General features: G+C 46.3%; 148 protein-coding genes, 2 tRNA genes and 1 pseudogene. 85 read left to right on the top strand and 66 right to left on the bottom strand.

The window, feature by feature from the left end:
• Positions 1–54: 54 nt before the first annotated feature.
• Positions 55–159, top strand: a pseudogene (locus AAC052_RS17740) (phosphoribosyltransferase); the annotation flags it as partial.
• 45 nt (positions 160–204) lie between these two features.
• Here the strand turns inward: AAC052_RS17740 and AAC052_RS17735 are convergent.
• The 5 genes from AAC052_RS17735 to AAC052_RS17715 all read right to left on the bottom strand — a co-directional run bounded on the left by AAC052_RS17735 (position 205) and on the right by AAC052_RS17715 (position 5,285).
• Positions 205–1,296, bottom strand: coding sequence for a glycosyltransferase family protein (locus tag AAC052_RS17735; protein ID WP_339814848.1), 1,092 nt, complete (start codon positions 1,294–1,296; stop codon positions 205–207).
• Between the two features lie 18 nt (positions 1,297–1,314).
• Positions 1,315–2,145 carry a UDP-2,3-diacylglucosamine diphosphatase gene (locus tag AAC052_RS17730; RefSeq protein ID WP_339814847.1) on the bottom strand — a complete coding sequence of 277 codons (831 nt, stop codon included), beginning with the start codon at positions 2,143–2,145 and terminating at the stop codon, positions 1,315–1,317.
• A gap of 64 nt (positions 2,146–2,209) precedes the next feature.
• Positions 2,210–2,470: an acyl carrier protein gene (gene acpP / locus AAC052_RS17725; protein WP_152001041.1), complete on the bottom strand. Its 261-nt coding sequence runs from the start codon at positions 2,468–2,470 to the stop codon at positions 2,210–2,212.
• Between the two features lie 69 nt (positions 2,471–2,539).
• Positions 2,540–3,910, bottom strand: a complete 1,371-nt coding sequence (locus AAC052_RS17720) for an ATP-binding protein (protein WP_317488319.1) — start codon at positions 3,908–3,910, stop codon at positions 2,540–2,542.
• Positions 3,900–5,285, bottom strand: a complete 1,386-nt coding sequence (locus AAC052_RS17715; protein WP_317488318.1) for a sigma-54 dependent transcriptional regulator — start codon at positions 5,283–5,285, stop codon at positions 3,900–3,902. Before AAC052_RS17715 ends, AAC052_RS17720 begins: the two co-directional genes overlap by 11 nt.
• A 223-nt stretch (positions 5,286–5,508) precedes the next feature.
• Here AAC052_RS17715 and AAC052_RS17710 point away from each other — a divergent pair, with 223 nt between their 5' ends.
• Positions 5,509–5,934 (top strand): peptidylprolyl isomerase, encoded by a 426-nt coding sequence (locus AAC052_RS17710; protein ID WP_317488317.1) that lies wholly within the window; start codon positions 5,509–5,511, stop codon positions 5,932–5,934.
• A 64-nt stretch (positions 5,935–5,998) separates the two neighbouring features.
• On the opposite strand, the gene AAC052_RS17705 is transcribed toward AAC052_RS17710, so the two are convergent.
• Positions 5,999–6,451: a hypothetical protein gene (locus AAC052_RS17705; RefSeq protein ID WP_317488316.1), complete on the bottom strand. Its 453-nt coding sequence runs from the start codon at positions 6,449–6,451 to the stop codon at positions 5,999–6,001.
• A gap of 554 nt (positions 6,452–7,005) precedes the next feature.
• Between AAC052_RS17705 and AAC052_RS17700 the strand changes: the two genes are divergently transcribed.
• The 3 genes from AAC052_RS17700 (at position 7,006) to AAC052_RS17690 (ending at position 9,541) form a co-directional block, all read left to right on the top strand.
• Positions 7,006–8,256: an efflux RND transporter periplasmic adaptor subunit gene (locus tag AAC052_RS17700; RefSeq protein ID WP_317488315.1), complete on the top strand. Its 1,251-nt coding sequence runs from the start codon at positions 7,006–7,008 to the stop codon at positions 8,254–8,256.
• 28 nt (positions 8,257–8,284) lie between these two features.
• Entirely contained in the window at positions 8,285–8,998 is a 714-nt protein-coding gene (locus AAC052_RS17695) for an ABC transporter ATP-binding protein (protein WP_152001035.1), read from the top strand.
• Positions 8,999–9,121: 123 nt separating this feature from the next.
• Entirely contained in the window at positions 9,122–9,541 is a 420-nt protein-coding gene (locus AAC052_RS17690) for a hypothetical protein (protein WP_339814845.1), read from the top strand.
• A gap of 79 nt (positions 9,542–9,620) precedes the next feature.
• Here the strand turns inward: AAC052_RS17690 and AAC052_RS17685 are convergent, their stop codons facing one another.
• Entirely contained in the window at positions 9,621–10,100 is a 480-nt protein-coding gene (locus tag AAC052_RS17685; RefSeq protein WP_317488313.1) for a hypothetical protein, read from the bottom strand.
• 712 nt (positions 10,101–10,812) lie between these two features.
• On the opposite strand from AAC052_RS17685, the gene AAC052_RS17680 reads away from it, so the two are divergent.
• Positions 10,813–13,935 (top strand): hypothetical protein, encoded by a 3,123-nt coding sequence (locus AAC052_RS17680; protein WP_339814844.1) that lies wholly within the window; start codon positions 10,813–10,815, stop codon positions 13,933–13,935.
• Between the two features lie 200 nt (positions 13,936–14,135).
• Here the strand turns inward: AAC052_RS17680 and AAC052_RS17675 are convergent, their stop codons facing one another.
• The 6 genes from AAC052_RS17675 to AAC052_RS17650 all read right to left on the bottom strand — a co-directional run bounded on the left by AAC052_RS17675 (position 14,136) and on the right by AAC052_RS17650 (position 18,049).
• Positions 14,136–14,699 carry a TIGR00645 family protein gene (locus AAC052_RS17675; RefSeq protein WP_317488311.1) on the bottom strand — a complete coding sequence of 188 codons (564 nt, stop codon included), beginning with the start codon at positions 14,697–14,699 and terminating at the stop codon, positions 14,136–14,138.
• 115 nt (positions 14,700–14,814) lie between these two features.
• On the bottom strand, positions 14,815–15,207 hold the full coding sequence (locus tag AAC052_RS17670) for an RDD family protein (RefSeq protein ID WP_339814843.1): 393 nt from the start codon (positions 15,205–15,207) through the stop codon (positions 14,815–14,817).
• Between the two features lie 11 nt (positions 15,208–15,218).
• Complete coding sequence (locus AAC052_RS17665; protein WP_339814842.1) at positions 15,219–15,998, bottom strand: TMEM175 family protein; 780 nt, start codon at positions 15,996–15,998, stop codon at positions 15,219–15,221.
• An 86-nt stretch (positions 15,999–16,084) separates the two neighbouring features.
• The gene (locus tag AAC052_RS17660; RefSeq protein ID WP_317488308.1) at positions 16,085–16,381 is read right to left on the bottom strand and encodes an SCP2 sterol-binding domain-containing protein; all 297 of its coding nucleotides are present in this window, start codon (positions 16,379–16,381) and stop codon (positions 16,085–16,087) included.
• A gap of 12 nt (positions 16,382–16,393) precedes the next feature.
• Positions 16,394–17,485, bottom strand: a complete 1,092-nt coding sequence (locus AAC052_RS17655) for a glutaminyl-peptide cyclotransferase (protein WP_339814841.1) — start codon at positions 17,483–17,485, stop codon at positions 16,394–16,396.
• A 3-nt stretch (positions 17,486–17,488) separates the two neighbouring features.
• Positions 17,489–18,049, bottom strand: a complete 561-nt coding sequence (locus tag AAC052_RS17650; protein WP_317488306.1) for a DsrE family protein — start codon at positions 18,047–18,049, stop codon at positions 17,489–17,491.
• A 134-nt stretch (positions 18,050–18,183) separates the two neighbouring features.
• On the opposite strand from AAC052_RS17650, the gene AAC052_RS17645 reads away from it, so the two are divergent.
• Positions 18,184–19,029, top strand: coding sequence for a universal stress protein (locus AAC052_RS17645; RefSeq protein ID WP_317488305.1), 846 nt, complete (start codon positions 18,184–18,186; stop codon positions 19,027–19,029).
• 79 nt (positions 19,030–19,108) lie between these two features.
• Here AAC052_RS17645 and kbl read toward each other — a convergent pair whose 3' ends face one another.
• Both kbl and AAC052_RS17635 read right to left on the bottom strand, forming a co-directional pair.
• Complete coding sequence (gene kbl, locus AAC052_RS17640) at positions 19,109–20,299, bottom strand: glycine C-acetyltransferase (RefSeq protein WP_317488304.1); 1,191 nt, start codon at positions 20,297–20,299, stop codon at positions 19,109–19,111.
• A gap of 6 nt (positions 20,300–20,305) precedes the next feature.
• On the bottom strand, positions 20,306–20,566 hold the full coding sequence (locus AAC052_RS17635) for a hypothetical protein (RefSeq protein ID WP_339814840.1): 261 nt from the start codon (positions 20,564–20,566) through the stop codon (positions 20,306–20,308).
• A gap of 165 nt (positions 20,567–20,731) precedes the next feature.
• Between AAC052_RS17635 and AAC052_RS17630 the strand changes: the two genes are divergently transcribed.
• Positions 20,732–21,670, top strand: coding sequence for an NAD-dependent epimerase/dehydratase family protein (locus AAC052_RS17630; protein WP_317488302.1), 939 nt, complete (start codon positions 20,732–20,734; stop codon positions 21,668–21,670).
• Here AAC052_RS17630 and AAC052_RS17625 read toward each other — a convergent pair.
• A complete protein-coding gene (locus AAC052_RS17625; RefSeq protein WP_339814839.1) occupies positions 21,657–22,832 on the bottom strand; it encodes a T9SS type A sorting domain-containing protein in 1,176 nt (391 codons plus the stop codon). The two genes, AAC052_RS17630 and AAC052_RS17625, sit on opposite strands and share 14 nt — an antisense overlap.
• 396 nt (positions 22,833–23,228) lie before the next feature.
• Between AAC052_RS17625 and AAC052_RS17620 the strand changes: the two genes are divergently transcribed.
• The 17 genes from AAC052_RS17620 to AAC052_RS17540 all read left to right on the top strand — a co-directional run bounded on the left by AAC052_RS17620 (position 23,229) and on the right by AAC052_RS17540 (position 46,861).
• The gene (locus AAC052_RS17620) at positions 23,229–24,011 is read left to right on the top strand and encodes an enoyl-CoA hydratase-related protein (protein ID WP_317488300.1); all 783 of its coding nucleotides are present in this window, start codon (positions 23,229–23,231) and stop codon (positions 24,009–24,011) included.
• Positions 24,012–24,029: 18 nt separating this feature from the next.
• A complete protein-coding gene (locus AAC052_RS17615) occupies positions 24,030–25,538 on the top strand; it encodes a polysaccharide biosynthesis C-terminal domain-containing protein (protein WP_339814838.1) in 1,509 nt (502 codons plus the stop codon).
• Between the two features lie 21 nt (positions 25,539–25,559).
• Positions 25,560–25,994, top strand: coding sequence for a dUTP diphosphatase (gene dut, locus AAC052_RS17610; RefSeq protein ID WP_339814837.1), 435 nt, complete (start codon positions 25,560–25,562; stop codon positions 25,992–25,994).
• A gap of 92 nt (positions 25,995–26,086) precedes the next feature.
• The gene (locus AAC052_RS17605; RefSeq protein WP_339814836.1) at positions 26,087–27,850 is read left to right on the top strand and encodes a tetratricopeptide repeat protein; all 1,764 of its coding nucleotides are present in this window, start codon (positions 26,087–26,089) and stop codon (positions 27,848–27,850) included.
• On the top strand, positions 27,840–28,607 hold the full coding sequence (locus tag AAC052_RS17600) for a DUF4292 domain-containing protein (RefSeq protein ID WP_317488296.1): 768 nt from the start codon (positions 27,840–27,842) through the stop codon (positions 28,605–28,607). Before AAC052_RS17605 ends, AAC052_RS17600 begins: the two co-directional genes overlap by 11 nt.
• On the top strand, positions 28,594–29,787 hold the full coding sequence (locus AAC052_RS17595; RefSeq protein WP_339790271.1) for a peptidoglycan DD-metalloendopeptidase family protein: 1,194 nt from the start codon (positions 28,594–28,596) through the stop codon (positions 29,785–29,787). The genes AAC052_RS17600 and AAC052_RS17595 overlap by 14 nt, the downstream gene beginning before the upstream one ends.
• Before the next feature lie 95 nt (positions 29,788–29,882).
• Positions 29,883–30,095: a twin-arginine translocase TatA/TatE family subunit gene (locus AAC052_RS17590; protein ID WP_152001014.1), complete on the top strand. Its 213-nt coding sequence runs from the start codon at positions 29,883–29,885 to the stop codon at positions 30,093–30,095.
• Complete coding sequence (gatA, locus tag AAC052_RS17585; protein ID WP_339814835.1) at positions 30,092–31,525, top strand: Asp-tRNA(Asn)/Glu-tRNA(Gln) amidotransferase subunit GatA; 1,434 nt, start codon at positions 30,092–30,094, stop codon at positions 31,523–31,525. Before AAC052_RS17590 ends, gatA begins: the two co-directional genes overlap by 4 nt.
• Before the next feature lie 10 nt (positions 31,526–31,535).
• Entirely contained in the window at positions 31,536–32,972 is a 1,437-nt protein-coding gene (locus tag AAC052_RS17580) for a LysM peptidoglycan-binding domain-containing protein (protein WP_339814834.1), read from the top strand.
• Between the two features lie 78 nt (positions 32,973–33,050).
• A complete protein-coding gene (locus tag AAC052_RS17575) occupies positions 33,051–34,148 on the top strand; it encodes a DUF4837 family protein (protein WP_339814833.1) in 1,098 nt (365 codons plus the stop codon).
• A 63-nt stretch (positions 34,149–34,211) separates the two neighbouring features.
• A complete protein-coding gene (locus AAC052_RS17570) occupies positions 34,212–36,491 on the top strand; it encodes an NADP-dependent malic enzyme (RefSeq protein ID WP_317488291.1) in 2,280 nt (759 codons plus the stop codon).
• 1 nt (position 36,492) lies between these two features.
• Complete coding sequence (gene ruvA / locus AAC052_RS17565; protein ID WP_339814832.1) at positions 36,493–37,089, top strand: Holliday junction branch migration protein RuvA; 597 nt, start codon at positions 36,493–36,495, stop codon at positions 37,087–37,089.
• A 54-nt stretch (positions 37,090–37,143) separates the two neighbouring features.
• On the top strand, positions 37,144–44,292 hold the full coding sequence (sprA, locus tag AAC052_RS17560; protein ID WP_339814831.1) for a cell surface protein SprA: 7,149 nt from the start codon (positions 37,144–37,146) through the stop codon (positions 44,290–44,292).
• Between the two features lie 58 nt (positions 44,293–44,350).
• Positions 44,351–44,731 (top strand): glycine cleavage system protein GcvH, encoded by a 381-nt coding sequence (gene gcvH / locus AAC052_RS17555; protein ID WP_339814829.1) that lies wholly within the window; start codon positions 44,351–44,353, stop codon positions 44,729–44,731.
• Positions 44,732–44,768: 37 nt separating this feature from the next.
• The gene (locus tag AAC052_RS17550; RefSeq protein WP_339814828.1) at positions 44,769–45,122 is read left to right on the top strand and encodes a VanZ family protein; all 354 of its coding nucleotides are present in this window, start codon (positions 44,769–44,771) and stop codon (positions 45,120–45,122) included.
• Between the two features lie 64 nt (positions 45,123–45,186).
• Positions 45,187–45,861, top strand: a complete 675-nt coding sequence (locus tag AAC052_RS17545; RefSeq protein WP_317488287.1) for an energy transducer TonB — start codon at positions 45,187–45,189, stop codon at positions 45,859–45,861.
• A 160-nt stretch (positions 45,862–46,021) separates the two neighbouring features.
• A complete protein-coding gene (locus tag AAC052_RS17540) occupies positions 46,022–46,861 on the top strand; it encodes an energy transducer TonB (protein ID WP_339814827.1) in 840 nt (279 codons plus the stop codon).
• A gap of 14 nt (positions 46,862–46,875) precedes the next feature.
• Here the strand turns inward: AAC052_RS17540 and AAC052_RS17535 are convergent, their stop codons facing one another.
• The 3 genes from AAC052_RS17535 to AAC052_RS17525 are packed head-to-tail and all read right to left on the bottom strand — an operon-like array spanning position 46,876 to position 52,121.
• Positions 46,876–47,754 carry a YicC/YloC family endoribonuclease gene (locus AAC052_RS17535; RefSeq protein WP_317488285.1) on the bottom strand — a complete coding sequence of 293 codons (879 nt, stop codon included), beginning with the start codon at positions 47,752–47,754 and terminating at the stop codon, positions 46,876–46,878.
• Positions 47,755–47,799: 45 nt separating this feature from the next.
• Entirely contained in the window at positions 47,800–51,054 is a 3,255-nt protein-coding gene (locus tag AAC052_RS17530; protein WP_339814825.1) for a translocation protein TolB, read from the bottom strand.
• Positions 51,051–52,121: an FAD-dependent oxidoreductase gene (locus AAC052_RS17525; protein ID WP_339814824.1), complete on the bottom strand. Its 1,071-nt coding sequence runs from the start codon at positions 52,119–52,121 to the stop codon at positions 51,051–51,053. The genes AAC052_RS17530 and AAC052_RS17525 overlap by 4 nt, the downstream gene beginning before the upstream one ends.
• Positions 52,122–52,177: 56 nt before the next feature.
• On the opposite strand from AAC052_RS17525, the gene AAC052_RS17520 reads away from it, so the two are divergent.
• The 8 genes from AAC052_RS17520 to AAC052_RS17485 all read left to right on the top strand — a co-directional run bounded on the left by AAC052_RS17520 (position 52,178) and on the right by AAC052_RS17485 (position 61,627).
• Positions 52,178–52,825, top strand: a complete 648-nt coding sequence (locus tag AAC052_RS17520; protein ID WP_339814823.1) for an MBL fold metallo-hydrolase — start codon at positions 52,178–52,180, stop codon at positions 52,823–52,825.
• On the top strand, positions 52,822–53,514 hold the full coding sequence (gene pssA / locus AAC052_RS17515; RefSeq protein ID WP_339814822.1) for a CDP-diacylglycerol--serine O-phosphatidyltransferase: 693 nt from the start codon (positions 52,822–52,824) through the stop codon (positions 53,512–53,514). Before AAC052_RS17520 ends, pssA begins: the two co-directional genes overlap by 4 nt.
• 74 nt (positions 53,515–53,588) lie before the next feature.
• Positions 53,589–56,978, top strand: coding sequence for a type IX secretion system sortase PorU (gene porU / locus AAC052_RS17510; RefSeq protein ID WP_339814821.1), 3,390 nt, complete (start codon positions 53,589–53,591; stop codon positions 56,976–56,978).
• Between the two features lie 10 nt (positions 56,979–56,988).
• The gene (porV, locus tag AAC052_RS17505; protein WP_339814820.1) at positions 56,989–58,260 is read left to right on the top strand and encodes a type IX secretion system outer membrane channel protein PorV; all 1,272 of its coding nucleotides are present in this window, start codon (positions 56,989–56,991) and stop codon (positions 58,258–58,260) included.
• A 15-nt stretch (positions 58,261–58,275) separates the two neighbouring features.
• A complete protein-coding gene (locus tag AAC052_RS17500) occupies positions 58,276–59,544 on the top strand; it encodes a pitrilysin family protein (RefSeq protein WP_339814818.1) in 1,269 nt (422 codons plus the stop codon).
• Positions 59,545–59,645: 101 nt separating this feature from the next.
• Positions 59,646–60,347, top strand: a complete 702-nt coding sequence (locus AAC052_RS17495; RefSeq protein ID WP_339814817.1) for an HAD hydrolase-like protein — start codon at positions 59,646–59,648, stop codon at positions 60,345–60,347.
• Complete coding sequence (locus tag AAC052_RS17490; protein WP_339814816.1) at positions 60,344–60,907, top strand: phosphonate degradation HD-domain oxygenase; 564 nt, start codon at positions 60,344–60,346, stop codon at positions 60,905–60,907. The genes AAC052_RS17495 and AAC052_RS17490 overlap by 4 nt, the downstream gene beginning before the upstream one ends.
• Before the next feature lie 63 nt (positions 60,908–60,970).
• Positions 60,971–61,627, top strand: a complete 657-nt coding sequence (locus tag AAC052_RS17485; RefSeq protein WP_317488275.1) for a hypothetical protein — start codon at positions 60,971–60,973, stop codon at positions 61,625–61,627.
• Here the strand turns inward: AAC052_RS17485 and AAC052_RS17480 are convergent.
• The 3 genes from AAC052_RS17480 to AAC052_RS17470 all read right to left on the bottom strand — a co-directional run bounded on the left by AAC052_RS17480 (position 61,616) and on the right by AAC052_RS17470 (position 64,742).
• Positions 61,616–62,938: a DUF5690 family protein gene (locus tag AAC052_RS17480; RefSeq protein ID WP_339814815.1), complete on the bottom strand. Its 1,323-nt coding sequence runs from the start codon at positions 62,936–62,938 to the stop codon at positions 61,616–61,618. The two genes, AAC052_RS17485 and AAC052_RS17480, sit on opposite strands and share 12 nt — an antisense overlap.
• A gap of 3 nt (positions 62,939–62,941) precedes the next feature.
• Entirely contained in the window at positions 62,942–64,072 is a 1,131-nt protein-coding gene (locus AAC052_RS17475; RefSeq protein ID WP_339814814.1) for a TIGR03364 family FAD-dependent oxidoreductase, read from the bottom strand.
• A gap of 85 nt (positions 64,073–64,157) precedes the next feature.
• The gene (locus AAC052_RS17470; RefSeq protein WP_339814813.1) at positions 64,158–64,742 is read right to left on the bottom strand and encodes an XRE family transcriptional regulator; all 585 of its coding nucleotides are present in this window, start codon (positions 64,740–64,742) and stop codon (positions 64,158–64,160) included.
• 454 nt (positions 64,743–65,196) lie between these two features.
• Between AAC052_RS17470 and AAC052_RS17465 the strand changes: the two genes are divergently transcribed.
• The 5 genes from AAC052_RS17465 to AAC052_RS17445 all read left to right on the top strand — a co-directional run bounded on the left by AAC052_RS17465 (position 65,197) and on the right by AAC052_RS17445 (position 74,831).
• Positions 65,197–68,442: a SusC/RagA family TonB-linked outer membrane protein gene (locus AAC052_RS17465; protein WP_339814812.1), complete on the top strand. Its 3,246-nt coding sequence runs from the start codon at positions 65,197–65,199 to the stop codon at positions 68,440–68,442.
• A 37-nt stretch (positions 68,443–68,479) separates the two neighbouring features.
• A complete protein-coding gene (locus tag AAC052_RS17460) occupies positions 68,480–70,036 on the top strand; it encodes a SusD/RagB family nutrient-binding outer membrane lipoprotein (RefSeq protein ID WP_339814811.1) in 1,557 nt (518 codons plus the stop codon).
• Between the two features lie 84 nt (positions 70,037–70,120).
• On the top strand, positions 70,121–71,218 hold the full coding sequence (locus tag AAC052_RS17455) for an alkaline phosphatase family protein (protein WP_339814810.1): 1,098 nt from the start codon (positions 70,121–70,123) through the stop codon (positions 71,216–71,218).
• Positions 71,218–72,963 (top strand): metallophosphoesterase, encoded by a 1,746-nt coding sequence (locus AAC052_RS17450; RefSeq protein ID WP_339814809.1) that lies wholly within the window; start codon positions 71,218–71,220, stop codon positions 72,961–72,963. The genes AAC052_RS17455 and AAC052_RS17450 overlap by 1 nt, the downstream gene beginning before the upstream one ends.
• Positions 72,960–74,831: a metallophosphoesterase gene (locus tag AAC052_RS17445; protein ID WP_339814808.1), complete on the top strand. Its 1,872-nt coding sequence runs from the start codon at positions 72,960–72,962 to the stop codon at positions 74,829–74,831. The genes AAC052_RS17450 and AAC052_RS17445 overlap by 4 nt, the downstream gene beginning before the upstream one ends.
• 410 nt (positions 74,832–75,241) lie before the next feature.
• Here the strand turns inward: AAC052_RS17445 and AAC052_RS17440 are convergent, their stop codons facing one another.
• From AAC052_RS17440 to AAC052_RS17430, 3 genes are all read right to left on the bottom strand, one after another.
• Positions 75,242–75,472, bottom strand: a complete 231-nt coding sequence (locus AAC052_RS17440; RefSeq protein ID WP_339814807.1) for a hypothetical protein — start codon at positions 75,470–75,472, stop codon at positions 75,242–75,244.
• 52 nt (positions 75,473–75,524) lie between these two features.
• Positions 75,525–78,239, bottom strand: coding sequence for an SUMF1/EgtB/PvdO family nonheme iron enzyme (locus AAC052_RS17435; protein ID WP_339814806.1), 2,715 nt, complete (start codon positions 78,237–78,239; stop codon positions 75,525–75,527).
• A 139-nt stretch (positions 78,240–78,378) separates the two neighbouring features.
• A complete protein-coding gene (locus tag AAC052_RS17430) occupies positions 78,379–78,963 on the bottom strand; it encodes a hypothetical protein (protein ID WP_339814805.1) in 585 nt (194 codons plus the stop codon).
• A gap of 222 nt (positions 78,964–79,185) precedes the next feature.
• Here AAC052_RS17430 and AAC052_RS17425 point away from each other — a divergent pair, with 222 nt between their 5' ends.
• On the top strand, positions 79,186–79,743 hold the full coding sequence (locus AAC052_RS17425) for a transposase (protein ID WP_339814804.1): 558 nt from the start codon (positions 79,186–79,188) through the stop codon (positions 79,741–79,743).
• 213 nt (positions 79,744–79,956) lie between these two features.
• Here the strand turns inward: AAC052_RS17425 and AAC052_RS17420 are convergent, their stop codons facing one another.
• The 4 genes from AAC052_RS17420 to AAC052_RS17405 all read right to left on the bottom strand — a co-directional run bounded on the left by AAC052_RS17420 (position 79,957) and on the right by AAC052_RS17405 (position 81,951).
• On the bottom strand, positions 79,957–80,412 hold the full coding sequence (locus AAC052_RS17420; protein WP_339814803.1) for an RES family NAD+ phosphorylase: 456 nt from the start codon (positions 80,410–80,412) through the stop codon (positions 79,957–79,959).
• On the bottom strand, positions 80,412–80,906 hold the full coding sequence (locus AAC052_RS17415; RefSeq protein ID WP_317488259.1) for an antitoxin Xre/MbcA/ParS toxin-binding domain-containing protein: 495 nt from the start codon (positions 80,904–80,906) through the stop codon (positions 80,412–80,414). Before AAC052_RS17415 ends, AAC052_RS17420 begins: the two co-directional genes overlap by 1 nt.
• Before the next feature lie 106 nt (positions 80,907–81,012).
• Complete coding sequence (locus AAC052_RS17410) at positions 81,013–81,483, bottom strand: DUF1456 family protein (RefSeq protein WP_317488258.1); 471 nt, start codon at positions 81,481–81,483, stop codon at positions 81,013–81,015.
• A 54-nt stretch (positions 81,484–81,537) separates the two neighbouring features.
• Positions 81,538–81,951: a DUF6157 family protein gene (locus AAC052_RS17405; protein ID WP_339814801.1), complete on the bottom strand. Its 414-nt coding sequence runs from the start codon at positions 81,949–81,951 to the stop codon at positions 81,538–81,540.
• A gap of 210 nt (positions 81,952–82,161) precedes the next feature.
• On the opposite strand from AAC052_RS17405, the gene tnpA reads away from it, so the two are divergent.
• The 3 genes from tnpA (at position 82,162) to AAC052_RS17390 (ending at position 85,493) form a co-directional block, all read left to right on the top strand.
• Positions 82,162–82,605, top strand: coding sequence for an IS200/IS605 family transposase (gene tnpA, locus AAC052_RS17400; protein ID WP_339814799.1), 444 nt, complete (start codon positions 82,162–82,164; stop codon positions 82,603–82,605).
• Between the two features lie 96 nt (positions 82,606–82,701).
• Positions 82,702–84,087, top strand: a complete 1,386-nt coding sequence (locus AAC052_RS17395) for a sulfatase (RefSeq protein ID WP_339814798.1) — start codon at positions 82,702–82,704, stop codon at positions 84,085–84,087.
• Positions 84,088–84,209: 122 nt separating this feature from the next.
• Positions 84,210–85,493 (top strand): hypothetical protein, encoded by a 1,284-nt coding sequence (locus tag AAC052_RS17390; protein ID WP_339814797.1) that lies wholly within the window; start codon positions 84,210–84,212, stop codon positions 85,491–85,493.
• 82 nt (positions 85,494–85,575) lie between these two features.
• Here AAC052_RS17390 and AAC052_RS17385 read toward each other — a convergent pair whose 3' ends face one another.
• The 5 genes from AAC052_RS17385 to AAC052_RS17365 all read right to left on the bottom strand — a co-directional run bounded on the left by AAC052_RS17385 (position 85,576) and on the right by AAC052_RS17365 (position 93,674).
• Positions 85,576–86,853, bottom strand: coding sequence for a Xaa-Pro peptidase family protein (locus tag AAC052_RS17385; protein ID WP_339814796.1), 1,278 nt, complete (start codon positions 86,851–86,853; stop codon positions 85,576–85,578).
• Between the two features lie 164 nt (positions 86,854–87,017).
• Positions 87,018–87,758, bottom strand: coding sequence for a DUF1080 domain-containing protein (locus AAC052_RS17380; RefSeq protein WP_317488252.1), 741 nt, complete (start codon positions 87,756–87,758; stop codon positions 87,018–87,020).
• Between the two features lie 123 nt (positions 87,759–87,881).
• Positions 87,882–88,649 carry a DUF1080 domain-containing protein gene (locus tag AAC052_RS17375; protein ID WP_317488251.1) on the bottom strand — a complete coding sequence of 256 codons (768 nt, stop codon included), beginning with the start codon at positions 88,647–88,649 and terminating at the stop codon, positions 87,882–87,884.
• A gap of 162 nt (positions 88,650–88,811) precedes the next feature.
• Entirely contained in the window at positions 88,812–90,812 is a 2,001-nt protein-coding gene (locus tag AAC052_RS17370; RefSeq protein ID WP_339814795.1) for a cation:proton antiporter, read from the bottom strand.
• A gap of 147 nt (positions 90,813–90,959) precedes the next feature.
• On the bottom strand, positions 90,960–93,674 hold the full coding sequence (locus tag AAC052_RS17365; RefSeq protein ID WP_339814794.1) for a trehalase family glycosidase: 2,715 nt from the start codon (positions 93,672–93,674) through the stop codon (positions 90,960–90,962).
• 57 nt (positions 93,675–93,731) lie between these two features.
• Here AAC052_RS17365 and AAC052_RS17360 point away from each other — a divergent pair, with 57 nt between their 5' ends.
• Together AAC052_RS17360 and AAC052_RS17355 are read left to right on the top strand one after the other, a co-directional pair.
• Complete coding sequence (locus AAC052_RS17360; protein WP_339814793.1) at positions 93,732–95,162, top strand: ATP-binding protein; 1,431 nt, start codon at positions 93,732–93,734, stop codon at positions 95,160–95,162.
• 3 nt (positions 95,163–95,165) lie between these two features.
• On the top strand, positions 95,166–96,830 hold the full coding sequence (locus tag AAC052_RS17355) for an FAD-dependent oxidoreductase (RefSeq protein WP_317488247.1): 1,665 nt from the start codon (positions 95,166–95,168) through the stop codon (positions 96,828–96,830).
• A gap of 16 nt (positions 96,831–96,846) precedes the next feature.
• Here AAC052_RS17355 and AAC052_RS17350 read toward each other — a convergent pair whose 3' ends face one another.
• The 9 genes from AAC052_RS17350 to egtB form a co-directional block, all read right to left on the bottom strand.
• Positions 96,847–97,455, bottom strand: coding sequence for a hypothetical protein (locus AAC052_RS17350; RefSeq protein WP_317488246.1), 609 nt, complete (start codon positions 97,453–97,455; stop codon positions 96,847–96,849).
• Between the two features lie 4 nt (positions 97,456–97,459).
• The gene (locus tag AAC052_RS17345; protein WP_339814791.1) at positions 97,460–97,948 is read right to left on the bottom strand and encodes a sigma-70 family RNA polymerase sigma factor; all 489 of its coding nucleotides are present in this window, start codon (positions 97,946–97,948) and stop codon (positions 97,460–97,462) included.
• Positions 97,949–98,094: 146 nt separating this feature from the next.
• Entirely contained in the window at positions 98,095–98,973 is an 879-nt protein-coding gene (locus AAC052_RS17340) for a kelch repeat-containing protein (RefSeq protein WP_339814790.1), read from the bottom strand.
• 191 nt (positions 98,974–99,164) lie between these two features.
• On the bottom strand, positions 99,165–99,617 hold the full coding sequence (gene arsN2 / locus AAC052_RS17335) for an arsenic resistance N-acetyltransferase ArsN2 (RefSeq protein WP_339814788.1): 453 nt from the start codon (positions 99,615–99,617) through the stop codon (positions 99,165–99,167).
• Between the two features lie 84 nt (positions 99,618–99,701).
• Positions 99,702–100,307 (bottom strand): carboxypeptidase-like regulatory domain-containing protein, encoded by a 606-nt coding sequence (locus tag AAC052_RS17330; RefSeq protein ID WP_317488243.1) that lies wholly within the window; start codon positions 100,305–100,307, stop codon positions 99,702–99,704.
• 1 nt (position 100,308) lies between these two features.
• On the bottom strand, positions 100,309–101,361 hold the full coding sequence (locus tag AAC052_RS17325) for a M42 family metallopeptidase (protein WP_317488242.1): 1,053 nt from the start codon (positions 101,359–101,361) through the stop codon (positions 100,309–100,311).
• 86 nt (positions 101,362–101,447) lie between these two features.
• Positions 101,448–101,531, bottom strand: a tRNA-Leu gene (locus AAC052_RS17320).
• A gap of 73 nt (positions 101,532–101,604) precedes the next feature.
• A complete protein-coding gene (locus tag AAC052_RS17315) occupies positions 101,605–102,585 on the bottom strand; it encodes an L-histidine N(alpha)-methyltransferase (protein ID WP_339814787.1) in 981 nt (326 codons plus the stop codon).
• 7 nt (positions 102,586–102,592) lie between these two features.
• Positions 102,593–103,858, bottom strand: a complete 1,266-nt coding sequence (gene egtB / locus AAC052_RS17310; protein ID WP_339814786.1) for an ergothioneine biosynthesis protein EgtB — start codon at positions 103,856–103,858, stop codon at positions 102,593–102,595.
• A 180-nt stretch (positions 103,859–104,038) separates the two neighbouring features.
• Between egtB and AAC052_RS17305 the strand changes: the two genes are divergently transcribed.
• Genes AAC052_RS17305 through AAC052_RS17290 form a run of 4 tightly spaced genes read left to right on the top strand, consistent with a single transcriptional unit; the run spans position 104,039 to position 109,237 of the window.
• Positions 104,039–104,722, top strand: coding sequence for a TetR/AcrR family transcriptional regulator (locus AAC052_RS17305; protein ID WP_317488239.1), 684 nt, complete (start codon positions 104,039–104,041; stop codon positions 104,720–104,722).
• Positions 104,723–104,734: 12 nt separating this feature from the next.
• Entirely contained in the window at positions 104,735–106,480 is a 1,746-nt protein-coding gene (locus tag AAC052_RS17300) for an ATP-binding cassette domain-containing protein (RefSeq protein WP_317488238.1), read from the top strand.
• 4 nt (positions 106,481–106,484) lie between these two features.
• Complete coding sequence (locus tag AAC052_RS17295; RefSeq protein ID WP_317488237.1) at positions 106,485–107,840, top strand: HlyD family efflux transporter periplasmic adaptor subunit; 1,356 nt, start codon at positions 106,485–106,487, stop codon at positions 107,838–107,840.
• Entirely contained in the window at positions 107,837–109,237 is a 1,401-nt protein-coding gene (locus AAC052_RS17290; RefSeq protein WP_339814785.1) for a TolC family protein, read from the top strand. Before AAC052_RS17295 ends, AAC052_RS17290 begins: the two co-directional genes overlap by 4 nt.
• Positions 109,238–109,337: 100 nt before the next feature.
• On the opposite strand, the gene AAC052_RS17285 is transcribed toward AAC052_RS17290, so the two are convergent.
• Positions 109,338–109,877 (bottom strand): dihydrofolate reductase family protein, encoded by a 540-nt coding sequence (locus AAC052_RS17285; RefSeq protein ID WP_339814784.1) that lies wholly within the window; start codon positions 109,875–109,877, stop codon positions 109,338–109,340.
• Positions 109,878–110,583: 706 nt separating this feature from the next.
• On the opposite strand from AAC052_RS17285, the gene AAC052_RS17280 reads away from it, so the two are divergent.
• The 3 genes from AAC052_RS17280 (at position 110,584) to AAC052_RS17270 (ending at position 113,370) form a co-directional block, all read left to right on the top strand.
• Positions 110,584–111,210, top strand: coding sequence for a hypothetical protein (locus tag AAC052_RS17280; RefSeq protein WP_317488234.1), 627 nt, complete (start codon positions 110,584–110,586; stop codon positions 111,208–111,210).
• A 414-nt stretch (positions 111,211–111,624) separates the two neighbouring features.
• Positions 111,625–112,731, top strand: a complete 1,107-nt coding sequence (locus AAC052_RS17275) for a DUF2855 family protein (RefSeq protein WP_339814783.1) — start codon at positions 111,625–111,627, stop codon at positions 112,729–112,731.
• Positions 112,732–113,058: 327 nt separating this feature from the next.
• On the top strand, positions 113,059–113,370 hold the full coding sequence (locus AAC052_RS17270) for a helix-turn-helix transcriptional regulator (RefSeq protein WP_339814782.1): 312 nt from the start codon (positions 113,059–113,061) through the stop codon (positions 113,368–113,370).
• Positions 113,371–113,466: 96 nt separating this feature from the next.
• Here AAC052_RS17270 and rapA read toward each other — a convergent pair whose 3' ends face one another.
• Entirely contained in the window at positions 113,467–116,298 is a 2,832-nt protein-coding gene (gene rapA / locus AAC052_RS17265) for an RNA polymerase-associated protein RapA (protein ID WP_339814781.1), read from the bottom strand.
• Between the two features lie 502 nt (positions 116,299–116,800).
• On the opposite strand from rapA, the gene AAC052_RS17260 reads away from it, so the two are divergent.
• The 5 genes from AAC052_RS17260 (at position 116,801) to AAC052_RS17240 (ending at position 121,710) form a co-directional block, all read left to right on the top strand.
• Entirely contained in the window at positions 116,801–117,694 is an 894-nt protein-coding gene (locus tag AAC052_RS17260; RefSeq protein WP_339814780.1) for a hypothetical protein, read from the top strand.
• 484 nt (positions 117,695–118,178) lie between these two features.
• A complete protein-coding gene (locus AAC052_RS17255; protein WP_339814779.1) occupies positions 118,179–118,640 on the top strand; it encodes a hypothetical protein in 462 nt (153 codons plus the stop codon).
• Between the two features lie 255 nt (positions 118,641–118,895).
• Positions 118,896–119,345 (top strand): helix-turn-helix domain-containing protein, encoded by a 450-nt coding sequence (locus AAC052_RS17250; protein ID WP_339814778.1) that lies wholly within the window; start codon positions 118,896–118,898, stop codon positions 119,343–119,345.
• Between the two features lie 353 nt (positions 119,346–119,698).
• Positions 119,699–120,268, top strand: a complete 570-nt coding sequence (locus tag AAC052_RS17245; RefSeq protein WP_339814777.1) for a methyltransferase domain-containing protein — start codon at positions 119,699–119,701, stop codon at positions 120,266–120,268.
• A gap of 323 nt (positions 120,269–120,591) precedes the next feature.
• Positions 120,592–121,710, top strand: coding sequence for an acyl-CoA desaturase (locus tag AAC052_RS17240; protein WP_339814776.1), 1,119 nt, complete (start codon positions 120,592–120,594; stop codon positions 121,708–121,710).
• A gap of 62 nt (positions 121,711–121,772) precedes the next feature.
• On the opposite strand, the gene glgP is transcribed toward AAC052_RS17240, so the two are convergent.
• Together glgP and AAC052_RS17230 are read right to left on the bottom strand one after the other, a co-directional pair.
• Entirely contained in the window at positions 121,773–123,425 is a 1,653-nt protein-coding gene (gene glgP, locus AAC052_RS17235; RefSeq protein WP_339814775.1) for an alpha-glucan family phosphorylase, read from the bottom strand.
• 132 nt (positions 123,426–123,557) lie between these two features.
• Positions 123,558–124,184, bottom strand: a complete 627-nt coding sequence (locus AAC052_RS17230; protein ID WP_339814774.1) for a redoxin domain-containing protein — start codon at positions 124,182–124,184, stop codon at positions 123,558–123,560.
• A gap of 309 nt (positions 124,185–124,493) precedes the next feature.
• Between AAC052_RS17230 and AAC052_RS17225 the strand changes: the two genes are divergently transcribed.
• The 6 genes from AAC052_RS17225 to AAC052_RS17200 are packed head-to-tail and all read left to right on the top strand — an operon-like array spanning position 124,494 to position 130,771.
• A complete protein-coding gene (locus tag AAC052_RS17225) occupies positions 124,494–126,479 on the top strand; it encodes a VWA domain-containing protein (protein WP_339814773.1) in 1,986 nt (661 codons plus the stop codon).
• Positions 126,476–127,750, top strand: coding sequence for a dihydroorotase (locus AAC052_RS17220; RefSeq protein ID WP_339814772.1), 1,275 nt, complete (start codon positions 126,476–126,478; stop codon positions 127,748–127,750). The genes AAC052_RS17225 and AAC052_RS17220 overlap by 4 nt, the downstream gene beginning before the upstream one ends.
• A gap of 6 nt (positions 127,751–127,756) precedes the next feature.
• Positions 127,757–128,278, top strand: a complete 522-nt coding sequence (locus AAC052_RS17215) for a DUF4199 domain-containing protein (protein ID WP_317488225.1) — start codon at positions 127,757–127,759, stop codon at positions 128,276–128,278.
• 4 nt (positions 128,279–128,282) lie between these two features.
• Positions 128,283–128,801 (top strand): DUF4199 domain-containing protein, encoded by a 519-nt coding sequence (locus tag AAC052_RS17210; RefSeq protein WP_317488223.1) that lies wholly within the window; start codon positions 128,283–128,285, stop codon positions 128,799–128,801.
• On the top strand, positions 128,801–129,769 hold the full coding sequence (locus AAC052_RS17205; protein ID WP_317488222.1) for a glycosyltransferase family 2 protein: 969 nt from the start codon (positions 128,801–128,803) through the stop codon (positions 129,767–129,769). Before AAC052_RS17210 ends, AAC052_RS17205 begins: the two co-directional genes overlap by 1 nt.
• Before the next feature lie 9 nt (positions 129,770–129,778).
• Complete coding sequence (locus AAC052_RS17200; protein WP_339814771.1) at positions 129,779–130,771, top strand: glycosyltransferase; 993 nt, start codon at positions 129,779–129,781, stop codon at positions 130,769–130,771.
• Between the two features lies 1 nt (position 130,772).
• On the opposite strand, the gene AAC052_RS17195 is transcribed toward AAC052_RS17200, so the two are convergent.
• A complete protein-coding gene (locus tag AAC052_RS17195) occupies positions 130,773–131,540 on the bottom strand; it encodes a methyltransferase domain-containing protein (protein WP_339814770.1) in 768 nt (255 codons plus the stop codon).
• A 147-nt stretch (positions 131,541–131,687) separates the two neighbouring features.
• On the opposite strand from AAC052_RS17195, the gene AAC052_RS17190 reads away from it, so the two are divergent.
• Both AAC052_RS17190 and AAC052_RS17185 read left to right on the top strand, forming a co-directional pair.
• Positions 131,688–132,137, top strand: a complete 450-nt coding sequence (locus tag AAC052_RS17190) for a hypothetical protein (RefSeq protein ID WP_339814769.1) — start codon at positions 131,688–131,690, stop codon at positions 132,135–132,137.
• A 153-nt stretch (positions 132,138–132,290) separates the two neighbouring features.
• On the top strand, positions 132,291–132,971 hold the full coding sequence (locus AAC052_RS17185; protein ID WP_317492373.1) for a DUF1080 domain-containing protein: 681 nt from the start codon (positions 132,291–132,293) through the stop codon (positions 132,969–132,971).
• 43 nt (positions 132,972–133,014) lie between these two features.
• Here the strand turns inward: AAC052_RS17185 and purB are convergent, their stop codons facing one another.
• The 3 genes from purB to AAC052_RS17170 form a co-directional block, all read right to left on the bottom strand.
• A complete protein-coding gene (purB, locus tag AAC052_RS17180; RefSeq protein ID WP_339814768.1) occupies positions 133,015–134,358 on the bottom strand; it encodes an adenylosuccinate lyase in 1,344 nt (447 codons plus the stop codon).
• Positions 134,359–134,465: 107 nt separating this feature from the next.
• Positions 134,466–134,864, bottom strand: a complete 399-nt coding sequence (locus AAC052_RS17175) for an SRPBCC domain-containing protein (RefSeq protein ID WP_152000667.1) — start codon at positions 134,862–134,864, stop codon at positions 134,466–134,468.
• A 225-nt stretch (positions 134,865–135,089) separates the two neighbouring features.
• Complete coding sequence (locus tag AAC052_RS17170) at positions 135,090–135,401, bottom strand: hypothetical protein (protein WP_339814767.1); 312 nt, start codon at positions 135,399–135,401, stop codon at positions 135,090–135,092.
• 157 nt (positions 135,402–135,558) lie between these two features.
• Between AAC052_RS17170 and AAC052_RS17165 the strand changes: the two genes are divergently transcribed.
• From AAC052_RS17165 to AAC052_RS17135, 7 genes are read left to right on the top strand one after another with little or no spacing between them, the layout of a single operon-like run.
• On the top strand, positions 135,559–136,179 hold the full coding sequence (locus AAC052_RS17165) for a TetR/AcrR family transcriptional regulator (RefSeq protein WP_317488215.1): 621 nt from the start codon (positions 135,559–135,561) through the stop codon (positions 136,177–136,179).
• Between the two features lies 1 nt (position 136,180).
• The gene (locus AAC052_RS17160) at positions 136,181–137,452 is read left to right on the top strand and encodes a TolC family protein (RefSeq protein ID WP_339814766.1); all 1,272 of its coding nucleotides are present in this window, start codon (positions 136,181–136,183) and stop codon (positions 137,450–137,452) included.
• 12 nt (positions 137,453–137,464) lie between these two features.
• A complete protein-coding gene (locus tag AAC052_RS17155; RefSeq protein WP_339814765.1) occupies positions 137,465–138,361 on the top strand; it encodes an HlyD family efflux transporter periplasmic adaptor subunit in 897 nt (298 codons plus the stop codon).
• Positions 138,362–138,365: 4 nt separating this feature from the next.
• A complete protein-coding gene (locus AAC052_RS17150; RefSeq protein WP_339814764.1) occupies positions 138,366–139,295 on the top strand; it encodes an ABC transporter ATP-binding protein in 930 nt (309 codons plus the stop codon).
• Positions 139,292–140,017, top strand: a complete 726-nt coding sequence (locus AAC052_RS17145; protein WP_317488211.1) for an ABC transporter ATP-binding protein — start codon at positions 139,292–139,294, stop codon at positions 140,015–140,017. The genes AAC052_RS17150 and AAC052_RS17145 overlap by 4 nt, the downstream gene beginning before the upstream one ends.
• 28 nt (positions 140,018–140,045) lie before the next feature.
• The gene (locus AAC052_RS17140) at positions 140,046–141,152 is read left to right on the top strand and encodes an ABC transporter permease (protein ID WP_339814763.1); all 1,107 of its coding nucleotides are present in this window, start codon (positions 140,046–140,048) and stop codon (positions 141,150–141,152) included.
• 12 nt (positions 141,153–141,164) lie between these two features.
• On the top strand, positions 141,165–142,295 hold the full coding sequence (locus tag AAC052_RS17135; protein WP_339814761.1) for an ABC transporter permease: 1,131 nt from the start codon (positions 141,165–141,167) through the stop codon (positions 142,293–142,295).
• 29 nt (positions 142,296–142,324) lie between these two features.
• Here the strand turns inward: AAC052_RS17135 and AAC052_RS17130 are convergent, their stop codons facing one another.
• The 7 genes from AAC052_RS17130 to AAC052_RS17100 form a co-directional block, all read right to left on the bottom strand.
• The gene (locus AAC052_RS17130; protein WP_339814760.1) at positions 142,325–142,942 is read right to left on the bottom strand and encodes a nucleotidyltransferase family protein; all 618 of its coding nucleotides are present in this window, start codon (positions 142,940–142,942) and stop codon (positions 142,325–142,327) included.
• Positions 142,899–144,101 (bottom strand): XdhC/CoxI family protein, encoded by a 1,203-nt coding sequence (locus AAC052_RS17125; protein WP_339814759.1) that lies wholly within the window; start codon positions 144,099–144,101, stop codon positions 142,899–142,901. The genes AAC052_RS17130 and AAC052_RS17125 overlap by 44 nt, the downstream gene beginning before the upstream one ends.
• A 103-nt stretch (positions 144,102–144,204) precedes the next feature.
• Complete coding sequence (locus tag AAC052_RS17120) at positions 144,205–144,669, bottom strand: CBS domain-containing protein (RefSeq protein ID WP_317488206.1); 465 nt, start codon at positions 144,667–144,669, stop codon at positions 144,205–144,207.
• A gap of 159 nt (positions 144,670–144,828) precedes the next feature.
• Positions 144,829–145,221: a (deoxy)nucleoside triphosphate pyrophosphohydrolase gene (locus AAC052_RS17115; protein WP_339814758.1), complete on the bottom strand. Its 393-nt coding sequence runs from the start codon at positions 145,219–145,221 to the stop codon at positions 144,829–144,831.
• A 3-nt stretch (positions 145,222–145,224) separates the two neighbouring features.
• Complete coding sequence (locus AAC052_RS17110) at positions 145,225–145,662, bottom strand: hypothetical protein (RefSeq protein ID WP_317488204.1); 438 nt, start codon at positions 145,660–145,662, stop codon at positions 145,225–145,227.
• Positions 145,663–145,815: 153 nt separating this feature from the next.
• Positions 145,816–146,340 (bottom strand): DUF2911 domain-containing protein, encoded by a 525-nt coding sequence (locus AAC052_RS17105; protein WP_317488203.1) that lies wholly within the window; start codon positions 146,338–146,340, stop codon positions 145,816–145,818.
• A gap of 74 nt (positions 146,341–146,414) precedes the next feature.
• Entirely contained in the window at positions 146,415–147,209 is a 795-nt protein-coding gene (locus AAC052_RS17100) for a hypothetical protein (protein WP_339792453.1), read from the bottom strand.
• A 220-nt stretch (positions 147,210–147,429) separates the two neighbouring features.
• Here AAC052_RS17100 and lepA point away from each other — a divergent pair, with 220 nt between their 5' ends.
• Genes lepA through AAC052_RS17085 form a run of 3 tightly spaced genes read left to right on the top strand, consistent with a single transcriptional unit; the run spans position 147,430 to position 150,725 of the window.
• Entirely contained in the window at positions 147,430–149,217 is a 1,788-nt protein-coding gene (gene lepA, locus AAC052_RS17095; protein ID WP_317488201.1) for a translation elongation factor 4, read from the top strand.
• 10 nt (positions 149,218–149,227) lie between these two features.
• Positions 149,228–150,106, top strand: a complete 879-nt coding sequence (locus tag AAC052_RS17090; protein ID WP_317488200.1) for a bifunctional 5,10-methylenetetrahydrofolate dehydrogenase/5,10-methenyltetrahydrofolate cyclohydrolase — start codon at positions 149,228–149,230, stop codon at positions 150,104–150,106.
• Positions 150,107–150,143: 37 nt separating this feature from the next.
• Positions 150,144–150,725, top strand: a complete 582-nt coding sequence (locus AAC052_RS17085; RefSeq protein ID WP_339814757.1) for a 7-carboxy-7-deazaguanine synthase QueE — start codon at positions 150,144–150,146, stop codon at positions 150,723–150,725.
• A gap of 12 nt (positions 150,726–150,737) precedes the next feature.
• Here AAC052_RS17085 and AAC052_RS17080 read toward each other — a convergent pair whose 3' ends face one another.
• Complete coding sequence (locus AAC052_RS17080) at positions 150,738–151,424, bottom strand: hypothetical protein (RefSeq protein WP_339814756.1); 687 nt, start codon at positions 151,422–151,424, stop codon at positions 150,738–150,740.
• A 175-nt stretch (positions 151,425–151,599) separates the two neighbouring features.
• Positions 151,600–152,283: a hypothetical protein gene (locus AAC052_RS17075; RefSeq protein ID WP_317488197.1), complete on the bottom strand. Its 684-nt coding sequence runs from the start codon at positions 152,281–152,283 to the stop codon at positions 151,600–151,602.
• A gap of 90 nt (positions 152,284–152,373) precedes the next feature.
• Here AAC052_RS17075 and AAC052_RS17070 point away from each other — a divergent pair, with 90 nt between their 5' ends.
• The 5 genes from AAC052_RS17070 (at position 152,374) to AAC052_RS17050 (ending at position 164,698) form a co-directional block, all read left to right on the top strand.
• Positions 152,374–154,299: an OmpA family protein gene (locus AAC052_RS17070; RefSeq protein ID WP_339814755.1), complete on the top strand. Its 1,926-nt coding sequence runs from the start codon at positions 152,374–152,376 to the stop codon at positions 154,297–154,299.
• Positions 154,300–154,326: 27 nt separating this feature from the next.
• Positions 154,327–158,391, top strand: coding sequence for a T9SS type A sorting domain-containing protein (locus tag AAC052_RS17065; RefSeq protein WP_339814754.1), 4,065 nt, complete (start codon positions 154,327–154,329; stop codon positions 158,389–158,391).
• Positions 158,392–158,653: 262 nt separating this feature from the next.
• Complete coding sequence (locus AAC052_RS17060) at positions 158,654–161,959, top strand: SusC/RagA family TonB-linked outer membrane protein (RefSeq protein WP_317488194.1); 3,306 nt, start codon at positions 158,654–158,656, stop codon at positions 161,957–161,959.
• A gap of 27 nt (positions 161,960–161,986) precedes the next feature.
• A complete protein-coding gene (locus AAC052_RS17055) occupies positions 161,987–163,720 on the top strand; it encodes a SusD/RagB family nutrient-binding outer membrane lipoprotein (RefSeq protein WP_317488193.1) in 1,734 nt (577 codons plus the stop codon).
• A gap of 18 nt (positions 163,721–163,738) precedes the next feature.
• The gene (locus AAC052_RS17050) at positions 163,739–164,698 is read left to right on the top strand and encodes a hypothetical protein (RefSeq protein WP_317488192.1); all 960 of its coding nucleotides are present in this window, start codon (positions 163,739–163,741) and stop codon (positions 164,696–164,698) included.
• Positions 164,699–164,900: 202 nt separating this feature from the next.
• Here AAC052_RS17050 and AAC052_RS17045 read toward each other — a convergent pair whose 3' ends face one another.
• Positions 164,901–166,163 carry a hypothetical protein gene (locus tag AAC052_RS17045; RefSeq protein ID WP_339814753.1) on the bottom strand — a complete coding sequence of 421 codons (1,263 nt, stop codon included), beginning with the start codon at positions 166,161–166,163 and terminating at the stop codon, positions 164,901–164,903.
• Between the two features lie 80 nt (positions 166,164–166,243).
• Entirely contained in the window at positions 166,244–167,209 is a 966-nt protein-coding gene (gene rfaD / locus AAC052_RS17040) for an ADP-glyceromanno-heptose 6-epimerase (protein WP_339814752.1), read from the bottom strand.
• 114 nt (positions 167,210–167,323) lie between these two features.
• Here rfaD and AAC052_RS17035 point away from each other — a divergent pair, with 114 nt between their 5' ends.
• The gene (locus AAC052_RS17035; RefSeq protein ID WP_339814750.1) at positions 167,324–167,743 is read left to right on the top strand and encodes a 6-carboxytetrahydropterin synthase; all 420 of its coding nucleotides are present in this window, start codon (positions 167,324–167,326) and stop codon (positions 167,741–167,743) included.
• Positions 167,744–167,790: 47 nt separating this feature from the next.
• Entirely contained in the window at positions 167,791–168,909 is a 1,119-nt protein-coding gene (gene lpxB / locus AAC052_RS17030) for a lipid-A-disaccharide synthase (RefSeq protein ID WP_339814749.1), read from the top strand.
• On the opposite strand, the gene clpX is transcribed toward lpxB, so the two are convergent.
• The 4 genes from clpX to AAC052_RS17010 form a co-directional block, all read right to left on the bottom strand.
• A complete protein-coding gene (gene clpX, locus AAC052_RS17025; protein WP_317492372.1) occupies positions 168,906–170,138 on the bottom strand; it encodes an ATP-dependent Clp protease ATP-binding subunit ClpX in 1,233 nt (410 codons plus the stop codon). The two genes, lpxB and clpX, sit on opposite strands and share 4 nt — an antisense overlap.
• A gap of 19 nt (positions 170,139–170,157) precedes the next feature.
• Positions 170,158–170,844, bottom strand: a complete 687-nt coding sequence (locus AAC052_RS17020) for an ATP-dependent Clp protease proteolytic subunit (RefSeq protein ID WP_317488187.1) — start codon at positions 170,842–170,844, stop codon at positions 170,158–170,160.
• 85 nt (positions 170,845–170,929) lie between these two features.
• Positions 170,930–172,264, bottom strand: a complete 1,335-nt coding sequence (gene tig / locus AAC052_RS17015) for a trigger factor (RefSeq protein ID WP_317488186.1) — start codon at positions 172,262–172,264, stop codon at positions 170,930–170,932.
• Between the two features lie 76 nt (positions 172,265–172,340).
• Positions 172,341–172,422, bottom strand: a tRNA-Leu gene (locus AAC052_RS17010).
• Positions 172,423–172,517: 95 nt separating this feature from the next.
• Between AAC052_RS17010 and AAC052_RS17005 the strand changes: the two genes are divergently transcribed.
• The 4 genes from AAC052_RS17005 to AAC052_RS16990 all read left to right on the top strand — a co-directional run bounded on the left by AAC052_RS17005 (position 172,518) and on the right by AAC052_RS16990 (position 176,939).
• A complete protein-coding gene (locus AAC052_RS17005; RefSeq protein ID WP_339814748.1) occupies positions 172,518–174,743 on the top strand; it encodes a bifunctional (p)ppGpp synthetase/guanosine-3',5'-bis(diphosphate) 3'-pyrophosphohydrolase in 2,226 nt (741 codons plus the stop codon).
• A 33-nt stretch (positions 174,744–174,776) separates the two neighbouring features.
• The gene (locus AAC052_RS17000; protein WP_317488184.1) at positions 174,777–175,253 is read left to right on the top strand and encodes a transcriptional repressor; all 477 of its coding nucleotides are present in this window, start codon (positions 174,777–174,779) and stop codon (positions 175,251–175,253) included.
• A 62-nt stretch (positions 175,254–175,315) separates the two neighbouring features.
• Positions 175,316–175,660: an STAS domain-containing protein gene (locus AAC052_RS16995; protein WP_317488183.1), complete on the top strand. Its 345-nt coding sequence runs from the start codon at positions 175,316–175,318 to the stop codon at positions 175,658–175,660.
• 4 nt (positions 175,661–175,664) lie between these two features.
• A complete protein-coding gene (locus tag AAC052_RS16990) occupies positions 175,665–176,939 on the top strand; it encodes an adenylosuccinate synthase (protein ID WP_339814747.1) in 1,275 nt (424 codons plus the stop codon).
• Positions 176,940–177,115 lie beyond the last annotated feature (176 nt).

The following is a 177,115-nucleotide window of genomic DNA, read 5'->3' as shown; positions in this document are numbered from 1 at the left end:
TTAAAATAACAAACCTTTTGACTTTTTTGAGAGCAAAATGATGAAGTCAGGAAAAGATTTCCTATTAGTGCCAACTACAAAGGCTTCGAGCTGTCCACCACAATAGACGAACATGTAGAGGTGGTGCTGGGCAAAGGGATGGGTGTTTATCTTTACTAAAGTTTTGTCCAGCGGTTACCAAAGACAGTGTAATTCAAAAAAAATCTAGCCCAGCAGCTCCTGTAAAATAAGCTCTTCACAACGATCCGTCCACTCTCTGAACTTGCCCACTATCGGTTGATGATTAGGTAGATAGTCGATGACCTTCGTGAGGTTAAACGACTCCGAACTGACGCCAGCCCCCGCCTGAACAGCATCCAGTGCATTGCAGGCCTGCTCATAATGGCCCTGCACAGGCACCATCATCACGGGCTTTCCAAGGTACATGGCCTCGCAAATAGACTCGAAACCTGCCGTGCTCACATATGCTTTGCACTGGCTCATAAGCTGGAGAAACATGGTGTCGCTCAACTGATGGAAAGTGAGCGTGTCGTCTACACGATGAGGATTTGGCATTCCTTTTTTGTCCCAAAACGATTGAACCTTTACCGACGGGTTGCCGGCATGCCATGACTCTATTTCTTTGCTGTATCCATCATTTACCATATAGGTGAGAATGAAGTCGCCTTCCGTCGGTTCAAGCTTCATCACTTCTTTCCTGAGCAACGGCGGAACTACCACCACACCACTTTTTTTGTCTTCAGGGTAGGCAGCAAATGACAAAGCTAGGAGCTTTTTAGCCCCCCAGGCGGTCAGCTTGTTGTTGTTAAGCAACAAGTTCTTGTTAAAGCCTTGTTTATTTGGGAACGGAAAGTAATTGTGATAAGCCAGATATTGATGGCCAATGCATATGTATTCGGCCTTTGGCTTGTAAAGTCCATTATATAGGCCACCAAGGAAATCGTAGAAGTTAATAATTACGTCCGGCTTTGTCTCTTTAACTATGTTGTTAAGCATTTTTAGGCTCTGCACATAGTTCGAAAAATGGACCAGGTTATGAGTGATTGTAGGTCCTATTTTTACCGATTTGTTGTTTTTGTCTGCTACAAAATTTGGACTGGAGATACCGGTGAGTGGGCAGGTAATTCTGTTTTGAAAAAAAGAAGGCATTTCTCGCCGGGAGCTTCTCCCAACTACTACATGCACAACTTCTTGGCCGGCAGCCGTTAGCATTTCAAACAATGAAATGGCCTGCGTCATATGACCACGCCCTTCACCCTGGACAATAAAAAGAAACCTTTTTGGACTGGTTGGCATTCAGGAAGTGACCTAAAATTACAGATTTAGAAATCCACCCCTCAAAGAAGGATAAATGTTTAAGTAATTCAAGCCTTTTTCTTCATTTTCCAGTTCTTCATACAAAGCTCTTTGAGATTCGGTGTAGAACACATGTTTCCATTCGCCGTTGGGATATTCAACCAGGGCAGATCCGGATGAAAGCCAGTCGCCTGAATTCATATATACCATCCCATTGATGGTCTTAATAGCTGGAATATGCAAATGCCCACAGATAATACCATCGTAGCCTCCATTTTTAGCGAACTGACAAAGCGATTGCTCGTAAATTTCGATAAACCGACTCGCTATTGGCAATCTGCTATTCACCTTTTCAGAGAAGGGCATATTCCTTACACCAACCGCAGCTCTTAGCTTGTGCACCTGATGGTGAAACCAAAAGAGCAGGCCATGGGTTTTTTTGCCAAGGCTGGCAAGCCACCTGAATTGCCCCTTATAGGTGTCGAAAATGTCGCCGTGAACGACAAGAAATTTCTTGCCATTTGACTCGTACTCCACTCTATCCACCAGTTTCAATGCTCCTATTTCGAGTGGAAGCAGGTCGTTCGGCAGCTCGTCGCTATTGCCTTTAATAAATGCGATGGTGGTGTTATGCTCGGCTACCTTTTGAGAAAGTGCTTTTATAAACCTCCAGTGTCTTTTTTTCCAAAGCTCTGGTTTATTGTAACTAAACCGGTCAACAATGTCGCCGTTTAAAATCAGGTTCTCACAAATGCTCTGTTTTAAAAAACTGATCACATCTTTGTGTCTGGAGCCTCTGCGGCCCAGGTGAATATCAGACAGAACAATGGTTTTATAATAATCCTTCACACTCCCACCTTTCCTCAAAGGTAGGGTTGAGCAATTACTGCACTTTTATGTGCACTTTATCAAATCAATAATTTGAGAGCCCTTTGCAGGCCTTGATCCGGCGGTTGATATAGTCAATTACCTGGCTAACTGTGGTAATTCTTGAGGCTTCTGAACTGGGAATGGTAATATCAAACTCTCTTTCCAGTTCCATTACCAACTCCGCATAGTCCAGTGAGTCTATCCCGAGGTCTTTGTAGAAAGACGCATCAGGCGTTACTTTCGACAATGGGCAGGCCAGCTTGTCAGCTAAAATAGAACGTACGGTCTCCAGTGTGCTTCCCATTTCAGTTAGGGTGAATAGTAAATCTATCCATTATGGAGCAAAAACGAAACTGAAAATGAGATTTTTGGATTAGCTAAACCTCAGCACAAACTCAGTGCCCTGGTTGATGACAGACTTCACTGAGATCGACCCCTTGTGCTGCCTCATGATCTGTTTCGACAAACTTAAACCAATGCCCGAGCCACTTTTTTTGGTAGTAAAGAAGGGGATAAATATCTTTTTGAGCGCATCTTCTTCAATGCCAGGACCATTGTCGGTAATGGAAATTGACACGCTGTTATTTTCAAGTCCGTTGGCCGAAATGATCAAAAGTTTTTCCTTGTCCATTTCATCGTTTTCCTCCAGCGCTTGAATAGCATTTTTCACCAGGTTGATCAATACCTGCTCAATTTGTTCTTTGTCCACCAGTACTTCAAGATTCTTGGGCTCTACCTTGTAAGTGAGTTTTATTTCTCCCCGCTCTATTTCATATTTTAAAAGCATGAGCACATGGTCGAGTAGGTCACGCACCTTGGTTTGGGCCAGCTTGGGCATGGTGAGCCTCGTCAGGTTTCTGAAATCAGAAACGAACTTAATCAAGCTGTCACTTCTGCGGTGAATAGTTTGCACAGCCAGGTATAAGTCCTGAATTTCTTCATTGGTGATCCTGTTCACGTCATCACCATTTTTCAGCTGGTGGCCAAGCTCCGACTCTACCGTGCCCGCAAGCGAGGAAATGGGTGTTACGCTGTTCATAATCTCGTGCGTCAGTACCCTGATCAGGTTCTGCCAGGCCTCCATTTCCTTTTCTTCCAACTCACTTTTGATGTTCTGAAGCGAAATAAGCTTGAACTCCTCGCCCCGCATGGTCAGCTCTATGGCATAAATGGCCAACTGCACTTCCTCCCCATTGCGCTCGATTTTTATCAGGTCTCTGCCACCTGTTTTTAGCATAAAAAACCCATCAACAAGTACCTGGCTAATGCTTTTCAGGTTCGAAATATTTTTTATTTGCCCAATCTGGAGCAGGTTTTTGGCGGCGGTATTGAGCATCTGAATTTCGCCATGCTTATCAAACGTGATGATGCCAATGCCCACGTGCTGAACGATGGTTTTGTAATAAGTGTACTGCGCTTCCTTTTCGGCTCTGATGTCCCTGAATTTTTTCATTACATTATTGAATTGCTCATAAAGCAAGTCAATGGACCCACCGGTGTTTCTGTATGTATAGGTGTTGGAGAAGTCGTCGTATTGAATGGAGCTGAGAAAGTTGGCAATCTCCCTGTTTGACTTGTCCAGGTAGTGGAAAAGGGCATATACCTGATAGCCAATCATTCCGATAACCAACGCTTTGGTCAGGTCATAGGAATCGTTGTAATACAAGTGTGTAAGCAGGAAGATTGAGCCAATCAGCAGCACAACCCTAATAATCAAAGCAGCTTTGAAGCTCTTAAAGGCCATGCTTCTCCATTCTTCTGTAAAGGGAAGCCCTTGTTAATCCAAGTTCCTTGGCTGCCTTTGAAATATTCCCTCCGTGCCGGTTAATGGCCTTTTGAATCACCGACTTTTCTACATCGTCCAAATTGAACGTTTCGGGCTCACTTTCTGCTTTGCTCTCGGCCTTCTGATTCAAAAAGAAAAAATCGTCAGGCGACAGCATATTGGAGTCGCTCATGATAATGGCTCTTTCCAGGGCATGTTGCAGCTCCCTGATATTACCAGGCCACTGGTATTTCTGCAGCTTCTTGAGTGCGATCGGCGACATTTTTTTGATTGGCTTTCGGTACTTGCCGCAATACATCTTGATAAAGTGGTCGCAAAGCAGCGGAATATCGTCCATTCTTTCTCTTAGCGACGGGAGGTGTATTTCAACAGTATTGATCCGATAAAGCAGATCTTGACGAAACGTGCTCTCTTCCACCATTTCGTAAATAGGCATATTTGTGGCACTGATCAGGCGGATGTCCACAGGAATGGACTTGTTGGTACCAAGCCGAACTACCTCTCTTTTTTGCAGCACAGTCAGCAGCTTGCTCTGAAGCTGCATGCTCAGGTTTCCAATTTCATCCAGAAATAACGAGCCTCCGTTCGCAGCCTCAAACCTCCCAGCCCTGTCGTCTTTGGCATCGGTGAAAGCACCTTTTTTATGGCCAAAAAGCTCGCTTTCAAACAGTGTTTCCGTAATGGCGCCCATGTCAACCCCGATAAACACCTTGTCTTTTCTCAGCGACTTTTGGTGGAGTGCCCGGGCTATAAGCTCTTTCCCGGTTCCGTTCTCGCCGAGGATAAGGACATTGGCATCCGTTTGGGCCACTTTGTCAATGATGTTAAATACCTGCTTGATCGCATCGCTTTCCCCGATAATGTCCTTAAAAGGCTGATTGATTCCTTCTTCGAGCGCCTGCTTTGCCTGTTTTAGCTGCGTAACCTCATTTCTTGATTTTTTCAGCTTTGCTGCCGAAGAAAGCGTAGCAATCAGCTTCTCATTTTGCCATGGCTTCAACACAAAATCAGTAGCCCCTTCCTTAAGTGCCTTCACAGCCATTTCTACGTCGCCAAAAGCAGTGATAAGAATGACCACGGCCGTTGGCTCCCGTTCAAGTATTTGCTCCAGCCAATAAAAGCCTTCTTTTCCACTGGTTATGTCCTTGCTGAAATTCATATCCAGAAGGATAACATCGTAGGTGTCGTTGTTGAGCAGAAACGGTATTTTCTTTGGGTTTTTTTCTATGATCACGTTTTCCGCATGCTTCCTGAGCAGCATTTTGGCTGCAAGCAGCACATCTTCGTCGTCATCAATGATTAATATCTTTCCAAGTTCTTTATCTGATTCCATAAGTTGTAGTTATCCGCTCTGTTAAATACATAACCAGTACTGTGCCAAAGGTAAAAGTGCTGATTATTAAAATGTTAGGAAGTTTTAAAGGGGTTTTTATGTACGAATATGAACATTTTCTGTCCATAATCATAACATTACCCGGCATAGATTTTCATCAAAACCATATTTCCATACCTTTGAATTAAATCATAAAGAATTAGCAAACAGAAAAAAGGAAGACATGTCAGTAGCAAAAAATGGACATCCGGTAAAAGTACATTATACAGGAAAGTTGGAAGACGGGTCGGTATTCGACTCTTCGGAAGGTCGTGATCCTCTTGCCTTCACTTTAGGACAGGGCCAAATGATCCCAGGTTTTGAACAAGCCGTGCTCGGAATGGCTCTTGGTGAAGTAAGGGAAGCAAACATCCCCAGCAAAGAAGCATATGGTGAAAGGAGCGACGAGCTTTTGGTGGAAGTTCCAATAGCCCAGGTGCCTGCTGACATAAAGCCGGAAATTGGAATGCAGCTCGCTATCAACGATGGAGATAAATCACGGCCCGTGGTTGTTACCGCCGTTGAGCCAGACAAAATTGTGTTGGATGCAAACCACCCTCTGGCTGGCAAAGACCTTACTTTTCAAATAGAGTTGGTCGAGATAGGCTGAGTGGCCCGTTTAACTTGAACCATTAATACGACTAAAAGCCCTGTAGAAATACGGGGCTTACTTTTTATATGGTGGTCACCTTCTTGGTAAGGTTGTGCTTCTGGTTGCCCACCTCAACAACAAACAGCCTCATTTTCTCGTCAGAAAAATTATACTTTTTGGTAAAAGAAGCCCCTGGTTTTGCTTCCTCTTCGGCTATCAGATTACCTATAATATTGTAAATCTTGATCTTCACCGGGTATTTGTAGGGGTTTTCGAATGCCAGTTCGAATTCACTTCTGCCTGTAGGGGTAAGCGAAAAGTCAAGCCTTGAATCGGTAATCAGCCCCTTATGGCTGACCGCCTGCTCCACAATTTGCGAACGAACTTTGTTAGAAACCCGACCGGAATCTAAACTGGCTGCACCATTTTGATCCTGCATTGGTTGTGCCGTCACCAGGCCGCCTGAATAAATGGCCAGTAGTGCCAGGACAAATCCCAGCAGTAAAATGAATCGTTTTGATATCCGTAGTTTCATAAAAGTAGTGTGCTTTCACAGTACAGATACAAAAATACTGCCAGTATCATCAACAACCTTTAGTTTCTGTACCTTTTTTAACATCAAAGCCTCAGAGAGCCGAAAGGAGGCTTTTTTTAGAAAATGTCTGGAGAGGTACATCTCAGCAGTACGCCACTTTTCAATGCTGAGCCAGACTTTAAGCGTATTTGTGCCACAAAGGCGGTTTGGCAAATGACTAAAGCCACATGACTAAAAATTCAAAATTTAGGGAGAAGGAATTTTATTTTAGAGCCGATTGTTTTATATTCGTGTGTTGTTGTGGATTAAGATTTGATTAGTCCTTTTTATTTTGAGTTTTTGACCTTGAGATTCAGGCGAATGCCTGAATCTTTTTTTTTGCCCGTTCTTTAAGCCTCTCGTTTTGCTCAATAGCGAACACCCACTGCCCCTAAGTGTACATAATCGAACTATTTCGCAAAACCAATCAAACCGTAATTCATTAATAATCAGCATTTTATAATTTGTGGCATTTTTGTTGGAGATACTGGCACGGACTTGAAATATCTTAGCAAATGGATCGTGTAATTAAAAAGAAAACGTTTACTCTCAAGAAAGTCGCCATTTATGGGCTTAGTGGCGCATTTGTACTTTTCGTTATTTACAGTTTTGTTTTTGCAGACCGAAGCTCCAAGCTCAATGTGTCTGTTGATAAAATAAACGTAGCTGAAGTACAGAACGGAGAATTCAGGGAGTTTATCCCTGTCGATGGGCAGGTCATGCCTATCAAGACTATCCGATTGGATGCGATAGAGGGTGGTATTATTGAGAAGAAATATTACGAAGGTGGTATTCAGGTAGAAAAGGGTGATACTATTTTAAAGCTGACCAACAATAATTTGTTGCAAAGCTTCATAAGGGAGGAAACTCAGGCGTTCATCTTGATGAACCAGCTACAAAACACGAGGTTGCAGATGCAGCAGAGTCTGTTTCAGCTGCAGCGCACGCTGATTACGCTCGACTACCAGATTGCTCAGGCAAAGGATCTTTATGAGAGAAGCGAGCAGCTTTTCAAGGAGAAAGTAATCTCTGAACAAGAGTTTTTGAGAGCTAAGCTTGACTATGAAAGGCTGATTAAAACAAGGGTTGTTGAAGTTAAGTCTCAGAAGGTAGACTCTTTGAACGCTGAAAACACTATCAACAACTCCCAGGCATTGCTGCAGAGAACAAACAACAACCTTAACATGATTCGCCAGAACCTGGAGAATTTGTACATAAGGGCCCCAATTTCGGGCCGTTTGTCAACTGTGAATGGTGAAGTGGGTGAGTCAATTTCTCCAGGTCAAAACATCGGCCAGATTGATGACACGAATGGGTTTAAGGTAAGGGCGCAAATTGATGAGCACTACCTGGCCAGAATATACGAAGGGCTGAAAGGCACATTCGACTTTGCAGGAGGGACATATGAGCTCACAATCATGAAGAACTACGGCGAAGTAAGAAATGGTCTGTTTGAGGTGGATATGTATTTTGAAGGAGACGTGCCGGACGGCATAAGAAGAGGACAAACCCTTCAGATTCGCTTGCAGTTGAGCGAGAATATTCAGGCAATACAGATTCCAAGAGGAAGTTTTTATCAAACCACAGGTGGCAATTGGATATTTGTAGTGGATGCGAGCGGCGATTTTGCTACACGCAGAAACATTAGATTGGGACGTCAGAACCCACGGTTCTACGAGGTGTTAGAAGGGTTGCAACCAGGAGAGAAAGTTGTTGTCTCTTCCTACGAGGGTTATCAGGATAAGGATCGATTAGTTTTTAAATAAAATAAACCAATATTCTAACCATATACATATGGAAAATGCTAAAACTGTCATTAAAACAGTAGGACTGAAAAAGTTCTACTACACAGATGAGATTGAAACAACTGCCTTAGCTGGAGTTAATCTTGAAGTACGTGAGAGCGAATTTGTAGCTATCATGGGCCCGTCTGGTTGCGGTAAGTCAACTTTGCTTAACATCATTGGCCTGCTTGACAACCCGTCTGAAGGCGATTTCCACTTCATGGGTCAGGAGATTTCGAAGCACTCGGAACGCCAAAGAGCGGATTTGAGAAAAGCTAATATTGGATTTGTGTTCCAAAGCTTCAACCTGATCGACGAACTCACAGTGTATGAAAACATTGAACTTCCGCTTATTTACCTAAAATATTCTGCAGCTGAGCGCAAGAAGAGGGTAGAAGAAGTAATGGAGTCGATGAAGATCATGCACAGAAAGAACCACTTCCCTCAGCAGCTTTCAGGTGGTCAGCAGCAGCGTGTGGCGATTTCGAGAGCAGTGGTAGCAAAACCTAAGCTGATTCTTGCGGATGAGCCTACTGGAAACCTTGACTCTGCCAATGGCCAGGAAGTTATGAACTTGCTGAGCGATTTGAACGAGGGAGGAACTACAGTAATTATGGTGACTCACTCTCCTATAGACGCAGAATATGCTCACAGAATCATTCACTTGTTCGATGGTCAGATCGTTTCTGAAAACATCAATGCCAAGGACAAAGCAATGGTATAAATCAAAGTTAAAGGACTAATACGAACTAGGCAGGATGGTTTTTACCTTCCTGCCTTTTTATTTTAGTGGGGCTAGCGCCACGAAGTTGATGCCTATCTTTGCCGGAGTAACCACATTACCCTTATGTTGCAGCTATTTTTGGGCGTCATCCTTTTGGTATCGCCGCTTCAGAGTCCAAACCTCTGGAAAGTCTTTGAAGGAGTGAGATTTGAAAGTAAGTATATCGATGAAGAGAAAGCGTCGTTCTATGTTCCTCAATTTGGCGATGAGCTACTTAGAATGGAGGGGAAGAAGTATATCGTCAAAGGCTATTACCTTCCCATTGACCTCTCGTCCAGCGGAATAGTGCTGTCAAGATATCCAATGGCAACCTGCTTTTTCTGTGGTGAAGCAGGGCCTGAGTCGGTGATGATGGTATTTCCATCGAACAAGTTGGAAGGGCTGAAAATGGATGATGAGCTAACTTTTGAAGGAACGCTTGAGCTCGATGCTGATGATGTTTACCAGCTCAGTTTCATACTAAAAGATGCCAGGCGGCTGTAAATGAACAAAGGGGCATTCACCCCTTTGTCTACGATTGATCGATAGTAGTAAAACCCTCTTACAGGTTATCTTAAATGTTTTAGAACTCCAATTTAACCTTCTTGGTGTAAAGTAGAGCAATGTCTGATTCTTCTTTTAGCTCTCTAAGCTTGTCTTCGAAAGCGGCAGTTTCCTGGTATCTGATGAACAAAGCGATGTCAAGAGCTTTAACAAATTCGTCTCTTGCAGCTTCTTCAGTCACATCACCCTTCTTTATAGCTTTCTTGTAGTACTTATCAAGTTTCTTAAGAGAGTAGTAAATCGCTGGCTTTTCAACAACAGTTTTGGTAGTCGGGCTATTTGGAGTGCCTTCTTCTTTCCAAGTGTAAGAGTCTTTAAGAAGCTCCAGCTTCACTGCGATGTCTGACCCAAGATAGTGCCCGCCAACAGCGGCCATATTTACATTGCTGTCATCCAGCTTGTCTTCCACAAAGTTAAAAGAGAATACATCCGACTCCTGCGAGTATCCCGCAAAAGACAGTCCAACGAACATGGCGGCAAGAAGTAATCCTTTTTTCATAAAGCTTATAGTTTACAGTTTAACATCAAAGACTAGTAGGCAAAATCGAATTTTGTCCTTAAGTCAGCTACAAATATCGTTAACCAAATCTTAAATAAAAAATATTGAGACTAAATTGAATATAAGAAAAGTATTATTTCTTAATTTTTTGAATACTTCAAAACGAAAACGTTTGCTAGCCGACTTTTTTTGCGTATTATCTAACAATTGAAACATTTTATTGATTTTATGATACATATTGCGACACTTGATTGATCGTAAAGTAAGGTATTTTACGGACTATCGATGGGTAAAACCACTGAGTACCCCCATCTTATTGCATGAATATATTTTAAAAGTACAATTTTTTACACCAACGAATGCCGCTGTTTCTCATACTAGTTTCCTCCTTTAGAAGGACTTGATTCAGAATATGATTCTGTTTTTTGTCAGAATTACTTTACCTGAATGCCAGAATGCGAACATTCTTAATAGTGAGCCAAAATTATTTTCTCCGACAGGGTGCAAATTTCAAGCGCTGTCCTCACTCTGACCTGAAGGACTATTCTTCGAATGTTTAAACTTCCAGTAGGTAGGCCACTCTGTAAGTGGCTGACGAACAGAAAAATACATTTACCAACGGTGGGCTGCCTGGATCACCACTCATATAATTAGCTTTTTTATGGACAGCCGATTGGTGTTTACTTGGTCGCATATCAACTAACTCAATATTATGCGGGATAGAATTTTCTTGAAGTTAAGCCTGATTCTACTTTTTTTGCCGGGGCTAATTAGTGCTCAGGCTATCAATAGTGAGTTGTTCCAGGGTTTGTCGGCACGAAGCATCGGCCCTTCTGGAATGAGTGGGAGGGTAACTTCTTTCGATGTCGACTTATCCAACCCAGACATTATATATGTTGGGTCGGCCTCCGGCGGTCTGTGGAAATCAGAGAATGGAGGCTATAAGTGGACACCAATCTTCGATGATCAGCCAGTAACCAGCATCGGTGCAATTAGTATCTACCAGCAAAATCCAAATATTGTTTGGGTTGGCACGGGGGAGGGGAATCCCAGAAACAGCCACAACTCAGGAAATGGGGTATACATGTCGAATGACGGTGGCACCACCTGGAAGCACATGGGGTTGGAAAACACCCGCAATATTCACCGGATTTTTGTTGATCCTTTCAACCCCGAGGTAGTGATCGTCGGTGTGCAGGGGTCTGCCTGGCAAGACACTCCCGACAGAGGTGTGTATAAGACGACGGATGGGGGCAAGACTTGGAGTAAAATTTTGTACATAAATGAAAGAGTGGGAATAGGTGAGATGGTGCGTGATCCAACCAATCCCAATAAATTCATTGCCAATATGTGGGAGTTTCGCAGGTGGCCCTGGTTCTTTAAGTCTGGTGGTGCGGGCTCAGGAATGTATGTAACGATGGATGCAGGAACAACCTGGAAAAAGATTACCAGTGAGGATGGACTGCCTGAAGGTGAGCTGGGTAAAATGGGACTGGCAATAGCGCCGGGAAAGCCACAAGTTGTCTACGCTATTGTTGAGGCAAAAAAGAACGGGTTCTACAAGTCGGAAGATGGTGGGTTTACATGGAAGTTGGTGACCACCAAAAATATTGGAGACAGGCCGTTTTATTATGCGGAGATTTATGTAGACCCATCGAATGAGAACAGAATCTACAATATTTTTAGTGGCACCACAGTAAGCGAGGATGGTGGAAAGACTTTCAAAACCTTCACAAATGTGGGTCGGCTTCATGGCGATAACCACGCCTTTTGGATTCACCCCGATGATCCAAGCTTCATGCTCATCGGAAATGACGGTGGAATGGGTGTAACCAGAGACAAAGGTGTAACCTGGTATTTTCCCGAGAATCTGCCTTTAGGGCAGTTTTATCACGTCAGTGTAGATAACGATATTCCGTTCAATATATATGGTGGTTTGCAGGACAATGGATCGTGGACGGGGCCGAGCAGTGTGTATGTCAGAGGGAGGGGCGATAATAATAACCTCATATATAACTCTGAGTGGACCCGCATAGGTGGAGGCGACGGTTTTGATGTGATTCCGGACCTGGAAAACTCACGGTACGGATTTGCTCAATCACAAAAAGGAAATATTCAGCTATATGATAAGGTAACAGGCGACTCCGAGTTCAGGCAGCCTGTGCACCCTGATGGCACCTTTCTCAGATTTAACTGGAATGCCGGCGTAGCAAGGGATCCACACAACGCCAACGGCGTTTATATGGGAAGTCAGTTTCTGCATTATTCGGCAGATAAGGGGAAGACCTGGGAGATTATCTCGCCCGACCTCACCACCAATGATCCTGCAAAGCAAAAGCAACTCGAAAGTGGGGGCATTACCTATGACGTGACAGGCGCAGAAAACCACACAACGATTTTGGCGGTGTCGCCAAGTAGCCTCAGCAAGGACATAATATGGGTGGGAACCGACGACGGCAATGTTCAGCTAACGAGAGACAATGGAAAAACCTGGATCAACGTTGCGGTGAACATTAAAGGAGTTCCTGAGGGTTCCTGGGTCAATCAGGTGCACGCATCCACCTACAGTGAAGGGGAAGCTTTCGTGGTGATTAACAACTACCGGAGAAACGATTGGACGCCATGGGTGTTTCAAACGAAAGACTATGGGAAGACCTGGAAGCGTCTGGTGAATGAAAACTCCGTAAGAGGGTTTGTTCATTCCTTTGTACAGGATCCGATCGAGCCCAGGCTTATGTTCGTCGGAACTGAATTTGGGCTGTATATGACGGTTGATGGCGCTTCCAACTGGGTGAAGTGGGAAAATGGCTACCCAACGGCATCGACAATGGATTTGGTCATTCATCCAAGAGATCATGACCTGGTAATTGGCACGTACGGGCGTTCGGTATATGTGCTCGACGATATTCGCCCGATGAGAGCACTGGCTACCCAGGGAAAGCAATTGCTCGACAAGCCATTAGCGTTATTTGATGTGCCTGATGCTTATGCAGCAAGCACCACAAGAGGGGCTAAGGGATACAGTGCCACTGGTGACGGACTTTTTGCTGGTGAGAACAGACCTTACGGAGCCCTGATTTCCTTTTACGTGAAAGAGACGGCCGGAAAAAAAGATAGTGTTAAGATAGAAATACTCCAGGAGGGGCAGGTTGTTCGTACGCTGTATGCGGATGCCAAAAAAGGATTCAACCGAGCCTCGTGGGACCTCCGGTACAAAGAGGTAAGAGAACCGGACACATCAAAGCCAAAGCCGGGAGCTACTGATGGTGGTGGCTTTACCGCCGTGCCCGGCACTTATACTGTGAAAGTGGTTCATGGTGAAGAAATAGCGACAACGGAGGTGAAAGTTCTTAGCGACCCAAGGGTAACACCAATAACCCCTCAGGAACGAGAGAGAAAGCTGGCTATGATCAAGCGGTGGGAGGCTTCCGTGACCCAGCTAACTATTGCCGTGGATAACCTTAGGGAAGCGTTAGCTGCTGTTGAGAGGGTTGATAAGCTACTGGCCGATAGAGAAGATGATGCTTCTAAAGAGCTTAAAAGGGCCGGAAGAGACATCAAAGCAAAGGTGAAAGCATTAAGGGAGCCTATTTTTGGTAAAGAGGACATGCAGGGAATATATAGAGATCCCACAACTGTGGAGGCAATCATCAACCTGGCAGCCAATCACCTTGGAGATACCTATATGATGGCCACCCCGACGCAGGAGACGATTTTGAAGCAGGCTGAAGAGGCCGTGAAAGCGCCGATAGCCGACATTGGTAAGTTTGTGCAGACTGATTGGAGCACCTATAAAGAAAAAGTAAAAGAGGCACAGATTCAGCTGATCGAGTGAGGATATAGCCTCCTGGTTGAGTAATAACCCGAGAGGAAAACGAGTTAGGTTGTTTCGGATATTCAATAATTTACCTAAATTGAATAGGTATTTAACCAACCTAATCTAAATGAGAGCCACCGAAAGGTGGCTTTTTTTGTGAAAAAGAAAGGGCGCTGAAGAATTCAGCGCCCTGACAAATATTTTACAATGGGTTTTTATTAGTGGCTATCACCACCCTCAGCAGCGCCATGACCATGGTATGAGTGCTGGATTTTCTCAGTGTAGGCTAAAAGCAAAGCAGAAACGATGAAAGTTAGGTGGATAGCGATTTCGACTACGATACCTTCATTGCCTTCCATGTCTCTCGCACCCCTAACATCAATAAAAGTTTTGAGCAGGTGAACACCTGAAATGGATGCCAGCGAAGAAGCCAGCTTAATTTTCAACTTGCCAGCATCAAGGTCTTCAAGCCATTGCGGCTTGTCTTCGTGGTGATCAACGTCAATCTTACTGGTAAAAATGGAGTAGCCACCGACAATGACCATCACAATTAGGTTCATTACCATACTGATGTCTACCAAACCCAAGATGCCAAGCATCACCTGAGCCTCTGTGTAGCTAACCACCCCATCGTAAAGGTGATAGAGTTCTTCGAAAAACTTATACAGATACATAAAAGAACCGAAGAGAAGCCCCAGATACATAGGAGCTTGCACCCAGCGCCCCCAGAAAATGATCTTTTCAAAAAACTCTTCAAATTGCTTAACGCCTGATCTCGCCATGGTGAATAGATTTATTCCTTATATAGGTGGGTCGTTTAAACCACACCGAAACTACGTTGTTTTATTAAATTTATCCAACTAATTATTTTACTTTTTGATTTGGCTGTTTGGGTGGTTAATTGGAACTCGACACCACTTTACTTTTGGAGATGATGTCGTGAAATGATCTGGCATCACGCCGTAGGTAGATCATAAAAAAGCCAGCTGAAATGGGCAACAGCGAAACCCATTTGCACAAATTTCTCACAACTGCATTTTTAAGATCAACAGGTCTTTCGTCCTCCATTCGTACGCTCAATCCCGCCATTTTTTTGCCTACCGTGGCCTTGAGTGCCGATGCCTCCATTCCCACAGCATAGCCGTGGTACAATAAAATGCAAACTGCCCAAAACCAGTTAGAGTCTGTTTCCCAAAGTCCGTCGAGTATGAATAGAAAAGGGAGCAGGAAGGTGATATCGATGGACTGAGCAAGCAGCCTTTGATCAAATGTGGCGGGGACTATGGACATATGATAGGCAACTATGCATGGTCACTCTTGGAGTTGAGGGGTGGCTTATCATATTTGCGTCCTATGAAATAGGAGACAGGCCCAATCAAAGCGTAGATAACCCCGGCAAAGAGCCCGGAGAACTCCCAGTCGATCAGGAAGCCGAGTAGGGCAATGAACAATGAAATGAGACCGATAGCAACTATGCCGGTGTAATGAGCGATAATGGATTTAGTAGCGTGGATCTCCGCTTCACTTAAGTTTAGAGGATCGCTATTTTTGATTGCGTGCCGATACATTAGAACGAGGGTTATGTATATCGACAGAAAGCCGCAATCGTAGATAATCATCAGCTCGGGCATATCGTTCCAGGGGATCATCTGCGTGCCCATTTGATTCAGCTCTCTGAAGTATTCATTACTGATCAGCAATGCTTTGGCGAGAAGGGTGAAATAGGACACCAGCCAGGTGCTGAGGAATTTGAGCGGGTATATAAAGAATAGTACAATGAGCATCATAAAGGTGTTCAGCACGATGATTCTCATGTCCCTTAGCCCATAACGCATAAAGAACTGGTAGTGACCATGCCAAATCCACATGACCGCTACCATACTCAATGTAAACGGAACTACGTCTGAAATAAAAAGTGTCAACTCGTCGAAGTTTCGGGGCGCCTGGGTAGACAAAAGAGACATAGTAATAGCCAGGGCAAACACACAGTCGCTTAGCTGCTCCAGCCGGGAGGCATCACGACCCCTTGCCGTGAAAATACCGTACATCGGTTCTCCTTTTTTCTTGACTAATTGTCTCATTTAACTATTGGGTTGGTTATTCTTCAAAACACAACGCCCCGCCTACTTTGTGCCGAAAGCTTTCAAGCAAACTTTTCGGTCAATTCTTAAAAAAGTGAGGTCAATTTCATGGCAATGGTCATATCGCCCTCAATTTTCATCATACCTCCCATAAATGCACTCATCGGGTCCAGGTCTCCGTCAAGTAGCTTCACAAAGTCTTTAAGTTCCATTTTAATGGTGCACTGGGCATCAGTGTCGTCATTAGAAACTTTCGTTGGGCTCACAGTATCGTCCAAAAGAATAACTCCTTCCTGAAAAGCAAATTTCACTGAGTTGCCAATGGCGCCCCCGTTTTCTTTTGCCATTTCCACTACCCTGGCAGTTGCTGTGTCTAGACTCATAATTTAGTTGATTTATGATTGAATTTTGAACAGTTCGATTTGATACAATTTGGGCCACCATTTGCCGGTAACAAAGAGTCTCTTCCCTTTCTCATCCCAGGCAATTCCGTTCAGCACGTCGAGCCTTCTGCTATACCCTTGTTTGTTGAAGATGCCTTCGAGGGAAACGTCGCCTACCACCGCACCGCTGGCCGGGTCAATCATCACAATCACATCTGTCTGGTACACATTGGCGTAAATCAAGCCTCCCACTACTTCAAGCTCATTCAGGTACAATATCTTTTCCTGGTGATTGTACACCTGAATTCTCCTTGTTTCTGCCAGTGTTACCGGATCAAGGAAATAGAGGTACTCCGTGCCATCGCTCATCACGAGTTCAGTGTCGGTCGATGCGAGCCCCCAGCCTTCAGTAGGGTAGTTGAAGGTTCTCTTTTGTTCGAAGGTTTCTATGTCGTACACAAAACCGATGTTTGACGTCCAGGTAAGCTGGATCAGGCTGTTGTCCCAAAAAGCAAGCCCTTCGCCAAAGTACCTGCTATCCAGCGGTGTTTGCTGCAGCACTTTCCCTGTTAAAATGTCGACTTTTCGAAGCGTGCTCTCACCCCTTGTCCCTGTGCTTTCATAAAGGAAGCCATCATGATAAAGGAGACCTTGCGTGTAGGCATCGGGGTCGTGAGTGTAAGTTTCGAGCTTTCTGAAATCAAATTTTTGCGGTGGCGTTTGTGCAAGCAAGGTCAGGGGAAGGGCGTGCTGCTCTGTTACGCCATTGTTCAGAAACAGCTTTGCCGTTAGTGTTTGTTTACCCAAAGGAAGCGGTGCCAACGACGCAGACAGGCTCGTAGCTTGCGAAGAGGCAAGACGGACGGCTTCAAAAAAAATGACGACGGAATCAAGTTGTACGGAGTCACCCTTGATTGACACGGAGATGTCAAGAGTGCTTTGGGGTGTTAATGGCCCCTGCGAAGTAGAGATAGACGTGAGTGAGGTTGGCTTAGAGGCGGCTGGTTTACTAGCTGGTTCCTTGCTGGAATTATTAGGGCCACATGAGCCCAGCATTGTTATCAGTGCTGGAATGAGCGTAGTGGTTAAAAAAAACTTTCGCATAGGCTAATAACTAAGCACAGCATAGCCTTTCAGCTGATAAGTTGTCACCAAAGTAACGGCCGAAAGGCTGATGGCAATGCCAGGAGTTAGCTCTCTGGCATCAATTTTCCTTGCTCTCAGCGATTGCCCGCACACAAATAGCTTAATTCCTCCTTCTAAGAGAGCACGAATAAGGTCGGTGTTTGGATTGGGCGTTCCGTATCTGTTTTCGTGAGAGATGTCAGACAGAATAGATATGGTCGCCTCTCCGTGTATAACTGCCACAATATCAATGTTCTCTTTCGGCACTCCCCCCATCCCGTGCAGGTTGGCAATTCTGGCCAGGTTGTTTAGTGATGCGTTGATCGATTTGTGGCCACCCGCTCCCTCTTTGATATCCACAACAATTTTGTACTGTAGAGTAGGGTCGGGGAACGCTGTTGCTTCCTGAATGTCAAAGATTCCGCCATGACCTTTCACAATGGGATAGTGCGCTTCTTGAGCAAAGGCAGCAATAGACAGTAGATTGGCAATTAAAAAGCAAACAAAAGATTCCAGGTAATAGCTTTTTACAAAATTCTTCATTTGCCAAAAATAACTATCTTAAGATATTTTCAACCCCGATTAAATGATAAAGTTCAGCAGGTCAGCCGGGTGAATGTCATAAATGCAAAATATTACGTTATTTAGCTTTATTCTTCGTAATAATTGGCACTATCATGAAAAAGATACTCATCCCAACTGATTTTTCTAAAGAAGCAACCTTTGCCCTAGAGTCGGCCTATCCATTGGCACAAAAAAAAGGTGCTGAGATAGTCCTTGTCAATGTGATTGAAGATCCGCATGATTACAGTTTTAATACGATGGGTATAGTCGGCTACTCCCCTGAGGAGAACATCTATATTGTACAACTGATAAGGAAAACCGAAGAACGCTTGAAAGCATTGGTGGCCGACCCTGCCTATGCCGGGGTTTCCATGAGCTTCGATGTCAAAATTGGGAAGACTTTTGACAAGATATTTGAGGTGATTGAGCATCAAAAGCCAGACCTGGTAGTGATGGGCTCCTCTGGTTCCTCCGGTCTCGACGAGGTTTTTGTGGGCTCTAATGCGGAGAAACTAAGCCGGTTTTCGAGCGTGCCAGTGATAACCGTGAAGGCCAGGCGGGATTTGGTAAATATCAAGAATATTGTGTATGCGTCAGATTTGCGGGAAGAGCAGGGTGTTATCATGAATGACCTGAAAGCACTTCAGAAGTTGTACGGAGCAAAACTTCATATATTAAAGGTGTTTGAGCCTGTTTGGGTCAACGACCAAGAAGTGAAGGAGCGAATTCAGAAGTTTGCGGATTATTTTAAGCTTGAAAATTACACAGTGAACACGTTTCATGATCCCGACGAAGCGGAAGGCATTCTGCTATTTGCCGGTCAAAACAATGCTGATTTAATAGCCATGGCTACCCACCCCCGAAAAGGACTTGGGGTACTACTTGGAGGAATGATCTCTAAAAATGTAATCAACCATACGCAGATTCCTGTATGGACAAAGGCTATAAAGAAAAAATAACCAAGGCCAGTGTATAACTAAGAAAGCCGGTCGTTCCAACGATCGGCTTTCTTAGTTATGAGGTTTACGAAAAAAGGCTCTACTTCAAAACGCCCAATTCTTTTCCCACTTCGGTGAAAGCGGCAATGGCTTTGTCGAGGTGATGTTTTTCGTGGACGGCAGAAATTTGCACCCGAATTCTCGCCTTTCCTTTGGGTACCACGGGAAAATAGAACCCAATAACATAGATACCTTTTTCGAGCAGCTTTTGAGCAAATTGTTGTGAAAGCACAGCATCATAAAGCATGATGGGCACAATAGGGTGCTCGCCAGGCTTGATGTCAAAACCGACGGCGGTCATTTTCTCACGGAAATATTTGGTGTTGGCCTCCAGCTTGTCTCTCAACTGAGTGGTTTCAGAAAGCAAGTCGATAACGGCGATGGAGGCACCGGTGATGCTTGGCGCCAGCGTGTTAGAGAAAAGGTAGGGCCTGGAGCGTTGTCTGAGTAGCTCAATAATCTCTTTTTTTCCGCTGGTGAAGCCGCCTGATGCTCCCCCAAGAGCTTTGCCTAAAGTGCCGGTAATAATTTCGATGCGGCCCATCACTCCTCTGAATTCGTGTGTGCCACGACCTGTTTTTCCCATAAAGCCGGTTGAGTGGCATTCGTCGATCATGGTGGTTGCCCCGTACTTATCGGCCAGGTCGCAAATTTCAGCCAATTTGGCAATGGTACCATCCATTGAGAAAACACCATCGGTAACAATAATTTTGTTTTTGCATCCCGCTGCTGCTTTCAGTTGCTCCTCAAGGTCGGCCATGTCGTTGTTCTTGTAGCGAAACCTTTGTGCTTTGCAAAGCCTTACACCGTCAATAATAGAGGCGTGGTTCAACTCGTCAGATATAATAGCATCTTCAGGCCCAAACAAGGGCTCAAAAACTCCACCGTTGGCATCGAAAGCTGCCGCATAAAGAATGGTGTCTTCAGTGCCCAGGAATTCCGATATCTTTTTCTCCAGCGTTTTGTGGATGTCTTGTGTGCCGCAGATAAATCTGACTGAAGACATGCCAAAGCCATGCGAGTCGATACTTTTTTTAGCCGCTTCCAGCACTTTTGGGTGTGCCGACAGCCCAAGGTAGTTGTTGGCGCAAAAGTTGATCACCTCCCGGCCGTCTTGTGTTTTGATATCAGCTCCCTGAGGAGTGGTGATGATTCTTTCTGTTTTGTAAAGACCAGCCTTTTTAATCTCTTCAAGTTCGGCGGTCAGTTTTTCCTTTAATGAATCGTACATAGTTTCTTATTCCTTATTTTTTGGGGTAATGCTAAGTTTGGGCTTCATCAATTTCGCTTTGGACACTTCTTTCTTTGCTTCCTCAGCCGTTTCCACAAAGGGGTATTTCCTTCTTATTCCATTGATCAGAAAGATTTTTTGAGCAGTAAAGCTATCCGGGTGAACCTGATCAAAGATATTTTTGAGTTCCATGAAACGCTCCGATTCGCTCAGAGCGAATCCTTTGGCATCTATTTTTTTTGAAGTCAGGTACTCTTTGAAAGTCATGGTTTTTCCTTTCGGCAAATATAAGTGCTTTCGGTGGCTACAGGAAACTTTTCAGTAAGGCAGCAGTTAATTGACAGCGGTAAAATGTGTTTGTCGAAAGCACTTTTGCTTGTACTCAATATTACTAATTTTGCCGACAGAACATTAACCCTTCAAAATTTACGAATGAGTACGATCCTTATTATAGGTGCCTGCGGCCAGCTTGGCACGGAGCTGACGGAATCGCTGAGAGCCAGGCATGGAAACGACAAGGTTATCGCAACCGATGTTTCGGCACCCAAGGAAAGCCTGCTATCTGGGCCTTTTGAACACCTGGATGCAATGGACGGCAAAAGGCTTGCGGAATTGATAGTGAAATACAGGGTCGGCCAGATTTATCACCTGGCGGCGGTGTTGTCGGCAAAAGGTGAAGCCGATCCCATGTTTGCCTGGAACCTTAATATGACCAGCCTGCTAACAGTGTTAGAAATAGCGAAAGAACGAAGGCTGGAGCGGGTTTATTGGCCAAGTTCGATTGCCGTTTTTGGTCCCAATTCTCCCATTAATCATACACCCCAGAACACCATCATGAATCCGAATACGGTTTATGGGATTAGTAAGCTGGCGGGCGAAAGGTGGTGCGAGTACTACTTTTTAAAATACGGGGTCGACGTTAGAAGTATCCGTTATCCGGGTCTTATTGGCTACAAGGCCAAGCCAGGCGGTGGCACCACCGACTATGCAGTTGACATTTACTATAAGGCGAAAGAGGGAAAAGACTTTAACTGCTTTTTAAGAGAGGATACCCTCTTGCCGATGATGTACATGACAGATGCTGTGGATGGCACCATTCAGCTAATGGAGGAGCAGTCTTCAAAGATTAAAATCAGATCCAGCTACAACCTGCACGCCATGAGCTTCGCTCCAAAAGACATCTACGAAGCTATAAAATCGGAAGTGCCTGGATTCAGCATTTCGTACGAACCAGATTTCAGACAGAAAATTGCCGACTCCTGGCCCAACAGCATTGATGATAGTCATGCGAGGGCCGACTGGGGCTGGGAGCCGAAATATGATTTGAAAAGAATGACAACTGAAATTCTTGCCAACCTTATCCTTGATTAACCATTAGCCTGTAGGTAGAAGAATACTTTCCGGCTTGGATGGTTACCAAATAAATCCCCGTGGGCAAGGTTTGGTCGAAGGTAGTAGAAACATGAGACGAAGTGACTTCGCTTGCTGTTACTACTCTGCCCTGAAGATCTGATACAGTCATAGTCACGCTATAGGCGGTGTAAAGAAGCTCCTCAGGGATGTTGAGCTGCAATTCGGTTCCGTTGTTAGGGTTAGGGTACATAGCGACTGAGCTAAAGTCAGGGGCAACCTCTACAGCGATCGTTTCAAATATTTCTGAAGAACCATCAAAGTCAATGGCATTCAAACGATAATAGTTGATGCCCATCTCAGGGTCATTGTCGGTAAATGAATATTGGTGTTTCTCTGACGTAAAGCCATTTCCTTTTTCGGTAGCGATCACTTCAAAGTCTTTTCCGTCGAATGATCTTTGTATTTCGAAGTGGTCAAAGTTTTCTTCTGAGGCTGTTTCCCACGAAAGCTTAACGGCATTTTTCAAGTTTACTCCTTTGAAATAGCTAAGTACGATGGGAAGTGGAGTAACTCCGGCGCCGTTCACAAAATCTTGGATGCCAGTTGACTGTGTGGACAATGTGGTATTATCGGCTGAAGCCGCTGCAGTATCTCCATTTCCGCTGATTGTACCGGTTACTACCAGATTGCCGACTCCACCGTTGTTGTCCGTATATTCTTGATTTCCGCCAGTCAGCGTCATGTTACCATCGATGATCAAAAGCCCTCCGTTGTCCAGCGTAACTTTGTTGGCTGCCGAAAAATCTCCAAAAACGATCAGCACTGCGCCTGATAGAAGTTTTAGGCTATAGCTGTTTGCGTCAAAAGTCATATTGCCATATACCACCAGCGTATCCTTGACAACTATTTCCTTGCTGTTATTTCCGATGTTGCGGAAAGACAGGGATCCATTTCTCGTGACATATTTTTCAATTCTGATTTGCTCGTTGCCCCCTGAGTTGTAGGTATCTCCAATGTTGGAAACTGGCACAGCTGTATTGTCTGTCCAGTTGGCATTGGTTGTCCAAAGGTAGAAGCCATTAGTTTTAGTTTGTGCCCTTGTCACTTTCTGACCTACAGCAAACTGGTTGCTCAAGGCGGCAATTACTAATGTGAAAATGATTTTTGAAGTGTTTTTCATAGCTGTTAATTCTTCTCCCTTTCGGACAATACAAAGGTCAATCATTGCTTTCAGACCACAAAATTTCTTGTGTGAGGTATAAAGGCGTTTATCGACTTTTTAGGAGCATTCATAGAAAGCCCTATTTTCTGAACCTCATTTTAACATACGCAGAAAGGTGTTTGGCCGGATTTAGTTGTCCTTTGCCGGATGTAAGATTTATGTAGAAATTGAAAAAAAACTAACTTTTTGTTTGAGTGGTGCAAGCGTTTGGTACACGGCGTGTTCGCAGTACCCAATGAGCCTGTGTGAGTGTAGCTTAGCAGTGCAGATTTTGAACTTTGGCAAAAAAGTAAATTATTTGATGTCCGATACAGCCGGAAATGCTTCGGTATTTGAAGCCTAAAATGGAAACCTATGAGTAGCTATAAAAATATACTAGTTGAGCAGAACGGATCAGTAAAGACGATCACTATTAACAGACCCGACAAACTGAATGCGCTTAATCAGCAAACCATGGAGGAGCTGAAACAAGCTTTTCAGGAGATTAATGATGCCAAAGATTTGAGAGGTGTCATTGTCACAGGTGCGGGAGAGAAGGCATTTGTGGCGGGTGCCGACATCAAAGAGTTTTCAGAGATAAACGAACTTAATGCTCGTAAATTTGCCGAAAATGGGCAGGAAACCTTCGACCTCATTCAGAATTGCCATATTCCGGTCATTGCAGCAGTTAATGGTTTTGCCCTTGGAGGCGGCTGTGAACTGGCCATGGCATGTCATATGCGAGTGGCTTCAGAAAACGCCAGGTTTGGACAGCCGGAGATCAACCTTGGCATCATACCGGGCTACGGCGGCACCCAACGGCTGACCCAACTCATTGGCAAAGCAAAAGCAGTCGAACTCATGCTAACCGGCGATATGATCTCTGCGGCTGAGGCGCTCACTTTGGGTCTTGTAAATTATGTGGTTCCTGCCGATAAGGTGATGGAAAAGACCAACAGCCTGATGGCAAAAATCCTTGAAAAGGCGCCTTTGGCAGTCGGAATGGTTATAGACTGCGTTAATGCCGTTTACAATGCTGATGAGGATGGCTATCAGACAGAGGCCAATTCTTTTGCCAGGTGCTGCGGCACTGAGGACTTCGTTGAAGGGACAACTGCCTTTCTTGAAAAGCGCAAGCCTGTTTTTAAAGGCGAATAAGGTAACTTCGGGCTTTATATGGGCCAATTGAAAAAACTTGCAGGCCAAACTGCGATATACGGAGTCAGTAGTATTGTAGGCCGCCTGCTTAACTGGCTGCTGACGCCATTTTACACAGGTATTTTTGAGCCGGGCGAGTATGGGCAAATGACCATACTCTACGGATACTCTGCATTCCTGCTTGTTATTTATACTTATGGTCTGGAAACAACCTTCTTTAGGTTTTCCACGAGAGACATTACTAAAGGGCAGAACACATATGGTCAGGTAATGACCATGATAGTGCTTACTACCTTGATTTTCACAATTGCGCTTTGGGCCTTTGCTCAGCCAATAGCTTCATTTATTGAATACCCGGATCATTCGTCGTGGATAAGGTGGTTTGCTGCGATACTGGCAGTAGAAGCTGTTATGTCCATTCCCTTTGCCAAGCTTCGGCTGGAGAACCGGCCAATCAAGTTTGCCAGTATTAAGATTCTCGTCATCCTGGTCACTATCCTGCTCAATATCTTTTTGCTAGTGGTCGCTCCGGCAGTCATTTCGGGTGAGTCTTTCGTTTTCCTGAAACCCCTAATAACGCCATGGTACGACTCCTCTCTTGGTATCGAATACATTTTTATTGCCAACTTCCTGGGTACGTTCTTACTGGTTCCGTTGCTGGCAAAGGAGCTTATGGTTGCCAGGTTCAACTGGAACCGTAAATTGATCAGACAAATATTGGCGTACAGCCTGCCAGTGGGAGTAATGGGCTTGGCGGGCACGGTCAACGAGACATTTGGTCGATTGATGATTAAATACCTGTTACCAGATGGTTTCTACGGTAGCGGCGGCGCTGATTATGCCACAGGGGTTTATGGCGCCTGTTTTAAGCTGAGTGTGTTTATGAACCTGGGTATCCAGGCCTTTCGGTACGCCGCCGAACCCTTCTTCTTTTCAAGTGCCGCTGATAAAAACTCCCCAGCGCTGTTCAGCAAAGTGATGAAGTGGTTTGTCATTTTCGGGGCGTTGGTGTTTTTGGGCATTTCCGTCAATTTAAATTGGCTGGGACTTCTTCTTCGTCAGTCGGAGTATCGTGAAGCACTATTTATTGTGCCCTTTTTGCTTATGGGTTACCTGTTTCTGGGCATTTATTATAATCTTTCTGTGTGGTATAAACTCACCGATCAGACATACTACGGTGCCTATATTGCCTTGCTTGGCGCATTAATTACTGTCGTCGGAAATGTATTATTGATCCCTGTTATCGGGTATTTGGGCAGTGCAGTCGTCACGACCCTGACCTTTCTGGTAATGGCGGTAGTTAGTTTCTACTTGGGGGAAAAATACTACCCGGTTCCTTATAAAGTATCCAACGGACTTTTCTACTTGATTCTTTCTTCCACCCTGGCTTTGGGGTCAAGCCAATTGCACTTCAGCTCATTTTTGCTGGAACTGGTTGTAAACAATCTGGCAGTTGCGTGCTTTATTGTTATTGTACTAGTCAAGGAAAGAGCGGATTTGCCTCGACCTAAGCGTTTTATTTCTTAATTTTGCAGCCTTGTTTTACTTATGAAGGTAAAAATAGTTAACAAATCGCCATTTTCACTTCCTGAATATCAGACTGAGTTATCGGCAGGGCTCGACTTGAGAGCTGTTTTAGAAGACGGTGTCAGGCTTGCTCCTTTGGAACGAAAATTGGTGGCTACCGGTCTTTATATAGAGTTGCCTGCTGGGTTTGAGGCGCAGATTCGCCCCCGAAGCGGCATGGCATTTAAGCAGGGAATTACCGTTCTCAACTCGCCTGGCACCATCGATGCAGATTACAGGGGGGAGTTAAAGGTGCTTTTGGTAAATTTGTCGAATCAGGAGGTTGTCATTGAGCATGGAGACCGTGTGGCTCAAATGGTTATAGCAAAGCACGAAAAAATAGAGTGGGTTGAAAGCGAGGCCTTAACTGATACAAAAAGGGGCGAGGGCGGATACGGAAGTACAGGTAAAAAGTAACGGACGCCTGCGAAAAATATAAGGATCAAGATACCCAAAGATCAAATTTAGACGTATTACAGATTCCCGGCGTCCGTTTTGAAGCAAAGAATATGGTAAATGCAGATCACATAGTTAAAAGAGTTATCGCCACAGGAGCCATTGCGCTTCTTTTGGTAGTGCTTTCATTTGATTTGCAAGCCCAGGGAAAAAAGAAAAAGTCCAGAGAGGGTGTGCCCAACGAGATATCTGAAAACGATAGGTTTCAGGCAGAGTATTATTTCGTAGAAGGGGAGAAGTTTTTTATGCTGGAGGACTACGCCAAAGCCTATGAGCTGTTCAGTCTCTCCAACGACATTGACCCGAAAAGCTCGGGTGTTCACTACAAGATGGCACAAATTCTGGCCGAGTCCGGCGACTTTGAAAAAGCGCTTACCCATGCCAATGAAGCCATCAAGCTCGACAGTGACAACAAATACTACTTCCTTTTAACAGCCGAGATTTACACCAACATGTCTAACTTTCAGGAGGCAGCCAGCCTTTATGAAAGAATGATAAGCACGCTGCCTAACAACGAGTCGTATCTTTTCGATTTGGCGGCATTGTATATCTATCAGGATAAACTTGATAAGGCCCTCGATGTATACAACAGGGCCGAAGATTTCTTTGGCGTATTGGAAGAGATCACCTATCAAAAGCAGCAGATTTTTATTCAGCAGGGAAAGATAGATTTGGCCATCGCAGAAGGTCAAAAGCTGATTGAAACCTACCCCGACGAGTCGGACTATAAGCTTACGCTCGCCGAAGTGCTTATTTCAAACCAAAAAGAAAAGGAGGCAATCCCCTATCTGGAAGCAGTGCTGAGAGACAACCCGTCCAATGCGCAGGCCAGTGTCCGGTTATCTGAAATTTATAGAAAAAGCGGGCAGACGGAGAAGGCCATGGAGTCGCTGCACAATGCGTTTTCTAATCCTTCGCTCAATGTAAATGCCAAGGTGCAGCTGTTGGCTGGTTACATCGCTCAGCTTCCCAATCCCGAACTTGAAACCGCTGCCAAGGAGCTGGCTGTAGATTTAATTGAGGCCCATCCCGACAATGTAGATGCGCAGGCCATTTCCGGTGACCTGGAGTTTAGGCTGGGGAATAAGGAGAAAGCCAGAGGTTTTTACCTGAGGGCCCTCGAGCTCGACAACACCAACTATAACCTTTGGCAAAATGTAATTTCCATTGAAATGGAGCTGGAGGACTATCAGGGGGCTGCCCAGCATGCTGAGCAGGCTATCGAAATTTTCCCCAATCAGGCGCTGCTTTATTATTTTGGGGGCACAGCCTACCTTGTGAAAAAGGATTATAGAAAGGCTGTTAATAACCTTGAAGCAGGAAAAAAGTTGGCAATGTCCGACCCCGACCTTTCAGGCTTCATTATAGGCCAGCTTGGCGATGCTTACAATGGCTTGGAGGATTATCCTAAGTCTGACGCCGCCTATGAAGAAGCGTTGAAAATCAATTCTGACAACGACTATGTTCTCAATAACTACAGCTACTATCTCTCTTTGAGAAAGGAAAAACTGGACAGGGCTCTTGAGCTGTCGAAGCGTTTGGTAGAGAAAAATCCTGATAATGGGACTTATCTTGACACTCATGCCTGGGTACTCTACGTGAGAGGTGATTACAAGGAATCGAAATTTTACCTTGAAAAGGCCTTGGCTGACGCAGAAAATGTTAGTGGCACAATCGTTGAACACTATGGTGATGTACTTTTTCGATTGGGTAAGATTGATGATGCAGTGGAGCAATGGAAAAAAGCAAAATCAATGAAGGACACCACGAAACTAATTGATAAGAAAATTGCCGACCGGAAACTATATGAAGAATAGACTGCTGCCCCAAGCAGGTTTAATTGCCCTGATCCTTTTCGTTTCCTGCAATAGAAAGCTGGCCTACTTCGACTTTTTGGAGAGGAACAAGCTGGACGTCCAGGAAATAAACTTTGACTACTTCTCCACAAAGACTAAGATCAACTACACAGAGGGCGACAATAAAATTAACGCCAGCGCTAATATCAGGATAAGAAAAGACAGCATTATTTGGTTTTCCCTTACTCCTGCGTTGGGCATAGAAGCTGCCCGGGGCATTATCACCAAAGATTCACTTGTGGTGGTGGACAGGCTCAACAAAGTGTATTTTGTGTACACCTATGCTGCACTCAGTGAGAAATATAATTTTAATATTGACTACGAGTTGCTTGAGTCGATTTTTTTAGGAAACCCACCCAGAAATATCCAGGAAAATGAAAGGGTGGTGAGAGAGACCGATTATGCCATGGTGGAGCAAAAGGAGGGAGAGGTTACGTTTAATAACTACATTTCTACCAAAACCTCCAAGTTGGAGAAGCTGTCGATTGTTGACCTGCCTACCACCAATACGTTGAATATTACTTACTCTGATTTTCAAGTAGTTGATGAATTTCATATTTTTCCGTTCCAATCGTTGATTTCATTAGTGTACAATAAGCCAGGCACATCGGAGGCTTTCAATACACAAATAGAAATTGAGCACAATAAAGCGGACGTTGAAGACGGTAAAAAAATGAAGTTCCCGTTTAATATTCCTCAAAAGTATGAGCGGAAGTAGTCGCTTGTCGATCCTGTTGCTCCTGGCGCTGATTTTCTCAGTGCAGGTCTCATTTTCTCAAAAATCGAAGAGCCAGTTAGAAAAAGAGAAGCAGGAAAACCTCAAGCGAATCGAAGAAGCTCACTCCATTCTGCAAGAAACAGAAACGCAGAAAAAGAGCACATTAGGCCAGTTGAGCGCTATTTCAAGGCAAATAGAAGCCAGGGAAATGCTGATCGGCTCGATATCAGAGGAGGTTAATCTGTTGGGCTCTGACATTGATGAATTGAATCAGGTAGTCAAATCACTGGACGCTGACCTCAAAGCGCTGAAGCAAGAGTATGCTTCCATGATCTATGCCGCCTCCAAGTCACGGCATGGGTTCGATCGGATCACTTTCCTGTTTTCCGCCCAAACCTTTAGTCAGTTTTTACGTCGGCTTAGCTACCTTTCTCAGTATGCTGAGGCACGAAAAACACAGGCGGTTCAGATTAAAAGGGTGACCGAGGCGCTAAATGGCCAGAAAAGAGAGTTTGAAGCCAAGCGAACCGAACAACAGAAATTGTTGGCCAGTCAGGTGGCAGAAAACAAGAGCTTACTTGCTTTGAAAGACAAGCAGAGCTCAGTAATAAAGGACTTGAGCAGCCGGGAAAAGCAGCTAAAAAACGAGCTGGCGCAGAGGAAGCAGGCCATCGACAAACTGGATAACCTTATTGCGGAGCTGATCAAAGCAGAGCTGGAAAAGGAGAGGGCAGCCAAAAGCCCGGTTACTTCCCCGCTGATTTCCTCAAATTTTGAAGGCAGCAAAACCAAATTGCCATGGCCTGTCTCGTCGGGGTTCGTTTCCTCACGGTTTGGCAGGCACCCACATCCGGTGCTGAAAGGCGTGGAGGTTGACAATCAGGGCATTGACATCCAAACCGGCCAAAACGAAATCGTAAAATCGGTTTTTGATGGAACTGTAGCCACCGTGGCTTTTGTTCCAGGAATGAACAGTGTGGTGATCATTAAGCATGGAGATTACTATACCTTATATGCCCGGCTGAAAAAAGTAAATGTCAAAAAGGGACAAGAAGTCAAAATTGGTGACATAGTCGGGGAGGTGTTCACCGATACCGATGGGATCTCCGAGATACAATTTCAGGTTTGGAAGAACAACCAGAAGCTAGACCCTGAGAAATGGCTCATGACCAAAAAGTGAGGGATGCCTTTCTTTAAATATTTCTAGTATGAACCCTTGATCCCAAATTATTCTCTTTAACTTTACGTTATTACAATACACTAAAAAATAATATTATGAACACAATTTTTGCCTTTGGGATGCCTGGTGGCTGGGAGTTGATAGTTATAGTGTTCATCGTCCTGATTTTCTTCGGAGCTAAGAAGATTCCTGAACTTGCGAGAGGCCTTGGAAAGGGAATTCGTGAATTTAAAGATGCGACAAAGGAGATCAAAGATGAGATTCAAGAGGGAGTAAAAGAAGTAAAGGAAGATAAGCCTAAGTCTTGAAAACATATAGATCGCTAGCCGAGATTCAGAAGGCGATAGCATCTGGAAACATCACCTGCAAGCAGCTGGTAGAGCAGTACTTGCAGGTAATCAACGAAAAAAGTCACCTCAACGTCTTTCTTGAAGTTTTTGCTGAAGAAGCACTAGCCAAAGCAGATGTCGTCGATGAAAAAATCCGTGCCGGAAGGCAGGGTCGCCTGGCAGGTATGGTTATCAGCCTCAAGGACGTGCTGTGCTACAAGGGGCATAAGCTCCAGGCAGGTAGCCGTATCCTTGAAGGGTTTGTTTCGCAGTTTACCGGTACTGCTGTGCAGAGGTTGCTCGATGAAGACGCAATCATCATTGGCAGAACCAACTGCGACGAGTTTGCCATGGGCTCGTCCTCGGAGAACTCCGCATATGGTCCGGTTGTGAATGCTGCCGGTGAAAAGCGGGTGCCAGGAGGTTCCTCTGGAGGTTCGGCCGTTTCTGTGCAGTCCGACATGTGCCTGTTGTCACTTGGTACTGATACTGGGGGCTCGGTGAGGCAGCCTGCGTCTTTTTGCGGCATTGTAGGTTATAAGCCCACCTATTCCAGAATTTCCAGGTATGGACTTTTGGCATATGCCAGTTCCTTTGATACCATAGGTACCTTCGCCCACACCATTCAAGATACGGCTCTTGTGTTGGAAATAATGGCCGGCCACGATGACTATGACAGCACAGTGTCGCATGAACCGGTGCTGCCCTATTCAACGCTTCTTTCCAATAATAAAAAATACAAAATAGCCTATTTAAAGGAGCCGTTGGCTTCGCCGGAAATAAGCGCACCGGTAAAAGGTGCTGTTGAGGATGCCATCACCTGGCTGAAGAAGGATGGCCACACAGTGGAGCCTGTCGAGTTCAATTACCTCGACTATGTGTTGCCCACGTATTACATTCTAACCACGGCCGAAGCAAGCTCTAACCTGTCCAGGTACGACGGTGTAAAATACGGCTATCGGAGCAAATCGCATGTGAATCTCGAGACGATGTATAAGAAATCGAGGTCAGAGGCTTTTGGCAAAGAAGTGCAGCGAAGAATTTTATTAGGTACATTTGTGCTAAGTGCCAGTTACTACGATGCCTTTTATACCAAAGCATTGAAGGCACGAAAATTGATTCAACAAGCAACTAGAGATATACTTAAGGAGTACGATTTTATTATTTTACCTACATCCCCGACCGTTGCATTCAAATTGGGTGAGCATACAAAAAATCCATTGGAAATGTACCTCGCCGACCTCTTCACCGTGCAGGCATCGGTAGCTGGAGTGCCAGCTATTTCGATTCCGTATGGCGACGACGATGAGGGAATGCCCATAGGCTTGCAACTAATCGCTGACGCTTTTCAAGAAGAAAAGCTTTTGGCGTTTTCCAGGCACATTCTTGATGCCAGGAACAAGGGATAAAAGAATTTGTATGAAAAAGCTATTGACCATTGTTTGTGGACTTTCTGTCAGTCTGTTGGGCTACGCCCGACAGGGTGATGTCGAATTTGGAGTAGTTGAGGCAGATACCCTGTCTTTGGATGTGGTCGACACAAGAACTATTCTCCCCTACGATTACTCTCCTGATTTCACCTACGAAATGGTGGAAGAAAGACTTGCCGGTCTGAATTCAGGAGTTCCAATTCAGTTGAATGAAAGGGTCTTTTCCTTCATCGATTATTTTACTGTTCGCAACCGTGACTACATCAGATCGGTACAGCAAAGAGCAGAGGTTTATTTCCCAATTTTTGAAAAATACCTCAAAGAATACGACCTCCCTGAAGAGCTTAAATACCTCTCCATTGTAGAATCGGGATTGAGATCCAACGCCATCTCAAGAGTTGGTGCAGGCGGTTTGTGGCAGTTTATGCCAGCCACAGGTCGTTTTTACAAGCTGCATCAAGACTGGTACATTGACGAGAGAATGGATCCCGAGAAGGCCACAGAGGCGGCTTGTAAGTATTTGAAGCAGCTGTATGGGATGTTTGGGGATTGGGATTTGGCACTTGCTGCCTACAATTCGGGCCCCGGAAACGTAAGAAAGGCCATTAGAAGATCGGGTTACAAGAAGACGTTTTGGGAGGTGTACCGCTACCTGCCAAGAGAAACACGTTCGTATGTGCCTCAGTTCGTCGCTATTCTCTACACAATGAATTTCAATGAGTTTCATAACCTGTATCCCGATGAAAAGGAATATATGATGGCCTATGACACTGTCATGATCGATCAGTATTTGCACATTGAAACTTTTGCCAACCTCACAGGTTTGTGCGCCGACGATATTCTTAAGCTGAACCCACATTTGATCAGGGGTGTTATTCCTGAGACAGTCAGTAACTATCCGTTGAGAATCCCATCCGATAAAATGGAATTTGTCTATGAAAACATGGACTTCCTGCTTGACTCGGCCGGTAAGGTTGGAAAAGAACACTTAGAGAAATTGGCGCAGAATATGCCTGGCAGTACTTATGGAAGAGAAAATGTCCGGTACCGGGTGCAATCTGGTGACGTATTGGGCACTATTGCACAGCGTTATCACGTTAGAGTTTCTGACTTGAGGGAGTGGAACAGGATTTCAGGAAATATGATCAGGGTGGGACAAACGCTCAACATTTGGGTGCTGCCCAATTATCAATCGAAGCCCAACCTTTATACGCCATCTTCCACAATCGCCAAAGTACCTACACAGTCCACAGTTATATCGGCATCGGTGGGTGCCGATGGGTCAAAGTATCATATGGTGCAATCAGGTGATACCTTGTGGGACATCTCAAAGAAGTATGGGAATGTGTCAATTGAAAAAATTAAGCAACTCAACAATTTGAGTTCAAGTAAGATACATGTTGGACAAAAACTACTGATTGAGTAGTCCAGGGTAGCGACGAAAAGTTTATAATTGTTAATTTAGAGGGCCGTAAGGCCCTTACGAATTTTAATAGAATATCTCATGACTCGTACAGTTCAATTTATATTCGCTTGTTTCCTGTTTTCAGCGCTGCTGTCTTCCTGTGGTTCAAAAGACAAGTCGGACAACGGTAACTCTCTTCTACAGGTAGCTCGTGGCGATGCAGCAGAAATCATTCTCGTGATGGATAGCGCTCAGTGGAACGGGCCTTTGGGAACGGAGATGAGGCGAACCTTCGAATTAGTTATTCCTGGGTTGAATAGAGAGGAACCACTTTTTGATTTAAAGCAGGTAGCACCAAAATCGCTAAATGGGGTGCTAAAGAGTGCTAAGAACATGATTTTTGTCACCACGCTCAATAATAATACGAGGGCAGGAAAGATCATGAAAGGTTATTACACCGCAGAGTCGCTGTCGAAAATAAACGAGGACCCAAACCTGTTCTATTTTACGAGGAAAGACAATTACGCCCGGGGTCAGGAAATACTCTACTTGTTCGGAAAAGATGATGAATCACTGATCCGTAAGCTTAGGGAAAATGGCGACATTTTGCGGCAGTACTTTGAGGACGTGGAGAACAAAAGGCTGCAAGCCGACCTCTTCAAGATTCAGGAGAAGGACCTGGCGGATGTGCTTTATGATCGCCATAATTTTAAACTCAAAATACCTTATGGTTACGAGCTAGCACAAGATAAGGGAAACTTTGTTTGGCTGAGGGCGCTGGATTTAGAAGTGGACAAGACGATCTTCGTTTACTATGAGCCTTACACTAATCAGGAAGTGTTTAAAGATATCACTGCTTTAAGATCGAGAATTACTGAGAAGTATTTGCGTGACATTGAGAAAGACAATATCTACATTACCTACCAGGATGTACTCCCATTTATAACGAAAAACATCAATTTTAAAGGGAGCTACGCTGTGGAAACCAGGGGCCTCTGGAAGACAAGCGATTCGACCAATGGGGGGCCTTTTATCAGCTATACGTTCGTGGACGAGGTACTGAATAGGCTCTATTACATCGAAGGGTATGTGTATGCACCTTCCAAGGATAGAAAAAGGGACTATATCAATGAATTTCAAGCGATATTGCAGTCTTTTCAACCCGCCCAATCGGCGGCACCTGCTGCTGGTCGTTAATTGTTTATGTAGATAGCCCCTATTAGTTTTGCTTTTTACCCATTAACCTGACACCTAACTTTTATGGCCATTAAAATTCGCAAGGAAGACGCCCTTGAATACCATTCTTCCAGCCCCGCCGGAAAAATTGAAATACGTCCAACAAAGATGATGAGCAGCCAGGTTGACCTGGCTTTGGCTTATTCGCCCGGCGTGGCAGAGCCGTGCAAAGAAATAGCAAAAAATAAAGAGGATGTTTATAAGTACACCGCCAAAGGCAACCTTGTAGGGGTTATTTCCAACGGGACGGCTGTGCTTGGACTCGGCAATATTGGCCCGGAGGCTTCAAAGCCCGTGATGGAGGGCAAGGGGGTTCTGTTCAAGAAATTTGCTGGCATTGATGTCTTTGATATTGAAGTGGACGAAGAAGACCCTGATAAGTTTATTCAAATTGTGAAGGCACTGGAGCCGACCTTTGGTGGCATCAACCTGGAAGACATTAAGGCTCCTGAAAGCTTCAAAATAGAAAGAGTGCTGAGGGAACAAATGAAGATTCCTGTCATGCACGACGATCAGCATGGCACAGCCATTATCTCAAGTGCAGCCTTGCTCAATGCGCTGATTGTTGTAGGAAAAAAGATTGAAGAGCTAAAAATAGTAGTCAACGGAGCAGGTGGCGCTGCAATGGCATGTACCGATTTGTACGTGGGGCTAGGTGCTCGCAAGGAAAACATCGTGATGCTCGACAGCAAAGGTGTGCTCAGGAAGGACAAAATCGACCCTGAGTCAATGAAAGCACGGTACGCTACTGACAAGAAAATTGACACCTTGGATGAGGCGATTGTTGGGGCTGACATGTTTTTGGGTCTTTCTACCGCCGACGTGTTCACACCAGACATGCTGAAGAAAATGGCTGACAAGCCTATTGTTTTCGCTTTGGCTAATCCCGATCCGGAGATTCCCTACCAACTGGCCATGGACACCAGAGATGATGTTGTGATGGCCACAGGTCGTTCCGACCATCCAAACCAGGTAAACAATGTGTTGGGCTTCCCCTATATTTTTAGAGGAGCACTTGATGTAAGGGCCACGGCCATTAATGAGGAAATGAAGCTGGCAGCCGTGAAGGCGCTGGCGGAGCTGACCAAAGAAGCCGTGCCTGAAATGGTTATCAAAGCTTATGGCAACAAGCCAATCACCTTTGGCAGTGACTACCTGATTCCGAAACCGTTAGACCCAAGGCTAATTACTACGATTTCTCCGGCTGTGGCAAAGGCCGCCATGGACTCAGGCGTAGCGAGAGTGAAGATTGACGACTGGGAAGCTTATAAGGTGGAGCTGCAGAGTCGCATAGGTATTGACAATCGTTTGATGGCGAGAGTGATCGCCAGGGCGAGGAGGGCTCCTAAGCGGGTCGTGTTTGCAGAGGCCGATCATCCCAAGATATTGAAAGCCGCTCAAATGGTGATTGATGAGGGAATAGGCTACCCAATTTTGCTGGGTAACAAAGCCAGAATAGAAGCTTTGGTGGTCGAGAACAAGCTTGATCTTCGTGACACGCCAATCATTGATCCTTATCATGAAGCCGATACAAGGCACGAATATGCGGCCATGCTTTTTGAGAAAAGAAAGCGAAAAGGCATCACCATGGTCAATGCCAGGCAGCTGATGTACGACCGGAATTACTACGGCGCTATGATGGTTGAAACCGGGGCTGCGGATGCACTCATCTCTGGCCTTACGAACGATTACCCGAAGACCATTCTTCCGGCGCTTCACATCCTTGGCGTTGAGGAGGGTATTAACCGGGTGGCGGGCATGTACATTATCAGCAATGCCAAAGGCACGTATTTCTTTGCTGACACCACAGTGAATCTTAATCCTACGGCTGAGGAACTTGTTGAAATCGTTGGTCTGGCAGCGAGGGCTGTGAAGTATTTTGACTACGAGCCCAAAGTGGCCGTTCTTTCATATTCTAATTTCGGATCTTCAAGAGGTGGTGTGCCTGAAAAAACCAGGAAGGCAGTTGAGTTGGCGAAGAAAAAATACCCGGACCTTATCATCGATGGGGAGCTTCAGGCCAATGTGGCATTGAATGCAGAGCTGCTCAGCGAGGTGTATCCATTCTCTTCTCTGAATGGGCACTCGGCAAACACACTTATTTTCCCCGACCTGGCATCAGGTAATATTGCCTATAAACTGTTGATGGAGTTGGGTGGAGCAGAGGCAATAGGGCCGATTCTGGTAGGAATGAACAAAGCCGTCCATGTATTGCAGGTCGGTAGCTCTATCAGAGAGATATTTAATATGGTGGCTATTGCCGTTATAGATGCCCAGTCGCAAAGCGCAAAAGCCCAACAATAGGATGATCACATACCTTAAAGGCAAGTACATCGAAAAGGAGCCGAATCACACTGTGATGGAGGTGAACGGCATTGGTTATGAAGTAAGAATCTCATTGAACACCTTCAGCCAGATCAAGAACCTGGACAGCGGCATCTTACAAACCCATCTCCAGGTGAAGGAAGACGCCCACATTCTATTTGGATTCGCCGAAATGCAGGAAAAGCAACGGTTTCTGGATTTGATCTCTATCAACGGCGTGGGACCAGGCACGGCTTTAATGATTCTGTCCTCTCTTACGCCGTCCGAAATTCACGAGGCGATTGTGAGTGAGGACGTGAATTTGATCCAGAGAGTGAAGGGTGTTGGGGCCAAAACTGCGCAACGTATCATCCTGGAACTCAAAGATAAACTCAAGAAGGAGGACGTCTTTGAAAAATCTCCTTCCGGCACGGGTGTGCGAAGCAATAGTTTGCGAAATGAAGCGTTATCAGCTTTGCTGGTTTTAGGTTTTCCTAAAGCACAGGCAGAGAAAAATATCGATCTGATCATCAAAGAAAAGGGTGGAGGAGTTACTTTAGAGGAGTTGATCAGATTGGCCTTAAAAAATTCCAGATAGGTTTTACCATTTTACCGTTTGAGGAGGAGATTTTTAAATACTACTCTAGTACTCTTGTGTATTTCGCTTGTGCTCAGCGCTTTACTTGCTAATGCTGAGCGCTCTTTTTTTTTATTGGAGGACGCCGATAAGTATTTTCTCTTTAAGCAAGACACCATACCAGACTCACTCAAAGGGCCCTACCAACCCTCAAAGACGCCTACATTCGAACCTATTGATCGATTTGGAGACCCCTTTTCTAACAAAATAAGCCCTTCCCCCCTTCAGTTAAAAAACCCCGCAAGCCTCACACTCGATGCAGAAATTGACACGTCGATGAATTACACCATCTATGAAAGGATAGGGGACGTGAATTATCGGCCAACCACCACCATGACGTTCGAGGAATTCAGCAAGTGGAAGGAAGAAGAAATGCTGCGGGAGTATTGGAGAAGCCGGTCAAGGGGCCTCGATGGAGAAAGTGCGGTGAGTGGTAGGAGGCTTATACCTAAGCTGTATACCAGTCCTCTTATTGACCGGATTTTTGGTGGGAGCTACGTCGATATTCAGCCCAATGGGTTTGTAACGCTGGATTTTGGAGGCAGGTGGCAGAGGATAGACAATCCGCAAATACCAATCAGGCAGCAAAGAAACGGCGGATTTGAATTTAATCAGCAGATAAGCCTTAACCTGGTCGGCAAGGTTGGCGACAAGCTCGCTATCACAGCCAACTTCGACAATAACAACTCTTTTGATTTCCAGAATAACCTAAAGATGGAGTACACTGGTTATGAGGAGGATATCATCAAAAAGATTGAGGTGGGTAACGTGAGCATGCCCATCAGCAACAGCCTTATTTCCGGCGGGCAAAGCTTGTTCGGGGTGAAGACCCAGTTGCAGTTTGGGAAGCTGTTTGTGACAAGTGTTGTCTCCCGCCAGCAGGGCCGAAATGATGTCATTACCCTGGAAAGCGGGTTTCAGGGACGGGAATTTGAAGTACGTGGCTCAGACTATGACGATAACAGGCACTTTTTTCTAGGGCATTTTTTTAGAGACAATTATGAAAAGTGGCTGGGCAGCTTGCCTCAGGTAATATCGGGCGTGAATGTAACCAGGGTAGAGATTTATGTGCTGAAAAGAAACGGAGATACCCAAACGTTGAGGAGTTTGCTAGCCTTTCAGGATCTTGGAGAAAGCGATAAAGCTTACCGCAAAGACAACCCTAATTTGAGTCCCGTTCAAACCAGTTATCCGGCGAGCAACGATGCCAACGGCTTATTCAAGTCCCTGAAGGCGAACAGTGCAATAAGGGACGCCAACCAGGTCGATGGCATTCTGGAGTCGAGTTACAACTTTATGAACTCCGTCGACTATGTAAAAATCACCTCCGCCAGAAGACTTGATGAAAAGGAATTTGTGCTGAACAAACAGCTTGGTTACATCTCCCTTCTTAGAAAACTGACAAATGACGAAGTGCTGGCAGTAGCCTACGAATATACCTACAACGGCCGAACCTTTAAAGTAGGTGAATTGATGGAGGACTATCAGAACTTGTCGGAAAATGAGCTGCTGCTATTGAAAATGCTCCGCCCTAATAAGATCAACACATCGACTCCGACCTGGGACTTGATGATGAAAAACATCTATAACCTGAACGCCAGCCAGGTGGATAGGGAGGGGTTTACGCTGAGAATCCATTATCGGGATGACTTGACGGGTATCGACAATCCAAGTTTGCATGAGGGGGCTCTTACGAAAGACCAGCCGCTTATCCACCTTCTCAAGCTTGACCAGCTCAACCCCAACAACGACCCGCAACGGGACGGCAACTTCGACTATATCGAAGGAGTTACCATCGACTCGAGGAACGGAACCATTATCTTTCCTGTGCTTGAGCCATTTGGAAAAACCCTAAAAACATACTTCGATAAGGACAATGAGCAAAACCTCATCCAGAAGTATGCTTACGACACCCTTTACCGAACAACAAAAGCTGATGCTGAGCAGGTGTCGTCCAAAAACAAATTTTTCATTTTGGGTAAGTTTCAGGCGGGAGCATCCAACGAAATCGTGTTGCCGGGCATTAGCATTTCACCCAATTCTGTCGTAGTCACTGCTGGCAACACACTGCTGACCGAAGGTTTGGACTATACGGTAGACTATAACCTTGGAAGGGTAAGGATCATTAACGAAGGCATACTTAACTCCGGGAAGCAGATCAATATTTCATACGAAAAAGCCGATGTTTTCAACTTTCAAACCAGGTGGCTTACCGGAACACGATTTGACTATAAGCTCACTGAAAACTTGAACCTTGGTGCTACATGGCTCCACCTCAATGAACGCCCTGGCGGCATTACAAGATATAGTGTTGGCAACGAGCCGACAAAAAACTCGCTGTACGGCTTCGATTTAAACTGGAGCAAGGAGTCGAGGTTCCTGACCAAAATGGTCGACGCACTCCCGTTCGTAGACACTAAGGAGCCTTCCCGAATTACCTTCACTGGTGAAGTGGCCCAAATCAACCCAGGTACTTCCAATGAGGTAGGTGGCGAAGGTACATCCTACATCGACGACTTTGAGTCGGCGGTAACACCCTACAACATGGGCAATTTCCAGGCCTGGAAGCTTGGGGCCACTCCACAGACACCCGGGAACCGGTTTGACTTAAGCAACCAAACGGGTGACAAGCTTGGCTCCGCTTTCAAAAGAGCAAAAATTGCCTGGTATATTATCGATAACGTTTTTTATCGAAACGGAGGGCCGAACTCTCCCCCTAACATTACGGAGAAGGACAAGGACAACCACTACGTCGCTGGCATTATCCCTCAGGAAATCTACTCTCAGAGAAGCCGGAATATAGTTAACACCAACGAACCGATATTTGACATCGCCTATTTCCCCTCAGAAAGAGGACAATACAATTACAACCCCGACCTGGACACCGATGGCTTACTTAAAAATCCCGAATCAAACTGGGGAGGTATTACCAGGGCAATTACCTCTGACGTAGACTTTGACAAGACAAACGTCGAATACATCGAATTCTGGATGCTGGATCCATTTATCGACGACAATGACGGACGTGGCAGGGTACTCGACGGGTTGTTTAACCAGCCTAATACTACCGGTGGCGAACTGATCTTCAACCTGGGTAGCATCTCGGAAGATATAATCAAAGATGGACTCCATGGGTTTGAAAATGGAATGCCTGCCGATGGCGGGACGGAAAAATTGACAACAACTGAGTGGGGAAGAGTAACGCAGCAGCAGTACCTCACCGACTATTTTGACAATCGTGCTTCTGCAAGACCTAATCAGGATGTTGGTCTCGATGGTCTTAAAAATAGTGAAGAAGCCAGTTTTTTTAACGACCGCTTCGTGAGCAAACTACAAGTTTCAGGTACCGCAAGAAACAAGATCCTTGAAGACCCCTCTGGTGATAATTTTGAGTACTACTTAGGAGCCGAGCAGGATGCCCGGGACGCAAAGATCCTGGAACGCTACAAAAACTACAATGGCATGGATGGCAACACCCCCGTCCAAACTGCCAGCGGAGAGAACTTCACACCATTGGGCAGCGCCCTGCCTGAGAACGAGGACTTGAACAAAGACAACACTATCAACGAGTTGGAGGAGTATTACGAATACAAAATCCCACTAAAAAAAGGACAGCTTGAAGTAGGTAAAGGATATATAGTTGACCGGGTAGTGGGTGGTGAAGGCGGCGAACGTACCTGGTATCTTTTCAGAATCCCTGTTCGAAACCCCAGTAGAATTCAGGGCGATATCTCGGGGTTTAAAAGTATTAAATACATGAGGATGTATTTGACGGGCTGGAGGCAACCCGTCGTATTGAGAATGTCCAAATTTCAACTGGTGGGAAGCCAGTGGCGGAAGTTCACTGAGAGCCTGTATGACAGAAGCTACAACGAAGTTCCCGAGCAGTACACTTCGGATTTTACCATTTCGGTGGTAAGCATCGAGGAAAATAGCAAAGCCAGCGAGGGAAAGTCGCCTTACACTTTACCTCCGGGAATCAATCGTGACCGAGACAACACCACCGTTATACAGCGCCAAAATAATGAGCAATCAATTCAAGTTTGCGTTGATAACCTTGAGGACAGGGACGCCAGGGCTATATTCAAGAACGTCAATTTTGACCTGATCAACTACGGTAAAATCAAAATGTTCCTGCACGCCGAAGGAGATGGGCTGAACGATGATGATGTTTCAGGCTTCATTAGGTTCGGAACGGATTTTGACCAGAATTACTATGAGATTGAGGTGCCCTTGAAGGTAACTCCTTCTAATGTAGAAGGCTCTTCGGGTGAAGCACTACAACGACTTGTTTGGCCAGCCGAAAATGAAATAGATATTGAATTTAACCAGCTTTATGCTGTTAAATCGGCCCGAAACCGTTCGAAATTCAACGTGGAACTGCCCTATACCGAGCAGGTTGGGAACTACAAAGTGACCATTGTAGGAAGACCAGATATGAGTTCTGTGCTTACCATGATGATTGGTGTGAAAAACCCGGAGTCGCCCGACCAGCAGCCTAAATCTGTCTGTATTTGGGCCAACGAGTTGCGGGTAACCGATTTTGATAATACCAAAGGCTGGGCAGCCAATACCAGGCTAAATGCGCAGCTAGCTGATTTTGCCACCGTCTCAGGTTCAGCCAGAATCACGACCGTAGGCTTTGGAGGCATCCAGCAGCGGATTTCGGAAAGAACAAGGGAAGAAACCATCAGCTACGATGTTTCAGCCAATGTGAACGTGGATAAGTTGCTGCCGGGCAACACAGGCATCAAAATCCCTATGTTTGCCAGTTACGAAAACACCGTGGCCACACCCAAATGGGATCCGCTCGATCCGGACATTCCTCTGGAAGCCTCACTTCTTAGCATTGACACCCAGGAAGGGCAGGACAATTACAGGCAAATAGTGGTGGAGCAAGCTACACGACGAAGCTTGAATTTTACAAATGTGAGAAAGGAGAGGGTAAACCCCGACGCCAGGCAGGACTTTTACGACATAGAAAATTTCTCTGTCAATTACTCCTATAGCGACGTGACGAGCAGTAATGTGAATACGGAGAGTTATTTATTGAAGAACTATAGGGGAGGCGTTGGCTACAACTACTCGACTCAGGGGCTGGTGCTGGAGCCGTTCAAGGACTCGGAGGGCTTGAAAAGCCCCTACCTAAAATTCATAAAAGACATTAACGTATCACCGCTGCCTAACAATATTTCCATCAGGGGTGATTTAGACAGACGGTTTGCCAGAACGCAGCTAAGAAATGCCAACCTAACCACGGTAGGCCTCGATCCATTTTATGAAAAATACTTCACCTTCAACAGATCATATAGTGTTCGATGGAGTGTTTTCAAAAGTCTTACGCTCGACTATAATGCCAGAGCAAGGGCCATTATTGATGAGCCCGAGGGTGATATAAGCACACAGGCTGCGAAGGATTCCATTTGGACCAATTTGAAGAACCTTGGCCGGATGAAGAATTTTGACCAGAATGCCAGTGCCAACTACAGGCTGCCCTTCGACAAGTTTCCCGTCACCGACTGGGTAAGCGCCGATTTGCGTTATGCTGTTGGCTACACATGGACGGCCGGTTCTGTCACTCAAGCCGATACGCTGGGTAACCTCATCCAAAATACAAGGGAAAGGGCTCTGAATGGAAAGGTTGACCTGGTAGGCTTATATAATAAAGTCCCGTATTTCAAGACGATAAATGCTCCACCAAGACGACGACCGACAGGCCCTGCTCCCAAAGGTCCAAGGACAAAAGTTGACACTACTGAGGCAAAGAAATCTGAAAATAAAGCCTTTAAAGGGCTGTTGAGGCTCTTGATGTCGGTCAGGTCAATCAACGGTACGTACAGCATAAGGGAAGGCACCATGCTGCCAGGCTTCAGGCCAAGGGCTTACTTATTTGGCCTGGACAGTGGCTTTAATGCGCCTGGCACTGACTTCATTTTCGGTAGCCAGGATCCCACCATCAGGTACAGGGCCGCAGAAAACGGCTGGATTGCCAAAAGCACGTCTCTTTCGGCACCTTTTACTCAGAACAACACCACAGATTTGCAGCTAAGAGCTAATATTGAGCCATTCACGGACCTAAAAATTCAGCTTGACGCAAAGAAGACTGTGACGGGTAATTTTCAGGAAATATACCGATACGACGATGAATTGGAGAGCTTCCGTTCGCTGACACCATCCCGATCGGGTAGCTACAATATTTCTATTTTAACGATCAACACAGCTTTTATTAAAGATGACACCGCCAATATCTCGTCTGTTTTCAAGCAGTTCGAAAACAATAGGAGCATTATAAAAAGCAGACTCGACGCTTCAAACAGTGCCGGAGAGTATGCCCTCAATTCCCAGGATGTATTGATTCCTGCGTTTTTAGCTGCCTATACCGGTCATTCTGCCAACGATGCCTCATTGTCGCCCTTCCCGAGGATTCCGATACCTAACTGGCGGGTGGACTACGCCGGGCTGTCACGGATACCGAAGCTTGCACAGGTGTTTTCATCCATTAACCTTACCCATGCCTACACCTCAAGTTTGAGTATCAACAACTTCAGCAACACACTGGCTTACACTGATTCGCTATCACCACTTAATGCCGATAATTTTGACCTTACTAATCAGATAGAGAATTATCCGATGGCCTCTCTGAACGGGGAGAATGGGCTGATTCCTATATATGTGCTGGGCCAGGTGTTGGTGTCCGAGCGGTTTGCCCCCTTTTTGGGGATTAACTTAAGAACTAAATCGAGGGTAACGGCCAGGATAGAGTACAAGAAAGAGCGGAACCTAGCACTCAACCTCTCCAACAGCCAGGTGACGGAGCTCAAAAGCAACGATGTGACACTGGATTATGGAGTCACGAAGTCGGACTACGAATTGCCGTTTAAGGTACAGGGAAGGACAGTGACCCTTAAAAACGATATTACTTTCAGGGTGGCAGTGACCGTCAGAGATACAAAGACATTACAAAGAAAAATTGACGATGAGCCGACCATAACGGCGGGAAATATCAACTATCAGGTACGGCCAACCGTGAGCTATATGCTCAATGACCAACTCAATCTTCAGTTCTATTTTGAACGAAACCTTAACCAGCCGAGGATTTCGAGCTCCTTTAAGAGAGTGACAACTGCTTTCGGCGTGCAGCTCAGATTTAGTTTGGCGCAATAATTTTTCACTTAAAACAGAAGAGTGTACTTTTGCTCACTTTAAAATAAAAGAGATATCCATGAACATTCCCGAGAATTTACTTTATACCAAAGACCACGAGTGGGTTAAAGTTGACGGAGATATAGCCACTGTTGGCGTGACTGATTTTGCTCAAAGCGAACTTGGTGATATCGTGTACGTCGAAATAGAGAAAGAAGGAGAAGAGGTTGCCATTGCTGAAGTATTTGGCACCGTTGAGGCTGTAAAAACTGTTTCTGACCTGTTTATGCCATTGAGTGGAGAAGTGACCGAAGTAAATGCGGCACTGGAAGCGCAGCCAGAGCTTGTAAACAGCGATCCGTATGGCGAGGGCTGGATGATCAAAGTAAAAGTGTCGAATATTTCGGAGAAAAAAGAGCTTTTGTCAGCGGCTGCTTATAAAGAGCTTATCGGGCAGTAAGGTGTTAAAAATTTTTCAAAGCCTTAAGTATATATGGGTGGCTTTGATCCTCTACCTGACCTTAAGCCAGGGCGGCGGCAGTGGGTGGTTTGAGTTTCTTAAATACCCAGGGGTTGATAAGGTTGGCCATTTTGGTCTGTTCTTTGTTTGGTCCCTGTTTTATTTTCCGGAACTTGTTGTGCCGGAGATATTGTTGATAAATGAAAAGCCAGTAAGATTTTGGATTGTTGCAACTAATTCCTTAGTTTTAGGAATACTGATTGAGGTTGCTCAAAGCTTCATGCCATACAGGAGTTCAGAATGGCTTGACTTGCTTGCGGATGTTTTGGGCTCGGTGACTGCTTTGCTGGCAGTAAATTTTGTGCGGCGAAAGAAATCTAATTTGAATTAAATTTCTTAATCGTTACATTTGAAATTACTACGAAAAGATTAACTAACTACTAAATTGATTTTCAATGGAGGCCAAAAAGAGCGAGAAAGCAGATCTTGAGAGAAAGACCGGACTGTTTTTCAACATAGGCCTGGCTGTGAGTTTACTTCTTGTCATTACCGCTTTCGAGTGGAAGTTTTATGACGATGGTAACTTGGTTGACCTTGGTCAGGTGGATGATAACTTTGAAGACTTAATGGAGATACCTCCAACCGAGCAGCCACCACCACCACCACCGGTGATTCAGCAGCCTGAGATTATCGAGGTGCCTGATGAGGAGGAAATCGAAGAGGAAATTGAGGTAAACCTTGACGTTGAAATCACTGAAAACACAGTGATAGAAGACGTGGTGTTCGAAGAGGCACCTGAAGAAGAGGTTGCTGACGAAATATTCACGATTGTGGAAGACCAGCCAGAGCCTAACGGTGGTATGGCAGCATTCTACGCCTACGTTGGAAAGAACATGAAATACCCCAACCAGGCAAGAAGAATGGGTGTTGAGGGTAAAGTGTTTGTTCAGTTTGTTGTTGACAAAGATGGATCTATCACTGAAGTTCAGGCAATAAAAGGTATTGGAGCTGGTTGCGATGAAGAAGCCGTAAGGGTGATTCAGGAAGCGGCTAAGTGGAAACCTGGTAAGCAGCGTGGACGCCCCGTGAAAGTAAGAATGATTCTTCCTATTACCTTCAAGCTTGGATAATTGAGGACATAAGTTATAGAAGGAAAGCCCCAATATTGGGGCTTTTTTTATGACTAAAATCAGAGGACAGGGCTCTTGTAGATCATATCTATTTAGCTGAAAATGGAGGACTTTGGTATTGAAGTTTGGCGGATGGCCAATCAATTTAATACCCAAAGCCATGAAAATTTCACAACCCATACCCGCAGAAAGCCGTGATTCAAGCAGCAACATTCGAGGCACGGTAGATACCCCCGAAAACTATTTTCTCAGATCGCCCAAGGCAGATGCCCTTATCAGGAAGCAGAAGCAGGCAAACCTGATTGGTGAGCTACTGGACCACAAAAGGAGTAAGGCATTAAGAGACCACGATTTGAGCAATCTTTTCTTTGTGCTGGGGCTCGCTATTTCGCTATTGCTTGTTATAGTAGCATTTGAATGGAAATTCTATGACTCAGGCGACCAAATTGAGTTGTCCGGTCTTACGGGAGATGAATTTGAGGATTTGATAGAAATTCCACCAACTGACCAACCTCCCCCACCTCCTCCGCTACAAAACCAGCCGGTAGTTATCACTGAGATCAGCGATGAAATTGAGCTTGAGGATATTGATCTCGACCTTGATGTGGAGATCACCCAGGACATGCGGATCACTGATCCTCTGCCAGCGGTGATGGATGAGCTGCCCGAAGAGGAGGCCGAGGAAATATTTGTCATTGTGGAAAACAAGCCCGAGCCAAAAGGTGGCATGCAGGCGTTTTACAAGTATTTGGGAGAAAACCTGGTTTATCCCCAGAATGCCAGAAAAATGAACATTTCAGGTCGGGTTTACCTCCAATTTGTTGTGGAGAAAGACGGGTCGATCAGCAATATTGAGGTGGCTAAAGGTATTGGCGGTGGCTGCGATGAAGAGGCAGTTCGGGTGCTTTCCGGGGCGCCACCCTGGAACCCTGGAAAGCAGCGTGGCTTGCCCGTGAAGGTTCGGATGACTATACCCATCTTTTTTAGTCTCGGGCAGTAAAACCCGAAAGAGAGCTAGAGAATATTAAGAAGCTGTTCTTTGATTTTCTCCAGCTCTTCTTTCATTTCTATTACAAGCCGTTGCACGATGGCATCGTTGGCTTTGGAACCGATAGTATTTATCTCTCTGCCGATCTCCTGTGAAATGAAGGCCAGCTTTTTACCGTTCGAATCTGGGCTGCCAAGTGCTTCAATAAAAAAGTTGAGGTGACTCTCCAGCCTGACTTTTTCCTCGGCTATATCGAGCTTTTCTATGTAGTAGATCAATTCCTGCTCGAAGCGATTTTGGTCCACCTTTTCCTTGCCTACCACGTCAATGAGGTTCTTTTCAATTCTTTCCTTGATCCCCTTGATTCGTTCAGGGTCTCTTTTAGCTACTTCGGCAAGGTTGTGACGGATGACGCCGATGTACGATACGAAGTTGCCATAGAGCACTTCACCCTCTCTGTCCCTGAATTTATCGCAGGCCTCAAGGGCCTTTCTCATTGTTTGAAGAACTTCTTCCAATGAAATCCTTGCATCTTCTGTATCTTCCTTTTGCTGCAATACCTCAGGCATCTGCATAGTTTGCCTGAAAAGTGACTCATCAGAAACAACCAGATTTGCTGAAATGCTCTTTAACTGCTGGAAGTATTGTTCGAAGAAAACACTGTTTACAGAGTAACGAACCTCTTCCTTTTTGTTCTCTTCGTAATCAAAGTTGATGTTGACTTTCCCTCTGATGAGGATTTCTGAAATTAAAGTCTTCACCTCCATTTCGTACTCCTGAATAGCCTTTGGAAGCTTTAGCGATAAATCCAGAAATTTAGAATTAAGTGTTTTTACTTCGATGGATAGCTTACACTCGCTGTTTTCAAAGGAGGCACTTCCGTACCCGGTCATGGATTTTATCATCCCGAAATTTATGACAATTATCTAAAATGGTAAGCTTTTAGCTTTTTAAAAGTCGAATCCGAGTGTAAGGTAAAATCTCTTCCTCTGAACTTCGTAGTCTTCAATAGGGTAAGCCATATCAAGCTTAATGTAGTACCCCAGCAGGTAGGTTCTCACACCAAATCCGTAGCTGGCCAGCCATGCTGATTTCGAATTACGGATGACTGCCTGGAATGGAGATCCGGGAACCTTGTACGTAATAGTGTTTACGTTATTGTCTTCGTTAAAGGGAGAGGCACCGGTCCAGGCTGAGCCAAGGTCGTAGAAAGAAGTAAATTGAAGGTTTCTGAGAAAGTTAGATGAAATAGGACCTCGGTGGAAAAACCGTACGACGGGGAATCTAAGCTCTGCGTTGAACAGCAATACATTGTTCCCATTTAGTTTGTTATAATTAAAACCTCTCAAGTTAGTGACGTAGCGTAAAAAGAGAATGTCGCTATTGTCTACTCCATACATGGGTAGTATAGGGTCACGCTGACCGGTGGTGTCGGTCCTGTTGAAAAGCCAGTTGTCCATACCGCCCAAAACGTATGTTTTGGCATCGTTGCCAAAAAATCTTCCATACATGAAGCGGGTAGCAAAGATCAGCTCCCGGTAAATCTTCTGGTAGTGCCTTACATCTACCTCAATGTTGTTGAAACTTTGCGCCGTAGAGCCCAGGTTTTGCGAGAGGTTAAATGCAACTTTTGCTCTTGTCCCCTCAATGATATTTGTGCCATGCGAAATCGTGTTATCAAACACTATTTCCGACTTGAAGCCGGCATAAGATGTACTTATGTCGGTGGGGAAGCTCGGTGGAGAGGTGCTCAGCGTCCGGTAGTCCAGCTCCAGAAATCTTGTGGTAGAAAAGAAGGGTTGAAACGCTATCCGTGTATATACGCTCAGTGGCAGACTTGCACCAACCGTGTATGTGTTAAGTACATATTTTTGGTTGGCGGCTTCCAGTTGATTATTTCCATTGGATTCTCTGCGAATAACTTTTCTGTCATAGCGCATCTTAAAATCGACTCTGTATTTCAGGAACTGGTACTCGCCAAAAATATCGCCTTGCCTCAGGTTGGCAATGGCCAGTGCTCCGCCATAGAAATGATGATCCTCGGTCATGTCATTCATGCGGGTTTCGAGTAGCATGCCAAACTTTCGCAATGGATCAATGACAAATGAGGTTGTTACGTTGTTGGCGCTAAATCGTGGCTCGTAAGGAATCGGGCCCAATATTTTGCTTTTTCTCTCCACGCCCCTGAAGTTGGAAAGGAAGGAGCTCGACTCACTCCTTTGCTTAATCACATCATTGTCGAATTGGTAATTTTCAGTATCAATGAGGTCTGACCTTCCGGCCAGAGCTGGGTCATTCAAAACGCTTTTTTTCTCAGCCTCTTTTTGGATTTGTTCCGCTTTTTCAGTCTTTACGCTATCCACTATTTGTTGCTGAGCTGCCTTCCGTTCTCCTAGCCGCTGCGTTAAAAAGCGAGCCTGTTGAACGTCTTGCCGTAATGTTTGTCGGGTAAAGGTCGGGGTTCGGTAGTCGAAGCCCTCAGTCTTGTAAATTTTGTCTACGCCATCGTTCAGCATAATGGCCGTCAAAGTCTTGCTCGCCGGATCAACATCGTACGACTTGATGCTTGTATTGAAGTTTGATACCTGGCTGTAAATGCTGTCTTCCCTGTTGTATCTGTAAAGGTTAATAATTCCCTTTTGGTCGCTTAGGTACAGGATGTTGTAAGTATCAAGCGGCTTGGGAAGGTAGTTGCTGCTAATGTTGTTCGTTAGCCTCACCACCACATTTTTGGTAGTGTCAAGGTCGTACAGGAACAGGTTGTAGTGGCTTGGAAGGTCTTTTAAAGTTTTAGATGCCGACTTCAGAGAATCTGTTGGTCGGTTGCTGCTGAACACAATGGCATCGGTACCAGGCAGAAAGCTCGGCGTAATGTCGTCCCACACGTCGTTGGTAAGGCGCCTTAGGGCGTTTCTGGTTAGCGACACCAGGTAGAGATCGTTTTGGCCGTTGATGTCGCCACTGATGACAGCCAGCTTGCCGTTGCTATTGAAGGCAATATTGTGCACCTGCGAAAACCTCTCCAGCGGCCTTCTGATCAATGATTTGCCTAGAATATCGTACTGCACGTACTCATAAAGGCCGTACTTGACATCCACAATTCCCAGGGTCACATTGTCCACCCAGTTGAGCATTGGCACTTTCAAATCTACATCCTGATTAATCATTCGGTAGCCACCGGTCATTACTCTTGTGGATTTTCCGGTTTCCAAATTCTTCACAAAAACCCGGTATTTACCGTTGTCGTTGATTACATAGGACAGGTGCTTGCCGTCGGGGCTGATTGAAACGGTGGTAAAGTCTTTGTCTTTTTTGCGGTGAGTGATAAAACTGTCTTCTTCAGGTGACCGGTACTCACCTTCAATGGTTGTGTTAGCATTCAGGTAATAATTCTGCCAGTCGGAGAGAAAGGTTTTGAAGGGCACGCCCAACGTGCTGGCGATACTGTTTTCCTCGTTCCGAATGATTCTGGTGAGGTTCAGGATGTTGGAGATATTGCTTCGGCCGTATTTTACTACTATGTAGTTCCAAATCGACTGCCCAATGAGGCCTGCCTGGTCGTAAGAGTACTTGTTCAGCTTCTTGAATCGCCCGTTTTTCTGTTGGAAGTCACGCATGAAGTCATCCATTTCGATGGACCAGCCATTGGTCACATACATGGCGGCACCTTCGATAAACCACTCGGGTAAGCTAAGCAGATAGGTGTTTTGGAACATGTCCGTGAGGCTTCCGCCAAACATCATGTCTTTGATGAGCATGCGGGAAATCTGATGCAGCAGTTCTTCTTTAAAGCCCAGCATGGTGCCAGGGTAAGCAACTTCTACTTGTAGTTTTATGAAATTGGTTTTTCCGCCTACGGCAAACGTCTCATCGTTGACGCCAATATTGCTTTGCTGAAGGTCGGCTACTGAATTGTAGAGGAAAATTTTTGTTTTAGCATACGGGGCATAGCCAAGAATGTCGGTAAGCTTGTCGAACTCAACTTCGAGAAACTCCGCAGCCGCTTTGGCGTAGTCTTCACCACCCTGGTAGAAATAAATATCAAAATTTTCGGCGCTGTAAAAAAACCACTCAAAGTTTTTGTACTGAACCCTGTTTTTCCCGAATCCACCCGAAATATTCTGGGCTGAGAGATCAGAACAAAAAAGAATAAAGCCAATTAATAAGCCAATTTTCCAATAGCGCTCCAGTTGCCTGTTCATCATCCTACATTTCTCTCAAAATATAAAGAAAAATATCTTTCAATACTGACTTCCTTGCACAATGGTTTTTGACCGACAAGATAGTCTGCCATTTCCCTGGCAAAAAAGGGACTTAAAGATACGCCTTTTGTTCCTAACCCATTGAAAATATGAATGTTTTCATAAGCAGGATGTTTTCCTAAAAAAGGACGCCTGTCTTTGGTAGAGGGTCTTATCCCCACCATGTGATTGGTTATTTCAACGCTCCCTTTGTATAAGTGGTTCAACTTTTCCAATATCTCCTTTTTTCCTTGTTCAGTCGGCAAATAATCCGGTTGCCGCCAATTGTAAGTCGACCCCACTCTCCAACGTTTATTACCTGCCGGTAGCATGAAACAACCCCGGTTAAAAATGGTGTTGCCCTCAAAGGAGGTGCTTACCTCGAGAATTTCCCCCTTTAGCTCATGTAGTGGCAGCCATGAGAACAAATTTCTACGTTGCGCCCCAATTCCCTGCGCCAAAACCAAATTGTTTGCCTTCAGGCCTTTATAACTTATACTAGTGTTTGCAATAGAAAGGTTGTCTTCATGAAACATTTCTTCGGTAAAACACCCTTTAGCTTCCAGGTATTTTTTTGAAGCCTCCAAAAATATTGTGGTATCGATGAATCCAGCCTTCCTGAGATGAACCCCGCCGTATGGATCGTGAAACAAATGAGAGTCGTGAGGATGGCTGGTCACTTTGGCAACGTAGGCTGAGAACTGTGGATCGGCTGACTTGGCCATCCAGTCATTTTGCTCATCGATGGAGGTAAAAGGCCTGTAGATACCGATTGGGTGAACAAACTTTGCGTCGAGCATCGACTCCAGGCTTTGATAATAGGGCTCGACGATTTCAAAAAGTGAATCTGCTTTCCATGTTTTTACCAGCCTGTTGCCTGTTATGGGATTGTAAAGTCCCGCTGCCACTTTGGAAGCACATGGCTGCTTTGAGTCTGCCATCACCATTACTTTCTTACCCTTGTCCAGCAGTTCAAATGCCAGCGTGGTGCCGGCCAGTCCCTGGCCAATAATAAGAAAATCAACTTCCATCAATTTTGTATTTTGAGCCTCAAACCTACAAATTTGCCTCCTAAAGCAAACCTCGCATGCTCAAAATAAAAGCCTTTGCCTTCAACCCGTTTCAGGAAAACACTTATGTGTTACACGACGAGACAAAGGAATGTGTAATCATCGATCCGGGTTGCTTCGACACATCTGAAAAACTCGAGCTGACCGATTTTATTGCTTCTAATGGACTAAGACCAGTTAAGCTACTCAACACCCATTGCCATATTGACCACGTGTTGGGCAATGCTTATTGTAAAAGGAATTTTGGCATTGAGCTGTATGCCCACAAAAATGACGAGCCTGTGCTCAGGGCCGTAAAGGCGTATGCTTCCAATTATGGGTTTGCTGGCTACGAGGAAAGTGAAATCGACCACTATATTGATGAAGGCGATGTTGTGGAATTTGGTTCGACTAGCCTGGATGTTCTTTTTGTGCCTGGCCATGCCCCTGGTCATGTGGCATTTTACCACGCCAATACCAAGCAGCTCATGGGAGGGGACGTACTTTTTCGTCAGAGCATAGGAAGAACCGATCTTCCCGGAGGCGACCATAATACGCTCATCAAAAGCATTCATGAAAAGTTATTTACCTTGAGTGACGATGTGGAGGTTTTTCCCGGCCACGGTGAAACGACCACTATCGGATATGAGAAAGTTTATAACCCTTTTTGTGGCTTGAAAAGATGAAGATAAAAGCCCAGGTACCTAATATTCTCACTGCCGGCAACCTGGTTTGCGGCTGTATAGGCATTGTGATCGTGCTGTCAGGTAAAGTGGAAATGGCACCTGTTGCCGTGGTAATGGCGGCGGTGTTTGATTTTTTCGACGGTTTTGCCGCAAGAGCACTAAAAGTGTCGAGTGCTATTGGCAAGGAGCTGGATTCACTGGCTGATATGGTAAGTTTTGGTGTGTTGCCCGCCGTCACTGTTTACCAACTGCTTGAAACAAGTCAGACCAACGAGTTTCTCCCCTACATCGCATTCTTAATTGCCGTTTTTTCGGCCTTTAGGCTGGCTCAATTCAATATAGATACTAGGCAGTCGGACAAGTTCATAGGAGTGCCCACGCCGGCAAATGCGCTTTTTTTCACTTGCCTGGTTTGGACGGCTGGCGCTTTCCCAATCGTTGTTAATACATATGTGCTCGTTGGCTTGACCCTGCTTTTTTCCTGGTTGCTGGTATCACCTTTTGAGATGATAGCGCTCAAGTTCAAAAGTTTTGGCTGGGCAGGGAATCAACCGAAATACCTTGTCATTCTAATGGCCATGCTGGTGATTGTTATTGGTGGCTATACGCTACTTCCGCTGGCCATTTTGCTGTATGTTCTAACATCCATCCTGAGTCATTTATTTCAAACTAAGTCGTCTGCAAGCTAATTTCTTAGCTGAATGCTTTTATTTTTGAAGAATAATTTTGCTAAGCCAGCGTTTCTCCATGGCCTAAACGCTCAATGAAAAAACCGATCATCCTTATTGCCTCACTGATTACTTTCCTTGCCTGCCGTGCAGGCTTTGGGCAAAGTGTGCTAAGCGAGGGGCAGTGGCTTAAGATTGGTGTGACGGAGAAAGGAGTCTATAAAATCGACCGTGACTTCCTTCAAAAGGCAGGTGTTGATGTGTTGGCGATTGACCCGGGGAAACTGGCGATGTACGGCAACGGCGGCGGCGGTATGCTCCCCCAAAAGAATGCTACTCTCAGGCCGTTTGACTTGATTGAAAACAGCGTTCAGATCATAGGGGAGGAGGACGGGCGTTTCGATGCCTCTGACTACCTGCTGTTTTATGGCAACTCTCCCCATGAATACTCTTTTGAAACTGGATGTAGCTGTTTTCGATACGAAAGAAATCTATATTCGGACACCACCTACTACTTTCTCAGGATTGATGGTGCGGAAGGAAAGAGAATGCTCACCCGGGAGTCGCTTGGGTCCCCGGGAGTGAAAATCGAAGCCTACGACGACCTGTTTGCTCATGAGGTTGACATCAATAAACTTGGGAAGTCGGGCAGGCATTGGCAGGGTGAGATTTTTAGTTCATCGGGCAACGCCACCTTAACCTTTGAGGGAGGAAAAGGCGCTTACCTGGCAGGCACTGAGGTAACGATGATCTCCTCAGTTGTCACGCAAAGTTTTGGAGCCAGCTCTTTCGATATCAGGGTAAACGGAAATGCCATTTTCAATCAGGCTGTTGGCGCCAGGGGCGAAGGCGACTATGACCCATTGGGGGTTCAGAGGGTTGATACAATCCGGCTATCTGCTTCTGCTATTGGTTCGGCGGAGAACACCTCAGTTGAATATACTTACAATCGTTTTTTTGGGAAGACGTCGCTGGGCTACCTCGACTACTTCTTTTTGCAGGGGAAAAAGAAGCTCAATTACCGCCAGGGTGGGCTGATATTCAGAAATAAAGACGCTCAGGGCACTGCTTCTTATAGCCTTGGCAATGCTGCGGCGGTGGACAGAATTTGGGATGTGACCGAGCCTACCCAGCCAATCAATCAGCAGTTCAGCAAGGAGAATGGTGTGGCCAGCTTTACGGTTGATCAAACTAACCAGCTTGAGTTCATAGCAGTTGATCCGGCCTCGTTGAAATCACCGGCTTCTGCCAAAAAGCTATTGAACCAGGAGTTGAAAAACGGGCAGGTTCCGGATCTGGTAATTGTCGCACACAAGAACTTTTTGTCGGAGGCGAATCGGCTGGCCAACTTCCGGCGGTCGAATGGTGGGTTGGATGTGAGGGTTGTTACTGTCCAGCAAGTGTACAATGAGTTTTCATCGGGCATGCAGGATATTTCAGCCATCAGGGACTATATGAAGTACTTGTATGATGCGGTGCCGGGAAAGCTGAAGTACCTATTGCTTTTTGGAGACGCTTCTTTTGACTACAAAGCAAGAACTGAAAATCACAACTTTGTGCCTGTGTACGAATCCAGGGAATCGCTGGATCAGATTCTGAGCTTTTCTTCTGACGACTACTTTGCATTTCTGGACGACCATGAGGGTGAATGGGTTGAGCAAACCAGCGGAGACCATATAGCCGATATAGGAGTGGGGAGGCTGCCAGTGTGGACGGCGAAGCAGGCTGCGGAGGTGGTTGATAAAATTATTGGCTATAGTACCGATCCCGCCGGGGTAGGCAGCTGGCGGAATGACCTCTACTTTGTGGCAGACGATGGCGACTTCAATATCCATCTTCGGGATGCCGACCGGCTGGCGGACTATGTGGACACTGCCTATGTTCAGTTCAACATAAAAAAGATTTACCTCGATGCCTTTAAGCAGGTATTGATAGAAAGCAAACCCCGCTCCCCGGAGACTTACGAAGCTATCAGACAGGCCGTGGACAACGGGGCCTTTATCATCAACTACAGTGGCCATGGCAATGCAACGGTGCTGACAGATGAGAGAATAGTTGTCTACGATTCGCTGGTCAAATGGAAGAACGGCTCAAGATTAGCTTTGTTCGTGACCGCCACCTGTGAGTTTGGTAGGTACGACGACCCAACAGTTGCCAGCGGGGCTGAGGAGTTGCTACTCAATCCGCAGGGAGGAGCGATTGCTTTGCTTACTACCACCCGGCCAGTGTACGCTCACACCAACTATGTGCTGAACCAGGCTTTTTATCTTTCCATATTCTCAAAAATAAATGGAGAGTATCCACGCCTGGGCGACGTTATCAGGGAGACTAAGAATAACAGTCTCCGGGGGCCGGTTAATCGCAACTTTGCGCTCTTAGGCGACCCATCTATGAGACTCAACTATCCAGCCTACAACCTAAAAATAACCGAACTGAACGGCGTGCCAATAGATGGCGTGCCCGATACCGTGTCGGCAATGAACAAGGTAGTGGTGAAAGGAATTGTGGAGGATGGATTTGATCAGAAGGTAACCGATTATAATGGGAAGCTGACGGTCAACATGTACGACAAGCCGACCACGTTTGCCACCCTGGGCGACGAAAGCCAGCCGACGAATTATGAGCTATGGAACAATGTAGTGTACAGAGGAAAGGTGTCAATCACGCAAGGGGAGTTTTCATACGAATTTGTTGTGCCAAAAAATATTTCATACCAGCAGACAAGGGGAAAAATTACTATGTATGCCCAGCCCGAAAGCGGCCTTTTGGATGGGAACGGTGCTACAATTGACTTTTACCTTGGCGGGTCGAAGCCCCCAGCTTTCGCCGACACTAAAAGTCCGGCCATACAGGCTTTTATCAATGACGACTCATTTCGATCCGGCGACAGGGTAAATGCCAATCCATTGCTGATGGTAAAATTGGCAGATGAGAGCGGAATTAATATTTCAGGGAAGGCTATAGGGCAGAACATCACTTATCAAATAGACGAACAGGAGCCAGTTATCCTGAACGACTATTATGTTTCAAATCTGGACGATTTCACCAGTGGAACAGTCCTCTATCCTCTTGGAACACTAACCAAAGGAAAGCATTGCCTCAAGGTGAGAGCTTTTGATACTTTTTCCAATGTTGCTGAAAATATCATAGATTTTGTAGTTTCGGAAGACACTAAAGTGAGGATAAAGAACGTTCTCAGTTTTCCTAACCCGGCCACAGAATCCATTACCTTTAGGCTGGAACACGACAGGGGCGATCATTTGCTGAGCATAAGCATGGAGTTGGTGGATCAACGTGGAGCGGTAGTCGACAAAATGGAGTGGCAAGCCAACAATTCAGGGGGTTTTGTCGAAAGCCCGGAGTGGAACAGGAACTATAATGGCCGAAGAATCGAAAATGGTATTTATATTTACCGACTGATTGTAGTTGACGAAGAAGATTTAAATCAAAATATTGCTTTTGGCAAACTAATACTCACCAATTGATTTTTATACATTGAAGATACATACAATAGAAAAGCCTTCCCTGAATTCTTCAAGGCACGTGAATGCAGGTGTATTTGTTGCTTTTGGCTTAATTTTTTTAAGCTTTTGTAGCTATGCACAGCCTGGTGCAGTTATTTCTGGTCAGGACACAAGTCGGCGGGTTATTTCCACAGCAGTGCCTTTTCTCGGGTTTGCGCCTGATGCGAGAGGGGCTGCCATGGGTGATGTTGGGGTAGCCACTTCCACCGACGCCAACTCAGTACACTGGAACAACGGTAAGCTTGCCTTCATTGAACAGGACATGGGGTTTGCCATTTCTTACACTCCCTGGTTGGCCAAAATTGTGAATGACATGTCGTTGTCGTACCTGTCGGGTTATAAAAAAATAGACCGGGTGCAGGCAGTGGCGTTAAGCATGCGGTATTTTGATCTTGGCGAGATACAGTTGACTGACAATACAGGTGCACCTCTTAATACCTTCAATCCAAGAGAATTTGCTGTAGATGCCACCTATTCAAGGAAGCTGAGCGAAGAGTTGGGGCTGGGTGTCACAGGCCGTTTTATTCATTCTAATCTCTCAGGAAGCTTTTCCTCATCGCCGGATGCCAAAGCAGGCACGAGTGTGGCTGTGGATGTAGGCTCCTATTACACAAAGGACCTGGTGCTTAGCGGGCGCAACTCCAACATATCGGCAGGTGCTCACATTTCAAATATCGGACAGAAGCTTACATATAGCAGTGTCGACAACGAAGATTTCATTCCAATCAATTTGCGGTTGGGAGCGGCTTTTAAGACCGATTTGGATGCCTTTAACACCATCACTGTCGCTTTGGATTTCAATAAGCTGATGGTTCCTTCTCCGCCGATTTATGAAACTGATGGTGATGGCAACTTCATTGCCGATCCTAATGACCCTAGTAAGTACAAGATCAAAAGTGGTAAAGACCCCTATCGCCCGCTGTTGAGCGGCATGTTTGGGTCGTTTGGTGATGCACCCGACGGCTTTCCGGAGGAACTAAATGAGATCATCTCTTCCATAGGAGTGGAATACTGGTACAAGGATGTGTTTGCTGCCCGGGCTGGCTACCACTACGAAACCCCACAAAAGGGCGACAGGAAGTATTTCACCATGGGTATTGGCTTCCGTTATCAGGTATTCGGAATCGACTTTGCCTATCTGGTGCCTCAGGTGCAAAATCATCCGCTGGCTGAAACTCTTAGGTTTAGCTTGCTGTTTAATTTCGACAAAGCAACGCCCACTTCCACCACTCCTGACTCCTGATCCTCCAAGTTTTTGATGTTAGACAGAACCGCAGCGCCCGAATTTCATATTCCTACCCGCACCGATTTAAAGCATGTTACAAGCAGTACGCTTCGTAACGGTATTCAATTTCATGAGTTGGTTCTGGGAGACCAGGAAGTTTGCAGAATAGAGATAGTCCTCCAGTCAGGCAGTTGGTTGGAGGAAAAGGAGGGTGTCTCCTATTTCACAACCAAAATGCTGCTTGAGGGAACAGAGAAGCTCTCAGGTCGGCAAATTGCGGATAGGCTTGACTACTACGGAGCGTATTGGGAAGTAACCTCGGGAATGGACTTTGTGACCCTTACAGTTTATTCCCTGACCAAGTACCTCCAGGAGGTGGTTCCCTTCTTTTTGAGCGTCGTTGCTGATGCCTCGTTTCCGGAAAAGGAACTTGACACCCTTAAAAAGGTGCGGATACAACAGATAAGGGTAAACAAGCAAAAGACTTCTGCGCTGGCATCGTCGGGGTTAAGACACCTTCTTTTCGGACAGAACCACCCTTACGGTAAGGAGCTTTCGGAGGAAGAGGTTGGAAAAGTGACCTCCGCTGATTTGAAGGAATACCACAAGAACAGGTTGTTGAGCCGGGCAGAAGTGTTTGTGTCTGGCAAGCTTTCCGGCGAAGAGCTTTCGAAGCTAAAGGGCTTTTTTGGTGACTTCCCTTCAAGAGCTGTTTCGTTGCCAAACTATCCGGTAGTTACCGCCCCTGCAGTGAGGGAAATACTGCCAGTGGATGAGTCGGTGCAGGCTTCGCTTCGGCTGGGGAAAATGGCTCATGACAAACATCATCCTGACCACTACCATCTCATGCTTCTCAACGAGGTTTTTGGCGGGTACTTTGGCTCTAGGTTGATGAAAAACATCAGAGAGGACAAAGGATATACCTACGGTATTTATTCTTCGCTCTCTTATCTCCAACATGCTGCTTTTTGGGTGGTTGGAACCGACGTGAAGCGAGAAGTGGCCATTGCTTCCATCGACGAAATTCTGAAGGAGATGAAGCTGCTCAAGACGGAGCCCATACCCTTTGAAGAACTTGAAACAGTGAAGAACTACATGATAGGCACTTTTCTGTCAAGTATTAGCACCTCCTTCAGTCTGATGGACAAATTCAGATCCATTCACTTCGCTGGATTAGATTATGAGTATTACAACAGGCTGCTGACCTCAATTCGAAGTGCCACTTCGGAAGACCTGCTGAGAGTAGCCAATGATTCTTTTAAGGAAGAAGATTGGCTTCAGGTGATTGCTGGAGGTATATAGCCTTCAGGTGCCATACCGCCTTCATTGAAAAACTTAACCATATCTTAATCCCCAGCTTACTTTGAAATGGGTGTTCAGTTGTAAAATTGACGCTTGAATCAATGCAAAAGATGGGATCAATTCAGCTAGTAGTTTTTGACCTGGCGGGCACCACTGTTCAGGACAATCAGGATGTACAAAAGGTGCTAAGAAAAACGTTGCAGCGCCAGGGTGTTTCAATTACCATGGTGGAGGCCGCAAGGGTGATGGGCATTCCAAAGCCGGTAGCATTGCGACAACTTCTTGAGTACCACTTGCCTGAAAGCATCAAAGTAACTGATGATATGATTGACGAGCTCCACGAAGCATTCGTCTCGGATATGGTTAGCTTTTATGAAGAAGATCCGTCGGTGCGGGAGATGGCCGGAGCCTCTGATGTATTCAAAGCGCTGAAGGAATCAGGCATCAGTGTGTACGTTGACACGGGGTTTGACCGGAAAACGACCGATGCGTTGATCGAACGACTTGGTTGGTTGAAACAGGAGCTGTTGGATGGCAGCGTGACCAGCGATGAGGTGGAGAGCGGCCGACCCCACCCTGATATGATTTTCAAAGCCATGAAGCTAAGCAAGGTGACAGAAGCTTCTTTCGTTGCAAAAGTAGGTGATACCGCATCCGACCTGGGAGAGGGAACAGCCGCAGGCTGCGGTTTGGTGATTGGAGTAACGACCGGAGCCTATAGCAGAGAGGATTTGGAGAAGGAGCCACACACGCATATCGCTGACAGTCTACCTGAAGTTTTACAAATAATTCTTGAAAAATGAGTGCCCAACAAATAGCGAAAGAGATTTTTGATCTGTATCGGACTTACGGCGACGAAGACTATATAGGCGAGCCGGTTTCCCAGGTTGAGCACATGGTGCAGGCTGCTTTGCTTGCAGAAAGGGCTGGTTACGATGAGGAGGTCATTCTTGCCGCATTTTTTCACGACATCGGACATATATGCGAAATGGATGGCCAGGTTGAAAAAATGGGGCTTTACGGTGTCAAAAGCCACGAAGAGATTGGGTCGAAGTTCCTCAGAGAAAAGGGCTTTTCCCGAAAAATCTGCCAGCTGGTAGAAAACCACGTGGCGGCCAAGCGGTACCTCACTTTCGCTGATGAGTTTTATTACAACAAACTTTCTGAGGCCAGCAAAAAAACACTTGAGTATCAGGGCGGTCGAATGACCGCCGATGAGGCTGCTGCCTTTAAGAGTGATCCACTATTCGAGCCAAGCATTGCACTCCGCCACTGGGACGAAGAAGCAAAACTCGAAAACAAGCCCATGCCTCCGTTAAGCCATTTCGAGCAAATGGCAGTCCGGCATCTCCTGAAAACTTAACATTGGAAATGACAATGGTGTGTTAAATTAATGTTAACTTAGTTAACGCTTATTTAACACCCAATGAAAATACTGGCAACAGTATTTATTGTAGTATTTTCCTGTTTACACTCTTTTGCAGACCAGAAATGGTCTCAGGGGGTTGTTGTATTAACGTCAGGAGAAGTGAAGGTGGGACTGCTCCAGTACCACCCGAGGTGGGATGCTGTGTCATTCAAGGGAGAAGAGAAAGAAGGTGCAGTTGAGACTTTCCCCGCTAACAAACTATCTCAGTTCAGTTTTTTTGATGACCATATTGAGGTATGGAGAAAGTTCTACACTTATATCGCCAATAAAAGGGGATTTAATCAGCCGGTTTTCTACGAAGTTGTCATCAAGGGCGACTATGGCTTACTGAGGAAAGAAAAATCCATTGAGCCTGTGTACGATGATATAGCATCATCCGCCAGTTCAATCAAGGATCAAATGCTAAGGGAACAGGTAGCTGGTTTTGACTTCTTTTTCTGTCACAACAATAACATAGTGCCTCTTAGTAGTTTCAAAAAGTACATGAAAGAGCAAGGCCTGTTTGAAGATTTGAACAATTTTGCAGACACACACCGACTAAGCTGGAGGGACAGCTACGACATAGTAATGATGATTAACTACCTAAATTGCTCTTCGGGCAACACCGGATGTAAGGAAAGCCTTGAACTGACCCGTTTGGCCTCATCTAACTGAAAGAACGGCAACACCATCCCTGCTCTCATATTTCCTTCTGAAATAGACCATACAAATTCCCATCAGTACGGTTCCCGAAATGGAGACTACATAAATCGACTGTGTGAAAAACTCAAGCCAGCTCAAATTGGCGAAGCCGAAGTTCTTGTAGAACAGAATAACCACGCTGCCCAGGTAACCGAACGAATCGGCCAGGTAAATAAGAAACCCGACATTTCCAGTTACCTTAAAAGCTGCGATGAGCCTGTCAAAAAGGATGCTGTTAAAAGGGACATAGCCAAGGTAGAGACCGAACCCCACCAAAATCATCCAAAGAGGCGGTGAAATCAGATGGTTTTGGAAAAGCAGTGTGCTGATGCCGCTGACCGCAAAACCACCTATAATGATCAGGTAGTTCGCATTTAACGCCTTATAGTTTTGTTTGATCCCCATCATAAGACCGAGTAGCACAAGCACTGCTATGGAGACTGGAATTTCTGTTAGTGTAAAAATTTCGGCATTGTCGCCGTAGCCCAGCACCTGCCATATTTCTGCGGAGAAGTTGTCACGAAAATCACGGAAGGCAGTGAGCAGTATGTAAACCAGCGTGAGTAGAAACATACCGCCACCAAAGTCCACCAAAAACTGGCGCCGCTGATTCTTACTCATGGGCTCACGTTTGGTTCTCATCGCCACATCCTCGGGGCTTGGCTCTGGAATACGATCAAGCAACCAAACAAAACCGAGCAGCGGAAGCAAAAAGAGGCTGCCTGTAACAAAAGGCATCCAGTCTTCACTTACGCCCCAGCTAAGCATTACCACCTTGCCGACAGTTTTTACAAAACCGGAAGAGAAGATAAAGCTTACCGAAAGGCCCGCACCGAGCACCTCAGTAGTTTGCCTGCCTTCGAGGAAACTGAAAACCAAGCCCCACACCATGCCGAGTGGAAGGCCGTTAAGAAAGAGGAAGAGGATGCCCCAGGGAGCTGGAGCCAGGGCAAAGCCAAGGAGAGCCAGTGCAGCGGAAACAATCAAAAGAAGAATGAAAATGGATCTTCGGTTGTTTTTCATCTCCGAGATTACCCGTATGCCTATGAACTTCGATAGTGTATATCCAAGCACTTGTGCCGTAATCAACAGTATTTTATAGTCAATTCCCCAGAAGGCTTCACCTTCGAAGGTGGCAACCGCAAACGGCTTTCGGAAGGCGTACATACAGGAGTAGGTGCAGAATGCTGCCAGTATACAGAAAATGGAAAATGCTGCCTTATTGGTCGACTGTAACCAGGTTGTCACTTTCGATTCCAAATGGTCGTTGGTAGAGGGTCTCATTGGCTACAGGGCGTTTGCAAGCTCCTCTGCTAACCCAAACGACAATGTCATGCCTGCTCCACTCAGCCCATTAACAATGGTAGTATGGTCGCTCACCCGGGCAACGAATTCAGTTTTGCCCTGCAGCTTAGGGTAAATCCCATGCCATCTCTCATTGATGGCCATGTCGGGCGCCTCGAAGAAGGTGCCCAGATAAGACATGATAAGCTCGTTGATTTCTTCTCGGTCGAAGGGCGAAAGGGACAAGCCGTATTCATGTGAATCGCCCAGCACCAGCTCCCCGTTTCCGTTTTGTGACACCAACACATGGATGCCCCACTTGATCAGGTCGGGCATGTCCGTTTGAGCTCTGGACTGTAATGCAGGCAGGCCTTTACAATCCTTGAAAGCGCTATAATGCAACAGGGTAAGCCCGGCGCACAGCGAAGGCCCCACTTTCCAGGCATGAGGTTGAGCACCTGTGCGCATCATTTGCAGTTTGCATTTGATAATGCCGCTTTGCTGGAAGGTTTCCGGAAAGAGCGTTTCAAAGTCGGCGCCGCTACAAACGAATATTTTCTCCGCCCGCCAGGTGATATCAGCCGCAATGACCTGATCTTTTTCTATAGAGGTAACGGCAGTTCCAAACAGCACTTTGACCCCGTATTTCTTTTCAAGGTAGCCGGGCAATTTGCTAATGGCTTCTCTAGGATCGACTGTACATTCTGTTGAGCTGAGCAACCCACCCTTAAGCCCATTACTTTTAATCCCCGGGCTTAGCTGCTTTGCTTTGTCAGCGGCAACTATCTCTATCTGGAAGCCTTCGTTGGAGTTCGTATCGTAAAACTCATTGATGATATCCCATTCGTCCTGATGATGGGCTAGCTGTAGGGAACCATTTTGATTGAGCCATATCCCTGCTTCCCCGGCTACTTCCAGCCAGGTGCTTCGGCTTCGCAAAGCCCTGTCGAGGAGGGGCCCTTTTGGTTGACCAATAGGCCAGATCAGACCGAAGTTTCTGATACTGGCTCCCTGGGCCTGTTGCGACCGTTCAATAACAACAACTTTCTTCCCTTTTTTGGCTGAGTGATAAGCCATCGCCAGGCCTACAATGCCAGCGCCCACCACAATTACGTCCGCACTTTTCTCCTTCATTCTCTGAGTTCGTTACAACTTCTAAAATGAAAGTCAGCAGTGAAGACATGATGAAGCTGCCTTTATCTGTTTATTACGAAGTGCCCTATGATGTTAGCTCATCATTAAAGAAGAAGTAGACCACCAGCATTGTGCATGGCATGGCTGAGGGATTGGATGGAGCGTGTGGAGTCTTCCCGTTGAAGTAAAGGCTATTGCCCTCTTCCAGCAGCACAGCCTCGTTCCCAATATGATAAAGAGCAGACCCACTGATCATGTATTTGAATTCAAAAGCATCTGTAGTGATCATTTCTCTTTCGGCCCCAGGCTCCAGGATGAGTAGGACGGTCTCGACCGTGATAGTGGAGATGGTGCGTGTTAGAATATGGTGGTACTTGAAGCCCTTGGTGCCTTCTTTTTCAAATTCATTGTACTCATCTTTTTTCAGCAGTAGATAAGGCTTTTCCTGCATTCTGTAGATGTCGTGAAAGAATGTCCCCACTTCTTCCTTAAGGGCATGAACTATTGAGATGAGGACAGGTAGCGATGGGATGGTGCGGCCGTTTTCAATCCTCGATAGCAAACCCTTGCTCACATGGGCTTCGGCGGCCACTTCGTAAAGCTTCAGTGCTTTTGATAGGCGGGTCTGCTTCAGCTTGCGTCCGAGCTGCCCAATGATGTTATCTGTCATGATTCAGGCGGTTGAAGGGTCAAAAAAACACCCACCATTTTTAAAAGCAATAAATCGGTGGGGGATGAAGGAAAGATAACGATGAGGTCAACATTTGATAACCAGCGAGAATTGCACTTTGTGCTGCATTTCTGAAATTTGGTCCAACGATTCCACTCCCCGTTCTATTCAGCCATCAATTTCGCCATTTGTTTACTATTTGTAAATATTATGACAACGGAAGCTAATATTTAACAATGAATTAAATATTAGTTTAATATAGGTAAATATCACCCTGCTACCTTTGATGTATCGACGAAGGCAATTCGATTGCCAGATCCCGATAAAAAAATAAGCCGGAAATGCGCTAACATTCCCGGCTAGTACCTCTTCCTACGTCCGCAAAGACTTTCCCGAAAGGGAAGGGAGTGGAGGCTTTGTGCTAAAACGAAAATCGTCTTAACCATTTAAAACTATGAAAAAACCATTACCAGAAAAAAGACCTTATCAAAAAGCTTTTGGGAGCGCTTTTCTTTCCCTGCTTTTGTTGATGGCTTTTTCTTTCAACGCACTGGCACAGTCACGTACTGTAAGTGGTGTTGTGAAAGATGAAGCCGGGGAGCCGCTCATTGGGCTTACCGTATTAGAAAAGGGTACCTCCAACGGAACCATTACAGGGGTGAACGGCGACTATCGCCTCGACCTGATTACTCAGGAGCCAACCTTAGTTTTTTCATTTGTAGGTTACACCTCACAAGAGGTTGCCATTGGCAGTCGGTCGGTGATCGACGTAGCCATGCAACTCGACGTAAAAAGTTTGTCAGAGGTGGTTGTAACCGCACTTGGCGTTGAAAGAGAAACGAAGGCGCTTGGCTACTCGGTGCAGCAGGTAAACGGCGAGGACATTACCGAAGCTCGTGAGACTAACGTGGTTAATTCTCTCTCCGGCAAAGTAGCAGGCGTGCAGGTTTCCAATGCGGCTGCTGGAGTAGGTGGTTCTGCCAGGATCACTATCCGTGGCGAGTCGTCTTTGAATATCAATGCCAACCAGCCGCTGTTTGTAGTGGATGGAATTCCAATAAGCAATAATGTAAATGGTGCGTCAGGGTCAGGTAACCTCGAAGTTGACTATGGCAACGCAGCCGGCGAAATCAATCCTGATGACATTGCTTCAATGACTGTGTTGAAAGGACCGGCAGCGGCGGCGCTTTATGGTTCAAGAGCTGCGAACGGCGCTATCCTGATCACTACTAAATCAGGTAAAAGTCAAAAGGGTATCGGTATAGCGGTGAACAGCAACCTAACTTTCGAAAATCCTCTGGTATTGCCCGACTGGCAAAACAAGTACGGGCAGGGTAACAATGGCCAGTTTTCGTTTGTAGACGGAGCCGGAGCCGGCATTGCCGATGGCGTGGACGAAAGCTGGGGCCCAGAATTGAACGGACAACTCATTCCACAATTCTCTTCTCCCAGAAACGTTCCTGGCTTTCGTGGAGGTGATCTTAACGCCCCTGCGGGTAGCACCATTACCCCTACTGCGTGGTCGCCACACCCTGATAACATCAATGATTTCTTTGAAACAGGTGTAACCCGTACAAACAATATTGAATTCAGCACATCAAATGACTGGGGCAATGTCCGTTTGTCTTACACCAATTTGGATCAGAAAGGCATGGTGCCTAATACCGACCTGACAAGAAACTCTGTATCCCTCAAAGGCGGGCTTAACCTGACAGACAAACTTTCCATCAATTCCACGATTAACTATATCAAAAGCCAAAGCGACAACAGACCGGCTATTAGCTACGGAACTGAAAGCTTGATGTACCTGTGGATTTGGTACGGTCGTGGAATTGATACCAAACAACTGGCCAACTACTGGATGCCAGGCCTTGAAGGAATCCAGCAGTTCAATTACAATTACAACTACCACGATAACCCTTACTTCACGACTTACGAGAACACCAACGGACAGGACAAGGACAGAATCTTTGGCAACCTTTCTGCTACCTACAAATTCACCAAAGAGCTAAGCCTGATGGTGCGTACCGGTAACGACTTGTATAATGACTTGAGAGACCGCCGCCGGGCATTTTCTACGCAGCGTTTCCCGTTGGGTATGTACAGGGAAGATGCTGTGTACTTTCAGGAAAGGAACACTGATTTCCTTTTGACATATAACAAAAACGTGAATGACGACTGGGCGTTCACCGTGTCAGTTGGTGGTAACCAAATGCGTCAGAACAACAGGTTTCAGTCAACTGTGGCTCCACAATTGCTGATCCCTGGCATCTACAACTTCTCTAACTCTGCTGTTAACCTTCAGGTTAGCCAAAGCAGGTCAGAGAAGAGAATCAACAGCTTGTACGGGTACGGTCAGGTGGCCTTCAAAAACATGATCTTCCTGGATGTGACTGGCCGTAACGACTGGTCTAGTACTTTGCCCGTTGACAACAATAGCTACTTCTACCCATCAGTAACATTGAGCGGAGTAGTAAGTGATATGTTCACTATGCCTAATTTCCTATCATTTGCAAAGGTAAGAGCGGCATACGCTGAGGTGGGTAACGATACCGATCCATATAGCCTTTCTAATGTATATGGCTCCGGAACTGCATGGGGTTCGGTGCAAACCAAATCAGAATCTTCTGTGCTGAGAAATGCTGAGCTGAAGCCTGAAAGGACATCGTCTTACGAACTGGGTGTTGACTTACGATTCTTCGAAGGACGCCTGGGAGTGGACTTCACTCATTACGACAACAAAACGAGAGACCAGATCATCCCGATTACGCTGGACATTGCGACAGGCTATTCCAGCCGCATAATCAACGCTGGTGAAATCCAAAATTACGGACAGGAATTGATGTTGATGGGAACGCCTATTAAGAAAGACAATGGCTTCAAATGGGATGTTAGCGTCAACTTTACCAGCAATCGCAGCAAAGTGATAAAGCTGGCCGAAGGTATCGAGGCTTATACTTTAACTGAGAGAAATGGTGCTTATATCCAGGCTCGTGAAGGAGAAAGAATGGGCAACATTTACGGTGTTGGCTTTGCCAGGGTAGAAGACAAAAACAGCCCATATTTTGGTCAGATCATCCACTCGGCTGAAGGTACTCCTTTGAGAGATCCGGAATTGAAACTACAAGGCAATTACAACCCAGACTTTATGGTGGGTATCAACAACAACTTCTCGTACAAAGGCATTTACGCTGGCTTCTTATTCGATATCCGTCAGGGCGGTATTGTGGTGTCAAGAACCAAGACTATCGGTAGCACCTCCGGTCAGCTGGCAGAAACACTTTATGGAAGAGCCAATGGATACGACCTTTCACTGGAAGGCAATGGCATTGTTAGCCCAGGTGTGATTGATACTGGAGATGGAAACTATATCCCTAACGAGATCAAAATAGCTAGCCGTGACTGGCATAACCGTTACTACGAGCGCAACAACGTAGAGGCTGCCAAGTACGATGCGTCTTTTGTGAAGCTTCGTGAAGTAAGAGTGGGATATAGCTTCCCTAACACTATGATGGGTCGCCTTCCTTTCAGAGATGTTCGCTTCTCTGTAGTGGGTAGAAACCTGATGCTTTGGACTGAAAACCCTCACTTCGACCCGGAAACACTTTCCATGTCAGGTGGTACACTTCAGCCAGGTGTTGAAAACATGGCTTATCCTTCAGCCAGAAGCTTTGGCTTTAACCTGAGCTTCAAACTTTAAGATGGTTCATCTTTTAAAAATTAAAAGGAAAACAGAAATGAAAATCAAAAGCAATTCTATAAAATCAATAGCGCTGCTGACAGGTCTTTTTGTGGCTACATCATGCGACAAGGACTTCCAGGAGGTGAATACCAACCCGAATGACCCTGAGTCTGTCCCAACAGCACTCCTTCTGCCTACCATCATTAGAAACCCGGTGAACGAAGTAGCCGGACTGGCGTGGGGGTATGGTAACGTGGTGATGCAGTATTCAGCAAAAATTCAGTTCACCAGCGAGGACAGATACCTTTGGGGCCCCGAAGGTGACCCTTACAACAGCTTCTATAATGCCATGCGTGATGTGAATAACATCATCATTTTGTCAGAAGAAGCCGGGCAGCCGCAATACATTGGTATCGCCAAAATCATGAGATCATGGATGTATTCTTTCATGACAGACGCTTACGGCGATATTCCTTATTCGGAAGCAACAAGTGCAAAAGAAGGCACCAATCTTCCTGCGTTTGATACACAGGAGTCTGTTTATCAGGGAGTGTTGGCTGAGCTGGCGGAAGCCAATACCATTCTGGCCAGTGCTACTGGTTCGGTAAGTGGCGACATCCTTTTTGGTGGTGACCTGATGAAGTGGAGAAAATTTGCCAATTCACTACGCCTGAGAATTTACATGCGTTTGTCGGATAGAAATGATCCCTCGTCGGGTATGCAGGCGATTCTTAGCAACCCTGATGCCAACCCGATTCTTGAAAGCAACGACGATAATGTAGCGTTGGAGTACCTGTCAGATGCGCCTAATCAGCAGCCGCAGTATACCAATCGTTCAGGCTCTTTTGATGAGTACAGACTGAGTGTCAACATGGAGACCATTCTGAAAGACCTGAACGACCCAAGGCTGTTTGTGTATGCGCAGCCAACCAATGACTCAGGTGCTGGGGTGGTAGGTAGTCATGCCGACTATGCAGGCGTGCCTAACGGCCTGGCTGATGCACAGGCTTTGGCTTATTCGCCAAGCGGTGACCCTGAAAAAGTTGGTTCCAATTTCATTTCAAGAATTGGCTTAATGTTCGCATGCCGTGCTTGTAACCCTGAGAGAGCCTCTCCAACTGCCGCAGAGGCCATGCTGATGAGCTATGCTGAACTTCAGTTTATTCTTGCTGAGGCCAGGGAACGGGGCTTTATTTCAACAGGTACTGCAGAAACCTACTACCTCAACGGCATCAACTCATCTTTTGACTACTATCTGGAAAGACTTGCAGTTGGTAGCTACCCTGAGATTATCGAAGTGGCCACGCCTGATGCTTCTTATTTCGCTCAGGAAGATGTAGCCTACACAGGAACTACTGATGAGAAGCTACGCAAAATAGGCACGCAAAAATGGGTCGCTCTTTTCTTCAATGGCATGGAGGCCTGGTTCGATTGGAGAAGAACCGGCATACCAGCAATTACACCTGGCCCTGGTGCGGTGATTCCTACCGTACCGGTTCGCTTTATGTATCCAGGCGACGCCCAGGCACTAAATGCTGACAATTATAAGGCGGCTGTTGCCCGCCAGGGTGTCGATGCAATTACCACCCGAGTTTGGTGGGATGTAAACTAAATAAGAAGTAATTTTTGCCTCAAACCTATCTGGAAGTAAGGGGGACTTTTGTCCCCCTCAACTTTTGGAGCAACCCAATTGACAATGAAAAACACCTTACTTCTTATTGCAGGTTTAGCGTTTTCGCTGGGCACTTTTGCTCAGAAGAAAGACCTGAAAACAGAGAATGTCTTCATTATTACCTTTGATGGACTTCGCTGGCAGGAACTCTATGGAGGAGCCGACGCAGAGCTGATCGGCGACAAAGATTATGTGGAGAATGTAGAAAGTCTGAAGAAAGAATTTTGGGCAGAAGATGCGAAGATACGAAGAGAAAAGTTATTCCCTTTTTTCTGGTCTGAGATTGCCGCAAAGGGGCAGATGTATGGCAACCGCAACGAGGGAAACAAAGTAAACTGCGCTAATGGCATGTGGTTCTCTTATCCCGGCTACAACGAAATTTTATCCGGATTTGCTGATGACAATAGGATTACCAGCAACGACAAGATTCCCAACCCCAATAAAACTGTGCTTGAGTTCGTCAACAACCAGCCTCAATACAAAGGCAAAGTTGCTGGCTTCGGATCATGGGATGTTTTTCCCTACATCATCAATGCTGAACGAAGCGGTATTCCTGTAAATGCAGGATTTATGAAAGCGACCGGAAGCAGCCTGACGGATAGAGAAAAGTTTTTGAACCAGCTACAGGACGAAATCCCCGGCCCCTGGGGAGGAGTGAGGCTTGACGCCTTCACTCATCATTTTATGATGGAATATGTAAAAAAGAACAACCCAAGACTTGTATACATTAGCTATGGAGAAACAGACGACTGGGCGCACGATGGCGAGTATGATGAATATTTACATTCAGCCCGCCGCACCGACCAGTTTATAAAAGAGCTTTGGCTGTACATCCAATCCAGCCCAAAATACAAAGACAAAACCACCCTGCTGATCACCACCGATCACGGAAGAGGCACCGTGCCGAAAGACACATGGAGAAGTCATGGTAGCCAGGTCGAAGGTGGGGGAGAGATTTGGATGATGGCGATTGGCCCGGATACCCCAGCGTTGGGCGAGGTGAAGCAGGATGGGCAGCTCTACCAGAATCAGGTAGCAGCCACTGCAGCTACCTTACTGGGGCTTAAATATGTTAATACTCCTGAGCCAGGAGCAGTTGTTGGCTCAATGATCACTAAGTGATGGATTTCAAAAGGGTAATTGTGCTCCTGTTGCTGGCGGCCTTTGGTTGTCGGCAGCAGGACTCAATTATTTCTCCTAACTATACGATGTTACCGCCGCAGGACTCCGCCAGACTTGCGCTGGCCGAAAAGTGGAAAGCGGTCAAGACGCCAGCTCCTGCTATTACTCAGTCCATCGATCAAGGTTGGCGATATGTAGCCGGAATAAATGAAAGTCTGACAGACTTTGAATTCCCTGAATGGGAACAGACCGAAGTGCTCGACTTACCTCACCGTGTTACTCTTCCAAACACCGCCATGTGGTACCAACGGCTGGTGGTTGACCCCATCGACTCTTCAGTTTTGGAGGTCAATGCGGACGATGGCGCCCAGGTATTCCTCAATAGTAAAAAGCTGGAAAGGCTAATTGACGACAGGTTTTATCTCACGGCTACGGCTGGAGACACGCTGACGATTAGGGTACTTAACAACGCCATGGCTGGTGGCCTGCGCACAGTGAAACTGATTTCCCTCGCCAACTATCGGGACTACAAGAGCCAGCTAGCACTCTATCGAAAAGCAGGTGCCGCCGTCGATCAGGTGTTGCGGTTGAGTGAACCGCCGGCAGACGCCATGGAAGCTGCAGGCCTTCTTGTGGAGCACCCGACCATAGAGAATATTACGAAGGTTGAAGCACTTTTTAGTGCATATCCCATGCTCAGTGCCCCTGTTTTGCTGAATAACAAAGGCCGCTTCGAGCTCAATTGGTTGAGTACGGGCAGTGGCCAGGCAGTAATTTTTGCAGGCAACGACCCGACTCACCTTACCACTGAGTTTATAGTGACAGCTAAGCAGCAGCCATTCAGATTTCCGCTGGAGCAGCTAAGCAAGGCCAGCTTTTACAGGATTCGTCAGCTCGATACCTGGACAGAAGTATATGAAGTGCCAAAAATGGAGCTAAACGCCGACTCTTTTTCATTTACACTCTGGGCCGACAGCCAGGGCGGTTGGAACACGTTCAGTAAACTCATGTCTAACACCAATGAATATGACGACAAGTTTAGCCTTGGGGTAGGTGATTTGGTGGCCAATGGTTCCGATTCTCTGCAATGGAAAAGCCTGCTGACCAGTCTGGGGCAGGCCAAAGGCCGCTTCCCTTTTTACCTCGTGCCAGGCAACCATGACTACGATGGGTATTACGACGACCTCCGCCCGAAGAATTTCAACCAATACATAACGACTGCATCCGGCAAAAACTACTTTTCGTGGCAGTATGGCAATTGTGCTTTTGTTGCTATTGATCCCAATGAAGCCTTCCCTATTGGTTTTGGTACCAGCGACCAAAAGCAATGGTTTTTAAGAGAGATTGAATCTCCGGAATGGAAGGCTGCCACCTGGCATTTTGTGGTACTGCATCAGCCGCCACTTTCGCAGGGCTGGCCCGGTTACCATGGCGACGAAGTGGTTCGGCAGCTGCTAGACACTGTGTACGAGTCGGCGGGCATCGATTTTGTTGTCGCCGGGCACACCCATGATTATGAAAGGTTAACGAGGAATTACGGCGACCAGAAGGTCAACTTTCTGATTGTTGGAGGAGCTGGAGGAGGCCTGGAGCCTGAAGGTGAGATGTCGGAGGAACCAGTAATGGATGTTGTCGTCAAACGGCATCACCTGGCTAGAATGTTTGTGCAGGGCGACTCCATCCATTTAGAAGTGAAAGACCTCAATCAAAATATCATCGATCAATTTGATTTTAAGAAGCAATGAAATACTGTCTACTTCTTCTTTTTGCGTTGCAAATCTCAGTTGGCTTTGCCCAAGACATCAAAACCGGCCTGTTGGGCGACTGGTGGCTTTGGCCTGAGTACACATTGCCTGCCCGGGCTAATAATACTCCCGGCAATCAACCCAAAGCACCGGCGTCCGTTTTTACTGACGTCGATAGCCGTAGTATTCCCCTGGTGCTGAAAGGAGAAGAGCCTACTCAGAGGCTTACGGGTATTTTACCGCAAAACCAGCTTCCGGCCTCCAGCTTTACTGTGGAGTGCTGGTTGGTGAACCATGTGAACCAACCAGTAGGGATGCTCGCAGCTGTGAAGCCCAAATACACCGGGGGCGAGCCACAATGGTTGTTGGGTGTCTACGAAAGGGAGATCATTTTCTCGCTGAAACCCGAAAAAGAGCCTTTTGCGGCGGTCATCAGCCATGAGATCAAAGCCAGGGGCTGGAAAAACTACTGGGGCCACCTGGTGGGGGTGTACGATGGCAATTCCATGATGCTGTATTTGAATGGGGCGCTTTTAGGCGAACAGAAAGTGGGAACGATGGCCGCAGTGACGCAGAACAAAGAGCTGGAAGTGGCTTCCTACATGCACAACGAGCCCTACATGCAGCTGGGCAATATGCTGAAAAACTTCAGGCTCTATGACCGCCCACTCAACGTCTCCGAAATCAAGCAACGTTATGCTTACCTTCAAAAGCATGTGGAAGAAGGGAAGCTTTGGCCCGACACCTTTCATTTTAATGCAGGGCCTTATCTCAACTATGCCACCGCCTCCAGCATCAACGTGCTGTGGGAAACCGATAGACCCACCATGGCCGTTGTGGAATATGGTGAGTCGCTGCCATTGAAAATGAAAAAGGAATTGCCTGTGGCCAGCCTGAAAAAAGAGGGCCCACGTGCTGAAGGTAAATATATCCAGGAGCTGACACTCGACAATTTGAAGCCGGGCACCACCTACTTTTACGATGTGAAAGTGGTAGCAGAAGATGGCCAGGAAATGGAGTCAGGAGTGCTGACTTTTGCTACAGCCGTCGAACCGAATGCTCCATTTGCGTTCGGCATCATTGGTGACACCGAAGCTCGCCCTCACGTGAACGACCGGGTGGCCAAAATGCTGTGGGACGAGCGCCCCAACTTCCTCATGATTGTGGGCGACCTCACCGACGGTGGCCAGGAGCATCATAAGTTTGAATGGAACTACGAGTACTTCGCAGCCATGACCCAGCTCACCAGCCGGGTGCCGGTATTTCCGGTAGCTGGTAATGGCGAGTCGGATTTGTTTTGGTACAACCAATACCATGTGCTGCCTGAGCCTGAAGGGTTCTACTCTTTCACTTACGGCAACGCAGAATTTTTCATGCTCAACAGTAACAAGCGGGATGAGTTTGCTCCTGGTAAAAAGCAGTATGCGTGGCTGGAGGAAAAACTAAAGGCTTCCACTGCCAAATGGAAGTTTGTCGCACATCACCATGCTCCTTATTCCGCTGACGAAGACGACTACGGCAATAGCTGGGAAGGCCCTACCGACCTGGGCGACAAAAAAGTAAGGGAGATCGTGCCGCTCTACGAGAAATATGGTGTGGACATGGTCTTCTTTGGTCACCTGCATACTTACCAGCGTACCATGCCTATCGAAGCCAATAAGGTAAGCGAGCAAAACGGTGTGGTATACATTCAGGCGGGTGGTGCGGGTGGCAATCTGGAGGACTTTGCGCCTACCCGGGCGTGGTTCAGTGCAAAGACCTACCGGGGACACCACTACTGCATCGTGGGCGTGAATGACGGAAGCCTTTCGTTCAAGATGTATGACACGGAAGGGAGGCTGAAGGACTTTTTGGAGTTGAGGAAGTAGAGGGCTTCGGATTACTGGTCGATGCGTTAAAAACGCACGTCTCACACACCGTCGTTGCAAACGACGGCGATGGGGGGTAGTGAGACTCGGCTTACCGAATTTCAGTCATTTTTTCTGGATTCTGCCTACAGTCAAATACGTCAGCCACTCTTATCTCGCCAAGCTCTGGAAAGGGGCAGTAAATTATCTTATAGCTTTTCACTACCAGATACCGATATTCGCTGGAGCGATGCGTAAGCAAAGGCTCAATCTGTCCGATAAAAGGAGTGTGTTTAAGTTTTACGGAAGCTTGAATCAGCTCTCTCACCAATTTTTTTGGCAATTGTAGTGCTTGCCTTCAGTGAGTAATAATTGTAAATATCAATTAGCCGGTTTTCAGCAGAATGCGACCAAATTACTTTCAAGGCCACTTAGAATTTTTTTAGAAGTGTTTCTGCTGATGTAAACCTACCATTGGCAAAGTCGGCCTCGGAAGCATCAATTCGTGCGTTGAGCTGCTTTTGCGTTAGCGGCGTAAAGTCATTTTCTAATGACTTTAACTGAAGATCTTTGATTAGTTTTTCCACGCTATCGATGATCTGCTCGTCTTCAAGGCGAAGCATGGTTTGAACCAGTTGAATTTTTCTTTGTTCGATACTCATGTTTCAAAAATAAACGATAACAGATTTGAAAACAATACGATGCTATTATCAACTACTCACCCCTCTCCTCCACCACACACCGAAACCCAACCGTAGCGCTCCGTTCAAACCCCGGTGACACCCGCAGTAGCATTTGCCGCCAGGGCAGGGGCTGAGGGCCTCCTTTCACATACCACCAGCTGGAGGTCGGGTTGAAGTAGCTGCCGCCTTTGAGTATCACAAATTCGCTGGTGCCATTGAAGTAGACGTCGTTGGTCAGTTGCCACACATTGCCCACCAGGTCTTCAATACCCAGCGGGTTTTTTCCTTCGGGGAATTGCCCAACAGCATAAGGTTTTCCATCACCACGATTGGTCTTGGTGCTGTCCATCTCAGCGCCCCAGGGCCAGGTATTGATAGTATCTCCGGCTTGTGCGGCATACTGCCATTCCAGCTCCGTAGGCAGCCGGTACCCCTTCCACTCCGCATAGGCCCGGGCATCTTCAATGTCGACGTAGACTACCGGAAAGTCTTCCTCTCCCTTTTTTGGCTTGCCCCCAGGCCAGTGTTTGAGAAAATTTGTGTCGTCGTTGGGTCGGTAGCAGGTGGCAGCCAGGAAGTCGTAGTACTGCGCATTCGTCACCGGGTAGCGATCCATCCAGAAACCGGGCATCAGCGTGTCCTTCTCGACTTGTTTGGGATAGGGGATAAATTCTCCCTCTCTGGCGTCCACTCTGTAGTGATAGTTGCCGCCGGGCACCCGCACCGAGGTAGGGTCGATGTTGTTGCCCGCTGTGCTGGTGATACTGGAAATCAGCCAGGGATCCGAAGCTTTTAGTTTGAACGTTACCTCATCCTTTAACTCACCCTCTGTGAGGTACTGGATGACCACGCTGCCTTCCTGCCAGCCAAACGTCTTTCTAAGGGACAAACTATGCTTTCCGCCTTCCAACTCATAGGGCTTTTTGTCGTAGCTGGGGCCATTGATCGACAAGGTGATCTTTCCCGGCGGACTTTCTATTATCACTTCATCACCCCGGCGGCTGACCTGCAATACATTGGGAAATACCGCCACTACGCTTACGGTTCCTTCGTTGTTGGTGTCCAAATCTCCCGGAGCAAAACCATCGATGGAAACAAGCGCTTTTCCACTGTCCACGCTCACCGGTTGGTGCGTCCACAAATTGACGGCGTGATGGGTGTCGGGAAGTTTCAGGTCAAACAGAGGCCCCGTGTAGCCTTCAGGGTTGGCGTTGTAAATGGTGTAAATGGTTTTGGTGTCGCTCTTCCACTCGTTCACATATACGCTGTCCCGGAGTGTCGGTATAAGTGGTGTGTAGGCGCTGTAATTGAAAGCATCGCTGTTGCTGCGCAGTACCATCAGTATCCTGCCCAGGTGTTTGTACTGCTCGTCTACCCATTCTGGACGGCCGGGTTGGAACTGGTTGATTTCTACGCCGTGGCCATTAAACAGGCTTAGGTTGTATTCCCGCAAAATGGGCTCATAGGCCAGCTCTGCCACCCGGAAAATGGCGAAGTCGGGCTTGATGAATTTGTTGAGGTTGAGCAGGGGTGGGTACTCCAGCGCATTGTGCACCCTGCCGGAAATAATGCCAGGCATGTCTTTGGGAATGGCCATGCCTTCGCTGTACATGATCACTCCTTCTTTCGCTGCATCTCCTGCTCCCTGTATCTCGGCACTGCTACTGCCCCGGGTGTCGAGCACCACGCCGTCGGTGTCGGTGGCTTTGAGCATGTCGGTCATGCCGACCATTTGCTCTGCGAAGGTAGTGGCTGTAGTGCTTTCATCCCAGGGGTTGTAACACAGAAAGATTTTCGTCCCGGCTTTGTGCGCATCAGTGGTGATGCGTTTCAACTCTTTCAAGCCTCCCGGAAGGTTGCGAAACATGTCCCATTGGTTGCGTTGGTCAAGCCCCAGAGCTGGCCAGGTAGGCCAGAAGCCGATGACATCCCAGCCGCCGAGCAGAGGCTTTGCCTTTTCGATGGTTTTGGGCAGGTAGTAAATGCCATATCGTGGGTTGTAAAAGTCCTTGTCCCAGGCCATCATCAGGTTGATGGCATAGGCCTTTCTGATCCAGGCCAGATCCGGGCGGTCGAAGAGGCTGTTGTCGAATTGCTCCAGGTCAAACAGGAAATGCTTTTGGAACATTAGCCTGAGTCCTTCCTGCCAGTCACCGGCAAAGGGCTCATACCAAAGCTCGTAGGTGACCTCTCCGCCTGGATACAGAATAGTTTCGAAGCGTTTGCGCTGTGCCTTCTCCCAGCTTTTGCGGCGGGCTAAACCAGCTACGGCATTTCCATCTGGCAGCGGCAAAATACCAAACCCCAATTCCCAGGCATTGTCGGGCAGGATGACGCCGATGGGGCCAAAGCCAGGCCGGTAAATCACACTGCGTGACAGCCGGTGTTCGCCCAGACCGGTGATGTAGACATGGTCGGGATTTTCACCAAAAGGCACCACATTTTCGATGGTGAGGGTATCTGTAGTCGAGGTGTTTTTGAGGGTGAAAGTAATTTTGTATGGCAGAGCGCTTTTGGCTGCCGGATGGGTGTAAACAGTTTCAAATCTTTTGTCGGCGCCTTCTTGCGCAGGGCTGCCGATTACCTCACCATTGACCCGGAAGGAGATGAAGGGAACTTGATCCACCTTGTGTTTGACTCCAGAAGCCAAATACACTCGCTGAACGCCGGCTGTACTGTAGTCAAAAAGTTGGGCTCTAACCGAAAGGGTAGCCAGCAACAAAAAAAGAATGAGCAGTTTTCGCATGCACTAATATCGTGAAGATTTGGGAAAATTGAGAAGCTGTTTACCGATGTGGATTTCGAAACAAACATTGAGGCTTATTTCAATCGTGGATCAAAGTATTCGTCTGTATCCTTGGTTCGTGTTTCACAAACTAGGCACCTTATTTGCAATCGTATTTTTCCTTTTCTCCCAATACTATTACGCCATTTTTTTGAATGTAACCGTTGGTTTCGAAGTGGGTGCAAACCGTGTCAAATTCATCAATCGCACCTTTTTCATATACCACTCTCGACTTGAAGAAAGAATGGATTTTTAAATTTGCATCGATGACTGCATATTCTTCGCACTCCAAGATCTCTCCGGCATATATTACACTGTTCTCTTCAGTAAGTGGCTCACAGGAAATACGTTTGCCCTGTTTATCAAAGGTCACCAAATTGGGTTTGCTTATTGCTGAAATGGTAATGAAGATAAATGAGTAGAAGCTCGAAGTGTCGGGAAGTGCTCCAATGACAAAGCTAGCAGTTCCTCTGAAATCCGCACATAGAGTTGAGTCTTTGCCCCAACATTGAATTCTGTAAGTGCCGTTTGTTGAGGCATTAAAAAGTGCCTTATACGGGAGTGACACAAAACCAACTTCGTTGATCAAATCATGGAGTAGATTTTTTTTTGAGTCGTCTTGTCTGCTCGCTCTTGTAATTTCCTCGGTGTCTTTTATCGAGCTGCTGCTTGCTAGGAGTACCATTACAGAAAACAAGGTGAGGAATCTTGGCAGTCTATTTAATTGTAGCATATCCCGAGTGTTCAGTCTAGGTTTAGCGATATAGTTAATCTGGCCGGTCAAATTGTTATTTTGCTTCGGCCTTGGTTCGTGTCTCACGAACCAACCGACAGCGCAACATAAAAATATCTATTTCGCATGTAAATTGAATGGGCTTTCGTAGTTTATTGTTAGCAATGAATCACTATGAATGACCTTTTTAAAGACAAGCGTAAATCATACATGGATATCGGTGAAATATTCTTTTTCACTGCGACTATCAACAGTTGGATGTACCTTTTGGCCGCCGACAATTACAAGCAAGTGGTGGTCGATAGTTTAGAAAATCTCAAAAGCCGTAGCCTGGCTGATATATTTGCGTTTGTGATTATGCCTAATCACATCCACGTGATTTGGAGAACTTTGTCGTTAAATGGGAAGGAAACAGTACAGGGCTCATTTTTGAAATATATGGCCCATTGTTTTAGAAGAATGCTGATGAACGACGACCCGGCGGAGCTTAGAAAGTACTCGGTGGTTGCCAAAAACAAACAATTCGAATTTTGGCAAAGAGATTCCCTCGCTATTCATCTATACTCAAAAGAAGTGGCGTTACAAAAGCTCGACTACCTTCATCGCAATCCGCTTGCAGAACATTGGCAGCTAGCTAAAGAGCCAAGTAATTACTATTGGTCCTCTGCTTCGTTTTATGATCAGGGTGTCAACCCATTTGGTTTTTTAAGTGATTTGAGAAATGAGTTTTAGTGGCAATGAATTGGTTCGTGGGACACGAACCAAGGAGATGGAGTTTTGAATGGCTATGGCCTATTATCGTGAAGATTTGGGAAAATTGAGAAGCTGTTTACCGATGTGGATTTCGAAACAAACATTGAGGCTTACTTCTACGGCTATGGTGGGACACGAACCAAGGAAATTAGGCTGTTATCCAATGCGGTTTTCAAAACAAATGGTGAAATTCTATTTCAATCGTGGATCAAAGTATTCGTCTGTTTCATCCAATTTGGACACATACCTCCCGAACTCCGGATGTTCGGGAAATAATAGGATATTTTTCTCCCTGGGTGATTGGATCGATGGAACAACCACCCCAACATACAGTCGGCTATCCATTATATCTTTCACTATCTCCGCTAGTTGTTTTGGGTAGGGGTAATCGTGCCAGTTTTGAGGCAGGTCGTTAATGGCTATTTCTGCCAGTGGAGTGTCATCGTCTATTTCAAGCGTCAGTACGTACCTGTTCTGAGGTATTCTCGACCCGCTGTTAGCCAGTGTCTCCAATTTAGCAAGGGCGATGTTTTCTGAGGTATACACCACCCACATATCTTTAGTGCTCCAGCGTCCGTTTGCAAAACGAGAACCAAGAGGAGGGTAAGTAGACTGGTATTTCTTCTTTTCTATTCTAAAAACCAGCATTAGCCATACACTCCATACTCTACCCGGTCAATAGCTTCCAAAACAGCTGTTCTACCACTCTCGGTCATCAAAAGGTCAATCGGACGCTGGTCCCCCAGGTTGACAATCTTTGATTGAAGCCACTCTTCAAACGGCTCCAGCCCTTCAAAGGCTTCCATTCCTCTCTGGTAAATCTTGAACAAGCTTGAAAGTCGATCCACCGTGCCCATGTCAAGTTCCGGCTCATCTTTGGCCCTGTAGAAAGTAGTTTTGCTCATGTCAAGCAGCTCTGCCACTCTGGCCACGGGCAGGTTTGTTAAACCGGGAACCTCGCCAAGAAATGAGCCTTGCAACTGCAACCTTCCTATACCTCCATAGCTCAGAAGTTGCTCAATTCCGACTTTTACATCGTTGCGGCTGGCTCGCCATTTGTTCAGCTGAACATGCTGATATTTTCGCTGAACGGCACCATACCGGGTGACGTTTTTTAAATCCGACCGCTCTTTTTGTTTCATTTGGTACTTTCAACTTCCTATTTGAAACTCAATTTAAGAACAATCATTCATTATCAAAGGTTCGGGTGTACAATTTTGTGGTTAGATAGCTGCTTATTCAGCCCTCTCACTCCTCTTCCTTCGACCTATACTTAATCTGCATACCACTCAAAAAATACCGCAGGTATTGGTCATTACAAGGCCGGTATTGGCTCTGCTTGGGGTTGCGGAAGAAGGCGCTCAGCTCGTGGGGGCCGATGCTTTTGCCCTTCAGTTTAAAAATAGCCTGGATATCTTCTGAGCTTAGGTTGAAGGCTATCTTGAGCTTTCTGAGGATGATATTGTTATTGAGTTGCTGCTCTGGCGCCGGTTGTTCACCCTCTCTTGTGCCTCGTTTTTCGTTGATGAGCCCGTTGAGGAAGATGGCCAGTTTTATGTCCGGCATTTCCTGATAAGTTTCCTCATCTTCTCTTTTCATGTAGTCGCTCACTTCAGCCCGTGTTACATGATGACCAGCCTGTGCGAATAGATTGATCATTTGCGAGTCGTCGGCATCAAGGAGGTAGCGCAATCGGCGTAGGATGTCGTTGTTGGTCATATCGAGTACAAATCTAAAAGAAAACCATTGTCAATAGGATCGTCGCTGGAAAACTCAGCTCCTCTTTGACCGCATAGCCTTCACTTTTTTGACAGAGTCGTCAGCCATAAACTTTTTGTATTCCTCCGTTTCGGCACCATAGATGGCAATTTTCCCTTCAGCATTGGCGTGAACGCCCCAACCGTACTGTTTGGTAAGCGGCGAGGCCCGAAAGCATGCCTGCCCTTTGGAGAAGTAGTGCTCACGCTGCTCTTCGATTTCATTCTTTTCAAACTCCTTTCTGAGCGCAAAAACACCAAATATGACGTCGTCAGAAGTGTATTTGTAGGGATTGCCATACACCATATCGAAGTGCAGACTGGCCACTGTTTTTTTGTCGGGTTTTACTGGGGGCATTTCACCCCGCTCATTCGGGCTGTCATCAGCGATTTCTACGAATGTATTGACATAATTCGTAGTGTGCTTCATTATTCCCTCCGGTGATTTGATCTTTTGAATTTAAATGTAGGGAGCGGGAGTGTCAACCCTATGTCATCGGGTTTAAAAAAAATTGACATGGCTCGATCTGATTGGGCACGTTTTGCATTCGTTCTTGAGGATTTTTATATTGAAAATGTAGGGGCCCTGCCATAGCCCCGGGTTTAAACCCGGGGCTATGGCAGGGCCAACGAATCAGCCATGCCTCATTCATATCATCGTATTTGGATTCACGCTATTTGGGCTACCAAAGAACGGCAGCCATTGATTCATCAGTCGGTTGAACGGAAGATATATGATTTTATGACGGGCCAATTTACAGAAATGGGTTGCGCTGTGAGAATCATCAACGGAATGGAGGATCATGTTCATTGTTTGTTTTTGTTAAATGCTCAGACCAGTATTGCAGAGGTCATAAAGCAAGTGAAGGGGAGTTCCTCCCATTGGATCAATGAACAACAATTAATTAAGGACAGATTTTCGTGGCAAACTGGTTATGCGGTGTATTCAGCGAGTGAATCCGTTATGGAAACAGTTTTTCAATATATAAAGAATCAAAAGAGACATCATAAGACGAGATCATTTCAAGTGGAACTTGACGGCCTGAACCAATTACATAAGTTAGGTGGAGTGCCCCTATCATAGCCCATGGTTTAAACCATGGGCTATGATAGGGGCTCGAGCTGTCGAAGATGTCGAGCCAGTATTCCTGAAAATGGAATAAGATCGATATATTTAGACATGACCTACAGACTCAAACTTTTTGGCGTTTTATGCTTGGGTGTTTCTTTCATCTTCTCTTGCACTCCGAAAGAGAAGGTGCACAAACCCACCAACGTTCTCTTCATCATTGTCGACGACCTGCGCCCTGAGCTTGGCTGCTACGGCCACCCCGTTGTTCAGTCGCCCAATATAGACCGGATAGCAGGAGAGGGCGTTTTGTTCAAAAATGCCTTTTGCAATATTCCGGTTTGCGGAGCGTCGAGGGCCAGTTTTCTTACCGGGCTGAGGCCGATGCAAAACCGCTTTCTCACCTACATGACCTACGCTCAGCACGATGCGCCCGGAGCGATCTCGTTGCCTCAATATTTCAAGGACAATGGCTACACTACCGTGTCCAACGGCAAGGTCTTTCACAATGAAGACGACCACGCCGCCGCCTGGGACATCAACTGGAGGCCTTCCGACTTGCTGGATTACCACACAGCCGAAAACAGCGGCACCGATATGGCCAACAGAGGAAGGCCTTACGAACGGGGCAATGTGCCTGATAGCGTTTATAATGATGCTAAGATTGCGGCTAAGAGCATTATCGATCTAAAGGCACTGGCGGCGGCCGATAATCCGTTCTTCATGGCGGTTGGTTTCCTTAAGCCACACCTGCCGTTCAATGCTCCCGAGAAGTATTGGCAGCTATATGACGGCAGAGTAACCCTGCCAGATAATAATTATGTGCCGGCGGGTGCCCCAGCACGCTCCGTTCACAACTCAGGTGAATTGAGAAACTATGCTGACGTGCCCAAAGAGGTCCCGGTAAGCGACTCGCTGGCTGTAACGCTGATACAGGGGTATTATGCCAGTGTGAGCTATGTCGACGCCCAGATAGGAAAGGTGCTCGATGAATTAAAGGAGTTAGGTCTCGATAAAGACACGCATATCGTGCTCATTGGCGACCATGGCTACAACCTGCTGGAGCATACCATGTGGTGCAAGCATTGTAATTACCGCAACTCGCTCCGTTCTACCATGATATGGAAATCGCCAAAGGCAAAGGCTGGAAGCATCTCCAATGCCATCGTTGAATACGTCGACATTTTCCCCACCCTGGCTGACCTCGCAGGGCTGCCAAAACCAGCACAGTTACAAGGTGAGAGCCTGATGGTCGAGTTGGTGTCTCCATCAACGGCGCCCGCTGGCTTTGCCATTTCCCGATGGACGAACGGCTACACCATCACCACGCCGGACTATGCTTACACCGAGTGGGTGAACGACAGCCTGCAATGGCAGGACGAAATGCTATATGATCACCGAAGCGATCTGGAGGAAAATGAAAACATTGCCGCTGGGAACCAAACGGTGGTGGACAGCCTGAGTAAACTATTAAGAAAGAATTGGAGATTGGAGTAAGCGAGGTTGACTGAGCAGGGTGGTGAGCTTCTTTTGAAGATGTGATCTTACCGCTCCTAAAGTATTCAAAACATCGGTGTGGCTATAGGCGTTGTGTTATTAAATAACCCTAAACATTATTAATGTATTTTAAGACAGTATTACTGATTGCCTCGATTTGCCTTACCAATTACCTGCCATCAATTTCTCAAACTCCAAAAACAGAAAAAATTAAGTTGTTTTTGGATTGTAGCTCCACCAGATGTGATCGTACCTACATCCGAACGGAAATCAACCTGGTCGACTTTGTGAATAACAGAACCCAGGCGGACGTCCATCTGCTGTTAACAGACCAGCGTGCCGGAAACGGTGGCAGAACCTACCAACTCATTTTCTTTGGACAGAATGATTTTTCCGGTAAAAGGGATACGCTTTCTTTTTCAATGCCACCGTCGGCTACTGACGTAGAATATCGGGAAAAGCTATTGAACTTGATCAAGATAGGGCTGGTGCCCTACGTTGCACAAACGTCCTGGATCAATGAAATGATGGTGGCTATGAAAGCTGATGGGATGGATGCTGACGAATACGAGGCATCCAGAGCTGAAGATAAATGGGACTATTGGGTTTTTCGTGTGGGAGGAAGAGGTAACCTTAGTGAGGATCAAAACTACAAGGACACTGAATTGAATAGTTATATTTCGGTCAATCGGACGGTGCCGGAAAATCGAACCGAGCTGAGAGTAGGATATGGCAGGGAACGATCAGATTTTGAATATGTGAATGATGATGGGACGTTAGAATCCTATTCTGTGAGAAACTCCAACTGGTACCTCAATCACCTGTTTGTCAATAGCTTTGATGATCATTGGTCCTATGGCTACTATGTGTTTATTAGAAACAGTACATTTTCTAATTACCAGCATAGCATAAGAGCAAGGCCAGCTATTGAGTATAATTTTTTCCCTTATTCTGAGGTAAATACGAAGTATTTTGCTCTTTCCTACATGGCTGACATTAGAAACAACAGCTATTATGAGGAAACCATCTATGACAAAAATAACGAATGGCTTTACGGCCACAGAGCGCAGGCGGTCGTCAGCTTTAAGCAAAGATGGGGTAACCTGAGTTCAACAGCCTCCTATTTCAATTACTTCCACGATTGGAGTCAAAATAGTATTCAAATTGATTTAAACGCCGATGTGAGAGTAAAAGGCAACTTGAGTTTTTTTGTCAACTTCTATGGAAGTTTATCAAGGAACCAGGTGTTCATTGCCAAAGGAGAATCTAGCGTTGAAGACGTGCTCGCCCGCCGTAAACAACTGGCGTCAGGATATGAGTACGGCACATGGTTTGGCATTAACTACCGTTTTGGATCTATCAACAATAGCTTCATCAACCCCCGGTTTTCAGACGAAGTAGATTAATTGACTAGACCAGCAGGTCTGGGTACAAATATTTCAGGGTGCCCTGGCAAATTATCGGCAGTTAAAAGTCCTTATCTTGAGACTAAACCCCAAACGGCTCCTCAATACTAATACTTTGCGGCGTGAACAACTGGCCTCCGTCTTCGGTCACATAAAAGCAGTCTTCGAGACGCACGCCTATTTCTCCATAAATGTAAATACCAGGCTCGTCGCTAAAGCACATGCCGGGTTGTAGTTTCAATTCGTTGCCTTTCACCAAATAAGGCCATTCGTGTCCATCCATGCCAATGCCATGGCCCAGTCGGTGGAAGAAGTTTTTGTAGCCTGGCCCGAAGCCGGCATCCTCAATTACTTTGCGGCCTACATCGTCAATGGAACCACAAGTAGCGCCAGGCTTCACAGCTGCCATAGCGGCTGTTTGTGATTCTTTTACTTTGTTCCAGATGTCAGTTTGACGTTGTTTGGGCTTGCCGAAGATCGTGGTTCTGGTAATGTCCGACGAGTAGTCGTGCAGGTTGCAGCCCCCGTCCATTAATACGATGTCGCCTTCTTTCATGCTTTGAGCCGTTTGGCTGCCATGCGGGTAGGCCGCCCACTCCCCAAACATCACGCTGGCGCCACCGGTCACTCCCAGCTTTTTGAATGCCGCAGAGATGTTTCCGCTGAACTCGTATTGCGACATGCCATCTTTCATGACAGCAATCGCAGCTCTGTAAGCTTCAATGGTGATTTCATTGGCTCTTTTCATCAACGCCAACTCAGTCGGAGATTTAATCATGCGGCAGCCAGCTGCTACCGGGAAGGCGTCTACAAACTGAATCTGCGGCAGCTCTTTTCTTAATCCGTCGAAAAGGAAAAACCGCACAGATTCTTCAACACCAATTTTGCCGGTACTAATGCCATTGTCTTTGAGAATGCTGCCTACAAGTTTGTAAGGGCTTTCGTGCTCCTGCCATACCCTCAGGTCGTTGCCAAACAGAATTCTTTCTTTCAGTCTCTCCTCTTCAAACGCCGGACACACATAGGCCAGCTCTCCCTTGGCAGGGATAATGGCTGCCATCATCCGTTCGCTACGTCCCCACTTAATGCCCGTGAAGTACACCATCGTAGAGCCTGACTCCAGGTATAGAGCGTCGATTTTATTCTCCACCATCAGCCGCTGCGCTTTTTCTATGCGCTGCTTCCTTTCCTCATTGCTGATCGGCTTCATGTCGTCCACCATCGACTTCAGGTGGTCGAATGGGCCTGCTTCTGCTACTGTTTCTTTGGGTTTGTCTTCAGTTGCGCAGGCAGTGAGGCCAACGGCAGCTACGGCACCAGTTGCTTTAATCGATTGGTCGAAGAATTTCCTTCTGTTCATGGTTGGGTAGGTTTATGAAGGCTTAAGATACTCCGAAAAGAGATTCGATTTGGGAAAATTTATACAAGGGGCTCAGCAAAGGTTTGCGATCCAATAGAAAGGGCCGACATTTCAGAGAAAGCCAGCCCTTTCGTACTCATAACTCATTACTTTCACACTGCCGACTACATCTCCCTGATCCAAATATTCCTGAAGCTCACAGGGTTGCCATGATCCTGCAGCATGATCGGGCCTTTGCCATGGGCTTTGTAGGTTGGCGACCCGATATAGGCCGTGTTTCCCCAGATGCGGGTATGGTTTTGAGTGACCACGCCGTTGTGCAGCACCGTTACAGTTGCTTCGTGCACTACTTCCCCTTTGTCGTTGAAAACAGGAGCAGTGTAGATGATGTCATATGTCTGCCACTCGCCTGGTGCCCTTGTGGCGTTTACGAGCGGAGGCGATTGCTTGTAAATACTGCTTGCCTGACCATTTGAATAGGTGCGGCTTTCGTAGCTATCGAGCACCTGCACTTCGTAAATGCCCTGCATAAACACACCACTGTTGCCCCGGCCCTGTCCTTCGCCTTTTATTTCGGAGGGAGCACGCCACTCAATGTGAAGCTGATAGTTGTCAAATTTCTGTTTAGTTTGGATTACTCCTTTGCCGGCCGCTACGGTCACAGCACCGTCGGCTACCGTCCACTCTGCCGGGCCGCCTTTTCCAGATTCCCATTTGTCGAGGTTTTTCCCATCAAAAAGCACGATGGCATCTGACGGCGGAGCACCGTACTGTTTGCCGGGAGTTATTTTCTTCACGGCGGGCTCCCAAACTTCTGTTGTTTTTGGGTCTTCACCCTCTTTCACCTGTGCGCAAGCCCCAAAGGCTACCAGAAAGGCTAAAGCGCTGAATAATATGTTTTTCATAGTTAAAATATTTTTTGTGTTGATCAAAAATTGCGCTGTGTGGCGTCTTTCAAAATTCAGTGGTGCCGCCAACTAGTGCTGTGGGCACCACTTCAACCTTCCGCCTCCGGTCTTCTGTGCTTTTTACAACTCTCTTATCCAAATGTTTCTGAAACTGATCGGCTTGCTTGGGTCGCCATGGGCCTGAAGTTTGATAGGCGAAGCACCATGCTTTTTGTAAGAAGGCTGTCCGATGTAAACAGTACCACCTTTTAGCTCAAAATTATTTTGCACTAACACGCCGTTATGAAAAGCAGTCACTCTTGCAGGGCTTTTCAAAGAACCATCACTATTAAAGCGGGGAGCCGTCCATACAATGTCATAAATCTGCCACTCTCCAGGCTTCTTACACGCATTGGCAAGCGGCACGCCTTGTTTGTAAATGCTTCCTGTTTGGCCGTTTACGTAAGTAGCATTATTGTAGCAGTCAAGAATTTGGATTTCGTAGCCATCGTCGCCAGGGCCGGTGCTGGCCAGGAAAAGACCACTATTGCCTCTGGCTTGTCCGGTTTCGGTGATGCCCACCGGCTCGTACCACTCAAGGTGCAGTTGGTAGTCAGTGAAGGTTCTTTTCGTCTGAATATTGCCCTGGCTTTTGTCTACGGTAATTACGCCGCCCAGGCTTGTCCAGCCTGCAGGCTTTGAAGGATCATTGGTGCTTACCCATTCGCTCAGGTCACTGCCATTGTAAAGTACAATAGCGTCCGACGGCGCATCGGATGGAGTATCACCAGGAGTGACCACCGGTGGCACTGGCTCATAAAATTCTGTGAGCTTTGGATCACCTTTTTGTTGGGCGTAAGCCGACATGGCAACAAAGGCAGCAAGGGCGCTGAAAAGTATCTTTTTCATGTGTCTATCTTTTAAAATCGATGTTTAAGTAGTTTTTTGGGAATATAAGGAATTCTGAAATAAACCGTTAGCTGAAAGTGATGAAGGTGGGCATCAAATACCTTGCTAAACAGGTTTTCAAAGGTTTAGCCAGAGTCGATTTTAGCAATAACTTTTTTGGAATTACTGTGCCGGATAAACGATAATAATATTGGTTAATGAAAACTGCGTGGTGATCATCTCCGGCAGTGAATCAAATTCTTTCTCGTAAGAGATTGAGCCTTCTCTGGCACCTATCAAAACGACCATGTCTTGTGGAGTAATTAGCTGAAAAAAAGACTGCGTATCGAGGCGACCTTCGGGGACATTCCAGTGCATCAAAACCTTCATTTTATTTTTTTGGAGCAGTGATTCAATGGAGGCTTTGCAGGCATGGCTGCCTGAGATAAGCAAACTCGCTTCGGTATGCTTCGTCATACGAATGATCTTTAGCATGATGTCCTCAAACCCTTTTTCAAGCTCAGCATTTTCCGGTATAAAAAGCTTTAGCCGCTTATAAGCATTGAGCGGTGTTACAAGTCGGCACACAAAGAGCGTCTGACCGGTTTGTTTCAGCAGGCGGTCAAGCGTGGTTCCAAATATTTTGTCCGCTGTTTTTTGCTTCGAATGCCAGCCAATTACAATGTCGGTTATGCCGAGTTCCCTGGAGGCCCTGCTGATGGCACTTGATGCGTTGACGTCGATTCTGGTGACCAAATTCACCAGGCTGTTGCTGGCCGATGCATGTTTCGCTGCCCTGTCAAGTATTTTTCGGCTGTTTTCCAGGTTGGTGTGGGCCTCCTCATTATCACGCACAACTGCAAAGGGCACTACCGGCTCTATCGAAGTCGGAGTTTTGATCATCATGGCGAAATCTATCAGGTATTCAATGGTAGCGGGATTGGAAATTGGCACTAGTATTCGCTCCGTCAATGGCGCTGCGGATGTAGCACCAGGCAAATTTTTGATGGCAATTTTTTTTCCTGCTCTGGCGGTAACCAATGATGCCAAAAGGCAGGTGATAAAAATGAGGAGTATGGTTGCGTCCAATACATTTTCGCCAACGATACCAAGGCGGAACCCAACTAAAATCACAGCAATAGTGGCTGCGGCGTGGGAGCTGCTTAGCCCAAAAACCAGGTTTCGTTGGTCTTTTTGCAGGCCGAGTATTTTTTGTGTAAACAAAGAGGCTATCCACTTGCCGAGTAGTGCCACCAATGTCAGCGTGACAGCGAGGGTAACAGTCTCCATGCTCGAGGTAATGGCGGGTATATTGATCAGCAGGCCTACGCTGATCAGGAAAAAGGGAATAAAGAGTGCATTTCCCATAAAATCAATCCGGCTCATTAAAGGTGAGGCTTTGGGAATCAGCCGATTGAGGGAAAGGCCAGCCAGAAAGGCACCTATGATGGGCTCTACGCCAGACAACTCAAAGAGCAAAGCGGCGATAAAAACGAGAGTCAGTACAAAAATATAGTGTGAGACTTTCTCTCCTTCTATTCGATGGAAAAACCACCTGGCCAATGCAGGAAAACCTACCAAAACAACAAGGGATGACGCACCAAAGGATCCCACGAACTTTACCCAGGTAATGAGGTCTGATTCACCATTGGAAGTGGCTGAGATCACGGCCAGCAAAACAAGCACCATAACGTCGGTAATGATGGTGCCTCCGATGGCAATGATCACCGCTTCATTTTTAGTGATGCCCAATTTCTGCACGATCGGGTAGGAGATCAGCGTATGAGTGGAGAACATACTAGCGATGAGCAAAGAGCCAAGAAAATTGTATTCCAGGAGGTAGTAGCAAACCGGGAAACCAATGGCCAACGGAATGGTGAACGTGAGAAGGCCAAATGTGAGGCTCTTCATCCTGCTTTGTCTGAATTGGTTCATGTCCATCTCCAGCCCGGCCACGAACATTAAATAGAGAAGGCCGACTGTGCCAAAAAGCCGAAAGGCCGCATTGTTCTCAAGCACATTGAGCCCATAAGGTCCAAATATCACTCCGGCAAGTATCATCCCGATGATTCCGGGCATGCGGAGCTTTTCCATGACCATCGGTGCAAGGAGAATAATCAGCAGCACAATGGTAAAGACCAGCACTGGATTGTAGCCTGAGGGCAATAACTCCGCTATGATCATGGGATCGTGTAAATTACTACTAGTTAGAAGTAATTAACGAGACTTAGAATAGCACGGCACCGATTTAATGGCTTTTTAATATGGAGTGCTCTTCACTAATAGTTCCTATCAAGCTTGGATCGAGATGTTCGAGGCTGGGCTTACTCTTCATTTGTGCACATCCCACATCATCCTATTCACAATACCCGCCCAAATATAGGTGCGATGATAGCCGGCCCAGGGCTCATCGGGGCTATAAAATTCCCAAAGATTGTGATTCTCTTTCAACTGGTAAATCATACTGGTTGAAACCCGATTCACCAGTTCTTTTGCTTCAGCATCGTATCCATAGTTTTGCAATCCCCGCTGAATCAGATAGTCCCATTCTACCCACACTGGGCCATTCCAATAGCCTTTGTCATTGTAAAAAGGGTCATCTGCCGCAAGGCTGGGCACGCCATATGGACGCCAGAATTTATCGGGATTGGTTAGGTGGTCCAGCAGCTTGTCGGCTTGTTCTTTTGAGGCTATACCGGCCCACATTGGCAAAAAGCCGATAATTTCCATGCGCTTCAGGTCGTCTGTTTTCTCAAAAGTAAAGTCGTTGTCTGCTTTGTCGGCATTATAGTAAAAGCCAGTCGTTTCATCCCAGAAAGTAGCATTGATGAGTACAGTTCTTTGCTCGTGGTCAGCTTTCCATCGGGCAGCCTCGTCCGTTTTTCCCAAAGCAGCTGCCATTTGCTCCAGCGACTTCGCTTCCATCACTAGCATGGAGTTGAGATCCACTGCCTCAAAGTTCGCCGGCCAGCCCACTTCGTCCCATACGGCCACATCGGCATCCCTCACCGATTCCAATATGGCATGCCCGCCCCATTCGCAAAGCCCGTCGCCGTCTTTGTCCCGGTTGGAAACATAGAACTCGTAAAACCTTTTGCTCGATTCATACATTTCAGCCAAAAAATCTTTGTCTTGCGTGACTTTATATACTTCCCAGTTGATCCAGGCATACCAGGGGGCCGATGAGGTGAGTTCACCCTCGTGCTCAATGATTTCATCCAGATAGCCACCCGTCCGGTAGTTGATATAACCGTTCTCATACTGCCTCTCTTTAAACACCCTTTGAGAGTTCATAGCCAGCTCCGGATCCTGTAGTGCCAGCGCCAGCATCGTCAGGCTTTCGTGAAACACCTGCCCGCCATGGCCCCAGCCCCACACGGGCTCCCGGCTGAAGACGTAGTACGGGTAGCTGCTCTTGCCTTCTGCGGGGTAAAACACCTGTTGCATCATGTTCCAGCCCGACAGGTATAGCAACTGTTGGTCGGCTGAAAGGCTGGACAACTCCGGCATACTTTCCAGGTAGGCCAGCCTGCCTCCCATGTCCAGGGTGAAGTCTTTATCCAGAAGCTTTTCCGCCTCTTTCCAGTCCGTTTTTTTCTTCAAAGGAGCCACCGACCTTGCTACCCGAATGCTGGTCGATTCGCCGGGAGCTAGTGTGATACTTTTGCTGTACGCCGCTATTTTGAAGTATTTCAGGCTGTCATCTTTCCAGTCATTGGCCACAACTGCCTGTTTGAGCGAATGGCCAGACAGGGTATTCCGTTCCCGGGTGTGCATCCCAATTTCCCCACCTGTGCCAGCGCCCACCGCCACGAAGCAATAGATATCATCGGTAGGCAGTTGCACCATCAGGTTGGTGGTGGATAGCGGCCTGGTAAATTGCGTGTAGTAGCTATCGTTTTCTTTTTTCCTGTAAATGATAACCTGATTGCCATCCGATGGTTTGCTCCAGCTAAGGGCCGCTCTGTTTTTTTCCTGCATGATCACTTCAAATCTTTGTGGAGCAGCTGGTAATTTGATGTCAGAAGGTCGCAGGCTACCTGAAAACTGGGTGCGTGCCGGCGGGATGGAGTCGGTTCGCTGCGCAACGATGCCCAATGTTTCATCGACAGCGGTAAGTGTGTATTGCGCAGCCCTGCCAGCGCCCGGTAGTTGACTTAGCTCCATGCGGAAATAGCCGTCTGAATTCAATGCGCCCTGCAGGCTCTCAAAGACAGGGCTGCTTTCCGTCAAAAGATGTTTTGTGTCGTTGTCTACATAGGCCTGGAGCCTCACTTCAGGAAGTTGCGTCAATACCCGTTGGCCACCCTCGTTGTAAAGTCTGCCGTTTACTTCTGTCACCGGCATTTTCCCCGGTAATACTTTCCAGGGTAAATAGCTGGCTTCCTCTGAAAAGGAGCTGAAAGCACCAGCCTGATCTGGCTCAACCGACATTTTGAAAAAGTTTTGCAGCGAATCTGTGAATGGTACTTTATGTCCAACTGTCCAGGTGTCTGGGAATTCCTCGTGGTTAAAGCGTAGTACTCCGTCCCCGAGCCAATAGCCGTTGAAAAGCCTGCTATTTCCCTGAATAAAAGGGATGTAGTCAAAGGAAACGGTAGAATCGGTATTGTTGATAAATGTGCTTTCCAGTACTGCAGACACAGAGCTGTACACTAAAAACTTACTCTTTACTTCAATGCCACCAATAGGCGAAAATGAAAAGTTCACTTCATCAGGAAACGACGAATGGATGACTGGTTTTTGTACGTAGTCGCCCGTTTTATAAATCCAACTGTCCTTTGTTGCAAAAGAAAACCCAATTTCTCCACCTGTGTCTGAAGTAAAAACAGGGAATGTTTCGTCATCATTAAAAACGAACTCATAGCCCTCATCGAGGATAAAGGCGGAGCGCTCTCTGGCGGCAGCGTAGGTGGTATAGATTGGTGAGGAGGCATCTGCATTAATTCCGGGTATGTTTTCGCTGACAGGCTTTGGGGTTTCGCAGCTATGGAGGAAACAGACAGAAAATATAAGAAATGGAACTAATGAATCTCTTTTTAGCATTTTGGTGATATCTTTTGTGAAAGATACCAAATTGGAGGAAGCCTCAAACCTTCTTCAATGCCAAAGGTGTCTTTCGAACCATCATTTATCAATATGGATTTATTAAAAGCACTACAGGAGAACCCTAGCCTCCAGGGGGTTTCGGATAATCAGTTGCAGTGGCTGATCGACAATTCTGAATGCCGTGACTTCCAGGAAGGAGAGTTCTTATTTAAAAAGGGCGATGCTGCCGATCATATGATGATTCTCCTTTCGGGAAAGGCAAGGGCCTACGCTATACAAAACAACCAAAAGAGGGAGCTTTTTGAGCTTGAGCCGCCAGATATAAGCGGGCTGCTGCCTTTTTCCAGGTTAAAAACGGCGGTTGGTTATGCAGAAGTGGTTCAACCAACCACTGTGCTCCTTACTTCCCGAGAAAAGTTAAAAGAGCTTGTGTGCACACACTATGATTTGACTGAGAAGCTTGTGCACGAAATGACCTCCAGGGTGAGGGAGTTTACTTCTATGCAGCGGCAAAATGAAAAGATGATGGCCCTTGGTAAGCTCTCTGCAGGCCTCGCTCATGAGCTTAACAACCCTGCCGCAGCTATAGTCAGAAGTTCCGATGAACTCAAAAAGCACCTGGCCTACACCCCTGAAAGGTTCAAGCAGGTGATATCGATGAAGCTTGAAGAGGAGCAAGTAGATGCTGTGAATGCAATTCTTTATGAAAAAGCCAAAGCGGGGCGTCAAAACCTGGGATTGAGAGAGAGAAATAAACAAGAAGAAGAAATTCTGGACTGGTTCGACGACAATGACCTGGAAGGGGGAGACGACCTTGCAGAAAACTTTATCGAATATGGAATAGGGCCCAAGGAACTGGATATGGTTAGGGAGTATATTCCAGAAAAAGAGCTTCTGCCTGTGCTGTTCTGGCTCGACAATGTATTGACTACCGAACGCATGGTTGGCGATATCAACGAGGCCTCCACTCGCATTTCCAAGCTGGTACAGTCGGTGAAATCGTATTCCCACATGGACAGGGGGCACGACAAAGCCCCGACCAATATCCACATTGGCATCAAGGATACGCTGACGATGCTTGACCACAAAATCAGGAAAGCCAATATTTCGTTGGCCATCGACGTGGCTTCGGGTATTCCTCCAATTAATCTGCTGGCTGGAGAAATGAATCAGGTGTGGACAAATATTATCGACAACGCCATTGATGCGCTGGAAGGAGTGCCTTCGCCGATGCTAACAGTGAAGTCGGTAAAGGATGGAGAGTTTGTGAAAGTGCATATCATCGATAACGGCCCTGGTATTCCTCCAGACCTTTTAGGCAAGATTTTCGACCCATTTTTCACTACCAAAGAGGTGGGAAAGGGCTCGGGGCTGGGGCTTGAAATAGCCAAAAATATTGTTGAACAACACAATGGTACACTAAAGGCCGCCTCCCGTCCGGGTGAAACTATTTTTACCGTATGTATCCCATTGAAAGACAAGTAACCAATGAAGAAGCCAGTTATTTTTTCGGTTGATGACGACCCGCAAGTGCTAAAAGCGATACGCAGAGATTTGCGCAACGAGTTTCGTGACGACTACAGGATTATGAATACCGAGTCGGCAAATGAAGGGCTGGAGGTACTGCTGGATATCAAAAAGGCAGGGGAGGAAGTGGCCTTGTTTATCTCCGACCAGCGCATGCCCGAAATGGAGGGCGTAGCTTTTCTTGAAAAGGCCAGGGTAATTTTTCCTGAAGCAAAGCGGGTGTTGTTAACTGCCTATTCCGACACCGACGCAGCCATCAAGGCCATCAATGATGTGCAGCTCGACTACTACCTGATGAAGCCGTGGGATCCACCTGAAGAAAAGCTCTTTCCGATCCTCAACGACCTTCTGGACGAGTGGCAAGCGGGCTATATCCCGGATTTTGACGGATTGAGGATTCTTGGGTACCAATTCAGCCCTAAAACCCACTCTCTGAAGGATTTTCTTTCGGGCAACCTGTTTCCCTTCCAATGGCTGGATGTGGAAACCAATGAGAAAGCCAAAGAGCTTATTGCGCTGCATGCTTTGGTGGCAAAGGATTTCCCCGCCGTGGTTTTGGATAATGGCGCTGTGCTGAAGGGAGTAACAGCCGAAACTTTGGCTGAAAGCATCGGCCTGAATCCCCGGGCTAAGGAAGAGCTGTACGATGTGGTGATCATAGGCGCCGGGCCGGCCGGTCTCGCAGCCGGGGTTTACGGCGGCTCCGAGGGCTTGAAAACCCTGCTGGTAGAGCGACGTGCCCCTGGCGGACAGGCGGGTACCAGCTCGAGAATCGAGAACTACCTCGGCTTCCCAAGCGGGCTTAGCGGAGCTGACCTGTCAAGGAGAGCAATAACACAAGCCACCCGGTTTGGGGTTGAGTTTTTATCTCCACAAGCAGTGAATAAGGTGGAGGTGAAAGATCCCTACAAAATTATCACACTGACCAATGGAAGCGTCATACATGCGAAGAGTGTGGTGATTACTACCGGTGTGGACTATCGCAAGCTGGACACCAAAGGGCTGGAGCAATTCACCGGAGCGGGGGTTTATTACGGAGCTGCCACCACCGAAGCTGCGGCATGCAAAGACGGCGATGTGTTTGTGGTAGGCGGAGGCAACTCTGCCGGGCAGGGCGCCATGTATCTTTCAAGATTTGCCAGAAAAGTATTCATTGTTGTTCGCAAGGAAGACCTTACTTCCACCATGTCATCTTACCTCATCGATCAGATCAACGCAACACCAAACATTGAACTGGTGCCATGCACTGAGGTCACAGAAGCTTTTGGTGAGAATGAGCGGCTTACCCATCTTGAGCTATCCAATATTTCGAACGGCCAGAAAAACAAAGTCGAAGCAAGGGCGATCTTTATTTTCATTGGTGCCAAGCCTTACACAGAATGGTTGGGTGATCTTATCATCAAAAACGACAAGGGGTTTATTGCCACAGGTCGTGATTTGGTGCAGTTTCCTGATTTTAAAAAGAAGTGGAAACAAGCAAGAGAGCCCTTTGCGCTGGAGACTTGCCAACCGGGCATTTTTGCTGCCGGCGACGTGCGCATGAATGCGATGAACAGGGTGGCGTCAGCCGTAGGAGAGGGGGCCATGGCCATCAGCTTTGTGCACAGGTACCTGGAGGAGATTTAGTGTGCGATGAAGAGTGCTACTCTTTTTCGAGCTCGGCAATATGTGACTCCAACTCATTCAGGTATTTGCCGAATGACACCTTGTTCATCCATCGGGCAAGCAGGTGGCTGAGTGGGGTCAGCACTATCCAGCAAGCGATAAGCAAAATAATGGCCGTGCGACTTTCGAAGAATTCATCGAGAGTCGCTTGAGTCGTGAAGCCCAGAAGAAAGCCTGCCGTAAGAGCGACAGGATAGATAAAGAGTGCGATCCTTTCTTCCTGTCGCAGCACTTTACTCACAAATGCATGATAGTTTTTTAGGTTGGTTAGCAAGCCTTCGTCCATGGGAATGCCCGCCTTAATTCGTTTGTTCTGGCTTAAGAATAGGAAGAAAGCAGTGAAATAAACGCCTGCCATAAAAAACTGCAGGCCGCTCACCAGAGGCTCTTTTATTTTGATGCCGATATAAAGGAAAATAAATGTAAATGCGACAATGAAAGCCAGCTTGACGGTAAATCCTGTTTGAATTTTCTGAACCGGGCCGTGCGATTTTTTGTGCATGGCTTCCAGAATATCCTTGTCGTTCAGTATCCCCATGGAGAACTGGTCCATTTGCATTTTATCCCATGTTTTTTTCAAGTCCATACCCTTAGCCGTTTAATTTTTTGGTCAATTGCTGCTTGATCCTGTGGAGTTTGACGGCCACATGATTCTTAGTCAAACCGGTGATCTCGGCTATTTCCTCATTTTCGTAGCCATCCAGATGGAGAGAAACGATTGCCCGATCCGTTTCTCCAAGCGATTTGATGGCCATCATGAGCATTTCTGTATCATCATTTTTGTCACCAGGCAATGCGTAGCCTGATGCCTTCTCTAAATCATCAGTAGGTATTCTGCTGTTTTTTCTCCTGAATGTGAGCACTGTATTGAGGCTCACCTTGTATAGCCAGGTAGAAAATTTTGAACGCCCGTCGAACCTCGTAAAGGAATGCCAAGCCTGGAGAACAATCTCCTGGTACAGGTCCTTTTGGTCTTCAATATTATCAATATAGAGTCGTATGACCTTATAGATAATGCCGGCATTCTCTTTTACCAGCGACATATATTGCGCCTGAAGATCCGACTGAAGGTGGGGCATTAGGTTGATTTGGTTTGGGTAATAGGTATTGGCTCTTGAGCTATAATTACAGGGTTCCTTAATTTTTACGCAGAAGGTAAGCTTATTTGCGCTGAGAGATAATAAAGGGTGGAATTGTTTTCATTGGCCACGATATATGCAGGCTATTACTCCGGCACCATCAACTCGGTCAATGATATTTTGAAGGTTTTGTTACTGGCTGTTCGCCCATCGTCCCACGTACCTCCGAAAATGTACAAATAATCGCCTATGATAGCGGAGCCAGGCGACACGATGGTCATCCAGGTTTCAAACTCTTTGAACGAGCCATCTCTGATGTCCACCCGGCCGATAATGTTGTTTTCTTGCCCCACATTAGAGAGGAATATGTAGGGATATTTTGCTGCAACGGAGAAATGGCTGGCAGCATAGGGCAAGTATCCCACGGTTTCCCAAAAGTCTCCTTCAAAATCGTAGCGCCATATGTCTGCGTATGTGTGTTCGTTATCAAAACCACCGAAAGTATACAGGCTATTGCCAACGACGGCTCCGTAGGTGACTCGTGTGGAAGGCATCGGCGCCAGGTCTTCCCATTCACCGGAGGCAGGATTGTAGCTAAGCATCCGATTTGAGAAATGGGTGGATCCGTCTTCCTCGAAGGCTATCCCCCCAAAAACATAGGCTTTACTATTCCAGTGAACTATCTGGCTTCCCTGAGCCCAGTGGGGATTGCTTCGCAGGTAGTCGACATGATAGTCTCTAAGGTCAAGAATTTCCAGGGGGAAAGTGTAAAAGTCACCTTTCTGGATGTCAGTGAAGCCGGTAGAAACTATAATATTGAAATCTGGCAGGTACACGCTGTTGGTGTGCCCTTTTACAAGTGGTTTGTCGTTGAAATGAGCCTTTTCCCACCCTCCGGCAAATGGCGAAAACAAATAGACTTCACCGACAGATTGCCTTCCTCTGCCTAAAAAAGTGGTTCCCCCAATAGAAAAGATAATTTTTCCATCGGTTGCATAGCCCATCTCAAATATGCCGGTTGGCATGCTCGGGCCTCTCAGAATTTTAACGGAAGATGGCAAGCGAAGGCTTTTGCAACCGCAAGCAAATATGAGAAGAAAGATGAGTAGGCTTTTGGGCAATTGGCTCAACATAGAAAGAATGAGAAATCAATATGCTTATTTAGCTAATTTCGGCGGATTCCCCATGAGAAATACGATTAGTTATCGTCTTCGGACTAGAAACGCAATGTTTTATGCATAAAAACAGCTGTGGAGGGGCATAAATCTGAAAATTCGGAAGTATTTTTTATCGCATCGGACGCAGTATTCCGGTCGGCCACTTTATATCCTATTCTCTCAAAAAATTTGCTGGCTGTAGTGGTAAGCAAATACAGATCAGTGATTCCGTTCCTCGCTGCATCATTTTCGAGGGTCCTTATTATCTGCTGTCCATACCCTTTTCCTTTTTCCTGTGCAGGCACACAAACTGAGCGCAGCAGTGCCTCATTCTCAAATACCTCAAGACCTGCCAGTGCCAGTAGGCTATTGTCGCTAAAAAGGCCAAATAACTTCACTTTTTCCGAAATGTCCGAAACAACAAGTGAGGCCTGTTCCAGCAGCGCTGTGGCTACTGCCAGCTCACTTGGTTTAATTAGACGAAACTGAATGGAGGATTGGGTAGTATTCACAGCAAAGCCATTTAGTACCAATGTACCAGCATTTGACGAATGAATCCAGACTTGGCGTCGGTGTTTCGCCGATCTGCACTTCAATTATTTTTTATTTTTCGCTCGCAACTCTTCTATAAAGTCCAGCCACCTTACCGGGTCAAGAAAATGATTTGGGGGGATTTGACCTGTCAGCTGATAGATTTGCCGGTTCCTCAGCTGCTCGTCGTAGTATTTTTCCGACTCATAGGAGTTTCTCATCGTGGCCTCGAGCTCTTTCTGCATCATATCGGTTTTGTCCTGCTCGGTTGGTGGGAGGGTAACGCCAAGGAAGGCAGAATGGAATTGTGAGGCACTTGGCCACGGATACACTTTAAGCTCTTTGAGCACTACAGTCGACTTTTCCATCAGCTCCAGCAGCGCATAGCGATTTTCTTTCATGCCTGCAGGAATGATGAGCTCGGAGGTTTTGTAACCCACCATTGAAAACTGCACGGTGTCGGTGGGGTGGACGAGCAAGGTAAAAAGCCCTTGAGAGCTGGTGATAGTGCCGTGGAAAGAGCCTTTCACAAGCACGGTGGCAAACGGTAGCGGATCCAGGCTTTCTTTGTCGAGTAGACTCCCGGTAATTTGAAGAGTGGCAGGTTGCTGAGCAAAGCTGCCAAGTACAATACCAATTGTCAAAAGCAGCAGAACAAGCAGTTTTTTCATGTTAGTGGCTCCAGTTGTACTGGTCTAACTCTGATAACGCAGAAGAGAGCAAATTAATGCACGATTGTACGTCTTCTTTGTGGGCCATTTCAATTACCTGATGCAAATGGCGGGTAGGGATGGAAATAGCGCCTGAAATAGCGCCGTTTTTACCCATTCTCTGCACATAGGCCGTGTCGGTGCCGCCCGCAGTAAGAATTTCAGGTTGCCATTTTATTTTATTTTTATCAGCTGTCTTTTTCAGGTAGTCCACCATTCGGTAGTCGCAGATAGCAGAAGAATCCATGATTTTGATGGCTGCCCCTTTCGAAAGTTCCGTCACTTTTTCATGCGCTTGCGCTCCTGGCACGTCGAAGGCAATGGTGGTGTCGAGAGCCAGACCAAAATCAGGGTTAATGGTGTGCGCAGCCACCTGTGCACCCCGAAGGCCAACTTCCTCCTGCACAGTGAACACTCCATAGATGTCGTGAGGAAAATCCTTGATGTTTCTGAGAGTTTCAATCAAAATGAAGACCGAAATTCGGTTGTCAATAGACTTGCAGTTGACGCAGTTTCCCATTTCTATCAGTTCTCTCTCTCTGGTAACCGTATCTCCAATGCTGATATATTTGACCACTTCGTCTTTGGTCATTCCCATGTCGATGAAGAAATCGGTGGTCTCCGGGAGCTTCTTTTTTTCTTCAGCGCTCATTACGTGCACGGGCTTGGTGCCCATCACGCCTACAAGGTCTTTCCTGCCGTGAACGATAACTCTTTGGGCAGTCAGTGTCTTTGGATCGAAGCCGCCGAGCGTGTGAAAGCGAAGGAAGCCTGCATCGTCAATATGCTTCACAATAAAGCCTATTTCGTCCATGTGTGCGGCAACCATTACCTTTTTATTGTCCTTGTTATTTCTAGCCTTTTTTATGCAAATAATATTCCCAAGGTTATCTACCTCCAAAGTATCGACTAAAGGCGCAACTTCTTTAATTACCAGGTCTCTGACCTTTTTTTCGTATCCTGGGGCACCTGGTGTCTCGCAGATTTTTTTTAGGAGGGCTATGTTTAGGCTCATTTCACTAATAATCAGTGTGTTATTTGTTACACAAATATGAGTGATTTTGGTGGAAATAAAAAAGTTTTGGGAAGATAGAAAAGAAGTGCGCAAAGGGGGATTCGAACCCCCACGGGCTAACGCCCACTACCCCCTCAAAGTAGCGTGTATACCAATTTCACCACTTGCGCATTAAAACCTTTATTGGGAGTGCAAAGATAGACCAGTGTTAATTAAACGCAAAGGATTTTCTCCGGTAAACTATCAGGTAGCCACCCACAGGGAATCAGTGAAATATTCATCCGTGTCCTGGAGGTTTTTTACGACACCAAACCCACTGCTGGCAGCCAATTCGTTAATTGTTTCGAAATCAAACTTCCTGGAAATCTCCACATGAATGGGCTCCCATTTTTTGAAATAGTAGCTGACCCCTATCGCCTGCATGGTCACTTCTTGTTCGGCAAGGCTGATTAAATAGCTCCTGCATTCACCAGACTGGGGATCGTACGACTGATAGTGTTTGAATTTTGTCAAATCAAAATTAGCACCGAGCTCTATGTTGAGCCTTTTGAGCAGATTCATATTGAAATCTCTCGTAACTCCGCTGGCATCGTCGTAAGCGTTTCGGATCACGTGCGGATCCTTCTTCATATCAAAGCCTATAAGTACCATGTCGCCTTGGTTCAGACTTGCTCTGAGCGAAGAAAGGAAACTGATGGCTTGGTGCTGCCTGAAGTTGCCAATATTCGACCCCAGAAATAGCACTACCTTTCTTTGCCCGTCGGTCTTTTGCATTTGGTTCAGCACTTCGAAATATTCGCCTTCCATGCCTTGTACCTGCAAAGAAGGGAGCTCCGTTTTGAGAGAGCTTTCCAATTCCTGAAGTACATTGCCTGATATGTCGATGGGCCGGTAGTCGAATTTTGCGTGTTGCTCTATGAAGTGACGCAGCAGCACCTTGGTCTTCCACCCGTCCCCAGCACCAAATTCCATTAAATGAAAGGCAGTTCTCTGGTCGGCAAAATATTGAAGAAGCAGCTCTTTGTGTTCTTTAAATATGGCATACTCAGCCCTGGAGAGATAGTACTCATCCAGTTGCATAATTTTTTGAAACAGCCTGTCTCCTTCTGCATCGTAGAAATACCTGGAGGAAATGGCCTTCGGGCTTGCCGAGAGACCCGCATCTATTTCGGACGCAAAGGTGTCGGTTGGAAGCAATACTTCCTCATTAAGTTCTTTTTCCATAGATGGTTTAGATGTGTTTGGCGAGCCTGATGCCTGTAAACTGCCAGCGTAAATTTGCCTGAAAGAAATTACGATAAGTGGCCCTGATGTGGTTGGCAGGTGTAGCACAGGATCCACCTCGCAGCACCATTTGGTTGACCATAAATTTCCCGTTGTATTCTCCCACAGCGCCTTCTTCAGTTTTAAAATACGGGTAGGGCAGGTAGGCACTTTGAGTCCACTCCCAGGCATCCCCAAATAGCTGTAAGTTGCCCGGCTTTTGTGCTACCGGGTGATAGCGCTCGCTTTCAACAAAATTGGAGGTGGAGGGAGCCGAAGGACTTAGCTGACGAGATGCGGCCTCCCACTCAAACTCAGTAGGCAGCCTTAGTCCAGCCCAGCGGGCAAAAGCTTCTGCCTCATAATAATTAATGTGTGTGACAGGAACTGAGGGGTCGATTGGCTGAAGGCCGCCGAGTGTGTATTGGTGCCAAACGCCATCCATTTTGTGCCAGTACATAGGCGCCTCTGCCTTTTCAGTATTTACCCAGGCCCATCCGTCCGACAGCCAGAACCGGAAGTCCTGATAGCCGCCTGCTCTGATGAACTCCAGGTATTCGCCGCAGGTAACAAGGCTGTTGCGAATGGCAAAGGGGTGAAGAAAAACCTTGTGCACGCCTTTTTCATTGTCGAAGTGGAAGCCCTCTTCCTGGTAGCCAATGGTGTGCATGCCCTCCTGTACCTCAGAAAAAGACACGTCATTACCAGTAGTCGATTTTTCAGCCGCCGATGGCCTGTACAGTGGTTGCAGCGGATTGTTACCCAGAATGTACTTAATGTCCGTTAGGAGCAACTCCTGATGCTGCTGTTCATGATTGAGGCCAAGCGCCAGAAGGGTGGCAGCCCGCTCCGGTATGCTTTCGCTGTTTTCCAGCCAGGCCAGCATGTGCGCATCCACATGTTTTCTGTAGGCGAATACGTCGGCTACCGTTGGCCTTGAGAGATTACCTCTGTCGGTTCGCACCACCCGCTTCCCCACGGACTCATAGTAGCTATTGAAAACAAAATTATAGCTGTCATTAAAGAGCTGGTAGCCTTTTACATAGGGTTGCAGGATGAAGGTTTCGAAAAACCAGGTGGTGTGACCCAGGTGCCATTTGGGTGGGCTCACGTCCGCAACCGGCTGAACGACAAAGTCTTCCGTTTGGAGTGGCTCGCAAAGTTTTTCCGACTGTGTTCTTACCTGCTGAAATGAATCTACCAGTTGAATAGATGGCCTTTCTATCAGTTCCATAGATGAATTTAGGTATTGCTTTAAAGTAAAACCATTTTAATCAGCTATGGTTCCTGCGAAATAGAAGCGTCACGACATTTTACGAAAAAGTGCCAAAGATTTTTTTCGCAAATAATTAAACAATTCGGAGTTTTATTCGTAATAGTAATACTATCGATACGGATAATCTTACTTTTGTACATGTCAGTGATTACTATCCAAATTGGAGAGAGGTATTATAGTAAAGATCCCCAGTCTACTGAGCTAGGGAGAAAAATCATTTCAGCGAGCATCGAATTGCTTGACCAGCTGGGATTTGAAGAGTTTACCTTCAAAAAGCTGGCAGAAAGCATTGGGTCGACTGAAGCTTCCATTTACCGGTATTTTGAAAACAAATTGAAACTGTTGGTATACCTCACGTCCTGGTATTGGGCCTGGCTGGAATATATGATCGACTACCAAACGCACCATATCCAGGATAAAGCACTCAAGCTGAAGGAAATCATCAAAATTCTTTGTCATGCGGACCAGGGTAACCTGAGCATGGATTTGCCAGGCGTAAACACAGTTTGTCTGCGGCACGTGGTGGTCAGCGAGTCAGACAAAACATACCTTACCAAAAAAGTAGACGAGATCAATAATCAGGGTCTCTTCATGGGGTTCAAATCGCTTTGTCACAAAATCGCTGTGACCATTTCGGCGATTAGCCCTTCCTTTGAGTATCCCCATGCCGTGGCCAGCACAATTCTGGAGGCATCGCATCAGCAAGCCTTTTTTGCCTTGCATTTACCTTCCCTCACAGAAATTAGGAGGGACAGTCAAGAAAGTGTTGAGATTCAGGTTTACCATTTTATTGACTCATTGATTTCTAAACTGTTGAAGTAAAAAATACAAAAAATGAATAGCGACGGTCTCAATATAGAAAATAAGCATGCGGGTGATGAACCAAAATTATCGCCAGTCAAGCGTTTGTTCAGGATGCTGTCGTTGGACAAAAGAGAAATTTTCGTCATTTACGCCTATGCGATTTTCTATGGCCTGATCAACCTTTCTCTGCCACTTGGTGTTCAGGCGATCATCGGTTTTGTCACCAGTGCTGAATTCTCCTCTTCCTGGGGGCTGCTGATATTTATCGTTGTGCTGGGTGTGGCCACCGCCGGTATCATTCAGATTCTCCAATTGTCGCTAACTGAATTGCTACAGCGGCGCATTTTCACACGGGCGTCTTTCGAGTTTGCCTACCGGATTCCCAGGTTCAAAATGGAAGCCATCTCCGGTTTTTACCCACCGGAACTGATGAACCGTTTTTTTGATACACTGAACGTTCAAAAGGGACTTCCCAAGATCCTGATAGACGCCTCCACGTCGGTACTACAGATTTTCTTTGGGTTGATTCTATTGTCTTTTTACCACCCTTTCTTCGTTTTCTTTGGCATTGTACTCATTGGGCTGATGTCCCTCATTTTTCTTGTTACAGGGTCCAGAGGGCTAAAGACCAGTATAATGGAATCGAAGTACAAGTACCAGGTAGCCCATTGGCTTGAAGAGTTGGCCAGGGTGATGGGCACTTTCAAGCTGGCCGGAAAGACCAGCCTGCCCATCGATAAAATGAACTACTATGTAAGCAACTATCTCAAGTTCAGAAAGCAGCATTTTAATATCCTCATTCTGCAGTTTTCAAATATTGTGGCCTTCAAAACAATTGTTACATGCGGCATTCTAATTCTGGGCAGTATTCTGGTTATCAATCAGGAGATCAACCTCGGGCAATTTGTTGCTTCTGAAATCATCATTCTTTTGGTACTTAACTCATCTGAGAAACTGATTCTCAGCATGGAAACGGTGTATGATGTACTTACAGGGCTGGAAAAGCTAGGGCAGGTAACAGACATAGAGTTGGAGAGCAACGAAGGAATTGACCTGAATGAAATAGCAAAAGGAAAGGGAATTTCTCTGGAAGTAACAGGGCTTACTTACCAGTTTCCGGGTACTGACAGACCTGCCGTGGAGGGAGTAGACCTAAAAGTCGGCGTGGGCGAAAAAGTGTGCATTACAGGAGTCAATCAATCGGGTAAATCCACATTACTGGCGTTGCTCTCAGGTTTGTACAATGACTATAGCGGGTCGATCCACTTCAACGGCATACCGCTGGGCGACATCAACATTATGAGTTTTCGCTCTTTTATTGGCGACAACCTGGGTATGCAGGATCTTTTCTACGGCACACTGGAGGAAAATATCACTGTTGGGAAGGAAGGCATCAACCTTGAGGACATGCTTTGGGCCATAGAAGAGGTTGGTCTTGGGGAGTATTTCAGGTCACTTCCCAAGGGGCTCAGTACCATGATTCAACCTGAAGGCCAGGGGCTGTCGACGAGCACCAGACAGAAAATTATCCTGGCTCGGACCATTTCAGAGAAACCTAAGCTGATTGTGATGGATCACACGATGCATGGGCTGGACTTTGAAGACCGGAAGCATATCAGTTCAATACTGACGGATCCTGAGTCTAAATGGACATTATTGGCAGTTACCAACGACCCACTCATGCTTTCAAAATGTGATAAAGTAGTTACCATGGAGTACGGAAAAATAGTGGACATAGAAACCAGGGCTAAAGCGACGAAGCCTAAAAAGAAGTAGACCAATGTTAAATATTTCAAATAATTCGATCAACCGTGAAGAGATCCTTAAGGATCAATCGGCCTATCAGGACGTGATGGAAACGTCGGCCTCCCGGAAGTTGGTCTTCCTGCTGTCGGCGCTTCTCTTTGTTTTTCTGGTGATGTTGTTTTTCCCCTGGACACAGAACATCAGGGCCCGGGGTAAACTCACTACACTCCGCCCCGAAAACAGGGAACAAAACATCCATTCGATGATTACCGGACGAATAGAAAACTGGTTTGTTCGTGAGGGGCAACTTGTGACGAAAGGGGACACTATCGTATTTATTTCGGAAGTGAAATCAGAATATTTGGACCCCATGCTTATTGAGCGATCGACTAATCAAACGGATGCAAAAAAGGCGTCTATTGATACCTATGTGAGCAAAGCCCAGGCGCTGGCAGAGCAAATTGCGGCCCTGGAGAAAAACCAAATATTGAAAACAGAGCAGGCAGAAAACTACTTCAATCAGTCGAGACTGAAAGTGCTATCGGACAGCATCGATTTTGAAACGGCACTGGTCAATTATGAAATAGCACAAAAGCAGTTTGACCGTCAACAGACGCTGTACGACCAGGGCCTGAAATCTTTGACGGAGCTGGAACAGAGAAAGCAGAAACTCCAGGAAGCTTTGTACAAGAAGATTTCGATAGAGAACAAGTGGCTGGCCAGCAAGAATGAATTCATCAATGCAAAGCTTAATTTAAGTGTCGTACGAAATGAGTTTTCGGAAAAAATTGCGAAAGCTAAATCCGACCGCATGTCTGCACTTTCTGACGCTTTGCAAGCTGAAGGCGACTTCAATAAGCTCTCGATACAGCAGTCCAGTTACACAAAGAGGTCTGGGTTTTATTACATCACCGCTCCTCAGGATGGTTATGTGACGAAGGCAAGGATCACCGGTATTGGGGAAACGGTGAAAGAAGGAGAGGCTGTTTTTAGCTTCATTCCCGTCAACTACGACCTCGCAGTAGAAATGTATGTGCGGCCAATTGACCTGCCATTGATTGAAGAGGGGCGTAAGGTGCAGCTGCAATTCGACGGATGGCCGGCCCTTGTTTTCAACGGGTGGCCAGGCATGTCTTTTGGGACCTATTCTGGCAGGATTGTGGCTTACGACAGGGCTGCCAGCCCCAACGGGCAGTTTCGGGTGCTTGTTGCCCCCGACCCCAATACTGCAGAGTGGCCGCAGTTGCTGCGGCTGGGCTCGGGCACCTATGGCATAGCCCTGCTTAAAAAAGTGCCGGTTTGGTACGAGCTATGGAGGAATTTGAATGGGTTTCCTCCCGATTTCTACAAAGAAGAGGCAGCCTACAATCCCGACAAAAAATCAAAATGAGACAACTGAGGTTATTTATCATATTAGCGCTTTTGTCTGTTGCACACCTGGCGTGGTCTCAGCCTGCAGATGGAGGCTGGCTGAGCCTGGAGGAGTTTTATGACCTGGTGAACAAGTACCATCCCATTGCCAGGCAGGCCACACTGCTCAATACACGGGGAAGCCTGGCCGTCAATCAGGCCAGGGGAGCTTTCGATCCGAAGCTTGTGTCTGATTTCAGCCGAAAAAACTTTGACGGAAAGAACTACTACGACATTTGGAACACCTATGTTCAAGTGCCCACGCTACTGAATGTGGACTTGAAGGCGGGTTACGAACGAAACAAGGGCTTGTACCTCAGTCCTGAAAATACGGTGCCTATGGACGGCCTCTACTATGCAGGTGTTTCGGTGCCCGTGGGGCAGGGTTTGATCCGAAACGAGCGGACTATTGGCCTTCAGAAGGGTAAATATGAGGCACTGGCCTTCGAAAACGAGGCGAACAATGTGCTCAACAATCTTTTTCTGGATGCCAACTATGCCTACTGGTGGTGGTACGAAAACCACAAAAAGAGGGAGGCCATGCAAACCAACCTGAGGCTGATCAGGCAGAGGTTTGAGGGGATCAGGCAAGGCGCCATTAGTGGAGAAAATGCCACGATCGATAGTGTGGAAATGCTGATACAAGTGCAGCAATGGACCAACGAACTCAGGGAGGCGGAGCTCAACCTGCAAAACAGCACCCTGCTCATGCAAAACTTTGTTTGGGCCGATAGCCTCGACGTAGTGGCACTGCGACCTTTTCATCAAGACAGCACCATTTCCCAGGATCTGGATAGCTACCTCGACTGGGCTTTGGCCAACCACCCTGACCTGAAAAAGCTAAACATAGAAAGCAATGTGCTTGAGCTGGACAGGAGACTGAGCAGCGATCAGCTGAAGCCCGTGATTGATGTCAATTACAATATGTTGTTTGCTGGCCAGAACGATTTGGAAATTGCCAATTATGATAACAACTACAAGCTAGGGGTAGATTTTGTCTTTCCGCTGCTTTTAAGAAAGGAGAGGGCAAAGCTGAAAATAGTCAAGATAAAACAGCAGGAGTATGACCTGAAGATCACACAAAAAAATAGGGAAGTCATCAACAAGATTCAGCAGAGCTACAACAAGGTATATACGCTGGACGACATGATTGATCAACAGCGGCAGATACAGGTCAACTATGAGCGCATGCTGCAGGCGGAGCTCACCAAATTCGAGAATGGGGAGAGCTCGATTTTTCTTGTCAACAGCCGGGAAAACAAAAAGCTACAGGGCCAGATCAAGCTGATCGAGCTGGAGGCGAAATACAACCGCTCCCTGGGAGAACTCAAATGGGCGACAGGTAAGTTGTATGAAGAGATTGGAGGAGTGGAATAGGTAGGTGAAGCATGCCTGGTTTTGCAAAAAAAAAAACACCACGGCATAAACAGGTTAAAATGCTGCCGTGGTGCTGACTTCGGTGGTGTTTAACAAATGGTTACAGGTAGTCTATTTCATAGTTCAAAAGAAAGACGCCACCCTTATATACAATGGAATTCAACTCACGAAGGTGGTATGTTTCCTCACAGCCTTCGAATAGCTTGATGCCCTTCCCAAAAAGCACCGGATTCAGCTTGACCTTAACCTCATCTATGAGCTTATGGCCGAGTAGAAAACCAGCAAACTGCCCACCGCCACAGAGGTAAATCGGCGACCCAACCGTCTCCTTAAGTTCCTGCAGAAAATCGATTGGGTTATCGCTAACCACTTGCACCTGCTCATGTGGCTGCGCAAAATTCAGCGAACTGGAGAAAATGTAGTGCATCATGTGAGGGTAGGCGGGTTGCCCGGGATTCAGGCCGAAGTTGTAGCCATATTCGTAAGTGTGCCGGCCCATGAGGACAGTGTCGTACTCCTTCAGGCTTTCCAGGTAGTCGGAAACGTGTTCTCCTTCTTCAAGGAAACCCTGAGTGGTGCCGTCTTTGTGGGCAATGTAGCCGTCGAGCGTGGAGGCTACGTGGTATATTATTTTTCGCATGGAATATCAGTTTGAATGAAAAAATAGTTGAACGGCCGTTATTGAAACTGGCGCATCAGGTTGTAATGATTTCCAGACTATGCTGCGCAAACGATAAGGTCACACGCCAAAGCAAAATGGAATGCATGTTATCATTAACAATGAACAACCCAGATCGGAAACCTGATGTAATGGGAGTGGCGGGAATGCGCTTGCCTGATCAGTTCAGGAAGCCATTTGCGCCACAGGAAGAAGTGAAAAATTATCTGATCATGTTTGAAAGTCCCTCAGTTTGCACCGAAGCCGAGGCAAATATAATGCTTTGGTTAAAAAATCGAAATAGGTGCCAGGGAGGAGTGTTTCCAGTTATGCCCTTTACCGCCTTATGTATGGCGCTTATTCGTTTTCGGTTATGCCCTTAACCGACCCCTTGTTATGCGCTTAACACCTACCCGGTTATGCCAGTGCGTACCAAGGCTGAGTGCTAGCTGAAGTCTGTTTAAGTTGAATTTTTATCAAACTAAAATGCTTTACAAAGTAGGGAGTATTGAATATATTTGATATATGAGCAAAAGGCAGTCTTTTAGGAAAAAGAGAAGTGATACAAAGATGGGAACCATTGAGAAAAAGTATGGTAAAGATTTTGGTGTCCGCTCTGATAAGAAACTTGGCAACTACCTTAAAGATAAGGGTTATGGTTCGCTAAGTGAACTCCTTAATTCGAAGGATGGAAAACCTAAAAGATAAGCTTGAACAGAATATTCCAGAGATTGAATTTCTTGAAGAAAGGTTCAGGTTCATTGACAATAAGATATTGAGAACTAACATCTCAATTTCATTTCAGTATGTCATTTTCTTAATTACTCTAGAGGAGGAAGTTACCCTTCAAGGCCCGGTCTCTTATTCTATTTTCAAAAACATAGTTCTAAACACTGCCTCAATAATAGAGGGATCTTTGCATCACTTATTGGATACTTTGATCAAAAGAAAGCTACTAGACAGTGAGAAAATATTGACTAAAGAAGAAGTCTACTCAAACAAGAAAATTTTGTTCAAGACTGATGATGGAATGGAGATTTGTGGAATTCATCTAAGGAAAAAGCCAACAAACCTCAAGACTAATACAAGCTTCATAGAAATAAACAGAGCTTGCAAACGAGCTAGAATTCTTGACGATGAGCTTTTTGAAGAAGTAGAAGAACTGAGAGATAGGCGCAATAAAATTCATTTGGCAGGCTTAGCAAAAGTCGATGATTTTTACGAGAAAAAAGATATCCAACAAGCTTTCAAGACGGCCTCAAAAATTTTAAAGCTTGTGGAGGAGCGGCTTGAAATTAAGAAAGGTAACAAGTGAGCATTTATTATGGTGTCATTTGAAGCTGATGAGCGCTTCCAGATAGTTGATAGGCCTAGGATACGAGCTATATCTGGATGTTGCAACAAGTACCATAAAGCCCAACCTTCGGCAATTATTAGCAAGGCTGGAAAAAAATGCAACAAACTGTCGTCTGACCTAGCTAAAAGGCTCCGACTCCCATTTCCCAAGCGTCCGCTTGCGGGCTGATCATTTCGGCGTCCCGCCGCTATCCGTAGATACTAACCCATCCCTATCTACAGGTGAGCTATTTTGAGTATGAAAGCGGACGCTCAAGGGTAATGAGTCCGAGCGGACGCTTGAACTATTGAGGGGTGTTGGCCACATTTTTCGATAGGTTGTCGATAGTTTTTATTTTGCAGATATAAAGACAGTGAAGGAACTCAATTCAACATGGCAATTACCAATGCTTTAGACTTTGTAGTGAAAACTGATGATCTGCAACAAGCCAAGCTTGTAGAAAAAACCTATTCTGATGAACTATCAACAAATCAGGTTCTTTTAGAAATTGACAAGTTTTCATTTACCTCAAATAATATCACCTATGGTGTGGTAGGAGAGAAAATGAGCTATTGGAAATTTTTCCCAACTCAATCTGGCTACGGAATCATTCCAGTTTGGGGGCTGGCCAATGTTGTCATTTCTAACCATCCGGATGTACAAGTAGGTCAGCGATTTTATGGATACTATCCCATGAGTTCTCACTTATTGGTCACCATTAATAGTGTTAGCGGTAAGGGTTTTGTGGATACTACTGAACACAGACAAGCGCTCCCACAAGTCTATAATTTTTATACCAATGTAGAACATGACCCAACGTTCACTCTGGAAACTGAAGAGTTGATTTCCATATTTCGCCCTTTGTTTGTCACTTCCTTTTTGATTGACGATCATTTAGCAGAACAGAATTTCTACAAGGCCACATATATACTCATTACAAGTGCCTCAAGCAAAACAGCGCAAGCTTTAGCCTACCTGTTAGCTCATCGAAAAAAAGAAAATGCCTTAAATTTCAAGCTGGTGGGACTTACTTCTAAAAGGAACATAGCATTTGTAAGGCAGTTGGGCTGGTATGATCAAACGATAAGTTATGATGAAATTTCTCATTTGAATGCCGACGAGAAATTCGTGGTAATAGACTTTGCAGGCAATCACAACATCCAATTCCAGCTACAAACGTTATTGGGCGATAAACTGGCATATAATTGTCTTGTGGGGCTTGTTGATTGGCAAAATCTGGAAGGTGAAACCCCACTACCCCAAAAGGGAGAATTTTTCTTTGCTCCTGCGCATGCGGAAAAACGACAGAAAGTATGGGGGGTACCAGGATTTCAACAAAAGGTTGGGGTCGCCTGGGAACAATTCATAACCTCTATTCAATCAGTCATTTCGATTAAAGAATATATTGGACCGGAGAAATTGCGACAATTGTATTTGGACATGTTGAACGGGAAGGTTGATCCTACACATGGCAATATAGTTAGCTTGAAAGATGATTAAGGAATGGCTTGAGGTTGACTTTTTGCCCCAATCCCGTAAGTGCAAGCGTTCGTGGTTGTGCAACAGCCGAGTCTGCTTGTGGGCTGATCATTTCGGCGTCTCGCCGCTACCCGTAAATACTAACTATCCATACCGCCGGTCAGCTCATTTGAGAATGAAAGCGGGACGCTCAAGTGTAATGAGTCTTTCACCTTTCCTTCAATTGTTTCTTAATAAGGAAACAAACATCTTTGTTTTAAAAGCGCAATAGCTGAACGGTTTGAGGTTGGCTTTTTCGCTCCGGCTGGCTTTTTGCTCTAGTTGTCAACCAAAACATTGCCACAAGTCATGAAGACATATACACTGGAAGAACTGACTGATAAACATGTTGGTAAGAAGGGCACTGCAAACCGGGAGGCCTTTGAATATGAATTGAGAATGGACTTATTGGGTCAGGCCATTAAAGACGCTCGTAAAGAACGTCATCTCACTCAGGAACAGCTCGGAGAATTGGTGGGGGTAAAAAAAGCTCAAATTTCTAAACTCGAGAATAGCGTAACTGATGCCAGGTTTGAAACAATCATCAAGGTTTTTAAGGCCCTCAATGCCAAGATAAACTTCAACGTGGAGCTTCTTAACCAAAAAGTGGACATTGCTTGAAAACTTGGTAATGTAGATACTGGGGTTGTTATAAGCGTTGAACCCCCATCCCGCAAGCGGCCGCTTGAACTATTTACGAGCATTGCAATTGCAAAATCAATCCCCCTCCCTCACAAGCTGCACGGCATCCATTCTGATGCGGGCATCTTTAATAAGAGACGAAAGCTTAGCCCGTTCTTCGAGGGCCAGCTCAATTTCCTCTGGCCTCACATTCTCGTTTTTAGCATGAAGTGCCGTCAGTCGCCCGATTTCATGGTCCATGGTCAGCCTCATTTGCTGCAGGCCGGTTAAGATTTCGTCGGCTCTGAGCTCTTCTGCCAGGGCTGTTGCTGCCTTGAGCATATTCGGGAGAATGACATCTACCAACGTATCATTTTCCAGCATGTCGTCAATTTGGCCGGGCCTCAGCTGCTGATCGAACAGTTCAGTAGGGTAGTCGTCGGTTACATCCTCACCACTATGGTCAACCACTACCCTAAGCGGAGTGGCAGGCAGAAAGCGGTCGACATGGATGCTTTTTCCGCCAGATGTTTCCAGCACAAAGAGCACTTCCAAAAGAATGGCCGACTCTCCTGTGCCCCGAAGCACGCCGTAGCTGGCCGCTCCTGCACCATCGCTGAGCACCAGATCCATGGCGCCTGTGGCCATGGGATGGTCCCAGCTAATGAAGCTCATGTCTTCCCTGGCCAGCGCACGCTTCCGGTCGAACGTGACGGAGATGCCCTCATCGGGCAGCGATGGGAATTTGTATTTGTTGGCCTGGGTAGGGTGCAGCAAATAGGTGCGGGGGCCGAGGTCTTCGATGTCGATAGAAAAATGGTGAAAAACCTGCACCATGTACTTCTCCAGACTTGTATCGAGGTCTGCCTCGCCGATTTGCTCCACCAGTTTTTTGGCCACTGCCGGTCGAAAAGAGTTCATCTCGAGCAATCGATCCCGGCCATTGGCAAGCATCTTTTTGAGGTCTTGCTGAAAAGTAGCCGTGTCAGCAATAAGCGATGTCAATTGGCCATCTGCCTCCGGTGACCCAACGGACAGTGTGGCTTCTTTCAACCGTTCGCCAAACAATTGCGCCAGCTGGTTGCCACCTTCCAGGTTTTCTTCGAAAGCATTGAGCCCTTCGTGAAACCACCTGACAAGCACTTCCTGTGGGCTGCCTGTTAGGTAAGGCACGTGAATCTGGATGTCTTCCGTCTGCCCAATCCGATCCAATCGCCCGATCCTTTGCTCCAGCAACTCTGGATGCGCTGGTAAATCGAACAAAATGAGGTGGTGGGCAAATTGAAAATTTCGTCCTTCGCTGCCTATTTCCGAGCAAAGCAGCAACCGGGCACCATCGGGTTCGGCAAACCAGGCCGCATTGCGGTCTCGCTGCACAATGGTGAGGTCTTCGTGGAAAACGCCCACTTTGATGCCGCTGAGCTTCCCAATAGCTTCCTCCAGGGCCAGCACTTTTTCTTTACTCCGGCAAATCAGCACCGCTTTTGCTGGCTTCAGCCTCTTCATCAGCTTCACCAGCCAGCCCACCCTGGGGTCTTCTTCAAACCAAAACTTTTGCGATGGGCCATCAGTCGCTGATGTCTCTGAGTCGAGGGCGTATTCCTGCGACAACCGCTGTGCCCACAAGTCAGGCTGCTCAGTCGCCTTGATAGGCACAAGATGCGCTATTCTCTTTGGGAATCCACTCATTGCCGACCGGGTATTTCTAAAGACCACCCGGCCCGGGCCATGCTGATCGAGCAAATCTTCGATAAGGTTATTCTTTGCCACCTCTCCGCCTTTGGCAAGGGCTGCTATCCTTTCCTTGCCAAACATCGATTCCAGCAATTGGGTATCGGCCGCCTGCAAGGGGTTTCCTGAAGAAAGTGCTTCCACCACATTGGCAATCGCTTTATAGTCCTGCGATTCATTTTTGAACGTGTCATAGTCGGCGTACCTATCCGGATCCAGCAACCGAAGCCGTGCGAAATGGCTTTCTACGCCCAATTGCTCCGGTGTGGCCGTCAAAAGCAGTAGTCCTTTTGCTACCCGGCTCAAAAGCTCCACAATGCCATATTCAGGGCTGACTTTGTCCACCGACCATTCCAAATGGTGGGCTTCATCTACCACCAGCATGTCCCAACCGGCAGAAAGCGCCTGACTGGCCCGCACTTGCGAACCAGCTAAGAAAGAAGTGCTGCAAATAATCAACTGGTCGTCGAGAAACGGGTTGCCATCGGGGGCACCGCCATCGAGTGAAGCACAGCGCACTTCGTCGTAAATATGGAACCATAGATTAAACCGCCTGAGCATTTCCACAAACCACTGGTGAACCAGTGAGTCGGGCACGAGAATCAGCACCCTGGAAATACGCCCGGTCAGCAGCAGTCGGTGCAAAATCAAACAGGCTTCGATGGTTTTCCCGAGCCCGACCTGGTCCGACAGCAGCACCCGGGGGGCGTGCCGTGCGCTCACCTCATGGGCGATGTACAATTGATGAGGTATCAGGTCAATCCGGCCCCCCACAAACCCATTGATGGGCGAAATTCTGCGGTTGTGGTCGTAGTAAAGCGTCTTCCTGCGCAAGGCAAATAGTTCGGGTGTATCGACATCCCCCATAAAAAGGCAGTCGTCTACGCCGTGCTTAACAGACACATCACCAAGGTCGGCCTCCGACAGCTGCCTGCCCTGACCGATATAGATAAATAGGTGCCCGTCCGCTTCCACACGCTCCACCACCAATGGACGCTTGTCCTTGTCGGCAATGGCATCGCCGGGTTTGAAAACCACTCTGCGCAGGGGAGCATTCTCCACGGTGTACTGCCTTACCTCGTCGGCGATGGGAAAGTGTAGCTTTACACGGCCTTTACTGGTCTCAGTCACGATGCCCACGCCCAATTCGGGCTCGCCTGCACTTGTCCATCGTTGATCGGGGAAGAAGTTTTCCAAAGGTTACTAATTGTTCGGTGAATAGAGCGCTGCCCCCGGGGTGAGGGTGCCTCATGGTATTAAGACTGCAAAGGTCTTCAATTTTTGGTTATGATGGTATATGTATATTGAGTCCTCAGGAATACTGGTCTTTTTGCCGTTGTTTTTGTGCGATTAATTAACGCAGGCCGCTTCGGTCATTCAAATGCCCTTTTTTCCGGCAGCGCAGCGCCAACTCGTTTGTTGCGTAGCAAACCTGAGAAACACAGCTATCTTTCCGGTCAAACATAGTGATGTTTTGACATAGTGCCGCTTTCAATGGGAACTGAGCTTTCGTATACCAGACAGAGCAGAAAGGGTCAGCGGTATATCAGGTTCATAGTATGCGGTTGTAAACGGATATGCTGGCTTTGGTTGGGTTGTTTAGCTGTTTTGATCTTTGAAGCGGAAAAATTGTTATAATTGGTATATGGCTATTGGCCATACCGAATTGTTATGAGCCAATGCTGCCAAACTTTTCAATATGGGAACTTGGGGAACTGCAATAAAAGATAGCGATGCTTTTGCAGACGTGTATAGTGAATTTTTTGAACTGTACAATGCAGGCGGCGATCCTAAGACTATCTCAAAAAAGATCATAGAAGACAATTGGGAAATCTTAGAAATCGAAGAGGAGAAACATAGCCTTTGGTTTGCAATTGCTTTGGCACAATGGGAAACAAAGTCGCTTGATGAAGATATTTTAAGGAAAGTTGAGACGATTGTTACGTCTGGTGCTGACTTAAGTATTTGGAGACATTTGGGTGCATCAGAACCCGACCTTACGAGACGAAAAGTTGCTCTCAAAAAATTCCTTGACAAAATCCAAACGGAACGACCAAAGGCAAAGCCGAGAAAAAAACTAAAGCTGAATACCGCCGTCTTCTCAACTGGAGAATGCTTGGTATTTAAGATGCGGAATGGCAATTATGGAGGAGCTGTGGTATTAGCAACTGACGCAGATCCAGTGACGCCCTATAACTTAGTGGCGACAACCAGAATTAATAAAAGAGAGTTGCCTAGCCTAGATGACTTTGAAAAAGCAGAAGTACTTGTGCTAAATTTTGGAAACTGGACGGACAAACCCGACGTAGTCTGGTACATGCCAGATCTCTATTTCAAAGAATATTCAAGCTTGTACGAATCTATTGGTAAAATAGACATAGAGGCTCAATATAAAGTAATTGATAGAATCGGACTGAGTTACCTATTCAAGCCTTCGTACACGACAGGATGGAATATGAGCTATGATGCTGAGAAGCAATTTGAATCCGAGTTGACAAAGCCTAAACCAACGCAGCAACTGACAATTAAGCAATTAATAAAGGGAGAACGGACTTCCAAAAAGTGGTGGGATTTTCTAAAGAAAGGCTCATAACACAACAGTAAAGTGAATGTGGGCTTCAGCGGATGCCATAGGGCAGGTGGCTTGGATTGCCCGCCACAATTTATAATTTTAACATCGCCGTGACTAAGTGCCAGTGGAAGCGGAGCTGCATAAAACTCCCACACTCACTTTACTGAGGCGTTGAGCGTAATTGCACTGCATGAGAAAACTTTGGCTGATATTTCTAGCGACGTGTACTTTTTCCAGTCTTTATTCTCAGGAGTGGAAAATCGGAGTCATCAACGACCCGGACGGATATACCAACATTCGAGCTGGCAAGACAACCAAGTCTGAAGTTATCGGTAAGCTTCTTGCCAACGAACTCTTTCGTTTTGCGGATTCAACAGCTGAGCAATGGCTGATGATTAAGATGACAAAGTGTAATTGTGAGACCTCCCAGCACGAGAGTAGGCAGATTACAGGGTTCGTCCATAAGAGTAGAATTCGAGATGTGAATAACCTTGGCAACCACGAGATGACAAACTTGTTAGACGGGATATTTCGAACCGAGCTTGATTTATACAACCAAATGCTGAAAGTGGTAGATCGAACTTCAGAAGAATTCAAACGACTGAATAGGAAATGGACAGTATTTCATGAAGAACAGTTTGATTTATCTCTCGGACAATTCACAAACTATGTCTGCGTATCGCAAGACGCATCTCTTACCAATAAATTCCTGAACATCATGGAGGTAGAGGACGGATCTGCAGACGAAGTACCTACATTTGCTCTGGGTAGACTATTTATTTGTCGTTCCGAGTGGACATTCGAACAAATCCGACAACATTTAACTCTAATGGATCAACTTGAGTGGGGGCTAGTGAACGTGGTATTTAATATGACAGACGACGAGGCCGATGTCTACAAGACAATGTACAACGAGCTTCGGAAGTCTGCAGGAATGGCCGAAGTTGACCTTTCCAAGTACGAATAAATGCGCTCAACACAACCTTCCACGCACGGGGCTAGGCTTGATGCAATCAGAAGCTCGCCGGAATCTCCGCCACAAAAGTTAATTTAACATCGGCCAGTCTCCGCTAAAGCTGCGGTTAATAATGCGTGGCTAGTTGGCTAGCGAAGTCTATTAAACAACTCCAATCGCCAGTGGTTAGCGCCAATCGTCATACTGTTTCGTATAAAACATTTGTTTCGAATATTTCGTTTATATATTTGTAGCAAACTGTTGGACATGAGCACGGTTAAAAAACAGATTACTAAAAAGGAGCAACAGATGGCTTCGGAGTCGGTTGCAAGGCTTTCTCAATTTGCAGGGAGGAGAAAATCTTCTAAGTCGAATGAGGTAAGGATAACTCTTCAGGGAGAGGATATAATGATCCCAGAAAAGGCATTAATCCATCTTATAGAAGTGCTTTCTAATATGTCGGATGGCAAATCGGTAGATATAGTAGCGGAGGATGCTGAATTGTCTACCCAAAAGGCAGCTGATATACTGAATGTTTCCAGGCCTTTCATCATCAAGTTATTGGAACAAGGACGGATTCCTTTCAAAAAAGTGGGCAAACATCGACGGATACTGCTTCACGATGTTTTACGTGTAAAGGAACAGCAGAATAAGGTTAGGGAATCACAGCTTGAAAAACTTGTGAAGGATTCTCAAATCCTGGGATTAGGTTATTGATGGCCAAACAGAGAATTGTCAAAGCCATATTGGATGCTTGCGTCCTGTATCCGGCACCCGTAAGAGACATCCTCTTGTCATTTGCTGGGGAAGGATTATACCAACCAAAATGGCCGCACTCCTACAAGATGGCCGTTAACACTTCGGTGCTATGAAAGTGGGCTTCGCTTGCTATGAGGGGCAACTCGCTTGGATTCTCTGCCACATCGGTTAATTTTATCATTGGGCAGCCTTTGCAAAAGCTACGGTTGGCAAAGCTTGGCTATTGTGGAGGAAGGCGGTAGTTCTTATCAATCCCCATACTGCATGACCTGTCTAGCGCAGAACGCCAATCTAAATCAGGAAATCAATAAATGGCTGACTACGACAAATACTACGAGACTGAAAATCTATTTGGAGCGCCATATACAGAGTTGGTTGAGTTTTTCAAAAACCACGAATCCAAAGGAAAACTCCTCGACTTAGGTTGTGGACAAGGGCGGGATGCCGTAGCCCTGGCAAGACTCGGATATACCGTAACCGGAGTCGATAATTCAAAAGTCGGCATTGACCAGATGATTGGCATATCCAACGCAGAAAACCTGAAAATCACTGGGGTGGTCAGTAATATATATGATTTTGATAACTATGGGGATTTTGACATTGTATTGCTCGACTCCATGTTTCATTTTGAGCAACGTGACAGGCAAAAAGAAACTTCTTTGATCAATAAAATTGCCAACGACCTAAAGCCCAATGGCTTGATTTGCGTATGTGTACAGGATACCGGTTCCAAAGTCAGGATCTTAAAGGGAGCAATAAGCAATTCAAACCCAGATTTTGAGACGGTAAATGATTCATCCCTGGTTTACAGGTACGAAGATGACGAATCAGGCCATAAGTCAACCACTAAGTATTGTATGTATATTGTGAGAAAGAAATGAGAAATGCATGATTGTTGAACATGCTCCAGTCAAAATTGGCCCTATTGAAATCGAAAATTGGAGCATGTTGCACCCCTGCCATATCTGTCGGAAGTTCAGCATAAGGTAGCACCGACGGCATTTTTAATTCTTTAAGTAATTTCCCGCCTGCCAGATATATCAGATTTGTGTAGCTATGCAGGGTCATAAGGGCTATATTGCAGATGCCGTCCCGAATTATTTTCATTCTTACCAGCAATTTTCCTTTTATCTAGTCTCACATCGCTGCTCTTCATTGGATCACTCATTCTAGCGAAGGTCACTTTAACACCAATAAAAGCTACATGAGCCAATCCATTAAATTTGTGTCGAAGGAGTACGACTTTTTCACTACTCTGAATCACCGAGTCAATCAGTACTTCAAAACGAAAAACATTAGCCGCAATGCCAACACGGCCATGGTCTTCAAGACTATTGCCATGTTTACGCTGTATTTCGGTCCCTACGCAGTCATTGTAGCAGGCTCTTTTTCAAGCCTCTATGTGTTTTATGCCATGAGTGCCGTTATGGGGTTTGGCCTTGCGGGCATTGGCATGTCAGTGATGCACGATGCCAACCATAGTGCCTATTCAAAAAAGAAATGGGTAAATACGCTGCTCGGCTATTCCCTGAACATGGTGGGCGGCAATGCATTCAACTGGAAGGTGCAGCACAATGTGCTCCACCACACATTTACCAACGTTGACGGAACCGACGAAGACATTGAACCAAGAGGCGTGCTTCGTTTTTGTCCCCACACCGACTGGAAGCCCTTCCACAAGTTCCAGTTTATCTATGCGTGGTTTTTCTATGGCCTTCTGTCGTTTATCTGGATTGTGTTCAAAGACTTTGAGCGTCTCACCAGGTACAAAAGAGCCGGTCAGATCAAAAAACAAAAGACGACTGAGCTGAAGGAATGGTCAGTATTGATATTTACCAAAATTGCCTACTACGCCTACATCATCGTAATACCCATGTTGGTATTGCCTTTTGCGTGGTGGCATGTGTTGATAGGCTTCTTTGTGATGCACTACATCGCCGGCTTCATTCTGGCAGTAGTTTTTCAGCTGGCGCATGTGGTGGAGGGTACCGAATATCCCGTGCCTGATGAAACCGGTAATATCTACAATACCTGGGCTGTACACCAACTACACACCACTGCCAATTTTGCGCAGCACAACAGGTTACTCTCCTGGTATGTAGGAGGGCTGAACTATCAGGTGGAACACCACCTCTTCTCCAATATCTGCCATGTGCACTACCACAAACTTTCCAAGATCGTGAAAGAGACCTCGGAGGAGTTTGGGCATCCATATAAGTCGAAGCGCAGGCTTCGGGACGCAGTGGCGAGCCATTTCAAAGTACTGAAGGCACTCGGCAAAAAGGATGCATCACCCGTGCTTGAGGCTGTATTTGTGCCCTAAAGCCTTTTTAAGTTCAGTTGAAAAAATAAAGGCAGTTGATCCAATCAACTGCCCCAATTGCTTTATGAGTAAAGTTTTTCGTAATACTCGTCGACCATTCTGTGGCTGCTGAAATACGGCACCACATCTCTCATACTGTTTTTCATCACTTCCAGCCACTTTTCGGGCTTGTCGTAGTAAGTAGGAAGAATCTCCTTTTCAAGGATCTTGTACATCCCCTCAAAGTCCTCCTGGTCCAGCTTTGGATGGTCGTTGAAGTCGGTGCCGTCAGGAATCAGGTAGCTGTTGACACCGTGCTTGCCGAACTCCGGAATCCAGCCATCCTGAATCGATAAATTCACGCTGCCATTCATGCTTGCTGTCATGCCGCTGGTGCCTGAAGCTTCTCTGGGCTTTCTGGGCGTGTTCAACCAAATGTCGCTGCCGTTTTTCAGTGAGCGGCTCAGTGCCAGCTCATAGCCTGTCAGCACCGTGCAATTGGCAAACTCTTTGGACACCCTCACGAGGTGGTTAAAGATGTCGATGGCGCCGTAGTCTTTGGGGTAGGGCTTGCCTGCCCAAATGATTTGCACGGGTCTTTTGGTGTTGGTAACCAGCTTTCGGAACCTGTCGAAGTCTTTGAGCAGCAGGTCGGGCCTTTTGTAGGCAGCAAACCTTCTGGCCCACACGATGGTGAGTACGTCAGGGTCGAACAGCTTGCCCGACTGATCGGCCACAATTTTGAAAAGCTCGCTTTTCATCTCCTTCTTTCTGGCTATCAAAGCCTTGTCATTATTTTTCTCCAGGGCGGTGTTCAGCTCTTTGTCGGCCCAGTAGCTCACATTTTGAGAGTTGGTAATGGGGATTATTTCACACGTATCTTTAAATGTGCCCCACATTTCTTTCGACACCTTGGCGTGGATTTTTGACACCGCATTGGCTTTTTTGGCCAGCCGCAACGCAGCCACCGTGTAGCTCACTTTACCCGATTTGTCCGTGATCCAATCTACTTCTTCCTGCTTCCAGCCAGTAGGGAAAAAGCCAATTTTGTTCAGCAGCTCAAGGGAATGTTCTTCATTGCCGGCTTTTTCCGGTGTATGCGTGGTGAATACGCATTTGCTCTTCAGCTTCTTTTTATCGGCTGCCTGCGCATACATGTGAGTAAAGGCTGGCAATCCGTGGCCTTCGTTGAGGTGGTAAATGTCGGCACCGCCCAGGGCTTCAATCACCTTGTAGCCACCCACGCCCAGCACCATGCTTTGCGCAACCCTTGTCAGCTCGTTGTCTTCGTAAAGCCTGTGGGTAATCGTGCGTGACAGGTAGTCATTCTCTGGAATATCGGTGCTCAGCAGATAGATGGGCGCACTGCCAAAGGTGTCGGCCTTGAGGGCATACGCCTTGGCCTTCACACTGCCATTGTCGAAAATGGGAACATCGACAATGATACCCGTGTCTTCCAGAAAGCTGTAGTTTTTCTCTGTCCACACAGCGCCCAACGACTGATCCATGTTGCGGGTTTGGTCGTAGTAGCCGTACTGCCACAAAATGCCAACGCCAACCAGGTTCTGCTTAAGCTCATAAGCACTGCGCATGTGGGAGCCTGCCAGAAACCCAAGGCCTCCGGAGTAAATTTTCAGTGCCTGGTCAATGGCAAATTCCATGCTAAAGTAGGCTACCTTCTTCTTGTACTTAGCATCGTATTTATAGGGGTGATACCACTTACTATATTGACTCATAATTGATTGTGCTTGTTTTGGTGAGCGAAAATAGGCAAAACAAATTTAGGACGGCAAGAATGAAACTGCCGATTTCGCCGAACTGGTTTGTGCAAAGGGTAGCGGGGAAATTAGGGGCTATTTCCCAGCCGATTAGTGATGTTTCATACTCATGTTGAGCATGCAGCCAATCGGCTCCGTTTTGTTTGGGTTGATGGCTTTGCCGACAAGAGCGGCGGCAATGGCATCGTCGAGGTAGTGCTCGGTGACGACGTTTCGGTACTTGCCCAGCTCATAAAACCAATTGTCTATTTTGCCCCTGTAGAGCAGGTCGCCCGTTCGGTTGAAAAGAAAAACTTCAGGAGTTACTTTGGCTTTCAGAATATGAGTGACCACCTGGTGGCTGTCGAGCAGAATGGGGAAGCCGAATTTGTATTTGGCAGCAAAAGCCGCAGCGGTTTCTTTGGTTTCTCCTTCGCTGGGAGCAATCCCTATCACGCTAAGTCCCTCTACTTGCGCCAATTCCCTGAACTTGCCTGTGTACTGCTGGCAAATAGGGCAATCGTGGGCCATTAGGATCAAAAGGGTGAGTTTTTGGTTTTCGAAAGAAGAAAGCGAATAGGGCTGGCCGCCGTAGTTTTCTAACTCAATTTTCCTGAGCGACTCACTGAAATTGCCAAGGTCGGTGGGAATAGTTTGCGCCAGCACACCAATGCTCAGTAGCTGACCAGTAATCAGCCCAATGAGGGCTAAGAAGCTTACGTACCGCCGATTGTTCATACCTTAAAGTTAGGGCTTAATACCCCATGGTGTGTGCACTTAAAACTACTTTCTTTGAAAGTCTTCTTTTTTTACCCCAACCCTAAGTGGAAAAGATGCCTTTCAAAGCTGTTTTCTCCCTTTAGGGCCGGGGTAGTTAAACAGCTTTGAAAGTTGAATTATGAATTTGTTTTAAGTGCTTTTTGCCCTACTTAATACCCTTGATAGAAAAAATATGACAAAGCTTTCCATTATCTTTCCAAATCATCGGCAATCCTTCTACTTTGGATTCCGTTTAGAGATTAACAAAAAGAAGAAGACAGTCATTTCATGAATTTTCTATTTCCTCAATTCCTTTGGGCTCTTCTTGCACTTTCTATTCCGATCCTCATTCACCTGTTTAATTTTCGCAGGGCGAAAAAAATATATTTCTCCAATGTGAACATGCTCAAGCATGTGAAGCAAACGAGCAGCTCCAAGCTAAAGCTGAAACATTGGCTGGTGCTGTTTTCCAGGCTAGCGACCGTCTTTTTCCTTGTCATGGCCTTTGCGCAGCCTTTCCTGCCTTCCAACGACGGCAAGCAGCTGAGCGGCGACGTGGTGCTGTACCTCGACAACTCGCAGAGCATGAGCAACCTGACGGGTACAGAAGCGCCCGGGCTGGACATAAGCATTGGCATGATCAGTGAAGTGCTCAAGGCTTACCCAAGAGAAACACGCTTTCAGCTTATCACCAACGATTTTGCGCCGTTTTCCAATCATGCCAAAAGCAAGGTGGATGTGGAGGAGTTGCTTACTGAGCTGAGCTACTCATCTATCGTGCGATCGCCCGACGAGATCATTGGCCGAATGGAGCTGGGCGCCACTGAAAAAGACATTTACTGGATCAGCGACTTTGCCTACAACCCTGAGCAGCCGGTATCGGATGGCGACTCCGTCAACAATTTCAAGCTGCTGCCAATTTCCTTTCCTGTTTCCGCCAATATTTTCATCGACACGGTGTACCTCGAAAGCCCTTTTCTAATAGAGGGTCAAACCAACACCCTTTTCGTTTCGCTTCGCAATACGGGCGAGGAAATAAAAACTGATATGCCGGTCAAGTTTTTTGTCAACGATATTCAGGTGGGGGCGCTCACTACCGACCTGGTACCCAATGGGCAAACCACCCTTTCATTTGAACTCAACATGGCGCTCGAGGACTTCAACCGGTGCCATCTCAGCATTGACGATTTCCCTATTCTTTTCGACAATGAGTTCTACCTGACGCTGAACCAGTCGCCCAGGGTGCGCATTATGGAGATTCGTGGCAGAACAGCCTCTTCTGCCATTGGCAGGGTGTTTGCCAACGAGCTTTTGTTCGATTTGCAGTCCTTCGATGCTGGCAATATTGACTACGGGAGCTTTGAGGATGCCGAGTTGCTGGTGATCAACGAGGTGGATCAGCTAAACAGCGGCCTGGAAGCTTTTATCAAGAGCTCGCTCGATAATGGGAGAACGGTCTTGATCATTCCATCGTCCCAAAGTTTTGATAGCGGGTGGGCGAATATCTACAGTGCGCTCAGGCAAAGTGTGCAAACCAACCTGCAGGAGATTACTCAACCCGATCTCAATAACCCTTTCTTTAAAAACATTTTTGAGGCCTCTTCCGAAAAAATGGAAATGCCAGCCGCTGCTATGCAAATGAGCTGGGGTAACAATGGCGGTCATTTGCTGAAATACAGGTCAGGCGCTCCCTATTTGACCCGAGCAAATGCCTCTTCGGGGGTTTTGTACCTGCTGGCTTCTTCTCTGGCGCCGACCAGCAGCACGTTTTCCAACAACGCCTTGTTTGTGCCCATCATGTACAAAATGGCTATCGGTGCCCGAAGCACAAAGGGCCGACTTTACTATACGCTTGATGAAATACTGCTCACCGTCAATGGGTCGGAAGTAACTGATACCGACCTGTACAAGCTCAGCGGCAATGGGCAGGAAATTGTGCCCGGTCAGCAGGCGGTGGGGGCCAATGTAAGGCTGGAGCTGCCCAGGTTTATGATGCAGGCTGGCTACTACGACGTGAAGTTCAGGGACGAACTGGTGGATGCACTGGCGTTCAATCTGGAGAAAGGCGAATCGCAACTCAAACCCTTGCCGGAAGAGTCGGTGTTGGAGTTGTTCAACACGGTGGAGAAAAAAGAGATTATCAATGTGCTCTCACCGGAAGATCTCGAAAAGAATTTGAACGAACGCTTCAATGGAAAGGAATTGTGGAAATATGCCTTAATTTTGGCGTTAGCATTTTTACTTATTGAGGTCTTATTACTTCGTTTCCTATGAGTAGCCTATACCTGAAAGGTGTAAAACTGATCAACCCCTCCTCGGAATTCCATCTGAAAAAAGTCCACCTTTCCATAAAAAATGGGAAAATCGACTACCTGGGCTTGAAGGAAACTAACAGTGCAGGAAAGGTTATCGAGGGCAAAGACCTGATCGTAACGCCAGGCTGGTTCGATCTGCGGGCTAATTTTTGCGACCCGGGCATGGAGCACAAAGAAGACCTGAACTCCGGGTTGAAAGCTGCCGCCGCAGGAGGTTTCTCAGATGTGTGCCTGCTGCCCGACACCCACCCCACCATACAAACGAAGAACGATATCGAGTACCTAAAGTCAAAGGGACGAGGCAAAGTGACCACGGTTCATCCGATGGCTGCCGTTACACTTGGGCGCAAAGGGGAGGAGCTGAGTGAAATGATCGATCTGCACCATGCGGGTGCTGTCGCTTTTACTGATGGCCACGACCCAATCTGGAACACGGATATCCTCTTGAAAACCCTGCAATATCTGCAGCCACTCAATGGCTTGTTGATGAACAGGCCGGAAGACAAGTGGCTGGCAAAGTTTGGCGTGATGCATGAAGGAGTGCAAAGCACCAGGTTGGGCATGAGAGGTGTGCCGGTGGCTGGGGAAACCATCATGGTGGAGCGGGATCTGAGAATACTGGAGTACGCTGGTGGAAAGATCCATTTTTCGCAGGTGTCATCCGCTGAGGCTGTCGATATGATCAAAAAAGCCAAAAAACGTGGCCTTTCAGTGACTTGCGACGTATCAGTACACCACCTTTGTTTCAACGACACCTACCTGAGCACCTTCGATACCAACTACAAAGTGTCACCTCCCTTCCGCACCGAAAAGGACAGAAAGGCGCTGATTGCCGGCGTGAAGGATGGCACCATCGACACCATTGTGTCGGCGCATGAGCCGCAGGATGAGGAGAGCAAAAAGCTGGAGTTTGACCTGGCCGAATTTGGCATCACCGGGCTTCAAACCCTCTGGCCTGTGCTCAACCAACTGGACCTCAAAGGCGAGCTTTCGCTGGAGCAGTCGCTGCCCGCCGTTTTCGATGGGCCGAGAAAGGTGCTAGGCTTTCCTGCTGTTGCTCTGGAGGTTGGTGCTGACGCCTGCCTGACAGTGGCCAGCACGTCCACCAGGTGGATGCTCGATAAAAAAACCAACCTTAGTAAATCTGTCAACAATCCATTTTTTGGAAAAGAACTGACTGGCATGGTGGCAGCGGTTGCCAATAATGGCCTTGTTCAAATCATCAACTAAGCTGGCATGAAGAATCCGTTGATCAAGGTACCCCTGAAGTACGGGATAGCTGGAGGCTTGCTGGTGGTGCTGGTTTTTGTGGTGCTTTTCCTGCTGGGTGAAAACCCTCTTTTAATGCTGCAGCCCTTCGATTTTATGCTGTTGCCATTGTTTCTGTTTGTGAGCATCCGTGAATTCAGGGATGTGCACAATGGCCGTTTGATGTTTTTTTGGCAGGGAATGACAGTTGGTTTTTTCTGCTATATAATCATTGCGCTGGTGTCCAGTGTCTTTATCATTTTGTTTCTCGAGTTTTGCGACTGTAATCTTTTGGCAGAATTCATTACCAATAAGGTAGAGATACTTGAAAGCGGCAAAGCAAGGGTAATTGAAGAAATGGGGCAGGCTACCTACGACAAAACAGTAACAGACGTAGAAGCTACCACTGCCTTTATTGTCTCCTTGGACAATCTATTGAAGAAATGCATCCTTGGCCTTTTGTTTACTATCATGTTATCTATGATATTAAGAACGAAACCTAAAAACTAAAACCATGGAACAACAAGTAACAACAAGAGGAGTAGGTTTGCAATACGGCGTTATTGCTGGTGTGGTAATGATTATTTATGGCCTTGTCCTTCAATTGACCGGGCTGGTATTTGAATCATGGGCATCATGGATCAACTACATTTTTTTAGCAGTTGTCATCTTTCTTGCTCATAAGAAATACAAAGAGGACGGAGACGGATTCCTTTCATTTGGCCAGGGCCTCGGAATCGGGTTTTGGATATCACTGGTTGGCGGGGTGATTAGCTCCGTTTTCTCCTTTATATACATAACCTTTGTTGATCCAACGTTTGTGGAAACTATGATGGAAAAGGCAAGGTACAATATGGAAGAGCAAGGCACGCCAGATGCACAGATTGATCAGGCGATGGCCATTACGGAAAAATTCATGAATCCGGGAATGATGTTTGTCTTTGGTATAGTGGGCGTTTTGTTTTTCGGCTTTATATTGAGCCTGATTGTGTCTGCCATTACAAAAAAGACCGATCCACAACTTGAAGTTTAATGACCGAAAATAAGCCAGATATTTCTGTAGTGGTTCCTCTCAAAAATGAAGAGGAATCATTACAGGAATTGTGTGAATGGATACAAAAAGTGATGCAGGAAAACCAGTTTACCTACGAGGTGATACTGGTGGATGACGGGAGCACCGATGCCAGCTGGGTAACTATCCAGGAGCTAGGCATAGGTAATAGTTGTATCAAAGGCTTACGGTTTAACAGAAATTACGGTAAATCCGCTGCCCTGCACGAAGGCTTTGCAGCAGCGGATGGCAAAGTGGTCATCACCATGGACGCCGATCTTCAGGACAGCCCCGATGAAATTCCCGAGCTCTACCGCATGATCACGGAAGATGGCTACGACCTGGTGTCGGGCTGGAAAAAGAAGCGGCACGATCCCATTGGCAAGACCATTCCATCCAAATTTTTTAATGGCGTTACCCGCATCATGTCAGGCATTCCGCTACACGATTTTAACTGTGGCCTGAAAGCTTACAGGTCTGTGGTAATAAAAAACATCAAGGTGTACGGCGAAATGCACCGATACATCCCGCTTATTGCCAAATGGAACGGGTTTTCTCGCATAGGTGAAAAAGAGGTGCTGCACCACGCCAGAAAATATGGCAGAACTAAGTTTGGGCTGGAACGCTTCATCTTCGGCTTTCTCGACCTGCTTTCTATTTCTTTTGTTACCAGGTTCAAAAGGCGCCCAATGCACTTCTTTGGTACTTTGGGCACACTCACTTTTGTGTTTGGAGCCGGTGTTACCGGGTTTATGGCGCTTGAAAAATGGAACAACCTCAGGCTCAAACTTCCGGTCAGGGAAATTGTCGATCAGCCATTGTTTTACATCGCTCTGCTGGCAGTAGTGGTGGGCGTTCAGCTTTTTCTGGCTGGCTTCCTGGCTGAAATGATGACAATCACCAGCAATAAGAATGAAGATTATCTGGTCATTGAGAGGTCAGGTTTATAGCTTTGGCCCATGGCTAAGCCCAAATACTCATTCATAGTACCGGTTTACAATCGGTCGGACGAACTCAGGGAGCTTCTTTCCAGTTTAGGCGACCAGCAGGCAACTCACTTTGAGGTGATCGTTGTGGAGGACGGCTCGGAGCAAAAGGCTGACAAAGTGGTTGAAAGCTTTGCCGGCAAGCTAGACCTCACCTACCTTTTCCAACCCAATGCCGGACCCGGCGCAGCCCGAAACAACGGGGCTTCGCAGGCCAAAGGCCAGTGGCTGATCTTCCTGGATTCGGATGTGATAGTGCCGCCGGGTTATATTGCTGCGCTGGACGCATTGCCAAAGCTACCATCGTTGTTTGGCGGACCCGACAAGGCTGCCTCAGACTTTTCTGCCACTCAAAAAGCCATCAACTATTCCATGACCTCTTTTCTAACCACCGGTGGTATCCGTGGGAAAAGAAAATCGATGGAAGCATATAAACCCCGTAGCTTTAATATGGGTGTTGAAGCCATGCTTTTTCAAAAGATTGAAGGCTTCAGGGCGATGCGGTTTGGCGAGGACATTGACCTTTGTTTGAGAGCAGAAAAAGCAGGCATGAAGGGCGTGTTAATTGAAGATGCCTGGGTGTATCACAAACGCAGAAGCAATTTCCGACAGTTTTATAAGCAGGTGTTCAACTCAGGGGTGGCAAGAATTCATCTTCACTTGTTGCACCCCGGCTCTACAAAAGCCGTGCATACTTTTCCAGCCTTGTTTGCGGTTGCAGTCATTTTTCTGGCTGTGTGGGCGCTGCTGTTCAATGCCAACCGGCTCCTTCCTCTTCTGATCTATTCCGCCTTCATTCTGGTTGATTCAACAATTAAAAATGGGTTGCCTGCCGGCATCTTGTCAGTGCCTGCTGCTTTTGTGCAGCTGGTGGGTTATGGCCTGGGGTTCTTAAAGGCAGGATTTGAGGTGTATGTACTCAGAAGAAAGCCTAAGTTTGGGTTTGCTGAAACCTTCTACAAGTAGCCTATGCCTTTTTACAAAAGAAAATAGTCTCGTCTTTTGGCAGCGCATACCTGGTAACTACGTCGCCCGGTAATTCCTTCACATAGTCATTGGCATCAACTGTAAACCCGGCGCTGGCCAGCCGTTCTGCATAGTCCTTCCCGTACTTTCTCACGTGGTCGTCCTGCCCAAACCTGCGGCAGCGTTCCTTTGGATCGGTGATGGTGATGTCTTCAACTGTTTTCTCTTCCAGCGGATAGAAGAACGGCACCTGGATGATGGCCCACCCACCCGGCTTCAGCACTCTGTGCAGCTCGCTCATCGCCTTCAGGTCGCTGTCTACATGCTCCATCACATGATTGCAAAAGGCAACGTCGAAGGTGTTGTCGTCAAAAGGTACCTGATGGATATCCATTTTCACTTTCGCCAAAGGCGATTCTATGTCGGCTGTGATGTAGTCGTCTTTGTGAAGTTTTTCAAATGCCTCTATAAAGCAGATTTCCGGTGCTACGTGAAGCACTTTCAACTTATCAGTAAAAAAATTGGTCTTGTTCTTGAGAAACAGGTACATCAGCCTGTGTCGCTCCAGTGCCAGGCAGTTGGGGCAGAGGGCATTTTCACGGGACTGCCTGCCGTAGGGCAAGAACTTTCGGAAGTGGGCGTTGCATACAGGGCATTCCACTTTGTTGCCAATGTAAAAGATGGAGACCACCTTGAGCACCCAATGGCTGAAAAGTTGCAGGTATTTTCTGGGTACTGTGCGTAGCAAAAAACTAATGATGTGCTTCAAAACTATAGCGATCTGGTTCCGAAATGCCTGCAAATATAGTAGATTCGAAACCCAAACCAGCTTGGAATCGAAATAAGGAAATATTGATTGAGGAGAATTACCAGTATATTCGAAACCATGCGTCTTAGGCTTCCTGTTTTTTTAATAATGCTGACCACAGCTTTCTATCTTGGGAGCTTGTGCACAGCAGCAGCTCAGTCGAAAGAGAGGCCCATTGACAAGGATTCCCCATCGTGGGTGCTGAAGCAAAAAAAGAAAAATGAGGCTAAGAAGGACTTCCCCAGGCAAGAATACCCACGCTATATTATCATAACAGAAACAAAAGGGGTGCTTTACGGAAACCCTTGCGCCCTTCAGGAAACGCACAAGATGGGCTTTGAGTACGTGTTGCTAAAGGAAGGGCAGCCGGGCTACGAGACCATGTGGAAGAAGATGACCAACAATTTCTTTGTGAAGACGGGGCTGGTTTTTCGAAAATCTCCCTTTTGGAAACTCATACTGAAGCACAGGATCGAAGACTGCCGAGTCAATACCGGCGACTTTATTGGCGACGCTTCCGCTACTGAACCAGAGTATATAGCGCCCATCTCTTTTTGACCTTGCCCGCTTCACAACCAAAATTGACCATGTGCCATTCATTAGGTACATTTAGGTATATTCACTAGGTAAAAAAATAAAATCATTTCTACTTAGGGTTTTGAAGTTGAACAACGCCTTTTGGGCACAAAACACATCAATATGAATAAAGTAATGAAAAGCTTAAGCGTCATGGCTATGGTGATGCTTTCTTTTTCCTTTGCTGCCAATGCGCAAAAAGGAAAGTGGGTTTCTCTGTTTGATGGGAAAACCATCGATCAGTGGCACATTTACAACAAATCAGGAGTTGATCCGAAATGGCAGGTGGAAGATGGTGCCATTGTGCTGACTGCCGGCGGCGCTGGCGACCTGGTTACCAACAAGGATTATGGCGATTTTGAACTAGAGCTGGAATGGAAAATTTCTGAAGGCGGAAACAGCGGCATCATGTTCCATGTGATCGAAGACGCCAAATACAACGCTCCTTATTACACAGGCCCTGAAATGCAAGTGCTTGACAATGAACGCCACCCGGACGCCAAGCAAGGCAAAAATGGGAACCGTCTTGCGACGTCTTTGTACGACATGATCCCCCCAAGCGACCCCTCAGCTTACAAGCCAGCGATGGAATGGAACAAAGTGAAGTTGGTGATCAAAGACGGCAAAGCCACTCACTACATGAATGGCAAGAAAGTGGTTGAATACCCAACAAGCGGCCCGGTTTGGGATAAAATGGTCAGTGAAAGCAAGTTCGCCAAGTGGGAAGCTTTCGGAAAATCATCAACAGGCAAAATTGCCTTGCAGGATCACGGCAACAAAGTGTGGTTCCGTAATATCAGAATCAGGGAACTGTAGAAAGTTGTTGACCACTGGTAAAAAGCCAAGGGTCAATGCTTTCTTAGATTCCCGTGAAACTGAAAGGGCTGATTAATCTCAGCTCTTTTTTTATGTCTTCGCCTACCTCCAGCTCATCAATAAAAGTGCTGATGCTTTCCTTGGTGATTTTGGTATTGGTGCGGGTGAGTGCCTTCAGCGTTTCGTACGGGTTGGCGAAGCCTTCCCGGCGAAGCACTGTTTGAATAGCTTCGGCTACCACCGCCCAGTTGTCCTCCAGATCGGCATCAATGGCCGCCTGATTGAGCTCCAGTTTGCCAATGCCTTTTGCCAACGAAAGCAGCGAAATATAGCTATGGGCAATGGGTACACCAATATTTCTTAATACCGTTGAGTCCGTAAGGTCTCTTTGCAGCCTTGAAATGGGCAGCTTGGCGGAAAGGTGCTCGTAAATGGCATTGGCCATGCCAAGGTTGCCTTCGGCATTTTCAAAGTCGATTGGATTCACCTTGTGTGGCATGGCCGACGACCCAATCTCACCGGCTTTGATGCGCTGCTTGAAGTAGTTCATCGAGATGTACTGCCACACGTCCCTCGAAAAGTCGATTAAAATTGTGTTAATGCGTTTCAAACCATCAAAAAGAGCCGCCATGTGGTCGTAGTGCTCAATCTGTGTGGTGGGAGAGCTCCTTTTCAGTCCAAGACTATTGCTTACAAAACCGTTGGCGAACTCAGCCCAGTTGTAGGTGGGGAAGGCCACGTGGTGTGCGTTGAGGTTGCCGGTGGCACCACCAAATTTGGCCGCAAACGGTATGTTTTCCAATCCTTTTACCTGCTCCTCCAACCGTACCTGAAAGACTCTGATTTCTTTGCCAAGACGGGTAGGCGAGGCAGGCTGGCCGTGAGTTTTTGCCAGCATAGGTATTTTCTCCCAATCTGCGGCCATGGCTGCCAGTGAAGCAATTATTTCATTCAGCTTGGGCAGGTAAACCTCCTGCAGAGCCTCCTTCAGGCTTAGAGGAATGGCGGTATTGTTGATGTCCTGCGAGGTCAGGCCAAAATGGATGTATTCTTTATAGGCTGAAAGGTCGGCAGCTTCCATCTTCTGTTTGATGAAGTATTCCACCGCCTTCACGTCATGGTTGGTCGTTTTCTCTATTTCTTTGATGGCCAGCGCATCTTTCTCCGAGAAATCTTTATAGATGGCTCTTAGCTCGGCGTACCTGGCTGTTGGAAAAGTGCCAAGAGCAGGCAGTGGTATTTCACAAAGCGCTATGAAGTATTCGACTTCTACCTGGAGTCTGTAACGAATCAGTCCCCACTCAGAGAAATAGGGAGCCAATAAAGCGGTTTGTTTTCTATAGCGACCGTCGACCGGCGATATGGCCGTTAAATGTGTTAAATCCATGCGAAATGTGTTAGCTGCCAAAAGCAAGCCGCAAAATTACGGAATTATGGCCATAACTAAGGACAAGAACAGAATAAAGCTGAATGAGGCTAGACTGCCAGGGTTACCTAGTCCTCAAAATACGCTTTCAGAGGCTCCCAGTAATAGTCGATCCAGCCCTGGTCAATGCTGTCGGCCACTTCTTCCGGCACGCCGAGCTGTTTGAAAGTAAGAAGCGTGCCACCTGGAACTGCCGTAAACTCGTAGATGACCCTGGAGAAGTGATCTTCCGGCCAGCCGTCTTCATCGGCTTGCCAGGTTTGTACAATGCGCTTTCCATAAGAAAGCTCCACGTTTTCACCAAAACAGTAGCCGTCGAAAGCGCTGTGTTCTCCGCCTACTTTTCCGTCGTTTTCTGCTGGACTATCAGTAAAGTCACTATGTTTTTTGGGGTCAAGAATGGCTTCATAAGCCTGATTGGGTCCTGTTTTCAGGATTACCTTGTGGTGTAAGTCACGAGTTTCCATTTTTCATTCCAGACGGGCTGGAGTGTTTTGTGTTGGTTTGGTATTACTTTAATTTTTTCAGGTGGGAAAATTAGAAAAGCTTTCAAAATATCTTCTCAACCCTGTTGTTTTTTTTCACTAGTAAAATACAAAAACATTGAGAAAAAACCATGGAAACAGGTCTTTTAGGTGAGCCAAAAAGAGCCCTTTGAAGACCGAAATATTTTAGCGGCAACCGTAAATAAGTCAAGATTGCTTTTCTATTGACCTGAGCAGTTTCACAACATTTCCTGTTAGCTCCGATGAAAGCCGAACATCCACCAGCACTTCTTGCAGATGCTCGATAAAAATTTCTCTTTCTTCCTGAGATCTGTGAAGTGGTATTTTTTCGATCAGCTCAATGAGCGAGTCAAGTCTTTCATTGGCCAGTCGGCTGTCCAGAAGAATTTCCCTCACCTGAATAAGCAGTTTATACTCAGGCAGCACAGGCATTTTGGCGAGCTTTTGCTTGAGCTCAAATTCCGTCCAGGGCCTGGTGAGTATTTTGTCCGACATCATAAATCATTAAAGGATTAATCTAATCTATTTTTGCCAGAAAATCGAAAATTTGTTTAAAGCGCTGTTAGACAATGACATACGATTAAATATCACTTGTTAACCAAAAAATTTAACCAATTGGTTAAACCTTTCGGTTAATGCTTCGTATATTTGCATCATGACGAAGGATGTAAGTACAGAAAGAAAGATACTGGAAGCCGCCAGGGAGGTATTCATTCAACAGGGAATGGCGGGAGCGAGAATGCAGGAAATTGCTGACAAGGCCGGCATCAACAAAGCATTGCTGCACTACTATTTCAGGTCCAAAGACTTGCTTTTCGAAAGGGTTTTCATGGAGACACTCCAGTCAAATGGCCCGGCCCTGTTTGGTATTCTTGGGAAGGAAATGCCCCTAAAAGAAAAGTTGATGCAGTTTGTGGAGCACTATGTGGAACTGATGAAGAACAATCCCTTCATGCCTCTTTTCGTCATTAACGAAATTTCAAGGAACCCCGAGAAGCTGTTTGGCAAAATTGGTTCGCAAGTTTCGCAGGTGGCGATGGGGCTGGGTTTGCAATTGAAGGCTGAAGCGGCTAAAGGTACCATAAGACCTATAGAGCCAGTGGATCTCATCAGCTCTATCATGGGGCTGTGCGTTTTTCCTGTCATTGCAAAGCCTATTCTCAGGCCGGTCTTCGGACTTAGTGAAGAAGACTATAACAAATTTCTTGAGCGAAGAAAGAAGGAAGTTCCGGTGATCATTTGGAACTATTTAACCGACAAATCAACAAACGAATAATATGAAGAGGTTTGTACTAACAATGAGTGCAGTGGCGATGGTGGCCGGGGTTTACGCCCAGGAAACCATCAGCCTGCAGGGCTGCTACGAGCTGGCACTTCAGCACACACCGCTTTCGGGGCAAGCAGCTCTTTATGGAGAGTTGGCAGCTTCCAAAGAGGAACGGCTGGGACTGGCGTATCGTCCGCAAGTGAGTCTGAATGGGCAGTGGAGCTATCAGAGCGACGTGTTTTCATTGCCATTCAGTATTCCAGGCGCTGAAACGCCGGAAATTCCAAAAAGCCAGTACCAGGCTACCGTGGGCATCGAACAGAGTATTTACGACGGCGGCATGGTCAGGCAATCGAGAGAAGCTTCCAAAAGAGAACTGGCGGCCAATCAGCAGAGAGTGGAGGTCGATCTGTACAAGGCAAAGGAGTCTGTGAACAGCTTGTATTTTGGTGTACTCAGGATTCAGGAAGCCGAAAAAAACCTTGAAGCTGCCAGGAATACCTTGCTCGAGCGAAAAAAGGTGATTGATGCGGGATTCTCGACTGGCGTGCTTTTGCAGAGCGATAAGTCCGCCTTCGAAAAGGAAATCCTGACCATCGAACAACAGCTTGTAGCGGCAGAGGCCGAAAAAGAAGGGCTTGTAGCCATGCTGGCTGACAAACTTGGGCAGCCTCTCTCGGTAGATGCAGTATTAACTCTTCCTGGCGGCACCATTCCGCTGGAGGGTGAAGCAACAATCAACCGGCCGGAGCTCAGCTATTTGAGTGAGCAGAAAACTGTGCTTTCTCAGGCGGGGGAGCTCATTGCTGCGAGAACTAAGCCGAAGGTAAGTGCTTTTGCCAGAGGAGGCTTTGGTAGCCCCAATCCTTACAATTTCTTTAAAACCGACCTTAGCGGGTTCTATATGGCGGGAGTGAGGCTTTACTGGCCACTATTCGACTGGGGAGCCAGCAAGCAGGAGCGACAAGAGCTGCAAATTCAGGAGCAGCTGCTCGAAAACAGCCGCAGCGATGCCATGAGCCAATTCGAAAATGGCACCCTGCAATGGAGAAAGAAGTGGTTGGCCTCTGACGAGGTAATGAAAAGGGATGCCGAGATCGTCAGGCTGCAGGAGTCAATTGTCAGGGAATACGCTGCCAGGCTCGAAGGCGGAACTGTCACCTCTTCCGACTACATCACTGCGCTGGATCAACTTACAAGGGCAAAAATTACGGCCCGCATGCACGAGATCGACAAGGCATGGTATCAGGTACAATACTTTACACTTACAGGAAATCTTTAAGGAACTATAGCAATGAAAATTTTCACATACACAGCAAGTGCATTGCTGCTGATCGGGTTGGCAGGATGCAACAAAAATGAAGAGAGGTCGGATGCTTATGGCAATTTTGAAGCGACCGAAGTGCTGGTTTCTTCGGAAGCTACTGGCAAGCTCCTGCAGCTAAAGGTGGAGGAGGGCAGCCAGGTAAAGGCCGGCGCTGCCATTGGACTGGTCGACACCCTTGGCCTTCATTTGAAGAAAAAACAGCTGACGGCCTCCAAACAAGCGATCAGAAGTAAACTCCAAAACGAAAAGGTGCAAATAGATGTGCTGCTTGAGCAGAAGGAGAACCTTGAAAGGGAGATCAAACGGGTGGACAAACTGTTCGTCGAAGGGGCAGCAACTGCAAAGCAGCGGGACGACCTGCATGGCGAACTGAAAGTACTGAATAACAGGATTGACGCCACCAAAAGCCAGCTAAGCACAGCCAACAGAGGCTTATTGTCGGAGTTGGCTCCGCTTGAGGTGCAAATGGAGCAGATAGAAGATCAAATTCAGCGCAGTGTGCTGGCAAGCCCGCTGGGAGGAACCGTGCTCTCCAAATATGCTGAAGCAGGTGAGATCGTCACTTTTGGCAAGCCGCTTTTTAAGGTAGCCGACCTGAAGGAATTGACACTGAGGGCCTACGTAGATGCACCGCAGTTGGCCTCCATCAAAATTGGCCAAAAGGTGAGGGTGCTAACTGACGGCACCGACGGCAATTTGAAAGAGAATGAAGGAACGGTGTCATGGATCTCGTCATCAGCCGAGTTCACACCGAAAATCATCCAAACAAGGGAAGAAAGGGTCAATTTGGTGTATGCGATCAAAGTGGTGGTGCCCAACGATGGGGCATTGAAAATAGGAATGCCAGGTGAGGTTAAATTCTAAGGTCATGGAAAAGCAAAACGCAGTTATTGTAAAGAAACTGGTGAAAACCTATGCCCATGTGGAGGCATTGAAGGAAATTTCTCTGAATGTTAAAAAAGGAGAGCTGTTCGGGGTAATTGGCCCCGATGGTGCCGGCAAAACTTCACTTTTCAGGATCATGTCTTCACTGTTGCTGCCCGATAGTGGCGAAGTAAATGTGCTGGGCATTGATGTAACCAGAGACTATGCTTCAATTCGCAAAAAAATGGGCTATATGCCTGGTCGGTTTTCTCTTTATCAGGACCTGAGCATTGAAGAAAATATCAACCTTTTTGCCTCCATATATGACACTACGCTGGAAGAGAATTATGACAATATCAGGTATATATATTCTCAAATTGAGCCTTTTAGAAAGCGCAGAGCCGGAGCACTATCGGGTGGAATGAAGCAGAAGCTGGCCCTTTGCTGTGCACTAGTGCATAGTCCCGAAATCCTGTTTCTCGATGAGCCCACCACTGGCGTGGACGCTGTGTCGAGAAGCGAGTTTTGGGAAATTCTTCAAATGCTGAAAAAACGTGGGATGACCATTTTGGTATCCACTCCTTACATGGACGAAGCCAGCCTTTGCGACCGGGTGGCGCTCATGCAAGATGGCCGCATTCTTTCGGTAGATACACCGGCAAAAATTACTGATGCCTATGCCTATTCCTTGTTGGCCATCAAAACAAACGAAAAGTACAACATGCTTTCGTCGCTTCGAATGCTGGAGCAGGCCACACTGGTGTATCCATTTGGCGAAAACATCCATGTAGTGTCCGACAAAGGCAAGCTGACGAGTGAAGAGCTAATCAAATACCTCAGCGCTCAGGAGATGGAGAACTGGGAGATAGTGGAGGTAGCACCAGATATAGAGGACTGCTTTATTGCGCTGATGAATCAACATGTAGCGGCATGAGTAGTTCTATCATAGAAGTGGAAAACCTCACCAAGAGATTCGGCACCTTCAAGGCCGTCGACTCCATTTCGCTCGAAGTGAAGCAGGGAGAAATCTTCGGGTTTCTGGGAGCTAATGGCGCAGGTAAAACCACCGCCATGAAGATGCTTTCAGGCTTGCTCAGCCCCACGTCTGGCAAGGCGGTGGTAGCTGGTTTCGATGTGTTTAAGCAACAAAACCAGATCAAAAAATCCATAGGATATATGAGTCAGCGGTTTTCGCTCTACGACGACCTGACCATCAAAGAAAATATACGGTTTTATGGTGGCATTTATGGTTTGAAGAGAAAGCAGTGGAAGGAAAAAGGAGAGGCGCTGGTTAGAAGACTCGGGCTCGACGAAGTGGAAGGCAAGCTCCTGAAAGACTTGCCACTGGGCTGGAAACAAAAGTTGGCTTTTTCCATAGCCATTCTTCACGACCCCAAGATTGTTTTTCTTGATGAGCCCACTGGCGGAGTAGACCCCATTACCAGACGACAGTTTTGGGAGATGATTTACGAAGCAGCCCACGACGGCATCACCGTGTTTGTAACCACGCACTACATGGACGAGGCGGAATACTGCGACAGAATCTCCATGATGGTGGATGGCAGGGTGGAGGCCTACGATACACCGGAAGGTCTGAAAAAAAAATACGGTGTAAAAACCATGAACGAAGTATTTATCAAGGTGGCCCGTCCATAGGATGCGCCAAAAAAGATAGCATTTCACTATGAAAAGACTGACTTCACTTATACGAAAGGAGTTTTACCACATCTTCAGAGACAAGCGAACGTTGTTGATTCTCTTTGGAATGCCGGTGGTGCAAATCCTGCTTTTTGGTTATGCCATCACCAATGAGATCAAAGATGCGCACATTGCCATCCTCGATCAGTCGAACGACGAGGTGTCCCGCAGGTTAGCTGATAAGCTGGTTGCCTCCGGATACTTCCTCCCTGACGGACAGGCTGAAAGTATTGACGATGTTGAGCAGCTGTTCAGGGAGGGCAGGATAAAGATGGCTGTGGTAGTCGAGCCCAATTTTGCCGATAAACTCCAGCATGAAGGAAAAGCATCGGTGCAGCTGCTGGCCGACGCCACCGACCCGAACATGGCCAATACGTTGGTTAATTACGCCACAGCCATCATCCAGAATTTTCAACTGGAACTGAACCAACCCGGGCAGCCCCCCATTCTTGTGGGTGCGGAGGTTAGGCTTCAGTACAACCCCAGCCTAAAAGGCGTGTTTCTCTTTGTTCCTGGTCTCATCACCATACTGCTGATGCTGGTATCGGCGATGATGACATCCATTTCGATAGCCAGAGAAAAGGAAACTGGCACAATGGAGGTATTGCTGGCATCACCTATGAACCCCGGTCAGGTGATTATTGCCAAGGTGGTGCCTTACTTCAGTCTGGCATTTCTTGATGCTGTAGTGGTGCTGCTGCTCGGAAGGTATGTCTTTGGCGTGCCTATAATGGGAAGTGTGCCACTTTTGCTGGCAGAGATCATGCTCTTCATCATCATGGCGCTGTCGCTGGGCATTCTAATTTCCACCGTAGCCCAAACTCAGCAAACGGCGCTGTTGCTTTCGCTAATGGGACTGATGCTGCCGACAATTCTGCTTTCAGGTTTCATTTTTCCTATTGAGAATATGCCCTTGCCACTGCAAATCATCTCGCACATTATCCCGGCCAGGTGGTTCATTGTTATCGAAAAGGCTATTATGCTCAAGGGGGTCGGCATCGCCTATTTCTGGAAGGAAACCCTTATTTTGATTGGATTTACCGTGTTTTTTATTGGGATGAGTATCAAGAAGTTCAATGTCAGACTTGGTTAAACTGAAAACACCATGAGAATTATTCTTTACCTCATACAGAAAGAGTTTTTGCAGATTTTTCGCAACAAGACCAACCTGCCCATTTTGTTCGTGATGCCGGTGCTGCAGCTGATTGTTTTGAGCTACGCTGCTGACTTTGAAATCAAAAACCTGAAGGTATACTGGATGGACAACGATCAGAGCAGCGCAAGCCGACAACTCTACCGTGATTTGACTGCCTCGGGCTACTTTACCATAGCAGGAACTGGTTTCGACCATGCGGAAGCCGCAGCGGCTCTTGACAAAAACGAGGCTGATCTGGTAGTGGAAATACCGGCGGGCATGGAAAAGAAGCTGGTTCGGAAAGAACCACAGCAATTGCAGGTGATAGTGAATGCTATCGACGGCACCAAAGCTGGTCTGGCCAACTATTACTTTGGCAGAATCCTTGGCGACTACAATCAGCGGGAGGTGGCAGCGCTGCAAATGAGGGTGGTGGCCAGTGGGCAGCCCATTGCCCGGCAAGTGATCAATGTCGGGTCGTCTTTCTGGTTCAATCCAGAGCTCAATTACAAGACCTTTATGGTGCCCGGCATTTTGGTGCTTTTGGTCACGATGATAAGTGCATTTTTGAGCTCAATGAACATCGTTCGAGAAAAAGAGATTGGCACCATCGAGCAGATCAATGTGACGCCTATTCAGAAATACCAGTTTGTGATTGGCAAGCTTTTGCCTTTCTGGCTGCTTGGCCTCATGGTATTATCAATTGGCCTTATCGTGGCCAAAGTGGTGTTCAATATCCCGTTTGTAGGTAGTGTTGGGCTTATCTATGCTTTTTCGGCTGTCTACCTGCTTTTAATTCTTGGCTTTGGGCTGTTGATTTCTACGCTCACCGACACACAACAGCAGGCCATGTTCCTTGCCTGGTTCTTCCTGGTCGTTTTCATCCTAATGGGTGGACTCTTTACGGCTGTTGAGAATATGCCTGGCTGGGCACAAACCATCACCTTGTTCAACCCTGTCCGGTACTTCATTGAGTTCGTGCGGCTTGTGATGCTTAAAGGTGCTGGCTGGCAGGAGACCAGGTTCTTTTTCGCAGTGATTTTCGGTTATGCTGTGTTGTTGAACGGACTGGCAATTTTGAATTATAAAAAGACGGCTTAGGTCGGGAGGAGGATGAGGCTTTTACGGAGTCAAAGCCCAATAGCCTTCAGGTCCTCCAAAGTGTCAAGGTCAATGCTCGCTTCAGGCAGGGGATAGCTGAGGACTTCGGCATCAGATAAATTCTTTAGAATTTTTCTCGCACCCTGATCGCCTTTCAATAACAATAGTTGTTCGAAATAGCTGCGGGGGAAAATGGCCGGAACACCAATGATTCCGGAATAGGCCGCACCCAAGACTTTACTTTTATCGTTGAGCCATTTACCGACCATTTCTGAGAGGTGCTTTTCTGACACAAACGGCTGATCCACAAGCAGAAACATGACGGCTTCAGCATCTGTCGGAAGGCACGCTAGTCCGGCTTTTATCGAGGTACTCATGCCCTCGGAGAATTGGTCATTGTAAACTTCGGTGTACGAAAGCCCGGCAAGCTCAGTGCGCACTTCTTCCCGTTTGGCGCCGGTAACCACAAAAACGTTGTGTTCGTTTCCCAGCGCCCGTGTAATAGTAGCAACACGATGGCGCACCAGGGTGGTGTCTTTGAATGGTAGCAGCTGCTTGGCCTGCCCTAGCCGGGAAGACGAGCCTGCCGCCAGCAGAACGATGCTAAGCTTTGCCTTTTTTGGAACCTGTGGCATTGAGCTGCTCATAAATATTGTTTAGCAGTCTGTCGTCGTAGGCACTGCGGTCGTGTATAGGGCCGTCAAGATGTTTCAGGTAGCCGCCTTTTGAATTGTTGAAAAACGCTTGAATCTCGGCAATGACCGACAGCGCAATTTCATCGGGTGTTTCTGCGCCCAGGTCGAGACCAATGGGAGAATGTACGGTTGCTGCCCAGGTATCGCCGGGGTAGATACCTTCCTCTTTCAGTTGGTCAACCATTTTATCGAAACGCTTCTTAGGGCCCATGATCCCCAGGTACGCTGGCGGGTTCTTGATCAGCTCTTTGAGCACTGCGTAGTCGTACTTGTAGTTGTGCGACATGAGAATGGCGGCACTGAATCTTTTGAACACGATGTCGGTAGACACGTGGTCACGCTGGCACAGGGTCACGTTTTCAGCATCAGGGAAACGCTTAGCGCCGAGGTGAGCGATACAGTCGTCGGTTACTGTCACTGCCCAGCCCAGGTTTTTTGCCATCGATGTCACCGGTGCCGCATCGAAACCGCCACCAAAAATTACAAGCTGAATACCAGGATGCAGCGTTTCTACCAGCACTTCTACCATGGCCTCATCCACTGTGTATTGGCAAATGGCAGGGCGGTTGGCGACAAAGGCTTTTTGGGCATCAGCAGCGATGAGGGTTTCCAGATTGACGTTGTTGATGGTACTGTATTTTTCTCCCAATCCGTTAAGCAGAAACCGCTGCCCCTGATAGGGATTTTCAGCGAGGGACGAGTCGAAAACCGTGGCCATTACGGCCAGCTCACCCCGCTCCACGAACTTTTCAAGCAGGTGAATGGAGTTGAAAACATCCAGTTCATTGATAGGCTCAATCAGCACGTCAATAATGCCGTTGCACCCAAGCCCTACCCCGAGACTGGTGGCGCTATTGTCGTCCATGGTGTCATAAGTAACAAGCGACGGACGATTGCTCAGGATTGCCTGACGAGCTTTGCGGAGTGCGTCACCTTCCAGGCAACCTCCGCTAATAGCACCCGTCCAGCGTCCGTCGTCTGTCATCAGCATTCTGGCACCCGGCCTTCTGTAAGATGAGCCGTGCACCCGCATAACTGTGGCCAACGCTGCTTTTTGCGTAGAAAAATTAACCTTTCTATAGGCTTCAATGATGCTTTTTGCCTCTTTCATAATGTCACTCCAATTTACAACACTTCATCAATTCCTACCACCCATTCAAAAAAATAAACCCCATAAAGGGGTTAGTTAATACATATTTAAGACCAATCAAGTTTCACCAGGTGGTACCTTTTAAATCCCTGGCCGCTTTCATGATGTCTCGTCGGCTGATCTGGCCTTTCAGCACACCTTTGCTGTCAATTACAGGAAACCTGCGGAAATGAGTGGTGAGAAATTCATTGGCCACGTCAAAAATATCTTTGTCTACATCCATGGTTTTCACCTTTCTCGACATGTAATTTTTCACCTTCCCCTCGTGATTTGGGTGGTTATGATAGGCTGAATCAATAATAATTCTCAGACAGTCTTTTTCGGAAAGCATTCCTACCAATTCGCCAGCGTCGTTCAGCACCGGGCCACCAGAAATCCGCTTGTCCAACATAAGGTCGATTGCTTCCTGAATATTTTGATCCGGATGAAAAGTGAAGACATCCTTGACCATGTAGTCGGTAACGGGGGCGTATTTAATGGGTTCGACAGTCCTGGTAGTACCAGTTTCTTTTGGGGGAGTAAAATTCATAGTCAGTTGTTTAAGTGATGTGACAGGTTATTAACTACACCTGAATAAACCAGGAAGTATAAGTTACGGAACTATCGGGAGGAATCAAACTAGACGCTCGATGTTTTCTGTAAAATCAGTAGATTATTTTGACTGACCGCCATTTACAGTACAATATGCTTAAATAGGAGAATTTTCGATATAAGATTTTATTTGGGGGATAAGTAGTATATCGGCGCCGCTCAAGTCTACCGCCGTCAGGTCTTGCACTTCTACCCAGTCGAAAGCCAGGTGTTCGGTAAGGTGAATTTCTCCACTTAGCCACTGGCAATTCCAGGCCGTCAGGTTGATGCGGGGCACCTTTATTGCTACGGCACCGATTTTCTCAATAGGGCCCACTTCGATGGATAATTCTTCTCTGATTTCCCGGGTAAGGGCGGCTTGCTCCGTTTCTCCCGGCTCAACTTTGCCTCCGGGGAACTCCCATTTGAGCCCCTCTTTTGTGTGAGCAGGACGTTTTGCTACAAAAATTTTTGACCCACGCATAATAATAGCACAAACAACTGAAAGCATGGGCTAAAAAATCTCTACTCTGCTGAGCAGCATGTCTGATTCAAAGGTGTTGTTTTGAAATGACAAGGTGAGGTCTTTTTTATCGAGCGAAATCTTGCCACCCAGCATATCGATAGCCGAATATTCTATTTCCTGCTTGGTTAAAATGTCAAGGTAGTAATCTTCGTTGGCACGTCTTATCTCAAAACTAAACTTCTGTACCAGTCGGTCTTCACGAAAAACCTCGGCGTTTTTACCAGAGATAAGTACCTTGTAGAGAATGCCCGTTTTTAGCGTGCTTACAGTGATGGCACCAAATGGAGTGGGGTACTTGGTGTTCACCCAAATCCAAACGCCACTCACCTCAGCATTCTTTTTATTGATGGCTTCTTCAATCGGGTCAACTTTGGAGCATCCGGCCAAAAGCACCAAAAATGTCAGAAAAAATAGCGCTTTTGTCATAGGATAAGCTTAGAGTAAATGCAGTACGACGGAAGGTCAGACATGCTACCTCCATCAATTTAAGAAATAAACAGTTATAGTCCTCTGCATCCTTACCGGGCAAAACAAAAAAAAGCGAGCTGTGCCCGCTTTTTACTTTTGATTTCAGTCTGATTACTTTACGTTGAACGACACGTCCAGGTCGCCCCATAGCAAGCTTACCTTGCCCGACTTATCTATGGTATAGGTTAACCTTTCGGAGGCGGAAGCGGCTTTTTTCGACTTTACTTTTACTTGCAAAGCATCTTCTCCTTTATTTTTCTCGTAGTCAAATGCGCCCCAGGTATCCCAGGTTTTGTTGAAGATCAGTGTCCAGTCGTCGCCGTTTTTCAATGTAAAAAATGCATACTTTCCAGCTGGGAGTGCCTTGCCTTCGATTTTCACTTCTTTGTCGACTTCGAATACAGTGGCGTTGTTGGCACCAGCTCTCCATACCTTGCCTTCCATTGGTTCCACGTCTTTCCCCATTGTTCTGCCCTTCAAAGCGGGCGAGCTGTAGTTGATAGATACGGTGGCTCCACTCTTTATCTTTTCTGATACCGACGCAGCAGGGCTTGGTTTGTCCTGGGCGAGAAGGTCGCCGAAAGCAATGGTGAGCATTCCCATACAAAGCGCAAAAATTTTGTAGCTAGTTTTCATGGTGTGTGATTTAGTTAAAGGATATCACTGTAGACGGACTAGCTACCCAAAATGTTTTGGCCTGGATATTCGTTTCAATAAATGGTTCCGATCCAGTCAAATACGTCCACCTTCACATACTGTGAGTATTTGCCTCTGAAGTCTGATATGGCAATTTTCAGGTTGTTTCTGCTTACTGAATCTTCGTCGAGATAAAAAACGAAAGCAGACGTGCCAGCTGGAGTGGCGCTTGCACGCCTGAGGGATACTTTGCTTTCTTCATCGATGAGAAAATAAGTATAGTCACCTTTCACCAGAGCGGTGTCGGCAAGCCCGTTGTCGCTAAGGAGGTCAAAAAAATTATCTACAAGGGTGTTTGACTGCTGCGATTCGGAATATTTCTGGATGCTACCCCAAAGTATGCCTTCGGGCATTCGGTAAACCTGCGGATTCACAAACGCAAAGTCATCGCTTTCGGTCATGTCCAGCGTATAGCCAGTGTCGGAAATCACAAGTGTACCTGTAGAGGCTGGCTTGTCTTTCACTTTCAGGCTTAAGTTGTAGGTTCCATTTACTATTTTTGAAAAGGAATAAACATTGTAGGCAGGGCCGGTTTCGGAGCGGCAAGTACTGTTTTTGTAAATCTCATTGAATACGATATCAAGTTTGTTTTCCTCCGCATCTACTGTCATTAAGATGTTGTAATTGGAGCATTCGTACAGATTGGTCGACTCAAATAAAATTTGAAAGAAAGGATCTTTTGCGCTTACGTCCTCAAGCATTGTAACATTAATTTTGCTCGTGATAGGGCCCTGAAATTCGTCGCTATCCAGGCTGCACGAGAATAAAAACCCTAACCCCACCACTGCAATGATTGCAATCTTCTTCATACACTATTTTTTTTGGTATTAAGAGACAAATTTGGCAACAAATGGTTGGAATGCCTCACCGCAAAATTGCATTTCACAAAAAAATGTCGGTTTTACCTGTGAGGAAATTGCAGATCGCTGAAATACAGTCCAGTTGATGCTCGCCAATCCCAAACTTTGTTTGCACAGGCTCTTCAAATCATAAATTATTACCTAATTTTGCAGACTTTTAAAGGAACGTATGGATCACATCCGCAATTTCTGCATAATAGCACACATAGATCACGGTAAAAGTACCCTGGCCGACAGGCTCCTTGAGGCCACCCACACCATCACCGATCGGGAAAAGCAGAATCAGCTTCTTGACAACATGGATTTGGAACGGGAGCGAGGCATCACCATTAAGAGCCACGCCATTCAAATGAACTACAAGAGTGGTGGCAAAGACTACGTACTTAACCTGATCGACACACCCGGCCATGTTGACTTTTCTTACGAGGTATCACGCTCCATCGCCGCCTGCGAGGGAGCACTCTTGATTGTTGATGCATCACAAGGTATTGAAGCACAAACTATTTCCAATCTGTACCTGGCTTTAAACCATGACCTCGAAATCATACCTGTGCTCAACAAAATTGACTTGCCTGGTGCTATGGTTGAGGAGGTGAAAGACCAGGTAGTAGAATTGCTAGGTTGTACCCGGGAGGAGATACTGCTGGCCAGCGGAAAAGAAGGCATTGGCATCGACGATATACTGGAGGCGATCGTTCACAGGATCAAGCCACCCAAAGGAGACCCTAACGGCCCGCTACAGGCAATGATTTTTGACTCCGTATTTAACTCTTTCAGAGGTGTTGAGGTTATTTTCAGGGTGTTCAACGGCACCATGAAAAAAGGAGAGAAGGTAAAATTCATGAACATCGGGAGTATTTACGATGTGGATGAAATAGGCGTGCTGAAACTTAAGCAATCACCAAAAGCGGAAATCAGCGCTGGCAATGTAGGGTACCTGATCTCTGGCATCAAAGTGGCCAAGGAGGTAAAAGTAGGGGACACCATCACCCATGTGGACAGGCCGGCAGCGGTCGCCATCAAGGGTTTTGAAGATGTGAAGCCGATGGTTTTTGCGGGCATCTACCCCGTTGAAACTTCGGAATACGAAGAGCTTAGGGCATCGATGGAAAAGCTGCAGCTCAACGACGCCTCGCTTGTGTGGGAGCCGGAGACATCAGCCGCTCTTGGTTTTGGCTTCAGGTGCGGATTCCTCGGCATGCTTCACATGGAAATTATCCAGGAACGCCTGGAACGTGAGTTTGACATGACTGTGATTACCACGGTGCCTTCGGTGCGGTTTCATGCCACGCTCAAGGGGGGACAAATGATGAAAGTAAGTGCACCGTCGGAAATGCCCGATCCCATTGCTTTGGATTTCATCGAAGAGCCTTTTATCAGGGCCCAGATAATAAGTAAATCAGAATATATCGGCCCCATCATTTCTCTATGTATCGACAAGCGGGGCGAGATCAAAAACCAGGTATACCTTACCTCCGACAGGGTAGAGCTGACGTTCGAACTGCCGCTGTCAGAAATCGTATTTGACTTCTTCGATAAGCTGAAAACAATTTCCAGGGGCTATGCTTCTCTCGACTATGAGCTCATTGGCTATCGTCAGTCGAACATGGTGAAGCTGGATATTATGCTTAATGGTGAGCGGGTCGACGCCCTTTCCGCCATTGTGCACCGGGACAAGGCTTACGATTGGGGCAAGAAACTCTGCGAAAAATTGCGTGAGTTGCTGCCACGCCAAATGTTTGAAATAGCAATTCAGGCGGCCATTGGGGCTAAAATCATCTCCAGAGAAACTGTGAAAGCCATGCGTAAAAACGTGTTGGCTAAGTGCTACGGTGGTGATATTAGCCGTAAGCGCAAACTGCTCGAAAAGCAGAAAAAAGGTAAGAAACGGATGCGCCAGGTAGGCAATGTGGAAATTCCACAGGAAGCCTTTATGGCGGTATTGAAAATAGACTAAACCATAAAAGATGCCTCAGATACTTGATGGTAAAAAGGTAGCTGCAGAAATTAAGCAGGAGATTGCGGCCAAAGTAAACGAACTGGTAGCTCAGGGTAAGAGAGCACCTCATTTGGCCATCATTATTGTTGGTGATGACGGGGCAAGCCACACCTACGTGAATGGTAAGATCAAGGCTTGTAAGGAAGTTGGGTTCGACTTCACGCTTATGCACTTTGCCAAGACCATCTCTGAGGAAAAGCTCATTAAGCATATTGAACAATTTAACGCTGATACGGATATCGATGGTTTTATCGTGCAGTTGCCTTTGCCGGAGCATATTTCAGTAGAAAAAGTGACTGAAAGTATTTCGGCCGAGAAAGATGTCGATGGGTTTACCAATCAAAACTTCGGAAGTATAGGCTCGCAAACCCCTTTGCTAATGCCTGCTACGCCTTTTGGGGTGATGGAACTGCTGAATCGCTACAAGATTGAAACCAAAGGAAAGTATTGTGTGGTGGTAGGTGCCAGCAGACTTGTGGGGGCACCGCTGGGCATACTCATGACCCAGCAGGGACAAGCCACAGTAACACTTTGCCACAAATACACCGAAAACATTTCTCAATACACCAAAAATGCCGACATCCTGCTGGTGGCCGTAGGCAAACCACATCTTGTCACTGCCGACATGGTGAAGGAGGGTGCTGTTGTGGTAGACGTGGGAACTACGAGAATCGATGATCCTACCAGGAAATCCGGATTCAGGTTGGTGGGTGACGTGGACTACGAAAATGTGGCGCCAAAGACGTCTTACATTACACCAGTGCCGGGAGGCGTGGGGCCAATGACCATTGCCTCACTGCTGATGAATACGCTTCGTGCCTACGAAATGCTTCTTGAAACAGCCTGATACCATATTGCCTTCAATAAAAACAGCTCTTCCGTTAATGGAAGCTTTCTACACCATACAGGGTGAAGGAGCTTTCCAGGGGCATGCTGCCTATTTCATCCGCCTGGGAGGTTGCGATGTTGGCTGCGTGTGGTGCGACGTAAAGGAGAGCTGGGAGGCGGCGGCGCATCCTGACACAGAAGTGGCCAGGATAGTGAAGGATGCCTCGCATTTTCCGGCAAGAGTGGCTGTTGTTACTGGTGGAGAACCTCTGATGTATGACCTCGGAGAACTAACCCGGCAGCTGAAAGACAAAGGATTCCGGACACATATTGAAACCTCAGGCGCCTATCCGCTCTCCGGACACTGGAACTGGGTGTGCTTTTCTCCAAAAAAGTTCAAGGAGCCGCTTCCGGAGGTGGCTAAGGCGGCCGATGAGCTAAAGGTGATAGTCTACAATAAGTCGGACTTTAAATGGGCCGAGAAGTACGAAGCCCTCGTTGGCGCAAACTGCCGACTATTCCTCCAACCCGAGTGGTCACAGCAGGAAAAGGTAACGCCCCTGATCATCGACTACATCAAAGCCAACCCGCAGTGGCAGGTTTCGCTGCAGGTGCACAAGTACCTGGATATTCCTTAATTCAGTGCTTCTCTATATCTGTATAAAAATCCGCCAGTGCCCTTCCCGGTAAATTTCAAAGTTCAGCTCGCAATCGAGCTGGTAGGAGTTGAAAGCGCTGGGAGCATAGAAATTGATAGTGGCATTGGTCAGCGGATACACCACCTTGGTGAAAGCCACGATAGTCTGGCTACTTTCAAACATGGGTGATTTGTCGGCCGAAGCTTGCAGCTGACTAACCCCAATCGGAAGCCCGTTTCGCTGAATCAGTATTTCGACCTGGTTGGGGGTGTCGGCCATATGCACAAACCTTGTTCGGAGAATATTCCGCTTTTGCCCCACAGTGTAGGAAGAAACGTATTCACCGACATACTTGTCTTTGTCCCAGTAGCCGGTTACGATGCTGTCAGGCACACCAAGTTTTCTGATATAGAGCTCGCCTTTGCCATCTTTGAGGCCATTTTTAAACTCTCCTTTATAAAGGTTTCCATTCGACCAGGTGTAGGTACCTACTCCGTCCGGGTAGCCTTTTTTGAAGCTCCCCTCATAGGTGTGAGAACCAAGCGCCTTGCCAATGCCATGAGCAAGCCCTTTTTTGCATTCTCCATCGTACTCAAGCGCCAGTGTTTCCATCAGCACTTCGCAGTCTTTTTGAACGACCGGGTCAGGCCTTAAAAAAAGAAACAGCCCGGTAAAAAGTAGTGTAAAAAATGTGTTCATATTGAGTTTAGGTTTTAGTCTACAACATGTTGCTTCTGAAAAGCACTTAGCGGAAGATACAATATAACCCAAACAGGGGGAGTAAATAGAGATGAAAAGCTGCTCCAGAGGAAAAGGATCCCCGCTTTTTTGGTCAGCTGCTCACTAAAAGAGCTTGGGTAAGCTCGGTATTATCTCAATAAACCTCGATTGTGATCAGCCACCTGGCCTTTTTGAATATGTCGAATTCTACATGATATTCTAAAATATTTGAACCCACTGGTGCCTGGCTGCGGAAGTCCATTTTCGCTCCCGTAAATGGGAAGTCCAGTTTGCGCAGCACAGTGTATTCAAATTCCGATAACGGCTTAACGTCCTGATCGCTTACCAGCCTCAGCCCGTCGGCTACTATGGACTGCTTATTTCTGGCATAAACAATCATTATTTCAGACCCGTTTTCAGTGATTTCTTCAATCATTACACTTTTAATATTGCTGGAATGCGATTCTCTATAGGGTAAATTTGAAGCACCTACGAAAATATCTTTGATCCAATATCCTGCCAGGAGGCTGTCTTTTTGACCTTCTCTTTTCACCTTCATTTCTCCATAGCCTTCTTTCATGCCTTTCACGAAGTCGCCCGAGAAATAGTCCCCATTCTTCCAAATGTATCGCCCCTGCCCATCGGGGAGCCCTTTTTTAAACTCACCGATATAGGTGTCGACGCCTTTGGCTGTACCCGTTCCCTCAGCCAGCCCTTTTTTACAATCGCCATCGTAAGTGCCCGAAATAGTTTCCAGAAGTACTTCGCAGTCTTTGACAGGTGAAATGGCCTGATCACCAAGAACAACAATTAGGAGAATGATAAAGCTTTTGATCATGATACTTTAATAGTTGTCAAAAGACAAATCTATGGCATCTGCCGTTATGTATTCAATTTTTTATAATAGGATAATAGCTAATTTAGTGTGATGATACGATTTCTTTCTCTTTTGGTGGTAATACTTGTGTTGGGCATAACCGAAATGGCTGCTCAGTCGTCCTATACCACCGAAGATAAAAAGGCTATAAAATATTACGAACAATCGGCATTGCAGATCAGAGGCCGGGATTTCAATGGAGGCATCGAGTTATTGGAGAAAGCCCTGTTGCGTGACCCTGCTTTTATAGAGGCTCACCTGCGCCTTGCTTCAGCCTACAAAGTGCTTTTGAGATACGATCTCGCCGAGACACAATACAGGGAAGCACTGGCGGCGGACTCACTCAGCAAGTTGAACTTTGACACTTACTTTGCTCTTGGCCTGATGATTTATGACAAGGGCGAGTACAAGGAGGCAAGGAAATACCTCTCAAGGTATAATCAAACTAACCCAAACAATGCAGGAAGAGAGGGGTTGGCGATGGATTTGATCAAGAATATTGATTTTGCGCTCGACCTGATGAGCAAGCCTTTGCCGTTCAATCCAGAGCCCCTGCCAGCTCCACTGAACAAGTATGTAATGCAGTACTTTCCGGCTGTTACAGCTGATGGGAAGCAGCTTTTCTTCACAGTGCGAAAAGGCAATACGGCCAACGACGATGAGGATATTTATGTAACGAGGCAAAATGACGACGGCGCCTGGTCGGAACCCGAGCCTATTTCCGATCTGATTAACTCACAGAGGAACGAAGGAACCAGCTCTGTCTCTGCTGATGGCCGAATGCTGATTTTCACCTCCTGCCAGGCACCTGGAGGATTTGGGAGCTGCGACCTCTACTTTGTTCAGAAAGAAGGGGATACATGGGGCAAGCCTCAGAATATTGGCCAGCCAATCAACTCTTCGGGCTGGGAGTCGCAACCATCGCTATCGGCTGACGGTCGCACACTCTATTTTGTCAGCGATCGAAAAGGAGGGCAGGGGAAAAGAGATATTTGGGTAAGCACACTGTCGGCCCGTGACAATTGGATGGAGCCCGTGAACCTCGGCCCTGTTATCAACACCGAAGGCGACGACCTGTCTCCCTTTATTCACGTCAACGGCCAGTCTTTGTATTTCTCATCCTCCGGGCACATGGGGCTTGGTAAGTACGACTTGTTTCTGAGTGAAAAAAACGGGCTTGAGTGGTCCCCGCCGAAGAACCTCGGCTACCCAATCAATACCAAAGACGATCAGGTGTCGCTGGTCATTACTTCTGATGGCACTAAGGCTTATTACTCCCACGAGGTTGTCGGAAACAACCGGGATTTTCAAAGCTCACTGTACACCTTTGATGTGCCCGAGGAAATTCGGGTGCAAAACAAAAGCAATTTTCTAACCGGCAGAGTAATGGACATTGAGACCAAAAAGCCGCTGGGGGCGTCCATAGAGATGTTCGACATCAATGATGCGTCGCTTAACTACAAAGTGACTTCCGACAAGGTGGATGGAAAGTATTTTGTTGTGCTTACCGAAGGGAAGGAATATTCTATTTACGTGACCCGCAAAGGCTATCTGTTTGAGAATCTTACCTTCAATTATCTTGAAAAAAAATCGAGGGAGCCTGAAGTCCTTGATATCTATTTGACGCCCATTAAAGCAGGAGCCACCTCGGTGCTCAAGAACATATTTTTCGACGTTGACCAATATGTCTTGAAAGAGAAGTCCAAAACAGAATTGGACGAGGTGATAAAGTTTCTGAAGGATAACGAGCAAATAAGAATGGAGATAGAAGGGCATACCGACAATACGGGCAGTACTTCTCATAATTCGGAACTGTCGACAAATAGAGCAAAATCTGTTTATGATTTTTTAATCAAGGCGGGAATCCCAAAGGAAAGACTTCAATATAAGGGGTACGGATCAACCAAACCCAAAGTTGACAACAGCACGGAAGCCGGGAAGCAGCTTAACCGAAGAATCGAATTCAGAATACTTTAGCACATTAGTCAGCATATGGGGATCAAAATGAATAGAGTTTTAACCGCAGGCCTCTGCCTTGTCGCCACATTGGCCGTCTTTTTAAAGCATCAGGAGCCTGTTTCAAATAAAATTCAGCCCAAACTTAGTATAGAACACCAAAGATTGCTCGACAAAATCAGCGAAGGAGGAGAGGGTGAAGAAAAGCAGGACGGCTATTCCAGATTTGCCGAATTCCACCAACTGCTGCGAACGCCAGATGGCAAGTCCGGCCCCGAATATGAGTTTAATTATAAGCTAAAGGAGCTGGAAAAGTCGACAGCCAGAATGGCTAATTTCAGAACGCTGGGAACAGTGCTCGACTGGAAGTCCAGGGGGCCTGGCAACATACCTGGTAGAACAAGGGCACTTCTTGTCATGCCCAACGATGCTGCAGGCAACACCTGGCTGGCTGGCTCAGCCGGTGGGGGTGTCTGGAAAACTACTGACAGCGGTGCCAGCTGGACAAATATGACGCCCGACTTGCCTAATCTGGCAGTGGCTACACTGGCGGTTTGTGCCACCAGCCCGGCAATTATTTATGCCGGCACAGGCGAAGGTTTTGGCAACCTGGACGGTATCGGTGGCGCAGGCATTTTTAAGTCGACCGACGGTGGTGTCAGCTGGGTGCAGTTAGCGTCAACGGTTGCCGACAATTCGTTCCGGGTGGTTAACAGGATCATTGTAGATCCAAACAACCCTAACCTGGTAATAGCCTGTGCAAATACATCAACCAATACGTTCAACACGGCCACCTCGGGAATCTTCAGGAGTACCGACGGCGGAACAACCTGGACGAAGGTGTACACCTCCGATGAGCCTGTTCAGCAGGTAATTGCGGCGCCTGGCGATTTTTCGGTACAGTATGCTGCCGTACGGGCTGTAGGAGTTTTAAAATCTACGGATGCAGGTGCTACCTGGTCAGCCACATCATCCAACCTTAAGTCCTCCGGAAGAATTGAATTGGCTGTGTCAGCAAAGAGCCATCTGAAAGTTGCTGCCTCAGTTGAAGGAAGCCTGAGCGGAGAGGCAGGTGCCGATCTATTCATTAGTGAAGATGGTGGGACAAGCTGGGCTTATGTTTCCGAAAAGGACGACAACAACTTTGACTTTCTGGAACAGGGCGGCTACGACAACGCCATCATGTTCCATCCTTTTCTCGACAATGTCGTTTACGTGGCGGGTGTCAACATCTTCAAATTCACTATCGACTCCTCCGCTCCATCTCTCATCAAGTCCGTTGAGAAGTTCGAAAAGACGGGTACTTCATCGTTTATCGATTTCACGCCCTTCAATGGCAACAACTTGCCCGGGCTGGAAATTGGTGACGTTGCCGCTGAGGAACTGGTGGATGTGGAAATAAGATTTGGGCCCGGCATCAACCAGCTCGCTGCCAGGTTCACAGTGAACAAGCAGGGCGCAGGTGTGCCAGCAGCCCAGTACCTGTACAAAGACTATGTGGAAGTCCCGTTTCAGGCATGGGATGTTACCAATAACAGGCAACTGATGGTGTCTTTTCGGGATCAGCAGGAGGACGGAGAATTCACACTGATTGGATCCAACACCGAAGGAGATGGTGGCACGCACAGCAGAGAATACCTTTTTGTTCATCTTTTGGATTATTCTACGACAGTAGACGCTGAAATCGCAAAAAATGGTGGTCATGAACACCAGATGGAACTCAACCTTTGGCCGGTGCTGGCGAGTGGAGGCGTCTGGAGCCCGAAGAACCTTCCCGATTCAAAATTGAATATCACATTTTCAAGTATCAGCAAGCTCAAAAAACAAGTCACTATTGTGGCCGACGGCTATGGGGAACACACCGAATTCTCTGGTGGGAGTGTCGTTAATCCTACTTCCTCTATTCATGTTGACCACCATTCATTGACAGCAGGCTCAATTTCCACCTCCGATTCCACCTTCAGGATAATTTCGAGCAACGATGGTGGCGTTTATCATTCAGCCATAAACAAAGACCCTGGCACGGCCAATGGAGATTGGACATTTTCAGGAACTGGCATGGTCACTGGTCAGTTTTACGGGGTAGATAAGCGACCAGGGGTGGATCAGTATATCGGCGGTCTTCAGGATAACTCGACCAACATTTCGCAGGAGGGCACCTCACCTGGCGGCAATGCGAGCTACACACGGGTGATTGGTGGCGACGGGTTCGATGCAGTTTGGAACTACGGAAATGCTGCGCAGGTAATTGGATCCGCTCAGTTCAATGCGTTTTTTAAGTCTTCCAGCTTTGGTGCCCCTGGCAGCTGGACACCTGCCATCTCTGGCCTGCCTCAGGACGACACAGAGACTGATTTCCCCTTTTTTTCCAGGCTGGGCAATGCAAAATCTGTCCCTGAAGTGCTTTTCTGCGTTGGCGTCAACGGTGTATACAGGTCAACCGACTTTGGCGATAAATGGGTGCCCAGCCAAATGGACGCCGACTGGTCATATAGAGGGTCGTTCACCAATGTCGAAGTTTCTCAGGCCAATTCAATGATCGTTTGGGCGGGAGGCGCCATGTCGTCCGCTCAAACCTTGCAAGTATCCACCGACAGGGGAAAAACTTTCAAAAAAGTGAATAACTACACAGGCAATGCGCAGCTCAAAGGTGTGATCACCGGGATTGCCACCCACCCTGCGGAAGACAGCACAGCCTATGTGCTTTTTTCATATGCTGGTTTGCCTAAAGTAGTAAGGACAACAGATTTGGGGCAAACCTGGCAGGATCTCTCAGGCTTCGAAAGTAGCGCCAATGGAGTTGCGGGCTTTCCGGACGTAGCGGTGTATTCCCTTTTGGTGTTGCCAAACGATCCTTCAGTGATTTGGGCGGGGACAGAAATTGGCATTTTCGAAAGTGCTGATGATGGCCAATCATGGATACGCCTGGCTGGTTTGCCAGCAGTTTCAGTTTGGGAAATGAAGGTGGTGGACGCCCAGGTGGTGATAGCCACGCACGGAAGAGGTATTTATACCGCACTGCTTTCCAATGTTCCAGAAGTAACAATGGCGCCGTTTATCCAATCGCTTGGCGTGAAGCCGTCCGGCCTTGTCAACCTGGAAGCCCAGCTGCGGTCGCCTTACGACAGCACCCAGGTGCTCGTAAATAGTCAGGTGATCAAAACGCTTGGCCCCAGTACTGGCGGAGCCACAAGCATTGACTTTTTTATTGATGGAGAAACTGAGATAGAGGTGGCTCTTCGTTCATTTAAGTCAGGCAAAGAGTATGTTTCTATTTCAAAATCTGCAGTTTCAGACCTAAGAGCTCCTTCATTGAGCTATTCCAACACCTTTGATGACCCTCTGGCGGCAAATGACTTTACGGGTAATGGCTTTTCCGTGGTTACGCCTGTTGGTTTTTTGTCGTCGGCTATTCACTCCAGGCATTCCTACGATGAAGACACTACATACATCTACAAACTGCTAACCCCCATCGTAATCAATGCCGAAAACCCAACCTTCAAGTACCGTGACATTGCCATTATCGAAACTGGCGAAACGGGAACTGTATTCGGTGATGATGAATTCTACGATTTTGTTGTCGTTGAGGGTTCGGTAGACGGAGTGGATTGGAAACCTATTGAAGACGGCTACGATGCGAGCTACAATGCTGCATGGCTGACCACCTATAGCAGCGAGGGCAAGGGCAATGAAGGGCTGTACGTACAACATACGGCTGATTTGCTCGACACTTTCAATGCTGGTGACACAGTCATCTTTCGATTCCGGCTTTTTTCAGATCAGCTTAGTAACGCCTGGGGCTGGTCCATCGACGACCTGAAAATTCAGACAGAAAGTGACAACACACTGACATCCACAGTTGATGGCCTTGACTCATGGAGCCTATACCCCAATCCGGCGGGTAATTTCGTCACTTTAGGACACCCTGACAGAGACAGGGGAATGCTTGGTATAACTATTCTTAACATGGGTGGACAAAAAATGCTTCAAAAGGACGTGAATGTTATTTCAAAGAGTACGGAAGTTAATCTTACCACTTTACAACCGGGCATTTATATGCTGATTGCCAATTTCCCCGACGGCGAAAAAAAATTCCGATTGCTGAAGGACTAAAAATTGATTATTCCAAGTTTACTTTTCTCAACATTCTCAAAATATTGTTCGGCGACCTCCCCCAATTTGCGTGATCTCGAAAAATTAAATTAAGCAAAACAGCATTTTATGTGGGTTTTGAAAATTTTACAACACTTGTTTTGATATAATGTGACGCCACGAAAGAATCTTAGATTTTTTTGAGATTTCAGCGAAAAACTTTAAGTTTGAGTTTACTTACAATCGAAAACTATTACCTATTTCCAACTTTAAACAAAACAGTATGAAGAGGATTCTACTACTATGTTTCATGCTGGTTTCAGTCTTCGTATCCGAAGTCTGGGCCCAAGACAGGGTGGTGTCAGGAACAATCACATCTACGGATGATGGTTCTTCTCTACCCGGTGTGAACGTTGTACTTAAAGGTACAACCGTAGGTACCATCACTGACATTGATGGTAACTACAAAATTAGTGTTCCTGCAGCAGGCGGAACGCTCGTATTTTCATTTATTGGTCTCACCACTCAGGAATCTGAAATTGGTGCTAGATCAGTTATTGATGTTGCAATGGCATCTGACGTTAAGCAATTGACCGAAGTAGTTGTAACAGCTGTGGGTATTGAGAGAGAAAAAAAGGCACTCGGTTATTCCGTAGCCAATCTTTCATCTGATCAGGTATCTCAGCGTGCTGAGCCAGATCCTCTGCGTGCTATGCAGGGAAAAATGCCAGGTGTTAACATTACAGGTGGTAACGGTGCTCCCGGTTCTTCTACCAAAATTAACATTCGTGGTATTTCTTCTATGACTGGTAACTCTCAGCCTCTATTCATTGTTGATGGTATTCCATTCGACAACAGTGTAAACGGTAATGATGATCCAGGATCAAACACAGTTACATCTAACCGTGCATTTGATATTGATCCAAACAACATCGAAAGTATCTCTATTCTTAAGGGTGCTGCAGCGTCAGCGCTTTATGGTTCCAGGGCGACTAACGGTGTGGTTGTGATCACAACCAAAGCTAGCAAGAAGAACACCAAAAAGGGAATGGAGATTAGCTACAATGGTTCTGTTAACTGGCAGGAAATTTCCGGTATTCCTGACTATCAGGATGTGTACACGCAGGGATCTAACCAGGTGTACAACGGAGGTTTCATCGGTAACTGGGGTGCTCCTATGCCTGATTATGTTGATAAAATCAACGCTCAGTATGGAACCAATTATACCAAGACTTATTCTTTGTATCCTGACGGCTCACCTTATCCTGACGGTACGGCTAGTAACCCGATAAGCAACAGATACCCAGGCCTGTTTCCTGATTTGATGCAGGATTACACAATGCCTGACGGATCAGTTAGAAGCGTTTCAGCGCCCTACAAAATAGAGCCGCATGATATCATCGGTGGTTTCTTCGAAAAAGGCCGTGTAGTTGAGAACGGCGTAACTCTTTCATCTGGATCCGAAAAAGCTAGTATCAACACCGGTTTCTCAAGAATGAATCAGGAAGGTATCGTTCCTAATCAAACAATCGACAGAACCACTCTTTTCTTTGGTGGAAATGGTCAGCTTGATAATGGATTGTTCGTTTCAGGTACAGTGAACTATGTAAACACAAATCAGGTTTCTCCACAGTCAGGTGCAAGTGCATTCTCTGACTATTATGGTGGCCAAGCGACAAACTCAATTTTTGCTCGTTTGTTTTACCTGCCAAGAAACTTCGACTTGAATGGGTTGCCATTTGAACACCCTGTTGATGGTTCTAACATATTTTATAGAGCACTTGACAACCCACGTTGGATTGCCAAGAACAACCTTTATGAAAGTAATGTAAACCGTGTTTATGGAAACATTACTGCCGGTTACGATGTCACTGAGTGGTTCAACGTAACTTTAAAAGGTGGTGTTAACACTTACCACGACTTCAGAAGAGATGTGATAAGACCAGGTGGAATCTCGGTTCCGAACGGTGGCGTTACAACGGATGATATCTCAAATACTGAGCAGGATTATAACTTGATCATGACTTTCAGCAAGGATATCAACGAAGATCTTAGCTTCCGTGCTCTTGTAGGTATGAATGCCAATGAAAGAAGGTATTCAAGAAGAACGATTGGTGGCGCTAACGTAATCACAGCCAGCCTGTTGAAAACAAATGCAACTTCTACTCAAATTGTTCTAAGAGACTTTGACAGATTGAGAAGACTTATCGGTGTTTATTCTGATATCTCTTTGTCTTACAAAGATTATCTTTTCCTTAACGTAGTAGGCCGTAATGACTGGTCGTCTACACTTCCTCAGGGAGCAAACAACTATTTCTATCCTGGTGCAAGCCTTTCGTTTGTGTTGAGTGATGCGGTGACAATGCCGTCATTCATCAACTTTGCAAAGTTGCGTGTAGCACAAACAAAAGTGGGTAGAGATGCCGACCCTTATCAGGTTAGAACTGTCTACGCATTAGGTCTGCCAATTGCGTCTCCCAGGTATTCAGGTGTTTTCAATACAGCAACTTTGGGTAACACCCTTGGAAACGCTACTCTTAAGCCAGAATTTACTGACGAGTTTGAGGTAGGTGCAGAAGCCAGGGTTTTGAACAACATCATTGGTTTGGACGTAACGTACTTCTCCAGAAGTTCTACTGACCAGATAGCCAGTGCTGCCGTTTCACGCTCAACTGGTTTTACTCAGGAGATTGTAAACATCGGAGAGTTGACTAATAAAGGTTGGGAAATCGGCCTTGACGTGACTCCAGTTAAGCTTTCGAATAGCTTTACCTGGAATTCTTACTTCGCATTCACTAAAATCAAGTCTGAAATTGTAGACGCCGGCCCAAGTGGTGAAATCTTCATCGGTGGTGCAGGTTCTACTTTTGGAACTATCCACAGAAACGGAGCTCCTTACGGACAGATTTTCGGAACGAGCAATGCAAGGGATGATGAAGGCAATATTTTGATTGACAAAAATACGGGTCTTCCTTTCCCAACACAGACTTCAGGAATCATCGGTGATCCTAACCCTGATTTTACACTTGGTTGGACAAACACATTCTCATTCAAAGGCATCACTTTGAAGGCGTTGATTGACTGGAAACAAGGTGGAGACTTCTACTCTTTCACTGCAGCTTCTTTGATGCTTCGTGGTCAGCTGGCAAACTCTGTTGATCGTGAAGGTTTGAGAGTGGTTCCCGGTGTTTATGGTAGCAATCAGACTTATGAGGCTGTATTGGATGAAAACGGCAACAAAATCAGAAACACTACGCCAATTACTGCATTCGACTCTCACTTCTCTAACGGATGGGGTGCTTACGGACAGGATGAAGTTAACGTGTATGATGGTACTGTAATTCGTCTGCGTGAATTAAGCCTTGGTTATTCATTGCCAAAATCTATTTTGGAGAATACACCGTTTGGAAGAGCTTCTATTTCGTTAACTGGTCGTAACCTTTGGTTCCGTGCGCCTAACGTATTGGAAGGTCTGAATCTGGATCCTGAACAATTGACAGCAACGTCAGACTCTAATCAGCAGGGATTCGAGTACGGAGCGACGCCTACAACTCGTCGTTATGGCTTCAATGTTTCACTTAGCTTCTAATTGAGGCTTTAATAACTGTATGAACATATGAAAAAATTACATAGAAAAGCTTTAGCTGCATTTATGTCGCTAATACTTTTGTTCTCTGTTTCTTCCTGCGACATTTTCGATTTAGATGTCAATACGGATCCGAACAACCCGTCACAAGCAGCAGTTGATCTTCTGTTGGCCAATGTGCTATCGAACATGTCTTCCTCGTTAGCTGGAGGATTCAATGGAGCATCTACGGGTTTTATGGCGCAAACAACTGCAAATGATGATTTTAACTTCAGCAATGCGTCATGGAATGGTACTTGGAATTTTCTCTACAGCGGACCTCTCAAGGATCTTAACGAGCTGGTTCTGGCTGCAGAAGCCCAAGGAAACAATCCTCGTTACCTTGGGATTGGTCAGGTACTGAAGGCATACTACTTCAGCACTATGGTAGATTTCTTTGGAGATGTGCCTTACACCGAAGCGTTTCAGGGTGATGCTGATAGTCCAATCAAAGAGCCAGCTTATGATGACGATGCTGCCGTTTATGCCGACTGTTTAAGTCTGCTTGACAAGGCCATTGCCAACTTTGCACTAACAAGCACGGTTGCTGTAAGAGGTGACCTCATCTACAACGGCAACATGACTCGTTGGAGAAAACTAGCTAAAACTATGAAGTTGAGGCTGCTACTTCAAACAAGGAACGTTAGCGATGTAGCTGGTCAGATTCAGGCACTTGTTACAGAGGGTGACTTGATTACCAGTTCAGCTGATGATTTTCAGTATGAGTTTCCAACTGCTGTTACGCCCGATTTTAGGCATCCATGGTACCAGGCTGCATACGCTGGTGGAGAGGCTGGGTTTAGCTATTTTGGACACCAGTTCATGTACGAGATGTTGTTGAATGGTGATCCCAGGTTCCCTTTCTACTTTCATCGTCAGACTTCAAATGTGCTAAATCCTGACGATCCGACTGACAAGCAGACGATTCCTTGCTCTCAGAGAACGGATTGTACTTATGGATACTTTGTATTGAATCCTAATATTACCAATGCTTTGTTTGGGTCAGACCCAGACGGTCTTTCTTCATCTGAAGAGGCTTATTTGGCTGGTATATTCGGGAGGGACAGAGCTGATCCATCAGGTATTCCGAATGACAACCCTATCAGAACTATCCCTGGCTCTTATCCATCCGGTGGTGTGTTTGACGCTACGGCTGGTTCAGGCGGAGGCAACAAGGGCTCTAGTGTAGGCTACTTTCCTATGCTAACAAGCTGGATGACGAAGTTCTATCTTTTGGAAGCGTCTATCACCTTGGGAACAGATATCTCTAAGGTAGCTGCAAGCGAATCTGCGCTGCTTAACTCGGCATTGACCGATCAGATGAACAAAGTTTGGGATTTTGGTTCTCGTGGTCAAACTGTAGCTGCTGATGAGTCTACTTGGGGTACGGCTTATAGCTGGCCAATTACTTTCAAAACAAGAGCTGCTCTTAGGGCTGAGGTCATCGCCGCTTACCCTACAGGCGGAACTCCAAACGCCAGACTTGCCTATGTGCTGAAACAAGCTTGGTTTGCTAACTTCGGGAATGGTATTGAGCAGTATAATGCCTTCCGTAGAACAGGGCTTCCAGCTGATATTCAGACACCACTTCAGTTGCCACGTCAGTTTGCGCTACGTTTCCCGTATGCGCAGGATGAACTTAACCTGAATAGCAAAACTCCGGTTATCATTTATGACAATCCTTCGGCTGCAGTGTTCTGGGATACACTTAAGTTTCAGTTTTAATTAGTTAATTAGACAATTATGAAAAAACTAAATAAATATATCCTGGTATTACTGGCAATGGTGGTTGTTATACCTGCCTGTAAGGACGAGGATTTGGTGATACTGCCCGAATGGGAATCAGCTGTCAATGCGTACACAGTTGTAGCTGATGGCTCAAAAGGTGACTTTCTAAGTGGAGACGCTAGTCAGGACATTACTTTTGATATGCTGTGGAACTCTATTGACGGTAAAAATACAGTAACTAAAATAGAGATTTTTGCATATTTCAGCGAAGCTTACACTGATCCTGATGGTAACCCTGCCGTAGCAAACTATGGTGGTGCGGATGGTGTGTCGTTCCTGACTATAGAAGGAGCTGCAGTGCCTGCTAACAAGGTGACAACATCATTCACTATTTCTCAGGATGATATGTATGAGATGTTTAAGGACTCTTCCTTTGACTACGATAAGGACGGCACAGCTACTCCAGTTTGGAGTAACCCTGATAAGCCTAATAGAAAGGCCAGCAGCACAAACTTTAAGTTTGTACCCGGCGACTCTTTCTCAATTCGTTGGGAGTTGACTACTGCTGATGGTAGGTTGTTTGATTCATGGTCTCCTTCAGTTTGTACTGAATTTCCTGGATCCAACTGCTCATATGCCTGGGCGATCGTTTGTGCAGCTGAAATTTCCAAGCCAGTAGGTGACTGGTCATTCCAGTTGACTGACACGTACGGCGATGGTTGGCAGGGAGGCTATATCAGCGTTCTTGTTGATGGTGCTGAAGCTGCGCAGGTGAAAATACCTGACGGTGGTGGTTCGTCGGGAAGTGCAACTGTAAATGTTCCTGCAGGAACCACATCACTTTCCTTTGAGTGGAGCGACGACTCCTATAACAGTGAGTGCGTGTTCAAAATTATTTCGCCAAGCGGAAACGTGGTTGCCGACGTTTCGAACCCTTCTGCTGGTAAAATTAAATTGGACCTTTGTAGTGAATAATTGAATTTTAAATATTCATCTAAAAGCCACCCAAGGTCTTGGGTGGCTTTTTTTGTGCCTCTTCTGTGATTGTTTTGGGCAGTTTGTTAACTGAATGTGGCGACGTTAGATTTCATCCCGTAATGAGTGAAGAGAATGTTCGGAAGGCCGAAGGGCATCTATACAATGGAGAGGGAATTGGGTGGAAGCCTTGCTGGCGCTCCTACTTTTCGATGTAATATAGAACGAGATTCATCATTTCGCTGGTTGTATTCCAGCCGTATTGTACATCCCGGGGTGGGAATGTTGGATTGGCGGGATTTCCTGCTGTGTTGTCGTAGGAAGCTTCCACTTTAATAATCGAGCCTTTTGGTATTTGCACCAATTCTTTGAATTGATAGCTGGTCTGCCAGTTAAAATCCCACTTGTTTATTCGTATTAAAGGTATTTCAGTTTTTTCCGGAGTAATGGCATAAGCCTTAAAAGAACTGCCCAGATAATGCATGTGGGGCATCACTGCAATTACTTCAATTGTGGTGTCTAGCAGATAGACGGCCTCGAAATACGGCTTGGTATTTTTAGGAATTAGAAATCGGTTATTCAGGATGTATTCTTCCGTAATAGTAATGGTTTTAACCTCCTTTTCTATTTTTCCTTGGGCCAGGTATAAATTGATAACAGAAAGATCCTCTTCTTGTACAGAGGAAGGGGCGTAATGTATGTTGAGGATCAGGTCAACATCCTTATTGATCTTCTTACCGGTTCCTTTGGGAAAGAAGATGGGGAAGTTGCCAGGTACCCAACCGTAAAGAAACCTGTCAAGAGGAGGATATTTGTTGAATTGCCAGATGGCTGAATCGTTGGCCGAGAGGCCTTCAATATGCCGAACCATATGGCTGGTGTCGGTCATAATGCGGCTATGGTGAACCAGCCTTTTGTTGCCAGGAACAAACTCAATTGCTTCAAGGTAGGTGTCCTCGGCAAGGTGGGTGGGGATATTGAAAAACCTATAGTCGTCTTTTCCGGCATCACTAATCGTAAAGGGACTGCGCATGGCAAAGCTTAGGTCAGGTTTGCGTTCTGGATATGGACCCGTAGGCACATCAATTGATTGCGCATCCTTTTTGTCTCCTTCTTTTTTTCCTTGTGTTACCCAGGTTTGTATGGAGGCTATTTCTTCGTTGGTAAGCAAACGCTCGTTTAGGTAAGTTTGATACGAAGGATCGGCTTGCCAGGGCGGCATATATCGTGTTTTGGTAACATACACAATAAAATCTGCTTTGTTCGATACATCCTGGTAAGTGATAAGATTAAATGGCCCGGCTTTCCCCGGCTGATGGCACGGAGTGCAATTTTGGTGAATGATCGGAGCTATGTCTTTGTGGAAAGTCAGTGCCTCACTCTTCTGCGCAGATAGAGTATTGCATTGGAGGGCAATAACGAGAATTGCTTGAAGGAGCTTAATTAAAAGTACTTCTTTCCTCATGAATAGGGAGCTCGGTTGATAATAAGCCTGTCCATTAAAACTACTATATTATTTTATCACCAGATGGTAAAAGCCGACGTTTAGTAGTATGTGCTTTTGGATAGATAGCCTTTTACATAATCCGTAACCCCACTTTCCAGCTCTGTAAAAGGCTGATCATACCCGATAGATCTTAGTTTAGTCATGTTGGCCTCAGTAAAGTACTGATACTTGTCCCTGATGTCCTCAGGCGTGGGTATGAACTCAATCTCAGGCGTTTTTTCCAGTGCGTTGAACACTGCCAGCACCAGGTCTTTAAATGTTCTCGCACGGCCAGATCCAAGGTTGTAAATGCCACTGTCCTTCCTGTGGTGCATCAGAAACAGGCAAATACTGCACACATCCATCACATACACAAAGTCACGCATTTGTTCACCGTCTTTGTAGGCTGGATTGTGCGACTGGAAAAGCTTCATTTTGCCTGTTTTCTCTATTTGATGGTAGGCATGAAGGATCACAGAGGCCATTCTTCCTTTGTGGTATTCATTGGGGCCGTATACATTGAAGAACTTGAGGCCGGCCCAAAAGAACGGTCTCTTCTCCTGTTGCAATAACCAGATATCAAATTCATTCTTCGACTCACCGTACGGGTTCAATGGTTTGAGCTCGGAAAGCCTCGATTCATCGTCGTCGTAACCAACTTCCCCCAGGCCATAAGTAGCGGCCGACGACGCATACACCAGCGGAATTTGATACAGCGTACACAACTCAAAAACCTTTTTTGAATAGTTTGTATTCAGCTTCCAAAGAAGCTCCCGGTCAAACTCGGTAGTGTCTGTGCGTGCTCCCAGATGAAAGATGAATTCTATCTGCTTTTGATTATTCTCGATCCAGCCGAAGAAGTCATCTCTGTCCACACGTTCTATTATTTGCTTCTCTTCGAGGTTTTTGTTCTTCTCTTCGTTGGAAAAGTCATCAACAGCCACAATGGCCCGGAAGCCCTTCTTGTTCAGGCTTGAAATAAGGCAGCTTCCAATAAAGCCAGCAGCACCAGTTACTACGATCATTCAGAGTTATTTTGCCCAAATATAGGGCTAAATAGCAGGCCAATAAAGCCTAAAGACTGAAAGCCTGCGTAACACGCACACATTCTTCTTATATTTGCGAAAATTTGTTGGGGAATGATTTACGTAAGCAGGAAGGAACATTTTAACGCAGCTCATAAGCTATACAATCCGGCATGGTCAAAGGAGAAAAACGAAACGGTTTTTGGCCCCTGTGCTAACGAAAACTGGCATGGGCATAATTTTGACTTGATCATAACAGTCAAAGGAATGCCCGATCCAGAAACAGGCTTTGTCATTGACCTTAAGAAGTTAAGTACGCTTATTCGCTCAAGGGTGATTGAAAGGGTGGACCACAAAAACCTTAACCTGGATGTCGATTTTCTTGAGGGGAAAATGGCGAGCTGCGAGAACATAGTTTTTGAGTTCTGGAAGATACTCTTTCCGGGAGTCAAAGAAATTGCGCCAAGCGCAACTTTGCATGCCATCAAGCTTTACGAGACGCCCCGCAATTACGTAGAGTATTTTGGAGAATAGCATCCTTTGCCTGCGATACACTCACTAACCACCCAAACCCGGACCGAATGAAGTATTTTTTGATTGCAGGAGAGAGGTCTGGAGATTTACATGGGTCTTTTCTAATCAATTACTTAAAGAAACTCGACCCTGAAGCGGAAATAGTCGGGTGGGGTGGCGACTACATGGAAAAGGCGGGAGGCACTATCCTCAAACACTATCGGGAGCTGGCCATCATGGGGTTTTGGGAGGTGATCAAAAACCTGAGAACCTTGGCCAGACTTCAAAAAGAGTGCAAAAACAGCATTTTGGAATTCAATCCGGATGCAGTGATCTTTATCGATTACCCGGGGTTCAACCTGAGAATTGCTGCCTTCACCAGGGCAAAGGGTTTTACCAATTTTTACTACATTTCTCCTAAAGTATGGGCGTGGAACCAAAAGCGGGCGTATAAGCTGAAGCGGCTGATCGATAGGCTTTTTTGCATTCTTCCATTTGAAGTGGAGTTTTTTAAAAGGTATGAGTTTGACGTCTCCTATGTGGGAAATCCTCTGAAGGAGGCTATTAAGTCATATGATTTCGACGAGCAGTTTTTAGGTGCCTGGGCGGACAAAAAAGTGATCGCCGTGCTGCCGGGAAGTCGGGCGCAGGAGGTAGCCAATGTGGTGGAAATGCTCAAGCAGATAGTGCCGGCAAAGCCAGAGTTTCATTTTCTGGTGGCAGCAGTCGACAACCTTCCTGATAGCGCCTACGAAGCACTAAAACATAGCGGGGGAAACGTAGAGCTGGTTTACAACAAGACTTATGAAATCCTCAAACTAGCCGAGGCCGCTATTGTAACCTCTGGCACTGCCACCCTCGAAGCAGCCTTGTTAAAAGCACCGCAAGTTGTTATTTATCGAACAAGTGGTATTTCCTACGCCCTGGCCAAGAGGCTTATTAAAGTGCCTTTCATTTCTTTGGTCAACCTGATTGCAAATAAGGAGGTAGTAAGGGAGCTGATACAGGACGAAATGTCACCCGATAATGTGCTAAAAGAGCTCAACTCCATCGTCTCCGATAGCAACGGATATAAAAGGGCGATGTTGCAAGGCTACGATTTAGTAGACACGATTATTGGTGAACAGAACGCTCCGGAAGAAGCCGCCAGGGAAATGGCATCTTTCTTGAAACAAAAAAAGGCCTAAGCGGCCTTTAGTCTTTTGAACTTCGATTTGTTCATTTTCTCTTCAGCGTAATCCTTGCTGATAACCAGTTTCTCTACATCCTTCGATGATGGAATTTCAAACATCGCATCGTTAACGATTACCTCGCAGATAGATCTCAGCCCCCTGGCGCCAAGCTTAAATGCCACGGCTTTGTCAACGATAAAGTTCAATACTTCGTCGTCAAACTCAAGCTCCACACCTTCCATCGCAAACAGTTTCTTGTATTGTTTGGTCAGGGCGTTCTTTGGAGAAGTAAGTATTTTTTTGAGTGTCTCCTTATTTAAAGGATCCAGGTAGGTGAGTACCGGCATACGACCGATAAGCTCTGGGATCAAACCGTAGGACTTCAAATCCTGCGCCGTGATGTATTGCAGAAGGTTATCCTTGTCAATAAACACGTCGTCTTCTTTGTCAGCGCCAGCAGCAAAACCAACCGGTCTTGTCGTCATTCTGGACGAAATCATCCTATGAATGCCATCAAAAGCACCGCCACAAATGAACAAGATGTTTTCCGTATTCACTGTGATCATTTTTTGGTCGGGATGCTTCCTTCCTCCCTGAGGCGGCACATTCACTTGTGTTCCTTCGAGCAACTTTAGAAGCGCTTGCTGAACGCCCTCTCCGCTCACGTCACGGGTAATAGATGGGTTGTCCGATTTTCTCGCAATCTTGTCAATCTCGTCTATGTAAACGATCCCTCTTTCGGCCGCTTCCACGTCGTAGTTGGCAGCTTGCAGCAACCTCGTCAGGATACTTTCAACATCCTCACCAACATAGCCGGCTTCGGTCAGTACCGTAGCGTCAGCGATGCAAAAAGGAACCTGCAATATTTTGGCCAGAGAACGGGCCAGGTAGGTTTTACCTGTCCCAGTTTCTCCCACCATTATGATATTAGACTTTTCTATAACAATATCATCATCCGTCTTTTCCTGCGTCAATCGCTTGTAATGATTGTACACTGCCACGGAAATAACCTTTTTGGCTTCATCCTGGCCCACAACAAACTCATCAAGGTGATTCTTGATCTCAATAGGTTTGATGAGGTTGAACTTTGGCTTCGCTGTGCTAGTCCTTGTTTTTGTTTCTTCTTGCAAAATTTGCTGAGCCTGCGAAATACATTTATCGCAGATATGAGCATGTATGCCTGAGATCATCAGGTCGACATCCTTTTTGTTTCTCCCACAAAATGAGCAAGTTACTTGGGCCATCTTATCTTCCAAAAGTACTTTATTTAGATGATTTTCTTTGTAAAACTTCGTCAATTAAACCATACTCCTTCGCTTCGGTTGGCCTCATCCAGTTATCCCTGTCTGAATCCTTCTCCACTTGTTCGTATGGTTTGCCAGTATGGTTCGAAAGAATGGTGTACAAATCCTTCCGCAACTCCTGCATTTGTCTCAGGGTAATCTCCATGTCCCTGGCCTGGCCCTGCATGCCACCGCTCGGCTGGTGGATCATGATCCTTGCATGAGGCAATGCGGAACGCTTGTTTTTAGCACCGCCGGCCAACAACACTGCACCCATTGAAGCAGCCATGCCTGTGCAAATAGTGGCCACATCAGGGGTCACATATTGCATAGTGTCATATATACCCAAGCCAGCATAAACCGAACCTCCAGGGCTGTTCACATATAGCAAAATATCTTTCTTTGCATCTACAGACTCCAGAAACAACAACTGTGCTGTGATAATATTACCGATATTTTCTTCTACCTGCATGCCCAGGAAAATAATCCTGTCCATGATCAGGCGGGAAAAAACATCTATTTCTGCAAATCTTGTTGGTCTTTCTTCGATAACCGACCGGGTCATATTCTCAACTCTGCTTGCATATTGATCGAAAACAGAGCCCGAAATCCCCTGGCCTTTCACTGCGTATTTCCTAAACTCTTCTTTTGAAAGCTCTTTATACATTTGACGTATTGTTAATGGGTTGACACAAAAATAAAAAAAAAGCCCTTCTGTGAAAGGACTTCAATTTAACCCAAAAAGTTGGTTCTTAGTTCATAGGCAGGTCACGGAAATCATCAAGACTAACTTCCTTCGACTTAATCGTCACTTGTGACTTGATGTACTCCATTACTTTCAGCGTTTGAACCTGATTGTGAACTTTCATGTAATTGTCACCATTCTCCCCCTGAAGGTAGTTGTTAACAAACATATCGATGCTCGACTCAAACTGAGATCCCATGCCACTGCCGGCAAGCTGCCTTCTGATCAACTTTCTGGCCTCTTCCATTACATCCTCGTGCTCTATTTTCAAATCCTGATCCTTGCTGATTTTGTTTCTTATAAGAGACCACTTCAATTCTTTGGTATAGGCATCAAATTCTTTCTCGATATCTTCCGGAGTCAATTGCCCTTCATTCGTTCTCAGCAACCAGCTTTTCAAAAAGCTATCCGGAAGCTCAAGTTTCGTGTTTTTGATCAGCTCATTTCTGATTGATCTGTCAAGGAACATGTCTGTTTCTTGCTGGTAGTTTTCAGAAATGGTTTCTTTTATTTTTTGCTCAAACTCTTCGTTTGACTTAACGGCGTCTTTGCCAAACGTCTTATCAAACAATTCCTGATTGACCTCGGCTTTAGCCACACGGCTGATATTTTTTACTTCAAAAGTATATTTGCCCTTCAGTTTCTTAGCCTCATCTTTGGTAATGCCAAGAGCGATGGCCAAATCTGATTCTTCTTTGAAAAGCTTCTTGATATCCACCTCAACAATAGCTCCTTTGGCCAGGCCAACTAGTTTTTTCGCCTCTTTTGGCGAAAGTTTGTCGGCATACAGCACAATGCTTTCCTCTTTAGCATCATCTTCAGCATTCAGAACACCGAAAAGGTTGTCTCCCTCGGCTGCAATTTCCTGATCGGTGGTTTCGCCGAACTGGTTCTTTAGGTTCTCAACTGTTTCCGCAATTAGCTTCTTATCAACTTTGATCGAGTACGAAGTCACGCTGACCTTTTTGGAGAGGTCAATCGAGAATTCATCAACCAACCCGACATTGTATTCAAACTCAAAATCCTTTTGCACATCCCAGTCAATGTCTTGCGCCTTTTCAACATTGGGAAGAGGTTCGCCAATGATCTCCAACTTGTTGTCCTTGATGTAATCTGACACTTTGTGAGAAAGCATATGGTTCACTTCATCCACAAGAATTGACTTGCCATACATTTTGCGAATCATGCCCTGAGGCACCTTCCCTGGGCGGAAGCCTTTAATGGAGGCCTTGCGACTATACTCCCTTATTTTTTCTTCAACTTTGGGTTGATAATCAGTTTCTGAAACCTTAATTTTAATTAGGGCTTCTGTCTTAGTAATCTTGTCGAGTTGAATATCCAATGTTGTAGAATTTTGTTGAGTCAATCCAATATAAAAAAACCCTCTCAGCAATTGCGTAGGAGGGTTTGTTTTTTAGTGCGGGTGGAGGGACTCGAACCCCCATGCCTTGCGGCGCTAGATCCTAAGTCTAGTGCGTCTACCAATTTCGCCACACCCGCTTTTGAAAACGGAATGCAAATGTAGAGAAATATTTTGTTTTGTCAACGTGTAGTAACAAAAATTTGTTTAAATAGGTATTCGTTAATAAAGTAACATGCAGGCGGTAGATATTGAGGAAGAGAAGCGGGAAATAATTCAGAGGTACAGGCGCTTGCTGCGACTGGCAAAGCCACTTCTGAAAGACGGAGATGCCAAGCTAATCAAGAAGGCATTTAATACCTCTATGGAAGCCCATAAGGAAATGAGGCGGAAGAGCGGTGAGCCGTATATTTTTCATCCCCTATCGGTGGCGCAGATTTGCGTGGAAGAAATTGGTCTGGGTACCACGTCTATTGTGGCAGCCTTGCTGCACGACGTAGTGGAGGACACCGACACTAGTATTGCTGATATTGAGCGGGAGTTTGGCCCAAAGATCGCCAAAATCATTGATGGACTCACTAAAATATCCGGTGTTTTCGAATATGGTAGCTCTCAGCAGGCCGAAAACTTCCGAAAAATGCTACTCACCCTTTCGGAAGATGTGAGAGTAATTCTCGTGAAGCTGGCCGACAGGCTACACAACATGCGAACGCTTGGTAGCATGCCTCGCAACAAACAACTGAAGATTGCTTCTGAAACAATTTATCTATACGCCCCACTGGCTCACCGACTGGGACTGTACACAATCAAATCTGAACTCGAAGACTTAAACCTCAAATTTACCGAGCCCGATACTTATAAGTCTATTGCCAATAGTATCAGCCAAACCAGAGCGTCCAGAAACAAGTACATCAGATCTTTTGTGAGGCCAATTCAATCGGCCATCGAAAAATCTGGTTTGACAGTGGAAATCAAGGGCCGCCCCAAATCGATATACTCTATATATAATAAAATGCGCAAGCAGAACATCCCCTTCGAGGAAGTATATGACCTGTTTGCCATCCGAATTATTATCGATACCGAATACGAAAACGAAAAGGCTGCCTGCTGGCAGGTTTACTCCATTGTTACCGACTACTACCAGCCCAACCCCGACAGACTTCGTGATTGGATTTCTACATCGAAAGCGAACGGCTATGAGTCTTTGCATACTACAGTTATGTCCCACCATGGCAACTGGGTGGAGGTGCAAATCAGGTCTCGCAGAATGGACGACATTGCCGAAAAAGGATATGCAGCTCATTGGAAATACAAAGAGAATAAATCAAACCCACAGGAATCCGGCCTGGAGCAGTGGATCACCCGTGTGAGGGACATGCTGGAGCAAAACGATTCCTCGGCTATTGAGTTTGTCGATGATTTCAGATCCAACCTCTTTCAGGAAGAAGTTTTCGCCTTTACCCCGAAAGGTGATTTGAGAACATTACCACATGGAGCCACTGCGCTTGACTTCGCCTTTGATATACACACCCAAATTGGCGCACGTTGCATCGGGGCAAAGGTGAATCAAAAGCTTGTACCTTTAAATCATGTGCTAAAAAATGGAGACCAGGTTGAAATCCTGACTTCCAGCAAGCAGAAACCAAATGAAGGCTGGCTGAGGCTCGTGGTTAGCTCGAAAGCCAAGTCAAAAATCAAGGATCTTCTAAAAGAAGAGAGGAAGGCCGCCGCCGCCGAAGGAAAAGAAATAGTGCTTCGTAAACTGAAGCAAATGAAGTTGACCCTTTCTAGCGAAATCCTGGACCAGTTGGTTGCATACTTTGGTGCCAAAACGCCTTTGGAATTTTTCTTTGAGGTAGGCAAAGGCAAGATCGACTCAAAGGACATCAAGAGATTCAAGGACTTTAAGGAAGGGAATGTCCAAAAGAATGGTCATAAAATTCAGGACGCCCGTGCCTTTGAAAAGCAGATCACTGAAGTAAAAGGCAAAGACCACGACCTGCTGCTGATCGGCGAGGACATGGATGTGATTGACTACAAATTTTCCAAATGCTGTAATCCCATCCCTGGTGATGAGGTTTTTGGCTTTGTCACAGTCAATGAAGGCATCAAAATCCACCGCACGTCTTGCCCTAATGCACCTGAGCTTTTGTCCAATCACGGTTACCGGGTAGTGAAGGCAAAATGGGCGTCTCAGCAGGCGATTGCTTTCCTTACGGGGCTGAAAATTACCGGCACCGACAGAATGGGAATGATCAACGATATCACCAAAGTAATATCCGACGAACTCAAGGTGAACATGAGGTCGATAACTATTGACACCGACAATGGGATTTTTCAGGGTGGAATTAAGTTATATATCCAGGACACGAAACATCTTGACACCCTGATTCGGAAACTCGAGGAAATTAGTGATGTTTACAGCGTCTCCAGATACGATGACTTAGAGCAGCTTGACTAAGCCAGCTTTTACTATATTTGTGACTTTGAAAGTATGGTACTCAACGAAAAAATATTCTCAGAGGTAAAAAAGATATTTACAGCTTACCTCGAAAAAAAGGAGCTGAGGAAGACTCCCGAACGTTTTGCTATCCTGGAAGAGATTTATTCCAGGGGTGGCCACTTTGATGTTGAATCTTTATACATAAGTATGAAGAACAAAAACTACAGAGTGAGCAGAGCCACGGTATACAATTCGCTTGACTTACTTGTTGAATGCGACTTGGTCTCAAAACATCAGTTTGGGCAAAACATGGCCCAATACGAAAAATCATATGGCTACAAGCAACACGATCATTTGATTTGTACCGAATGTCACAAGGTAATGGAGTTTTGCGATCCAAGAATCCAGAATATTCAGAATACCGTCGGCGACTTGTTGCACTTCGACGTCATGCATCATTCTCTCATCCTATATGGCAACTGTACGAATGCCTCTTGCGGCAACAGAGAAGAGCTGGCCAAAACATAAAAAGCGTAAAATTTACTTTCTAATTTTTAAACTGAGCTTTCTCCTTATATAATTGCGCCTGAATGAAATACACACATAACATAAGCGATAAAATTCTTCATCTCCATTTTGAAGGCGACTTGATCGGCGAAAACAACGGAGCCGAGTTGGTAGAGATAGTCAAAGATGCTATCGATAAACAGGTCAGCCTTTGTGCGCTTTACATAGAAGATGTCAGGTATATCAACAGTAGTGGTATAGGCGTTCTGATAACGATACTTACAAAATTCAGAAACAAGGGTGGAGAGGTAGTGCTTGTTAATCCTTCTGACCATGTCAAAAAGCTACTGGTGATCACAAAGCTCAATGCTATTTTTTCTATAGTAGACAGCGAAACGGAGGCAATAGAAAAACTTAAAAAATCTTAAAAAAATGGCGGTAGATGTACTTTTGGGCCTTCAGTGGGGAGACGAAGGTAAGGGAAAGATTGTGGACGTTTTGGCGCCCAAATACGATGTAATCGCCAGATTTCAGGGTGGACCAAACGCAGGTCATACTTTGGAATTCGATGGCATCAAGCACGTACTCCATCAAATTCCATCTGGAATCTTCCATAGCTCCATAATCAATATCATAGGCAATGGCGTGGTGCTCGACCCTATCATATTCAAGAAAGAAGTAGAGGCTTTGTCGAAATATAATGTTGACATCAATGGACGGCTCTTTATTTCAAAAAAGGCTTCTCTTATTCTCCCAAGCCACAGCCAACTCGATGCTGCTTACGAAAGTTCAAAGGGAGAAAAGAAAATAGGCTCCACACTAAAAGGGATTGGCCCAACTTATCAGGATAAAGTGGCGAGGCTCGGACTCAGGGTGGGCGATATCCTGTCCCCCGATTTTAAAGCGAAGTACAACGCACTAAAAGAACAACACCTCAAGATCCTGGAGTTCTATAACTACGTGCACGATTTCTCCGAAAAGGAGGAAGCTTTCTTCAAGGCTATTGACTTTCTAAAAGACTGCCAACTCATCGATAGTGAGTATGTAATCAATAAGCATATTAGCTCCGGAGCTAAAATATTGGCCGAGGGCGCCCAGGGGTCATTGCTCGACATTGACTTTGGAAGCTACCCCTTTGTTACTAGCTCTAATACCACAGCTGCTGGAGCCTGCACCGGCCTCGGAATAGCACCCGGTAACATTGGAGAGGTTTACGGCATCTTTAAAGCCTACTGCACAAGAGTGGGCAGCGGCCCCTTCCCAACCGAGCTACTTGAAGAAACTGGTGAAAGACTTAGGCAGGTTGGTCATGAATTTGGCGCTACCACAGGCCGTCCACGGCGTTGTGGTTGGCTCGATCTGCCGGCTTTGAAGTATGCTATCATGATCAATAAAGTCACATCCCTTTTCATGATGAAGGGAGATGTGCTTACAGACTTTAATCCACTTAAGATATGTACGAGCTATTCAGTCGATGGCAAACCGACTGACGAATTGCCCCACGACCTGATAAATAGCAACTATAGCCCTGTCTTTTCTGACTTCTCCGGGTGGAACGTCCCAATCAATAAAATTAAAACTTATGACGCTTTCCCTAAAGAAGTGCATCAGTACATCTCCTTTATTGAAAAAGTAGTCAATGTTCCTATTAACCTAATCTCCACAGGACCAGACAGAAGTGAAACAGTCCTGAAAGATTTTAAGTAATTTTTTAGAATAGGGTTGCAAAGTATAACATAAGAGTAGTACCTTTGCATCCCTTCTAAACGAAGAAGGAATTCCACCTGACCTCTTGAAGAAATCTCTCCCAAAAATATTTACAAAAAATATTTTGGAATAAGGGGAAAAGAATGATTACCTTTGCATCCGCTTTCAGAGGGAGA

The sequence above is a fragment of the uncultured Imperialibacter sp. genome (assembly GCF_963974565.1).
Classification (GTDB): Bacteria; Bacteroidota; Bacteroidia; order Cytophagales; family Cyclobacteriaceae; genus Imperialibacter; species Imperialibacter roseus.
The sequence above is the reverse complement of the archived record's forward strand: the minus strand, read 5'-3'. Positions and strand labels throughout refer to the sequence as shown.

Coding starts and splice junctions, on each gene's coding strand:
- AAC052_RS17535 (WP_317488285.1), bottom strand. CDS start 47,754: ATGATAAAATCCATGACCGGGTACGGAAGTGCCTCCTTTGAAAACAGC.
- AAC052_RS17685 (WP_317488313.1), bottom strand. CDS start 10,100: ATGAAAAAAGGATTACTTCTTGCCGCCATGTTCGTTGGACTGTCTTTT.
- AAC052_RS17155 (WP_339814765.1), top strand. CDS start 137,465: ATGAAAATTTTCACATACACAGCAAGTGCATTGCTGCTGATCGGGTTG.
- AAC052_RS17445 (WP_339814808.1), top strand. CDS start 72,960: ATGAAATACTGTCTACTTCTTCTTTTTGCGTTGCAAATCTCAGTTGGC.
- AAC052_RS17000 (WP_317488184.1), top strand. CDS start 174,777: ATGGTACTCAACGAAAAAATATTCTCAGAGGTAAAAAAGATATTTACA.
- AAC052_RS17330 (WP_317488243.1), bottom strand. CDS start 100,307: ATGAAAAAACTGCTTGTTCTGCTGCTTTTGACAATTGGTATTGTACTT.
- AAC052_RS17605 (WP_339814836.1), top strand. CDS start 26,087: ATGGTAAATGCAGATCACATAGTTAAAAGAGTTATCGCCACAGGAGCC.
- AAC052_RS17240 (WP_339814776.1), top strand. CDS start 120,592: ATGAGCCAATCCATTAAATTTGTGTCGAAGGAGTACGACTTTTTCACT.
- AAC052_RS17070 (WP_339814755.1), top strand. CDS start 152,374: ATGATACGATTTCTTTCTCTTTTGGTGGTAATACTTGTGTTGGGCATA.
- AAC052_RS17470 (WP_339814813.1), bottom strand. CDS start 64,742: ATGACAGATAACATCATTGGGCAGCTCGGACGCAAGCTGAAGCAGACC.
- ruvA (WP_339814832.1), top strand. CDS start 36,493: ATGATCACATACCTTAAAGGCAAGTACATCGAAAAGGAGCCGAATCAC.
- AAC052_RS17170 (WP_339814767.1), bottom strand. CDS start 135,401: ATGATGTCGGACAAAATACTCACCAGGCCCTGGACGGAATTTGAGCTC.
- AAC052_RS17220 (WP_339814772.1), top strand. CDS start 126,476: ATGAGTAGCCTATACCTGAAAGGTGTAAAACTGATCAACCCCTCCTCG.
- AAC052_RS17600 (WP_317488296.1), top strand. CDS start 27,840: ATGAAGAATAGACTGCTGCCCCAAGCAGGTTTAATTGCCCTGATCCTT.
- AAC052_RS17045 (WP_339814753.1), bottom strand. CDS start 166,163: ATGAGGAAAGAAGTACTTTTAATTAAGCTCCTTCAAGCAATTCTCGTT.
- rfaD (WP_339814752.1), bottom strand. CDS start 167,209: ATGATCGTAGTAACTGGTGCTGCTGGCTTTATTGGAAGCTGCCTTATT.
- AAC052_RS17520 (WP_339814823.1), top strand. CDS start 52,178: ATGCTCAAAATAAAAGCCTTTGCCTTCAACCCGTTTCAGGAAAACACT.
- acpP (WP_152001041.1), bottom strand. CDS start 2,470: ATGGGAAGCACACTGGAGACCGTACGTTCTATTTTAGCTGACAAGCTG.
- AAC052_RS17465 (WP_339814812.1), top strand. CDS start 65,197: ATGAAAAAACCATTACCAGAAAAAAGACCTTATCAAAAAGCTTTTGGG.
- AAC052_RS17460 (WP_339814811.1), top strand. CDS start 68,480: ATGAAAATCAAAAGCAATTCTATAAAATCAATAGCGCTGCTGACAGGT.
- AAC052_RS17215 (WP_317488225.1), top strand. CDS start 127,757: ATGAAGAATCCGTTGATCAAGGTACCCCTGAAGTACGGGATAGCTGGA.
- AAC052_RS17280 (WP_317488234.1), top strand. CDS start 110,584: ATGGAAAACCTAAAAGATAAGCTTGAACAGAATATTCCAGAGATTGAA.
- AAC052_RS17380 (WP_317488252.1), bottom strand. CDS start 87,758: ATGAAAAACATATTATTCAGCGCTTTAGCCTTTCTGGTAGCCTTTGGG.
- AAC052_RS17120 (WP_317488206.1), bottom strand. CDS start 144,669: ATGAATTTTACTCCCCCAAAAGAAACTGGTACTACCAGGACTGTCGAA.
- AAC052_RS17350 (WP_317488246.1), bottom strand. CDS start 97,455: ATGGACTTGAAAAAAACATGGGATAAAATGCAAATGGACCAGTTCTCC.
- glgP (WP_339814775.1), bottom strand. CDS start 123,425: ATGAGTCAATATAGTAAGTGGTATCACCCCTATAAATACGATGCTAAG.
- AAC052_RS17390 (WP_339814797.1), top strand. CDS start 84,210: ATGTATTTTAAGACAGTATTACTGATTGCCTCGATTTGCCTTACCAAT.
- pssA (WP_339814822.1), top strand. CDS start 52,822: ATGAAGATAAAAGCCCAGGTACCTAATATTCTCACTGCCGGCAACCTG.
- porU (WP_339814821.1), top strand. CDS start 53,589: ATGAAAAAACCGATCATCCTTATTGCCTCACTGATTACTTTCCTTGCC.
- AAC052_RS17695 (WP_152001035.1), top strand. CDS start 8,285: ATGGAAAATGCTAAAACTGTCATTAAAACAGTAGGACTGAAAAAGTTC.
- AAC052_RS17485 (WP_317488275.1), top strand. CDS start 60,971: ATGAAAATACTGGCAACAGTATTTATTGTAGTATTTTCCTGTTTACAC.
- AAC052_RS17375 (WP_317488251.1), bottom strand. CDS start 88,649: ATGAAAAAGATACTTTTCAGCGCCCTTGCTGCCTTTGTTGCCATGTCG.
- AAC052_RS17365 (WP_339814794.1), bottom strand. CDS start 93,674: ATGCTAAAAAGAGATTCATTAGTTCCATTTCTTATATTTTCTGTCTGT.
- AAC052_RS17425 (WP_339814804.1), top strand. CDS start 79,186: ATGAATGACCTTTTTAAAGACAAGCGTAAATCATACATGGATATCGGT.
- AAC052_RS17580 (WP_339814834.1), top strand. CDS start 31,536: ATGAAAAAGCTATTGACCATTGTTTGTGGACTTTCTGTCAGTCTGTTG.
- AAC052_RS17615 (WP_339814838.1), top strand. CDS start 24,030: ATGGGCCAATTGAAAAAACTTGCAGGCCAAACTGCGATATACGGAGTC.
- AAC052_RS17655 (WP_339814841.1), bottom strand. CDS start 17,485: ATGCGAAAGTTTTTTTTAACCACTACGCTCATTCCAGCACTGATAACA.
- AAC052_RS17720 (WP_317488319.1), bottom strand. CDS start 3,910: ATGGCCTTTAAGAGCTTCAAAGCTGCTTTGATTATTAGGGTTGTGCTG.
- AAC052_RS17185 (WP_317492373.1), top strand. CDS start 132,291: ATGAAAAGCTTAAGCGTCATGGCTATGGTGATGCTTTCTTTTTCCTTT.
- AAC052_RS17355 (WP_317488247.1), top strand. CDS start 95,166: ATGAAGAAGCCAGTTATTTTTTCGGTTGATGACGACCCGCAAGTGCTA.
- AAC052_RS17245 (WP_339814777.1), top strand. CDS start 119,699: ATGGCTGACTACGACAAATACTACGAGACTGAAAATCTATTTGGAGCG.
- AAC052_RS17675 (WP_317488311.1), bottom strand. CDS start 14,699: ATGGCGAGATCAGGCGTTAAGCAATTTGAAGAGTTTTTTGAAAAGATC.
- kbl (WP_317488304.1), bottom strand. CDS start 20,299: ATGTACGATTCATTAAAGGAAAAACTGACCGCCGAACTTGAAGAGATT.
- AAC052_RS17225 (WP_339814773.1), top strand. CDS start 124,494: ATGAATTTTCTATTTCCTCAATTCCTTTGGGCTCTTCTTGCACTTTCT.
- AAC052_RS17540 (WP_339814827.1), top strand. CDS start 46,022: ATGAAAATTTCACAACCCATACCCGCAGAAAGCCGTGATTCAAGCAGC.
- AAC052_RS17630 (WP_317488302.1), top strand. CDS start 20,732: ATGAGTACGATCCTTATTATAGGTGCCTGCGGCCAGCTTGGCACGGAG.
- AAC052_RS17175 (WP_152000667.1), bottom strand. CDS start 134,864: ATGGAAACTCGTGACTTACACCACAAGGTAATCCTGAAAACAGGACCC.
- AAC052_RS17670 (WP_339814843.1), bottom strand. CDS start 15,207: ATGTCCATAGTCCCCGCCACATTTGATCAAAGGCTGCTTGCTCAGTCC.
- AAC052_RS17105 (WP_317488203.1), bottom strand. CDS start 146,340: ATGAAAACTAGCTACAAAATTTTTGCGCTTTGTATGGGAATGCTCACC.
- AAC052_RS17570 (WP_317488291.1), top strand. CDS start 34,212: ATGGCCATTAAAATTCGCAAGGAAGACGCCCTTGAATACCATTCTTCC.
- AAC052_RS17525 (WP_339814824.1), bottom strand. CDS start 52,121: ATGGAAGTTGATTTTCTTATTATTGGCCAGGGACTGGCCGGCACCACG.
- AAC052_RS17530 (WP_339814825.1), bottom strand. CDS start 51,054: ATGATGAACAGGCAACTGGAGCGCTATTGGAAAATTGGCTTATTAATT.
- AAC052_RS17100 (WP_339792453.1), bottom strand. CDS start 147,209: ATGAAGAAGATTGCAATCATTGCAGTGGTGGGGTTAGGGTTTTTATTC.
- AAC052_RS17625 (WP_339814839.1), bottom strand. CDS start 22,832: ATGAAAAACACTTCAAAAATCATTTTCACATTAGTAATTGCCGCCTTG.
- AAC052_RS17165 (WP_317488215.1), top strand. CDS start 135,559: ATGACGAAGGATGTAAGTACAGAAAGAAAGATACTGGAAGCCGCCAGG.
- dut (WP_339814837.1), top strand. CDS start 25,560: ATGAAGGTAAAAATAGTTAACAAATCGCCATTTTCACTTCCTGAATAT.
- tnpA (WP_339814799.1), top strand. CDS start 82,162: ATGCCTCATTCATATCATCGTATTTGGATTCACGCTATTTGGGCTACC.
- AAC052_RS16995 (WP_317488183.1), top strand. CDS start 175,316: ATGAAATACACACATAACATAAGCGATAAAATTCTTCATCTCCATTTT.
- AAC052_RS17450 (WP_339814809.1), top strand. CDS start 71,218: ATGGATTTCAAAAGGGTAATTGTGCTCCTGTTGCTGGCGGCCTTTGGT.
- AAC052_RS17500 (WP_339814818.1), top strand. CDS start 58,276: ATGTTAGACAGAACCGCAGCGCCCGAATTTCATATTCCTACCCGCACC.
- AAC052_RS17475 (WP_339814814.1), bottom strand. CDS start 64,072: ATGAAGGAGAAAAGTGCGGACGTAATTGTGGTGGGCGCTGGCATTGTA.
- AAC052_RS17125 (WP_339814759.1), bottom strand. CDS start 144,101: ATGAAAGAGGCAAAAAGCATCATTGAAGCCTATAGAAAGGTTAATTTT.
- AAC052_RS17145 (WP_317488211.1), top strand. CDS start 139,292: ATGAGTAGTTCTATCATAGAAGTGGAAAACCTCACCAAGAGATTCGGC.
- AAC052_RS17300 (WP_317488238.1), top strand. CDS start 104,735: ATGAATAGCGACGGTCTCAATATAGAAAATAAGCATGCGGGTGATGAA.
- AAC052_RS17420 (WP_339814803.1), bottom strand. CDS start 80,412: ATGCTGGTTTTTAGAATAGAAAAGAAGAAATACCAGTCTACTTACCCT.
- AAC052_RS17290 (WP_339814785.1), top strand. CDS start 107,837: ATGAGACAACTGAGGTTATTTATCATATTAGCGCTTTTGTCTGTTGCA.
- AAC052_RS17060 (WP_317488194.1), top strand. CDS start 158,654: ATGAAGAGGATTCTACTACTATGTTTCATGCTGGTTTCAGTCTTCGTA.
- AAC052_RS17065 (WP_339814754.1), top strand. CDS start 154,327: ATGAATAGAGTTTTAACCGCAGGCCTCTGCCTTGTCGCCACATTGGCC.
- AAC052_RS17055 (WP_317488193.1), top strand. CDS start 161,987: ATGAAAAAATTACATAGAAAAGCTTTAGCTGCATTTATGTCGCTAATA.
- AAC052_RS17660 (WP_317488308.1), bottom strand. CDS start 16,381: ATGAGTCTAGACACAGCAACTGCCAGGGTAGTGGAAATGGCAAAAGAA.
- AAC052_RS17545 (WP_317488287.1), top strand. CDS start 45,187: ATGGAGGCCAAAAAGAGCGAGAAAGCAGATCTTGAGAGAAAGACCGGA.
- AAC052_RS17230 (WP_339814774.1), bottom strand. CDS start 124,184: ATGAACAATCGGCGGTACGTAAGCTTCTTAGCCCTCATTGGGCTGATT.
- AAC052_RS17035 (WP_339814750.1), top strand. CDS start 167,324: ATGATTTACGTAAGCAGGAAGGAACATTTTAACGCAGCTCATAAGCTA.
- AAC052_RS17455 (WP_339814810.1), top strand. CDS start 70,121: ATGAAAAACACCTTACTTCTTATTGCAGGTTTAGCGTTTTCGCTGGGC.
- clpX (WP_317492372.1), bottom strand. CDS start 170,138: ATGGCCCAAGTAACTTGCTCATTTTGTGGGAGAAACAAAAAGGATGTC.
- AAC052_RS17190 (WP_339814769.1), top strand. CDS start 131,688: ATGCTGACCACAGCTTTCTATCTTGGGAGCTTGTGCACAGCAGCAGCT.
- AAC052_RS17700 (WP_317488315.1), top strand. CDS start 7,006: ATGGATCGTGTAATTAAAAAGAAAACGTTTACTCTCAAGAAAGTCGCC.
- AAC052_RS17395 (WP_339814798.1), top strand. CDS start 82,702: ATGACCTACAGACTCAAACTTTTTGGCGTTTTATGCTTGGGTGTTTCT.
- AAC052_RS17210 (WP_317488223.1), top strand. CDS start 128,283: ATGGAACAACAAGTAACAACAAGAGGAGTAGGTTTGCAATACGGCGTT.
- AAC052_RS17705 (WP_317488316.1), bottom strand. CDS start 6,451: ATGAAACTACGGATATCAAAACGATTCATTTTACTGCTGGGATTTGTC.
- AAC052_RS17735 (WP_339814848.1), bottom strand. CDS start 1,296: ATGCCAACCAGTCCAAAAAGGTTTCTTTTTATTGTCCAGGGTGAAGGG.
- AAC052_RS17080 (WP_339814756.1), bottom strand. CDS start 151,424: ATGAACACATTTTTTACACTACTTTTTACCGGGCTGTTTCTTTTTTTA.
- AAC052_RS17200 (WP_339814771.1), top strand. CDS start 129,779: ATGGCTAAGCCCAAATACTCATTCATAGTACCGGTTTACAATCGGTCG.
- egtB (WP_339814786.1), bottom strand. CDS start 103,858: ATGGAACTGATAGAAAGGCCATCTATTCAACTGGTAGATTCATTTCAG.
- AAC052_RS17140 (WP_339814763.1), top strand. CDS start 140,046: ATGAAAAGACTGACTTCACTTATACGAAAGGAGTTTTACCACATCTTC.
- AAC052_RS17270 (WP_339814782.1), top strand. CDS start 113,059: ATGAAGACATATACACTGGAAGAACTGACTGATAAACATGTTGGTAAG.
- AAC052_RS17285 (WP_339814784.1), bottom strand. CDS start 109,877: ATGCGAAAAATAATATACCACGTAGCCTCCACGCTCGACGGCTACATT.
- AAC052_RS17430 (WP_339814805.1), bottom strand. CDS start 78,963: ATGGTACTCCTAGCAAGCAGCAGCTCGATAAAAGACACCGAGGAAATT.
- AAC052_RS17085 (WP_339814757.1), top strand. CDS start 150,144: ATGGAAGCTTTCTACACCATACAGGGTGAAGGAGCTTTCCAGGGGCAT.
- AAC052_RS17295 (WP_317488237.1), top strand. CDS start 106,485: ATGTTAAATATTTCAAATAATTCGATCAACCGTGAAGAGATCCTTAAG.
- AAC052_RS17135 (WP_339814761.1), top strand. CDS start 141,165: ATGAGAATTATTCTTTACCTCATACAGAAAGAGTTTTTGCAGATTTTT.
- AAC052_RS17665 (WP_339814842.1), bottom strand. CDS start 15,998: ATGAGACAATTAGTCAAGAAAAAAGGAGAACCGATGTACGGTATTTTC.
- AAC052_RS17440 (WP_339814807.1), bottom strand. CDS start 75,472: ATGAGTATCGAACAAAGAAAAATTCAACTGGTTCAAACCATGCTTCGC.
- AAC052_RS17115 (WP_339814758.1), bottom strand. CDS start 145,221: ATGCTTTCAGTTGTTTGTGCTATTATTATGCGTGGGTCAAAAATTTTT.
- AAC052_RS17260 (WP_339814780.1), top strand. CDS start 116,801: ATGGGAACTTGGGGAACTGCAATAAAAGATAGCGATGCTTTTGCAGAC.
- AAC052_RS17340 (WP_339814790.1), bottom strand. CDS start 98,973: ATGCCAACCGGCATATTTGAGATGGGCTATGCAACCGATGGAAAAATT.
- AAC052_RS17635 (WP_339814840.1), bottom strand. CDS start 20,566: ATGACTTTCAAAGAGTACCTGACTTCAAAAAAAATAGATGCCAAAGGA.
- AAC052_RS17160 (WP_339814766.1), top strand. CDS start 136,181: ATGAAGAGGTTTGTACTAACAATGAGTGCAGTGGCGATGGTGGCCGGG.
- AAC052_RS17130 (WP_339814760.1), bottom strand. CDS start 142,942: ATGAGCAGCTCAATGCCACAGGTTCCAAAAAAGGCAAAGCTTAGCATC.
- AAC052_RS17620 (WP_317488300.1), top strand. CDS start 23,229: ATGAGTAGCTATAAAAATATACTAGTTGAGCAGAACGGATCAGTAAAG.
- AAC052_RS17345 (WP_339814791.1), bottom strand. CDS start 97,948: ATGCCCCACCTTCAGTCGGATCTTCAGGCGCAATATATGTCGCTGGTA.
- AAC052_RS17090 (WP_317488200.1), top strand. CDS start 149,228: ATGCCTCAGATACTTGATGGTAAAAAGGTAGCTGCAGAAATTAAGCAG.
- AAC052_RS16990 (WP_339814747.1), top strand. CDS start 175,665: ATGGCGGTAGATGTACTTTTGGGCCTTCAGTGGGGAGACGAAGGTAAG.
- AAC052_RS17250 (WP_339814778.1), top strand. CDS start 118,896: ATGAGCACGGTTAAAAAACAGATTACTAAAAAGGAGCAACAGATGGCT.
- AAC052_RS17110 (WP_317488204.1), bottom strand. CDS start 145,662: ATGACAAAAGCGCTATTTTTTCTGACATTTTTGGTGCTTTTGGCCGGA.
- AAC052_RS17435 (WP_339814806.1), bottom strand. CDS start 78,239: ATGCGAAAACTGCTCATTCTTTTTTTGTTGCTGGCTACCCTTTCGGTT.
- AAC052_RS17385 (WP_339814796.1), bottom strand. CDS start 86,853: ATGAACAGAAGGAAATTCTTCGACCAATCGATTAAAGCAACTGGTGCC.
- AAC052_RS17150 (WP_339814764.1), top strand. CDS start 138,366: ATGGAAAAGCAAAACGCAGTTATTGTAAAGAAACTGGTGAAAACCTAT.
- AAC052_RS17075 (WP_317488197.1), bottom strand. CDS start 152,283: ATGATCAAAAGCTTTATCATTCTCCTAATTGTTGTTCTTGGTGATCAG.
- AAC052_RS17680 (WP_339814844.1), top strand. CDS start 10,813: ATGCGGGATAGAATTTTCTTGAAGTTAAGCCTGATTCTACTTTTTTTG.
- AAC052_RS17360 (WP_339814793.1), top strand. CDS start 93,732: ATGCCAAAGGTGTCTTTCGAACCATCATTTATCAATATGGATTTATTA.
- AAC052_RS17305 (WP_317488239.1), top strand. CDS start 104,039: ATGTCAGTGATTACTATCCAAATTGGAGAGAGGTATTATAGTAAAGAT.
- AAC052_RS17050 (WP_317488192.1), top strand. CDS start 163,739: ATGAAAAAACTAAATAAATATATCCTGGTATTACTGGCAATGGTGGTT.
- AAC052_RS17645 (WP_317488305.1), top strand. CDS start 18,184: ATGAAAAAGATACTCATCCCAACTGATTTTTCTAAAGAAGCAACCTTT.
- AAC052_RS17020 (WP_317488187.1), bottom strand. CDS start 170,844: ATGTATAAAGAGCTTTCAAAAGAAGAGTTTAGGAAATACGCAGTGAAA.
- lepA (WP_317488201.1), top strand. CDS start 147,430: ATGGATCACATCCGCAATTTCTGCATAATAGCACACATAGATCACGGT.
- AAC052_RS17575 (WP_339814833.1), top strand. CDS start 33,051: ATGACTCGTACAGTTCAATTTATATTCGCTTGTTTCCTGTTTTCAGCG.
- AAC052_RS17650 (WP_317488306.1), bottom strand. CDS start 18,049: ATGAAGAATTTTGTAAAAAGCTATTACCTGGAATCTTTTGTTTGCTTT.
- AAC052_RS17690 (WP_339814845.1), top strand. CDS start 9,122: ATGTTGCAGCTATTTTTGGGCGTCATCCTTTTGGTATCGCCGCTTCAG.
- AAC052_RS17275 (WP_339814783.1), top strand. CDS start 111,625: ATGGCAATTACCAATGCTTTAGACTTTGTAGTGAAAACTGATGATCTG.
- AAC052_RS17315 (WP_339814787.1), bottom strand. CDS start 102,585: ATGGAAAAAGAACTTAATGAGGAAGTATTGCTTCCAACCGACACCTTT.
- AAC052_RS17490 (WP_339814816.1), top strand. CDS start 60,344: ATGAGTGCCCAACAAATAGCGAAAGAGATTTTTGATCTGTATCGGACT.
- gcvH (WP_339814829.1), top strand. CDS start 44,351: ATGAACATTCCCGAGAATTTACTTTATACCAAAGACCACGAGTGGGTT.
- AAC052_RS17370 (WP_339814795.1), bottom strand. CDS start 90,812: ATGATCATAGCGGAGTTATTGCCCTCAGGCTACAATCCAGTGCTGGTC.
- AAC052_RS17710 (WP_317488317.1), top strand. CDS start 5,509: ATGTCAGTAGCAAAAAATGGACATCCGGTAAAAGTACATTATACAGGA.
- AAC052_RS17595 (WP_339790271.1), top strand. CDS start 28,594: ATGAGCGGAAGTAGTCGCTTGTCGATCCTGTTGCTCCTGGCGCTGATT.
- AAC052_RS17255 (WP_339814779.1), top strand. CDS start 118,179: ATGACAAACTTGTTAGACGGGATATTTCGAACCGAGCTTGATTTATAC.
- AAC052_RS17590 (WP_152001014.1), top strand. CDS start 29,883: ATGAACACAATTTTTGCCTTTGGGATGCCTGGTGGCTGGGAGTTGATA.
- lpxB (WP_339814749.1), top strand. CDS start 167,791: ATGAAGTATTTTTTGATTGCAGGAGAGAGGTCTGGAGATTTACATGGG.
- AAC052_RS17405 (WP_339814801.1), bottom strand. CDS start 81,951: ATGAAGCACACTACGAATTATGTCAATACATTCGTAGAAATCGCTGAT.
- AAC052_RS17325 (WP_317488242.1), bottom strand. CDS start 101,361: ATGAGCCTAAACATAGCCCTCCTAAAAAAAATCTGCGAGACACCAGGT.
- AAC052_RS17715 (WP_317488318.1), bottom strand. CDS start 5,285: ATGGAATCAGATAAAGAACTTGGAAAGATATTAATCATTGATGACGAC.
- AAC052_RS17495 (WP_339814817.1), top strand. CDS start 59,646: ATGCAAAAGATGGGATCAATTCAGCTAGTAGTTTTTGACCTGGCGGGC.
- AAC052_RS17410 (WP_317488258.1), bottom strand. CDS start 81,483: ATGACCAACAACGACATCCTACGCCGATTGCGCTACCTCCTTGATGCC.
- AAC052_RS17005 (WP_339814748.1), top strand. CDS start 172,518: ATGCAGGCGGTAGATATTGAGGAAGAGAAGCGGGAAATAATTCAGAGG.
- AAC052_RS17205 (WP_317488222.1), top strand. CDS start 128,801: ATGACCGAAAATAAGCCAGATATTTCTGTAGTGGTTCCTCTCAAAAAT.
- AAC052_RS17480 (WP_339814815.1), bottom strand. CDS start 62,938: ATGAGACCCTCTACCAACGACCATTTGGAATCGAAAGTGACAACCTGG.
- AAC052_RS17415 (WP_317488259.1), bottom strand. CDS start 80,906: ATGAAACAAAAAGAGCGGTCGGATTTAAAAAACGTCACCCGGTATGGT.
- purB (WP_339814768.1), bottom strand. CDS start 134,358: ATGGATTTAACACATTTAACGGCCATATCGCCGGTCGACGGTCGCTAT.